A 230,686-nucleotide genomic window follows, 5' to 3' on the forward strand; every position below is an offset into this window, starting at 1 on the left:
TTCGCCCTCGTTGACGGAGAAGTCGAGCGCGTTGAGCGCCACCATCCCCTCGAAATGCTTGGTGAGGGCTTCGGCCTGAATGATCGGAGCCATGGGTTTCTTTTCCGTTGTCATTTCGCTCTCCATTGAGAGAATTTTCCCGCAAGCCCCTGCGGAGCAAACATGGTGACCAGAACCAGCACGCCACCGTAAAAGATGTGCTTGTAGTCGGCGAGGTTAGAGAGCAGTTCAGGTAAAGCGACCAGAAGGACTGCACCGAGAACTGGCCCCCAGAAGCGTCCGCGGCCGCCGAGGACCACCATCGCCACAATCGATGCCGAGGCGAGCACGGTATAGTCGTCAGGCGTGACGCCGCGTATGTGATAGGCAAGAAGAACACCTGCTCCACCCGCAAATGCCGACGATACCGCCAATGCGACGAGTTTGATCTTCTTAGAGTTGATGCCAATCGTACGTGCCAGCGTTTCATCGTCCCTGATCGCCTGAAGAGCATCTCCGAAACGCGACTGCGTCAGCAAATGAATGGCCACCAGGAAAATGACGGCAATTGCCAGCACCAGATAGAAATATGAGGAAAGAGTCGTGAAGCCAGCGACCGGTACCACTTCAATCCCGTATTGCCCGCCGGTGAACTTTGTCCATTGCGACAGGACAAGGTAGACGATTGTCTGGAATGCGATGGTCATAATCGCCAGGAAATGCCCTTGCGCCCGTAGAAGCGGCAGGCCGAGCAGAAAGCCGAACAGGCCAGCAACGAGCATGCCTAGCGGCAGGTTGATCAAGAACGTAGTTCCGAAATCCCTGCCGAGGATGGCTGCTGTATAGGCTCCAATTCCCATGAAAGCAGCATGAGCAAAGGAATAGAGGCCCGTCCACCCCATGACGATATCAAGGCTGCTGGCCAGGATAATGTAGATGCAAACCACGATGGCGATGTTGATCGCATATCCGCTACCCAATAGGACCGAGACGGCGGCAAGTGCTGCCGCTGCGATAACAATGAGGAAAATGGTACGCATATCAGGACCGATCCGTCTTGATGCCGAACAGGCCTTGAGGACGTACCGTCAGGACGGCCATCACGAAGATGAACCCGACAATGTCCCGGAGCGCGTTGCCGAGATAGCCGGTGACCAGGGATTCGATGATGCCCAGACCGAGGCCCGCAATGATAGCGCCCTCGATGCTTCCCATGCCAGCCAGCACGACGATTACGAATGCCTTCATGACGATCAGGCTGCCGGCGTTCGGCTGGACAGTAAAAACGGTGGCCATTAGCGCGCCGGCAAGTCCGGCAAGAGCCGCGCCGATAGCAAACGTCACAACGCCCACTCGACGGACATTTATACCGCAAATTCGCGCCACTGTTGCGTTCTCCGACATGGCACGAAGCGACAGCCCGACCCAGGTGTACTTCAGCACAAGCAGAAGGGCGATTACTGTTACGGCCGCAAATACCACGATCGCAAGCCGCTCGCTGGTCAGGAAGACATCTCCGATCTGGATGGCGCCACGTGGGAGTCCGCTTTTAGCAAGCATCGGCTCTGGTCCTGCAACCTTAAGTGCTACGTTCTGCAGGACAATCGACAATCCGAACGACGCGATGATGACGTTGGTTGGGTCTTTCCGGGCTATGGGAACGAAGATGGCTCGCTCCACGAATGAGCCAAATAGGATCATCACTACAATCACCAAGAGGATTGAAGGAAAAGGACTAAGCCCGAGAATGTGCGTGCCGACAACGGCCACATAACCCCCGACCATGTAGAATTCGCCATGGGCGAAGTTCACGATTTTCAGGATTCCGAAGATGAGCGTCAGGCCGAGCGCCACGAGGACGTAGCTCGATCCGATAACAACTCCGTTGGCAAAGAATTGTTGGAAAAGTATCAAGGTCAAGGTTCCTGTCCGAGGCGCGGGAATGGAGACGGGTACGGGAGCGGATAGTGGCTCCCGTACCCGAGCTCGGGCGGCTTAGTTGAAAGGGAGCCACTCGCGCTTGCCGTTCTTGACGATGGCAAGGCCGACTAGGAACTCCACGCTGCCCTTGTCGTCGAATTTAGCCGTCGTTCCATCCGGTCCCTGGGTCAGGGGAAAATCTCGCATATTCAGAAGCTGCTGTTGGATTCCCGCGCCGTCCGGCTTTCCGACGCGGCGAGCTGCCTCGATGAGTAGGCCCATCGAGTCGAAGCCAATGGCGCTGTAGACATCAGGTTCCTTATGATAGGCCGCTCGAAATTCTTTTGCGAATTCAGCGCCGTGACGGTTGGGCGTCCTTGGTTCGAACATAGAGGACACGGCAAACCCTTCAGACGCAGGCCCGGCGAGTTCGATCAGTTTGTCGCTCATCATTGAACCCGACCCGACAATTCGTGTCTGGACGCCAAGCTCGCCTGCCTGCCTGATGATCTGCGCGCCGGAGTCCATGAGGCCGGCAATATATACGGCCGAGGGTGACTGAGCCCGGATGTTTGTCAGAGAAGAATAGAAGTCTTTGTCGCCTGGGTTGTATGCCTCCATAGCGATGACCTTCCCGCCGGCGGCTTGATAATTTGCCTTGAAATCGTCAGCCAGCGACTTGCCATAAATCGAGTTCTCGTAGAGCACCGCTACAGTCTTTGCGTTCAGCTTGGTGAGAGTGTCGACCGCGGTTTGCTTGGCCTGGGTATTGCTTCCTGGAAACGCGCGGAAGAACCAAGGATCGCCAGCAGTGTTGGCATCGGTTACGGCTGAGGACGTTGAGCCAGCCGAAATCATTGGGACTCTGTATTCCTTCGCCACCTTGCTTTCTGCCGCAGCGACGGCGCTGACATACGTGCCGCTTATGCCGACGACGCCATCCTGTTCAATAAGCTTTCGAATGGCGGTTACGCCCTTGGTCGGATTACCTTCATCGTCTTCGATGAAAATCTTCACGTCCTGACCAAAAACCCCACCGTTTTTGTTTGCCCGCTTAACGGCAAATTCAATGCCTTCCCGGATCGACGTGCCGGCGAGAGAAGCCGGGCCGGATAGTGGAAGAGAAACGCCGAGCTTCAATTGTTCGGCGAACGCTTCGGACATTACGGCGGATGAAATTATGACGGACATTCCCGCGGCGATCGCCACTCTGAACCAGATAGCCATGCTCTCCTCCTAAGTTTGGCATATGCGATATTTTATATTGTAATGCGATATTTTATATCTTATTATGCTTCGAATCATTGGTCAAGCGGTATGCAGGGGGTCGCGTCTGTGAACGACGACAATTCGTTATTTGTGAAATCTCTGGCAAAGGCGTTTCAGCTCCTGGAAGCCTTTGAGAAAAGTGGGGATGGTGGGAGGCTTACTCATAAGGAGATGAAACAGCTCACTGGTTTGGACGCGAGCACGATCCAGCGACTGTCTCACACGCTGGTGCAGCTGGGTTATCTGGAACGCGGGCAAAATCGGACGTATGTGCTCGGCAAGAAGTTTCTGCACTTCACCTTCGAATATCTGCGGCACTCCCAGACCATTCAGCGCGCCAGCCCGATTTTGATGGATCTCCAGAATGAGACGGGTGAGCGCATCGACCTCAGCCTGTTCGAGGATGTGGAAATTGTTTATGCGCTTCGCCGCCAATCGAAGCGCGAAACATTCTTTGCGACCCTTACAGGTCGCCGCGTTCCCTCGTTTGCAGCATCCGGCGGGCGCGCGGTGATGTCACACCTCCCACGCGACGTCGTGGAAGACATACTCGACCGATCGAATCTCGTTCCGCAATCGCCAAAGACGGTCACGGACAGAAGCGGGATACTAGCTGAGATCGAGAAGGCCCGCGATATTGGTTATGCTCTGTGCGTGGAGCAGATGCTGATCGGAGAAATCGTCCTCGCATCAGCCATCTTTGACGAGCGAAATACGCCTATCGGCGCGGTGCATATTGCCGCCTCTCTGTCAGACTGGGATCCCGAGACCTTCTGCCGCAAGCATGCGCCGCTGGCGATCTCAGCTGCGCGGATGATCTCCAACAGGTCTTGACGACAAGGCAAGACATGTTGGCGGCAGAATGTGGCCGGCGCATTATCCAGATCAGCGTCTTGGGCATCCGACTTATTGTGTCGCTATGCGGCCTGTTGCTTTTCAAAAACGAAGCTGCCCTCTTGGCGAAAGTCAAAGAACTAGTCACCGTCGAGCACGACTCGCAATGTTCGCGCCAGCCGGAAGATGACTCCTCTCATAACGGCAATCCTTCGCCGGAAGCGCTGAGCGCGAGCTCAGAACGATGGCAGCAGATGTTATCTTTCCAACTTTCTTGTTGACATAAGTTATCTATCTCTCATAGGCTCTTCCCATGCCGAGAGGCACAAGAGAAATACCGGGAGGAGAACAAGATGAATTCCTTAATCGGATCCCGCACGCGGGGCGCGGGCGCGAAATTGCACGTGGCTGCGCTTGTCGCCACTGGTTTATTTTATACCAATCCTGCGTTCGCCGCCGACGTCATCCGGATCGCATCGCCTTACCAGACTACAACGCTCGATCCGATGCGCTCAGCAGCGGCCGGCAATATAGAAACCTACGGTCAGCTTTACTCGCGCCTGCTGCGCCGCAACTCCGACACTGGCGCGCTGGAGCCGGGGCTTGCGGAGAAATGGGGGATTTCGCCGGACGGCAAGACCTACACCTTTCATTTGCGCGATGCGAATTTCTCCGACGGCTCACCGATAACGGCCGGTGACGTGGCTTTCAGCCTCGAGCGAGTGCGGAGCGACAAGAAATCGGCTTATCCCGCGCCACTCGGTGCGTTGGAGTCGGTGACGGCGGCCGATTCAAAGACAGTGTTGGTCACGCTCAAGTCGGCTTTCGCACCGTTCCTCGGGAATGCGGAGATCTGGAACATGGCCATCGTCTCAAAAGCCGATGTCGACAAGCGAGGTGAAGAAGCAGCCTTCGCCACCGTACCGGTCACGTCCGGCCCCTACGAAGTCAAGCAGTGGAAGCCGAACGAAAGGCTTATCCTGGAGCCTAATCCGCATTACTGGCGCAAGGGCTACCCGAAGTCGGATAGTACGGTCGAACTGATCGAGGTTGCCTCGCCTGAAACCCGTATCGCGATGCTGAAGGCCGGCGAGATCGATGCCGTGCGGGCGGTGCCGTGGACGCAGATCGACGAACTGAAGGCGGTCGACACGGTCGATATTCGGCTCGAACCCTCGACCACAATCTATATGACCCTACTAAACCACAAGCGTGCGCCCTTTTCCGATCTGAAGGCCCGGCAGGCGGCTGGCATGGCGATCGACAATAAGGCGATGGCCAAAGCCATCACGCGCGGTTATGCCGAGCCGGCAAACACCACGCTGCCGGGCAGCGTTGATTTCCATGACAAGGATTATCCGGGCATCCCCTATGATCCCGCCAAGGCGAAGGAACTGCTCGCCGAATCCGGCATGGTGGGGCACGAAGTGAAGATCCTGGCGGCGGCAGACGCGCCCTCCCAGCAGACGGCGCTGCTCATCCAGGCGCAATGGCAGGCGATCGGCCTGAAGCCGGTCATCGTCAATGTCGACAGCGGCGCCTGGTGGGATGCCACCGGCAAGGGCGACTACGACGCTGCGGCCAACTGGTGGTACAACGAGACGCCCGATCCCGATCTCGCTGTCCGCTGGGCGGTGTGTGGAAGCTGCGGTTCCAACTCCTACAACACCTTCTATGCGAACCCGAAGGTGGACGAACTCGTCGAGCAGGGCACCAAGGAGGCCGAACCGGTCAAGCGCGCGGAGATCTACAAGGAAATCCAGAAGATCACCACGGAAGAGGTCGCGCAGATTCCGCTCTACTATGCGCCGAATGCGGTTGCCTATTCCAAGCGTCTGCAAGGCCTCAAGCTGACCCCCTCGCTGCAATGGACCCTGGAAGAGACGTCCATCGGCCAGTGATCCGCCTCAGGCGCGCCCCAATCAGGGGCGTGCCCTTGACGCTCGAACCGGAGAACCGGATTTGTCCCTTCTGCGACTCATTTCGCGGCGCCTGCTGCAATTGATCGGCGTGCTCGCGGGCATCAGCCTCGTGACGTTTCTGTTGGTCCACATGGCCCCGGGCGATCCAGCGCGGCTTATGGCCGGGGAAAGGGCGAGCCTCGAGACCATCGCGGCGATCCGTTCGCAGTATGGGCTCGATCTGCCGCTCTGGCGCCAGTTCCTGACCTATCTCGCCAACCTCGTTTGGGGCGATATCGGCCTGTCGCTGCGCTTTCAGCGGCCGGTGAGCCAGCTTATCGAGCAGTTCATGTGGCCGACATTGTTCCTGACCTGCTACGTGCTGTGCCTCGCCATCCCGCCGACTGTCGCGCTCGCCATCCTCGGCGCCCGGCGTCCAGGCGGCATCGCCGACCAGATCATTCGTCTGGTGGGGATTGCCGGCCTCACCATCCCGGTGTTCTGGCTGGGTATCATGATGTCGCGCTTCTTCGGCGTCAGCCTCGGCTGGTTCCCCGTCTCGGGTTACGGCGCCGGTTTCACGGGCCATCTTCATCACCTCTTCCTGCCAGCCCTGTCGACGGCGATCTGGCTGGTGCCGGTTCTGACCCAGAGCCTGCGCGCCGCTCTCATTGAAAAGACCACGGCCGACTTCGTCACGGCCGCGCGGGCGCAGGGCGCGACGGAACGGCAAATCTTCTGGCAGACCATGTTGCCGAACGCCGTGCTGCCGACCCTCAACCTGCTCGGCGTCATGGTGGCTTTCATGATCGGCGGCGCCATCATCGTCGAAACCGTCTATGCGGTGCCCGGCCTTGGCACGCTGATGGTCAATGCGTTGCTCGGCCGCGACTATTACGTCGTGCAGGGCCTGACGCTGATCTTTGCGGTCTCGACCGTCCTGATCACGCTGATGGTGGACCTGCTCACCGCCTTTATCGACCCGCGCGTCCGGCTCTGAGGAGATCGCCCATGGCTGACAGCCCCATTCTGGTGGAAACTGCGCCGCCCGCCCGCAGCATAACGCCTATCATGCTCATCGCGCTCGTCATCCTCGGCGGATGGCTGGTGACGGCGCTGGCCGCTTCGGCGATCGCGCCCTATGATCCCGATGCCATCGACATCATGAACATGCTTTCGCCGCCGAGTGCCGCCCATTGGTTCGGCACGGACCAGGTCGGCCGCGACGTCTTCTCGCGGGTTCTTTTCGCAAGCCGGGTCGATCTTTTGCTCTGCGTGGTCGGGGTACTTCCGCCCCTCCTGATCGGTACGACGATCGGGCTGTTGAGCGGCTATTTCGGCGGGGTGGTCGATAACGTATTCATGCGCATCTATGACCTGACCGTCGCGTTCCCCTTCTTCGTGCTGGTGCTGGCCATTGTCGGCGTGCTCGGACCGGGGCTGCTCAATTTCATCCTGGCGCTGACGCTGGTCGGCTGGGTCAGCTATGCGCGGCTGGTACGGGCGCAGGTGCTGACGATCCGCGAAAGCGAATTTATCCAGGCGGCCAAATGCCTCGGCTATGGGCCGGCCGCCATTCTCGGCCATCATGTGCTGCCGAACGCCATCGGGCCCGTCATCGCCTACGCGGTCAGCGATGCGGTGCTCGTTATGCTCGCCGGTGCGAGCTTCGGGTTTCTGGGCATGGGCGCGCAGCCGCCGCTGGCCGAATGGGGCGTGATGATCGCCGACGGGCAGGCTTTCGTGCAGCAGGCCTGGTGGATCTGCCTGTTCCCGGGCTTGGCCGCGATTTCGCTCGGCCTCGGTTTCGCGCTGCTTGGCGATGGATTGGGGCAGTGGCAACGGAAGGGAGTGACGGCATGAGCGGGCTGGAAACGGGCAAGCCGCCACTGCTTGAAGTCAAGGATCTGTCTGTCAGCTTCGGCGGCTTCGTGGCGGTGAAGAACGTGTCGTTCACGCTTCAGCCGGGAGAAATCCTAGGCATTGTCGGCGAAAGTGGTTCGGGCAAATCCGTGACCTGCCGCGCCGTGATGCGACTGCTGGCGGCGACGGCACGCGCCGAGGGCACGGTGGCCCTTGATGGACGCGACTTGCTGACGCTCAACGAGGACGAACTGTGCGCTGTTCGCGGCCGAGATGTCGGCATGATTTTCCAGAACCCGGCATCGCATCTCGATCCTCTGCGCCGGATCGGCCAGCAGGTTTCGGCGCCGATGATCCGGCACCTTGGCATCGGCAAGCGCGAAGGTCTCCAGCGCGCGGTCAAGCTGCTGGAAGATGTGGGTATACACGAGCCAGAAAAGCGTGCGCGCTCCTATCCGCACGAGTTTTCGGGTGGCATGAAACAGCGGGCGATGATCGCCGCCGCCATCGGCTGCCAGCCGAAGCTTTTGATCGCCGACGAACCGACGACAGCGCTCGATGTCACCGTTCAGGCCCGCATTCTCGAATTGCTCAAGGACCTCAACCGCAAGACCGGGCTTGCGATGATCCTCATTTCGCACGATCTGGGCGTGGTCGCAGATATCTGCTCGCGGGTCGTGGTCATGCGCAATGGCGAGGTGGTGGAACAGGGGCCGATCGACGACGTCATTAACCGACCGCGCCATCCGTATACGAGGCTGCTGATCGAATCCCAGCCGGGCCGTAAGAGCTATGGTACGGACGTTGGCCCGGAACGGACAACGCCCCTGCTTCGTGTCGAAAACCTTTCGGTGACGTTCCCCGTCGGTCAGGGGCTGTTCAGCGGCTTCGGAAGCGGCAATTCCTTCCGCGCCCTCGACGGCGTCGATCTGGAGATCAATACGGGCGAAACGGTTGGTATCGTCGGTGAAAGCGGCTCCGGCAAGAGCACGCTTGCCCGGTCGATCATCCGCCTGAACACGCCGAGCGGCGGCGTGACCCGTCTGGACGGACAGGATGTCGGTGCGCTGCGAGGAGAGGCGCTGACGGCGTTCCGCCGCCGCGTACAAATGGTGTTCCAGAACCCGTACGATTCGCTCAATCCGCGCCTGACGATTGCCGAGGCCGTCGCGGAGCCGATCTGGCGCCATGGCATCGCGGACCGAAAAACAGCGCGGAAAGAAGCCGATGCGTTGCTGGAGATGGTGGAGTTGCCGAGCAGCCTGCGCTATCGCAAACCGCAGCAACTTTCCGGCGGACAATGCCAGCGCGTCGGCCTTGCACGGGCACTGGCGCTGAAGCCGCAGCTTCTTATCGCGGACGAAATCACCTCGGCGCTCGACGTTACGACGCAGGCGCAGATCCTGGAACTGCTCGTGCGGCTCCAGCGCGAGCGCTCGCTGACGCTCCTCTACATTTCGCACGATCTCGCCGTGGTGAGCAGCTTTTGTCAGCGCGTCTATGTCTTCAAGGCCGGGCGCGTCGTCGAGCAGGGCGTAGCGCAGCACGTTCTGTCCACACCGCAGGATCCTTATACGCAGGCGCTGGTCGGTTCGCTGGCCCGGCTGCCGTCGGTCCGGACAATTTCCCCTTCACAACCGGTAGTGACCCATGCGCCTTGATGAATATGCAGCCCATGATGGAACCAGCCTCGCACGTCTGCTGGCAAATGGCAATGTCACTCCGAAGGAGCTCGGCCGGTGCGTCGAACAGGCCGTCGCGGCCGTGAACCCGGCGCTGAACGCCGTCATCGAACTCTATCCGGACGCGCTCGAGACCCTGCCGGAGGCGGCGTCCGCCACCCCCTTCGGCGGCATTCCCACCCTCACCAAGGATTTCCCGATCGAGGCGGGCCGCCCGGCCGAGTTCGGCAGCCGTCTCGCGCAAGGTTTCCGCGCCGCCAATGATGCCGTCTACTGGACACGGTTGCGCGCCGGCGGCCTGAACAATGTCGGCCGCACGACAAGTTCCGAATTTGGCGTCCCAGCCACGACGGAATCGCCCCTCTATGGCGCAACGCGCAATCCTTGGGATCCGGAGCGCGGCGTTGCGGGATCCAGCGGCGGTGCCGCAGCGGCCGTCGCCGCAGGCATCGTGCCTTTTGCACAGGGAAGCGACGGTGGTGGGTCAATCCGCAATCCGGCGGCGTTCTGCGGCTTGATCGGTCTTAAACCTTCTCGCGGGCGCGTTACCGGCGCGCCGAACGGAAACGCCCCGCTTCACGGCTTGGCAACTGCCTTTATGCTCACACGCTCCGTGCGCGATACTGCTGCCCTTCTCGACCTTTGCCATGGCCCCGATGCAGGCGACGGTTATGAGATCGCACCGCCAGTGGGCACCTATGTCGACGCCATCAAGCACAGGCCGCACGGCCTGCGCATCGCCCTTTGCACGCGCTCCTGGTCCGGGGTCCAGATCGACCCGGAGGTTCTTGCCGCGGTAAGATCGGCGGCGGAGCAGTTTTCATCCCTTGGCCACCATGTGGAGGAAGCGTCGCCGGACTTCGATTACCCGAGTTTCCTCCAGGCGCAGAAGATCATCTGGGCCGCCGACGCCGCCGCGCATATGCCAGCGATGGCGCGGCATATGAACCGTTCGCTCGAGGAAGCGCTTGGCGCCAGCGCATATGCTCTTTGTCGCTGGGGGCACGGCATCAGCGGTGCTCAGCTTGTCGACGCGCTGGCCGTCTATGACCGGGTGACGCGGCAGCTCGGGCGCTTCCTTGCCGGACTTGATCTCTTGCTGACACCAACCAACGCCATACTGCCAGAACCGATCGGAACGTTCGATCCGGACCGAGCGGGCATCGATGCGGAAGGCGTGTTCAATGATCTTGCGCCGAAGGAGACCTTTACCGCGCTGTTCAATGCGACGGGGCAGCCCGCTATCTCCCTGCCACTTGGACGCAGCCGAGACGGTCTCCCTATAGGTATACAGCTTGTCGCCAGTTTCGGACGCGACGACCTTCTGCTTGCGGCCGCCCGGCAAATCGAGGAAGAGGTTGAGAGCGCCCCCGGCATCTGGGGGCAGGGGCGGCCGACCATTCACGCCGCCAATTTCTAGGAGTCTGTCACTGTGGTGAAAGCACGAAGCGGCAAGGATGGTAAGGGATCAAGTGGCGCTGAACAGAAGATCGACATCGAAGCGATCCTGCGCGAGCGGATGTCCGGTTTCTCGCCCTCGGAGCAAAGCCTTGCCGGCTATATCCTGGACAATATCGAGATTTTGCCGTTCGAGACCGGCAGCAGCATAGCAGAGGCGGTGGGCGTTAGCGAAATGACCGTCACCCGGTTCGTTCGCGGCCTCGGTTTTGAGAGCCTGCGCGCCCTGAAGAAGCGGTTGCGCGTCGCGGTCTCGGAGAAGGACACCGAGGTCGACGATTACCTGGCCCGCTTCCAGATGCGCGACGGCCGGCAGTCGCAGTTGCAGGAAAGCCTGCGGTTGGAACTCGACGCCATCGTCAAAGCCTATGCCTTGACCAACACCGAAGCCTGGGAGGAGGCCGCAAGCCTGCTCGTGAAGGCCCGCACTATCTATGTCGTCGGCTTCCAGGCCTCGAAAGGGTTGGCCATGGATTTTGCCAGCCGACTGCTGTGGGCGCGACCCAACGTCATTTTCGTAGACAATACCTCGGGCACGTTCGGCGAAATCATCAATGCAGATCCGAAGCAGAGCGCCGTGGTCCTTATTGACACGGCCTCGTACGCGACTCGCGGCATCAAGCTTGTCGAGAAGTTGAAGTCGATGGGCATGCCACTGGTTATCGTCACCGACAAATTCAGTCATTGGGCGTTTGCATATACGCGCTTCGTTTTCGAGGCGCATACGCATGTGAAAACCTTCTGGGATTCTACGGCAAGTATCAGTGTCGTGCTCAATCTGCTCATCGACGCCGTTGCCACCAAACTCGGGCCAAAGGCTAAGCGCAACTTCGCCATGATGAGCGACATGGGCACACTCTTCGGAGAGTTCGTCGGCGGCAGCTATCTCCGCCGCGACGATTGATCCTTCTAAAACCACAAACGAAAGAACCCATGACGAACATCTCGCCACTCCGCGATCCAACTGCACCCGGCAATCCTCTCATTCCGAGGCAAGATTGGGACCGGGCGCCTTGGAACCGCTGGACCTTCCAGCATGTCAGGGAGCTGCTACCGACTACACCCGTATTGCGGGGAGGGGGGGCGGCAAGCGTTCTACCGAGCAATCTGCAGGATATCGACGCCATCTCCTTTGCGGCGGAGGGACAGGTCCATTCCATTGGCAGTTTTCTCGAGACGAATTACGCCGACGGCCTTCTGGTACTCCATGGCGGTAAGATTGTTGCTGAGCGCTACCTCAACGGCCTGACGCCCCATACCCAACACCTGTCGCAATCGATCGCCAAATCGATTGTCGGCACCCTGGCGGGCATCCTGATCGGCCGCGGAGTGGTCGACCCGGTCGCGGCCGTGACACAGTACCTGCCGGAGCTGGAGGCAACCGCATACCGCGGCGCGACCGTCCAGCACGTGCTCGACATGACCAGCGGCGTGGTCTTCGATGAGACCTACACAACGCATGATTCCCACATGGCGCAGTTGGATGTCGCCAGCGGCTGGAAGGATCGTCGGAACCCGACCTGGCCGACGAGTGTCTGGGACCTGATCCTGTCTTTGAAGGACTTGGAGTGCCCGCACGGCACCTCCTTCCGCTATCGCTCGATTGAGACGGATGTCCTGGCGTTCGTTCTACAGCGCGCCACGGCTACACCGCTCGCAGAACTCGTCAGCCGTGAATTGTGGGTGCCGATGGGCGCGGAGGAAGACGCTTACTTCACGGTGGATGCCGCAGGCTACGCCTTGGGGGATGGCGGCTTCAATGCGACGATGCGCGACTACGCTCGTTTCGCCATGCTGCATCTTCGCGGCGGCGAGATTGATGGCCGACGCATCGTGCCGACCGAATGGATTGCCGGGACACGGTTCGGCGCTGATCCAACGCTTTTCGGCGGCATCTATCAAGAAGTTCTGCCCGCCGGCGCATATCACAACCAGTTCTGGATCGAGGATGCGGCCCGCGGCGTCTATATGGCCCGCGGCGTCTTCGGACAACTGATCTACATCGATCCCGAGACGGATTTCGCGGCGGTTGTCCTGTCGAGCTGGCCGGAATTCGTCAGCACGATTCGGATGAAGACGACCCTGGCGGCCGTAAGCGCTATCCGAGGAGCGCTGTCATTGCAGTGAGAGGCTACTCCCTCTTTCTATGCGCAGCCGCGCCAGTTGGCCGGATGGTCCGGAGCGCACCGTTCACTAGGAACGGTGCGCTTTCTCTTGGCCGGCTATCAGCGGCAGTGCGCGTCGATCGTGTCACTGATCCAGGTATGGGCCAGCCCTCCGACCACCGCGGCGATGACCGCGGGGACGCGATCGCCCCCTGGGGCTTGATCCGGAGTGGTCGTAGACGCACAGATTATCCAACGCGCCAGCATCAAGCGACCTGTGTTGGATAATCACCTTTAACGGTGAGGAGGTAGCGGGCTTTTCCCTCCAGGATTACGCAATTGAGAACTCCGCGGGTGTAAATCTCCGTATCAACATTAATTCTGTTCGGCAGGCTTTCTACTTTTGGGGCGGGGGTATGTCCGTGGACCACCACTTTCCCAAAATCTTTTCTTGACTCCAAGAATTTGTATCGAATCCAAGTCAGATCATGATCGGTTTGTTGATCGAGTGGGATATCTGGATCAACGCCCGCGTGGGCAAAAAAGTAGTCATCAAGTTCAAAGTGGCTCGGTAAAGAACGAAAGAACGTCATGTGTTCCATTGGCAGGTGGTTTAAGAATTGACGACGGACATCTTCCGCAATCAAGGGGCTTTCGATGCCGGCTTCAATTTGCGATAAAGGCACCCCATAAGAGCGCAAAGTCTGTAGTCCTCCTTTTCGGCCCCAGAGAGGAAGAATGGTGCTGTCTTGCGCGAAATCGATAAGCCACTGCTCATGGTTGCCCCTCAATAAAACACAGTTAAAGTTTCTGCTTTTCCGCAGTTCACAAAGCTTTTCAATCACGAGCTTGGAATTTGGGCCACGGTCAATATAGTCGCCGAGAAATATAATTATGGGGTTTGCACTCGGAAATTCTGCTATATCTTCCCGAATCCTTCTCAACATCGAGTTGAGATGAGCATCATAACCATGGATATCAGCGACCGCGTAGATCCGACGAGAGGTCATCGGCGTTTGCGTTTTGATCCGAAAGTGCTCCCAATCCCCACACCCGAAAACCACCTCTAACGGCGTTCTAATGTTATGCGCGAGCACTTCGGCCTTGGTCATTCGGCCACTCCGACACGAGCATTTGTCGTTGCGTCATTCGACATAACACCTTTCCCAACGCTTGCTTCGTTCAGGTATATGCGGTCACCCAACTTGGAGACACTGAGCACGGTTGGTTTGATACTTCCCGACGATCGTATCTCCTTATTGGTGACATCGCTCAAGACCGACCTGTCTTCAGTAAGCTCTCTTAGGGGCCTCCCGGTCATTGATGCTGGGCATGGAATACCGAGTAAGGTCAGGACAGTTGGAGCGATGTCTGTGATCGAGCTTGGCGTATCCGCTATGAGTCCCTTCGCCAATCCCGCTCCATAGGTGGCGAGAACTGCCGAGAGTTCCGCGCTGTGGAGCCCGCCATGTGTCCCGCCGCCAAGTCGTAGGTCATAGTCTCCCGCGTCATAATAGGCGCTACCAGGAATTCCCGCCACACTCGTGTCGTTTCTGCTCGCGAGATTGATAACTAGGTCGGGTGCGCGAGGCCCCCCGGCACCAATGAGTTCAAGCGCTAACGTGTTGGCCAAGGAACCATCTGCAGATCCCGGCTCGGTGGCAGGAGTGAATGCACCACCGAACCATTCTTGTTCAGCCACGAAGGCCAGGATCTCTTCGAGAAGTACAGAGTCAAATTTCCGCATCCAAATCCCTGCGGCGCGACCGGGTCTCACCAGAACATCGGTCGTGTTGTCTTCAAAGGACGAGTCTGCTGCAAAACCGGCGTTGCGGAGCTCCTGGGCAATCGATAACAACCCGCTTATGGTTACGTGTCCATGATCGGAGACGACGAAAATGCTGATCTCATCCCGTTCCGGCTGAGCGGCGTACCAGTCGAGCAGCTCGCCAACCACTTCATCGCAATGCCTCATCTTCTCATAATGTTGGGGCGAGCCGAGCCCGTGCAAATGGGCGGCGCTATCGACTTCGGTTAACCACAAGATGGAGACAGCAGGCTGATAATTTGGCCATACCTCTTTTCGAAAAACCTTAAAGGCGGTTTGCGGTCCATCAGCCGAAATGCCGCCCGAGGGAATCTTGAGGCTTCGGTGAGTTTTCGCGGCGAAAGCATGCGGAAAGGATGGTTGGGGATGCTTTACGTTAAATCCGATATGCCCGCGCTGTTGCCCCTTCCAGTTTAGCGCCGACAACGCTCCAGGACCGCTGGACGTGATGACTGCGAGCTTCCGTTGAGCGCCACTAAGGATATCTGCGAGTGATGTCGCTGTGACCAACCGCCCTCCAAGCCGATCATCGGCAGCATACCAATCATGTGTGGTCTCCGTGAAAATCTGGGTGTGATCGGCGTCTCTCACGTAAAACTGATTGCCAAAAATTCCGTTCGCCTCGGCATTCGCGCCTGTGACGAGAGCGGTCAATGCGCCTCGTGTCTCGCTTGGAAAAACGGTCCTATGTTTCGTACTCCAAGTTCCGTTTCGTCCCAATTGGGCAAGATTGGGCATTGTCTTGTCATTGACCATGTCCGGTCTCAAACCATCAATCCCAAGAATAACGACATGCTTTGATTCACTGCCCATTTGGTTCGGCCTCCGCATTGTTAGGATATATCAATCTAGTACCAAACTCTTTGAAAGAGCTTGCGAATTCCTTGGGCGGAGCAAGGTCCGTAACTATAGTTCCGATTTCAGACAGCGGGACGGAAACATAGGTGCCGGAGGCGCCAAACTTGCTGTGATCGGCAATAAAGATCCTGCGGCGGCTCCTCTGGCAGAGAAGGCGTTTGAGATGTTGATCGTATTTCTCCGCCTCTACCAACCCATGCACAGGATCGATTCCGTAAGTGCCGATAATGGCGGTATCGAATACACATTCGGAAATGGCCTCAAGCACCTGCTGGCCTACCAAGGTTCCGTCCGTGTGGTTGTATTCTCCACCGGTCAACACAACGCGATGCTTCGCCCCCCCATAGAGGGCTTCCGCGATCGCAGGCATATTGGTCATCACGGAGATTGGCGGACCGTCATTGAGCGCTCGCGCCACGGATTGCGCCGTACTCCCTTGGGTTATAAATATCCACTCATTTTTCTCGATCAATCCCGCCGTCAATGCTCCAATTGAGGCTTTCTCGGTGCTCAGGCTGTTGACCCGCACGTTGATGGGCGCCGATCGCGCAGTCGGCATGGCGCCGCCGTGGACTCGGTGGACGAGTCCTTCCTTCTCCAGGGCTGCGAGATCGCGACGGATGGTTTCCATCGACACCGAATATTGTTCCGCGAGCCCGGCAATGCTGATGCTTTCTCCGGCATTGATCATTTCCTTTATCGCTTGCAATCGACTAGCCGCAGGCAATTTGCCTATTCGTGGGCTTCGAACTTCTGTCATCGGCTAGGCACCTTAATCGGAGTGTGACTATTTTTGAGAAATAATGATATTTTGAGGAGGCCGTGTCAACAACGTTTGGACCAGACCAACAGAAAGACATTCAAACCGGAAATGCGCTTGGTGAAAGTTAACACTTGTCGCGTTTTTAGGTTATTGAATGGTGTCTTCCTCTTGAATCGCCATATTTTATCACACAACTTGGTTCGTTTTTTTTGAGATTGTGTGATCGCCAAATCTCAGATTAACGCCGCCACGCAGAGCTTTCCTTCTGTTATCATGAACTTCTCTGCTCATTCTCCGAGCGGGAGGTATTAAAATGAGAATCAATTGGCAAGCCGAACAATTTCTCTTGACGAACCTAAATACACAAATTATCATTTTTACTCACAATACGTCACATTGATGTCACGCGAAATCGGTAGTCTAGCTGTCGCAAGGCGGCTTCACATGGGTGCCTACAGGCCAGTTTATTTGAACGAGAACTAGGAGAGAATGATGCTAATGAACAGAATTGTATGCTTGCTCGCCAGTGCGGCGACGACGGCGCTGGCGGTCGTTCCCACCACCTCATCAGCACAGGATCTGGATGCCCTTGTCGCGGCGGCCAAAGCCGAAGGCCAGTTGACGGTTATCGCCGTTTCGCATGATTGGTGTGGTTATGGCGCCCTCATTCAGGGCTTCAAGGACAAGTACGGACTTGTCGTAAACGAGCTCAATCCGAACGCCGGCTCGGGTGAGGAACTGGCCACGATCAAGGCCAATATCGGCAACAAGGGACCGCAGGCGCCCGACGTGATCGACATCGGCGCGGTGTTCGGCCCCACCGGTATGGAAGAAGATCTGCTGCTGCCCTACAAGGTGAAGACTTGGGATTCGATTCCGGCAGCCGTCAAGGATAAAGACGGCCACTGGTACGGCGACTATTACGGTGTGCTGTCGTTTCTGGTGAACAAGAATGTTGTAAAGAAAAGCCCTGCCGATTGGGCGGACCTGCGCGACCCGATCTACAAGAAGAGCGTTTCGGTGCCAGCCGATCCGAGGACGGCGAACAATGCGATCCTGAGCATCTACGCGGCGGGACTGTCGACTGGCGCCAAACCGGGTGCCGATGCCGCGAAGGCGGGAATAGAATTCTACCGCCAACTCAACGAAGCCGGCAATCTTGTTCCCACCTTCGGCACTGCTGCCGCGATCGCAAAGGGCGAAGCGCCGATCACGACACGTTGGGACTTCAACGGCATCGCCTACAACGAGGGCTTCCACGGCAACCCACCGATCGAAACGATCGTCCCCAAGACGGTGACCGTTGCGGGCGTCTACGCTCAGGCGATCAGCAAGCATGCACCTCATCCCAATGCTGCGAAACTCTGGATGGAATATTTGTATTCCGACGAAGGACAGATCGGCTTCTTGAATGGCCTGTGCCATCCGATCCGTTTCGACCACATGCGCAAAACCGGCATCATCACTGATGAAATGGTCGTCAAGCTTCCTCCCGCCGGGGACAACCTCGTATTCCCGGAGCTTCAGCATCTGGTCGAAGCTGGCAAGGTTGTCGCTGAAAGCTGGACGACGACTATCAATGTCAAGAAGAACTGACGTGGACGGACCTGAGAGCGGACTTGTCGGGTCGGGGTATCCCCGACCCGACAAGCTGTCGGCCGCGCTGAAAATGTTTGTGCAAAAGCGACCAGACTGGTCCGCATTGATCGGAGTAGCGCCGTTCTTTGCTTTCGCCGCTGTGATGATGGTTGCACCAACAGTTGCGCTGGTCGCCGACGCCTTCGTTAATCGGCAAGGCCAGTTAACCCTGAAGAATTTTGTCGATCTGAACACGCCTGAGGTCATCGCCGCGTTTGCGGAATCCATAAAAATATCCTCGGCGTCGGCTGTGCTCGGCGGCTTAATCGGCCTCGGTCTCGCTCTAGTCGTTGGGCGCGGTGTCAGCAATTCCCGGGTCCGCTCCATCGTGATGACCTTCTGCGGAGTGGCTTCCAATTTCTCTGGAGTTCCGCTTGCCTTTGCATTCATCGCGACGCTCGGCCGTCTTGGCCTAGTCACGACGGCACTCAATACGATCGCGGGCCTTGACATTTATGATGCCGGTTTTGATCTGGCGAGCTTTTGGGGCCTGACGATCACCTATCTCTTTTTCCAGATTCCGATCACGATTACCATCATGATGCCCGCCATCGACGGACTGCGGCGCGAATGGCGCGAGGCTGCGGCAATTTTGGGCGCCAGATCCTGGCACTATTGGAGGTATATCGGCCTGCCTGTCCTGTGGCCCAGCCTGCTCGGGACACTAGCTCTCCTTTTCGCGAATTCCTTCGGTGCCATTGCCACGGCCTACGCCCTCACCGGCTACGCGGTGAACATCGTGCCGATTTTGCTCTATGCTCAAATCCGTGGCGATGTGTTGCACAATGAGAGTCTCGGTGCCGCACTGGCGCTTGGCATGATCATCGTCATGGCATTTGCCAACACCATCTATCTTGCCCTCCGCACCCGCGCTGAACGGTGGCTCAGATGATAAAAAATATGCATCTTCTTCGTTGGATCTGTCTGATTGTAGGCGCTGCTTTTTTCCTAATGCCATTGATCAGTACAGCAGAGTTCTCGCTGAGCCTTAGACGCGACGGCTATAGTCTTGATGCCTACCGTTACGTGTTCGCCGACCCGGATTTCGTTTCGAGTTTCAGTTATTCCGCGCTCATCGCGTTGTGCACCATCTTCGTAGGTACTATCCTCGTCTTGCCAACCGTCTATCTGGTGCGACTGCGTCTTCCATGGCTTCGGCCGGTCGTCGAGTTCATTGTGCTGTTGCCTCTGATCGTACCGCCGATCATATTGGTGTTCGGTTATCTCAGGATGTTCTCTTCCTCATCACCCTTTCCACTCACGGGAACGGCGCGCGGGTCCGATATCCTATTGATTTGCGGCTACGTGACCTTGACCCTGCCTTATATGTATCGAGCCATCGACACCGGCCTCCAGGCAATCAATGCCCGCGTGCTCACTGAAGCCGCAACAATTCTCGGCGCCAGACCAATCACTATTATTGCCCGCATAATTCTACCAAATATACTGGTTTCTGTGTTGTCTGGTGCGTTCTTAACTTTCGCCGTTGTAATCAGTGAGTTCGTAATGGCGAGTCTCCTCACGAGGCCTGCCTTTGGCCCCTACATCCAGAGAGTTGGGGTAGCAAAGGCCTATGAACCGGCGGCATTAGTCATTCTGTCATTCTTCATTACCTGGACCGCCATGGGACTGGTCCAAGTTTTGGCGCGCTTTTCCCCTCATGTGCGAAGAGAGAGTAAATGAACCTGGTCGTGTCCTCCGCCAAAAAAAATACCGCCCTTCACCTTTCCGGGATCAGCAAACGGTTCGGGGGGCATGAAGTTGTTCGCCTAGATCTTGAAGTACGCAAAGGCGAATTCATTTCGGTTCTCGGCCCATCCGGCTGCGGAAAGACGACGGTCTTGCGTATGATTGCAGGGTTCGAGCATCCGACGACTGGCCAAATTCTCATCGATGGGAGAGATGTTTCCAGGTTGCGCCCAGATCAACGCAACCTCGGAATGGTATTCCAATCTTACGCGTTGTTTCCGAATATGTCGGTTGCCGCCAACGTCGGCTTTGGTCTCAAAATCGCGGCCATGGCAGATCGAGACATACAAAGGCGTGTTGCTGAGATGTTAGAACTCGTCGGTTTGACAGGGTTGGAGCGGCGCTTTCCTTACGAGCTTTCGGGAGGCCAGCAACAGCGTGTGGCTTTGGCACGAGCGTTGGCAACGAAACCAGCGATGCTCTTGCTTGATGAACCACTCTCGGCACTCGATGCAAAGATTCGTCTTTCTTTGCGTGAACAGATTCGAGATATCCAAACTGAACTCGGCATCACCACGCTTTTTGTGACACACGACCAGGAAGAGGCATTGTCGATGTCTGACCGGGTTGCCGTCATGAACAGCGGAAGGGTCGAGCAGTTTGGCACGCCCCTTGAGATTTACAATCGTCCGGCCACGCGTTTTGTCGCATCATTCGTTGGAACGCTTTCTGTCCTCAAGGCAACGCTATTAGACCCAGCGAGCGGATCCGTGAAGGTCGCAACCGCGACTCTCAGAAATCTGGAACTTCCGCAGGGTATTGCGCGGGGTGACCATCTCTCACTGGCAGTTCGGCCAGAAGCAATACGCTTTGGCGCCCACAAGGGAGATGCCATACTGAGCGGCAAGGTCATAGGTGTTGGCTTTCATGGTTCCGTAATTCGGTTTAGCCTTATCGTTGGCAATGAGACAATAACTATTGACACCTTTAACACGCCGCTGTCCTCCCCGCCGTCGCGCGGCCAGGACGTTGATATTTCGATAGACCCCAAAAGCGTGTTTGTGATGCGAGCTGAATAATGGGATCTGTTGCAGCGTTTGGTTCCCGACAGTATCGCACAAATCCCTTCGACTGTTTTCTGAGAGTTTTGATGTTCAAGGGGGCCAGTTTGGCGTGAAAACACGAAAGTGCGCGTGGTCTTGGCGGCTGCTCGGCTTGGCGGCAACGCTATATATAGCTGGGATTTGCTGCGTGGCGGCACCGCTCCATCAATCTGGAGTTGTAATTTTGAGCGCGTGCTATGGTCGGGATCTCGCGGAGGACAATGACCTCCTGCCCGAATTTGGCAAACCTGACTTGAAGGACCTGCAGAGAATGGTTTCAGATGGGTATCTCAATTCGTGACCTAGCTGAGGCGAGCAGGTCATCCACATTGTCTTCCTATAACTTTGAGAAATCAACTTCCCGTTTGAATCTTGGACAGATAGTCTTGGCACCTATCTAATTCGTGCTCAAATCCTTGATCGGGCTGATCTCCTCCATCCAGTGCGTGGAGGTGACCGGCGTGACATTACAAGACTGGCAAAGAGGCCCCGAGTTGTTCCTGTCCGTTTTCGACGTCTTCAAGATTGGTATCGGCCCTTCGAGCTCGCACACGATGGGACCGATGTCGGCCGCCAACCGGTTCCTGGAGGTCATCCTGTCCAGTGAATGGCCGCGCCCGACCGGCGCGCATGTCGCGGCGCTGAAGGTGAGCCTGCACGGTTCGCTCGCGTTCACCGGGATCGGCCACGGGACGGGCAGGGCGGTGATATTGGGACTGGTCGGTGAGGAACCCCACGCCGTCGATCCGGACCGGATGGACGCGATCATCGACGAGGTGGAGAAGACCGGCCGCGTCACGCCGCCCGACCATCCCGCTTACGACTTCCAGCCGAAGACCGACCTGATCTTCGACAAGAAGCAGCCACTGCCCGGCCATGCCAACGGCATGAGTTTTTCAGCCTTCGATCGGGACGGCCGGCTGCTCCTGAAGCGGATCTACTATTCGATCGGCGGCGGGTTCGTGGTGACGGACACCGAGCTTGAGGCTATGCGCGGTGCCAAGAAGTCGGCCGGCGACTCGCGCATTCCCTATCCATTCGCCTCGGCAAAGCAGATGCTCGATATGGCGCGCGGCTCAGGCCTGACGATCGCCCAGATGAAGCGCGCCAACGAAGAAACCAAGATGAGCTCCGCCGAACTCGATGTCGGTCTCGACCGCATTTGGGAAGCGATGTCCAGCTGTATCGACCGCGGCCTCAAGGTCGACGGGATCATGCCGGGCGGGCTGAAGGTGAAGCGCCGGGCGAGAGCGATCCACGACAAGCTGAACGAGGAATGGCGCAGCAACCGGCTGAACCCGCTGCTCGCCAACGACTGGCTGAGCGTCTACGCGATGGCGGTCAACGAGGAGAACGCCGGCGGCGGACGGGTGGTCACGGCACCGACCAACGGTGCAGCGGGCGTCATTCCCGCGACGGTACGTTATTACCTGCATTTCCACGAGGACGCTACCCAGGCGGACGTCCATAACTTCCTGCTGACGGCGGCCGCAATCGGCGGCATCATCAAGCACAATGCCTCGATCTCGGGCGCCGAAGTCGGCTGTCAGGGCGAAGTGGGCTCGGCCGCCGCCATGGCTGCGGCAGGGCTTGCGGCTGTCATGGGCGGTTCGCCGGAGCAAATCGAGAACGCCGCCGAGATCGCGCTGGAACACCATCTCGGCATGACCTGCGACCCGATCGCGGGCCTCGTGCAGGTGCCCTGCATCGAGCGTAACGCGCTCGGCGCGGTCAAGGCGGTCACGGCCGCCTCGCTCGCGATCAAAGGCGACGGCACGCATTTCGTGCCGCTCGACGCCTGTATCGAGACGATGCGCCAGACCGGCAACGACATGAGCGAGAAATACAAGGAAACCTCGACCGGTGGTCTCGCCGTTAACGTGGTCGAGTGTTGATGGAACCGCTCAGTTCCATAAGACAAGTTACGCCACTTCAAGTTGCAGCCGCAAAGTTAAAGTGTCCTGTTTTTGCAACGTTGGAATGTCACACTCCCCGGGTCTGATTGACGCCAGGGAGATTGCAGATGGGATTGATAGCGATGAGCGAACGCGACCTGCAGCGGATCGAGATTTTGTCGACGGTGATTGCCGGCCGGATGACGATGGTGTCGGCGGCGCATGTGCTTGATCTGAGCGAGCGCCAGGTCCGTCGTCTGCTGGATCGGATCCGGACTGGCGGTGCGGCGTCGATCCGGCACAAGGCGATCGGCCGACCGTCGAACAATCGGATTACCGATGGCGTTCGGGATTACGTGGTGACGCTGGTTCGGGAGAGTTATGCGGATTTTGCACCCGCGAGCCCGCCTTCTCCATGGCCGAGGCAGTAGACGAGATCGTGCGCATCTTTGCGCTCACGCGGGTGATCAAAGGCAAGCCGGCAATGTTCTCCCACGTGGCGACTATAGCTCCTCCCGCTGACATGGTGGGGCCGGAAAAGCAGCGGTTCTTAACGGTCAGGAACGCCCTTGTACGCCAGACTGGCTACGGCTACACCGCGAAAACACCGCATTAGGCAGAGGCTCTGTTCGGTGCGTCGCTGGAGGAGATAAAAGAAGGGCGACCCAAACCGTCACCCCACCCCCTCTCGCGACTTCGCCAACTGGAGCTCGCCCTCGCGACCGAGGCGATCGCCGCCCTTTCAGCCTCGGATCTCTCGGCAACCATTTGCCTTCCAAACGCCATCGACACGACATCGGGGGCGGTACGGCAGTTCGCAGCGCATTATCGTAGCGAAGGTGACGGATCAAAAAAGCGGCTACGAGCCTTTCAGCAGGTACAGGCAGCACTCGCCTCGGCCTTCCCCGCACGCTTTCTGCAGCTCGTGGAATGGCTCGATGTCGATGGATGGCGAGAGACGATGACGATATTTCGGAAAGCGTGGCGTGAGCGCGGCTGCCGGCCGGGTTTCCTTCAAAACAGTCCAGGGAAAAAGAGAGGGTTGAGTTCGGGCAATCCGGCTTCAACCGACGCCGGTCGAGACCAAAAAGGCCGAAGAGAAGGTGGCTAATCCCTTCACACAGCTGCCTGAGCAGAGGCCGGAACGACGGGGATCTGAACTGGAGCCGGAGGAGGTGTGGCGGGCGCGTCTCGCCCGTGAGCAACAGGAACAGGTTCTGCGCGAGCAGCAGCGTCAGCGTATGGCCCGCATGCAGGCGCGGGATTCCGCCTATGATGCGCCTCTCGCCATCGATCGCGGCAAGCTGGAATCGCGGTCGAAAAAGAGGACGAGAGCGCCGGAGCTCGGACGACGACAGCCGCCGCGAACGGAAACGCCTCCGATCTTTACACCGCCGCCTTGCGCGCCGGTCTTGGTGGGCAGAATGTCGATCCGAACGGACAGAGCTCCAAGGAAGACTTCTTCAATGCCGACCTCAAGGATCTCGGCTATCTGTCGAACACCGTCGTGCCGCAGCAGTCCCTGTACGAGCTGAAACGAGGCACGGTTATTCCGGCGACATTGATAACAGGCATCACTTCCGACCTCCACGGGCGTATCACTGCGCAGGTCAGCCGGAATGTGTACGACTGCGCGACAGGCCATCGCCTGCTGATCCCGCAGGGCACGAAACTGTTCGGTCGCTACGACAGCAAGGTTTCCTTTGGCCAGAGCCGGGTTCTTGTCGTCTGGTCCGATATCATCTTTCCAAACGGCTCGACATTGCAGATCGGCGGCATGGCCGGCACGGATGCGCAAGGATATGGTGGGTTCGGGAACAAAGTGAACAACCACTATCTCAAAACCTTCGGCTCGTCTGTCATGAGCGCACTGATCGGGACGGGCATCGACATGGCGGTGCCAGAGCTCAACGCTTCCCACGCAGGATACAGCATCCGATGCGGCAAGGCGCAATTTCGCCGAGACCTTTGGGCGAGTAGCCGACCGCACGATACAGCGGAATATGGACGTGCAGCCAACGTTGGAGATCCGGCCGGGCTATCAATTCAACGTCCTCGTTGATCAGGACATTGTTTTTCGGCGACCTACAGAGACTGACGCCACATATAAGGTTCGTTCGATAGCAGACCCGAACTCGCCGTCTGGACCAGACGCGCTGCCGTGGAATTCAAAAACTCATCGATACAAAACGACAAGGAACCCTCGCGCGGCCCTGTTGCCGATGTTTGAAATGTGATGATTGACATCGGCCGGATAACGCGCCGTTTCACCAGCTTTCAGGCAAACCCGGCTCTCGCCACTTTCGACTCCTAATCCATCGGTGATGGCGGTGAAGTATTCAGACGTGCCTGGTGCGTGCGGTTCACTGGCGAGTTTGCCGCCCTGTTCGATCTCGACGCTATACCACTCTGACTGACCGGCCAGACGCGGCGAACTAAGGATCTTTAGACGGCATAGTCCATCTGCGCTGCGTATCTCCGGAGTATGCTCCGCTGATATCACCTCAATGTCATTTGCGCCTGTCGCCGCACTGCTCCCGCCGATCAATTCCGAGAAATCTATTTCGAGCGCTTGCGTGAGGCTCCAGACCACGACAAATGTCGGATTGGCCTCTCCGCGCTCGATCTGGCTGAGCATTGACTTCGATACGCCGGAGCGGGTGGCAAATTACTCCAATGTCAGCTTGCGGCGCTTGCGCTCCTTTTGAACTATCGGTCCAATTTTCCATGTACGCTGAACCATTTTCCTTTGAGCCACTCTCTATCAGCTTCCATCATGTCCTGTATAAAGGAATTTTCCCGTTTGTGGAATTTTTGCGCTTGCGTTACGAGCGTTTGCACATGATAGTGTAAGAACGCGGGAGAGAGGAAGGTCAAAGAGCCTCGCCGAAGGAGCAACCGCCCCGGAAACTCTCAGGCAAACGGACCGCGCAACAAATACTGAACTCTGGAAAGAGAAGCATTCGCTTCCACCGACGGTGTAAGCAGTCAGACTAATTCCAGTCAGGCTGTGAAACTCTCAGGTCAATGACAGAGGGGGCACGGGAGAGCCGCGAAGGCGGTTGTTGTTCTAATGCCTCTACGGAAAGATCGCGTCGCCGTGATCGGCGCGGGTATCACTGGCGTCACCACCGCTTACAAGCTTGCAAAATCCGGGCTTCAAGTCACGCTTTTCGACAAGCACCCATATGCGGCCATGGAAACCAGCTTCGCCAACGGCGGGCAGCTTTCCGCGTCGAACGCCGAAGTCTGGAACAGTTGGACCACGATCCTCAAGGGGATCAAATGGATGTTCACGCCGGGTGCGCCATTGCTCGTCAATCCCAAGCCTTCATGGCACAAGTTGTCCTGGATGGCAGAGTTTCTAACCGCCATTCCAAAATATAGTTCGAATACCGAAGCGACAGCGAGGCTCGCCATCGAGGCTCGCCGCCATCTCATCCAGATGGCGGCTGACGAAGACATTGCGTATGATTGCCAAACCAGAGGCATTCTGCATTTCTACAGGTCGAAAAAAGGGTTTGAGCACGCGGCCAAGGTGACGCAGATTCTTGATCAAGCGGGCCTGACAAGGCGGGCCGTCACATCGGATGAAATCCGATCGATCGAGCCGACCCTACAAGGCAATTTCTACGGCGGCTTTTATACCGAAAGCGATTTCACCGGTGACATTCACAAGTTTACGAACGGATTGGCTTCTGCCTGCCGACGGCTGGGTGTACGGCAGATGTTCGGATGCGACGTCTCCGATATCGACGTGCTTGCCAGTGAAATCAGGATTGGTTTCGGTCAGTTCCAGGCAGGGCAGGACAGGGCTGAGAGCGCTGTTGAAAGCTTTGACAAGATCGTCATCTGCGGCGGGGTTCATTCCAGACGGCTGGCCGCGCAGCTGGGTGACAGGATCAATGTCTATCCGGTCAAGGGATATTCGATCACGGTCAATCTGACGGAGCAGCACGATCAGGCTGCGGCGCCTTGGGTAAGCCTTCTCGACGACGATGCGAAAATCGTCACCAGCCGGCTGGGAGAAAGCCGGTTCCGCGTAGCTGGAACTGCCGAATTCAACGGTGCGGGACGTGATATTCGCGACGCCCGTATAGAGCCACTCGTCGCCTGGTGCCGCAAGCACTTCCCGGCGATGAGCACACGGCAATGCGTTCCCTGGGCCGGCCTGCGTCCGATGATGCCGGATATGATGCCGCGCGTTCGCGCCGGCCGAAAGCCCGGTGTCTTCTACAATACAGGTCATGGGCATCTCGGGTGGACGCTGTCAGCTGTCACCGCGGAAATGGTTACAGGGCTCGTTCTGGGTTCCGACCAAGTAGCCTGAAGTTCGTTTTCAGATGACAAATACTGACAGATGCGCTCACTTGATAATTCCTATAGGAATTATCCTATATCACGGATAAGCATTTACATGGCTAGGAAACTAGAAGCTCATCTGAGCGCGCTACTGGCTCAGATTGAGCCGATGGCCTTTATAAGCACGAACGTCTCGTCACCAGCCAGCGAGACGGCAAGATATCGATCTCCGGCAAGAAGGAGAACCGCGAGGTCGTCAATCTTTGCGCCAACAACTATCTCGGACTGGCAAACCACCCCGACATCATAGCCGCTGCAAGCGAGGATTGGAGGAATTCGGTTTCGGCATGGCCTCGGTGCGTTTCATCTTTGGAACGCAGACACTACACCGGGAACTGGAGCATGCGATTGCCCGATATCTCGGCAAGGACGATGCCATCCTGTTCGCAGCCTGTTTCGATGCCAGTGGCGGGGTATTCGAGCCCCTGCTGGAGGCCGAGGATGCCATTACTTCGGATAGCCTCCACCATGCCTCGATCATCGACGGCGTGCGGCTATGCAAGGCAAAGCGCTATCGTTTCGCCAACGGCGATATGAGCGAACTGGAAGGCCATTAAAGGAGGCGGCACGAGATGGCGCGCGATTCAAGCTGATCGCCACGGACGGCGTCTTCTCGATGGATGGCTATGTCGCAAATCTCTCCGCGATCTGCGATCTGGCCGAGCGCTACGGTGCCTTGGTCATGGTCGATGATTGCCATGCCACCGGGCATCTCGGCGAGGCCGGCCAAGGGCCATCCCATAACCAACATCTACCGCATGGTTGTGGCGTGCGGACCGCAGCTAAAGTCGCCGGTAGTCCAACCCTGGACTTTCCATCAGACGCGTCTCACGCAGAGTACCGCTACCTTTCAGGATTGGATAGGCGATCGCTGCAATGTGAGCATTAATGCGTTTGAGATCCCGCAGGATGTCGAGATGAAGCGAGCTGGTCTGTATGCTCTCGATCTTGCCGTCACGAAGCCGCGCCATGTGATTGGCCGCCGACCGCTCCTCCAGATGGCGGATATCGACCTTGGATTCCACCAGTTGGCGCGCCAGCTGCGCGTCGCCGGTAACAAGGATGCTCTGGGCCAGCCGCAGGTTTTCGAGCGTGACGCGGTAGAGCTCTTCGATCTCGGAAGCGCCCTCTGCGGAGAAGCTCAACTGGTTGCGGATTTTCTTGTCCACCAGGTCGCGCAGGTTCCGGTCGATGATATCGCCGATGTGCTCGAGGTTTGTCGCATAGCCGCTGATCTCGTTGGAGCGCTGTTCGTTCTTCTCGTCAAGCGCAGAACTGTTAAGCTTGGCGAGGTAAAGTTTGACCGCGCTGTTCAACCGATCGACCTCATCGTCCATCGCGGCAATGCCGGAAGAACGGGCCGTGTCGTTCTTTCTGAGCGCCTCAAGGTTTGTCTGCAGCATCTTCGTGATGCAATCGCCGATGCGAAGGGTCTCGCGGGCCGCCCCCGCAAGTGCAAGGGCTGGCGTATCGAGGCTGTCGGGATCAAGATGACGGGGGCCGCCCTCGATTTCCGTGGCCTCCGGGAGGAAGCGACGCATCAGGGCGGACAGTGGCCGCAGCACCGGGAGCATGATCACGGCAAGCAGAATGTTGAAGGCGATATGCGCATCGACGACGAGTGCGGCCGGTCTATGGCTTATGTCCAAAAGAAGTGCCGCAGCCGTTTCGATAAACGGCAGAACGATCATACATCCAATCAGCCGCATAAGCATATTGCCGATGGTCACGCGACGGGCCAGCGCACCGTAGTTCAGAGTTCCCAGGACTGGTGGGATAGCACCGCCAAGATTGGCGCCGAGCACCAGAGCGATACCGAGTGCAGGTGTCACAGTTCCGCTTGCAGCCAGCGACATTGCCAGCAGAACGATGGCGAGGCTGGAGGAGGCCGCGATCGCAAGCACGGCCGCAACGATCACGGCAAGCGCCGGCACCGCGTCGAGGGATGTCATCAAGGCGACAAGCACGCGGGAATGCTGCATGGGCTCCGTCGCCTGCCCGAGAAGCCGCAATGACAACAGCATCAGTCCAAGCCCAAGGACGGCGCGCGAGAGGCCCTTGGCTGGCTTGGAATGGCTGAAGCCAAAAGCAAACACGCCGGCCGCAATCATCAGCGGCGCAAGGAAGTGCAAATCGAACGCGAGGATGCGCGTGACCAGGCTCGTGCCGACATTGGCGCCAAGCATGATCGCCTGCGCCATCATCGAACTCATGAATCCGCTTCCGGCAAACGAGGCAGTCATCAGCGCCGTTGCCGTGCTGCTCTGCAGAACGAGGGTTGCGAGAAGGCCGACGCCAAACGCCAACAGCCGGTTGCGCGTACCGGAGCCAATCCACCGGCGCAGTCGTACGCCGAAGGATCGGATCACGCCGGTCTTCACCAGCCGAAGACCCCAGAGAAGAAGTGCGACTGCGCCGATCAGGTCAAGCATGGTCTTTCCTCGCCCTGACGTCTGGTGAGACGCGCTCCATCAGCTATTCCAGTCCAGAACGATCTTGCCGGAATTGCCGCTCTGCATCGTTTTGAATCCCAGATCATATTCACTAACCGGTAGCCGATGAGTAATGACCTTACGGACATCAAGACCGCTCTGCAGCATGGCCAACATCTTGTGCCAGGTCTCAAACATCTCTCGGCCATAGATGCCCTTTACCGTAAGCATCTTGAACACGACCTTGGTCCAGTCTACGGGAGCTGGTCGCGCGGGAATGCCTAGCATGGCAATCTTTCCACCCATGACGAGATGATTGACCATCTGATCGAAGGCAGCCGGCGCCCCACTCATCTCCAGGCCGATGTCAAAGCCTTCCTTCATCCCGAGTCGAGCTTTGACGGAAGAGAGGTCTTCTCTGCTAACATCGACGGGGATGACATCCGCGACCTCTGCGGCAAGCGCCAGGCGGTTTGGATTGATGTCAGTGATCACCACGTGACGCGCTCCGACGTGACGAGCAACGGCGGCGCTCATGATGCCGATCGGTCCCGCACCCGTAATCAGGACATCTTCGCCGACAAGGTCGAAGGAGAGTGCCGTGTGGACAGCGTTGCCGAGCGGGTCGAGGATCGCGCCAACATCGTCATCGATTGCGTCAGGAAGCGGCACGACGTTGAAAGCCGGCAGTCGGAGATATTCGGCAAAAGCACCCGGTATATTGACGCCTATTCCCTTTGTCTCAGGATCGAGATGGAACCGTCCCCCGCGCGCGGCCCGACTGTTGAGACCGATAACGTGGCCTTCGCCCGAAACTCTCTGCCCGATGACGAGGTTGCGTACATTGGCACCGACTTCCACGATCACGCCAGAATATTCATGCCCCACCACCATTGGCACGGGTACGGTTCGCTGCGCCCACTCATCCCACGCATAGATATGGATATCTGTGCCGCAAATCCCCGTCTTGTTGATCTTAATCAGGACGTCATCTGGACCAATCGAAGGGATCGGGCGATCATCAAGCCAGAGGCCGGGTTGCGCTTCCGCTTTAACAAGAGCTCTCATGAAAACACCTCTGTTCAACATCAAATGACGCCCAACGACTTGCCCGCGTCGATGAAAGCATCGATCGCGAACTCGACGTCTTGTTCGGTCAGCGCCGCAGACATCTGGGTTCTGATTCGCGCCTTGCCCTGGGGTACCACCGGATAGAAGAACCCGGCCACATAGACCCCACGTTCATCGAGCGCCTGGGCCATATCCTGAGCCAGGCGCGCCTCATGCAGCATGACCGGAATGATCGGGGTCTGCCCGGGCAGCAGGTCGAACCCCGCCTTTTGCATGCCTGCCCGGAAGCGCCCGGCATGGGAGGCGAGTATCTGCCGGCGGTCGTCCGCTTTCTCAGCGATCTCGATCGCCTTCAACGATCCGGCTGCAACGGCTGGAGCGAGGCTATTGGAGAAGAGGTAAGGTCGTGACCTCTGGCGCAGGAGATCGACGATCGGCTGGGACGCCGCGACAAACCCGCCCATGGCACCACCAAGACTTTTCCCGAGTGTCCCGGTCACGATATCGACCCGTTGGTTGACGCCTGTCAGGGCTGGCGTACCTCGGCCGGCATCGCCGAGATGCCCTGTGGCATGGCAGTCATCGGCCATCACCAGCGCATTATAGCGCTCGGCGAGATCGCAGATGGCGACCAAGTCGGCCACATATCCATCCATCGAAAACACGCCGTCAGTCGCGATCAGCTTGAAACGAGCACCTTCCCGGTTGGCCTCCTTAAGCCGATCTTCCAGTTCATTCATGTTTCCATTTGCGAACCGGTAGCGCCTAGCCTTGCAAAGGCGCACTCCGTCGATAATCGAAGCATGATTGAGGCTGTCGGAGATGATGGCATCTTCGGCTTCCAGCAATGGTTCGAACACACCTCCATTGGCGTCGAAGCAGGCTGCAAACAGAATTGCGTCGTCCTTTCCAAGATACCGGGCAATTGTCTGCTCAAGCTCCCTATGGAGTGTTTGCGTGCCGCATATGAAACGGACCGAGGCCATGCCGAATCCGAACTCATCAAGCGCCTTTTTGGCGGCGTCAATAATCTCCGGATTGTTCGCCAGCCCAAGATAATTGTTGGCGCAAAGATTGATAACTTCGCGTTTCTGGTGCGTGCCGCCAATCGATATTCTCCCGTCTTGCTGACTGGTGATGACACGTTCGCGTTTATAGACGCCATCGGCCTCGATCTGAGCCAAAACGTTGTGCAGATGAACGTCGAATTTCTTAGCCATGGGAATATTCCTTCCAATATACAGGTTTATTCCGGCATCCTGGAATTTGCAAGCTATCGCATCACCGAAAATGCGTCCCGAGCGAAATTCTCAGGCTATTTGATCGGAATGCGGAACCAGTTTGGTTAGCCGCATAAGGATGCTTGTCGAAAAGCGTCACCTGAAGGCCTGATTTTGGTATGTTTATAAGCACCGGTGACACCAGTGATTCCACCGCCGACCACGGCAATACGATCTTTCCGTAAAGGCATAGTACAATAACCGCTTTCGCGATGATCCCTTGCCCCTCTGTCATTAACCTGAGCGCTCCACCGGTCGACCGGAATTGATCCTGACTGCTTACAACGTCGGTAGGAGCGATTGCTTCTCTTTTCAGAGTTTCAGAATTCGTATTGCGGTCCGCTTGCCTGAGAGTTTCCGGGGCAAATGCTCCTTCGGCGAGGTTCTTTTGACTACCTCTTTCCCGCATTTTTGCGTTACTATGCCTACGCTTGAGTGCGCGCAACTGAAAAAAGTAGATAAAGTGGAACAATCCTATATAGAGGAATAGAGAAGGTATTTTTAACATGGTCCAAAAGAGAATGGCTCACCGCACTCCGAAAATCGGGCCTCTCGTTCAAAAGGAACGCAAGCGCCGTAAGCTGACCCTGGAGCAACTTGCCACTCGTTCAGGCGTGTCGAAATCCATGCTCAGCCAGATCGAGCGCGGAGAGGCCAATCCTACATTTGCCGTGGTGTGGAGCCTCACACAGTCGCTCGAGATTGATTTCTCCGACCTAATTGGCGGTAGTAGTGCGGCGACAAACTCCGGGGAGATCGAAGTGATGTCCGCTGGGCATACACCTGAAATACGGAGTGCAGATAACCTTTGCCGGTTGAAGATCTTGAGTGCGCCGCGCCTCGCCGGTCAGTCCGAATGGTACAGTGTTGATATCGAGCCCGGTGGAAAGCTGGATAGCGCGCCGCATGCCCCAGGAACGTCCGAGCATTTCACCGCCATTACCGATGGCTTCGAGGTCAGAAGCGGTGAGAGCCATGTTCGCCTCGCTGCAGGCGAGACGGCGCGTTACGCGGGTGATGTCCATCACCATATTTCGAACATCGGCGATGAGGTAGCTTGTGGCTTTCTCATTGTGCTCTATCGGTAAGCGATCCTGCCACCTGCGGATCACACCATCAAACTCGAACCGATTCTCAAGGGCGGTGGTGCCGGCCTGATGCGTCCAGATGGATTCGACGATGTCGTCCCATGCCGAAATGAGTCTCGTACCACGCGGCGCGCGTATTCGCCCGCGAAGAAGCAGCCCCCAACGACCATGCGCACTTTCGTGTTTTCACGCCAAACTGGCCCCTTGAACATCAAAACTCTCCGAAAACAGTCAAAGGGTTCTTTGCGATACTGTCGGCAACCAGACGCTGCAACAGAACCCATCATTCAGCTCGCATCACAAACACGCTTTTGGGGTTTATCGAAACATCAACGTCCTGGCCGCGCGACGGCGGGGAGGACAGCGGCGTGTTAAAGGTGTCAATCGTAATTGCCTCATTGCCAACTGTCAATGTGGCGGCGAAGTTGAAATGTCCGCCGTTGTGCAAAGTTAAAATGTCACTCTGAGCGCGGTGTCAGCCATTTAGAAATGCGACACTCGACATGGAGAATCTACGCCAAGTGCAACATACGCGATTGGAGGGTAGGGGATCAGCCTGTTTCACGCAAATGGGCGATGAACACTTCGGCCGGTGTTTTGTATCCGAGGCATTTGCGTGGCTGCGCATTCAGGTGATGGCCGAGGTCGACGAGCTGTTGCTGTGTGATGTTGGATAGGTCGGTGTTACCAGGCAGGAAGCGGCGGATCCGCTTGTTGGCGTTCTCGACAGCACCTTTCTGCCAGGGTGAGTTCGGGTCGCAGAACCAGCTCTTGGCGCCGATCCCGTCTTCCAAAGCCCGGAAGCCGGCAAACTCGGTACCGCGGTCGAAGGTAAAGCTGCGACGGGCAAAAGACGGCAGCGGCGAGAACGCATTGATGATCTTGTCCATGATCGGCCGCGAGTGGCGGCTGCGGTTCTTGATCAACACGGTGTAGCGGCTCTTGCGCTCGACGAGCGAAGTGATGTTGGCCTCGCCAAGCTCGCGTTTGAAGATCAGCAGATCGCCTTCCCAATGGCCGAACTCGGACCGATCATCAACAAAATCAGGCCGTTGCGAGATCCGGCACTCAAACGGGATGAGCCCACCACGCGGCTTGCGGGATCCACGCGGCAAGCGTCGGCGACGTCGCTCAGGCAGGTGCTCGTAAAGGCCAAGCGGATAATCCTCCTTGCAGTAGATGAAGCGATAGATCGTTTCCGGGCAGATGCTGACTGGGCTGATCCCGTCAATCAACAGCCGGCCGGCAATCTGTTCCGGTGACCATTTGGCCTTCAATCGATCGATAATCAGGTCTCGCAGCTGTGGATGTCGTCTGAGCTTGCGCAGCCGTCGGCGGCGCTCCTTGCTCATGTCGTCGGCAATGGTGCCGAAGTAACCAGTGTATTCTGGAAACTCGCGGTCGTGAAACGCGTTGCGCCTGAGCTCGCGGTATATGGTCGAACGATGACGGCCGAGTTGGCGGGCGATCTCACCAACCGGCAGCTTGCGTTCCTTTAATTGATACAGATGGCGGCGGTCGGACAGGGTGAGTTGCGAATAGCAGGGCGACATGCAAATTTCTCCAAGGCGAAGCCATTGATGTTATTGGCATGTCGCACTTGAAAATAGAATGTACCCCGCTACAGTCAAAAATCGCATAAGATAGATTATGGAACTCAGAACACTACATTTTGGCTGGGGCCAAATGCATACACGCGACGCCCACTATGGCACCGATCTGACGCTGCTTGTTGGCTTCTGAGCGAGAGAAACGATGTCTCGTTGTGTAATTAAGCGAGCACTGTGCTGGCGCGAGAAGGATATCCAGAGCCAACTCATCGCAACTGCTAGGCGACTCCGCGTACCGATCAAGAAATAGATATGGGCGACGCCCCAGATCCACCAGGCAAGCCACCCTCGAATTTTAAGATTACCAAATTCGATTACCGCTGAGTTGCGTCCAATCGTGGCCAGATTTCCAAGATGGCGATACCTGAACTCATCACGTGAAGCTTTGCCTAACAACTCCGCTCGAATGCGCCGAGCTACGTAATATCCCTGCTGCTTCGCAGCCGGCGCGATTGCCGGAACATTTGCACCGTCTTTCCATACAACGGCTGCAGTATCGCCGATCACGTAGATGTTCGTTGCGCCGTCAATTGTTAGATCAGATTTCACGATCACACGCCCGGCGCGATCGTTTGGAACCCCTAACCACTGCGCTGCATCAGATGCTTTCACACCCGCTGCCCAAATGATTGTTTCGCAAGCGATAAAGCTTGAACCGACATTTATGCCGGTTGAGGTGCAAGCCGTGACTGGGTGGCCTTTGTGGATTTCGACGCCCAGCTTGCTCAGGGATTTCTCAGCGTAGAAAGACAGATCCTCCGAAAACGTGGGAAGAAGTCTTGACCCCGCCTCAATAAGCAAGACTCTAGCTGCTCGACTATCGATAGCCCGGAATTCATCGACTAGCGTTCGCTGGGCAAGCTCCGCGATCATACCGGCTAGCTCAACCCCTGTTGGGCCAGCCCCGACAATGCAGAATGTGAGCAGTGCATTGCGGCGCTCTTCGTCACGTTCGACCTCTGCTTTTTCGAAAGCCATGAGCATTCGACGCCGAATAGTCGTTGCATCTTCAAGTGTCTTTAGCCCTGGAGCGGGCATTTCCCATTCATCGTGACCGAAGTACATGTGCCGCGCACCAGTCGCCAAAACGAGGGTGTCGAAGGCAAGAACAGTCCCGTCTGCTAATGATACGACCTGCTGATTGCGATCGATCCCAACAACCTCGCCAAGCAACGTGCGTACATTGGGACTTCCTCGGAACATCTGCCGAATTGGCCATGCGATCTCTGAAGTTGCTAGGACCGACGTGGCAACTTGGTATAAAAGCGGCTGAAAAAGATGATGATTTCGCCGATCGACTATCGTCACGTCGACTTCCAGGCCACGGAGCTGCTTGGCGACCTGAAGGCCGCCGAAGCCGGCCCCCACTATTACGATGTTGCGCCTGATCATTACGAACTCGCTTTATGAGGGATAAGATCGCCCTATTTTCTCAGTCACTCGTCAAGGAAAGAGTCCCCGAGATTGCTTGGCGTCGGTAATGCGCTGCACTCCAATTGTGATCGCCGCCCCCGGATACCTCCGGCACTCACCGGTTTGCCCGTGACGATCTCACTTACAGTTCTGCTTGGTGCATGGAGTACGTGTCCATGAACCACGCCATCACCTGCTCATTTGTTCCCATGTCGGGGGCCATCACATCGATGTGCGGGCCTACAAAAGGAATCATCTCTTGCATCTACCTGCGCGACAGAGCTTCCAGCTCACGAATTGAAAGCTGTCGAGGAAGTCCGACAAGCGCGCATTTCCAACTCATCCAAACGGCCAAGGCCGCGACTTCACCGATATCAACGTTCGTTGCAAATCGCCTCCCACCTTTTGTGGGGCCGAGGGTCAAGTGATGTTGGACGCGATAGCCCTGAAAGACCGCGACTTCGCCGCTGTCGAGATGGATAGGACAAGAGATCGTTATCGCCCTTTTCGGATAGAGAAGGCGATTGCGCTGACCGTCTGGGAGATCCAGACGGTCAGCAATACGATTGAACTGGATCCTCGCCATCTCAAAGACGGGCCCGGAATAGATGTCTGTCATTTTGAAATCCAGTTGAATGACTTCTTATGCAGTAGGCGGTGCGGGATGGATGAAGGGCCAGGGGCTTGCTTCGGATCCCTTCTCGATTGGCACTTCGATGAGAACGGGAGCGTTCAGCTCCAGAGCCTCGCTGACAGCCGATTTCAGTTCACCTGGGGACGACACGCGATATGTTTTCACGCCGAAACTCTCGCCGAGTTTTACGAAATCAGGATTGGTAAGGTCTGAGCCAATGTACCGGCCGGAATAGGCTTGCTTCTGATCGCGTAATACGTTTCCGTAGGCATTGTTGTTGAACACGATTGCGACGACCGCAATGTTATGCTGCACGGCTGTGGCCAGCTCCTGCACACCGAACATGAAACCACCATCGCCCGACACTGAAACGACTGCCTTATCCGGATTGCCGACCTTGACACCGAGGGCGGTATTGAAGCCGAACCCGAGGTTGTCTTGATAGCCGCAAGTCACATACTGTCGGGGCCCGTAGACGGGGAAGGCAAACCGGGCGGTGAAGCCCATTTGACTGACTTCTTCGACGAAGAAACCATCGCGCGGCAGTGCCTCCCGGATCGCATTCAAATAATCGACCTGAGGCTGAACGGCTGAGAACCGTTCTTTCGCGTTGCGATTCAGGGCCGCGAACTCATCAGTTCGCGCCGCTCTGTCCGATGTTCCCACGGCTTTGGTCAAAGCTGCGGTGCCCGCCTTTGCGTCCGCGACAATTCCAACGTCCGGCTTCAACCGGACCATTTCCGTTGGATCGATATCGATCCGGATAACCTTGAGTCTCTTGGGAAGCCACTTCCACCGCATGAATTCGAGTTCAAGACGGCTCCCGATACCGATGAGCACATCGGTATCTTTCCAGTAATCGAACGCGGCGACAAAATTCAGATAGTTGGGATGCTCGTCGCTTACGACGCCCTTTCCCGAACGATGGGACGTAACCGGCGCTTTAAGCGCTTTGGCCAATTCAGCAACTTCCGCACCCGCATCAACAGCGCCGCCGCCCACCATAATCAGAGGGTTCTTGGCGTTTGCCAGGATAGCAGCCGCAGCCTGAATACTGTCAGGATTGACTTGGGGGTCCGCGGCGCGTCTGGTTTCAGGAAGGTCGAGCTCCGGGCCTGTCATTCCAAAGACATCCCAAGGCGCCTCGACCGCTCCGGGTCCCTGACGTCCGGAAAGCATTTTTCCGATCACCTCGGCCACGACCGTTCCGGTCTGGGACTGATGATCAATCCGCTCTGCGACCTTCGTGATCCCACGCATGGTCGCCAGTTGGTCGGGCAGCTCGTGGAGCTGGCCCCGACCCTGACCGATCAAGTGCGACATGATATTGCCCGTCAAACACAAGACAGGGGAATTCGCTCCATAGGCAGTGCAGAGGGCGGCGCCGGAATTGAGCATACCTGGACCAGGCACAACCGTATAGGCGCCAATGCGTCCAGTGGACTTCGCGTAACCGTATGCCATGTAGCCCGCACCCTGCTCGTGGCGGGTATGGATAAAACGGATCTCGTCGCGCTTTTCATAGAGAGCATCGTTGAAGTCGTACATATGGGCGCCGGGGATGCCGAAGACAGTGTCCACACCGTTTTCGACGAGTGAACGAGCGATGGCCTGCCCTGTGGTCTCTTTGTTTTTCATGATGATGTCCAAACCTGGTTTTTGGGGATGCTCAGGCCGCCGAGCGGGCGCTCAGCGTGCCTTCCGCCGACAGAGCCTTGACGATCACGCCCGCATCAGAAGGCTGCATCCCCGCCAAATTCATGCGACCGGAATCGGCCACGTAGATCCCGTGTTTGTGGCGCAATGCGACTGCCGTGTCTTTCGACATCGCCAGGTTCGAGAAGAGCCCTCGCTGGTTTGCGATAAAGCTCAGTTCCGGATGGGCAGCTGCAAGGGCGGCGCGGTTACCATTGACCCGAGCACACATTTCAACCAGCTCCTGCTTCCAGATTTGGGTAAGCTCCAAGCTCTCCAGAATCACGCGTACGATGGCAGCGCCGTGGTCCGGGGGCATCGACCAGTTGACACGTGCCAACGACGCCATGTTGCCATCGGCGATTTTGAGCTGCTCCGCATTGCGGCTCACAAGGTAAAGGGCACCAACACGCTCGCGATAAAGACCAAAATTCTTGTCACACGAGTAGGCAACAAGCGCTTCGTCTACTGCCTCGAGGATAAGGCGGGTTGGCTCCGCGTCCGCTTCGAGGCCGTTGCCCAGACCTTGGTAGGCAAGATCGATAAAGGGAAGGAGCTTGCGCTCGACGAGCTTTGCAGCGATCTGCTCCCACTGGCCGATATCAAAATCAATGCCAGTTGGGTTGTGGCAGCAGCCGTGTAGAAGGATCACATCACCAGTCTCGGCCGCGTCGAGAGCCTCCAGAACACGATCGAAGTCGATTTGCTGCTTGGCAAGGTCGACGAAACGATAGTCTTTGACGGTCAAGCGCGCCGACTCGAAAATCGGAGCATGATTGGGCCAGCTGGGTGTGCCAAGCCAGACCTTCGCACCGGGTGTGGCTGAGGCGATAAGTTCAGCGCCCAGTCGCAGAGCGCCGCTTCCACCTGGCGTCTGAATGCCTACAACCTTGCCGGCATAATGATTTGCGCCGACAATAATCGGTTTCAGGAGATTGACGAAATTCAGGTCCCCTTCCGGCCCGAGATAGCGCTTGCTGTCCTGGGTCTCGAGCAGCTGCCTTTCAGCGAGCTTGACGGCCCGCATGACCGGTGTTCGCCCTTGTTCGTCTCTGTAGACGCCGACGCCGAGGTCGACTTTGTAGCCTCTGGGATCGGCCTGAAACGCTTTGATGAGCGCAAGTAGGCTGTCGGCTGGTTGCGCAGTGAGTTTCTCAAACATGTTGTCTACCTCCTAAGAACGTGGCGCAAGCCTACAGGCGCTTTAGTGAGGTATGTTTGCAATTTTCAGCATATAGAGATATTATCTTACATGAAAATCACCGACTTTCCGCAAATTATGCAGATATTTTGACATGACCTCAAAGTTACATACCCTAGATCAATTCGATATCCGTCTTCTCGCGGCTATTCAAAGCAATGCTGAGCTGACACAGACTGAACTGTCGCAAGTCGTCAATCTGTCAGCAGCTCAATGCTCGCGGCGGCTTGACCGGCTGAGAAGCGAGGGTCTGATCCAGAACGTTGTAGCGATTTTGAACCCGGAAAAACTCGGCTTTTCCGTTGTTGCGCACACGCTGGTTAGCCTTCGGTCCCACACAGAGGAAGGGAATGCTCAACTGCACCGCTTCATCGAAACGGCGCCAGAGATCCTGGAATGCTACTCCCAGACGGGCGATGCGGATTTCCTGATGAAGATTGTGGCCAGCGATCTTGACCACCTCAGCATCTTTTTGGAGCGTATGATCAAGGTGACGGGTGGACTGGCGTCGGTCACCTCCAGCATCGTGCTACGGACCCTTAAGAAGAGTACCGAACTCCCGTTGCAGATTATTCAGACCTAGCGGGATCAACTACAACGCCAAAAGCAGGCTATCGGCTACCTTCGATATCGCGGCTCGGTCGACGATTGCAATGACGGAACCTGAGGCTATGACCATTCCTCCAACTGAAGCTGTCAGACGAATATAGCGACTTCTCCACCAAACCGACGCTTCAAGCTCGAATTTGGTGAACGCACTCGCTACAAAAATCATCCCAACGACCGCGGGAGCGGTCGCTACGGATAAAGCATCCGGACGATAGGCCAGGATGAGCGAGCATATCGTAAGGGTGACCGACCCGAGGACCGCCAGAAAGTAACATACCCACCAGTCTTGCCGGGCGCGTACACGGTCTGCCCTGGTTTTTCCCAGATATGACATCAGTATACGCTGCCTGAGCTCGCAGTACCGGGGCTGGAAGCGGTACGACCGAATTCCTCAATCAGCCGTGTCGTGGCGTTCGCAAATAAAGTGACATCATTTCCAATGGCAACGAATGTTGCACCGAGATCGACGTAGCGCCTGGCAAGCGACAGATCGGCGGTCAAGATTCCTGCAGCTTTTCCATGGGACTGGATGCGCAAGAGAGCCTTCTCAACTTCTTCTTGGACTTCCGGGGCTCCCGGCTTACCAAGATAGCCCATGTCAGCTGCGAGATCAGCCGGGCCGATGAACACGCCGTCGACGCCGTCGATCGATGCGATTTCATCTAGCGCGGCCAAACCTGCGCGGCTTTCGATCTGAAGCAAGAGACAGATTTCGTCGTTTGCCGTCTGGAGGTAGTCCGGAATCCGGTTGAAGCGTGAGGCACGAGCCAGCGCTGCACCAACGCCCCGGACCCCGCGCGGGGGATAAGACACGGCCTTTACCAAATTCTCGGCGACCTCTTTGCTGTCAACCATCGGGATCAGGAGTGTTTGCGCGCCGATGTCGAGCAGCTGTTTTATGATGTATGTCTCGCCGATTGGCGGCCTGATAACCGCGTGACTGGCTGAACCTTTCATCGCCTGTAACTGGGCGACCAGGAGCGGGATGTCGTTTGGCGCATGTTCGGCATCGAGAAGGAGCCAGTCGAAGCCGGCGTCCGCTGATATTTCGACCGTGTAAGGATTTGCCAGAGCTTGCCAAAATCCGGTTTGAAGCCGCTTTTCCTGAAGCGCCCTTTTGAAGGTGTTGGTTGGAGCTGGCATGGTTTTCCCCTATTCGAAATACAGGCTTACAGTTCCGTAGGGCCCGAAATCGCCTACGATCGTGTCTCCATGACGTGCCTCAATCGGTCGAATGAACGACCCGGCAAGAACGACCTGCCCTGCTTCTATTCCGTCTCCATATTGCGACAGCCGATTGGCAAGCCACGCAACACCACGAGCAGGTTGATTGAGGACGCCCGCGCCAAGCCCAGTCTCTTCGACCTCCGCGTTGCGAGACACTATGGCACCCATCCAACGCATATCCAGTTGATCCGGGCGCACAGCGCGGCCGCCCGTTACGATGCCGGCGTTCGCAGCATTGTCAGAGATCGTATCGAGGACGTTACGGTTTTTCTTCGTCTGGGGATCCACCCGAAGAATCCGCGTGTCGAGAATTTCGAGGGCTGGAGTGACATAATCGGTGGCATTGAGCACATCGACGACGGTCACGTTCGGCCCCTTTAGGGGCGCTTTCATGATGAAGGCGATTTCAGCTTCGATCCTCGGCTGAATAAACCGGTCTTTTGGAACGACCGAACTGTCCTCAAAGACCATGTCGTCCAGCAAGACCCCTGAGTCTGGAATGTTGATGTTGAGGGCATATTGCATCGCCTTGGATGTGATACCAATTTTCCAGCCCACCACCTGACGTCCGTCGGAAACTTTCTTTTTCACCCACGCAGACTGGATCGCATAGGCATCATCCATCACCATGTCCGGATGCTGAAGTGACAAAAGCCCGGTCTGAACGCGAGTCCGTTCGGCTTCGTCCAGCGCGGCAACAGCTGTTTCTATGTCTGCGGTGGACAGCATCTCAGATCATCTCGTCGGCAATGGTGTTGCGCAACAGACCGATACCGTCGGCCTCGACCTCAACGATGTCGCCCGGCTTCAACCAAATTGGCGGATCGAAGCGTGCTCCAGCGCCAGTAGGTGTTCCGCAGACGATCACGTCGCCTGGCACGAGTGTCGTAAAGGTTGAGACGTAATTGATGATCTTCCGGAATGAGAAAATCATTCGACTGGTCCGATCACTCTGGCGGACCTCGCCATTGACCCGCGTCTCCAGCTTGATGTCCGCTAGCTGACTTTCGTCAGTATAAGGAACTATCCATGGCCCAATCGAGCCCGAGGCCTCGAAATTCTTGCCTTGGGTAACGTTGAACTTGGCGTGCCGGACCCAATCCCGCAGCGTCCCTTCGTTGCAGAGCGACAGAGCCGCTATGTGTGAGAGAGCCTCGCTTTCTGGAATGCGTCGGCCTTCTTTTCCGATGACGACAACTATTTCCCCCTCATAATCGAGTTGAGGGCTCTCCGGTGGCCGGATCAGCGGCTGATCGTGACCCGTGAAGGATCGCGGGAAGCGGATAAACAGCGACGGATTGGTGGGCGCTGTCTGCCCATCTTTGTATTCCTCGTTACGGTCCGGAAAATTGACGCCGACGCAGATGATCTTTTCCGGCGACGGGATTGGAATGCCCAATGTAACCGCAGCCAGGGGATAGTCGACGGGGGCCGATTGACCTTTCTCGGCCAGCATGTCCAAAGCACCTGCGGCGATAACTTCGCGCAGGGTCGGAAAACGCGGGCGGATCCTGACGGACAGGTCCACCACGCCATCTTCGCGGATTAGGCCGTAACCCTGGCGACCGGAATTGGAAAAAGATGCAAAACGGGGATGCATACGGACTTTCCTTTATTGTTCTTTTGTTGTGATGCCACCAAGGCATACGTATTTGAGCTCGAGGTAGTCATCGATGCCGTATTTGGAGCCTTCACGGCCTAGCCCGGACGACTTTACGCCGCCGAACGGTGCTTCAGCAGTGGATATCAGGCCGGTATTCACGCCAACCATTCCATATTCGAGGGCCTCGGCAACTCGAAACACCCGCGACAGATCCTTCGCGTAGAAATAGGAAGCGAGACCGAATTCCGTGTCGTTCGCCTTTTCAACCACATCAGTCTCGTTCTCGAAGCGAAAGAGCGGCGCGATAGGCCCGAAGGTTTCTTCGGATGCCACGGCCATATCTTGCGTGACGCCTGTGAGAACAGTCGCTTCGTAGAAGGTGCCGCCAAGTTCATGCGCTTTTCCGCCTTGAATGACGATTGCGCCCTTCGATACGGCATCCTGAACGTGCTCTTCGACTTTCTTGAGAGCCGCTTCATCGATCAAGGGTCCGAGCGCAACACCCTCCTCGAACCCGTTTCCGGTCCGAAGCTTACTAACGGCTTTGGCCAGCTTTTCAGCGAACGCGTCATAGACCGTATCCTGGACGTACAGGCGATTGGCGCAAACGCAAGTCTGACCATTGTTCCTGAACTTCGCGATCAAGGCGCCTTCGACGGCTGCGTCGAGATCTGCATCATCGAACACGATGAAGGGCGCATTGCCGCCCAGCTCCAGACCAAGTTTTTTGATCGTGGGAGCAGACTGACGGTAAAGTTCGGCACCAACTTCCGTCGACCCAGTGAATGTGAGTTTACGTACGATGGGATTTGAGGTCATCTCGGCGCCGATTTCGCGAGATGAACCGGTGATCACGTTGAACAATCCTGCCGGCAATCCTGCCCGCTCCCCCAGTACCGCCAAAGCGATCGCGGAAAATGGCGTCTGAGCAGCGGGTTTCAATACCATTGCACATCCGGCTGCGAGCGCCGGGCCAGCTTTTCGTGTAATCATCGCGTTCGGAAAATTCCACGGCGTGATGGCCGCGACGACGCCAATCGGCTGCTTCATCACCAGAATGCGTTTGTCTCGCTGATGGCCGGATATAATGTCGCCGTTGATGCGTCTGGCTTCTTCGGCGAACCACTCGATGAAACTTGCCCCATAGGCGATCTCACCCTTTGCTTCGAGGAGCGGCTTTCCCTGTTCGAGTGTGAGAATGTGCGCCAAGTCATCCTGGTTGGACATTATCAACTCAAACCACTTGCGCAGGATTACGCTACGCTCCTTCGCGGTTCGCGCTGCCCATTCCTTCTGCGTTTCTTCGGCATGCGCGATCGCCGCACGTGCTTCTGCCGCCCCCAGCTTGGGAACGGAGCCGATCTTCTCACCAGTTGCGGGGTTTGTGACCGCAATGGCATCCGTATCGTTTGCTTCGATCCAGTCGCCACCAATGTAAGCGGCCTGGCGGAATAACGTTGGGTCTTTCGGGTGCATCGCTTGGTCACTCCGTGTGGGCTAAGAGAAAAGGGACACAGGGACTTGCCAATGTCCCTCGCCGTCTGTGTTCGCAACGAGATCAGGGCGCGATGATCGGTTGAGCCTTTAGAAGCGGCTCCTGGGTTGGAAGGTCGGTGAACAAACTGCCGTGTTCGAACCAAGACCTCGGCGCAGGTGCCCCCCACAATGTCTGACGCTGTGGATCCTTCAGGTCCCATTTGATCGGCTCGAGATCGGGATCGACAGTCTGGTAGTCCGAGCAGTAAATCTCGATGCGGTGGCCGTCCGGATCAAGGATGTAGAGGAAAAATGCATTAGAGATGCCGTGACGGCCTGGACCCCGTTCGATGTTTGCGAGGTATCCAGTGGTTGACATAAGATCGAGGAGATCGATGATGTTCAAAGGTGTTGGAACCCAGAATGCTGTGTGATGCAGTCGCGGGCCGACACCATTTGTGAACGCCATGTCGTGGACGCCACCCTTGCGATGCAACCAGGCGGCAAATAGTTTTTTGCTTTCCGCATCCTCGGTGTATTCGGTAACACGGAAACCGATGTCGTTGTAAAAGGCAACGGATGCGTCAACGTCTGGCGTGAAGCAGTTGAAGTGGTCGATCCGGAGTGGTTTGACCCCGTGATAAAGCGCGTACTTTTGATGGATGGGCGTCAGGCGATCCATTTTGAAGTAAAATTCAAGCGGGATGCCGAAGTTGTCATGGGTGCGCAGGGTGCGTCCCTGGAAAGGGCGCTCCACCCATGCCGTCTTATGGCCTTCTGTATCGAAATAGGCCTTGGCTTTGTCGAGATCTTCCTCGGAATAGACCTTCAAGGCGAGGTAACTGATTGCCGAAGTATCGCTCTTCTTGAGCACCATGCAGTGATGGCCGCGTTCTTCCATGGCACGCAGGTAGACAGTATCAGAATCTTCGTCTGTGACCTGAAGGCCGAGCATGTCCACATAGAAGGCACGGCTGGCAGCGAGATCCTTAACAAGGAATTCGACATGGCTAAGCCGAACTGTGTTGAACGCTGGATAGAGATTGAATTGCGGGAGCGGCATGGTTTCCTCCTCGGGGCCGAAACAGCCCGTGTTCGGCGCTTTGTTGTTACGAAGCGGCCGCGTCTTTTGTTGACGCGGCCAGAGTGTCGCGAAATCCCGTCAGCCGCCCAATTTCTGGATGGCATGGGCAGTCGTGGCGAAAGCGATGTTCTTGGTTTCCATGTAGAAATCGAACGACCAGTCTCCACCGTCGCGGCCGATACCGGAATTCTTGACGCCGCCGAACGGGGTCGGCAGGTGGCGGACATTCTCTGAATTGACCCAGATCATGCCAGCCTCGAGCTGGTCGGTCAGCCTGAAAGCGCGCGTGACATCGGAAGTCCAAAGATAACCGGTCAAACCGTACTGGACATCGTTGGCAATCTTCAAAGCATCCGCTTCGTCCTTGAACGGGATTGCGGTCAGAACCGGACCAAAGATCTCTTCCTGGGCGATCCGCATTCCATTATCGGCACTGGTAAAGAGCGTAGGAGCGACATAGCATCCGCCTCCCGGTCCATCGACCTTATAGCCACCGGCGGCGACAGTTGCGCCTTCGGCTTTGCCGATCTCGACGTATTCCAACACTTTGCGTTCATGGACAGGGTGAATCAGAGGTCCGACGACCGTCTGCGGATCGAGCGGGTGACCGACCTTGATACGTTTGGCCCTCTCGGCAACCATTTCAGTGAACTTGCCGTAGATGCTGTCCTCGACCAGCAATCGGGATGAGGACGTGCAGCGTTCGCCGTTGAGCGAATAGATCATGAATACGGCAGCATCCGCCGCTCGCTCCAGATCAGCGTCAGCGAAAACAATGACCGGGTTTTTGCCACCGAGTTCGAAGTGGACGCGCTTGAGCGTGTCGGCACCCTGCTTCATGATCATTGAGCCCGTCCGGCTTTCGCCAACAAAACCGATCGCCTTGATCAATGGATGTTCTGTCAGCGCTTTACCGGCGTCCTCTCCCAAACCATTGACGAGGTTCCAAACACCTTTGGGAAGGCCGGCGCTTTCGGCAATCTCGACCAGCAGGCGTGCTGTCAGCGGCGAGAATTCCGCCGGCTTATGGACGATCGTGCAACCGGCCGCCAAGGCCGGTGCAATCTTCCAGGTGGATAGCATGAAAGGCGTGTTCCAAGGCGTGATCACACCGACCGGGCCTATGGGGTTCCGCGTTGTTACGTTTACCTGGCCTGGAATACGGATCGATCTGCCGTCTCTTGCTTCTGGTGCTCGGTCTGCGAAGAAACGAAAGTTCTCTGCGCCACGTAGTGCCGCCTTCGCCATGAATTTCAGGGACTGTCCGGTGTCCATGCACTCAACGAAGGCGATCTCCTCGGCGCGGGCAACGATCGCGTCAGCGATCTTGTGCAGGAGCGCCTTGCGAGCGTCACCAGGCATTGCCGCCCAGGCGGGAAATGCCTCGGATGCGGCTTTGGCGGCACGATCGATGTCTGCCGCTTTGCCATGGGCGACCTGCGCCAGAGGCTGCAAGTCGACGGGCGAGATTGTTTCGAACGTGGCACCATCTAAAGCAGGGACAGCCTCTCCGGCAATGTGGTTGAGGACGCCGCCGGCGCGAAACCGGGCAAGATAGGCATCGGCCTTTTTCTTGTTGTCTTCAAAATTCGTCATGAGATCTCCATCTCGAATGCAGCAGCATTCGCTCAGCCAATGTTCAATGGTGTTTTCTAAGTCCCCGCCCGAAGGCGCGCATGCATTGCATTGTCTTTCCAGCTTAGGGCTGGATCTATCTCGCGCACCTCAAGGGAGAGGGCAAAATGTGGCTCGCTGAAAAGGTCCAGCAGCTCGGCCTTGACGACTGCCATGATCGCGTTGCCAACACGCTTCTTTTCTTCTGAAGATCTGCCCGCGCCAATGCGAAAGCTCATGTCGATGAAAGAATTGCGCTCGTCGAGGTCAGCGATCGCATAGTCATCGCTAAGCAGAACTCGGACGCGAACCGCGCCACGTTCGAACAGCCCACTGTCGAGGATCGCTTTATGAACGACCTCACACAGCGATTTGAAATCGACGCGCGGTTTCAGGTTCGCGGATCCTTCAATGACGAAATGTGGCATTTATCGCTCCTCCGATACTTAACACGTTAACAATTATTGAGTGTTTGTCAACCCACTGTCGGGTGATCTCGGCCTGATCGAATATTGACGGGCCGGTAAATTCTCACTTATTCACCTCATATGGATCAGGATAAAAATCACCCTCGCCTTCTGCGTAGCACCCGCCAGGCACTCCCAATCGCACTGTTGAAGGCGCGAGAAGCAGTGATGGGCCATTTTCGACCGATGCTTGCGCAGCACAATGTGACGGAGCAGCAATGGCGTGTGCTGCGGCTCTTGAGTGAACGCGGGCAGATCGATGCCACCGAATTGGCGCAAGGTGCAGCTCTCCTTGCCCCCAGCCTGACAAGGATGATCAAGGCGCTTGAGGACCGTAAGCTGATCAGGACGACGAAGGATGCTGCGGATGGCCGACGTCTGCTTGTCCGGATTGATGACGCAGGTGCTGAGCTCCTCGAAGAAGTGCGGCCCGAAAGTCTTAAAATTTATGAAGAGCTTGAGCTTCGCATTGGCCACGACAAGATCGAAGCCCTGATTGCACTGCTTAACGAGGTCACGGACAAGGCGACGACGCGTTAGTCGAGTTTGCGCCCTTGCGTTCTTTCGCTAATTTACTTAACATGTTTAGTACTTCAGCGACGGAAATAGGAGGAGTTTTCCCATGGTGAACCAGCAATACAGGCTTGTCATCGACGGCCAGTCGATCGCAACTGAAGGAACATTCGACGTGCTAAATCCCTCAGATGGTCAAGTCGTGGGGGCAGCGCCAAAGGCAACCGTGGCCCAGTTGGACCAGGCGGTTTCCGCGGCGCAAACAGCTTACGAAAAGTGGAGCAAAGCTGACGACGCGACGCGCCAGAAGGCCTGTGTCGCAATCGCTGACACCTTGCGCGATCATGCGGAGGAGCTGGCCCAGCTTCTCACCTTGGAACAGGGAAAACCCCTGAATGGGATGGGCTCCCGGTATGAGCTCGGAGGGGTCGAAGCTTGGGCGCGATACACTGCCGGTCTGGAGCTGCCGGTCAAGGTTTTGCAGGATGACAATCAGGGCCGGGTGGAACTGCACCGCAAACCGGTGGGCGTTGTAGGATCAATTACGCCCTGGAACTGGCCGTTGATGATTGCGATCTGGCACATTGTACCGGCCATACGAACCGGGAACACTGTTGTGATCAAGCCCTCCCCGCTCACCCCGCTGTCCACCATCCGGATGATCGAACTGCTCAACACAGTTCTGCCGGCAGGTGTGTTGAATTGTGTGACGGGTGAAAACGACATCGGGGCCGCAATGTCCTCCCACCCTGGTATTGCCAAGATCGTTTTCACGGGCTCGACCGAGACCGGCAAAAAAATCATGGCAGGCGCTGCGGCGACATTGAAACGCCTGACTCTTGAACTCGGTGGTAATGATGCCGGCATTGTCCTGCCCGATTGCGATCCCCGCCAGATTGCCGAGGGACTGTTCTGGGGCGCTTTCATCAATGGCGGGCAAACCTGTGCGGCATTGAAGAGACTTTATGTTCACGAGGACATCTACGAAGACGTTTGCCGTGAGCTGACAAGCTTTGCAGCGACAGTCAAAGTCGGTGATGGACTTTCGGAAGATAGTGTCCTGGGTCCGGTCCAGAACCGCATGCAGTACCAGAAGGTCAAAGATCTGGTGGAAGATGCGAAGCGGCGTGGCGGGCGCATTCTCATTGGAGGGGATTCTGACGACAACGCTCCTGGGAATTTCTATCCCGTGACGCTGGTCGCGGACCTTAATAACGGCGATCGTCTAGTGGACGAGGAACAGTTTGGGCCGGCTCTCCCGATCATCAAGTATTCTGATCTCGACGAAGTCATCAGGCGCGCGAATGACAACCCGAACGGTCTTGGTGGTTCCGTCTGGGGCAGAGACCTTGCGAAAGCAAAGAAAGTGGCAAGCCAGCTGGAATGTGGATCCGTATGGATCAACAAGCACGGAGCTATCCAGCCGAACGTGCCGTTCGGTGGCGTGAAGGGTTCCGGTCTGGGCGTAGAATTTGCTGAAGAGGGCCTGGTGGAATACACGACGATCCAGGTCATTTTTCAGTAAGAGCCTGGAGCGCGAGAAAAGAAAGGGACGCCGGGTTCGCCGGCGTCCCTTTTCTTATGTCGTTCCGGGATCGAAGGCTCCGAATTCTATCGACAGAGTGACCGTGCGCGCCCTAAGACTTCAAGCGATCTCAGATAGGAACCGTTGAGCACGTTCGGTCTTTGGGTTGTCGAGGAAATCGTTCGAAAGCCCCTCCTCGATGATTTCACCGCTTTCGAGGAACACGATGTGGTTGCCGACTGCCCGCGCAAAACCCATCTCGTGCGTGACCACGACCATGGTCATACCTTCCTTGGCGAGATCTTGCATCACCGCCAAAACGCTTCCTCGCAGCTCGGGATCAAGGGCTGACGTGGGTTCGTCGAACAACATCGCCAGCGGTTTGGTGGCGATGGCGCGGGCAATGGCAACCCGCTGCTTTTGACCGCCCGACAGTTGCCCGGGGTAATGTCCTTCTCTGTCGGCCAGACCGACTTTTACGATCTCCTCGCGCGCAATTTCACGCGCTTCGTCTTTCGACATGCCCTTGCTGTGGACCAACCCACACATCACGTTCTCTAAAACGGTCATGTGCGGGAAGAGATTGAAGTGCTGAAAGACCATGCCCGTCTCGCGACGAAGCCGCTGAAAATCACGGCTGTAACGGCGCTCTCGTGAGCGTGCCGAAAAATAGGCTTTGGCATCCCATTCTACAGAGCCGACCCGTAGTTGTCCCTCGTCGGGAATATTGAGCAGGTTCAAACACCTCAAAAGTGTGCTTTTGCCTGAGCCACTTGGTCCGAGCAAGACGACGACATCGCCTTCAAGAACGTCAAGCGATACCGAATTCAGCCCCCTCACATTGGGAAGGTCGCGACTGGGGAACCACTTGCTCGCATTCCGCAGTGAGATGACTGTTTTTCTTTCTTCTGAATTTTCCATGTTCCGCTCCCTCGAAGAAGCGGGGCAGCCACTCGGCCGCCCCGACACGAATCTCACGCGTCCACTTTGAGAGGGCTGCCGCCCGGACCAACCGCAAGGTAAGGAAGGCCTGCGGCGATCGCATCTTTGCCGACATACTCGCGGAATACGGAGTTGAGGATTCCGCCTGCTGCATTGAAAAGCAACCAGTTGGTCACGAACATGTACATCTTCATGTCTCCCGTCGGCATGAAGAAGGTGTTGTGATCGACATAAGCCGGTTCCTTGCCGATTATCTGAAGCGCGACACCCTGTTTCTTGGTGTTCACGATCGTGAACAGCGACTGCAAGGTTGCGTTCGCACGTCCTGACATGACCTGACCGATGGCGCCCGTCTGGTCAGGGAATACCGAGACGTTTGCCTTCGGGTAGAGCGCCCGGATCTTCGCTTCCTGCGAGCTTCCCTGAAGAGCGGCGAACTTGAACTCCGGCGAGTTCATCTGTTCGAAAGTCAAGTCTGACGCGTCGCGTCCAACGACGTAGACCGGTTGAAACGTCACGGCACAGCCGGCAAACCAGCCACGTAGCGAACGTGATGGCAAGATCGTTCCCGTTGTCATGATATCGGCACGGCCGGATTCGACGGCTGCAAACATCTGACCGAAATCCATGTCTGCGAATTCTACCTGGATATCAGGCGAGACATCTTTCATCATTCGACGGATGAGAGCGATCTCGTAGCCGTCCGGCTCACCCTTGTCGTTGATGTACAGGTTTGGCGGATATTTGAGGCTCGCCGCGACCACGATTTTTTTGGTGCGGATCGCTTTGTCCAGGACGGATTCCTTCGCGGCATCCTGCGCGGCGGCCGGTGTCGTTGCACCGAGTGCAACAGCAGCTGCGCCGCCCACGAACAAACCTGCTGTCAGTAGTGAACGGCGCTTTGCCTGCATTCCATTATCTTGCTTCGTATCCATGAGCATTCCCCTTGTTGTTTCCACGATGAAATTTTCGGCCTGGAACCCACGATCCGTGGGGTACAGCTTTTGCTAAGCGGTAAGACCGCCATCGACTGTCAGCTGCGCACCATTCACGTAGCTGGCATCATCACTCGCCAAGAATAGCGTGGCTTTGGCGATTTCTTCGTATGTCCCAAGGCGACCGAGAGGGACCGTCGGCGCAAAGCGCTGGTCACGAGCTGCGACCTGTTCGGCCGACATTCGGGTCAATCTGTCTGCCATGACACTTTCAAGGACGCCGGGGCAGATCGCATTTGCGCGAATCCCTTTTGCTCCGTAGTCCCGGGCGATGGTACGCGTCAGCATGATCAACCCGGCCTTCGAGACGCCGTATACCGCCTCGGCTGTCGAGGCCCGCTGACCCGCGATAGAGGCCGTGTTGACGATCACACCCTTGCCCGCCTCCACCATGTGCGGGATCGCTTGCCTGCAGAAGAGATAAGCCGACTTTAGGTTCACGTCCAAAGCCTGCTGCCACATCGCGGGATCGGTCTGCGAAATTGTGCCTGTAGGGTTGATACCGGCATTGTTGATCAAGATGTCCAGGGATGAGAAGCGTGACCGGGCCAGTTCGACTGCTTGCTGTGAGGTTTCCTCCTGTGAAACATCGCCAACGAGTTCGACGACGTCCGCTCCCTCTCCGCGTAGAAGCAGCACCAAGTTTTCCAGCTGATCTTTTGCGCGATCAACGAGAACAAGCCTCGCACCTTCATTCGCCAGTGCCTGCGCAACGGCGCGCCCGAGCCCACTTGCGACCCCCGTTACGAGGACCGTTTTTCCTGAAAACCGCATGTCTGACTTTCCATTATTTGCTTTTTCGCGACCGCTTGGGACCGCTTTTTGACATCTATGACTTGAATCTATCTGTCTTGCAATATGAAATCATATATGATGTTGACGAAGCTGGCGCTCGGGTTTATCGATTGAGTCAGTACCGGAGAAGAAGCCGAGTAAAGAAAAGGGAACGTCATGAACCTCGATTTCTCGATCATCCTGACGCAATGGCCCCGGTTCCTATGGGGATTAGGGTATGATCTCTATTTCGCATTCGCGGGATTCGCGCTCGGCTGTGTTATCGGGTTTATCTCCTATCTTGGCTCGGCCTCCCGCTCGAAAATCGCCCGCGCAGTGTCTTATACGTACGTGCAGATCGTTCGGGGCCTGCCGATGTATCTGTTGCTTTTGTGGATCTACTTTGGACTTGCAACAAAGTTCGGCCTGGCCTTGACCGGGCCGCAGGCGATCATCATCGCCATCGCCATCATGAGCTCGGCATTTGCTTCCGAGATTTTCAGGACCGGTTATAATTCGATTGACGTCGGTCAGATTGAAGCCGGCAAGGCACTCGGTCTTTCCGACCTCCGGATCAATCGCACTATCCTTTTTCCACAGGTCATTCGGGTCGTGATCCCGCCCCTGTTGAACGTCTTCGTGATCTGCTTCAAAGCGGCGACTTACGCGGCAGTGGTCGCTGTCCCGGAACTCGTCTTCACGGCCCAGGACATCAGTCTCAACCAATATAGGCCGTTCGAAGCCTATATCTCGGTCGCCGTCCTACTCATCGCGACGATGCTGGTTTTATCTTTGCTGGTCAAAGTCGTCGAAGACCGTCTCAATGACGGCAAAGAGGCTTGAAGTTCATGAATAGCTGGTACGTTGTCCTCAACCACCTGCCCGACATGCTCTACGGGCTTCGTTACACATTCCTGATCGCAATCGTCTCGCTCGCACTCTCAATGGTCTTCGGAGGGCTAGTGATATCCCTTCTCAGGAGCAAATCTGCTGCCATCCGAGCGATGGGGTTTCTCTACATCCAGGTCTTCCGCTCGCTATCGCCATATGTTTACGTTCTGCTCGTCTATTTTGCCCTCGCCGGAGCAACAGGCTGGAAAATGGATCCGATCACAGCCGCTATCATATCCTTGACACTTCTGAATACCGCTTACGTTGCAGAAATCTATCGGTCCGTGTTGCTCACCATTGATGGCGGGCAATGGGAAGCGGCCGCCGCAATGGGTCTGTCACCCTGGAAAACAAACTCGATCATTATCTGGCCGCAGGCGCTACGGACTGCAATTCCACTCCTTCTGAACCAATTCATCGTCATCTTGAAGGATTCCGCGATCGTGGGCGTGATTGGTGTCAAAGACATCCTCTATGTGGCGAATGCCCAGGCATCGATCACCTACAAGCAGTTCGAGTATCTGACGGCGGTTGGGGTGATCTTCATCCTGATTGTCTTCGTCCTGTCGCGGTTGAGTATGAGCCTTGAGCAGCGACTGGCCTGGAAGCACTAGCACTTGCCGAAACCACCCGAAGTCATTAGGTCGAAAAGGAAATCAAATCTGATTTTCAATTTGATCACCGTTGGAGAGTGACGCATGGCAAAGGTGGTGGCACCCGTCACAGAAGCTAGAAGCAAACAGCAACTTGCTTACGATTATCTCAAGGCTGGGATAGATCGCGGCCTCTATGCACCCAAACAGCGGCTTGTAATTGACACACTCGCGAAGGAGCTATCGATCAGCCCTGTACCGGTGCGCGAGGCGATCCGTCGGTTGGAAGCAGAAGGCCTGATCATATTCAGCAAAAACTCTGGCGCAATCGTGGCTGGAGCCGATCCGGATCTCTGGGCTGAGCAGATGGAACTTCTGGCATTGCTTGAGGGCTACGTAACCGGCGCCGCCGCGCCGAGGATTACTGCCAGCGATATCAAGCAGCTTCAGAAAATCAACGAGGGCATGGAACAGGCGCTGGCTTCCTTCGACCTTTCGGGATGGACTCAGGGCAACCTGGACTTCCACTCCGTGATAAATCGGAGGTGCCCGAACGAAACAATCGTCGAGCAGATCGCGCAATTGAGATCGCGAATTGCGATGATCAATCGCTTCATCCAGCCTCGGACGGAAGCGACCATCTTGCATACTCTTGGAAAGGATAGCGGGAAATCGACGCTTCAAGGGCACGAGTGGATCATTGCGGCCTATATCGCCAAAAAATCTCCCGCCGAGATCGAAGCGCATGTTCGCACGAATATCATTCTGCTCACCACAGAAACGCACCGCAATCTGGTCAACAACCATGATCGGCGAGTAAGCAGATCGCAGGGATAGTCATATGCAACCGTCGGAATATGATGTTGTCGTCCTTGGTAGCGGTGGTGCAGGTCTACTCACGGCGCTTTCAGCTGCAATTCAGGGCCTGTCAGTCGGTGTTTTCGAAAAGTCCCATCTAATCGGTGGCACCACCGCGATTTCCGGTGGTGGCATCTGGATTCCAAAAAACCACGTGATGCAAAAGTCCGGTTTTGAGGACCTGGAGACAGACGGTATCACCTATCTGACGCGACTGACCCTTGGCGAGATCGACAAGAGCCTTCTGGTCGATTTTCTAAAAACCGGGCCTGAAATGTTGTTGTTTCTGGAGAAACACTCGGAGCTGCGCTTCTTCAGTGTAGATCGCCCGGACTACCATCCCGGCTGGCCCGGCGCACGTTCCGGCCGATCGGTCGAACCGCTACCTTTCGCGCCAGCAATGGACGAGACTCTATTTCAGACGCTTCGGTCTTCGCACTTGCGTCAGCCGGTGACATCGTCCGAGAGCCGCAAAGGTCTGCCATCAGAGATCATCGAAGACCGTCAGAAGCGTCGAATGCGCACGCAAGGAGCAGCCCTGGTCGCCGGACTTGCGCAGGCATGCGCCAAACGTGGTGTTCAATTTCACCTTAATGAAGCCGCCGCGGGTTTATCGTTCGACGGAGAGCGCTGTCTAGGAGTCGAAACCGTTTCGGGTTCAACATCTGCCCGGCTGGGTGTTGTCCTCTCCACAGGCGGGTTCGAGTGGAATTCGTCCCTCGTCTCGGCTTACCTGCCTGGATTTTCAAGTGCACCGACCACACCGCCTGGTAATGAGGGAGACGGCCTGCGGTTTGGTCTTCGGGCCGGCGCGGCAGTGGCCAATATGACTGAAGCATGGTGGACCGCTGCATATCGAATTCCGGGGGATGCCCTAGATGGAGAACCACTAACACGCAACATGGTGCGTGAACTGGCATTGCCAGGCTCCATTATGGTCAACCGGAAGGGCGAGCGTTTCGTGAACGAAGCGAGCTCATACAATGACCTCGGTATGGCGTTCAACGCTTTTGATCCCGGCTCGTTTTCTTACCCAAACAGGCCTGCCTGGCTTATTTTCGATGACGCCTTCAAGTCGCGTTATCCCGTCGCGTCCGTTTCCCCGCAACAAACCGCACCGGAATGGATGATCAGTGCGGGTTCGGTGGCCGAACTCGCTCAGAAGCTTGGCGTTTCGGTTGAAGGCCTAACCGCAACAGTCGAACGATTCAATCAGTATGCTCGCGAGGGCCATGATCCAGATTTCGCACGCGGTGAGGACGTTCATGGTCTTTATTATGGAGATTCTGGCCACGCCCCAAATCCATGCCTGGGGAAGCTCGATGTTGCTCCCCTCTACGCAGTTGAAGTTCTACCAGGAAACAATGGCACAAAGGGCGGGTTGAAGACGAAATCTCGCGGTAGCGTCGTTCGTGATGACGGATCCGCGATTGAAGGACTTTTTGCGTGCGGGAATGTTGCAGCAAGTATATTCGGAAAAGGATATCCCGGCCACGGTGGCTCGCTCGGTCCGATTCTAACGGCGGCATACATTGTCGGTTTGGAAATCAGCGCCAATCAGCGGCGATGATTAATCCGTTTTGGAACATTCAATCCTCAAGTCCCGGAGTTGGGTAAGGGTGGACCGACACCAGCCTGCCATCAAAAATGGTGTCGAGGCTGGCATCCCGTGCCTGCCCAGCGCATCGGCGCGATCATGCGACCGGGCCACGGATTGGTCACTGCGGAACCCGGGCGGCACATCTCAAATTAAATGCCAAGAACCACTCGAACGGGCGCATTCTCACGATTAGCCGCCAAGCGACACAAAGACTCAAACAGGAACAATCATGGCAAAGCTCCAGCGCTCGACCATTCGGCAGGGATGGCATCAAAAACACGGAGCATGTCTGAAGTGACGTTCGGCATCAAGAACGAAAGCTGCCATGGGGTCAGATGGCCGAAACGATCGAGCACTGTAGATGACAAATCCAATCCGAAAATCGTCCTGAACGCCGCCGAGAGCCGGGCGTCCTTAACAACCTCGTTTAGCGTTAATCTGACGCAACGGTGGTAGCTTGAACTGTCATCGTTGCGCTGTGACAGCCGCTCGCCATTCTTGACCTGCGCCCATTGCCGGTCGATCAGCAGATGCTCGGGACCGACGGCGCCCACCAGGGGCAGGCCAAGTCGTTCGAACTGCGAGGCCGGCGTGTGATTGGCGCGCATGGCTGCGACGAGGAGGTTCGCCATGCGCGTTTCGACCTCTTCATCGCGAAGAGGTTTCTGTTGTTCGGGATCGGTTTGGAGATCGAAGAGCAGCGTTCCAAATATATACGGATTGCCAAGCGCCTTGGCCGGAAGCCGCATGACCTGCACCTGCTTGGTGAAGGGAAACGGTCCGGCAAGCGAGATATCCTTGAGTTCGCCCGGTGCGAAGCGGTGGTCCATATGGGTCGGCATCAGCGTATATTGCTCGAGCGGCTGGTTTTCGGGGGTCACGCAGGCCCGCATATAGACGTAACGCCCGTCGGTAATGCAGACATGCCCGCCATGACTGCCGAACAGGCCGGCTTCACGGACCTGCTCGTCGGTAGAAATGACGCCGGACAGAGGCCTACCCTGCATATCCTCCGTCGGGGTTACCCCGAAGAAATCGAGAAGCGTCGGACCGAAATCGATCGTCTGGACCAGGCTCGAACGCCGCTCGTCCTTAACATGCAGGCGCGGATCCCAGACGAACAGCGGCGTGTGGATGTTTTCCTCATACCAGGGCTGCACGTTCTTGCCCCACCACCCGCGCTCGCCGAGCAGCAGTCCGTGGTCGGTGCAGACGATCAGCATCGTATCGTCCCACAGTCCATATTCGTCCATCGCATCCAGCACGCGGCCGAGGCTGTCGTCGCACATGCTGAGCAGCGCTGCATATTCCATCCGCGCATGTTCGACTTCCCCCGGCTTTTCGGTCACGGCCCGGTAGTCCGGCCAGTCGAAATGCGGGCCGTCGTAGTCGTGCGGATACCGTTCCTTGTGGCGGTCGTAGCTGAAGAAGGGTTCGTGCGGATCGAAACATTCAACCTGCAGGAACCAGCGATCCTCGGCGTGATTAGCCTTGATGAACTCGACGCCCGCATCGAAGGTCTTCGTCTGCGGATGATCGGCGATGTCGGTCATGTACTGGCGGTTTACCCAGTCCTGCCGCCAGAGACTGCCGGACCGCCAGCTTGCGGTCGCAGGGATCAGCGGCTCGCCGACATGGCCTTTCCAACGATCGCCTTCCTGGCCGCGGCAGAATTCGTAGCTGCTGTAGCGATTGTGATAGGTGGCGCCGCCATCCTCCCAATAATGCTGATGATCGGTGACGAGATGGGTATAGACCCCGCTGGTTCGCAGCATTTCCGGCATCGAATCGTCGAAGGGCTCCAGCGGCCCCCAGGAGCGGTGCAGGAAATTGTATCGGCCGGTATGGAGTTCGCGGCGGGCCGGCATGCAGGGCATGCTGCCGCCATAACAATTGTCGAAGGTGACAGTGCGCTCCTGCAGGCGGCGGAAATTGGGAAGGTGATTCCAGTCGGCACCATAGGCAGGCAGAAACCGGCGATTGAGGGTGTCGAACATGATCATGATCGCTTTCAAATCGGTACGTCCTGTCCTTATGCGCTATGAAAATCGGCGGGAAACGGTTCGAAAGCCGAGATTGCAGTTTGAGGAGCCCGGCGTACTGGAACTGCGCGCCGCCACCCGGTAACGGTGGCAGTAGGAGGCGTGACAGAGATAGGAGCCGCCGCCCCAGGGGAACCGTTTGCCCGCGAGACCGCCTCTAGCGGCATATTCCCACTCCGCTTCGGTCGGCAGACGGCGCCCGGCCCATTCGCAATAGGCAAGCGCATCGGCATGGCTGACATGCACGACCGGGTGATCCATCAGGCCCTCGATACCGGACAGCGGCCCGAACGGATGGCGCCAGTCCGCACCCCACACGGTGAGCCACCAGGGCGTGTCGTGATATCCGAGAATATCAGGTCGGTCGGCTGCGACGGCGAGGCGGAAAACGCTCGAATCGCCGTAGCGCTCCGCCTCCTTCCGATATCCCCTCGCCTTTGCGAAGGCCGAAAACTGCGCGACCGTCACGCATGTCGTGTCCATGGCGAACGGGCCGAGCGACACCTCGTGAACGGGCGCCTCGCCATCCGGCGCATAACCTTCACCGAAATGATCGCCCATCAGGAAAGTACCGCCGGGCAGCGACGCTTCCCGGTGAATCGGGCGTGCGCCGGAAGTCTGCGGGTTTGCCTCGGCCGGCATGGCCTCCCCTTCCCGCTCGCGCGAAGTGGAGCAGCAGCGGGCATTTCCAGCGGGAACCGCGTCGGTCATCGGCGTTTTTCTCGGCTCGGTTCGTCGAGCGAAATGTGCATATCCGGGTCTCGCATATAGGGGCGGAGGATGGTGAAGAACTGGATCATTGACGTCTCGCGGCTGACAGCCGTCGGATCCAGAAGCCACTGGAGCCGCACGCCATCGGCTACCGCGATAATCCAGCGGGCGAGTGTTTCGAGGGTCATTCCGGCTGGAAGCTTACTCTGATCGAAAACCGCCGCTAGCTCACTGGTCATGGAGGCCGCCACCTCTCGATACCGCTCGACAAACCAGTCGTGGGCCGGATGATCCTGAACGATGCTTTCGGCGGAAAGAATCGCAAAAAGCTGTACAAGAATTGGTGTTCGTTCGTTGGTATGAAGCGTGCGTAGAAATGTGCTTAAATAGTCGAAACCACGCTCTAAACTCTCCGATTTGGCCTTCTGGTTTCGCTCCTCGCGCTCCTGCAGCACTGCCAGAAGCAATGCGGCCTTCGACGGAAAATGATGCAGCATGCCGGCCTGCGTCATGCCGACGTCGGCGGCAATATCGGCAATGCTGGCGGAGTTGAAGCCGCGTTCGGAGAAAAGCCGCAGCGCCGAATCCAGGATCGCCCGCCGCCTGCTGTCTCCCTTTGGACTTCTGCGCGTCTCTTTCTTCTCCATGCTCGACCTCATCTCCCCGTCCGGATCTGCAAAGGCGTGCCCACAAAATGACAGGCAGCCTTCTGTCCGGTACCAGTTTCCTGGAGGCTTGGCGAACTGGTGGAACAGATTTCCCGCTCCGGAAAATACTCCGGCCCAATCGGACAGCGGGTGCGGAAACGGCAGCCGCTCGGCGGATTGGCGGGGCTCGGCATATCGCCGGCAAGTACGATCTTCTCCTGCGGCGCGTCGAGCACCGGTTCCGGCGTCGAGGAAATCAGCGCCGCCGTATAGGGATGCTGCGGAGAGCCGTAGACCTGTTCGGCCGTGCCAAGCTCGACGATCTTGCCAAGATACATCACCGCGACATTATCGCTGATGTGGCGCACCACCGAAAGGTCGTGGGCGATGAACAGGTAACCGAGCCCGAGTTCGTCGCGCAGTTCCTCCAGGAGGTTGATGATCTGCGCCTGGATCGAGACGTCGAGCGCCGAGACCGGCTCGTCGCAGATCAGAAGCTTCGGCTCGGTGGCGAGCGCTCGTGCAATGCCGACGCGCTGGCGCTGGCCGCCGGAAAGCTCGTAAGGGTAACGTTCGAGGAAATCCTCGTTCAGCCCGACCCGCAGCAGCAATTCCACCGAGCGCTGCCGCGCCTTCTCGCCGCGGATGCCGGCGACGCCCAGCGCTTCACCGAGCGACTGGGCGATGCTGCGGCGCGGATTGAGCGAGGCGAATGGGTCCTGGAAGACATATTGGATGGTTCTGGTGATCGTGTCGCGATCCTCCTGATCCATCGCACTGACATCGCGGCCGGCGACCGTGATCCGGCCCTCGGCGACCGGATTGATGCCGACGATGGTGCGCGACAGCGTGGACTTGCCGCAGCCGGATTCACCGACAAGACCGAGCGTTTCTCCGGGCCGGATTTCGAGCGATACGCCGTCCACCGCAAAGATCGGCTTGGCCTTGGAAAAGAACGACCCCGAACCGCGGTTGACGTCCGTCCTGAGGTTCTCGATCCGCAGGACAGGCTCGACCGAAAGAGTCCGCCGGGCCTTGCGCACAAGATCGTCTTCTTCCGGCACGACAGGCATGCCAGTGGCCGCGCTCACCCAGCAGGCGGCGGAATGACCGGGCACTAGCACCTCCAGCTTCGGCACGTCCGCGCGGCATCGCTCGACCGCGAAGCGGCAGCGCGGATGGAAGGCGCAGCCGGATGGCAGCCGCGCTGGCGCCGGCGGCGAACCGGGGATGGCGCGCAACTGGCTGCCGGTATCGCTGTCGATGCGCGGCACGGAATGCAGCAGCGCCGCGGTGTAGGGATGGCGCGGCGCGGAGAAGACATCGGTTACCGTACCGCGCTCCACCACTCGGCCACCATACATAACGACGAGATCGTCGCAGAGTTCTGCCACCACGCCCATGTCGTGGGTGATCATGATGATCGACAGGCCGAGCTCGTCTTTCAGGTCGCAGAGAAGCCGCAGGATCTGCGCTTGGATCGTCACATCGAGCGCCGTGGTCGGTTCGTCGGCGATCAGCAGCGAAGGCTTGTTGGCGAGCGCGATGGCGATCACCACACGCTGGCGCATGCCGCCGGAAAACTGGTGCGGATACTGGTCGAAATTGCGCTCCACATCCGGAATGCCGACCTGCCGCAGCAGTTCGAAGGCCCGTTCGCGCGCCGCTGCCCGGCCTGCGCCATGAACGACAAGCGCCTCGGCGATCTGTTTACCGACGGTCATCACCGGGTTCAGGGCCGCCTGCGGGTCCTGGAAGACCATGGCGATATCCTTGCCGCGGATCTTGCGCATCTCGGTTTCCGGCAGACCGACGAGATCGCGGCCGTTGAACATTACCTTGCCGGTATCGATCCGGCCGGGATGGCGCAGCATGCCGAGGACCGAACGCACGGTGACCGACTTGCCGGAACCGGATTCGCCGACGATGCCGAGAACCCGTCGCGGTTTCACCTCGAAGGAGACGTTGTCGGTGATGCGGATATTCGTATGCCGGCCGGCGAAGGAGGCGGACAGGCCCTCGACATTCAACAGCGGCGCAACGGACTGGACTGAAATGTCGGTCATTTGCGGTTCACCGTATCGTTCAAGGCGTCGGCCAGCATGCTGAAGGCAAGCGCGACGAGGATGAGGATGACGGTCGGACCGAGCACATAAGTCGGCGCACGGCTGACATAACGCATGCCGTTGTTGAGCAGCGTTCCGAGTGACGGTTCCGGCGGCTGCAATCCAAGCCCGACGATGCTGAGCGCCGCCTCGATGAAGATCGCCGAAACGACAAAGACGGCGCCTTGTACGATGATCGGGTCGATGGCGTTCGGCAAGATGTGGCGGACCATGATCTGCCATTTACCGACGCCCAGCGTGCGAGCCGCGATGACGTATTCCCGCTGTTGCTGGGCGAGCAGCGTGGCGCGGGCAAGGCGTCCGAAGCTTGGCAGACCGGAAATGACGATCGCCACCAACAGCGCCGTCCAACCGGCGCCGAGCACCAGCACGACGCAGATGCCGAGGATGAGCCCCGGGAAGCCCACGATGATATCGAGGCAACGCTGCACGAAATTGCCGAGTCTTGGCGAAACTGCCCCGATCAACCCAAGCAGCGTGCCTGCCACCATGCTGACAGGCACCGCACAATAAACAAGCGTCAGGTCCGACCTTAGCCCGTAGATGCTGCGCACAAAAAGATCGCGGCCGAGTTCGTCGGTGCCGAAGAAATGCACGAGCGACGGTGCCCGCAACGATTCCCGGGACTGGATGTCGTAGCCGAGAGGAAAGATAAACGGAGCCAGAAAGGCAAGCGCCGAGATGAGAATGATCACCGTCAGCGCCACAATGCCGCGCGTCGTGGTGAACGCCTGCATGTAGCCGGCGATCGACGGATTGAACCAATGGCGATGGATCAATTTCGATTGCGGTGCGGCCATGGTCAACTCTCCAGCCGGATGCGCGGATCGAGCGCCGCGATAGTGATTTCGGACAAAAGCTGTATCAGCACTGCAACCAAAACCGCCCCGAGGATCAGCGCCTGCAGCACCAGATAGTCACGGTTTTGGACGCTGGAGACCGCAAGCTGGCCAAGCCCGTTCCGGGCAAAGATTGCCTCGATGACGATCGCGCCGCCCAGGAGCTCGCCGGCCCGAAGCCCGATTGCGACGATCGCCGGGCCGAGGCTGTTGCGCAAAAGATGGCGGCGCATTAGCCGGCCCGGCGGCACACCCTTTGCCTTGGCAAGATCGATGAAGTCTTCACCGCGCACCGAATTGATCGCTGTGGTCAAAAGCCTGGCGACAACCGCCGCCTGCGGCAACGCGAGTGCGAAGGCCGGCAGGATGAGGAATTGCAGCCCCTTCAACGGGTCGCGCAGCAGGCCGATCTCGCCGCTGACGGGCAGGATCGGAAAGGCGATGCCGAGCAGCAGGATCAGCAGCAGACCGGTGAGGAAAGGCGGCGTCGCCAGACAGATGGTGTTGAGAATGTCGAGCCCTGCCCTGGCGGACTGATGGCGCAACGTTGCCGACAGGATGCCGAGCGTGAAGCCGATGATGATCATCAGCATCAGCGCCAGCGCCGCAAGCTCGACCGTGCTTTCCAGCCTGCTCATGATCAGCGTCGAGACCGGGCGGCGCATGGCAAATGAGCGTCCGAGATCGCCATGCAGGAGGTTCCACATCCAATGGAAATACTGCTCGTGGAGCGGCCCGTTGAGGCCGATCTGTTCGCGCACCGCGGCGAGCTGTTCGGGGCTTGCATCCGATCCCGCCAGTGCCACGGCGGGATCGCCGGGCGCCATCCGTGGCAGAATAAAGGCGATGAGAGAACTCGCAATCGCCACCACCACCACCGACGGGAGTTTCTTGAGGAGGAAGGTCAGCATCTCACTCGGCCAGATAAGCTTCGCCGTAGAGCATCTGCGAGCGGAGCGTCGCCTTCACGCCCTTTAGCGTGTCGGAGAGGATGGTCTGGCCCGGTGTCTGCAACAGCGACAGGCTGAAGGCCTCATCGAGCATGTAGTCGGAGAGCGCCTTGACTGCCTTGTCGGTTGCATCAGGCGAGTTGGCCGCCGTCACCGCGTTACGCAGCGTGACATACTGGTCGGACCAGAAGCCAGACGGGTTTCCCTGACGGAGCGAGGGAAGCGAGGAAAGCAGCGTCGCTGTGCTGAAACCGACCTGGCCGTGGATCAGCAGGAATGCGGGGCCGAGATCCCCGGCGACCTGCCGTTTGTCGAAATCCGCAACGTCGAGGACCACTGCTTCCGGCGCAAGCCCGATTTCCTTGAGATTGTTCTGAACGATCTCGAAAATGCTCCGATTCGCCGGGATGGAGGGCACGATGATTGGCACCTTGGCACCCGTGGCGCCAGCCTTTTCGATCAGCGCCTTGGCCTTCGTCGGATCATAGCTGTAGCGGTTCGCCTGCTCCTCACCATAACCCGGCGAGCCGACACCCCAGAAGAGATCGGTCGGAGTACCGATACCGCCAAATACCTGTTCGTTGATACGCTGGCGGTCGATCGCATAACCGAGTGCCTGGCGCACTTCCTTCTTATCGAACGGCGCCTTGGTAACATTGACGCCAAACGGATAGATAGCCCCGCCTGAATTCAGGAACTGGTATTGCGGGTTGCCCTCGAATTCGACGAGGTCGTTCTGCGAAAGTCCCGTCGCCATGACGGAACGGCCGCTGCGTAACGCCGAAACCGATGCGGTGCTATCGGTGATGATCGCGAATTCGATCGAGTCGAGATAAGGCAGGTTCCTGTCGCGGTAACCGGTATAGCGCTCCAGCATGATCGAGGCGCCCGGCGTCCATTTGGCGAACTTGAACGGGCCGGTTCCGATCACCTGGGAGCCGTCCTCGCGCTTGGTATAGGTTTCCTTGTCGATGACGTTAGCCTCTTCGAAGAGGTCAAAGATGTTGGCGAGCGGCTTCTTGAACTTGATCGTCAGCGTCGTCGGACTGGTGACGTCGATGCTCTGGAACTCCTTGGCGATGAAGCCGACCTGGGCGGCGGTTTCCGGCAGGGCCATGGTCTCCAGCGTGAACTTCACGTCGTCGGCCGTCATCCTGCGGCCGGTATGGAAGGTCACGTCGTCGCGCAGCACGATTTCCATCGAGAGTCCGTCGGCGGCCACTTTCCAGGACTTGGCGAGCAGAGGTTTGACTTCGAAGGTCTTGGGGTCGGTCTGGGTCAGCGTTTCGAAGACGTTCTTCACCCAAGGCGAATTGCCGGCACGCAGTGTCAGGATGTTGCGTGGCTGGGCATCCGCCGTCTGCGAGACAGTGATCGCCCCCCCGCGAACCGGCTTGCTATCTTGGGCTTTCGCCGGAACGGCGGCACAGAGACCAAAGGCCAGAACGGCCCAGAAAATCATCCCGCCGATGGGGCGGGCATGGCGAATTGCAGGCAAAATCCTGTTGGTCATCAATCTTCCTCCCGAGTGCGACCGAACAGGCGCGACGCGCCTGCCTCCTCCGGTCATCAAGCGCCTAATTATACCGAGTGCTCGCTAGATTTAGCGTCGCTGGGTTTTCTCCGTTTGTCAAGCTCGCCATGTGCCCCATTTCAGCGGCCTCAGAATATATCCAGTTTGGTGGGGGCGAAAAACGAACTGGATGCACGATCGTTTGCATGGCGCCAAGCCAAGATTTCGAGATCATCCGACAAGCCGATGAGGCCTCGATCAAACATCCAATGGACGGATATTGGGTCGGGAACTGATATTGTTCAGCCGGGCTGTCGTCGTAGATCGAATCTGGGCTGTGAATGAAAACCCCGAATCCCATATACAATCTCCACCATGGTGACCGCTATTCAAAACAGGGAGATCGGTCACAATGCTTGCCTTCAGCGCGTCGTGCTTTATCGCGAAGGAATTCCGCCGCGCTCCATGTCATCCAGGAGGTCCCGTCGCTCGGGATCGTCGACGATGCGCTTTGGCAACGAGTGAAATACGCCAGGAGAATTGGCGTGCTGGCTAGTACGGAGCCTTGTGCGGGCTCGGACCGACGACACTATCAAGTTATTACGCGCACGTGCTGAGGATCGGCATCATCAACTTCACATGAGCATCGATCCTCTCAAGAACCTTTGCCGGAACGACCTCACGCTCTGGCAGGGACCACCAAAGCTCGTTGACGCGGTCAACTGTCTCGATCACCGCTTTGAGAACAGCAGCTTCAGGCAAACGTGCACGATTGGCGAAGACTTTCCATCGCTGTGCGTCCATCGCCCTGAAGGAACGCTCGCCGGCGAGCGACAGCGCCATGGCATCCGCCGGAATGTAGGGAATGGTCGAGAGTACATCATATACAGGAGCTAGCTCGGGTTTATCGCCCGCACCAGGATAGATCAGAGACCAGTTCTTGAGATGCATGTCGCCATTGCCCGTGATGGCGGCCAAAGCCAGCCGGCGGACAAATTCAATCTGCGCCGCCGACGATACGGCGATGCCGAGAGCAACGGCGATATCGTGATAGGCGGCACCTTCGTATTTGCGTGAGGGATATATGCCAAATACCTGAGCAAAGTCCTCGATGTGGATCCGCTCGCCGTCGATGCCGCGATCAAAGCGTTTGACGAGCAGGACTTTACCGTCCGACAGTGTCTCGAACTCCTCAGGAATGCCCTCGAATTCGGATTGCTCGACAAGCTCGCGTTCCGGCACGTCCATGCCGATCGCTTCGGCCAAAGCGAGATTGGCATATTCGTTTTCCGAGACACCGGGAAACGACGTCGACGGAAACTTGGCAATATAGGATCCCTGCTCATCGCCTAGTGGCAGCGTCAGCCCCCCACCCTTGCCCGTGTTCTTGATGACGGAAAGCTTCATCTGCACACCAGCGAGCGAAAACCGGACCTTCGATTTGAGAGGTGATGGATCGTCAACGCGAGCAACGGTTCCTGCGCTTGGCATAACGCGGACGGCACCCGGCAGATCCGACCCGAGTGCAACCAGCAGATCAAAGTCGTTTCCGGCGCGAACACTGCCGGTATGGTGCTTTTCCATCGCCTCGCGCAGCTTGTCCTCGGGAAGAAGATTGGCAAAGAACGCCGGCAACGCTCTAGCAACAGGCTTGGGATCCTTGCGCAGACCTCCGCTTACCGCGCGGAAAGACAAGCTCAAAACAGGAAAGCCGCCCGTCGCGCGATAGCTCTCCTCAAAGCTGAACGCGTTGAAATTGCCGGGCGTTCTGACGATCGTGCCGACCGTCAGGTCATTCAGCAGCACTTCAAGTGATGATATGGATCTTGGATTGAGAGGAGCCTCAGGCATTGGCATTGCCGTCTGCGCTGACCGCGAACGCAGGAAGGTCGTCTTCAGCACCATCGGGCTGCAGCAGGGCATCAACCGCCGGGACCATAGCGTGCGGGATGAGCATCAGCTCAAGACCGAGCGCCCGCGAAATGTTGATCAAGGTCGTTGTGCGAGCAGCGGCGCTTCCAGCCTCGATCTCACGATAGCGAGGACGGGATATGCCTGCCAGGTCGGCAACCTGCTCTTGAGTGAGTCCCAAGTCTTTACGTGCCGTCTTCAACCGCCGGCCGATCGCAAGCAAAGCCTCTGACCCAACCATTTGATCTCTAAACCTATCACTGCGGACTGAATGTTACGTTTACATATCTTCGTTCCTTGAAAAAAGTCAAGACAATTGATCTATTTGCAGATCATATTATGAAATATGATCTGTTCAATGCCTTTTCCGAAAGAGTTTATGGGCGCTGCGGGGTCGAGCACGACCGCTAAATTATATATTCCGCTACATGCTTTGTTAAAGCCCTCCTATTCCCGCTCGCCCTCGGCACCGGTGCCTGAGAGAAAAGGAATGAGCATGCCCAAACTGGATAATTCATCACGTCATTTTCAACGAAAGATCTCTGAATTCCGCGAGCTGCGCATTGCGCCGATCGCACCGAAGCGGGTGCTGGAAAATATCCGCCCCTATCTCATTAACCTGATCATTTACCGGAAGCCGCCACCGATCCTGAATGGCCGCCTTGATATCCCATCAGGGGTGAGTAGCGGCCTGCACCGTGGCAGAGTGAGGTCGCTAGAAAACTCTCTGGAGGCCAATCATGCCGATGACAGCAGATCAAACTCAAGCACAGACCGCTACCCTCATTGATCTTGGAACAATTTTCGTCTCGTTGGAACTCAGTAAATCGGCATGGCTGGTGACGGCGTTGTCGCCCGGAAGCGAGAAGATGTCACGCCATACGATTACCGGAGGTGACATCGCTGGCCTATTTTCGTGTTTTGCTGCGCTCCGCCAGAAAAGTCAGCGGCGCAAGAACATGCTTTATCCGCTGGTGGTCAATCAAGAGGTCGGGCTTGATGGCTTTTGGTTGGGGCGGGTGCTCAGCAAGGAAGCCTGGATCGAGAGCCATATTGTCGAGGCTGCATCCATTGCCATGCCCCGCCGCCACCGCCGGGCAAAGACGGATCGCATCGACGGCGAAACGCTGATCCGCGCTCTGATCGCATGGAAACGTGGCGAGCCGCAGGCCTGCTCGATGGTCAAACTGCTCACGCCGGATGAGGAAGACATCCGCAGGCTCGGGCGAGAGCGGAAAACCCTGATTGCTGAACGTGTCTTCCACGTCAATCGCATCAAAGGTCTACTCTTCGCCCAAGGTGTACGAGATTACGAGCCTGTAAATCGAGATCGTCGACAGCGTCTGGAAGAGCTTGGAACTGGAGACGGCAGGGTTCTGTCTAAACACCTCAAAGCCGAAATTTGCACAGAACTCGATCTGTCTCGAATTGCTGCTCACACAAATCAAGGCCGTGGAAGCAGAGCGAGATGCTTTGACTGTACGCGAGGCGCCGGAAACGCCGGCAAGAGCGACTGCTCTTTTGGGGATCAGAGGAATTGGTCTCGAGTTCGCAACGATACTCTACACGGAAGGTTTGTTCAGACACTTCGACAATCGGCGGCAAGTTGCCTCTTACGCGGGCCTAGCGCCCTCCCCGTGGCAAAGCGGCAACGTCAATCGCGAGCAAAGTGTCTCGAAGGCGGGAAATCCGCGGTTGCAAGCGACAATGGTCGAACTTGCCTGGCTATGGTTGCGGCACCAACCAAAATCGGCATTAACGTTATGGTTCAAGGAGCGCATTGCACCGTAATGCCGGCCGCCTTAAAACGCCTATGATCGTGGCGCTGGCGCGTAAATTACTGGTCGCACTTTGGAAGTACGTGAGCTCCGGTGTCGTAATCGAAGGTGCGATCATGAAAACTGCCTGAAGTGCAGACGCAGCTCGCTTAATCAGAAAACTAATCCTCAGGGCCTGATCAGTCCTGACGGATCCAGGTGGACGAACCGGGAATCCTTTTGGCTCTCAAGCGCCGATCGTGAGTTTGGCCCCTTCTCCTGAGCCCGTGCGCGTCGAAAGCGGGATAATGGTGCGGCCGCTACGGACGGCGACCGAATGTGAGGTTGTACAGGCCTACAAACGGGCCGGTAATGACTATGGGCTCAGACGGTGGATCCGCCTAAAGTGGAGAAATCCGATGCCACTCGAATGACTGATTGACAAAAAATCCCGATGTGAGGGATTCGAACCGATGACACTTCGGCGGGAGACAGGCCGTGTCGGAGACGAAAATGCCGAGAATGGAAATTCCGGTTCCCATGCCGAAACCTCACACGCCTGCAGGTGGGATGACACCCTTGGTGAACAGGAAGCAGCCATAAAAGCGGGTTTCACCGGTCGAGATCACGCAATAGGCCTTCTTGGCCAAATCGTAGAAAGCGAAGCGCTCGATGCCGTACATGGGCGAATGCCTGCCTTCCGCTCGGTCGATCTCCGCCTGCACCTCGCTTTGCACCGTCGGAATTTCGCCCGGCGCGCCCATGACTTCCATGCGACCGGCAGAATTCTGGAGCGGCGTGTCGAGCGGCAGCACCGAGAGAATGGCACGGATCGCGTCACGAGCCGAGAGATTGGCAATGCTGAGCGGCCGGCCGACGACCGTCTGTCGGGCGACGCTGTCGCTCGGGAAGTTGGTGTCGGAGACGACCAGCGTGTCGCCATGCCCCATGGAGCGAAGCGCGTGCAGCACGTCGGCGTTCAGCGCCGGATGAATATTCTTGAGCAAAATGTCCTCCTCAATACCATTTATTTGACGGCGCCCGCCGTCAGCCCCTTGACGATATAGCGGCTCCAGAAAGATTCCGACGAGGACCAGCGGCATGATCGCAGTCGTTCGGAACTTTTTGGGCTGGACCGTTGAGGAGCTGTTCGCTCCGCCACTACCAGGCCGCCCTGTATATCGACAGTGCGTCAGCCTCGCCAATCTCGCGAGGGTTGTTGACGAGAAGTCGGGTCTGTTTCATGGCGTCCCGCGCCATTCCGGCCAAGTGCTCTTCTCCGATACCCACGTCCCGCAGCCGCGGCTGAAGGCCGAGCTTAAGCGACAACCCGGCAAGTCCTTCGATGAAAGCGGCGCATCGTCGCTGGTGTCCCTGTTCCGAAGCAAGTTCCGGAAAAACGTCCGCTGCGATCTCCGCGTATATCGATGCAGCGTCCGGCGAATTGAACTGCAGGACGTGCGGGAGCACGAGCGCGTTTGAAAGGCCGTGGGGAATGTGGAAGGTCCCGCCGATCGGATAGGCCAACGCATGAACCGCCGCCACAGGAGAGTTCGCGAAGGCCTGTCCAGCCAGCATAGAGCCGAGAAGCATTGCGCCGCGGGCGACACGATCCTTTCCGTCCAAGACCGCCTTCTCAATATTCGAGCCTAAAAGCTGCAGCGCCTGACGCGCAAGCATCTTTGAAAGAGGATTGTTGTTCGCGCTCTTCGACGCATAGGCCTCGATCGCATGAACCATGGCGTCGATGCCGGTGGCGGCCGTTATGTGAGCGGGAAGGCTTAAGGTCAGATCGGGATCGAGGATCGCGATGTCGGGCAGGATGATGGACGACGACACGCCACGCTTCTCGTCGCCGCCGACCGTGATAATGGAAACCGGGGTGACCTCCGATCCTGTTCCAGCCGTGGTGGGAACAAGAACCAGTGGCAGCCGCGGCCCCTTCGCATTCCCCACGCCCCACGCCTCGTCGAGGGGCTCACCTGAACCGCAGAGCAATGCGACGACTTTGGCCACGTCAAGTGAAGAACCGCCGCCGAAGCCGATGACCCCGGAGACATTGTCAGCCTTGGCGGCGCCTGCCGCAGCCATCACGGTCGCGAGCGATGGGTCCGCTTCGACTCCATCGAACACAGTGGTCTCGATGCCGGAGGCAGTGAGAGACGCAAGAGCAGGTTCACAAAGGCCAAGCTGTCGCAATCCGGGGTCTGTCACGAAGAGAATACGGCGGCCGAGCTTCTGCTTTACGAGATCGCCGATCGCAGATGCAGCACCAGGTCGAAAGACGATCTGTGCGCTTGTACTGAAGACAAACGGATTCATGCATTTTCCCCTTGCCGATTTGCGCCTACGACGCGGTCCGGGACCTTGTCGGGCAATAGCCGGGCTTTGCAGTGTTTGAGCAGAGCACCTAGTCGAGTGCAACGGCACCCATTAGAACGATGCTTGCGACCGGTGTTCCCCAACATTGGGTCAGGCACGCCTGTGACGGCAGCCCACAGTCGCATAGCCGCATGGCCGAGCAAATTGCCTTCTCCACTTTGACGGGACGCTTGGCCCGCCCTCCTCCCGCCACGGCCCGCCAGAAAGTGAAAGGACCCGATGAACTATCACCAGAAGCGAGGGGAAACATCAAGGTTACTCAGCGTGCCTCTGACGCTCGGCCCGCCGATGCTTCCGCCAGGTTTCCTACCAAAGCCGGACCTCCCTTGAAAGGGCCGGCGCAACCGGGATGGCCACTGCGACCAACATTACCCAATCCGTCTTGCACATCAAACAACTCTCCGGTGAGCACCACACGCCATTAAGTATAAAGGTGAGGTGTTCGACGGGGATATTCAGGCGAGATAAAATCCAGCGTGACTTTCCTATCTAACTGATATTTCACCATCTGAAGAAATCAGGGCAGCCGAAACAAACGATGAACGTTCCCGCCCGGAAACAAGCGCGGGCGCGCACGGCCTATGCGAAAAGCACAAATCGCGCAGCTATCCAAGAACGTGCGGCGATAAAAGCGCGTTCAGCGTTCGAACCGCTCCAGCATCCTCTTCAGTTGTGCATTTTGCAGCTGAAGCTTGCGCGCCAGCTGGTCCCGCAGCAGCCTGATCTCCTCATCAAGGGGGATTGCATTGTTAGAAGCGGCGGGAACGCCTGGAGAGGGTGGCGGAACGGATTCGCCCCCTGCCGCTTTCTTCCCCGCGTGCTGCGCTTTCGCGCCGCACCTTCGCCGGCCTGGGAGGGTTTCAGTATCAGCCGCCTCCACGGGCTTGGCGCCTTCGATATCTGTGCCCGACCTGAGAGATAGGTGACGTTTTGTACCGAAGACATGGGTAACACTTTTTCGCTTTCGGCGGGAGGTGTTGATGCCGTGGAGAGAGACTTCGGTTATGGAAGAGCGTCTACGATTTGTCGCCCGGCTTCTGCAGGGCGAAGGCATGAGCGAAGTTTGCCGGGATTTCGGTATCTCGCGCAAGACCGGCTACAAGATCTTCAACCGTTACAAGGATGATGGCCCTGAGGCCTTGAGCGACCGATCGCGCCGGCCGGTTCGCTATGCCACGAGTATCGCATCGAGAAATGTTTTCGCATGTCATTCTGCACAGCGATGTCGCCAACGAATGCCGTCTTTCACCAGACTGAAGTTCTGCCAGCGGGCGCATACTGTACTGCTCGGGCCAGAGCATCTGGACGCGCAGAAATACTCGCCGACCTCAGAGCCCGTCCGAGAATTGGGTTGAGTGATCGGGCCGATGATGATTCCAAGGAGGTGTCTGGAGCCTGAATGAAAGCGCCATGTGGAACCCGACCACCCGGCGGCGGTATAGTCGCAAACAGCCACGATACGAAACCGACCTGACGGATGCAGCCGAAACCGCCGGCTATGGAAAGACCCGGAAGCAACCATCAAGTCCGCCAAGGCCTTCCTTTATGCCGCATCCATCATGACCCTCGTCAGACGGATCGCACGCCCATCATGAATTCTCGGACGGACTCTAAGCAGTCCTGGCAAACGGTATCTTCCCCCCGACCGGCCCCAGCCCGAAATGCGACCGCAGGGTACTGCCTTCATAATCGGTACGGAAGAGACCCCGCTTGCGCAGGATTGGGACGACTTCGGTCGCGAACAGTTCGAGCTGCTTGTTGACGATTGGCGGCATCACGTTGAAGCCATCGGCGGCGCCGGTCTTGAACCAGTCCTCGATGATATCGGCTACCTGCTCTGGGGTGCCTGTCGCAGTGAAGTGCCCTCTTGCGCCGGCAAGCTTCTGGAGCAACTTGCGCAGCGTCAGGCCTTCCTTCAGCGCAAGATCGACATAACCGGTCGCCCGGCTCTTGGAGGCCTCCACCTGCGCCGGATCCGGGAAATCGTCCTGGGTTAGGACACGGTCGAGCGGAATGCCGGAGAAGTCATGGCCTCCGAACCGCGCCGAGAGCCGGGCAAGCCCGATCTGGGGGCTTGTCAGCGCGTCGAGTTCTTCCCACACCTGCTGGGCTTCACGCGTGGTCGATCCGATGGCGGCGCTGATGCCCGGCAGGACGACGATATCCTCCGGGCGACGGCCGTAACCGACAGCCCGCCCCTTCACGTCGGAATAGAAGGATTGCGCGGTCTCCTTTCCGAGATGCGCTGTGAAGATCGCCTCCGCCCAGCGTGCAGCAAAGCCCCGGCCGGAATCCGACTGGCCCGCCTGAATATAAACCGGACGGCCCTGCGGGCTGCTCGGTACGTTCAGCGGTCCCTGCGTGCGGAAATGCGTACCATTGTAGTTGGCCGGCTGGATGAGCGAGGGATCGAGGTACTGCCCCGTCTCCCGGTTGTCGCGGATTGCCTGGGAGGGGAAGCTCCGCCACAAGGCGTCGACGGCCTCGACGAATTCCTCGGCGATCTCATAACGGTCGCCATGGCTGACATCCTGTGCCAGACCATAGTTGAGGCCGGCCTGCGGAGCCCAGGATGTGACGATATTCCAGCCCGCGCGTCCGCCGGACAGGTGGTCGAGAGAAGCGAATTGCCGGGCATGCGTATAGGGAAGGCTGTAGGTCGTCGAAGCGGTGCCGATCAGGCCGATCTTGTCGGTGCGGGCAGCCAATGCCGACAGGAGGGTAATCGGCTCCATCGAGCCGCTGGCGACCAGCCCACCGTTGTTGGGAGCAACCAGGGCATCGGCGAGGAACACCGCGTCGAACTTGGCGGCCTCGGCAATTCGCGCAGCCTCGACATAGAGTTCCAGATCGGTAAGGGCGCGGCGTGTGGAATCCGGATGACGCCATGCGCCCTCGTGGTGGCCGCGGGGCATCAGGAATAGATTGAAGTGCAGCTGACGCGTCATTGGATTTCTCTCAGATGAGGTTATGTTCGACGCCGAAGCTGGCGAGCAGCATGCGGCGGAGTTCGATGAAGGCGAGATGCCCGAGACTGCGCGGATGAGGCAGATCGACCTGATGATCCTCGGCGATCCGCCCATCCTTCAAAACCAGGATGCGGTCGGAAAGCAGCAGCGCCTCGTCGACGTCATGCGTCACGAGAACGACCGTCGGCTTGTTCTGTTCTACCAGGTGGAACAAAAGACCATGCATGCGGATCCGTGTCAGGGCGTCGAGAGCGCCGAACGGTTCGTCCGCCAGCAGCAGTTCTGGCCGGCGCAGCAGGGACCTTGCCAGTGCCGCACGCTGTTTCTGACCGCCGGACAGGGTGGACGGCCAGACATTGGCCTTGTCGCCCAGCCCCACCGCTTCCAGCATGGCGAGAGCCGCTGCTTTCGCGTCGGAGCGGGGTAATCCGAGCGTCAGGTTGTCGATGACGCTCATCCATGGCAGCAACCGTGCATCCTGGAACAGAACGGACGTATTTGCCGGCCGGCGGAACTCTCCCTCGGTCACCGCATCGTCGTCCAGCCCGGCAAGCGCCCGAAGCAGGGTCGTCTTGCCGGAACCGGATTCGCCGAGTAGAGCAACGAACTGCCCCTTGGGTACTTCGAGCGTGATGTCTTTGAGGATGGTCTTGTCGCCGAAACCACGCGACAGGTTGCGGAGCGAAACCGACGAGAACGAAGAGGTGTGGACGTTCATGCTCCCAAAGCCCTCCGATAGGCGAGTGCGCGGGACTCGATCAGCCGCACGACGGTATCGGAGACAAGTCCGAGGATCGCATAGATGAAGATCCCCACGACGATGACGTCGGTCTGCCCCCAGTCGCGGGCGCGGTTCATGAGATATCCGATCCCGGTCTGCGTATTGATGAGCTCGAGGACGACGAGCGCCGTCCAACAAAGGGTCACCGCCAACCGCAACGAGACGAAGAAACCGGGCAGAGCACCGGGCAGCGCCACTTTCCGGATGAATTCGCCGCGGGTGAGGCCGAGTGTGCGGGCCAGTTCCACATGGCCGATGTCTATCCCCCGCAGCGCCGCGTGGGTGTTGATATAGACCGGCACCAGAACTGCGGTGAAGATCAGGAAGATCTTCATCGCCTCGCCGATGCCGAGCCAGATAATCACGAGCGGGACGAGCGCCAGCGTTGGTACGGCGCGCTTGATCTGCACCACGCCATCGATCAGCGCCTCCCCGCTTCGGGTCAGGCCGGACAGAAGTGCGAGGATGATCCCAACCGTGACACCGAGAAAAAGTCCGGCATAGGCACGCCCGGCCGAAGCCAGCAGGTGCGGTAGCAGCGTGCCGTCGGCCAGCATTCCGTATCCGGCCACCCCCGCGGCCGACGGGGCCGTCAGGGTGTAGGGCGACAAGATGCCGAGGCGGGAAGCCGCTTCCCAGACGATCAGAACGAGGAGAGGACCGATCAGCCTCGCACCGGTCGGAAGCTGCCTCGGCGTCAAACGGACAGCCTTGCCGACTTCTGACTGCTGATCGCCAGCAGACTGCGTCTTTTCCAAACGCCCCGAAAGGTATGGATATGAAATGAAGTCCGTCACGGTTCCTCCTCGTGTTCTCTGGAGATCGAAAGCGGCATCAGCGCGCAGCTACGATGACCGGGTCGAATGTGCTGACGAACGACGTCTTGGCGTCGAAACGTTCCTTGATCGACCCGGCCTGATAGAGAATGTCGATCAGCTTCTGGTGATGAGGGATGGCCTCTGCCGACGTCGGCAGGACGAGCGGCGATTCCGCGGCCAGGATCGCCGCAGTATCGTCGGGCGAGATGCGCTGGAAATCGGTGTAATAGAACTTCCCCCAGGCTTGCCTGTTGGCATTCGCCCATTTGGCACCGCGGGTGAACGCGCCGAGGAAGCTTTCAACGGCCGCGACCTTCTTCGGATCGGCCAGAGCCGCGGGGCGGGCGTAGAAATAGCTGGTGCTCGGCAGGATCTGGCGCTCGACCGGATCGAGAACCGGCGAAGCCCCGGCCTGCTTGGTCAGGCGAGTAACATGCGGTTCAGTCAAAACGGCGACGTCGACGGCACCGGAACGGACCGCGTCCGGCAGATCGGCTACGCGAAGATTCACCAGTTCCACATCCTTGAGCGAAATGCCCGCACGGTTCAGCGCCTCGATCAGGAAAACCTGCCGGCCGGAGCCTTCGATATAGCTGAGCTTCTTGCCCTTGAGATCTGCCAGTTTGTTGATGACCAGTCCGGGACGGCTCGTCAGGCGATATTGCGCCACCTCTCGTGTAAACGTGCCGATGATCGGCAGAAGCGTGCCGGCCGCCCGCGCCTGGATTGGCGGCGTATCGCCAACGTAGGCGATATCCAGCGCACCGGCCCGCATCGCCTCGAGAATAGCGGGGCCACCGGCGAAATTCGGAAAGCTTGCCTTAAATTCAAGATTTGGTGCTTCGCCGCTGGCATCGAAAAGATGGCGAACGAATTCGCTCTGGTCCGCGACGGCAAGCGTGGTGTTGGGATCGACCGTCAGGGCTGCCTCGGTCTGGCGGCCAAACGCGAGACCGAGCGAAAGGGTGGAGGCAAAGGATAGGAATGTACGTCGGTTCACAGGTCGGTTCCCCAGCTAACAAATCGGTGTCGAACACCGGCCGGGATAAAAGTGCAGCGAAACGATAGATTTTATAAGAAATGTATTTTTCTCAAACCGGTGCCGGGTGACAAATTCGTTTCGGTCATGCTTCATGACCCGGATAAACGATCCAGCTCGCTCCGCCGCGTGTGTTCACGGCCAACTTAACCGGATAGACGCATTGCGCTCGTGGAACCGGTAACCTTGAGGCCTTCTAGGCTCTTGAACGGAATCGGACGTAAACTTGGGAAAGAGGCGGCAATTAAATAAGCCAGTTAAGTCTGTCGCCATAGGCTTACGACTTACACTGAAGACGCTTATGCCATTGCGGCCGCTGCAAAGCCTCCTTCGAGATCAGCGATCAAGTCTTGGACATCCTCAAGCCCGATCTGCAGGCGCAGAACAGGGCCGCCGGCCGGCGGCGAAATGATCTTGCGATCGAACAGGTTCACGCGCAGCGCGAGACTCGGGAAGCCGCCCCAGGAATAGCCAAGGCTGAAAAGCTTTAAGCCATTGAGAAAAGCTTGGGCTTTTCACTTGTAATCCTTCTTGTGCTCGACCTTCAGCACGAAAGAAAAGATGCCGCTCGCGCCTTTGAAGTCTCGCTTCCAAAGATCGTGACCGGGAGAACTCGGCAATGCCGGATGCAGCACCCGACCCACCTCGTCCCTGCCCTCCAACCATCGGGCAATGACAAGAGCGCTTTCCTGGTGGCGTTCGAGCCGGACGCCCATGGTGCGCAGACCACGCAGCACCTGATAGGCATCGTCCGGCGCACCGCAGATGCCCAGCGCGCCATTGGTCTCCTTCAGGCGCGGCCAGTGCTCCGCGTTGGCGGACACGGTGCCCATCAGGATATCCGAATGGCCCGCCGGATACTTGGTGACGGCCTGGATGGAGATGTCGACGCCGAAATCGAGCGGACGGAAATAAAGCGGCGTCGCCCAGGTATTGTCCATGGTGACAACTGCGCCCTGCCGATGCGCGACTTCCACGATGGCCGGGATATCCTGCATCTCGAACGTGTTCGAACCCGGCGCTTCGGTGTGCACCAGCTTAGTGTTTGGCCGGAACAGTTTTTCGATATCGGCGCCGGCCATCGCGTCATAGAATTCAGCCTCCACGCCGAACCGCGCGAGCATCGTCTCACAGAAATGCCGGGTGGGGCCATAGACGGAATCCACCACCAGCGCATGATCGCCGGGTGAAAGATAGGCGAGGAAGGCGATCGTCACGGCCGCAAGGCCCGAAGGCACCAGGATCGTTCCGGCCGCACCTTCCAGTTCGTTAAGCGCCTCGCAGAGCGCGTTCGTGGTCGGTGTACCGCGCGTGCCATAGGTGTATTTCTGGGCATGCGTATCCATCGCTTCGGCGCTCGGAAACAGGACGGGCGATGCCCGGACGGGCGGCGGATTGATGAAGCCGTGATAGTCGAACGGGTCATATCCGGCACGAACGAGCTGGGTATTCATGCCGAGCGCGCTCGTCTGCTTGCGGTCTTCAGTCATGCGAATGCTTTCCGGGTATCGATGGAATCTTTGGCGAGCGCCCGCTTCCAGCCGAGCGCGGGCGCGATCTTCGTCGCGAAATCGGTGATGATCTGGGCGTACTCCTCCAGAGCAAATTCATAGGGCAGCTCGAGCCGGAGTTCGCCGACCTCGCGCAGAACACTGTCGGCGAGCAGCCTTTCGATGATCTCGTCTGAGCTGCCGACCAGATCGCGACTGAAAAGCGTGCGGCGCGGCCCCTGAGGCGAGAGCGTTCGCTCATGCCGGCTTGCGGCATAATTTCGGTATTTTCCCTGGTGTGCTTGTCGGCTCCGTCAGTCGGGACAATCACTCTGCCTGCCGCGACGCGGGGACTGCGACCAGCCGGCAGAGCGGCGCGAAAAGCGGCGAGTTGCCTCGCCTGCGCCTCTAGGAAGTCGTCGGAAATGTCGCCGGAGGTGAGACTGCCGATCATCAGGTTGAGGCCGGTTCTTCCGGCCCATTCCGATGACCGAAGTGAACCGCCGCCATACCAGACACGGTCGCGCAATCCTTTCGCGAAGGGCTGAAGACGGGCCTGCTGGCGATTGCCGGGAGAGATCACATAGGTCTCGCCATCACCGATATAGTTGCCTTCGAGATCGGCAAGCAAGCGTTCGACCCGCGCATAAGAGAAATCGAAGTTCTGCCAGTCGCCGTCGAAGACAAGCGGCGCGACCAGTTCGGCGTGCAGCGGCGGTCCGGCGCTGACGCCAACATTGAGGCGCCCGCCGGAAAGCGCGTCCGTCATGGAAAGGTCTTCGGCCAGCCGAAACGGACTTTCATAACCGAGTTGGATTACCGCCGAACCCAGCTGGATACGCTTGGTGCGCTGGCTGGCGGCAGCGAGGAAAACCGGCGCCGAGGAGACGCCGTGCTCGATATGCCGCTAGCGGACCCAGCCGCTGTCGTAACCCAGTTCCTCGCCCGCTTCGAAAAGCTTGAGCGAGGCTTCGAGCCCGCTGGCGGGGTCGTCGTCGGGATAATTGCCGGGGGTGAGGAAGCCGATATGGCGAATGTCGAGCGGGGATGGTGTCATGGTTTCGCGATTGTCACGAGGGAGGATCGATCAGCTCTTCGGCAGGCCGGGCGGATTGGTCTGCGACTGCGGCAGCGCCTCTTCCGAAAGCTGCCAGCGGGCAAGAAGCTTGCCGTAAGTACCGTTCTTGATCAGGTTGTTGGTGGCGAGCGTCAGCGCTGCGGCGAGACCCGAACCCTTGCGGGTGGTGATCGCCACGTCCGAGCGCTCCGGCCAGCCGGCCGACAGCGTGCCGACGCGCCGGATATTCTTGTCGCGAGCGGCGATATAGACGAGCTGAGCATGCGGCTGGACAATGACATCGACGCGGCCGGAGCGCAGCGCCACGAGCCGGGCCCCATCGTCGTCGTGATAAACGAGTTCGATCGGCTTCAGGCCGGCCTTGACGTTCTCATCGCTCCACTTGAGCAGGATACGTTCTTGGTTGGTGCTGGCACCAACCGTGATACGCAGACCGGCGGCATCCTTCGGCTCCTTGATTTCCTTGACGGCGCTATCGGCCTTGACGAAGAAACCGTGCAGCCCCTGGCGATAGGTGGAGAAGTCGAACTTCTCCTTGCGCAGTTCCGTCACGCCGACATTGGAAATCACCGCATCGTATTTGCCGGAGACGAGGCCGAGCGGCCAATCCGCCCAGGCGACCGGGATCAGTTCAAGCTTCAGGCCGAGGCTGTCAGCAATCGCCAGTGCATATTCCGGATCGGCGCCGACGACGGTTTTGGCATCGGTGGCATAGGTCGCAAGCGGCGGCCCGCCAGGCGAAACGGCGACGGTGAATTTGCCCGGCGTCGCGAGCTTAAAATCCTTCGGGATTGCCGCGATCGCTGCGGGATCCTTTTCGGCACGAATGCGGCCGGGCTGGTCGGGCGAGAGATCGAAGATATCTTCGGCGGCATCGGCCGCGGATAGTCCGAGCGCGGAACTCAAAAGGCCAGCGGCCAGGAGGCTGAATGTTTTTTTGAAGAGAGACATGATCAGTTTCCATGTTTGTGAAAAGGGGCGCGAGCCAAGAGGGATAAACCCGCGCCAAATGGGGTCACTTCTTCGGCAGGCCGGGCGGGTTGGTGCGCGCTTCCTTCACCGCCTCGGCGGCGAGGTTCCAGCGGGCAAGCACCTTTCCGTAGCTACCGCCCTTGATCTGCTCGTTGAGCGCGACCGTGATGGCGTCCGCCAGGCCGGAGCCTTTCTTGGTGGCGACGGCGATCTCGGCCGTCTGCGGCCAGCCGCCGGAGAAGCCGCCGACGAATTTCGTCTTCTGCTCCTTGGCCGCCTTGAAGGCCGAGGTGGCGTTCGGGCCGAGATAGGCGTCGGCGCGGCCGGATTGCAGGGCGACATCCAGCACCGCTTCGTCGTCGTAATACTGCACCTCGCTGGCCGGCAGACCCTTCGCCCTGTTGGCTTCGATCCAACGCAGCAGGATCTGCTCCTGGTTGGTGCCCGACGAGACGATCACCTTGAGGCCGGCGACATCTTCCGGCTTCTCGACCTTGGCCACCTTGCTGTTCAGCGGTACGTAGAAGCCTAACAGGTCGTTGCGGTAGGTCGAGAAGTCGAACTTCTCCTTGCGCTCTTCCGTCACAGTGATGTTGTGGATTGCCGCATCGAAACGGCCGGAAACGAGCCCGAGCGGCCAGTCGGCCCAGGCGATGGGTACCAGTTCCAGCTGCAGGCCGAGACTATCTGCGATAAGCTGCGCGAAATCCGGCTCGCTGCCGACCGGCGTCTTGTTGTCGGTAGCGTAGGCCGCGAAAGGCAGACGGCCGGGAACGGAGGCGACCGTCAGCTTGCCGGGAGTGACGAACTTGTAGCCAGCTGGAATAAGCTTGATGGCGGAATCAACTTTCTCCGCCCTCACCCGGCTTTTCTGCTCGGGCGAGAGATCGACTTCCTGCGCATGAGCGAACGCGCCGAAAAACCCCGAAAGCGAAAGGAGGCCGCCAATAGTCAGACCAAGAAGCTTGGACGTGTAGGGCATGCTGGGTGTTTCCTTATGTTTTGTTTGTTCAGAGGACTTTGGCGAGGAATTCGGCCGTGCGCGGGTGTTCCGGTTTGTTGAAGACGTTCTCCGGCACGCCGGTTTCAAGGATACGGCCCTGTTCCATGAAGACGACGAGGTCGGAGACTTCGCGGGCAAAGCCGATCTCATGGGTGACGATGACGAGCGTCGTGCCGGACCGGGCGAGCTCCTTGATGACATCGAGCACTTCGCCCACCAATTCGGGATCGAGCGCCGAGGTTGGCTCGTCGAAGAGCAGGACCTTGGGCTTGAGAGCGAGCGCACGGGCGATTGCAACACGCTGCTGCTGGCCGCCGGAAAGCTGGCGCGGATAGGCATTCGCCTTTTCCGCAAGGCCGACGCGGGCAAGAAGATCGAGCGCTTCTGCTTCCGCCTGCTCGCGGGGAATGCGACGCACCGTGATCGGCGCCTCGACGACGTTTTCCAGAACGGTCAGATGCGGGAAGAGGTTGAAGTTCTGAAACACCATGCCGACTTCCATGCGGCGCTTCAGGATGTCCTTCTCCTTCAGTTCATAGAGCGTCTCGCCATCCTGCCGGTAGCCGATCAGTTCGCCGTCGATGGCGATGAAACCGTCGTCGACCCGCTCCAGATGGTTGATCGAGCGCAGCAACGTCGACTTGCCGGAGCCGGACTGGCCGAGAATGGCGGTGACGCTTCCTGCTGGGATGGAAAGAGTGACTTCGTCGAGAACCTTCAACTGCCCGAAGCTTTTCGAGACCCCGTGGATCGTCACTTCGCCGCCAAGGGCTCTGAGTGGCGCAACTGCGGCTTGGCGCGGGGCTGGCTTGGCAATCACTTCAGCCGCTTTCGGCGCGACCGCCACCTGCGGCACGAAACGGCGATAGAGGCTGGAGAAGATCGACCGCGGCGGATTTCTGAGAGCACCGCGGGCATAATGCCGCTCGACATGGTGCTGGATGATCGACAATACCGTCAGGATGACGAGGTACCAGACGGTGGCCACCATCAGGAGCGGAATCACTTCCAGATTGCGGCGGTAGATGATCTGGATCGTGTAGAAGAGTTCCGGCAGCGCAAGGATATAAACTTGGGACGTGCCCTTCGCGAGACCGATGATATCGTTGAAGGCGGTCGGCAGGATGGAGCGCATCGCCTGCGGCAACACGATCCGTGACGCCTGGCGGCTACGGGGCAGGCCGAGTGCTGAAGCGGCTTCCAGCTGCCCCTGATCAACCGAGAGAATGCCGCCGCGGATGATTTCCGAGGCGAAAGCCGCCTGATTCAGCGTCAGTCCGAGCATGGCGGCGGCGAACGGTGTGATGAGCTGTGTGGTATTCCAGCTGATGAAGTTGATGCCGGTATAAGGGACCCCGACAGTGATCGTCTCGTAAAGATAACCGAGATTGTTGAGGATCAGCAGCAGAACGATCAGCGGGATCGAACGGAAGATCCAGATATAAGTCCAGGACACCCCGACCAGCAAAGGAGAACGAGAGACCCGTGCCAGCGCCAGCCCTGTGCCGAGGATGAAGCCGAACAGTGCGCCGAGGGCGGTCAGCAACAACGTCCGGCCGAGGCCAATCAGAACCGGCTCGGCGAAGAACCACTCTGCGAAGACATCCCAACCCCAGCGCGGATTGCCGAGAACCGAATGGATCGTCGCGGCGATAACGATCAGTGCGAAGACGGTGCCGACGGTGCGTGCCGGATAACGTGCCGGCACAATGCGGTAATGAGAGTAATCCCCCTTGGCGGCTGCGGGTTGTCGCGGAGGAGCTGCCTGGATGTCGCTGAAATCGCTGGTGATCGTCATCCCCGCCTCCTCACGCCGCGCCGTGCAAAGTGGCCGAGACGACCGCCTTGCGCGCCGCGTAGCCGCCGAAACCGAGCGCTTTTTCGAACCGCAGCTTGCGGATGGTCTCAGGATCCGCCGTCGTGTCGAACAGCGCGGAATAACCGTGGGTAAGGTAGAGGCCAACGGCCTCAGGCTGGCGAAAACCGGTGGTTAGGTAGATACGGGTATAACCCTGCCGCGCCGCCTGCTCTTCCAGCTCGGCCAGCACCTTGCGAGCGAGGCCTTGACGGCGATACGCGGAGTGGGTCCAGACGCGCTTGAACTCCGTGGTGCCTTCGTCCTGATGTCGCATGAACGCGCCGCCAGCGATCGCCTCGCCATCCCGCAGCAGCAGAAGGAAATTGCCGTGCGGCGGCGCGAAAACCTCCGGTCCGTAGCGGTTCATCTCCTTCGTCGCACCTTCGGCGTCATAGAAGCTGCCGTAGCGGCTGTCGTATTCGTATGTGAGTTCATCGATCAGTGGCCTGGCCAGCGGATCAAGCGGATTTGTGTAGAGGAATCGGTCGCTCATGGTCGCTCCTTAAGGCAGGATCAGGAAAGATAAGTTTCGGCGAGCCGCACCCAGAACCGCGCGGCGGGGGCGATGATCTCGTCGTTGAAGTTGTAGTGGGGACTGTGAAGCGCGCTGCTGTCGCCATTGCCGACGAAGAGATAGGAGCCCGGCCGCTGCTGCAGCATGTAGGCGAAGTCCTCGCTGGCGGTGCGCGGCCGGAAATCCTTCGCGACCTGTTCCACCGGGAAGTTTTCCTCGGCGACGCGACGTGCAAATCGTGTCTCCTCGGCGTGATTGATCACGGCCGGAAAACCGCGCCGGTAGTTCACATCCGCAAAGGCGCCAAAGCTCTCCGCCTGGGCGCGCGCCAAAGCCGGCACGCGCTCCTCCAACTTGTCGCGGATCGCCTCGGAATAAGCCCGGGCGGTCAGCTTCAGTTCGACGCTTTCCGGAATGACATTCGAGGCGGAGCCGCCATGGATCGAACCCACCGTCAGCACCGCCATTTCCAGTGGATCAACATTGCGGGCGACGATGCTTTGCAGCGCGGTGATGAACGAGGCCGAAGCGAGCACGGGATCAACGGCCTCATGCGGCGCCGCCCCGTGCCCTCCCCGCCCGACGATGCGGATCAGCGCCTGGTCCACTGAGGCCATCGCCGGTCCCTCGACGAAACCGAACTGTCCCAATGTGACACCCGGCCAGTTGTGCAGCCCGAAGATCGCATCGACCGGAAACCGCTCAAACAGCCGGTCCTCAATCATCTTGCGGGCACCAGCACCGACTTCCTCCGCCGGCTGGAAGATCAGCGTCAGGGTACCGTCGAATTTGCCATGTTCAGCAAGATAACGAGCCGCCGCGAGCAGGATCGTAGCGTGCCCGTCATGGCCGCAGGCATGCATGACGCCGGGGTTGCGGCTGGAATAATCGAGATTGGTCGCCTCCTCGATCGGCAGCGCGTCGATATCCGCACGGATACCGATGCGCTTGCCGCCCTGCCCCCGCGAAAGCGTCGCGACCACGCCATAACCGCCGACACCTTCCGTCACCTCGTAGCCGTAGGATTGGAGGTATCTGGCCACGAGGCCGGAAGTCCGCCGCTCCTGGAAAGAGAGTTCGGGATATTGGTGGAGGTCGCGCCGGATAGCGACGAACTCGTCGATCGAGGCAAGGATCACCCGTTCGGCGTCGTCGCGATGACGCGCGCCGTCAATATGGATATTCATGATCTTCTGCTTTCCGAAGGTTGGGGGCGCACGCCTTGTGCACCCGTTTACCTCTTCAGTGCGCTAAGCGTTGAGCGTTATGCCCGAGCCTTCTCCGCAGCCGGATGACCGTCCGTGTAGATGCTTTCTTTCCGGGGCAGCCCGAGATGGTCCCGCAGGGTCTCGCCTTCCAGATGCGGATCGAAGTAGCCGCGCTTCTTGAGGATCGGGATGACCAGCCGAATGAAATCGTCCAGTCCTTCGGCGATGATCGGGAAGCCAAGGATGAAGCCGTCCGCGGCCTCCTGCTCCACCCAGTCGATGAGCTTGTCGGCAATCGCTTCCGCCGTGCCGACGAAACCTTCGCGTGGCGTTGCGGCTTCCAGTGCAGCTTCTCGCAGTGTCTGCCCCTTTTCCTTGGCGATCCGCTTGATGCGGTCGGTCGTCGAGCGGAAGCTGTTCTTGCCAATATCGCCGAGTTCAGGGAATGGCGCATCCAGATCGTAGACGCTGAAATCATGGTGATCGAAGAAGCGGCCAAGATAGGCGAGCGCATCATCGGTCGAGATCAGGTTGCGGATGATATTGTATTTCTCTTCCGCTTCGGCCTGCGTCTCGCCGACGATTGGACCGATGCCCGGGAAGATCTTCACGTCGTCTGCCGAGCGCCCCTGCGCGACGGCAGACTGCTTCACACGCCGGAAGAAGGTCTGGTTTTCCTCCAGCGAGACAGTATTGGTGAAAACCGCGTCCGCGTGTTTGCCGGCGAGGCCGATGCCGGCATCCGACGAACCGGCCTGAAAGAGGACCGGCTGCCCCTGCGGCGAGCGCTGGATGTTGAGCGGACCTTCGACCTGAAAGAAGCGACCCTTGTGGTCCAGCCGATGCAGCTTTTTGCGATCGAAGAATCTGCCGCTTGCCCGATCACGCACGAAGGCGTCGTCGTCCCAGCTGTCCCATAGACCTTTGACGATCTCCAGATATTCATGCGCCATCTCGTAGCGCAGCGAATGTTCCGGATGCGGGCGGCTGTAATTTTTGGCGGTGCCTTCAAGCGGCGTCGTCACCGCATTCCAGCCGGCCCGGCCACCGCTGATCAGGTCGAGCGAGGCGAACTGGCGGGCGACCGTAAAGGGGTCGCTATAGGACGTCGAAACTGTGCCGGCGAGGCCGATCTTCGTGGTGACGGTAGCCAGCGCCGAGAGGATGGTCAGCGGTTCGAAGCGGTTGAGGAAATGTGGGATCGACTTCTCGTTGATGTAAAGCCCGTCCGCCACGAAGGCGAAGGCAATGCCCGCGGCTTCGGCCTTCAGCGCCGTCGCCTTGAAGAAATCGAGGTTGACGCTCGCATCCACCGGGCTCTTCGGATGACGCCAGGAATTCATGTGGCCACCGGCGCCCTGTAGCATGATGCCGAAACTGATTTTCTTGGTCATTTTGTATCTCCTTCAGGAAATCAAGCCGCGGCCGAAAGCGGCCGGCGGGCCAGAAGCTCGATGGATGCAAGCCGCTCATCGGCACTCACTGCGGGCGGTTCGAGGATAAACTCCTCGATGCCGTGGGCTTTCGAAAGGCGCGCGAGTTCTTCATGGATGCTTTCCGGCGTGCCGTGCAGCACGCTCGGCTTGCGTTCCTCGATGCAGTATTCCTTGGCGCCGGCCTGTCTGGCGAATTCCTCCGCCTGATCCCGGCGGCCGAGGCTGACCGACTGGCCGTTGTCTAGAAACACCTTGAAGATCTTCAACTCGGAAATCTGTACGGCCGCGTGGGCGGCATTTTCCGACGCATAGGCCGCGAGTGCCAGGATCGCGGATTTACCGCCACTCTGTTTCCGGAATGTATCAAGGCTCAGCTGCAGGTTTCCCGGATCGCCGTTCAGATGGCCAGCAAAGACGAAATTCCAGCCATGGGCGGCGGCAAGCCGAGCACTGTCGGGGCTGGCGCCGAGCAGGAAACGGTCGGCGGTGACCGGCGGGCCTCGGCCCGGAAAATGCAAGCGCCTCACCGACTTTCGCCATGGCAGAATTATCGAGAAACGCGGTCAGATCGGAAAGCTGCTCGACGAAATCCGGCTTTGCGGCGCGATAGGCCTGAAGCGCAGCTGTTGCCTTGGGCAGCCCGCCTGGCGTCTTGCCGACCCCGAGGTCGACACGGCCAGGCGCCAGCGAAGACAGGAGGTTGAACACTTCTGCCACCTTGAAGGGGCTATAATGCTGCAGCATTACCCCGCCTGACCCGACGCGGATACTCGAAGTGTTGGCGAGGATCCAAGAGACCAGCACTTCCGGCGCAGAGCTGGCGAGTTCGGTTCCGCCGTGATGCTCCGCCACCCAGAAACGACGATATCCCAGCTCTTCCGCCCTCTTCGCCAGATTGACCGTGTTGGAGAGCGCCGAAATGGCGCTTTCCCCGGACGAAATGGGACTTTTGTCGAGAAGGCTCAGAGCGTACATCGGGGACCTCACGGATCATCGCTGAAATGTACCGCTATTTGTCTATTAATTTAGTATATAATGAAGGGCGATATTTCTGATTGCATCGACAAAAGAGGAAAATCGTTTTTCGATCTGATGAAAATTCGCCGCTCCTCATCGTCGGGCTGCCCATGTAGGGTGCAACAACTCTGTAGAACCATTCGATGTCTAGATTGCCGAAGACATCCAAACATCGACCATAGGCTTCACACAACTGACCGCGGTCGGAAGGAGCGGCCGGCGTTCGGAGAACGGCTGCATTTTCTCAGCAGACGGAACGTGGTCAGAAGGATCGTCTGCGACGATGATTTGTTGCGGGAAATGATGACGCCTGTAGCCGATGGGCGAATTCTCATCCCACCATATCCATGCCCCACTCCTTGACACAACGCCGCTAGGGCCATTGAGCTAAATATGATCCTCGACCTCTTGTGGGGCCGGTTGACTTACCAACCTTAAGGACTACTCTTTAGTGATCGCAAGCATATCCACGCCCGGATGGGGTGGATGATGGGGCGATTGGGCAACCTTGAGGAGGATGAGGTTTGCCATGACCTATCGTGTTATTCTGTTGATCGGCGCGTCTATCGTCGCCGTTTCGTCGTTTGATGCCGCAGCTCAGGAAGGTGACGCGACGGCGGGCGCCACCGTTTTCAAGAAATGCGCGACCTGTCATATCGTCGATTCCGATACGAACAAGGTCGGCCCGTCACTGAACAAGCTGTTTGGCCGAAAGGCCGGAACGCATCCCAATTTCGCCTATTCGACCGGGATGAAAGAGGCCGGAGACGGCGGCCTCGTCTGGGACGAGGCGACGTTGCGCGACTATCTGCACAATCCAAAAGCGAAGGTGAAGGGCACCAAGATGACCTTCGTCGGCCTGAAGGACGAGCAGGAGATCACCAATCTCATCGCCTATCTCAAGCAATATTCCCAGTAACCGGCCGAGAGACCACCGGCTGGACATGCCTAAATTGCAGTAATTGCCCATCTTTTCCATTCGTGCGATAATAACCCCGTATTTTTGCAGAATGCGGTTTCACGGTCGACCTGCTCAGGGAGGGGCGGAAATGGCTGTTGTGCTGATTCTCGTCTTGATTGTTGTCGGCTCCGTGCTGTTCCATGTGCTGAGCCCGTGGTGGTGGACGCCGATCGCCTCCAACTGGACCTATATCGACAGCACGCTCGTCATCACCTTCTGGATCACCGGTATCGTCTTCGTGGCTGTGGTTTCGTTCATGGCCTATTGCGTCTTTCGCTTCCGACACAAGCCAGGCAACCAGGCGGCCTATGAGCCTGAAAACCGCAGGCTGGAATGGCTGCTGGCATCGGGAACGGCAGTTGGCGTCGCGGCGATGCTGGCGCCTGGCCTCGTGGTGTGGAACCAGTTCATCACGGTGCCCGACGATGCCGTACCAGTCGAGGTCGTCAGCCAGCAGTGGTTGTGGAACTTCCGCCTGCCGGGCGCGGACGGAAAGCTCGGCCGCGCGGAGACGCGCGACGTCAGCGCCGAAAATCCGCTCGGCCTGAACAAGAACGACGCAAGCGGCCTCGACGATGTGATCATCGAGGGCGGCGAGCTTCATCTGCCGGTCGGCAAGCCGGTGCGCATATTGCTGCGCTCGGTCGATGTTCTCCATGATTTCTACGTGCCGGAATTCCGCGCCAAGATGGACATGATCCCCGGCATGATCACCTATTTCTGGTTCACGCCGACCCGGACGGGAAGCTTCGAGATTCTCTGCGCCGAACTCTGCGGTGTCGGCCATCCGCAAATGCGCGGCACCGTCGTCGTCGACGAGGATGCCGACTACCAGACCTGGCTTGGGCAGCAGCAGACATTCACCCAGCTTACGGCGTCATCGGGAGAGCCGCCGCGGCCGGCAAACTGACCCGGCGGAGCGGCCGGAAGCCGCTTCGGAAGGAAAGGGAAGAGAGATCATGGTCGAGATTCCATCCGGAAGTGCAGGCGCCATCCCCGCCGCCGAAGTCGAGGATGTCGAGCTTTATCATCCGGGCAGCTGGTGGACGAAATATGTGTTCAGCCAGGATGCCAAGATCATCGCCGTGCAATATTCGATGACCGCTATCTCGATCGGCCTTGTAGCGCTGGTGCTCTCCTGGCTGATGCGGCTGCAGCTTGCCTTTCCCGGCTATTTCGCCTTCATCGATGCCGATCACTATTATCAGTTCATCACCATGCACGGCATGATCATGGTGATCTATCTCCTGACCGCGCTGTTCCTCGGTGGTTTCGGCAACTACCTCATTCCGCTGATGGTCGGCGCCCGCGACATGGTGTTTCCCTACGCCAACATGCTGAGCTACTGGATCTACCTGCTCGCGGTGCTGATCCTGGTCGCCGGCTTTTTCGCCCCCGGCGGCCCGACAGGGGCGGGCTGGACGCTTTATCCGCCGCAATCGGTTCTTTCCGGCACCCCCGGCGGCAAGGACTGGGGCATCCTCCTCATGCTCTCGTCGCTGATCGTCTTCATCATCGGCTTCACCATGGGCGGGCTGAACTATGTGGTGACGGTGCTGCAGGGGCGGGCGCGCGGCATGACACTGATGCGCATGCCGCTCACCGTCTGGGGCATCTTCACCGCCACCGTGATGGCGCTGCTCGCCTTCCCTGCCCTGTTCGTCGCTTGCGTCATGATGCTGTTCGACCGCGTGCTCGGCACGAGCTTCTTCATGCCCGCCATCGTCGAGATGGGCACGCAGCTGCAGCATGGCGGCGGCAGCCCGATCCTCTTCCAGCACCTGTTCTGGTTCTTCGGCCATCCCGAGGTCTATATTGTAGCACTTCCCGCCTTCGGCATCGTTTCGGACCTGATCAGCACGCATGCGCGTAAGAACATCTTCGGCTATCGCATGATGGTCTGGGCGATTGTCATCATCGGTGCGCTGAGCTTCGTCGTCTGGGCACACCACATGTATGTCAGCGGCATGAACCCGGCCTTTGGCTTCTTCTTTGCCACCACGACGCTGATCATCGCCGTCCCGACGGCGATCAAGGTCTATAACTGGGTGCTGACGCTGTGGCGCGGCGATATCCACCTGACGCTGCCGATGCTCTTTGCGCTCGCCTTCATCGTCACCTTCGTCAATGGCGGCCTGACCGGCCTTTTCCTCGGCAATGTCGTCGTTGACGTGCCGCTGTCGGACACGATGTTCGTCGTCGCGCATTTCCACATGGTCATGGGTGTGGCGCCGATCCTCGTCATCTTCGGGGCGATCTATCACTGGTATCCGAAGGTGACAGGACGCATGCTGAACGACGTGCTCGGTCATATCCACTTCTGGATCACCTTCCTTGGCGCCTATGCGATCTTCTTTCCGATGCATTACCTCGGCCTGCTCGGGGTGCCGCGCCGCTACTTCGAGATGGGAGAAACGGCCTTCGTCCCGCCTTCGGCCCATACGCTGAACATTTTCATTACCGTCATGGCGCTTGTTGTCGGGGCCGGGCAGATGGTGTTCCTGTTCAATCTCGTCTGGAGCCTTTTCCGGGGGAAAGAGGCCGGCGGCAATCCATGGCGGGCGACGACGCTGGAATGGCAGACGCCGCAGACCCCGCCCGCCCATGGCAACTGGGGCAAGGACCTGCCCGTCGTCTACCGCTGGGCCTATGACTACAGCGTGCCGGGAGCGGCCGAGGATTTCATTCCGCAGAATGTTCCGGCAAGCGATGGCGTCACCCGGGAGGTTCCCGCATGAACGTCATCCTGATCTTCCTTGCCGCGATCGCCGCCATCATCATCTGGTGGCTTTCCGGGCAGCGGCTGACCTCGAAGCCCTGGCTGGAAACCGGGTCGGTGCAACTGCCGGATCATATCGGCGCAGACCGGCGACAGCCGCCGGCGGTGAAGATCGGCCTCTTCGTGTTTCTCGGCGTCGTCGGCGCCGTCTTCAGCCTTGCCGTCAGTGCCTATTTCATGCGCATGGCGTCGGCCGACTGGTGGGGCATGCCGGTTCCGCGCCTCCTCTGGGTGAACACCGCAGCACTCGCATCGAGCAGTGCGGCGCTGCAATGGGCGAGACGAGAAGCGGGACACGGCCGCATGGAAAGCCTGCGGCCGGCGCTTGTGACAGGACTCGCGCTTGCCGTCTTCTTTCTCGTCGGGCAGATCCAGGCATGGCGGGAACTGGTGTCAGCCGGCTACGTGCTGGCCGACAATCCCGCCAACAGCTTCTTCTACATGCTGACCGGCCTGCATGGGCTGCATATCCTCGGTGGGCTCGCCGTGCTCGCGCACACGACGGTCAGGGCATTTTCAACCGACGTTGCGCCGGAGAGGCTGCGCCTCAGCGTCGATCTCTCCGCCATCTATTCGCATTTCATGCTCGCCGTCTGGCTGTTGCTCTTTGCGCTGTTTGCCGGGTGGGCGAATGATTTCGTCGATCTCTGCCGCACATTGCTGACCTAGGGGCCGAACCAGGAGATTTGCAGATGGCACAGACTATCGGGACACATGGCGAGCCAGACCTCAGGCCGGCGGGCCTGCGCGGTGTCGCCGCCGATTTCGCGTCGGATCAGCGCGCCTTCAAGACCGCCTCCTGGGGCAAGGCGATGATGTGGATCTTTCTCTTGAGCGACACCTTCGTTTTCGGCTGTTTCCTGATCGCCTACATGACCGCCCGTATGTCGACGCCGGTCGCCTGGCCCAATCCGAGCGAGGTCTTCGCGCTGCATATTGGCGGCCAGGACGTGCCGCTGATCCTGATCGCGATCATGACCTTCGTGCTGATCTCGAGCAGCGGCACCATGGCAATGGCAGTCAATTTCGGCTATCGCCGCGACCGCCGCACGACCGCGATCTTGATGCTGCTAACGGCGCTTCTCGGCGCATGCTTCGTCGGCATGCAGGCCTTCGAATGGACGAAGCTGATCACCGAAGGTGTGCGCCCCTGGGGAAACCCCTGGGGGGCGGCACAGTTCGGATCGACCTTCTTCATGATTACCGGCTTTCACGGCACCCATGTCACGATCGGCGTCATCTTTCTCCTCATCGTCGCCCGCAAGGTCTGGCGGGGCGATTTCGACCAGGAACGGCGCGGCTTCTTCACCAGCCGGAGAGGTCGCTACGAGGCCGTCGAGATCATGGGCCTCTACTGGCACTTCGTCGATCTGGTCTGGGTCTTCATTTTCGCATTCTTCTATCTGTGGTGAGGTCGTCATGAACGAGACAGCGGCGCATGCACACATCCAATCTGGACAACGGCTCCAAACCGGGCAGCAGCATCCGATCCGGCTCTACCTCCTCGTCTGGGGCATGCTCTTCGTGCTCAGCGCCTTTTCCTACATGGTCGATTATCTCGGCTTCCAGGGTTATCTCAGATGGACGCTGATCCTGTTGTTCATGATGCTGAAGGCCGGGCTGATCGTTGCCGTCTTCATGCACATGGCCTGGGAACGGCTGGCGCTCGTTTACGCCATCCTGCTGCCGCCGCTGCTGGTGCTTGTTTTCGTCGCGCTGATGGTATCGGAGGCGGACTATACGATCTTCACCCGCCTCGCCTTCTTCGGCACTGGTCCCTGAGGGGCAGTGCCGAAGCCGGTCTTCCGACCTACCGACCACTGCTGCTCCCCAAGCCGGATTCCGGTTCAACGACCTTGCGATACAGATGCCAGGTCGCATGGCCAAGTACCGGGATCACGATAGCCAGACCGGCAAAGAACATCGCAAAACCGACGACCAGAAGCACAGCCACGATGAGACCCCAGAGTATGAATTCCATGGGATTGACCGCGAAGGCTTTCATCGAGGTATAGACCGCTGCCGCCGCACCGGTGTCACGATCAAGAAGCAGCGGAAATGCAATGACTGTGGTGCAAAGCACGGCCAGAGCGAAGAGGAAGCCGACGGCATTGCCGTAGAGGATCAGCTGCCAACCCCTGCTCGTCGAGAACACCTCGTTGACGAAAGTCATCAGCGATTCCGGCCGTCCCGGCCCGAACAGGCTGACATAGAGCGACTGCGCCGTCAGAAGCCACAGGATAAAAATCACCGCCAGCATAACACCGATGGCAAGGATTGCCGGGACCGCCGGGGAATGCCTGATTTCGAGCGCATGCTGCCAGGAGGTGTCAAGGCCAAGCTCCCGCCGGCGACTGATTTCATAAAGACCCAGCGCCGCTATCGGACCGATCAGGGCAAAGCCTGACATGAGCGGAAACAGCAGTGGCAGCGCATTGGCACCGGATGTCCAATACGCGAGGATCACGCCGGCCATAGGGTAGATCAGGCAGAGAAAGACGTAGTGCGACGGCTTGGTCCAGAAATCATCCAACCCCTGACGCAACGAAGTGAAGACATCTGCTACATTGATGCGCCGCACGGTGGGATAGGCCACCTTCCTGGCGCCTCCCGCGATCACGTGAAAATGTGCCATAACAATTCCTCTCCATTCTTGTCACAGACAACAACGACCACAACGGATACCCGCGTTAGGAACGGCGCCATAGGACTGAACCTGCACGCGTGAAGATTATACGCCCCCGGTCGACACTTGACCAGCGGCGCAGAATTGCTGCGCATCTAAGCGTCGTCGCCTAAACCATATGTCAGTGAGCGGGGCGTGGAATTGTCACGTTATCGAGCAGTGATCGAACTATGCCGCTGCTGTCTGAGATCGGGTAACGCGCCCGTCACGACGTTCCAACGCGCCATGGCGCGGATGCGATGAATGTCAATGGCGAGAGACGAGCGCCTGGGCAGTGGCATGACGGAGAGATTACGAGACGCCAAGAAAATCGAGATGGAACGCCGCAGACCTCCGGCTGATCGGAACCCCTGCATTGTCCGCTCTCGTTTTCGCAGCAGCAGACGCCATCGCGATGGCCATGCTCGGGGACGACTGGATGCCGGCCGCCCGCTTGTTCTCGAAAGTCATGTCTAACTCCCCAGGGAAACTGTGTTTGTGGCCGGCGGATCTCACCACCGGTCACTGGCGGATTAGCTTTTCGGCGCGTAGTCGAAATCCTTGTCTCGCTGCGCTTTGCCGCCGGATCACGCTTATCGGGCGCGCCGTATCCTCCACCGCCTGGAAGCTGCAGGATCAATCTGCGGCCGGCCGGCACATGCTGACGCCCCTTGGTGGCAAGAACCGTTCCGTCATCAAGCAAGACGGCACCCGCGGCGCCATCGGCCCCACCCTCACGTCCACGGGGTGGATGGTCGACGCGATCGAACATGGCGTTGAAATGCATCTCGTGACCTTCGGTCGGCGATATCTCCACCACCTGGCCTAGACCGCCGCGGAACTGTCCGGCGCCACCGGAACCGTCTCGCAACTCCTTGCGCCAAAAGATCACCGGGCCGACATGCTCGGTCGCCTCGATCGACATGGAATGCACGCCGCTCGGGAACGCCGTGGCGCTGAGGCCGTCGAGTGTGGAGCGAGCACCGGCGCCGCCGCTGTTAAACAACAGCACTTCTGCACGTTGCCCGCCCTCGGCTGGTGCCTTATCCCCCTGTAGCGGACGCACGCTGACATGCAGGTTCCACAATGCCCCTGCCCCTTCTGCCGGCACTTTGCCGGGAAGCATCTTGTGCACGGCCCCGAGCACCGCATCAGGAACCAGATGGCCAAGCACGTGGCGAACGGAAACAGGCGCCGGGTGCTGGGCATTGAGGATGCAGTTCTTCGGGGCGGTTACACGGAACGGCAGCAGAGACGCGTGGTTGTTGGGGATCTCCGGCGCGATCGAGCATTTCATGCCATAGCAGGCATAGGCGGCCGAATAGATGATCGGGCAGTTGATACCCTTCGGGCTTGGCGGTGACGTCCCCTCGAAATCAGCGAGGATATGGTCCTCTGCCACGTCGAGACGCACAGCGATATCGATCGGCGAACCGTACCCATCGACGCGCATAGTGTTCGAATAAGTGCCCTTCGGCAGGGCCGCGATCCGCTCGATGGTGGCGTCATAGCTACGCTTGAAGATGAAATCGCCCAGCGTTTCCAGATCGGCGAGCCCGAACTCTTCCATCATGTCCATCAGCCGACGATGGCCGATCTCGTTGCAGGCGGCCAGCGAATAGACGTCACCGACCACCTGATGGCTTTCGCGGACGTTGTTGTGCAGGATGTTGACGAGGTCCTTGTTGACCTTTCCGCGCTCGGCAAATTTCATGATCGGAACGAAGATGCCTTCTTCGTAGACCTCGTTGGCATCCGGCCCAAAACCGCGGCCGCCGACATCCACCACGTGCGCCGTGCAGGCGAAATAGCCGACGAGCGCGCCATTGCGGAAGCTCGGCGACACGACGGTGAAATCGTGCAGGTGACCAGTGCCCTTCCACGGATCGTTGGTGATGTAGACGTCGCCTTCGAAGATGTTTTCAGGCCCGATGTCGCGGATGAAGTGGCCGACGGCCTCGGCCATGGCGTTGACGTGGCCGGGTGTGCCGGTCACCGCCTGGGCGATCATCTTGCCACCGCGGTTGAAGACGCCGGCGGAAAGATCGCCTGATTCACGCACACTGGTCGAGAAGGCGGTTCGGATGAGCGTGACGGCTTGTTCTTCCACAACGGAGATCAGCCTGTTCCACATGATCTGCATGTGGACGTCGGAAAGTGCGCTGGTTTTCATGTCGAATCCTCCGTTCAAGCGCTCTGCTTGACGCGTATGAGCAGGCAGCCATCCGACTGCATGATGACTTCGCGGCTCGTGGTGATAATCGTTGACGTCTCGCGTTCCGTGATGACAGCGGGACCGGAAACCCAGTCGCCCGGTTTCATGTCGGCGCGCGCGACAATCGACGCGCTCAGAAAGCTGCCTTCCTGGACGTCGAAGATTTCGCGGGTACCGCGGACCTTGGCTTCGCCAACCTTTGCGGTCTTGCCTATCCTCGCCGGCGGGGCAACCTTTGAGGTTGCGCGCAAGGACCAGCTGACGATCTCGACGTCGAGACCATCGATGACCCGACCGAAAAAGTGTTCGTACTGCTCGTCAAACAGCTTCCGGAACAGGTGGCCGTCCGCATCGGCGTAGTCGCGTACCTCGATCGTGACCGGCACTTCCCACCCCTGACCGACGTAACGCATGTAAGCCGTACATTCGAGATCTGGATTTGCTTCGGGCGAACCGGAACGCACGAACGATATGGCCTCGGCGCTGAGGTCAGCGATCGTCTGATTGATCGCATCCGCATCGAACCGGCTAAGCCGGCTATAGGCGCTACGCACGCTTTCGAAACCGAAGGGAGCGCGCAGGAAGCCGATCGCAGAACCAACGCCGGCACCGGGCGGGATCAGCAGGTCCGACATGCCGAGCTTTTCGCACAGACGGGCGGCGTGGATGGGAGCTGCGCCGCCGAAGGCGATCATGGTGAATTCGGAAAGCTCCTTGCCATTCTCCACGGCATGCATGCGCGCCGCGTTGCTCATGTTCTCGTCGACCACCTCGCTGAGGCCGTAAGCGGCGGTCGCGATATCGGTGTCGAGCTTGGAGGCGAGATCGGCATCCATCGCTCGGTCGGCGGCCGGGCGGTCGAGCTTCATCGCGCCACCTGCGAACTCCCCCGGATCGAGACGACCTAGGATCAGGTCGGCATCGGTGACGGTCGGGTTCGCGCCGCCGCGGCCATAGCAGGCCGGACCGGGCTCGGAGCCGGCGCTGTGCGGACCGACACGGATCTGGCGCATGCTGTCGATAGTGGCGATCGAGCCGCCGCCGGCACCGATCTCGACCATCTCGATGACGGGAATAGAGATCGGCATGCCGCTGCCTTTCTTGAAACGCCACGTTCGCGCCACCTCGAAGGTCTTGGAGGTCTTTGGCGTCTGCTTTTCGATCAGGCAGATTTTTGCGGTGGTGCCGCCCATGTCATAGGAAAGGACCTGATCAAGACCGTAGCTGCCGGCGATATGGGCGGCAAAAATCGCACCGCCGGCAGGACCGGATTCCAGCAGACGAACCGGAAACTCGATCGCACTTTCGACGCTGATGATGCCGCCACCCGAATGGATCATGAAGACCGGGCAGCGCGTGCCTTCCTCGGTCAGGCGTCCAACGAGGCGGTTGAGATAAGATGCCATCAACGGTTTGACGAAGGCGTTGGCGCAGACGGTGTTGAAGCGCTGGAACTCGCGCATTTGCGGCGAGACTTCCGACGAGATCGACACGGAAATATCGGATTTTTTGGCCAGAAGACGGTCGCGAACAACCTTCTCGTGCGCGCCGTTAAGATAGGAATGGATGAAGCCGATGGCGACGCTGTCGTAACCGGCAGCGACGATGCTGTCGCACAGCGCATCAACCTCGGCAAGATCGAGAGGTTTCAGCACCGAACCGTCGGCGCCGATCCTTTCGGCGATGACGAAACGTTCGTTTCGCGGCACCAGCGGCGCCGGCAGCACAATATCGAGGTCATATTGTTCGAAGCGGCTTTCGGTGCGCATCTCGATGACGTCGCGAAAGCCCTTGGTGGTGATAAAGGCGGTGCGGGCGCCCCGCCGTTCGATCAGAGCGTTGGTGGCGAGCGTGGTGCCATGGATGATCGTGTCGATCTGCGAAAGCTCGACACCGGCGACCTCGGCGACCTCTCGGACGCCCTTCACGATCGCATTTTCGGGATAGGAATAATCGGTCAGCACCTTGATTGAATGGAGTGTGGTACCGACCTCCATTGCAACGTCGGTAAAGGTGCCCCCGATATCGACACCGACCCTGATCTGCTTGCCATCTTTCGTCATTTTCTCGACTATGCTCCCTAAGCGAGCTGTTGTTGCGCTTGCCCGATAACCCGATTTTCGGCGTGCAGCGGCCTGTCCCCGCCCGCACAGACGGGCGGGGGTCAAAAGCTCTTGAATGTGTTGAGTTTCTTAAGCTCAGCGCGGCAGATGTAGCAGCAACGCAGAGCTTTGGCGCTACAGTTTCCCGGTAAAGTCTACACCCGGCAATTCTGTTGGAAGTTTTGCACGGTCGACGCCGATCCACTTCTTGTAGAGGGCATCGAGTGACCCGTCCGTCGTGTGCTTGATGACGAAGTCCGTCAGGAAGGCGAGCAGTTCCTTATCGCCCTTGCGGACCGCCATACCCTGGAAGTTGTCGGCGACTTTGTATTTGCGTTCGAACTGCTTGTCATAACCGGTCTCTTTGATGACGAGGCCATAGGTGACGCTGCCTACGATCGCATCAACCTGACCGGACAAAAGCGATTGAACAGTCGTGGCGTCGTCATCGAAGCGCTTGATCTGCGTACCCTTCGGCGCGACCTTGACCAGCAGCGGCTCGAAAGCGCTGCCGCGGTTAACACCGATCACGTATTTCGAAAGATCCTCGTTACCTTTTATGGCGGCGTCCGTCTTGCCCCAGACAGTAATGTCGTTCGACGAATAGGGAATGACATACTGGATCACCTTGGCGCGTTCTTCGGTGATCGTCATCGACGGCACCAGGAAGTCAACGTTGCCGTTCACCAGCAGCGGAATGCGGTTCTGGCCTGTGATACGTTCGAACCTCACCTCGACGCCCAGCTCCTTGGCGATCATCTTGGCGATTTCGATATCGAAACCGTCATTGCCGCCCTTGGAGTCGATAAAACCCCACGGAAACTGGTCCATCTGCACGCCGATGGTTGCCGTGCCCTTGGCCTTGATCTCCTCGGATGTGACAGCCATTGCCGTCGTTGCGAATGAAGTCGCGGCGAAGAGAATGGCGGCAAGGCCGCTCAGGGCTTTCGAACGCGAAGGGGTCGGGACTGCGTTGGTCATGTGATCACCTCTGGTTGGTTTCTTGGCATGCGTTTTGTCTTACCGCGCGGCGTTGAGGCGCCGCTCGATCCGGGCACTGCAGTAGGTCAGTGGTACGCAGAGAAAGAAGTAGACGAGTGCGACCGCCCCGTAGACCTGCAGCGGCTGAAACGTGATGTTCGACATCAATTGACCGGAGCGGGTCAGCTCTGTGAGACCGAGCAGCGCGGCAAGTGCCGTGCCCTTGATCAGGTTGACGAGGAAGCTGATGGTGGCCGGCAGGCCGATGCGCAAGGCTTGGGGCAGCACGACATCGACCATGCGATGCCTGTAGCCGATGCCCAGTGCGCGTGCCGCCTCGCTCTGTCCATCGGGAACGGCCTGGATGCTGCCGCGCCAGATTTCGCCGAGGAACGCGCTGGTGTGGAGCGACAGGCCGATCGTCAGCGCCACCCAGACATCCACTTTGAAGCCCAAAAGTGGCAGGCCGAAATACACGAAGAACAGCTGAACCAGCAATGGCGTGCCCTGAAATATCTGGATGTACGTTGCCATGAAGATGCGCAACGGTTTCCATTTGCTGGTGCGTCCAAGCGCAACAGCCAGACCCAGCGCTCCGCCGACGGCGAAGGCAAGAAGCGAAAGGACAACTGTCCAACGTGCGCCTTCAAGCAGAAAGAGGAATTCATTCCAGCCAAATTGACGGATCATCGGACTGCCTCACTTTGCCGGATAAGTAAAATAGACCCGGCCGATGATGCCGAGGGCAACGGAAACGAACTGGGACAACAGGAGGTAGATGACACCGAGCGTGAAATAGATCTCGAAGCTTCGGAATGTCTGGGCATCCAGCGTCTGTGCAAAATAGGTAAGCTCTTCCGCCGAGACCGACGAAACCAGACTTGAGTTCAGCATCATCAGGATGAACTGGCTGCAGAGAGCCGGATAGACGGCCCGGATGGCCGGCCGGAAGACGATGAACCGATAGATATCAGCCGTATGCATTCCAAGCGCCCTGCCCGCCTCGATCTGACCCGGACGGATAGACTGAACACCGCCGCGCACGATCTCAGCCGCGTAGGCGGCGCAATTCAGCGTCATGGCCAGGATTGCCGCCTGTTCGCCGCTGAGCCGGATGCCGATCGCAGGCATGCCGAAAAACACAAAGAACACCTGCACAAGGATGGGCGTGTTGCGGATCAACTCGATGTAGCCAATCGCAATCGTGCGCAGCGTTGGCAGCTTGCTCATGCGCATCATCATGAAGAAAATGCCGAGCGACAATCCGAACACCATTGAGAGAGACGACATTCTCAACGTACCGATCATGCCTTCCAGCAGCGTTGGCCACGCAGCAAAAACGGGTGCGAAATCGAAAGTGTAATTCATCAGCCCCTCCTCAATGGTTGAGGATCTGGCTGAGGAACGTTCTGGTTCGCTCGTGAGCCGGATTGCTGAAAAATACGTCGGGTTTGGCGCTCTCTATGATTTCGCCACGGTCCATGAAGATGACACGGTGGGCGACTGCCCGTGCAAACCCCATCTCGTGGGTTACACAGATCATCGTGATGCCGTCGTCAGCAAGCGAGATCATCGTGTCGAGCACTTCCTTGACCATCTCAGGGTCGAGCGCTGAAGTCGGCTCGTCGAACAGCATGATCTTGGGGTCCATGCAGAGCGCCCGCGCGATTGCCACGCGCTGCTGCTGACCACCGGAAAGCTGAGCCGGATATTTCTGTGCCTGTTCAGCAATGTGGACGCGCTCGAGATGACGCATCGCTTTTTCCTTTGCGTCAGTCACCGAAGCCTTGCGCACCCGGCGCTGCGCCAGCATGCAGTTTTCCAGGACGGTTAGATGCGGAAACAAGTTGAACTGCTGGAACACCATGCCGACATCGCGGCGAATATGGTCGGCATTGCTACCCTTCTGGCTCAGCTCCGTGCCATTGACGGCAATGCTTCCCTCCTGGATTTCCTCCAGGTGATTGATACAGCGGATAAGGGTCGATTTGCCGGAACCTGAAGGTCCACACAGAACGATATGCTCGCCGCGACCAACTTCAAGGTTGATTCCCTTCAAGACCTGAAGATGACCGTACCATTTGTTGACGCCCGTCATGGCTATGGCTTTTTCCGACATGCTGGTCCCGTTCATGGCCAGTTCCCCTTTATTTGATGTCAGGCTTTCGGTGCGACTTCGAAAATGGCGTCGACTTCTACGGAAGATCCGCGCGGCAATGAGCCCGCACCAATCGCGGTGCGAACGTGGCGTCCCTTGTCTCCAAAGATCTCCACGAGAAGGTCGGAAGCGCCGTCGATGACGGCTGGATGGCCCCCGAAATCCGGCGGCGCATTAACGAAACCACGCAATTGAGCGCAGGCAATGACCCGGTCCAGATCGCCATCCAGCGCGGCATTCGCTCTGGCAACGATGTTGAGCGCGCAAAGGCGAGCGGCCTTGTATGCGTCCTCGGGCGAAATGTCCTGACCGACCACGCCGACATAATGCTCGACACCGTCGATCCGCGGGATCTGGCCCGATACGAAAAGAAGGCTCCCGACGAGCCTGTAAGGAATGTAATTTCCTGAAGCCGGGGCAATCGCAGGCAAAACGATACCGAGCTCCGAGAGACGTGCGACGACGACACCCATAGCAGTTTTCCGTTATTGTAAGACGCGCCGATGCGCGAACCACGTTCCCGGGACCATTCATCAGAAGCCATAAGCGTCGAATGTCGATCCACTTTTCTGATGACGAAGATTGACGAAATAGTATCTCATGTCAAGAGCGAGCCTAGAGGTACTATCTCTTGGGCTGGCGGTTTGTTACATGCTGTTTTTTAGAAGCTTTTACAATATATTAGCCAACTTAAGACGACCACTTCTCTGGTAGTGTCATTAAAATTTCGACCCGTTTCCCGCAATTTTTTTTGAAGCCATCCGCTGATTTGCGTCCAGTGGAACTTCTCTATGTGAAGTGTGCGCACACTAAGGCAATAATTCAGTGGTGGGTAGTAGCATCACCTCGGGATGAAGTGATAACTTGCGTCAAACCCTGCAGTCATTCAGCGGGGCGCGACTTAGGCAAAGGGAAACAGGTTTTGGACACTTTAACGGGCCGAACAATAAAGGCACTTAAAGCTCACATCGGCAGCAACCAGTTCGAAAGCGGTACCAAGCTCGGATCGCTCGCGGAATTGTCGGAGCAGTTCGGCGTCAGCAGAACAGTCATTCGAGAAGCAGTGTCCGCCTTGCGGTCCGACGGCATTGTCGAGTCGCGACATGGTGTCGGGGTGTTCGTTCGCAACAGACCAAGCCCCGATATCGAAGATGCCAGCTCGTTGGATGCAAACCTCACGCTTGCTCCCCTGGCTCGTCTGCAAACGTCATTCATGGATCTGCTGGAGCTCAGAATGGCTTTCGAGGTGCATGCTGCCGGGCTGGCGGCGGTTCGGCGATCCTGGGCTCAGGAATCCAATATCTGGAACGCCGCTCGCGAGTTCGAAGCCTCACTCGAAGACGAAGCTGCGCTTGATCATCTCGACTTCGTCTTTCATCGTTCAATCGCAGAAGCGACGAACAATGGTGCTTTCATCGAGTTCTTCAGCCTTATGAGCCTGCAGATTCTCCCGCAACCGGCTTTCTCCAAGCAGCTCAATCCTGCGCTCATAACTCTAGACTATATCCAGAATACTGTGGTCGAACATCGGGCAATCTGCGAGGCAATTAGCTCAGGCAGTGCGGAACGGGCGCGCGAGGCGATGAGAATTCATCTTAGCCGTAGCCATCTACGGTATCGCGGTTTTTCGGACGACGCTGCCTCGCCCCTGAGCAATGTGGCGCCCAAAGACTAGCCCACCTCGCCGTACATGCTCTTGATAGGATTTGAACCATCGGCACGTCTTGCGGTGTGATTATGTGGCGTAGGCCCACTTCGGTCCCACTCGAAGGCATGTTGTCGGAAGGTGGTTTGCAAGTGGGTTCTATTTCGGTGGGTCGATGACCGTCATGCTGATGCTCGCAACTTGCGTGAATCGGGCCGGTTTCGAATTCGTCTGGGCAATGGACCAACAGTTCTTAGTCATGTCCATCGTGGGCAAGAGCTTTTCGAGAAGGCGGCCCTATCCCGCTCCAGGATGCGACTGGAGCTCGAATTCTTCAGATTCGTGGGATCAGACAGTTCCCTTACTTCCATCCGCTTGTGCAAGAGGTCTGGACCGGCCTAACGTCCGCTTCATCGCATGCAGACGAAGGGTGCCCCGTGAGTCCGTCCCGCAAATCGACAGCCCAGCAACAGCCGCGCTCCCTCGAGGCACGCATCTACGCGATCTATTCCACGCTCTCGCCCGCCGAAAAGCGGCTCGCCGACATCCTGCTGCAATACCAGATGGACCTGCCGAGCTATACGGCGGGCGAGCTTGCGGAAAAGGCGCAGGTGTCGAAAGCGACGGCGGCACGGCTGATCCGTTCGCTCGGTTATGCGACCTATCCCGATGCCAAGCGGCAGATCCGGGCCGACCAACACTGGGGATCGCCCCGGGCAGGCCTGGAAGACCCCGATCGCGCGCCGTCAGGCAAGGTCACGCTTTCCAGCACGGTCCAGATGGACCTCGACAATATTCGAACCACCGCCGAAAGCCTGTCCGAAACTACGCTGAGCGAGGTAAGCCAGGCGATCGTCGGCGCCCGCCGCCTGTGGATCATGGGCCTGCGCAGCGGCTACGGCCTGGCGCTGCAGGCGGCGCATTATTTCACGCTGATGAAGAGCGACGTGCAGGTGATCCCCGCCGGCGGGGGGAGCTATTCGCATGAGATCGCCTCCATCGCGAAGGGCGACGTGCTGCTCGTCATCGCATTCCGCCGGCGCCCCAGGCTGCTGCCGACGATCATCAAGGAGGCGCGCGCCGCAGGGGCGATAACGGTGCTGATTACCGATCTCAGCGCCGCGGCAAGCGCCAAGGCCGCCAACCATGTGCTGCGCTGCCGCTGCCAGTCGCCCTCACCCTTCAATTCCTTCGTCGCCGCCGTCACCATCATCAATTATCTCGCCTGGAGCGTATCGACGGCGATGGGCGAGGCGAGCCTTGCCCGATTTGAAAAGATCGACCGGCTGGTGAAACTGCTCGACGACGTATCGACCCCCCAGACCAGTATCGGCCGGTAGTCCGGTAAGGCGCGACTTTGGTCAGGAAAATTTTTCGAGCACGTGCAGACGCGTCGGCGACGCCCAGACACCGGATTTGGATGTAGTCAGGCCACACCTGACGAGCGTCTCGGCAAGACCGACGGCCGCCGAGACGCCATCAACCACCGGAATGCCGTGCGCGCGCTGCAGGTCGAGCGCAAATTCCGCCATGCCGGCACAGCCGAGCGAAACGCCCTCGGCACCCATCGCAACTCCCTGGCAAATGAAGTCGGATATCCGCTCGAACGCGCCGCTTTGCGGATTTTCCAACTCGAGCACCGGAATGTCGGTCGCAAAAACCCGGCGGCAGCGGTGGCCGAAACCGTAGCGGTGGATGTTGTCCTCGATGACCGGCGCCGAGCGGGAAAGTGTCGTCACCACGCAGAAACTGTGCGCGACAAGGCTGACCGCGTGGAACGAAGCCTCGCCAATCCCGATCACGGGTTTTGTCGCAATCGCTCTTGCAGCATCCAGCCCGGTATCGTCGAAACATGCTATGATATGGGCATCGGCGCCATCGCGTTCCGCGGCAACGATTTCCTTCAGCAGGCCGGGCACCGAAAGCGCCCCGTCAAAGGGACCTTCGATCGCTTCCGGCCCGGTTGTGGGCTGCCGGCCGACGATCTCGGTGTCACGGCCGGCAACGGCGCGCGCCGCAGCCGTGATGCGCTGCGTCATCGACGCAGTCGTGTTGGGATTGATGACGGCAATACGCATCGTCTTGGATACTCCAGGGATCAAGTTGGGTCAGGCGGCCGTGAAGGCTGCCGTCGGGCGCGTGTCGATAAGATCGCCATAAGCGATCGGCGCCTCGGTAAGATGGCCGTCGGCAATACCCTGCTGCCAGCGGGCATAGGCGTTCGGATCGATCCGCGGCGTCGTCCACATGCCGTTGGCCCGATAGATATTGGCTAGCCCCACAAGCAGGTCCGGCGAGAATTTCGGGAACGTCTTTGCCAGGAAGTCGCGGTATTCCTCGGCATCATGGGCCAGTATCCACGCCATGCCGCGACCGAGCGCCCTGGAGAACCGGGTCTGGGTATCCAGCCGTGCATCGTCGCTCTCACCTTCGGCATAATAGACGCTCCACGGCACGTTGCCGCCGGTGATGGGGAGTTCGGCAACGACATGGACGCCAGTCTTCGATGCAAGCGTGACGGCGGACGGGTAATCGATCACCAGATAGTCGCCCATTCCCCCCATGAAGAGATCGGACAGCATCTTGCCGTCGAGATCCTGGACGAAATTGACCGTCAGCGGATCGACGCCGTTTTCGCGCAGCAAAAGCTTGGTGAACAGGCCGACGCTGGCGCCATTGCTACCCTTCATCGAAATCGTTTTGCCAGGCACGGCCTGCCAGTCGAAATCCGCGGGCTGTTCGCGGCCGAGGATGGCCAGGGGCGCGCGGGCCGCGATCTGCGCGAACGGCGTATAACGTTTGCCGCGGCCATGGAACATCGACGGGACCCAGATGCCACCAAGCGCGGCGTCCGCCATGGCCGAGCCGATGTCGCTGAGCACCAGGTCCCAGGGAGATGGAACGCTTGCGGTGACGCCGAGCCCCTCTTCCTGAAAGAACCCCTGCCAGACGGCGACATATTCGGGAAGATAGTTGAGGCTGTGCCCGGTCGCCGAGACGTGGAAGTTCTGCATGATGTTCACTCCTGGTCCAGGAAAATGCGATCGCCGTTGTCGATGTCGAACCACAGGACATCGTCCGCCTGATAATCCAGCGAACACAGTTCACCGATCTTGATCTTCGGGTTGCCCGAGACCCGGACGAAAACGAGGTCGTGTTCCAGCAATCGCTGGTCCTTGTTCTCCTCGCCGGTCATCAGGCGGCAACCGATCACCGTCTCCGCACCGAGGCGCTCGACGACAGCCACCTGGGCCGGCAGCCGCCCTTCCCCGGCCGGATGAAGGGTGAGCTTTTCGGGCCTGACCCCGAATGTCAGCTCCCGTCTCGGAGGGAGCGGCGCTGCGTGTTCGACCGCAAGCCTGCCCGAAAGCTGGAGCGCGTTGTTTCTGACCGAAGCCGGAATGAGGTTCATCGGGGGCGACCCCACGAAACGCGCGACAAAGGTGTTGGCGGGATGATCATAGATCTCGTCAGGCGTATCGACCTGCTGGACGATGCCTTTGTTCATCACGATGATGCGCGTCGCCATGGTCATGGCTTCGACCTGGTCGTGCGTCACGTAGACGAAGGTCTTGCCGACCTTGTGATGCAGAGCCGAGATTTCCGAACGCATCTGCGTGCGCAGCTTGGCATCCAGGTTGGAAAGCGGCTCATCGAGCAGGTAGAGGGCGGGGTTGCGCACCAGCGCGCGGGCAAGCGCGACGCGCTGCCTCTGCCCGCCCGAGAGGCTCGCCGGGCGTCTGTCGAGCAGAGGCTCGAGCTCGAGCTGACGGGCGATACTGAGGGTCCGCTCGGCGATATCCGCCCGCTTCATCAGCCTGTGGCGGGCGACGATGTTGACGATCGGCAGATGATACCACTTGCGAAACGCATCCATGATCAGCGGAAACGCGATATTCTCGCGAACCGTCATATGCGGGTAGAGCGCATAGGTCTGGAAAACGAAGGCGACGCCGCGCTGTTTGGGCTCCCAATCGTTGGCGACGGACCCGTCGAACAGCAGGTCCCCGGAGGTAATGTCGCTGAGGCCCGCGATCATGCGAAGCAGCGTCGATTTTCCGCAGCCGGAGGGGCCGAGCAGGACCAGAAATTCGCCGTCATGGATGTCGGCGCTGAAGGCGTCGATCACGGTGTTGTCGCCAAAGGTCTTGGAGACATTTTTGAAGGTCAAGGCGGGCATGGATTATCCCTTCACGGCGCCAGCCGTCAAACCGGCTACGATCTTGCGCTGGATAAGAAGAAAAAAGACGATGGCAGGAAGGCTGAACACGAGGGCTGCGCCAAGCACGGCCGACATCGGCGTTTCATACTGCCCAACGAAGGAGGCGAGCCCGACGCTTGCCGGCCACAAGGAATTGTCCATCAGGAAGGTCGAGGCGAACAGGAACTCGTTCCAGCCGGCAAAGAAGGCCACGACGGCCGCGGCCGCGATGCTCGGCATGATCAGCGGCAGAATGATCATGGTGAGCACGCTGAACCGCGGGCAATTGTCGATGATCGCGGACTCCTCGATCTCGTAGGGCACCGCGTCCATCGCGCCCTTCAGGACGAAACATGCGACAGGCAGCGAGAAACCGACATTGGCGAGGATCAGACCCGTCAGGCTGTTCAAGAGGCCGAAGGTGATGAACATCGCATAGAGCGGCACCAGGATCAGCGCTTCGGGAACGACCTGGGTCATGAACAGCAGAAAGCCGACCAGGCCGCGCCCATGGAACTTGAAACGGCTGAGCGCATAACCGGCAAGCGCGCCGAGGGTCAGGCTCAAAATGGTGCCGCCGGAGGCGATCAGCAGCGTGTTGAACAGCCAGCGGCCGATCGGAACCTTGCCGAGCTCCGTTGCCAGATCCGGCAGATGCTGCAGCTGCGGCCAGCCGACCTGGCCGGTTCCGTAGAGCTGGGAATTGACGTTGAGCGCGGTGGCCGCCATCCAGTAGACCGGGAAGCCGGCGAGAACGACCAGAACTCCGATCAGCGTATATCGCAGCGCCTTCATGGCGAGTTTTCGGGGTGTCATCATTGAGACATCCTCTTCATGCGGCGTTGTTCGACGGTGTAATGGACGGCTGCCACCATCAGCGCCAGTGCGAGGCCGACCGCGCCGTAAGCGCTGGCCATTCCCAGTTCATGGCCTTCGAACGCCGTCTGGCGGAGCTTGACGACGAGGGTGCTGGTCGAACCGAGCGGACCGCCCCCGGTCAGCAGGTAGATGATGTCGAAGCGGCGAATGGACCAGACGGCGACCAGAAGGGCTGCGAGCTGGATCGATGGACGGATATGCGGCAGCGTCACTGCTCGGAAGGTGCTGATCCCATCGGCGCCATCGATCCTGGCGGCTTCGCGCACCTCTTGCGGCACCGATTGGAGGGCTGCCAGCACAACCAGCATCACAAATGGAGCGACCTGCCAGACAGTAACGGCAAGAACCGAGCCGAGCGCATAGTCCGTGCTGGTCAGCCACGAGAAGCGGCCGATGCCGAGGAGCTCAGTGATGCGATTGAAGACGCCCGACCGTTCGTTATACATCCACAACCAGATCAGCGAGGCCGCCACACCGGGCACGGCCCAGCCGAACAGCAGGATTGCCCGGACGACTGCGCGCCCCTTGAAGGGACGATCGATGGCAAGTGCGGCCACAACGCCGAGAGCGACGCCGATAAGGACGGTCAGGACCGTATAAACCAAGGTTGCTTTCAGGGAGACATAGAAGGCTGGATCTTCGATCAGCCGTTCATAATTGCCGAGGCCGATGAACCGGCCTCGGTTGGGATTGACGATCCGGGTGTTGGTCAGGCTCATGTACATCTGCCGCGACAGCGGCCAGAACATGAAGACCACCAAATAGATCATGGGCGGAAGGATGAAGGCATAGGGCAACAATTTGACCAGGCCGTTCCTGTTTTTCAGGCCATTCGCGCTCACATCAGTCTCCCTTCTTGATGCGAGGTTGTCAGAACTGCTTGTCGATGGCGGACTGAGCTTCGGCGAGCGCCGTCTTCGGATCGGCATTCGCAAGAATGACCTTTTCCACCGCCTGCATCACGAACCGCATGATTTGTGCCGTTTCGACTTCATATCCCTTGATCAGCGTGCTGCGGGAGGTTTCGGCGAGCTTGACGAAGGTCGGCGCCCAAGGGTTGGTCTTGGAGTAGGCATCGCTGACGGGGACGTCGGTCGCAAGCGCATCCGGACCCGATGCGTCACGCAGAGCCTGCTGCCCGACAGGACCAATCAGCCACTTGACGAAGGCGATCGCTTCTTTCTGGCTTTTGCCATGCGAGCTCACGCCAACGAAGATCTGCTGATGCGCGCCGGGGTTCTTGAACGGCATCGGAGCGGCATAAAGATCGCCGGACTGAAGAGCCCCACCGGAGGCGATATTGAGCGTGCCGCCGGAATTATCGATCGAGAAGGCCGCATGCTTTTCCTTGAAGCGCGTGCGCTGCGTCGGAAAACTGTCGCCGATCGGCATGATGCCGGCGTCGTAAGTCTTCTTGAAAGCCGTGATGGCGGCGACGGCTTCCGGAGTATTGATCGTCAGCTTGCCGTTTGCATCGACCCAGTTGACGCCGTAGCCATAGGCCCAGCTCTGGAAATCCATGAACCAGCCCGAAAAATCGTTGATCTGGTGGCGGGCTGTAAAGCCGATAACGCCCGGAGTTGCCGCAGACGCTGCCTTTGCGGAGGCAATCAGCTCATCCACGGTCGTCGGCACCTTCGCATTGGCGGCATCGATCAGGGGCTTGTTATAGATCAGGGCATAGACGGCGCGCTGCCAGGCGACGCCGAGGCGCTTGCCGTCAATCACGCCGTTTTCATTGCTCTTGTTCAGCCTGGCGCCGTCGGCCGCAGCCGAGAGATCGACGAGGAAACCGGCATCCGCAATCGCATAGAACAGGCCTTCCTGCATCATCGCTACATCCGGCCCCTGGCCTGCACCCATTTCCGTCGTCAGCTTGTCGGCGAATTCCGCAGACGGAATGGCTTCCTGCTCGAGCGTGACGTTCGGATTGGTTTCCTGGTATTTGCTGACCGCTGCCCAGAGGTTCTTGCCGCGCAACGCATCAAGCCATTGGGAATTGGCCAGTTTCAGCGTGACCTTCTCACCCGATTGGGCATGAGTTTCACCTGCACCGAGCCCGACGGTCAATGCAAGCGCCGCAAGGGCTGCCGTAGCCAACAGCTTTCGGCGACTAGTCTTATCAAACATGTCTGTTCTCCATCTGGGTTTCTTATTTGGCGGTTTCTTATTGGCATTTTGGCATTCACGGGTCAGGCAGTGCGTCAGGCGTCCGCTTTCACACGATGCACTGCAAGCGGCGTATGGTGGCTGAGATTTTCGCCCCCTGTATCGGTGACGAGATAGCAGTCGCCAACATTGCAGCCGGCGATTTCGGGCTCGAGCCATTGCGAGTGCAGGACAAAGGTCATGCCTTCTTCGAGCTTGTCGTGGTTGTTCGATTGGATGTTGTAATTGTTGAACTTCACCATCGAAACCGAATGTCCGACATTGGGATTGTGGGGACCGAGCGTCGCCGGATAGACGTGCATCAGCTTGCGGCCCTGCCGCTCCCAATCTTCATCCACGACATGCTTGCGCGGGATCAGGCGCGGCTTGCCGTCGTCGTCGGACACCCAGTTGTAAGGCATTGTCCGGCTGTCATGGGACGAAAGATAGCCGCGGGCGATGTAGGGTTCGAAGGAAGCATTGGCGAGATCGGAAATGATCGCGCCGGGCTTGATCAGTGCCGCAGCTTTCTGAACACCTTCGGTGCACATCTGCAGCACCTCTTCCTGCTTGTCGGTAATGTCGCCGACCGCGATCATGCGGGCGATCTGGGCCGTATAGCCCTGATAGATCACCGCCGAAATGTAGAGATTGATGATGTCGCCACTGCGCACCACGTGGCCGTAGGGCTTGCCGCAATGGGTGCCGTATTGGTTGATGCCGATCTGGTAACCGTCTCCGCTTTCGCCGCCTCGCGCCATCTGGGCATAGGTGAAGGCGGCATAGATTTCATAATCGGTCACGCCGGGTTTTACGACATGGTATGCGGCCTCTATGCCGATGCTGGCCAGTTGGGCAGCCGCCCGCACCACCGCCTGCTCGCGCTTCGAACGCACCTTCTGCATGCGGTCGATGATCGAGCTTGCCTGCACGAACGAACTCCTTGGCAATCGTTTGCCGAGGCCGTTCCAGTAACCGGCCGAGGTCGCATCGCCGATCAGGCCGATCTGAGCCGACCCGAAGCCCTCACGCTCCAGGAAGGAGCCCACGGCTTCGACGACCTTGTCGACGGTCCTGCCCGGGCGATTGTAGGTTTCGCGCCCCCAGGTACCGACCTGCCAGATGTCGTCGACCAACACCGCCTCGCCGGCCGGCGGCAGCAGGACGGAACTGCTGAAGATGGAAAACAGCGTCAGCGGCTTGTCTTCGTCGGTCGGGACCACCAGCACGCCCTCGCGTGCCCAGTCGCACATGTAGCGAAGGTACGAGTTGGAAACGCGGTACGAGCCGATGGAATCGGCATGGACAAGCATGACGTCATGCCCCGCGACGGTCGCCTCGCGCCGAATGCGGCGCAGCCTGTCCACGAATTCGCTTTCCGGGAGCGGACCGACCGGCTCGAACTCGAAGCTCGGGCTAAAACCGTCCAGCAGGCGCTCGAAACGCACATCACCGTGCTGAAAGGGGCGATTAGGACGAGTTTGGGCGGTCATTGGGCGTCTCATTTGGCAGATACTGATGAGACTAGATTATATCTGAAAATTAATTTGCATAGCCCGGCGAATGTTCATTTGTCGAGCGAGCTGCTGTAAAAACAGGCATTTGAAAAAATGGCGCAGATTCCCGCTCGAAATGATTCAACCGGGAACGTTGGATGCGTTCCATTTCTCATTGGTAATCGGGAAGTTAAACGACCTTCTGGCTTGAGACGAGGGCAAAAAAAGCACCCCTACTCATGGAAAATCGGCACTCGCGGTTGGTACGGGCGCCTATAGTTTGGCCACGCGCCAGATCGCTTTCCGCGTAAGCAAGACAGGGAATGTGAAAAAAAAGTTTCTCTTACCTGAGTGGCCCCTAGGTAGCAGCAGTCAAGGTCAGGATAAAATTCACGATGCGCCAGCACTCATATAGCTGTAGGTCTTGAACGGAACCGAACCGCAGACCCGATAGATTAAGCACCAGGGGGGTCACCTCTACCAAGTCGATTGGCGGGACTTTTCCCAGAAGCCCGACCGCCTTAGATGGCTCGCCGACAAGTCCGTTAAAAGGTTTACGCGCCCGCCGATCGCGGGAAAATAGTTTTCTAACGCCTCCTGCTCAACAAAAACATCAAGCAAGGAGCGCCTATGAGGGCCGACACGAGCCCGGCCGGGATCTGGTAGGGCGCTACGATGGTGCGGCCGACGAAATCTGCCGCAACCATGAGTCCGGCGCCGATCAGCGCAGCGCCGATCATCTGTGGAAGGGCGCGCGTCAAGCCGGCCTCCCGCGCAAGATGTGGCCCCATGAGTCCCACGAAGGATAGCGGGCCAACCGTCAACGTTGCGGCTGCGGTCATAAGTCCAGAAAGCCCAAACAGCGCCAGCCTTGATCTGGCCAACGGTATGCCGACCGCAGCCGTAGGGGCTGGTCCGAGTGGCAGGATGTCCAGCCAACGGCGCGCTGCCAGAGCAACGGCAATCAGTGCGGCTCCTATTGCTGCTTCCGCCGTGGCTATCGTGCCGTCGACCAGATAGGTCGAGCCGCTCATCCATCGCATGAGCAGAACTGCCCTTGGATCTCCCGTCGAACTTAAGACGCCGACAATTGCATCGACCATCGCACTGAGCGCGATGCCGGCCAACAAGACCCGTTCCGGGGCGAAGGTCGAGCGCCGTGAACTCAGAAGAATGACGGTGAGAACCGAGATGGCGCCGCCGACCGCAAAGGCAAACTGGCCGGAAAACCCCGGTGCGATGGCAAAAAGCGCGATCGCAACGCCGAAGGTAGCGCCGGCGCTGATCCCGAGAACTTCGGGGCTTGCCATCTCGTTGCCGGTCAATCTCTGGAGGATCGAACCCGCGACGGCAAGCATCGCGCCGGATGCGAGCGCAGCAAAGACCTTCGGGGCGCGGATCGCAAGGAGCTTATCGAGGAATTCGCCGGAAAGGACAGTCCAGCCGCCGCCAGGCCCACGTCCGACCAAAAGGCCGGCAGTCACGAGAACCAGAACACTTACGGCAGCAATGGCGACGGGGACTTTTATGTTCCATGTGGGCGGGTGCCGCCGCGCCGCCGGCTGCTGCATCCTGTGCCGGATCTTCAATCGCGGCAGTAGCGCCAGGAGCAGCGGCGAACCGAAGATGGCAGTGACTGCACCAGTCGGCAGAAAATCGCCAAAGCCGCCCGCAGCGAGTTGGAGCACGGAGTCGGCAAGAAAGAGCAGTCCCGCGCCGATCAACGGAGACCAGAAGATCAACTGGACCGGCCGACGCGCTCCGGAGAGCCGCGCAAGCGTCGGTGCGACCAGCCCGATGAAGCCTATGACGCCGACAGCACTGGTGACGAAGGCGGCAAGCGCCACCGCACAGGCGACGACCACGATGCGAAGGCGAGCGAGCCTCACTCCGAGCGCGGCCGAACTGCTCTCCCCCAGATCGAGCAGCGACAGCGGCCTGATCACCAGCGCGCAGATGATGGCGACGGTGCCCACTTTCCAGATGAGCGACAGGGGAATGACCCAGCTCTGCTGCGCCAACGAACCGGCGCCCCAGATGAACAGGCTCGCCAGGTAGCGCTGGTTCAGGTAGGTCAGGATAGCCGACAGGCCCCCGCACCAGAGGCTCAGCACAAGGCCCGAGAGGACAAGCGAATAGGGTGAGAAGCCGCGTCGCGCGCCAAAGCCAACGACGATCGCAGCGGCGGCACTGCTCCCGAGAAGAGCGACAATGTCGCGGCCGGCCCCAAGCAGGCCGGGAATAAAAAGCGAGACGACAACCAGTGCAAGATTGGCTCCGGCTGACACGCCGAGCGTCGTCGGATCGGCCAGCGGGTTTCGTAGGACCTGCTGGAACAAGGCACCGGACAATGCGAGCGCGGCACCGGCAAGCAATGCCGTGGCTAGCCGTGGCAACGTCGAATAATAGAGCATCATGCGCTGGATGTCGTAGCCCTGCCCGGCCGATCCTGAGAGCACCGGTCCTGCGAGAAGCCAGAATGCCATGCAGCCGGCGCAGAGCAGGACGAGAGACACGAGCGCCGGCCCGAGATTTTCGCGGTGAATTGCCTTCATGCGTCTTGTTCCAGAACGTCGGTCACCAGGCCGGCGAAACGCATAGCCTCGTTGACCATGCCGAACATCAGTGCCGGCGGAACGACTGATAAATGGCCCGGCCGGGAAAACGGAAGCGCCTGCCACAATGGACTTTGCACGAGTTTTGGCAACACATCGGGCGGAACGGGATCGAAGACGATCAGCCGGGCGTCCGGATCGGTGATAACGGACAATTCTTCGATGCCAATAGTCTCAAAGCCCCAATAGTTCGATTGCCGCGTCCACGCATTACGCACACCAATACGCTCAAGCGCATTGTGAAACAGGCCAGGGGCTGAATAGACGCGAGCGTGGCGGGCATCCATAAAGCTCACCAGCACAACTGGCGGAACAGTCCGGCCGGCAAGCCGTCGGCGGCATCTGTCAAAGAATGCGTCCGATCGCGCCAGGAAAAGCTCCGCGTCGCTTTCACGGCCGAGTTCGGCAGCCAGTTTGCGCGTCGCTATCATTGCCGCCGGGAGGATCGGGCCAGTGTCGGGCGTGAAGATCTCAAGCCGCAAAATCTTCGCAATCGGCCGGAGCCTGGGCAAAAGCTCGTCGAGATAAGGCGTCGTCAGAATAATGTCTGGCTTCAGCTGTATCAGGACCTCGAAATCGACTTCATGGGAACTGCCGATATCGACGACCGATTGCGGCATCGCGGGCTCGACCACCCATTTGCCCCAGTCGGCAAGGTCGGATATTCCGACTGGGGGCAATCCAAGCGACAGGAGCGTGGACGACAGCCCGTAGTCGAGGCTGACCACCCGTTGCCTGGCGACTTCGGCCCACAATGGTTTCGGCATCGACACGGCCGCGGCCGCAGCATAGTGCAGAAGTGAACGCCTTGAAATCTTCATCCCCGAACAGGCCTCAGCGGGCATAGGCAAGCGGATGCAAAAGGTGCGGAACGGAAATCACATCCATATCGATCCCGTAAATGGCGTGGAGCGTCTCAGGCACCACAATTTCGTCCGGCGGGCCGCTTGCAACGACCCGTCCGCCTTTCAGCGCATGGATCCGATCGCAAAAGCGTGCGGCCATGTTGATATCATGAAGAACGATCACGATGCTCCGGCCGCCTTCGCGGGCCAGTCGCTGCACGAGAGACAGCACTTCGATCTGGTGCGCGATATCCAGCGCCGCGGTCGGCTCGTCGAGCAGCAGGCACCGGGCGTCCTGAGCGATCAGCATGGCGATCCACGCACGCTGCCGCTCCCCACCGGATAGTGTGCCTACAACACGATCGGCAAAGGTCTCGATATGCGTGGCGGCTATGGCGGCCTCGACTTTTGCCTTGTCGGCATCGGAGAAACGGCCAAGCGCGCCGTGCCACGGATAGCGGCCGCAACCGACGAGTTCGCGGATCGTCATGTCTGAGCCTGTACCCAAATCCTGCGGCAAATAGGCAACCGATCGTGCGAACTCACGACCGTGATAATGCGCGAGGTTGCGGCCACCGTAAGCGACCGATCCGGCGGTCGGTGTGAGTTGCCGCGCCAGAATTTTCAAGAGACTGGATTTTCCGGAACCATTGTGGCCGACCAGGGCCACCACCTCACCTGCTGGAAAATCGAGACTGACCTCTGACAGGATCGTGTTCCCGTCGATGGAAAGACCGACCTTGTCGACAGCAAAGGCATCCGTCGTTTCGGGAGCGTCCTGCGCTAGCTGAGCCGAGACCACGTTACCTCCCAAGCCAATGATAAAATGTGGCGCCGACGGCGCAGGTGTCTGTCAGGCATTTTTGTGCGCTACTTCGAAAGCGATGCCCACTGCGCGATTGACGGCTGGTCCGAGGACGGACATGTGGGTCTGCCCTGCAAAAAGCTCGAACTGTGTGCGAATGCCGTCCTCGGGACGGTTCAGTCGCTCTGCCATTTCCTGCGCCAACGCAACCGTCTGCTCGGTTTTCCTCTTCTCCAGACGAGACGCTGCATCTTCGTTTCGGTACTGGAAAGGAGCAAGTTCATCCCCCTCGTACTCACCGGCCGACAGATGCAGGAAGGCCGCGTGACCCGCCACGCGCTGGCGGCGCACCTCATTGTTCAGGATTTCACTGCCTTCCCAATAAATGGTCGGACTGGCAGCAATCCAGTTGGCAAAAAGCGCTGGACGTTCAAAAAGGGCGTAGAGAGTAAAAAGACCGCCGAAAGAATGCCCGAAAAGTGATCGCCGCATCGCATCGAGCCGCACCATTTCGGAAAGCCGCGGAAGCAGCTGCTTCTCGATAAAATCGAGCAGCTCGCCCGTCCCGCCGATGCGGACGGCAGGGCCACCGTCAAAATAGGGGGGATAGGATTTGATCGGCGGAGGCCCCAGGTCCCACGCCCTGCGGAGTGCGTTATAGGGTTCGTCAGAGGGGTAGCCAATCGCCGCGATAACGCCCCAACCGACGTTGGTTCCGGTCGGGTAAGGCGCTTGCGTTACCAGGCTCGCGACGGCAAAGGGAAAGGTTGCATTCCCGTCGGTCAGGACCAGAAGCGGCCATCCCTCGGCGGGAGGTTCGTCGGCGGGAATATAGAGGAAGATGCGATAGGGCTCGCCGCCCGCCTTTGGTGCCAGGTCAAAACAAACAGTTCCGGGCAACGGGTAGGTTTTTTCAGTCATGCTCAACTCGCTGAGATTTTCTGCCATGGCGCCAGCTTCCACCTGCTACCACTTATACTTCAGCGAATCCGAGAACCGTGCGGCCTTGGCCGAAGTAGCAATAGCCGCCGTTGCAGACCTGCTCTTCGCGGTTGGCGAGGTTCGTCGCGCTGACGGAGAGTGAAAGTCCTTTCAGGTCCGGATTTTTTGCACCGAAGTCATAGGAAATTGCGGCGTCCAAATACACGACTCCCGCGTTCTTGCCGGTGTTGGCGTCGCTGGTGAAAGATTCGCTTGTTGCGCGGATGCCACCGCCGACGCTGAGGCCGTCGATCACGGTATCTTCAGACGCTGCATAGTTGACCCACAAAGAGGCGACGTGCCGGGGTGTCGTCGTTGGCGTGTTGCCGATAATGGAGCTGTCGAGATTGTCCGTGATTTCCCCGTGAGTGTAAGTGTAGGCGGCGATCAGGCTGATGCCGTTGTCGAAAGTCTTTCGACCTTCGACCTCGAAGCCCGTGAACGTATTCTCACCCGAGTTTTCATAGATAGGGACGAGGATCGGCGTGCCGGCATATTGCGGCTTGCGCGGTTTCGACCAAACGATAAACCGCCGTGCTAAGTGAGAAGTTTTCGCCATCCGGCTGATATTTGATGCCGACTTCGATCTGACGGCCTTCGGTTGGCTCCAGCACGGCCCCTGAGGCAGAGAGCTCGGTCGAAGGGACGAAGGAGGTTCCGTAGCTCACATAGGGAGCGATCCCGTTGTCAAAGAGATAGAGAAGGCCGACCTGACCAGACAGAGCTCCGTCTTCCCTCTCGTCGCTTGTGCCAGCGACCTTATCTGTGGTGGTCTGATCCAGCCAATCGTAGCGCAAGCCGCCGACGAAGCGCCAGTTTCCGATCTCTGCCTGTTCCTGCGCATAAAGCCCCGTCTGACGCAGGTCGTTGCCAGTGAAGCCCGTCAGCGCTGGCGTTGGTGCGTTACCAACGTTGCCTGGCAATGTGGACCCGTAGCCGACGGCAAAATCCGAGTTTACGGCAGTGTAATCCAGTCCCGCGAGAATGGTATGGGACACACTGCCGGTTTCGAACTTGGCTTGGAGCCGGTTGTCGATCTGGTAGGCACGCATCTTGTCCGTAACCCCTGCGGTCGACCAGGGATCGGCCGGGGCGCTGAACATTGTCATCCGGTTGAGATAGCGTGCCTTGAGGTCCAGATCGCTCACGCGTGCGTTCTGCCGGAAGGTCAGGCCGTTGCCAAAGTCATGTTCGAGTTTGTAGCCCAGCTGATACTGCCGAATTTTCTGATAATCGTAATCCGGGTCGCTGACGAGATAGATCTGGCCGTCGTTTTTGAAAGTCCAGGCGCTGGCTGCGGTTTCGGTATCCTGGGCCAGGCCGTAGATGGTGATTTTGGTGCTGTCGGTCGGCTCCCAGGTAAAAGACGGCTGCAGCAGGTAACGGTCGTCCTGAATATCGTAGTTGGTCTCCCCTTCCCGGACGAGACCTACGACACGGTAAAACGCATCGTTGCTCTGGCCGATCGGTCCGCCGAAATCGAAAGCGGCCTGCTTGCGGCCAACCGTCCCGTATTGGAGTTCGACTTCATGGTGAGCTTCCTGCAGCGGCAGTTTGGAAATCTTGTTGACGATACCGGCTGCGCTCGCCGCGCCGTACATAACAGACACGGGTCCCTTCAGCACCTCCACACGGTCGAGCGTGTATATTTCGGTTGTGAATGTTCCGTAGGTCATCACCGGTTGGCGCAGGCCGTCGCGAAAATCACCGCTTACGGTGGTCTCGATGCCACGGATATAAATCTGATCGAAGCGCGGGTCATAACCGAAGCCACCGGTACTCACGCCGGAGCTGTACCGGGTTGCCTGGATTATATCGGTGACGGTACGCTGCTCCATCTCCTTGCGTGTGATCACGGAAACGGAGCGCGGCGTCTCGACGAGCGGCGTGTCGGTCTTCAAGGCGGAAACCGAACGCTCGGGAACGATGGTGTCGTTGTCTTCACTGATTGTTTGAGCGCCGGAGCCTCTTAAGATTATGGGTTCGAGCGTAGTCGCGTCCTGCGCAACTGCCCCAATAGGCATGATGGCTGCAGCCACGGCGCCAACGAATACGGTGGAGCCGAGAAGATGGCGGCGGGCACAAAACCGATTGAAAGATAACGTCATTGCCCGATCCCTTCGGCTGCAAACTGGGTGGTGATCCTGACAGATCACGGATGTGAGGGAGCAGCGAGAGAAGGTCGCTGGGCGAGATGGTTCGCCGAGCGCAGCTATAAAAGCCGAATCTTCGTCGATCAATCAAATATGAGTATCATACTCATCTTATTGAGGGGAGGGTCGCAAAATTGCAACGGACAATGGCCGACGCGAACCGGAAGGGCTGGCCATAACGTCTACATCCAACAGCTCTGCCAAACCCTCCCCTTCCACCGCCTTCGCAGGGCGGATTTCCGGCGCTGACGGTGAAATGCGCTAGGAGGGATCTAGCTGCTTTGAACGGATTGGGACCGTCGCCCATCATCTCCAGTGGAATGATGCCTTTCGATTTTTCTCGATTTTCCCGATCCTTATGACCGATCTCGGCAGAGCCTGCCCTCGGCGCTCATCCCGATCCCGGGCCGCTTGCCCAACGGGAGGACGACAACGACCGATGGGTAAAAACGAGAAGCGGAAGATAAAACTACAGGGACAAAAGGGAGCGGTTAGGGATGAACTGACCCCATAAAGTTGGACATCAACTTTATGGGGTTTTTGACTAGGTGTTGGCGATCAGGCAGCGCGAACCAACTGTTCTGCCTGACGCAGCGCCGAGATCACGCGGTTCTGGCCACGCACGAGTTGGGTCTTGGCAAAACCGAGTTTCTCAGGGCCGAGCTTGTCGAGATCGGCTGCCGTCGAGATGGCCGGCAGTTCCGGGATCGGCAGGGCCGGGTCGTGGCGGAATCGCTGCTCGCGGGTGTAGTTCAGCGGCACCAGGATGCGGGCGAGCCTTTGGATCACGTGGTTGGCGCTCTTCGCTTCGATCTTGCCGCTGTCGATCCCGGCGTAGAATGCGGCGAGTGTTTTAGCCAAGGACTCGACGGCCCGGCGACTCGGCGAAAGGTCGAAGCGGTCGCCGGCCTTCTTTTGGTAGGTGTCGACCGTGTGGAGGAACTCTCGTGCCGTCGCACGCCAGTCGAAGGGCAGGATCTTTGCATTGGCATTGCGCAGCACGGCCAGCAGATAGACCTTGATGTCGCGCAGCATGATGTCCTTATCGGCGATCTCAAGCGTGTCGTTTTCGGTGTGCCAGGCGATGTTGGCGCCACAGCCGCCGACCGTGTAGTAGCCCTTCTCCTCGCGGTCGCGTTCCGTCATGGTCGAGGACAGCATCAGGTAGCTCGACAGGCCGATATTGTTGAAGGAATAGTCGCCGGCGCGGTGCGGGCGCTCGGCCTCGGCTTTCTTGCCGGCCACTTCCTCGATGACGTCGGAGAGGAAAGCTTCCGTTTCGGTCATCATGCAGAGATTGATGAATTCCGTCGCCCAGCGGCAGCCGGGGCTGTCGCAATTGACCGAGGCGACACAGTTTTCGTCGAGGTCGAGCGCGAAATTGTCGGAGAACCAGGTTGAGCCTGCATAACGGCCGGTCGAGTGTCCCGGCCACCAGCAGATGCGGATCGAGCGCTTCAGCTTGTCTCGGTTGGCCCAGAGAACGCGGGCTATTTCGAGCATCGTCGCGTCGCCGGTGGCATTGTCGCCAACACCGACATCCCAGCTGTCGAGATGGCCGTGCAGGAAGACGTATTTGTCCGGCTCCTCGGTGCCCTTGATGAAGACTTCCGGCAGCTTCGACTTGAACCAGCCCTCTTCCATGTCCGCAAAGATGGTGACCTCCGTGCCGGTCTTGGCAAATTCGATCAGCGCATCGCCGCTCTCGCGGTTGACGGCAACGGCCGGGATCGACGGCTTGCGCGGCAGGTCGTCAAGGTCAGGCGTGCCCCAGACGGTGGTGCAGGTGCCCCAATGGATGTCGACGCCCGGATTGATGGCGATGACGCCGACTGCGCCAAGCTCGGTGAACTGCGAAACGAGACCCGGATTGGCGAAACCTTCCGAGAGAACCACTTTGCCGCGGACCCGGGCAGCGAGTTCCCCGGTGCCGTCGACGGTCTTTTCGAACATGGTCGAGATCGCCTTCGGCTGCAGACTGGCGATATAAACGATCTCGCCCTTCACGCCCTTCGATGCGTCCAGCGAATAGGATGGCGGCTTGGCGCGGAAGGTCTTGTCCCCGGCTTCTACGCGGGCGAGGCCCGGCAGGCTGAGGAAGAGGTCGGCTTCGTGCATCTTGACCTCGACGCCGTGCTTGGCGAGCCTCGCGGCGACCTCGTCCATGGCCCGGTTCACATCGGTGGGATGCTCGCGCTTGTAGGTCGCAAAGCTCTCCACCAGAGCCCAGGGTTCATCCAGCGTCACCGCTCCCAGAACGGCAGATTCGATCTCGTTCATATCCGTTACTCCCCTACCTGTTTTATCTATCGAAACAATGTTTCACAAAACTTGAAAACGCTAACAGAGGTTTGATGACCCCGCAAGCGGCTTCGAAGGGCCAGAAATCGCACTGACGAAAACGGGCGCCAAAGCGCCCGTCTATTTCCGGATGATTGGAGATCGGCTTGATCGAGCCTCAAGCCCTTGATTTCACGAGGCCGTTTTCGCCAGGGCCGTGGATCGAAAGGCGCTCGGATATTTCCGCAGCGGCGTCGAGGGCGGCCTTCAAATGGCTTTCGCGCCGCTCTTCGTCGAAACGGGCGACAGCGCCAGCGACCGAGATCGAGGCGATGATGGTGCCGTCGGCGCCGGTGATCGGGACGGCAACGGAGAAGGCGCCTTCATCGAGATCGTTGAGCACGATATTGTAGCCGTTGGCGCGGATGCGTTCGAGTGCCTGGCGCAGTTTCGCCCGGTCGGTGATTGTGTAGGGCGTGAAGGCTTCGAGCGGCTGGGAAAGTACCGCATCGATGACCGAGGGATCGGCGTAAGCCAGCAGAAGCAGCGAACCACCGCCCGCATGCAATGGGCCATTGCGTCCCGCCTGGGCAAAAAGCCGGATCGAATGGCGGCCGGCGCGGGTCGCCAGAACGTAGGTCTTCAGGCCTTCCCGCACGACAAGGTTGACGTTCTCGGATGTCTGGTCGCGGAGCGCATCCATGACGGGCCGGGCGGCGTAAAGCAGGGCACCGTCCTTGCCAAGGCGCTCGCCAAGCACCCCGATGCGGTAGCCGAGCGAGAATTCGGCACGCTCCGGATCGCGCGATACGAAGCCGCGTTCCTCCAGCGTGTGCAGCAGGCGGAAGACCAGCGATTTGGTCATCCCCAGCGATTTTGCAAGCGAGGTCACGCCCTGGTCCGGACGATCGGCGAGGGCTTCGAGAAGGGCGAGCGCCCGGTCCACGGCCGCGATCTTGTAGTCTTTTGGTTCGGTCATCGGATGGTCTCCTCCGGCATGTGATTTGGATTGCTTGAAGCTTCTTGCAATCTTCTTGGAATGTGTTTTACTCGCCATCAATGCGAAACGATGTTTCACACAATAAAACATTGAGAGCCGGGTTGCAAACCCTTCGAAGGCGCTCGTGAATTTATTCTGTGGATTGAGTGTCGGCATTGAACGCGCGGGAAACGTGTTCGAAGGCCGATTTCGGATTTGCGATGCGGAGGGAGAAAACCCTTTGCCAACAAAGAGAATAGTCAAGCTATTCAGAGGAGAACGATCATGAAGTCCGTTTTGAGAAGTGCATTTGCAGCTCTTGTGGTAACGGCCATCGCTCTGCCCGCCTGGGCCGGCGATCCGATCCGCAAGATCACCATCCTGTCCCGTCCGCAGGCCGGCCAGCAGGCGGAATTCCAGTCCGTCCAGCTGATTGCTCAGGAATGGCGCAAGCTCGGCCTCGATGTCGAAGTCCGGGCGATCCCTTGGGAGCAGATGTCCGACGAAGTCTGGTACAAGCGCGACCAGTGGGACTCGACTGCCTGGCAGATGGTCGGCCGGCCTGAGCGCTCCGATCCGGACGAGCTCATCTTCAACCTCTTTCATTCTTCGACCGCCAAGGATGGCTACAACTTCGCGGGCTACCTGAACAAGGATTACGATGCGACCGCCGAAGCCCAGCGCGGCGAGATCGATCCGGCCAAGCGCAAGGCGCTGGTCTTCAAAGCGCAGGAGATCCTCTCCAAGGATCAGCCCTACATGATGCTGGTGCATCCGAAGTCGACCTTCGCTTTCGACAAGACCGTCTGGAAGCCGGAATCGGTCGTCAACCAGAGCGGCATCGGCATCCGCAACACCTGGACCTTCCTCGGCATCGAGCCGGCGGGTGCAAAGAAGGACCTGATCATCAATTCGTCCGACAATATCAAGGCAATCAATCCGCTTTATATTTCGGGCAGCGTCGACAGCTGGATCACCGAACTGGTCTGGGACCGCCTGCTGCGTGTCGGTCCGGATGGCCTGCCGAAGGCATGGGCCGCTGAAAGCTTCACCTGGAAGGACGGCACCACGGTCGACGTGAAGCTGAAGTCCGGCATGAAATGGCATGACGGCAAGCCGGTCACCCCTGATGACGTCAAGTTCTCGTTCGAAGCGGCAGTCGGCGGCGAAGCCCCGATGTACAAGCCTTTCGCGACGAATATCGATGCGATCGCCATCAGCGGCGACGTCATCACCTTCAAGCTGAAGAAGCCGGCCGCCTCCTTCGTTACGTCAAGCCTTGCCAAGGTCAACCTGATCCCGAAGCATATCTGGGAGCCGATCCTCAAGGATCTCGCCACCAAGCCGGAGACTGCGGAAAGCTATCAGGAGCAGATGCCGATCGGCTCCGGTCCGTTCAAGTTCACCAGCTGGGCGAAGAACGAGTCCGTCACGCTTGCCGCCAACAAGGATCACTTCGCCGCGCCGAAGGTCGATCGCTGGATCCTGCGTATCGTACCGAACGCGGAAGCCGCACTCGGCATGCTGCGCTCGGGTGAAATCAACTTCATGGGCGAGTTCACAGGCGATCCGCAGGTGCTGATCGACGCCGCCAAGAAGGACGGCGACCTGGAAGTCGTTTCCACCGTCGACATGGGCTTCCGCTACATCGCCTTCAACGAACGCCGTCCGCCCTTCAATGACCCGGCCTTCCGCCGCGCGCTTTCCGAAGCGGTCGACCGCCAGCTGATCGTCAAGGCTGCCTACAAGAGCTTCGCAGTCGGTTCCAACTCGATCGTCTCCCCGGCGCTCGAATTCTGGCATGACAAGTCGGTCGTCGATGGCTTCAAGACCGGTCAGGCCGTTGCGGCCAAGACCCTGAAGGATGCCGGCTATACGCTGGACGGCGGCAAGCTGCGCTATCCCGGTGATGCCAAGGAAACCATCGCCGCCAAGTAATCTTCACGGAGGCGGCGGGTTCTCCCTGCGCCGCCTCCACTTTTTGCCTGACGCTTGACATCGGCAGCCTCGCCTTGTCCTCCCAAGGCGGCGCCGAGCCAAGAGAAGGAATTTTTTCAGATGAAGAATTTCAAGGCTGTGGGCAGCAGGTTGCTGCAGCTCGCTCTCGTTTTATGGGCAGTAGTGACCATCCTGTTTCTGATGTTCCGGCTGATGCCGGGCAACCCGATGGCCGCTTATATCGATCCGACCTTTACGCTCGAGCAGCAGCAGCAGCTCATGGCCCAGTTCGGCCTCGACAAGCCGCTGTGGCACCAGTACCTGATCTATCTCGGCAATCTTCTGCAGGGCGAGCTCGGCCAGAGCTTTCGCTACCGCGAGCCGGTTGGCCAGCGCATCTGGATCCTGTTGCCGAACACGCTGATCCTGACATTTTCCTCGCTGATCGTCGCTTATGTCTTCGGCATTCTCGCCGGCGCCTATCTTGCCTGGCGCCGCGGAAGTTGGGTGGAGCAGGCGGCCATTCCGCTGGTGCTGACCACCCGCGCCATGCCGGAATTCTGGCTCGGCATGGTGATGCTGGCGATCTTCTCGTTTTCGCTCGGCTGGCTGCCGGCGGGCGGCACGCGCGCTCCCGGCAACGAATATTCCGGCTTTCTCGACCTCTATACCTCGCGCGACTTCCTGGCGCATCTGGCGCTGCCGGCGGCGACGCTGGCGATCTATAGCCAGGGCCTGCCGCTTCTGCTGATGCGCTCCAACATGCTCGACGTGATGAAGGAAGACTTCGTCACCATGGCCCGCATCAAGGGCCTGTCGAACTGGACGGTGGTGGTGCGTCATGCGGCCCGCAACGCGCTGCTGCCGGTGATGACATCGTTCGCGATCGCCGTCGGTTATCAGCTGCAGGGCAATGTCGTGGTGGAATCGGTATTCTCCTGGCCCGGCCTCGGCCGCGAACTGGTCAACGCGGTCGCCGCTTCCGACTATCCGCTGGCGCAGGGCGCCTTCCTGATGATCGCGCTCGTGGTGATCTTCATGAATTTGGCCGCCGACCTGCTCTATGCTTTCCTCGATCCAAGGATTTCCCATGCCTGAGATCGCCGCACCCGCCATCATCAAGCCGAGACGCCCCCATATTATTGCCCGGATGTTTCGCGCGCTGAGACTGCCGATGAACGACCCGTTCGCGGTCGCCGGTCTTCTCATCTATCTGGTGTTCATCGTCGTTGCGGTGTTCGCCGATCAGATCGCCACGCATGACCCGACCGAAATCCTCTACACGCCAGCCTACGATCTCGCGGCGGACCTCCGGCCGGGGCAAGATGGTTTCATCATGGGAACCACCAGCCTCGGCCGGGACATCTTCTCGCAACTCGTCTATGGCAGCCGCTCGGCACTGCTGATCGGCATCACCGCCGCCTTCATGGTGGCACTGATCGGCTCGATCATCGGCCTCGTGGCCGGTTATTTCGGCCGCTGGGTGGATGCTATCCTGATGCGGCTTGCGGATATCGCCTTCGGCATTCCCTTCCTGCCCTTCGTCATTGTGCTTGCCGCCTTCCTGCGGCCGTCGATCTGGAACGTGGTGATCGCCATGGCGCTCGTTCTGTGGCGCGATACCGCCCGTGTCATCCGCAGCCAGGTGCTGACGTTGCGTACCCGTGGTTATGTCGAGGCGGCGCGAGTGGCGGGGTCTTCCGATTTCAAGATCATCCTGCGCCATATCGCGCCGAATATCCTGCCGCTGTCCTTCCTCTACGGATCGATCGCCATCGGCTGGGCGATCCTGACCGAAGCGTCGATCAGTTTCCTAGGCTTCGGGGACCCCAACTCGATCAGCTGGGGCTATATGCTGCAGGATGCGTTTGCCAGCCAGGCGCTCGCCAAACAGGCCTTCTACTGGTTCGTGCCGCCGGGCATCTGCATCATCCTCGTCGTCAGCGCGGGCTTCTTCATCACCCGCGGTTATGAAAACATCCTCTTCCCGAAGTTGAGCCGATGAGCGAACCCCTTCTTTCCGTGAGAGATCTTCGGGTCAGCTATCAGGTGGGGCGCAATTTCGTCCATGCCGTGGACGGCGCGAGCTTTGACATTCCGCGCGGCTCGATCACCGGCCTCGTCGGTGAATCCGGCTGCGGCAAGACGACGGTTGCCCGGGCGCTGACGCGGGTGATCGCCGAGAATGCCGCTATTACCGGCGGACAGATCCTGTTCGACGGCAAGGATCTCGCAAGGATCCCCGAAAAGGAGATGAATGCGCTGCGCTGGCGCGATATCGCCTTTATTCCCCAGAGCGCGATGAACTCGCTCGATCCAGTCTATACGGTCGCATACCAGCTCGACGAAGTGCTGCGTCGCCGCGGCGGCCTGAGCCGCAAACAGTCCCGTGCTCGTTCCGAAGAACTGTTCGAGATGGTCGGTATCGATGCCAACCGCTTGGCCGACTATCCGCATCAGTTCTCCGGCGGCATGCGCCAGCGCGTCGCGATTGCCCTGGCGCTCGCGCTCGATCCGAAGCTGATCATCGCCGACGAGCCGGTGACGGCGCTCGACGTCATCGTGCAGCGGCAGATCCTCGACCAGCTCAAGGAATTGCAGACCCGCCTCGGCGTCTCGGTCATTCTCGTCACCCACGACATCTCGGTCGTCGCCTATATCTGCGACCGCACCGTCGTCATGTATGCCGGCAAGGTGGCCGAATCCGGCACCATGCAGGCGGCGCTGACAGCGCCGTCGCATCCCTACACGATGGGCCTGCGCAACGCCTTTCCGGATCTGCAGGGAGCCTCCGGCATCCTGACCCCGATTGAAGGCGCGCCGCCGAACCTTGCCAATCCGCCGGCCGGCTGCCGGTTCAAGCCGCGCTGTCCTTTCGCGCTCGACATCTGCGGCACAGAGCCCCCGGTCATCGACGTCGCGCCGGATCATCCGGTGCTCTGCCACCGCGCCAACGAGAGTGCTGCCTTGCGTATCGAAGCCGCCAAGACGGAGACATGGATGGCCCCGGCATGAACATGATCACCAAAAGGCCGGATATTCTGGTCTCGGTCTTCGATGCCAAGCTGCATTATGCTGTCGGCGGTGCGTTCGCGGCGATGCGCGGCAAGTCGACGGTGGTGAAAGCCGTCGATGGCGTCAGCTTCGATATCGGGCGCGGCGAAAGCGTCGGCCTACTGGGCGAATCCGGCTGCGGCAAGACCTCGATGGGCCGGCTGCTGCTGAAGCTCGAAGAAAAGACCGGCGGCACAATCCATTTCGACGGCGAGGAGATCGGCTCGGTGCGCGGCAGCGGGTTGAAGAAATTCCGCTCCAAGGCGCAGCTGATCTTCCAGAACCCGTTCGATGCGATCAATCCGCGGTTCACCATCCGCCAGACGCTGGCCGAGCCGTTGGAAAATGCCGCCATTCCGAAGCGCGAACGCGAGGCCCGGATCATCACGGCGCTCGAACTGGTGAAACTGCCGGAGCCTGCGCAGTTTCTCGACCGGTATCCGCATCACCTGTCCGGCGGACAGTTGCAGCGCGTCGTGATGGCGCGGGCGCTGATCCTGCAGCCGGAATTCGTTGTCGCCGACGAGCCGGTCTCGATGCTCGACGTCTCTGTGCGCGCCGGCGTGCTCAACGTTTTTCGCGATGTGCGCGACCGGCTGGGGCTGACCGCGATCTATATCAGCCACGATCTGGCGCTGGTGCGTTACGTCTGCGAGCGGACGATCGTCATGTATCTCGGCCGGATCATGGAAGACGGGCCGACCGAGGATATCGTTCGCGAACCTTTGCACCCCTATACCAAAGCGCTGGTCGCGGCCGTGCCGGTTCCCAATCCGGACCAGAGCCACGAGCCGTTGCCGATCGGCCGCGGCGCGCCGGACCCGCGTAATCCACCCTCCGGCTGCGTGTTTCGCGACCGCTGTCCGGCTGCCCATGCGCGCTGCGCGGCCGAGATACCTCAGCCGAAGCCGGTCGGAACCCGCACCGTCGCCTGCCATCTGTACTGATTGGAGTTATCGATGTTCGCCGCTTCCTACACACGCACCGGTCCCGCCGCGGAGGTTCTCTCCGTCGGCGAAATGGCTGCACCGGTCGCCGGTCCCGGCGAGGTGCTGGTGCGCGTGCATACGTCCGGCATCAATCCTGCCGACGTGAAACGCCGTGGCGGCTGGCGCGGCATGGGCATGGATCACAAGCTGATCATTCCGCATACGGATGGTGCCGGCGAGATCGTCGGCGCCGGGGCGGGCGTCGATCCGGCGCGCATCGGCGAACGGGTCTGGATATGGAATGCCCAGGGCGGATATGGCGAAGCGGGCCGCGCGTTCGGCACCGCCGCCGAGTTTATCGCAATCGCTTCCCACCAGGCGGTGAAACTTGCCGATGCCTTGAGTTTCGCCGACGGCGCCAATCTCGGCGTGCCGGCGATGACCGCCTATCGCGCCGTCTTCTCCGATGGCCCGGTTACCGGGCAGACCATATTCGTGAACGGTGCGGCCGGTGCGGTCGGTCATTTTGCGGTGCAGATGGCGGTTGCCGGTGGAGCGCGGGTGATCGGTACGGTGAGCACGCCGGAAGCTGCGGCCCACGTGAGGCAAGCCGGTGCCTTCGCAACGATCGATCGCAAACAGGAAGATGTGTCGGCTCGTATTCTCGAACTGACCGAAGGACAGGGCGTCGATCGCGTCGTCGAGGTCGATTTCGGCGCAAATCTGGAGTTCGACGCGGCCGTCCTGAAACGCAACGGCACTGTTGCCTCCTATTCGTCGAGCAGCAATCCGACGCCTGTGCTTCCCTACTACGCCTTCGCAGCCAAAGGCGCCAACCTGCGCTTCATCCAGGGTTTTCTGATCCCCGAGGATCAGCGGCTGGCGGGTGAAAAGATGATCGCCGAGCTCGCCGATGCCGGCAGGCTCAAGGTCGCCATCGGCGCGACATTCCCCCTCGAAGACATCGCCAAGGCCCATGAGCGCGTCGAGCGCGGTGGCCTCGGCAATGTCGTCGTCCTGATCGGAGGCGCGTGATGAGGCCCCGGTCGATCCATTCCACAGCATCCAACGAGGATTCCAAGATGTACAATCCCAAGGAAAGCGAAAGCACGCCCGCCAGGGCGGTAAAACCGGAAGGGGCCGTCTGCGATCCCGTCTCGCTCGAAATCATCCGCGGCGCCATCGCGGCCGCCCAGTCGGAAATGGAAGCGCTGCTCGAGCGCACCGCAATTTCCGCCTTCATTCGCGAGAAGAAGGATTTTTATACGGCATTGTTCGACGGCGAAGGCGTGATGGCGGTCGGTTCCATGGTGCCTGTCTTCGGCGACATGACCGGCCCGGTCTTCGACAAGTTCCCGGCCGATACGATGAAGCCCGGCGATCTCTACTGGTACAATGACTGCTACGGCTCGCGCGGCGCGGTTTCGCATTCCAACGACCAGGTTTTGCTGGCGCCGGTCTTCAAGGATGGCAAGCGTTGCGCCTTCGTGATGAGCTGGGCGCATTTCGCCGATATCGGCGGCATGCGGCCGGGCTCGATCAGCCCGGATGCGACCGACATCTATCAGGAAGGCATCATCATCCCGGTCACCAAGCTGATGGATGGGGGCGTGACCAACGAGGCGACGCTGTCGATCTTCCATCGCAATTCCCGTTTTCCCGAACAGAGCATCGGCGACATGCGGGCGCTGATGGCGAGTGTCGATGTGGGCGTCAAGCGCATCGGCGAGATCCTCGACCGCTTCGGCTCCGATGTTGTGGAGGATGCGCTGGCGCAGCTGCTCACCCGCACCCGCAAGCTGGTGCGCTCGAAGCTCGCGGAGACCTTCGACTACGGCACCCATAAATTCACCGATGCGATCGACAGCGACGGCCACGGTAATGGCCCGTTCAAGATGCGCCTCGCATTGACCCGCGAGAAGCTGGCGAATGGCGAGGACAAGTTCACGTTCGATGCGACCGAGTCCGACGATCAGGCGCCCGGTCCGGTCAACTTCCTGATGAACCGCGGTGTGCCGGGCATGGCGCTCGGTCTCTTCTATCTCGGCGGCGATCCGGGCCAGGTGTGCAATGCCGGCGGCCCGCAGGCGCTGGATGCCGTGAACCTGCGCCAGGGCTCGTTCCTGCAGCCGAACTTCCCGGCCTCGCTCGGTATGCGCGGCCTGACCATGATGCGCGTGCTGTCGGCTCTCAACGGTCTCGTCAACACGGCGGGCGGCAAGGCGCCGGCTTCCAATTCGGCCTATGTCATCACCATCATGCGCGGCAATTACAAGGATGACGCGGGCGACCTGAAGCGCTTCCTGCTCGCCGATGGCATCGGCGTCGGTTACGGCGCGCGGCCGGATTCGGATGGCATCGACGCGGTCTATTTCGTGGCGCAGGAGAACTATCCGGTCGAGTTCCTCGAAGTCGGGTATCCGGTGCGCCTGCGCACCTATGGCATCGTCAAGGATTCCGGTGGTGCCGGCAAGTTCCGCGGCGGCTGCGGCATCATCCGCGAATACGAGATTCTTGCCGAAGACATGATGCTTGCGGTGCGCATCGACAGCGTCAAGAACCCGCCCTGGGGCATCAATGGCGGCATGGGTGGCGGTACCGGCCGCGTCACCATCAATCCAGGCCGGCCAGACCAGCGCATGGTTCCGCCGCTTTCGGACGGCAACCGGCTGGTCAAGGGCGACGTGCTGCGCATGGAGACCGGCGGGGGCGGCGGCTATGGCCATCCGTTCGACCGTAATCTCGATGCCATTCTCGAAGACGTGCTCGGCGGTTTCGTCAGTGTCGAGTCGGCCGAACGCCTCTATGGCGTTGTCGTGAAGGGCACCAAGGTTGACCACGCGGCTACGGCCACACTTCGCGCCAACCGCCCCGCCACCCGTGCATTCCATCGTCAGGAGTATGTCGATGTCCTCGCCTGAGACCTTTGTCGATACGTCCCTTTCCGTCGCCGTCGATATCGGCGGCACCTTCACTGACGTGGCCCTTCTCGACCGCGCCACCGGCAAGGTCTGGCGGGCCAAGACGCCTAGCGTGCCCTCCGATCCTTCGGAGGCATTCCTGAACGGTATCCGGCTAGCGCTCACCGATGCCGGCCGCGAGGCCTCATCGCTCGGCCAGGTCCTGCATGGCACCACCGTCGCGACCAACATGATCCTGGAAGACAAGGGCGCCCGCACGGCGCTGGTCACCACCAAGGGTTTCCGCCACGTGCTGAACATCGGCCGCCAGGACATTCCCCGCAAGGCGAACCTTTACACCTGGGTGAAGCCGGAGCGGCCCGTGCCGGCATCGCGCATCGTCGAGATCGACGAGCGCATCGCTGCCGGCGGGGCGGTGCTCGACGCGCTGGACGAGGACAGCGTGCGGATTGCGGCCGAAGCGATCCGTGGAATGGACGTCGAGGCGGTGGCCGTCTGCCTGCTGCATGCGTTTGCCAACCCGGTGCATGAAAAGCGCGCGGCGGACATTCTTCGCGCAGAACTGCCGCATCTCGCCGTCACCACCTCGACCGACGTTCTGCCTGTCGTGCGCGAATTCGAGCGCACCCTGACGACTGTGCTCAACGCTACCGTCATGCCCGGCGTCACCACCTATGTGGGACGCCTCGAAAAGCGGCTTGAGGACGAGAAGGTCACAGCCCCGCTGCTGCTGATGCAGTCGAATGGCGGTGTCGCCGGTGCGGCCACCATCCGCCAGGCTCCGGCGCTGACGGCACTGTCCGGCCCCGCCGCCGGCGTGGTCGGTGCGCGCTCAGTTGCCGCCGCCTGCGGCATCAAGGATATCATCACCGTCGATATCGGCGGCACCAGTGCCGATATCTGCCTGATCAAGGATGGCAAGATCGGGCTCACCCAACACGGCAAGGTCGGCGAATGGCCGCTGCCGCTGCCGATGGTCGACATGGTGACGATCGGCGCCGGCGGTGGTTCGATCGCCAAGGTGGCGGATGGCACGCTGACCGTCGGCCCGCAGAGCGCCGGTGCTCGCCCGGGGCCGGCCGCCTATGGTCACGGCGGCGAGAACCCGACGGTGACCGACGCCCATGTCGTGCTCGGCCACCTCCCGGCCCGTCTCCTCGGCGGCCGCATGGCGCTCGATGTCGAGGCTGCCCGCAAGGCGGTCGACGGCAAGGTCGCGAACCCGCTCGGTCTTTCGACGGCGACGGCGGCGCGGGGGCATTCTGGCGATCGTCGACAACCACATGGTCGGCGCGGTGCGCGTCGTTTCGGTCGAACGCGGGCATGATCCGCGCGACTTCACGCTGGTGCCCTTCGGTGGTGCCGGTCCCTTGCATGGCTGCGCGCTCGCCGAACTGCTCGGGATTTCCCGGGTCATGATCGCGCCGGCTCCGGGCATTCTCTGCGCCGACGGCCTGCTCGCCGCCGACCTCAAGGCGGAATTCAGCCGCACGCTGCCGAAAGCCGGTGCCGTGGATGTGGCGACCGCCAACGGTATCATCGCCGAGCTCAAGACCCAGGCCTCCGCCTGGTTCGAGACCGAAGGCGTGGCCGAAAAGGATCGCCGCATCGCGACCGTGGCGCTGCTGCGCTATCACGGCCAGGGCGGCGAGCTTGCCGTGACCTGGGACGAGACCCGCGAGGCAGTAGAAGCTGCCTTCGCCGCCGAACACAAGGCGCTTTACGGTTTTGCGTTGGAAGCGGCGATCGAGCTCGTGACGCTGCGGGTCGAAGCCGCCGGCATAACGATCGAACCGCCGCCGGCGATCCTCGATAAGGGTTCCGACGTTACTCCGTTCGACTATGTGCCGGTGCATTTCGAAAGCGGCGTCACCAGCGTTCCGGTCGTCGACCGCTCGACGCTCGGTGCAGGCGCCACGTTCAAGGGGCCGATGATCCTCACCCAGCTCGACACGACGACATTGGTCGCACCCGGCTGGAGCGGCACGGTGCATGGTTCCGGCGCCCTCCTTCTGACAGCCAAGCAGGATGCATGAGATGACTGAGCAAGAGAGTGATCTGGAGCGCGTCTTCGCGCATATCGAAGAAAACCGCGAAAGCTTCATCGAGCGGGTGATGGATTATGTCCGCCATCCCTCGATCAGCGCCCAGAACACGGGCATCGCGGAAGTGGCGGCCATCCTCGTCGACATGCTGAACGGCATGGGCATGGAGGCGGTCACCATCCCGACCAAGAACCACCCGATGGTTCTGGGCCGCATGGAAAAGCAGCCGGGCAAGCCGACCGTCCTGCTTTACGGCCATTACGACGTGCAGCCGCCGGAGCCCTACGAACTCTGGGACAGCCCGCCCTTCGAGCCGACGATCCGCAATGGGCGCATCTATGCGCGCGGCATCGGCGACAACAAGGGTCAGCATTTCGCCCAGTTGATGGCGCTGGAATCGCATCTGAAGGTGACCGGCGAACTGCCCTGCAACGTCATCTTCCTGCTGGAAGGCGAAGAGGAAATCGGCAGCCCGCATATCGCCGAATTCGTGGCTGAGCATGCCGACAAGCTGGATACCGCCGATCTGGTCGTCACCTCCGACGGTCCGCTGCATGAATCCGATACGCCGATCATCACCTTTGGCGTACGCGGTGTCGCATCCTTCGAGCTGCGCGCGAAGACCGCCAATCGCGATGCCCATTCCGGCAATTTCGGCGGGGTGATGCCGAATGCGATCTGGAAGCTCGTGCATCTGCTCGCCACGATGAAGACCGACAAGGGCGAGATCACCATCGACGGCCTGCACGACGTCGTCGTGCCGCCGACCAATATGGAGCGCGAGGCGGTCGACAAGCTGCCGCTCGATCTCGAGGCGATCAAGGCGGACCTCGGCATCAAGGAACTCGACGCGCCCCTCGACCGCGGTTATTTCGATCGGCTGATGTTCCACCCGACGCTGACCATCAACGGCCTGCATGGCGGTTACGGCGGGCCGGGCCAGAAGACGGTTCTGCCCTGTGAGGCGTTTGCCAAATGCGACATCCGCCTGGTCGAAAGCCTGACGCCGGACTACGTGTTCGAGAAGGTACGGGCGCATGTCGCCGCCCATGCGCCGGACGTGGAATTCGTGCCGCTCAACGCCATGCTGCCGTCGAAGACGCCGATGGACAGCCCGTTCGCGCCGGTCATCCGGGACGCGATCTTTACCGCCCGCGGCGTCGAGCCGCTGCTCTACCCGACCGTTGGCGGCTCGCTTCCGGACTACGTGTTCACGAAGATCCTGAAGAAACCGGCGTTCGTTGTGCCTTACGCTAATGCGGATGAAGCGAACCATGCGCCGAATGAGAACCTGAAGCTGGATTTGTTCATTGCCGGCATCAAGACGGGGGCGGCGCTTTTGACAAAGCTGGGTGAGATGAAGCCGTAATCCTGCCTTTGTGCCGAAAGAAATCCCCGCAAAGATTGGAACATCATCGAGAGGAATCCGGTTTTATGAACCGATCAAATGTCCCTCTCATCGACCCGGTTGTCTCTCTTTGCGGCAGGGCGCTTGAGGAAGGTTCTACGGACAGCCGCCGACGTGGTTGAAGCGACGGGCATCCTAGCCGTTAACGGCGGCTTGTTTACTGGAGTGCATGCTCGTAAAGGCGAGCCGCGGAAACCTTGACGGGATGTTCTTTTTACTAAAACGCACTCCAACCGGAGGCTCGGCTAGGCATGCCCGGCGATCGACTTGGGAAGGTAATGCTGTTCGAGCTCTGCAACATCCTGCTCGCTCAACTTGATCTCCAGCGCTTCGACCGCATCCCCGAACTGTCCTGGCTTCGAAATGCCGACGATCGGTGCGGTGATGGCGGGGCGGCTCGCGACCCAGGCGTATGCGACCTGCGCCATCGGCCGTCCGTGACGCTCGGCGACCGCCTTCAGGCCGGCGACGACCGCATCGTCGGCGGCCTTTGTCCGGTCGTAGAGCGCCCGCGCCGTGCCGTCCGTTTGGCTGCGCGTGGTTGCTCCCTCGGCCCGGCCAGCGAGACGGCCGCGAGCGAGCGGGCTCCAAGGAACAACACCGACGCCTTCGCTTAAGCAGAGCGGCAACATTTCGCGCTCCTCCTCCCTGTAGATGAGGTTGTAATGAGGCTGCATCGATACGAACCGCGCCCAGCCGTTTTGCCGTTGCAACCCGATTGCCTTCATGAATTGCCAGGCATGCATGGAAGACGCGCCGAGATATCGCACCTTGCCGGCCCGCACCACATCGTTCAGCGCGTCCAGTGTTTCTTCGATCGGTGTGCCGTAGTCGAAGCGATGCAGTTGATAGAGGTCGATATAGTCGGTCCCAAGACGCCTGAGGCTGCCGTCGACTGCATCGAGGATATGCTTGCGCGACAGGCCGCGATCGTTGATGTCGCTGCTCATCGGATGGAAGAGTTTTGTCGCGATCACCAGCTTGTGGCGCGGAACAAGGTCCAGCAGCACCTTGCCGGTAATCTCCTCGCTCTTGCCGAGCGAATACATATCGGCCGTGTCGAAGAAGTTGATGCCGAGCTCAACCGCTTGCTTCAGAATCTTGGCACTGTCCTCAAAATCCAGGACCCATGGCGCCCATTCGCTCGAACCGAAGGTCATGCAGCCGAGGGCAAGGCGAGAGACTTTGAGGCCGGTTCGACCTAGGTTGATATATTCCATTGATACACCTCGTGCAGTTTAAGCGGCGACACACTGCATTTTCTGCGTCTGCGAATGATATAATTGGAAATTATCGAGGCACTCAATGGGCTTGCTGCTAAATTATGCAAAAAATTACAGAAGGGATTGTCAAATTGGAATCTCCTGTTACGGTCAGTGTATCAATCGAGAAATACACGCATGTTCACTATCGACGCGTCCAGCATTGACCGCTCCCTGCCCGTTCCGGTGGGCAAGCAGCTTTACGGGCTACTGAGCTACGTGCTGTCTTTCGGCGACATGCCGAAGGGCGTGAAGCTGCAGTCCGTGCGCCAGCTCGCTGCCGAGCTCGACATCGCGCCGATGACGGTGGCGGAAGTCTACAAGCGGCTTCGCGCGGACGGCCTTGTCGAAATCCGCCCCGGCCTCGGCGCCTTCACAGTTTACGAACCGCGCCGCCGGGATGGCGTGATCGCGCCTGCGAGCGTGCTTGGCCCCGATATCGACAATCTGTTGGAGAAAGCCGAAGCGCTCGGCATTTCGCCGATCACTCTCGCCTCGATGGTGCAGGCGCAGGCGCGGCTGCGCAAACCGCGCGTCCACCTCGACATCGTCTTCGTCGGCATATTCGAGGCGCCGGCACGCGACTATGTTGAACAGATCCGCCCGACGCTTGCTGCCAACGACCTGATCTCGCTCCTAACCTTTGACCATATCCGCGACAACGAGGGAGCGCGCGAAAAGTGTCGCAACGCCGACCTGGTGCTCACCTTTGTGCATCGCGAAGTCGAAATGCGCAGCCTCGTACCGGATGCCAATATCCTGTCGCTGCGGTTCATTCCGTCGGAACGCACACGGCAGGCGCTGGCGCTGCTCGATCCGCGCACCCGCGTCGCGGCCGTCACGCAGCTCAAGGATTACATCGCCATCATGCGTCCCAGCGTGCGCGAATTCGCGCCGCATATTTCCGATATCACGGTAGCATGGTCCTATGCGGATGATCTTGCGGACATCGTCGCCCGCTGCGACGTCGTGATCTACGCTTCCGGCGCCGACCATGTCGCCGATCTCGCCGGCCCGAACAAGCGCTGTTTCGAATACCGCCACTCGCCGGATCCCGGTGTGCTCGAAAACCTCCTCGCGCCGGCGCTCGCCGAGCTGCGCCACAATAAGATCGCCGATGGCGAAGCTCGGCCAAAGGTCGCCGATATTACCTCGCTGAGGACCAAGGCCCGCTGACGACCCATGCCAAGCTTTGAATGAACCAAAACCAATAAGGGAACAGACATGAGCAAAGCACTCTCGATCACAGCAGCTGCCCTTCTCGCAGGGCTTTCCTTCACCGCTCTGAACTCCGCCCAGGCCGCGACCATCACGATCGGCACCGACGTCGATGCCGGCACTCTCGACCCGCGCCTCGCGCGAGACACAACCGCCTATCGCGTTGCGGACCTCATCTATTCGGGTCTGGTTCATCTGACGCCGAGCCTGGAAGCCAAGCCCGATCTCGCCGAAAGCTGGGAAAACCCGAACCCTACCACTTGGGTCTTCAAGCTTCGGCCGAACCTGAAATTCTCCGACGGAAGCCCGCTGACCTCGGCCGACGTGGTCTTTACCTTCAGCACCATTCTCAACAAGGATTTCAACGCGCCGCAACGGGCGCTCTACACACCGATTTCGGCCGTGGAAGCGGTCGACGCGCAGACGGTGAAGTTCACGCTTTCGGCTCCCTATGCACCGTTGCTCAGCTATCTCGACATCGGCATCGTGCCGAAAGCGCTGGTGGAAGGCGGCACCGACATCGCGCTGAAGCCGATCGGCGCCGGACCAATGAAGTTCACCTCCTGGACGCGCGGCAGTGCCATCGAACTTGCGCCGAACCCGAATTACTGGGGGGAAAAGTCAAAGGCCGACAAGGTGGTCGTGAAAATCATCGGCGACGGTTCAGCCCGTGCTCAGGCATTCGAAGCGGGTGACCTGGACGTCATCCAATCGCCGCTCGCGCCACAGGACATCAAGCGCCTACAGGCGGACAAGCGCTTCGGCGCGGTGGTCCAGCCCGGCCTCGGCGTAACCTACATCAACTTCAACACCAAGGACCCGCTGCTTTCGAGCCCGAAGATGCGTCAGGCCTTCTCGATGCTGATCGACCAGAAGACCATCGTCAACGATATCTTCCAGGGCGTCGATGCTGTCGCCTCCTCGATCATCCTGCCCTCCTCCTGGGCCTATTCGAAGGATATCAAACAGCCCAGCTTCGATATCGACGGCGCCAAGAAACTGTTCAAGGAGGAAGGCTGGGCGGACACCAATGGCGACGGCATCCTCGACAAGGGCGGCAAGCCGCTGACGATTGTTTTGTCCACCCATAGCGAAGACAGCAACCGCGTCCAGACGATCGAATTCATGCAGGCGAATTTCCAGGCCGCCGGCGTCGAGGCCAAAACGCAGATCAGCGACTGGCCGTCCTTCTCCACCAACTACGTGCAAAAGAGCCAGCACCAGATCGCTTTGCTTGGCTGGCTGAACATCGTCGATCCGGATCGCCTCCTGTTCGCACAGTTGACCACAGGCGGTTCGACCAACTGGGGTGGCTATTCCAACCCGGCGGTTGACGATCTGCTGAAGCAGGGTCGTTCAGCGACCAGCCAGCCCGACCGTGCCGCCGCCTATCAGAAGGCCGCGACGACTTTGGCAAGCGACCTTCCCTACTACATCGTCTCCTATCAGGGTTATCAGCTCTTCTATTCCAAGAAGCTGCCCTTCCAGGTGCAGGCGACCTCGCGCGGCAATATGCGCGGCCTGATCGGTCTCAAGGACTGAGACAGCTCGCGCGGGCCGGCTCATCCGGTCCGCGCCTGAAGACCCAATTGCAGTTCCAGGATAGATCGATGGCTTTCTCACAGCGTCTCGGCGCGGGCTTCTATGCGAAAATTCAGGCCGAAATCCGCAAACGGATGGCGATTGAGGGCATCGATCTGTTGCTTCTCGATTCCAATGACGACGTCATCTATACGACAGGTTTCTCGCATTATACGACGGAGCGGCCGGTGGTCGTGGCGATCACGGCAACGGATACTTTCCTGCTGCTTCCGGAACTGGAGCGTACCCACGCGGCACACCAGCACATAGCCGCAGAGGCGATCGTCTATTTCGAGTTTCCCGGCATCGACCCGTGGCACGCGGTGCTCGGCCGGAAGTTTGCCGGGTTCAGGGGAACGGTCGCCTATGGCCATGCGATCTCGCTTGCCCGGATAAAGCCGATCGAGGGCGCCTTTCCGAATGCGGAACGGGTGGTCCCGAGCAACATCGTCCAGCAGATGCGGCTTCGCAAACATCCGGAAGAGATCGTACTGCATCGCGAGGCCGCCAGGCTTTCCGACCGCATGGTCGAGGTCGTCGTCGAGATGATCCGCGATGCGATGCGCAAGGGCGGCACGCTGCCGAGCGAGGTCGAGATCGAATCCTACGTGTCGCGCCACGCCATGCGCACCATGCACGAAGAGCATGAGGACGTGATGCTCGTTCAGGGGCTTGCGAGCGGGCTCGTCTATTCCGGGCCGAGATCCGCCTTCCCGCACGGCATGCCGACCGGCCATCCGGTGAAGATCGGCGAAAGCATCATCCTGTCGCTCGGCTGCCGGGTTGGTGCCCGCGCTTCGGAAAGCGAGCGCACCTTCTTCATCGGCGAGCCGTCCAAGGTGCAGGAGCAGCACTATGCCGTCGCCTACGAGGCGCAGCGGATGGCGACTGCGGCATTGATCGCCGGGCATACCTGCGCTTCTGCCGACAATCTGGCGCTTGCCTATATCCGCGACAGCGGCATGGGCGAATACCTGCTGCATCGTGTCGGCCACGGCATGGGCATCATGTTCCATGAAGCGCCGTGGGTGGAAGGCGGCGACCAGACCATTCTGGAACCCGGCATGATCACCTCCAGCGAACCGGCGATCTTCGTGCCGGGCTTTGCCGGCTATCGCATCGCAGACACCGTGCTGATCGCCGCCGAAGCGCCCGATAGCATGACTGTCTATCCCCGCAAACTTGACGACATCGTCATCTCCTGAGGTCGGAAAGATGGGTTTCAGCCTCGCCGATACAGTTCTCGTGACCGAGCAGGGTCCGGATTCGCTGACCAAATTCCCCCGCCGCTTCGAGGAGATCGTGCTGTCATGACCTTTGCTTCGGCACATATCAGGGGAGCGGCCTCGTGTTAGCCTATATCGTCCGTCGAATCCTGCTATTGATCCCGATGGCCGCAGGCATGGTCATCGTCACTTTCGGCCTGCTATTGCTGATCCCCGGCGACCCTGCCTCCGTGCTGCTCGGCCAAGAGGCCTCGGCGGAAGCGATCAACAACCTGCGCAACGCGCTCGGCCTCAATGATCCCTGGTATATCCGTCTCGGCGTCTATTTCGCGCAGTTACTGCGCGGCGACATGGGCCGCTCGATCTTCCAGAACCAGGCCGTGTCGGAGATCATAGCCGGCAGGCTCGGTGCGACTATCGAGTTGGCCGTCCTGGCGCTGATCCTTGCCTGTCTCGTCGGCATCTCGCTCGGGGTGCTGGCTGCCACGCGACAGGGTTCGATCGTCGATACCGTATCGATGATTTTCGCCCAGCTTGGCGTTTCGATGCCGGTCTACTGGCTCGGCCTGCTGCTGATGTTGCTGTTTGCCGTGACTCTCGGCTGGCTTCCGGCAATCGGCCGCGGGGCCCCCTTCCCCGAAGCGGTCTGGGCGGCGCTGACCGGTCGTCCGCAGGTGCTGCTCGACAGCTTAGCCCACATCCTCCTGCCGGCGCTGGCGCTCGCCGCGAACTCGGCGGCGATCATCTCCCGCCTGGTGCGCACCGCCATGCTCGAAGTGCTGCGGGAGGATTTCATCCGCACCGCCTATTCCAAGGGCCTGCGCCGCAATCGCGTCATCATCCGCCACGCATTGGGCAATGCGTTGCTGCCGGTGCTGAGTGTGATCGGACTGCGCTTCGGCGCCCTGCTCGGCGGCGCGGTGCTGACCGAAACCATCTTCGCCTGGCCGGGCCTCGGCCAACTGACCATCACGGCGATCTCGCAGCGCGACTTGCCGCTCATCCAGGGCATCGTGCTCACCTTCGCGATCATCTTTGCACTGGTGAACCTGGTCGTCGACCTTCTCTATGCGGTCGTCGACCCGCGCATCCGTTTGGGTTGAGGCTCATGAGATTATTCAGGCGTTTCCGCAATATTTCACTCATCCTCGGCTCGATCATCGTGCTGGCGATCGTCGTCTGTGCTGTCTTCGCTCCTTATCTATCTACGCATGGCGTCGAGCAGATGGACATGCGCAACCGCTTCTCCGGCCCGACGCTCACCCACTGGCTCGGCACCGACAATTTCGGGCGAGACCTCTGGTCGCGGCTTATATACGGCGCACGCATCTCGCTGACGATCGCCTGCATCTCCGTTTTGGTCTCCACCGTCATCGGCACGGCGGTCGGACTCGCGGCTGGCTATTTCGGCGGCTGGACGGATCTGATCCTGATGCGGATCACGGACATATTCCTGGGCTTCCCGGCGATCGTACTGGCGCTTGCGATCGTCGCGGTGCTTGGCCCCGGCATGATCAACGTGGCAATCGCCATCATCGTCGTCGCCTGGACGGAATATGCCCGCGTGGTTCGGGCGACCACCTTGATGCTGCGCGAGCAGAATTACGTACAGGCCGCCAGGGCGCTCGGCGCTCATCCGGTCCGCATCCTGGTCAAGGAAATCCTGCCGAATGCGATGGGGCCGATCATCGTGCTCGCCTCGCTCGGCTTCGGCACCGCGATCATCTCGGAATCGGCGCTCAGCTTTCTCGGTTTCGGCCTGCCACCGCCGACGCCGACCTGGGGCTGGACGCTTGCCTATGGCACCCGCTTCATGCGCGACGAACCGTGGCTGGCAATCATTGCCGGCGCCACGATCATGGTGACCGTGCTCGGCTTCAATCTGCTCGGTGACGGCCTGCGCGATGCGTTCGACCCCCGCCATCTCTCCCGCTCGGCGGGCAAGAAGAAATAGGCAACTCCTCGGATCAATACGACAAGACGCTGAAAGGAAACGTCCATGGTCAAGTCGATCAACAAGCTCCGTCCCAAATTCACCACCCATGCGGACGGTAGCGATGCCGTGATCTTCATGCACGAACTGGTGGGTGAACAGGATGGCCCGACGGTCGGGATTTCCGCCTCGATCCACGGCAACGAAAATACCGGTTCGCAGGCGATCCTGGACCTGTTCCGCATCATCAAGGACATGCCGCTCAGGGGTCGCATCATCCTGCTTCCGGTCGCAAACCCGCGCTCCTTTGCGGTCAACCATCGTCACAATCCGCTCGATCAGATGAACCTCAACCGCGAGTTCCCCGGCGATCCTCGCGGCACTTACAGTCAGCAGCTTGCCGATGCGCTGGCGCACGAATTCTTCGCGAAGATCGACTATAATCTCGACCTGCATTCCGGCACGGACCGGCCGACGGTCGACTATGTTTACATCTGGAACGACGAGCCGCTATCGCGCGCTTTCGGTTCGAAAATCCTCTATCGCCCAACGACGGGTAAGGCCGGCACGGTTTATTCCGGCACCAGCAAGTCCGTCTCGATGGACCGCCACGGTACCAAGGTCGTGACCATCGAGCTCGGCGGCGGTATCGTCGACCAGACGCCCTATGCGAAGCGCACCGTCGATGGACTGCTGAACCAGCTCCGCCTGATCGGCTCGATCGAAGGCGAAGTGATCCCCAATCCGAAGCAGGCCGTCATCACCGAGCTCGTCGGCATCCGTCCGAAACATGGCGGTTGGCTGGAGCCGCTCTCGCCGGCAAACGGCGAGATCATCAGGGGCGGTTCGTTGCTCGGCCGTGTCGTCAGTCCCTACGACTTCGAGACGATCGAGGAAATCCCGACGCCCTTCGAAACCGGCATCATGGTCATGCAACACCTGACCCGCAATCTCGTGGAAGCCGGCGATTACGGCTTCATGGTCGGCAATATCGAAGGGTCTACCGACTGATCGGATCCCTCCGGCAGATGGAATGAACGGATGCAAGATCGCGCAATGGAAAAGACGATGGAACCGGCGCTTGCCGTCAGCGACCTGAATGTCGAAATCCTCGGGGAGAACGGGGCCTTCCCCGTCGTCTCGGAGATGAGCCTTTCGGTGCGCCCCGGCGAGACGGTCTGCATCGTCGGCGAAAGCGGCTGCGGCAAATCGATGACCGCGCTGTCGCTGCTTCGCCTCCTGCCCGACAGCGCCCGTGTCGCCTCCGGCTCGATCAGGATCCATGGCGAGGACTTTCTCGCCATGGATCGGCGCCAGGTCGAGAACCTCCGCGGCGACAAGATCGCCATGATCTTCCAGGAACCGCTATCGGCGCTGAACCCGGTGCTGACGATCGGCGAACAGATCGCTGAATCCGTCCGCCAGCATCGAAGGCTTGGACGGCGCGAGGCCTTTGCGCGCGCCGTCAAATGCCTGGAACTGGTCCAGATGCCGGACCCGGAACGGCGGGCAAGGCAATACCCGCATGAACTTTCCGGCGGCATGCGGCAACGCGCGATGATTGCTCTGGCGCTTGCCTGCGAGCCGAAGATCATCATAGCCGACGAGCCAACGACGGCCCTCGATGTCACCGTGCAGGCGCAGATTCTCGGACTGATTTCCGACCTGCAGAAGCGGCTCGGCACGGCGCAGATCCTGATCACCCACGATCTCGGCGTGGTTGCCGAAATCGCCGACCGCGTCATCGTCATGTATGCCGGCCGGCGCGTCGAGGAATGCAGCGTCTACGAACTCTTCGACAACCCGATCCATCCCTATACGATCGGCCTGATGGGCGCCGTCCCTCATCGGGACAGAACGGAAGCCGCCCCGGAACGGCTGACGGATATTCCCGGCACCGTGCCACCGCTCTGGGACCTGCCGAAGGGCTGCGCGTTTGCGCCCCGCTGTCCCGGCGCCTCGGCTCGCTGCCTGGAGGAGCGCCCACCCTTCATCGAAAAGAAACCCGGTCATTTTGCCGCCTGCTGGGAGCATGACAATGCCTGATGCTGCGGCCCCTCTCCTCTCCGTGGAGAACCTCAAGGTGCATTTTGCCATCCGCTCCGGCGTCTTCCAGCGGCAGGTCGGCGAGGTGAAGGCCGTCGACGGCGTTTCCTTCTCGATCGGTTCGGGCGAAACGCTCGGCCTTGTCGGCGAAAGCGGCTGCGGCAAGTCGACCACCGGGCTCGCCCTCATGGGCCTCGTGAAGGCCACTGAGGGACACATCGCCATGCAGGGAGCCGAGGACGTCACGCAGATGCGGAGCATCCCGCGATCCTACCGCCGCCGCATGCAGATCATCTTCCAGGACCCGTTCTCCTCGCTCAATCCTCGTCAGAAAGTGCGCGACATCATCCGCGCGCCGCTCGATATCCACGGCATCGGCACTGTGGAGGAACGAAGGACAGAAGTGGCGAAACTCATGTCGCTGGTGGGCCTCAGGCCCGATCAGGCAGACAACTTCCCGCACCAGTTTTCCGGTGGCCAGCGCCAGAGGATCGGCATTGCGCGGGCACTGGCGCTGAGGCCGGATATCATCGTTTGCGACGAACCCGTCTCGGCGCTCGACGTCTCGGTGCAGGCGCAGATCCTTAATCTGCTCGCCGATTTGCAGAAGGAACTCGGCCTCTCCTATCTGTTCATCTCGCACGACCTCGGCGTGGTCGAACACGTCTCGCACCGGGTCGCCGTCATGTATCTCGGCAAGATCGTCGAGACCGGGTCGAAAGAGGCGATCTTCACGAACCCCCTTCATCCCTATTCGGAACTGCTATTGCGCTCGGCGCCGGCACATGATCCGCGCAAGCGTCACAAGTTCAGCGCCGTCAGCGACGACATTCCGAGCGCCACGCGAAAACCCTTGGGCTGCGCTTTCCACACCCGTTGCCCCCTCGCGACCGATATCTGCCGGCAAGCCGAACCGCAGCTCGAGCTGAAGGCCGATGGCCAGTCCGTCGCCTGCCATCACCGATAAGGAGTTTAGGATGACCGAAGACCTGATCGAGCTTCTCGCAGAACCGGGCCAGCCGAACTTTTTCTTCGACGCATTGGATACCGCACTCGCCACCCGGGTTGGGCACCGGCTGCTGACGCTGCTCTATAAGGACGGCGACGAGGTGGCGCGCGTCTATTCCAACATGCCGGACGTCTATCCCGTCTTCGGCCGAAAACCGATGGGCATGACGCCCTGGGGCGACCTGGTGCTGCGCCGACAGCAACCATTCCTCGGACGCGACCGGGAGGCGGTCAGGTGGGCTTTCTTCGATCACGAGCTGATCGCGAGCCTCGGCCTCAACTCGGCGATCAATATTCCGGTCGTCTACAACGGCGAGACGATCGGCACGATCAACCTGCTGCACGAGGAATTCTTCTACGAGGAAAAGCATGTGCAACTCGCCAGACAATTCGCACCGCTGCTGATCCCCGCCTTTCTCGAAGCCCGCCGCGCTGGCGCTTCAAAAGCCTGAACAGGATAAAATCCCGTGACCACCATTCTTTTTGAAAACGCCCGTATCGTCGATGGAACGAGCCCGGAGCCGAGCGAGCCGATGTCGGTTCTCGTTGAGGGCGATATGGTCCGAGAGGTCTCGCCCTCCATCAACAGTGCCGGCGCGCAGCGGATCAACCTTGCCGGCAAGGTGCTGATGCCGGGCCTGATCGACGCCCATGTGCATGTCATCGCCGGCATGGCGAACCTCGGCCAGAACGCAAAACTTCCCGATCCGATCGTCACCGTGCGCGCCTTCAGGATCATGGGCGAGATGCTGATGCGCGGCTTCACCACGGTCCGTGATTTGGGCGGCGCGACCTCCGGGCTGCTGGCCGCCACGCAGGAAGCGCCCTGGCCGACACCGCGGCTCAACATCTGCGGCAAGGCGCTGTCGCAATCCGGCGGCCATACCGATTATCGTGGCCCCTATGACGACACGCCGACGCCGAAGACCGGCCATACGCTCGGCAATCTCGGGCGCATCTGTGACGGGGTGCCGGAAGTCCGCAAGGCCGCCCGCGAAGAATTGAAATCCGGTGCACATTTCATCAAGGTCATGGCAAATGGCGGCATCGCCTCGCCGACCGACCCAATCCATTTTCTCGGCTTTTCGCGGGAAGAGCTGATCGCCTCCGTCGAAGAGGCGGAGAACGCCGGCACCTATGCCGCGGCGCATCTCTATACGGACAAGGCTATCCGCCGGGCGATCGAATGCGGCATTCATTCGCTGGAACACTGCAACCTGATCACATCCGAAACCGCGAAATTCGCTGTCGAAAACGGCTGCATCTCGGTGCCGACGCTCGTCACCTACGAAAAGCTCGGCATCGAAGGCCCGGCGCTCGGCTTGCCGCCCACCTCCGTCGCCAAGGTGGATTCGGTACGGCTCGCCGGCATGGAATCGTTGACGATCATGCGCGAGGCCGGGCTGCCAATGGCCTATGGCACCGACCTTCTGGGCGAAATGCACCGGCACCAGTCCGAGGAATTCGTGATCCGCTCCCGCGTCCTTCCCGCCCACGCGGTGATCGCCTCGGCAACCCACGTCGCGGCGAAGCTGCTCCGGATGGAGGGCAAGATCGGCTGTATCGCCCCCGGCGCCTTCGCCGACCTGATCGTGATCGACGGCAATCCGCTCGACGACATGTCGTTGCTCGCCGATCAAGGCGCCCATATGCCAATCATCATTCGCGGCGGTCATTTCGTAAAGAACCGGAGGTAAGTGGATGAAGCTGGGAGGAGAATTGGCGGCGATAACGGCGGGTCTTGACCTGCTCTATCGCAGCCGCAATCGCAATGCCGGCATTCTGGACGCCGAAGGGCTCATACCCGTCGCTGTCGCCGAGATATCGCCGCAGCGATTTGAGAGCTACGACGAAGCGGAAGCTGCGCTCCTGTCCTTTCGCGATCGTCTCGGGCAAGCCGAAACCGCGCTGCGCGGGGATTGGCTCGACGAGATGTCCGACTCGCTGCTCGCCCTGATTGCCACCTTCCGGGGCGATTCCATCAGTTTTGGTGAAAGGCTGGAGCGGCAGATCCGTATCGACGCCCGCGACATACCCGAAGAGATAATCACGGGATATTACAGAGGAATTCGTGAGGTGTTGGATGAACTCGGCTTCCGCGACGGCAGCCTTTTTGAGGATTTTGCGCGCTGGGAGCAGCATGCCCGGATACCATCGGACAAGGTGCTCGACGTGCTTGCGGAATTTCAACGTCAGGCACGAACGCGCTGCGGCATACTGGCAACCTCGTTAAGGGCCGATTGGGTGAATGACGAATGGATCAAACCTATCGCCCAGCGGGACGTGCCTTACTCGGCCTATTGTGATTTCCCCGGCAGACGACTGCTGCTCAATGTCGACTTTCCTTACACTGCTTTTGGACTTAAGCACCTGGCAGTACACGAGGCTTTTCCGGGCCATCTCGTTCACCTGAAACTGCGCGAGAGACGCGTGGCGGAAGGCCTGATGCCGCTTGATGCCGCTCAGGTGGTCACGAGTTCGGCAAGTTCGGCGATTTTCGAAGGCATCGCCGACAATGGCATGCAATTTCTCGATTGGATCGAAACGCCGGAGGATCATCTCGGCCACCTTCTGCAGCGCCTTCGTTCCGCGCTCAGGTGTCGCGCCGCCTGGCAACTGCTTGGCGAGGGGCAATCCTTTGATGAAGTCGTGCCGAGTATCGCTGCTGCTTCCCTGCAATCTCCTGATGTTACCCGATCGCGACTCGCCTTCCTTCGTCATGATCTGCGCGCTCCTTTTGTCTACGCATATTGGTGCGGAGAGATGGCGGTTCACTCGGTCTGGTCCCAGATACGTGTTGAAGAAAAAGATGAGTTTTGGAACTATCTCTATAACAACATGCACACGCCGAATACGCTGGCAAAACATTGGCTTAGACGGATCTGATAAACACGCATTGGAAGAGTTGAACAGCTATCGCGCGATGACGGTGCTGCCACCGACCTTACCAGTGGCGGAGGTCAGCTTCCGAGCCCGCAGCATGCGATATAGCTGCTGACCGGCATAACCGATTCCAATATGCCGCTCCCGCGCAAAGGATCTTCCCCAGCCCGCAGGCAAGCGGCTGTTGCCGTTCCCAACGATAGCGGATGCCATGCCAATCAGATAGCGGGTTGCCTGCCGCAGGTCTCAGTTCGACGTGCGCGCCAAAAACTCGCGGACCGCGGCGATCACGACCTCATGCGCTTCGGCATGGACCGCGTGGTTCGCGTTCGGCACTTCGAGAAGCTCGCCCTTGGGGATGCTTTCGGCGATCAGCCGCGAATGGTTCGGCGGGCAGATCCAGTCTTCGGCACCACAGACAACCAGCGTCGGAACCGGAATATCCTTCAGCTTGTCGCGCAGGTCGTAAAGTCGTTCCTTGAACAGCGCGTTATGGGTTTCGGCATGCAAATGCATGGTGCGGGTGCGTTCTAGCGCGGCATCCGGATCGAATTTCTCGTAATAGAGCGGCTGCAGCGCCAGCCAGATCAGGCGCAGCTCGGTATCGTCCTTGACCCGGTCGGAGAACATCTTGTCGAGCATGTCGAGGGAGGCGCTGGTTGCCTTGTGAATGCGCTGCTTGAACACCACCATGGCATCGTCTTCGTGGTGATAGCTGGCGGCGGTCCCACGCAGGATCAGCCGCGACAGGTTCTGGCCATATTTCACGGCATAGGTGAGCGCGATCATGCCGCCGAACGAGCCGCCCTCGAGAATGATCTTGCGGCCGCCGCACAGGTTCATGCGAAAGGCTTCGACGTCATCGGCCAACTGCTCGAACGTGTAGGGAGGCGTCAGGCTCGTCTCCCCGCAACCGCGCTGATCATAGGCGATGACACGGTATTTGTCCGACAAGACCTTGTAGGCGTTGAACTCTCCGTGGCGGTCGCCGATGCCGCGCCCGCCATGCAGCGCAATGATCGGCTCGGCATCGGGATTGCCGATGTCGTCATAGACAAAGGTGGCGTTGTTGAGTGTCACTGTCGGCATGGGACTATCCTATCCTGCTGATATGGCGTCTGAGTAGGTGCTTCTGTCGGATCGCCATCGTCCGGCTGGTGCTGGATCCGACAACTGTCATGGGCCAATGGAAGACCATCCCGCCTCGTGTGAAGCGGGATGGCGACATCTGGCGTCCTGGGCCTCAGTTGGCCGCAGGCTTCATGTCGAAAGCGCGGACCCAGTCGTCGCCCCGAGCGGCCCAGGTGATACGCTTGGACAGGCCGTAGGTCGCGGGCTGGGTATAGAGGAAGAGCGCCGGCGCCTCGTCGCACATCACCTCGGTCGCCTTCTTGTAGGCGGCCTGGCGCTTCGCCACATCCATGGTCGAGCGGCCGTCCGCCAAGGCTTTTCCGAAATCGGCATTCTCCCAATAGGCGTACATGTTGCCTGGCGCGAACAGGGTCAGAAGACCATCGGCATCGATCGTCGGCCAGGCCTGGCTGAGCAGGCTCATGCGACCGAGGTCCTTGGTCTTCAGATACTTGTCCATATAGGCGCTGAACTGCATCTCGACGATCTTGGTCTTGACGCCGATCTCTTCCAGCTGGCTGGCGACCGCCTGGACGACTTCCTCGCCGTTGAGGTAGATGCCTGTCGGCACTTCGATTTCGATCGGCTCGGCCGGCGCACCGCCTGCCTTCTTCAAAAGTTCGGCCGCCTTTTCCGGATCATAGGCGTAGGGCTTCAGATCGGCATTGAAGCCGAAATAGCTCTTCGATGTTACCTGGCACTTGGCGATCTCGGCCTGGTCGTTGAAGATCGCCTTGACGATGCCTTCCTTGTCGACGGCGTAGTTCAGCGCTTGGCGAAGCAGTTTGTTGTCGAGCGGCGGCTTCAGCGTGTTGAACTTGATGAACGCGGTGCGGGTGCTCGGCACCGCGCCGGCCTGGGCGCTGCCGCTCGTCTTGATCCGGGTAATTTCCGTGGTCGGGATCGAGTTGATGAAATCGACCTCGCCCGCAAGCAGCGCGGCGACACGGCTGGCGGCATCCGGAATGATGCGGACAACGACCTTGCTGAAATCCGGCTTCGCACCCCAGTATTGCGGATTGGCGTCGAGCGTGATGCTCTCGCCGGGCTTGACGGAGGAGACGACATAGGCGCCGCCCGACGCGGTCTCGGTCGCCGGCTTATGATTGGCGGCCCATTTCGGCGGCAGCAGGAAGAACATGGACAGCTGGCCGATCATCGCCGGATAGGGCGAGCTCGTCTTGATCTCGATCTCGGTCGGGCTGATGATCTTGACGTCGGAGATCAGCGTGAACCACGCTTTGATGCGGGCATTGACGGCCGGGTCGCGCACGCGGTCAAAATTCCATTTGACCACTTCGGCATCGATCTTCTCGCCATCGTTAAACGTGGCGTCCGACCGCAGCTTGATGCGCCAAGTCAGATCGTCGACGCTCGTCCATTCGGTTGCAAGAGCCGGAGCAATCTTCATGTCGGGGCTGCGCAGAACCAGCGACGGATAGATGTGGCTGAGCAGGCTGAGGTCGGTGCCGACGGATGCCGTCATATGCGGATCGAACGTGTTGATCGTGTTGGTGATCGCGATGGTCAGCGTCTTGTCCTGTGCAAGCGCCGATGTCGATATCGTGGCGCCGAGCGAAAGTGCGGCGATTGCCGCGGCGATTGATTTTCTGGTCATGCCCATTCCCTTCTGATTAATTCCCGTTGGTTTTTCATGGGTTTACACCGCGTTCTCAAGGGACGCTTTTCCTCTATTTTACGTCCTTGAGTATAAGCGGATCGAATTTGCAAGGATCGCAGAACGTTTCGATCGTTCGCCTGCTGGGAGCGACGATTGGCTTGTCCGGGGGCTGGCGGTCATGCTGTTTCCTCCCTTCCGTTCATTTGGCTTCGACAGGTACGGAATGACCAAGCGTGTGCATCAGTCGGTTCGCCCAGCCGAAAATGGCGGCGGAGTGGACGAGGTCGACGATCTCGGCCTTCGACATGCCATGATCGCGAAGGGCCTGTACCTGCTCCTTGGTGGCCTGCGACGGCGTCTCGGACAGCGCCTTGCAGAAATCGGCGATCGCCTGGGTCCTGGCATCGAACGGACCTTCGAGGCCCCGCACATAGATCTCCTCGACGACATCCTCGCGGCCCGACAGTTCGACATAACGGCGGGCATGGACCGACGCGCAGTAGACGCAGCGATTGACGGCGGAGGCGACGAGCGCGCCGAGTTCGCGCTCGGCTCGGTCGAGACCGCCCTTGGCATACATGATGGCGTTGAACAGTTTCGTGCGGGCCACGTAGGATTCCGGATCATGCGCGAGCGTGCGCACATAGGGGGAAACCTTGGTATTGGACGGGGTCACCTGCATCGCAGCCAGCTGTTCTTCGCTCGCCGTGGCAACGTCGACCGGCTCGATATAGGGCGACCAGGAGAGCGCCTTGACCTTGAAACGCGCCGTGCTCATTCGACCTCCTCCAGCAGGCTGAGGCCGGCAAGGACGCGGGCCTCGTAGTTGACGAAGGCAATCAGCTCGGACAGCGCGATGATCTGCGGATTGGTGAGGCCCGCCTTTTCGAGGCGCTCGATATCCGCCCTGCTGCTGTTGCGCGGCGTCTGGGTGACGAGGTCGGCGTGGCGGATAATGGCACTTGTAAAGGCATCGGCGGCCGCCGCGGTTTCAGCACCCGAGGCGATCGAGGCCAGGTCCGCATCGCTGCCGGCTTCGTCCAGCATCAGATCGTAGACCGCTGCCAGGTCCTCGCGTCCGATGGAGCGGGCCATGCGGGAGGCGAGCGCGGCGCGCAGTGCATGGCTGAGGCCAAAGCCATGATTTGGACTGAGCACCGTTTCGCGGCAGAGCTCGGTGCCCTCCACGAATTCCGGTCGTTCGCGGCGGATCGCGTAGAGCTCGGAGCCCGGCTTCAAGCCAGATAGGATGTCGATCTGGTCCAAGTCACTCATTCCCATCATAGGTTCCACCTGCGGATCCGGGCCATGGACGGATCGAGATCAGGCATGAATTGGGGGCGGTCGCCTGCGACAGATGCGAGGCGGGTGTAATCGCTGTCAGCGTATTCGGGTTGCCGCCGTGGTCGACGCCCTGCGCATCGGGGCGGAACCAGCCGCCGGTCGCAAGCACGGCGACGCCGGGCATCAGGCCACCGTCGATCGTCAGCGCCGCGATCGTTCGGCCGCGGTCGTTGTAAAGCTCGCAAAGGTCGTCCTGTTTCAGGGTAAGACGTTTGGCGTCGATCTCGCTCAGCGTGAACCGCTCGTAGCCGTCAAGCTTGGCCGCCTGGCTCGCGGGACCGTATTCGAGCTGGCCATGCAGGCGGTGGGCGGGTTGCGGAGACAGGAGATGGAACGGATGTTTCGCCGAAAGCGGTGCGCCAAGCCACTCCTCCGGCGCCAGCCAGACGGGATGGCCGGCGATGTCGGAATAACCGAAGCCGCGGACAGCGCTCGACCCGATTTCGATCCTCCCGCTCGCTGTTTTCAGCGGGGCGGCATCCGGGTCTCTTACGAAATCTCGAAAATGGTTCGCGGGCGACGGCGCAAGCTCGCCTTCATCAAGCGCGGCATAACCCCGAACGCGAAACGCCTGGAAATCCGGCAGTTCCGGATAACGCTCCCGATAACCTTCGTAGATCCGGGCAAGCCAGTCGTCGGTGGTCAACCCCTCGTCGAACTGCTGGCGGCAACCGAGTTCTTCGGCGATCAGGCAATAGGCGTCGTGATCGGTCAAGACACCGGCCGGCGGATCCATCACACGGCGGCTGTAGACCAGCCAGTTCTCGCGCGACGCCGCCGCGACATCGTCGCGCTCGAAGGGAAACGCCGACGGAAGCACGATGTCCGCCATCTTGGCGGTGGCAGTCCACATGTTCTCGGTGACGATCACGGTCTCGGGGCGCCGGAAAGCCTCGGCCAGCCGGTTGAGATCCTGATGATGGTGGAAGGGATTGCCGCCGGCCCACCAGACGAGCCGGATATCCGGCAGTTCGAGAACCTGTCCGTCGTAGTCGATCCGCCCGCCCGGATTTTCGAGCAGATCTGTGATCCGCGCCACCGGAATGAAGCTGCGGACCGGGTTGCGGCCTTGTTCGAATGCCGGCCCTTTCAGTCGCCGCACAGGCTGGCCGACGGAATTGACGGCTGTCAGCCCGAAGGCGAAACCGCAGCCGCGCTTGCCGACATGACCCGCCATCGAGGCGAGCGCGATCGCCGCCCAGAACGGCTGTTCGCCACGCCGCGCCCGTTGCAGCGACCAGGCGACGTTAACCAGGCTCGGCGCGTCATGCAAGTCTTCGGCGATCTCGACGATGGTTTTCGCCGGCACGCCGGAAATGGCCGAGGCCCATTCGGCATCCTTCGCGATGCCGTCCGCCTCGCCGACCAGATAGCTCTCGAAATCGCAATAGCCGGTCGTGCAGCGTTTCAGGAAATCGCGGTCGAACAGGCCTTGGCTCAGCAGCGTATGGCACATGCCGAGCATGACAGCGGCATCCGTATTCGGGCGCAGGGGAATATGCCGGACGTTCGCACCGGAGGGCGCATCGCCCGAAGCGGGGCTGAACACGACGATGCGCGCACCCTTGTCCTGACAGCGCCGCAGCCATTCGACGGCGCGGTGGCTGCCGGTCCCTCCCGACTCGACCTGCGCATTGCTCAGCCGGAAGCCGCCGAACCCGACCAGCAGCTGACAGCCTTCGGAAATGTCGTTCCAGGACGGCGAGGTATCGCAGGCGTCCTTGTAGTCCGGCCCCAGGATATGCGGCAGAAGGACGGCCGCAGCACCATAGGAATAGCTGTTGACGGAAGAGGTGAAGCCGCCGGCGAGATTGAGCAGGCGCTTGAGCTGGCTTTGCGCATGGTGGAAACGGCCGGCGCTAGCCCAGCCGTAGGAGCCGGCGAAAATCGTCTGGTTGCCGTGGAGCTCGCGCACGCGCCGAAGCTCGCCAGCGATCAGGCCTGCAGCCTTGTCCCAGCTTATCTCGACGAAATCCTCGCGGCCGCGCGAAACGCCGGTGGCGGCAAGAGGCCCCTTCTCCAGCCAGGACTTGCGGACCACCGGGGCGCGAATGCGCTCCGGATGGTCGGCCAGATCCAGGTAACCGAGACCCATTTCCGAAGGGTCCGGATCGTGGCGGAACGGCAGGAGCTTGCGCTTCCCGTTCGCATCCGTGCCGACTTCGTAGGTGCCGAAATGGGTTGCGAACAGATGCGTCATTTTCTCAAACCTCCAGTACGAAATGACGGTTGCCGACGGGCCGCAGAACGGCTTCCTCCCGCGGCAGGTTGGCGCCGACGTCGAAGACGAGCGGGCGGCGGTCACGTTCGATATCCGGGTCGGGAACCGGGATCGCCGAAAGCAGCGCTTTCGTATAGGCATGCTGCGGGTTTTCGAAAATCGCGTCGCAGGGACCGATTTCGACGATGCGCCCGCGCAGCATGACGGCCACCCGGTGGCAGAGGTAGCGGATCATCGACAGGTCGTGGGCGATGAACAGGTAGGTCAATCCCAGCTCGTCCTGCAGATCCTGGAAGAGGTTGACGATCTGCGCCTGGATCGACACGTCGAGTGCGGTGATCGGCTCGTCGGCCACGATGAAGGCAGGATTGAGCGCGATCGCCCGTGCGATATTGACGCGCTGGCGCTGGCCGCCGGAAAACTCGTGCGGATAACGCTTCATGAAGGACGGATCGAGGCCGACTTTGGTAAACAGCGAGGCGACCCGATCCTCACGCTCGCGGCGCGAACTGGCCAGATTATGAACCTCCAGCGGCTCACCGACAAATTCGCCCACTGTCATGCGCGGATTGAGCGAGGCATAGGGGTCCTGGAAGATGACCTGCATGTCGCGCCGGTAAGGCTTCAGCATCGCCTTGCTCAGGCCGGTGATGTTCTCACCCTTGTAGAGGATGTCGCCGCCGGTCGGCGCCTCGAGCTGTAGCAGCACACGGCCAGTCGTGCTCTTGCCCGAGCCGGATTCTCCGACAAGGCCGAGCGTTTCGCCGGGGGCGATGTCGAAGCTGACATTGTTGACGGCCTTCAGGGCCGGCATCGAGCCGCCGAACAAACGCTTCTCGCCGCCATAGGTCTTGCAGAGGTTCTGGACTGAAACGAGCGGCGTCATGTTGCTCTCGCTCATGGTTGCACCTGCGTGGCGGCAATCTCGGCACGAAGATCGTACCAGGCGGCCGCCCTGTGGCCGGCAACGCTGCCCTCAACTTCGCCAAGCGGCGGCGTCTCGATGCGGCAACGCTCTGTCGCGAAGGGATTGCGCGGCGCGAAAGGATCGCCGATCGGCTCTTTGGTCAGGTCCGGCGGATTGCCGGGGATCTGGTAAAGCCGGGTCACGCCTCGACGGCCGCCATGTGGCAGCGACTTCAGAAGGCCCCAGGTATAGGCGTTGCGGGGATCGTGGAACACGGCGCGGACCGGGCCGCGTTCCATGATCCGGCCACCATACATGACCTGAACCGTATCGGCGAGGCCGGCGACGACGCCCATGTCATGGGTGATCCAGATGACGGTGGTGCCGATCTTCTTCTTGAGATCGCGCACCAGATCGAGGATTTGCGCCTGGACGGTGACGTCGAGCGCCGTGGTCGCCTCGTCGGCGATCAGCAGCTTCGGATTGCACGAAATGCCGATCGCGATCATCACGCGCTGGCGCATGCCGCCGGAAAACTCGTGCGGATATTGTCTGGCGCGGCGGGCGGCATCGGGGATGCCGACAAGTTCGAGAAGTTCGACGACGCGCCTCCGCGCCTGACTTACCGACATGCCGAAATGCCGCCGCAGCGGCTCGGCGATCTGCCGCTCGATGGTCAGGACCGGATTGAGCGAGGTCATCGGATCCTGGAAAACGAAGCCGATTTCCTTGCCGCGCACTTCGAACAGTTCGCGTTGCGACAGGGCCAGCAGGTCGCGGCCGTTGAACAGGACTTCGCCGCGGACGATGCGGCCGGGCGGCGTCGCGATCAGCCCGACCATCGACAGGGCATGGACACTCTTGCCCGAGCCGGATTCGCCGACGATGCCGAGCGTCTCGCCCTCTTCCAGGCTGTAGGACACGTCGTTGACGGCATGCACGGTGCCGGCCGGCGTGTCGAACGCGACGGTAAGATTGCGGACCTCGAGCAGGGGTGCCATCGGACGCTCAGACCTCCAGATAGCCGCCGGCCGAGCGGGTCAGATACTCGCGGCCGGTCTCGGTGACGAGAACGGTATCGGAGATCTGCGTCGCGCAGACGCCGGGAACGCGGATATTGGGCTCGAAGGTGAAGATCATGCCCGGTTCGAGCACAAGCGAAGACGACGCATCGAGCGAGGAATGTTCGTGTGCGCCGAGCCCGATCCCGTGGCCGATGCGGCCCGGAATGTTGGCACCATAACCACGCGCGTTCAGGCTCTCGCGGGTCTTTTCGAACAGGTCCTTGTAGGGCGTGCCGGGCCTGATCAGGGCATCGACCTCTTCGCGGATGTCGAGAATGGCGTCGAGCGCCCGCTTGTTGGTTTCCGGCAGCGGGCCCATCGCGATGGTGCGCTCGTTTTCGGCGTGGATGCCGTTGGCGATCGTCCAGATCAGCACCGACACAGCCTCGCCGCGCTGAGGCTTGCGCTGGGTGGGGTTGTCGCAATTGTAGAACATGCGCGGCCCCGAGAGAACCCAGGTGGCCATGCCGTTCTGGACCCCGCCTTCCAGCGAGCCGAAGTCGCAGACCTCGACATCGGGATATTCGGCGGTCCACAGCGTGTTCATCGCATGCATGGAGGCGATGGCGACCTCCCGCTCGTTGCCGCCGGCGGCAAGGGTTGCGATCGCCGTATCCATGCCAAGATCGGCCGCCCGCGCGGCGATGCGGGCATTGGCGATCTCGTCCGGGTCCTTGATCAGGCGGCAATGGTCGATCAGATGGCTGACATCGGCGAATGCCGCGTCCGGCAGCGCCTTGCGCAACTGGCCGGCCCGCTGGATCGAAATGAATTCCTCCTCGATGCCGACGGTCTTGCCGGCCACGCCGAGATCGGCAAGGATCGAGGCCAGCGCATCCTGCCAGTTCGGCCCCATGGTGACCTTGGTCGACCAGGAACCGTAGAGGCGGATATCCGGCACCCAGGCGCTGGCGCGGCCGTGATCGTCGCGCAGCGCATGCACGAGCATGATCGGGTCATGGTCCGGGGTCAGTATGGCGATCACCGGATGGGAATAGATGATCGGGTTGAAGCCGGTGAAATAGAAGCTGTTTTCCGGTTTGAAGGAGACGATGACATCGACGCCCTGCCTGGCCATCCCGGCCTTCAGGCGTCCGACGCGGGGCGGTAACGTGGAACGGGAAAGCTGGTTCATCGCGTGGTCCTCAATTTCGGATCGAAGTGATCGCGCAGCCAGTCACCCAGAAGGTTGACGCTGAGCACGGTCAGGAGAATGGCAATGCCGGGGAAGGTGACGATCCACCAGGCGGTCGAGATGTAGACACGACCGTCGGCCAGCATGCGGCCCCAGCTCGGATTGGGTGGCTGGACGCCGAGGCCGAGAAACGAAAGCGCCGCATCCATGATGATGATGCGGGCGAGTTCCAGCGTGGCGATCACCAGCGCCGGGGTCATGACGTTCGGCAGCAAGTGCTTGAGCATGATGCGCCAGGTTCCCGCACCGATCGCATGGGCCGACAGGATGAACTCGCGTTCGCGAAGGGCAAGCACCTGGCCACGGATGATGCGGGCGTAGCGGAGCCAGCTCGTCAGGGCGAGCACGATGACGAGGTTGCGGGTCGAGGGTCCGAGCGCCGCAACCACCAGAAGGGCCAGAAGCATCAGCGGCAAAGCGAGCTGGATATCGACGATGCGCATCAGGACGCGATCGACCATGCCGCGGTAATAACCGGCGACAATGCCAAGCAGCGTGCCGACGATGCCGCCCAGAATGACGGCCGCAGCCGCAATCGCCAGCGTGATCCGGCTGCCGTGAACGATACGGGACAGGATATCGCGACCGAGCTCGTCAGTGCCGAGCGGATGGGCGCCGGGCGAAAACAATCCCGTCCAGGTGGGAGCTGCCATGCGGGCAAGCAGGTTGGATCGCGTCGGCACCGGCAGGCCGAGATAGGGCGCGAGAATTGCGGCCAGCACGAAGACCGACACCAGCAGGAAACCGAACAGTCCGGCGCGACTTTTCAGGAGGGCGAGGAAGAACGCTTTCATGGCCGCACCTATCGCCGACGGATGCGCGGATCGAGCACGCCATAGAGCAAATCGACCAACAGGTTGACGACGATGAAGATGGCAGCGACCAGCGCGACCCCCGCCTGGATGACCGGGAAATCCTGGGCCTGGATCGCCTGCATGATGATGCGCCCGACGCCGGGCCAGGCGAACACAGTTTCGATGACCACCGATCCACCGAGAAGCTCGCCGGCGATGATGCCGATCATCGTAATCACCGGGATCAGCGCGTTTCGTGCGATGTGCCAGAAGAACACGGTGCGCGGCAGCAAGCCCTTGGCCCGCGCGGTTCGAACGTAATCCTCGCGCATGATGTCGAGCAGCGACGATCGGAGCAGACGGGCGATCGAGGCCGACACGAAGACCGACAGCGTCAGTCCCGGTAGCACCAGATGCGCGATGGTTCCCGAGCCGCCCGTCGGGAACCAGCCGAGATCGACCGAAAAGACCAGGATCAGCATGATGCCGAGCCAGAAAACCGGTGTCGCCTGGCCCAGAAGAGCCGCCACCATGACGATGAACTCGGAGATGGTGCCGCGTTTCAGCGCCGCGATGGCACCGGCCACCGCTCCGATCAGCGTCCCGAACAAAAGCGCGGTACCGGCGAGCGTGGCGGTCACAGGCATGCGTTCGAGAACGACATCCATGGCAGGGCGCTGGTGTTGGAACGAAATGCCGAAATCACCCCGGACCATGGCCAGAACGGAGATGAGATATTGTTCAAGGATCGGGCGATCGAGGCCAAGCGAAGCCCGAAGCGCGTCGAGGTCCTGCTGGCCGGCGCCGACCGGCAGCAGAAGCACGGCCGGGTCGCCGAGAACGCGGCTCACGAAAAAAACGATCGTGACCACGCCCCATATGGCGAGCAGCGATTCTGCCAGCTTGCCGACAAGATAGCGGGTCACGGCCAGTACCTCGCAGCATAGAGAATGACGGTCGTCATTCGGCCGCTCCCTTGAGGAGGGCCGGGATCATCGCGGCGGAATCCGTCCACTCGTCGCCGAGCAGCTCCGGCGTTTCAAAGGCGACGAGATTGGCGAAATGGGTTTCGCGGTCGGCGACGAAGAGATTGCGGGCGATGCCGCGCGCAAGCCGACGACCGCCGTCGCTGACCGCCGGTATATCGCCCGACAACTTGCCGTGGCTGAGCGAGGCCGGATAGTTGAAGCAATGGACGAGATGCAGTGACGGGCAGCTGCCGGGAAGCTTTTCGAGAAATTCGAAATCGGGACCAAGATAGGGAGATGTGGCGAGCTCGCCGTTTTCCATGCCCTTTTCGGGCGTGAAGACGTCGCTCCAGAACTGGATATAAGGCGCAAAATGCTTGAGTTCGGGGCGGCGATCGAGATCGACCCGGAAGCCGGTGGCGAAGATCGCGAAATCATAGTCGACATCGCCGCCGCTCGTTTCGACGACGATATGGTCGCCGCTTTCCCGCAGGCCGGTCACCGCCGTGCCGAGGAAAAACCGGCTGTTTTGATGTTGCGACACCCGCAGGGTGGAATCGCGCGGCGGCGGCGTCTGGGCGCCGAGCACATAGTCGAGGAATTTCCATTTCCACGCATCGCTGAGGCCGGCAAAACCCTGGACGACACCCTGGCTGGCAATGCCGGTGAATTTGTTGATGCGGGGAAGTTCCTTGCGCCGGATGATCATATCGACCTGGCCTGCACCGGCTTCGAGCGCGGTTGCAGCATTGTCCATGGCGGAAGCCCCCGCCCCGACGACCGCGACGCGCTTGCCTTTCAGGGCCGGGAAATCGATCTCGTCGGCGGAATGGGCCCAGAATTTTGACCGTACGCGCTCGACGAATTCCGGCACGTAACCGCCGCCGAGGCCGTCGCGGCCGGTCGCCAGAACCACATGCCGCGCATAAAGTCGTTCCTGTCTGCAGCGTTCAGCATCCCAAACGTCGAGAGCGATCAGGTCTTGGCTGACCGGGATCATTTCGGTGACGGTGACGAGATTGCGGACCGGCAGTTGAAGCACGCGGCGGTACCAGACCAGGTAGTCCATCCACTGCGATTTGGGAATCTTGCCGAGCGCGTCCCATGCCTGCGCGCCGAACTGTGAAACATACCATGCCCTGAATGTCAGCGCCGGCAGGCCCAGCGCCGGCCCCGGCAGCTGCTTGGGAGAGCGTAGCGTTTCCATGCGCGCGAACGTCACCCACGGCCCCTCCTGCCCTTGGAGAGAGCGGTCGAGGCAGACGACGTTATGGATGCCGAGCATTTTCAGCGATGCGGTCGCCACCAGGCCGCACATGCCGGCGCCGATTACGACGGTATCGAAAACTTTTACACCATCATATTCGGTCGGCGGCACCCACTCCTTGGGAGGGAGCTCGAGAAACGACAGGTCTTCGGCAAGCCGCAGTTCAAGCGCTTCTAGGCCTTTCATCCGCTGTGCATCCTGCGCCTTCACAATCATTGCTCCTGTGCGTTCGCGCCAGCGCCGAAAGTGGCATCCGCCACGCGTTCGATATGGCCCGGATCGTGTGCCACGAAACCTGGTATGCGGGCGGCCGACATCCTGGTGATCAACTGGATGAGCTCCAGAACGCCTTCCGAAAGCGGCTTGGAAGCGGCCGAGAAAATGCCCCAAAGAAATGGGATGTCGACATCGAGCGGGCGGATCTCGACGTTCTTGAGCTGCAGGCCATAGGCGGTCGCGGGCTCCACGATCGAGACGCCGAAACCCGTGGAGGCGAGCTGCAGCGCATTCAGCGCCGCATTGGTATCGACGACGCGCGATGGCCGGACATCGGCCGCCTGCAGCGCCTGATTGACGCGGCGACGCAGTCGGAAAGGATTGGCCATGGTGATGAGGCAACGGTCGGCCAGGTCGCGAACGGAGATGACATCCTTGCCCGCCAGGGGGTCGTCCGCCGCCACCGCGGCGACGCAAGGCGCTTGAAACAGGCCATGCACATCAAGGCCCGGATGCTCGACCGGCAGCGAGGCGACGCAGAAATCCGCGGTGCGGGCAAGCACCGACTGGACGGCCGCCTCGGCCGAAATGCTGCGCAGATGCACATTCCGCGGAATGAGGTCCGCCGGCATTTCCGCAAGCGCGAGCGGCACCAATCCACTGGCAAATGCCGGGATCGCGGCAATCTCGATCGGCGCCGGCTCTTCCGAGAGAATATTCCTGGCACGCTCCTTGAGCTGGCCGATGCCGGTCAGGAAACGCTCGGCATCCGAATGAAAAGCGACCGCCCGCGATGTCGGCGTGATGCGGGGACCGTTGCGGTCAAAAAGCGCAAAGCCGACGGAGGATTCGAGTTCCTGAATGAGCCGCGTCACCTGCGACTGCGAGCGGTCGAGCAGCCGGGCGGCGGCGGTGATGCTGCCTGCCGACATGACTGCGAGGAACACTTCCAGCTGCTTGATTTCCATCGCCGACCCATAATGCGCAAAATGCAGCATTGACTATTGTTAATTCAAATATCGCATACTCAAAAAAATGCGCAACGTATAAATTGCTCAAATGATAAGCCGGGCAGTAGACCCTCTCTTCATCAGGCCAATGGGAACACGAGGTTGCGCCAATGACGACGATCCGACTGTGCTTGCCGTTACGCGTTTCCGTTTCCAGCCGGTTGACCAGGTCAACAACGTCGAAGAAGCGGCCACCCGCGTTTTGTTGCGGATGCCGGTAGCGGCCGGAGAGGCTCATCTGTCCTTCGATAGCGAGCCGCAGATTTGCATGCGATGAAAGCGATCGCAAACCTGAGACCCTTGCAATGCCCCTTCATGAGCAGCCTGCGCGTAAAGCCCGCATCGCTCGGCTATCTGACATCTTTTGACATCGAGCGGGAATTTTGGCGGCTTTCCAGGGTTCGCGCAGCCAAATTCGGGCCCCAATGACCGATAATCTTGCATTATCGACGTTATCTTGCACACTTGAATGCGACAATATTTTATGTAGAAATCTAGAAAGAACGCTATTTTTCTATATGAGAGCTATCCCACATGAGCCTCAGCATCAAGGATCCGGAAGCCCATCGCCTGGCACAGGCGATCTCCCACGCCACGGGAGAAAGCATGACCCGTGTCGTCACCGAGGCGTTGCGTGAGCGTTTTGCCAAGATCGAACGCCGAAAAGGCCGGGCCAGCGTCGAGGAGCTTCTCGCGATCGCAGATCGCGCTGCGGCGAACGTCAAACGCCCCTATGTCGATCATGCTGATTTCCTTTATGACGAGAACGGCCTACCAAAATGATCGTCGACACTTCGGCGCTGGTCGCAATTCTTTATCGTGAGCCCGAGGCGGCAAGGTTTGTTAAGGCCATCCATGACGTCGAGCTCACGCGGATCAGCGTAGCGAATTACGTGGAGTTGTCGATGGTGGTGGAAGGCCAGCTCGGCCCTGATGGTATGCGCCAGGCGGAGGCTTTCCTCCGGCGCGCCGGCATCATCGTCGAGCCTGTCACTCTTGATCACGGCGAACTGGCCCGACAAGCTTTTCCAGATTTCGGTAAAGGCCGTCACAAGGCCGGTCTCAACTTCGGCGACTGCTTTGCTTATGCTCTAGCGAAAGCGACTGGCGAACCGCTGCTGTTCAAGGGTAACGACTTCTCTCAAACCGATGTCCAGGCGGCGTAACCACGACCGACGATGCAATGTCGACCGGATCCGCTCAAGCCATCGTGCTGGCTGATAACGAGCCCGTTGCCCTGCTGGCGCATCGGCAAGATCTGGCCGAACGTGCCCGTGGTTATGTCGAGGCGGCAAGCTCCGCCAATACCCGTAAGGCCTACGCCTCGGACTGAAAGCATCCGCCGCCTGGTGTCGGCCCATCAGCGGGTTCACCGTCAGGCGATCAGCCTCGAAATCACTGCTTCCGCCTTCCGAGGCGGGCGTGAGATAGGCACAGGCGGACGCGGTGGCTCCGATGTCGCGCCGCTTGGCGTCCAGGATCAGACCAAAGGCCAGCGGCCTGCTTCATTCCGAGGGATAGGGCTGCCAGACCGGATTCGAAAATAAGCAAAACTGTCCGCTGTGAATACCACCACGTCCTCGACCCGAGGCGAGAAATGTCCATCCTCACAGCGTGATCACCGCATGTTCCAAATCGAACAGATATACGCTACCGTCGTGTCGTGGCGCGCTTAACTTCTCAAATCCTCGACGTGCTCGATCTATCGCCTTGGATGATGGACATCAGGGTCACCATCGAAGACTGCCAAGCAATTCGGCAGGCGTCCCGATCAAGCGGTCCGCCCCGGCGATCTCCAGTTCCTCGCGGCTGCCATATCCCCAGAGGACGCCAATCGCCCGCATGCGATTGGCATGAGCGCCAGCGACGTCGAATTTGCGATCGCCGACCATGATGCACTGATCCGCGGTCAGACCGTTCTCCGCCAGAATGTGGGAGATCAATTCCGGCTTGTGGTCGATATCCTGGCCGGGCACCGAACCGTAGATGCCGTCGAAAAGCGGAGCCAGTTTTTTGTTCTCAAGAATCCTGCGAGCAAACACCGCCCGTTTCGACGTTGCCAGATATAAGCTCACACCCGTTTCCCGCATCGCAAAAAGAGCGTCTGCAATTCCGTCGTAGAGCTCGCTGAGCAGCAGGCCCCTCGTCCCATAGTCTTCACGATATGCCTCGACCGCTTCCGACACGCGACTGTCGCCGAATGGCTGGAGAAGATAGCGCATGACGTCTTCGATCGGCGGCCCGATGATCGAGGCGATGTCCATTGCCGGATCTGTCGTATGGCCGAGAGCCCGCAAGGCCGCGCGGCAGCTGGACAGGATGCCCGGCTCTGAGTCGATCAAGGTCCCATCGAGGTCGAGAAGAATGGCTGAAGGCGAAGACATAAGGAAACTCACTTTCCGATCATATAAAGGCTCAATAAATGATGTAGGGATGGCGAGCGATGCATCCGGTTCTGCGAACTGGATCGGTCCTGTGCAACATTTTCAATGTCGCGTTTCAGCCATCATGCTGCTGATGAGATCGATCGCATCCTCGCCCTTCAGCGCGCTCTCCCACATCCTGCGGGCAATTTCCTCATGCAATTTCACGCCTTCGAGCGATGCGGTGATGATCCCGACCCCGACCCTGACGTTTGGCTGTTCTCCAAGGCGAAACGGACTGATCGCGAGAACAGAGCGCCCCGCCTGCCTAAAGATCTGAAAATTCGTCGCCGGAACAAGGCCGGGCACAACCGCTATCTGAACGCCGATCGACGGCTTTTTGACGAGCTCGACAATGTGTTTGACCTCGGCCCTGGCCATGGACTGTCGATTTCGCCGGTCCGAAGCTGAGAGATCATCGCGCCCAATCAGCCCATTCGACAGAAACCGCCGCAGCTCGGAGGCTGCGATCAGGTTGACCAGGAGGGGACGGCGGCGTTGATAGGCTTCCTTACGCTGCCGGAGGACAGAAAGAAGCCTGTCGATAGCCGTCGCGGTCTCGTCGTCCTTGGATCTCAGGTCATCCATCGCAAGCGCGAGCATCTCGTCATATGCGGATGAGGTCAGGAGATAGGAAAGCGGACCGAAGAAGCCGATGATCTGCTCGCTCTCGGCCTCAATCTGACGCATTCGCTCGAAAAAACCCAAGGCGGTATCCACATATTCGATACCTACCCCCAGGAGATTGGGCAGAGAGACGTCCAGCACACGGCTGATGCGAACGAGGGTTTCAATCTTGAGGATTTCTCCTTTTTCCGCCCGGTAAAGCGCGGCACGGGAAACGCCGAGCCTGTCGGCAAGCATTTCAGGAGATAGGCCGTGCGCCAGGCGATACGCATTCAGCCGCTGGCCGATATCCTTCAGTATGCCGGCCTCCTCCGCCGGCATCGTTCGCCTTTCCGACATCAGCGATTCTCCTCATTGAGAACGAGGGATACTTCATTTTATATGCCCTGTCTAAATATTATGGACATCGTCTAAATTTTGAGATAGCCCGTTTACAACATCAAAAAAAGGGGACGTGATAATGATGAAAGCAATTGCAGCAATCCTGCTTGCCGCAGGGACACTGGTCGGCTCCGCCGTTTCCGGTATCGCGCAGAACCTGACGCCGGTGAAGTTCTCGCTGGATTGGACCCTGCAGGGAAACCATGCCATCTGGGGTCTTGCCCTCAAGAATAAAGATTTCGAGGCCAATGGGCTGAAGGTCACCATGGACCGGGGCTATGGCTCGGGCGATACCATCGTTAAAGTCGCAGCGGGCGCCTACGACATCGGGTTCACCGACATCAATTCGCTCATCAAGTTCAATGCCGAAAATCCCGATCGGTATCTGATTGCGTTCTATCAGGTGTTCGACAGGACGCCCAACTCGATCATTGCTCTTGCCAAAAGCGGCATCAAGTCGCCTGCAGACCTTGCCGGCAAGAAGATCGGCGCTCCGGAAGCCGATTCAAGCCGCCTGATGTTCAGCGCGTTTGCCCAGGCAAACAAGATCGACCCCGCCTCGATCAACTGGGTCACCATCGCGCCGAACCTACGCGAGACGATGCTGGTGCAGGGCCAGGTGGATGCGATCTCCGGCTTCTCCTCGACGTCTGTCTTCAACCTCATTTCGGCTGGCGTACCGGAAAAAGACATCACCGTGCTCGGTTATGCCGACAATGGTCTCGACCTTTATGGCAGCGCGCTGGTTGCAACGCCGAACTATATTGCCAAGCACCCGGACGTCATCAAGGGCTTCGTCAAGGCCTCGATCGCCGGCACCATCGCTCTCCTGAAAAACCCGGAGGCCGGCATGCAGGCGATGAAGGAAATCGAACCGCTCTATGACGTCAAACTCGAGGCGGCACGCCTGAAATTCCTGTTGGACAAGGGTGTTCTGAAATCCCCTTCGTTCGAAACGAATGGTCTCGGTTACGTGGATCCCGCCCGCATGGCGCTGACGATCAAGACGAACAGCGACGCCTACAAAATCGCGGCGCCCGCAGCCGATAAGGTCTACACGACCGAATACCTCCCCCCGTCAGCCGAACGGATGCCGCCGAAGTAAGCAATTCCCAGCAAGCATCTCATAATCGTTCCGAAACGACATTTCTGGCGGCCCGGATGAAGAACCTCGTCGAATTGATTGACGTCAGCCTCTCTTACGGCAAGACGCCGGCGGTATCAGGCCTCAATATGAAGGTCGAAGAAGGGTCCTTCGCGGCGGTGGTCGGACCGTCCGGCTGCGGGAAATCTTCGCTGATGAAATTGGTGACGGGCTTGATGCCCGCCACCACCGGCGCCGTTCTGGTCGACCAGCACGAAATCTCAGGCCCGGTCAGCATCGTCGGAATGGCGTTTCAGAATCCCAATCTTTTGCCCTGGCGGACGACATTGGAAAACGTCCTGCTCCCTCTCGAGGTCGTTCGTCCCGAGCGCCATCAGTTCCGTGCGAAGAAACAGGAATTCGTCGACCGGGCCATGGATCTTCTGCGGATCGTAGGACTGGAGAGTTTCGCAAGTCATTATCCGTGGCAGCTTTCCGGCGGCATGCAGCAACGCGTGTCTCTCTGCCGATCGTTGATCCACCAGCCGCGACTGCTGATGCTCGACGAGCCGTTCGGTGCACTCGACGCATTCACGCGCGAGGAATTGTGGGATGTGCTGCAGGCGATCTGGCTGGAACGGCAGTTCACGGCCATTCTGGTGACTCACGATCTCAGAGAGGCGCTTTATCTGGCAGACAGCGTCCATGTCATGTCCAACAGGCCGGGCCGGGTTGTTCGGACGGTCGACACCTCGGCGTTCAGCCGGCCGAGAGGCGAGCAGACCTTCCTGGATCCCGCGTTCAACGCAAACGTCATGGACCTGCGCTCAGATATCCGCTCGCAAAGAATGCCGATTGAAATCGCACCCGCAAAACCAGCAGGAAAGGCATGATGAGCATGTTGGAACGTGTCGGCCCTGTGGCCTTGCCGGTTATTCTGCTTGTCCTGTGGGAGCTCGCCTGCAAAGCTTTTGATATCCCGCCTTTCGTCCTGCCCTCACCGACGATGATCGCAGCAGCCCTTTATGAGAACGCCTATATCATCTGGTTTCATTCGAGCCAGACGCTGCTGACGACGGTCATCGGCTTCGCCGTCGCGGTGGGATTCGGTGCGGTTCTCGGTGTGCTGGTGGGATCGTCCAGGCTCGCCTATACGAGCCTTTATCCGCTGCTCGTCGGCTTCAACTCGGTGCCGAAGGTTGCGATCGTACCTATCCTTGTCGTGTGGTTCGGCATAGGCACCATACCCGCCGTGATCACCGCGTTCATGCTGAGCTTCTTCCCGATTGCGGTAAACGTCGCGACCGGTCTCGCGACGATCGAGACCGACCTGCGCGACGTCTTGCGCTCGCTGGGCGCAAGTCAACTCGATATCGTCCGCAAGGTCGGCATTCCACGTTCCATGCCTTACCTGTTCGCATCGCTGAAGATCTCGATCACGCTTGCATTTGTCGGATCCGTCATCTCGGAAACGCTTGCTTCCAACCGGGGTATCGGAACGCTGATGACCCAGGCATCCGCCAATTTCCGGATCCCGCTTGTGTTTGCAGGCCTTGTCGTCATCGCGCTCATGGGCGTCCTCATGTATATGATTTTCGCCTTCATAGAACGCCGCATGACCGGCTGGGCGACGCGGGGCGCCACCTTCGGCATCGGCGGCTAGTCAACCCCTTTTGGGCAGCGCGAGATGCGCCGCAATCATCTCCGCCACATGACCAAACCGGCAGATACCCAACTCCGCGGGTTTTATGCCCGGCCCGGTCGCCAGCACCGGCACCCGCTCGCGGGTGTGATCGGTGCCCGCCCAGGTCGGGTCGTTGCCATGGTCTGCGGTGATAATCAGCAGATCATTGCTGCGCAGGCGCCCCGTCAGTTCCGGCAGGCGGACATCGAAGGTTTCGAGCGCACGGGCATAGCCCGAAACGTCGCGGCGATGGCCCCAGAGACTGTCGAACTCGATGAAATTGGCAAAGACCAGATCGCCCGGCTCGGCACGGCAGCACCAGCCAAGCACATGGTCGAAGAGCGCCATGTCGTCGCTGCCCTTGGAGACGTCAGTAATGCCCTTGTAGGCAAAGATGTCGCCGATCTTGCCGACCGCATGGACCGCACCGCCTGCGGCAACAACCCGGTCGCAGATCGTGCCGTCCGGAGGGGCGATGGCGAAGTCCCTGCGGTTTGCGGTGCGGATAAAGGCGCCTGGCGTCTCGCCGACGAAGGGCCTGGCAATGATCCTGCCGACATTCAGCGGATGAAAGATTTCGGCGGCGATACGGCAAAGATCGAGCAGACGGTCGAGACCAAAATGGGCTTCATGGGCCGCAATCTGCACGACGCTGTCGGCGGAGGTATAAACGATCGGCTTGCCGGTCGCGATGTGTTCGGCACCGAACCGGTCGAGCACCTCGGTGCCCGAAGCATGGCAATTCGCAAGCGTTCCGGAAATGCCGGAGCGTGCTGCGAGTTCGGCCATCAGATCATCCGGAAATGCCGGTATCGCGCGCGGGAAATAATGCCAGTCACGGGCGACCGCCACACCGGCGAGCTCCCAATGGCCGCTCTGGGTATCCTTGCCGGCAGAGATTTCCTCCGCCACACCCCAACGACCGATCGGTGCCGCGCCGAGACCGGGCGCCGTCCTGCCCGATGCGAGCCGTATCGCGGCACCCAATCCCAAGGCATCGAGGTTCGGAACTCTCAGGAGGCCGCTGCGCCCCTCTTCCGCGCGCCCAGCGGCACAGGCCTCGGCAATATGAAGCAAGGTATTGGAGCTTTCATCCCCATAACGGGCCGCATCCGGCGCGCCGCCGCAGCCGACGGAATCGAGGACACAGAGGAAAACGCGCGCCATCCAATCAGCTCAGTTGAAACCGGCCGAGCGAATGGCGGCGGATCAGTTCGATGACCTCGTAGAAGGCCCATCCGATCAGCGACAGCAGGAGCACCATGCCGATGACAACGGCGGTATCGCTGTTTTCCTGGCCGGAGGACAGCAGATAGCCGATGCCCTCATTGGCGCCCATCAATTCGCCGATGACGGCGGCGGTCATCGCGAGCGTCGTTGCAACCGCCATGCCGGCAAGCACCGCCGGCAGCGCCGACGGCAGCTCGATATGCCAGAAACTCTGCCAGGGGCTGAGCTTCAAGACGGCGGCGAGATCGCGAAAACTGCCTTCCCCGTAACGCAGACCGGTCACCATGCCGGACATGACGGGGAAAAAGGTGACGATCGCGATCAGCACGATCTTGGGTGTTGGCCCGATTCCCAGCCACAACAGCAGCAGGGGCGCGATCGCGATCTTCGGTGCTGTCTGTAGCAGCAGGATGAGCGGCGTGGCAAAACGTTCGACCCGGGGAAGCCGCGCGAAGACGACTCCGGCAAGAATGCCGACCGCCGTCCCGATCACGAAACCTGCGACGATCTCCGTGAGAGTAACGCCGATATGCCGGAAAAGCTTGGCGTTTTCGAACAGGAAGAGCAGCCGGGCGAACACCTCAAGCGGTCCCGGCAGAAGAAATGCCGGAACCCTGAAGATGACGACGATCGCCGTCCACAGGACGAGGGTTACGATCAAACCCGCTATGCCACGCAGGATCATGTCTACTTACCGATCGTCGACGGATCGACGACGAAGTCGGCCGCCTTGGGGGCGCTGTCGATGACCTTGTACTGCGCCAGGATATCGGCGTTTTTCTGCCAGGCGGCCAGATCGGCGGCACCCAGGCCCTTCTGCTTGGTCAGCGCGCTCTGCCAGACGGACGGCACGAAGGTCTGTTCGAAGGCGGTCGTCAGAATGGCCTTCTGGTCTTTCGGCCAGGTCGGCGTGTATTTGGCAAGCGAGATGTCAAGCGCGTCACCGATATGACCATCGATGACCCATTCATAGGATTGGGTCACGGCGGTCGTGAAGCGCTTCACCAGATCCGGGTTTGCCGAAAGCTTCTTCGAACTGGTGACGACGACGTTGCCGAAGGACGGCAGGAAATCGTTCGACAGGATCATCGTGACCTTGGTGCCGTCGGCTTCGAGATTGTACTTGCGAAGCTCGGAGAAGACGATGGCATCGACCTGGCCTGCCTGAAGCGACTGCACGATGGCGCCGGTCGCGACGACTTCGACGCTGACGTCGTCGAGGCTGAGGCCGGCCTGCTTGAGACCCACCTGGAGCTGAAGATAGTTGGGGCTTGCAAGGCTGGTAACGGCGATCTTCTTGCCCTTGAGGTCCTTGTAGGACTTGATGCCACTGGATTCCTTGGCCAGAAGCGCGCCGATGCCCCGCTGATAGGTCGTGTGGACAACCTTGACCGGCAGGCCGTTGGCGGCAGCCGCAACCACAGCATCACCGTTCGGGAAACCGAAATCGACATTGCCGGCGGCGATGTTCGTCAGGATGTCGGCGGCGGCAGCATAGATGAATTCGACTTCGATGCCGTTCTTCTCGAAAATGCCCTTGTCGACGCCGGCATAAAGCGGCGCGTAGAAAGGGGCGGCTGCGCCATCGATCTGCAGCACGACCTTGTCGGTCGCTCCCGCGATCGAAGCGAAGAAGGGCGAGGTAAGAAGAGCAAGCAGGCTTGCCGCGGTCGTCACGCGAAACTGGATCATGGTTGGCTCCTGAGTTCCCATTTTGTGGAGGAAAATGCCCTTCCCGCAATGCGCAGAAGGTTTCGCTGGGTTGCCTCATAGTCGTCGAGCCAATCATCGGTGGCGCGATTTCCATGGACACCAAGTAGGCAGCCGGTTTCGAGGCCGATCGCCCCGCCGACCGTCAGCGTGATCTCGCTCTCCATCTCGACGCCGACGGCACCTTGAGCCTGGAAGCGGCCGATGAAATTGGCGGAGATATCGGCGCCATCGTAGAGCGGGCGATAACGGCGGTCCTGGCCGAAATAGTAGCTGTCGGTCGAAGCCACCATGCCCGGTCGACATGTCAGGCCTAACTCAGCCGCGGCGGCGATGAGGCCTTGGGTTATCTGCGGTGAAGCCTTTGCTTCGCCTCCGGCTGCCCGGTATGTCATCGCAGTGCCGGTATCGCCGATCGCCCTGTCGACCGCGATGAATGAGCCGACGGTGTATTCCGCGACGAGCGCTGACATGCCGCCGATCCGGATGACGCGCCTGGCGCCGAGCATAGCGAGTTCCACAAGGGCGATTTCGGTCGACGGGCCACCGATGCCTGTCGAACAGATGGTCAGCCGCGTTCCTTCGTAACTGCCGGTGATGACGGCGAATTCGCGCTTGCGGCCGAAGTCCTGCACATCTTCCAGCATGTCGGCGAGCAGCGCCACGCGATCCGGATCACCGGGGGTCAGCACGTTTTCGGCAATGTCGCCGGAACCGCAAGGCAGATGCGGCGGGCGGCCGTTCTTCCAGGGAAAGGCAGCGCTGGTCCTAGCCATTCTTCGCACCCTTCCAGGAGAGAAGGCGGCGTTCGAGAATGGTCAGCGCGACATGCAGGACCAGGCCAAGTACAACGGTCATCAGGACGGCTGCGAACAGAAGCGGCGTCTTGTAGGTGGCCGATGCGAAGGTCATCAGGTAACCGAGCCCGACCTTTCCGGACATCCATTCCGCCAGAACCGCACCGACCAGCGCCTGCACCGCGCCGATCTTCAGACCGACGAAGATCTCCGGCATTGCCGCCGGCAGTTCGATCTGACGAAAGCGCTGCACGGCGCTGAGGCCGAGCAGCTTCGAAAGATCCTTCATCTTCGGATCGAGCGTGCGGAAGCCGGCGACCGCACCGACGAAGACGGGAAAGAAGACCAGCGAAAAGATCAGGATGATCTTGGAGAGCACGCCGAAGCCGAACCAGACGACGAAGAGCGGCGCAAGCGCGATCTTCGGCGCCGTCTGCAGGATCACCAGCGGCCCGTCGAGCCAGACAGCGAGCCTCGGAAAGCGGGTCATGACATAGGCGATCGCAATGCCAGCAATGCAGCCGAGGATCAGGCCAAGGACGATGTTCTGCAGCGTGAAGCCGAGATGCCGCCAGAGTTCGCCGGTGAGCGCGATGGTAACCAGCGCGTTCCAGGTGCGCAGCGGCGACGGCAGGAGAAAGGCCGGCAGGGCCATCGGTCCCGTGGCAAACCACCAGACAAACAGGAGTACGCCAAGCGCCAGCGTGTAGTCGACCGCCGCGGAAAAGCGCCTGTTCATCAATGCGCCTCCCCGGCCGGTGTCCGCAGATCGCGGCGCAGCTGGGCGACCAGCGCATGATAGGCCGGATCCAGCTTGGTCTGTTCACCACGAGGACGAGCAAGCTCGACATTGTGGACGCATTTCAGCTTGCCCGGACGGGCCGTCATGACCATCACCCGATCGGCCAGATAGGCGGCTTCGTCGACGCTGTGGGTGACCAGCAGGATCGTCTTGCCGGTCGACTGCCAGATGCGCAGCAGTTCGTCATTGAGATTGTCGCGGGTCATCAGATCGACGGCGGAAAAGGGCTCGTCCATCAGCAGGATCGGCGGATCGTCGGAAAGCGCGCGGGCGATCGCCGCACGCTGGCGCATGCCGCCGGACAATTGGCGCGGCAACGCCTTTTCGAAACCGGCAAGCCCCACCATCTTGATCAGGTCGAGGGCGGTCTTGTCGCCCTGAGCCCTGGCAACGCCGGCTGTATCGAGCGGGAAACGGACGTTGTCGACAATGGTCTTCCACGGCAGCAGCACGGGCTCCTGGAAGACGAAACCGACCGGGCGCTTGCGGCCGGAGACATCGAGCGTGATCGAACCGCCGGTCGCCTGGTCGAGGCCGGAAATCAGCCGCAGCAGCGTGGACTTGCCGCAGCCGGACGGCCCGACGATCGAGATGAACTCGCCTTCCCTGATGGTGATGCTGACAGGCTCCAGCGCCGTCACCGTCCCGTGGTCAGCCACGAATGTCTTGTGAACACCCGCGATATCGATCATCCGCTCCGATTGCGCCACCCAAAAACTCCCTGCCTTGCTGGGGAAACAACTGATCCGCGAGGAGATAAATCCCCTTGGACCGCCCGCCCGCCCCGGAAAGACGTCAAGCTTTCACAAAACTTTCAGGCGCGCAACAAAAATCTCAAAGATGAGATTTGTATCAAAATTGCGTCCGCAATTGTGTTTCGCGTCCTGATAGAACTCAGGCGGCAGCCTGTCTCTTGAGGACGGTTTTCTCGATGAAATCGGCGGCCTGATCGCCCTTGAGGCTACGCCGCCAGAGCTGGTCGGTAATGCCACCATAGAGCTGAACCGCCTCCGCGGCCGCAGTAATGGTGGCGACGCCAACGCGGATATTGGCGAACGAACCAAGCCGGAAGGGGCTGACCGCCACCTGTGCCCTATCGGCCCGCTTGAAGATCTGGAAGCTTGCGCCCGGCATGGAATCGATCACGACGCCGATCTGAACGCCGATCGGCTGCTCCCGCAGCATATGCACGATATGCTCGATTTCGGCGCGGGCGGCGGCCTGCCGTTCCGACAGCCTGACACCCGGATGATCATGGGCACCGACGAACCCCACACGGCCGAACTCCTCCAGTTCCGCGGCCGAAACCAAGCTGACAATACTCGGGCTGCGCCTGCGGAACGTCTCCTTGCGGGCTTTCAGGATGTCCGTCAAAGCTGCGATTTCCCGGATCGCCGTCTTTCGGTCACTGACGTCCTGAGGAATGCTTTCATCGAGTACGGTCGGCAGAAGCTCGTCATAGCGGTCGGTCGTCAGTAGATACGAAATCGGCCCGAACATCACGGTGATCTGGTCCACATCCTCCTCAAGCTGGCGCATCCGCTCGAAGAAACTGACCGCAGAAGCAATATACTCGACGCCAACGCCGAGCAGGGTCGGCAGCGAGACGCCAAGCAGATCCGCGATCTTGCCAAGCGTGTCGACCTTCGGCGGCTTGCCGGACTCATAGCGATAGATCGCAGCCCGTGAAACGCCGGCCTTGGCGGCGAGCTCCTCCGGGGTAAACCCCGCCCCCATCCGAAACGCGCGAAGGCGACGACCGACATCCTCTGTGGAACTCACGAAGTCCAAGGCGATTCCTCCCGTCATCCTGTTGCCAAACCTTCGACTCCTTAAACAAAAACTGGAATAATCGCAATGTAGTTAATCTTCACGCGATAATTCTCATTTTTGAGAATCGTCTTGACAGCTTTCGCATTTCCACAATAGGCTCTGTTTTTGGACCCCGAACGCAGGGAGCACCCTATGACGTCCGACCACCACCTTCTCCGACGCTGATCCAAGGCGAACGACCCCGTGCGACGGTCAGCGCAATGTGCTGAAGCCCGACGTCGCCCACCCACCGACATTCCGATCCGATCGGCGGTCCATCCGCCGAGGGCATTATTTTTCTTGATTCCGGACACCGCCATGCCAGCAAGCCTTTGCGTCGTCTCCGATTCCGCTCCCACCGCCGCTCCCGTGCGTCACTCCGTCAATGAGGTAGACTGCCGGGTCAAAGCGCATGAATGGGTAAACGGCCAATATCGCCTTCTTACGCTTTCCGCGCCGTGTTCAGTGCTGGATTGCCAGCCGGGGCAGTTCTTTCATCTGCTCTGCCCGCAGACGGATCGGTTTCATCCTTATCTTCGCCGGCCGATGAGCATCTATTCCTGCAATCGCGAAAAGGGCGAGCTTACGTTCCTCTACAAGGTCGCAGGCGAAGGCACCGGCGCTCTGGCCGGCCTCGAAACCGGCGATGTCCTGAACATCGTCGGTCCGCTCGGCCAAGGGTTCGAGATCCGCCCAGAATGGCGCCGCCCGCTGCTCATCGCCCGTGGCGTCGGGCTTGCGACGCTCGCCCCGCTGGCGCAGGAATGTGCTCGCCTCAGACTGCCGCTGACGGCGATCTGCAGCGCCCGCGCGCCCGATCTGCTGATGTCGACCAACCTCTTCCGCTCCTTCGGCGCGGAGGTCATCACCGTGACGGATACTGAAGGCAATTCGGATACCGAAAGCCTGACGCCCCTGATCGAGGGCCTGATCCGCAGCCGCGGTATCGACGCTTTCTTCACCTGCGGCTCGGCGCGGCTGATGCGCATGCTGCAGGAGATCGGCGCCCGCCACGGCATCGGTGGACAAGTGGCGCTCGAACAGCACATGGCCTGCGGCATCGGCATGTGCCAGGCCTGCGTGCGACCATTTCGGCGCGAGGACGGCGCGGTGAATCTCCGGGTTTGCCGCGAGGGACCGGTCTTCGATCTTCAGGAGGTGCTGTAATGGCCGACCTCACCACCCGGATCGGCGCGCTCGTGCTCAAGAACCCGATCATGCCGGCCTCCGGCACCTTCTCCGAGGAACTGGCCGAAGTCTTCGATCTCGATTGCCTGGGGGCACATGTGACGAAGACCATTACCCAAGGCAAGCGCGCCGGCAATCCGGTGCCGCGGGTCTGCGAGGTGAACGGCGCCATGCTGAATTCGATCGGCATCCCCAGCAAGGGCGCGGAATGGTTTCTGCAGAACACCGTGCCGTTTTATGCTGACTACGATGCGCCGTTGGTGATCAGCATATCCGCCAATTCCGCCGACGAATTCGCGCGTTTCGCCGAAGAGGTCAGCGTGCCGGGCGTCGCGGCGATCGAAGTCAACATTTCCTGCCCTAACGTCGAGGATCACGGCAAAGCCTTCGCAATGCGGCCGGGCCCGACCGGCGACGTGATCCGCAAGATGCGCTCCGCTACCGACCTTCCCCTCTGGGCAAAACTTTCGCCCAATACCGGCGAGGTGGTGGAAGTCGCGCAGGCGGCCGAGGCGGCCGGCGCCGACGCACTCGTCACCGCCAACACGATGCTTGCCATGGCGATCGACAGCGCCACCGGCCGCGCGCGCCTCGGCAATGTCATGGGCGGACTTTCCGGTCCGGCTCTGAAGCCCATTACGTTGCGCATGACTTACCAATGTGCCCGGGCAGTTTCCATCCCGGTCATCGGCTGCGGCGGCATCTCGACGGTGGACGACGTGCTGGAATACCTGATCGCCGGCGCCCGCGCGGTACAGGTGGGCACCGCCACGTTCATCAGTCCCACGACCATGCCCCGCCTCATCGGCGAACTCGAACAGGAACTTGAAGAACGCGGCCTCACCTCCGTCGACGCCCTGATCGGTTCGGTCGACATCGCCGACGAAGCCATTACCCTTGCGGAGTATGCGTGATGAATGCCGCCGTTCTCGAAAGACCCGCATGCTTTGACCTTGCCGGTGTCGCCGCCCAGCTGTTTGCCGAGATCGCCGAGCGTACCGCAGATGTCGAGGGCGTGAGCCGTCCGGCTTTTTCCAGGGCGGAGACTGAAACGCTGGATTTCCTGGTCGACTTCGCCCATTCGGAAGGCCTCGTGACGGAATGGGATGCCGGTCGCAACCTCGTCTTCTCGCTGCCCCAACATGCCGGGGCCGGGCACTATGTCCTCGTCGGCTCGCATGTCGACAGCGTCCCCAGCGGCGGCAATTTCGACGGGCTTGCCGGCGTGCTGGCCGGGCTGCTTTGTCTCGTCCGGGCGAAGCGCGAAGGCGCTCGTTTCCCCGAACCGGTAAAGGTCATCGCCATGCGCGGCGAGGAGAGCGCCTGGTTCGGCCCATGTTACATCGGCTCGAAGGCGCTGCTCGGCGTGCTCTCGCAGGATGAACTTTCCGCTCGCCACAAAAGCGACGGCCGCACACTCGATGAACACATGGAAGCGGTCGGCATCGACATGGCGCCGATCCGGGCCGGCAAACCCCTCCTGGATCACTCGGCGGTCAGAGCCTATGTCGAGGTGCATATCGAACAGGGGCCTGTGCTTATCGAGCGTAATGTGCCGGCGGCGATCGTTTCTGGCATTCGCGGCAACTTCCGCTTCAAGAAAATTTCCTGTTTCGGCGAAGCCGGCCATTCCGGCGCGGTTCCCCTTGCCTATCGGCACGATCCGGTGCTCGCAATGGCGGAGTTCCTGAACGTGCTTGACGCCGCCTGGCATGATTTCGTCGCCAAGGGCCGCGACCTCGTCGTTACCAGCGGCATGGTCTCAACCGATCAGCAGAAGCATGCCCTCTCCCGCATTCCGGACAGTGTCGAATTCAGCCTCGACGTTCGCAGCCAGGACCGCGATATGCTGGAGGCAATGCACGCACTCGTCCTCCAGCACGTGACGCGTATCGAGAACGAACGCGCCGTCCGTTTCGATCTTGGCCAGGCGCTATGGACCAGTCCGGCGCTCTGCAGCCAGTCGCTGATCGCCCGACTGACCGAGGCGGCGGAAACCGTCGGCGTGCAGCCGACGTTGATCCCGTCCGGCGGTGGGCATGACGCCGCGGTCTTTTCCGCAGCCGGCATTCCGTCGGGCATGATCTTCATCCGCAACCGCAACGGATCGCATAATCCGCAGGAGGCGATGGAGATCGGCGATTTCGAAATCGCCACAGCCATCCTCTATGAGTTCCTCGGCAATCCCCATGAAACGTCAGTCGGCGGCCAATCAGCGAAGGAAACTGGTCCCATGTTCTCCAACATCACAGACATCATCCGCCAGAAGGGCAATGCGGTGCGCGCTTATCGCGCCGCGGCTGTGGCCGCCGGGCAGGCCGCCATCGACGATCCGGATCGCGTGGTCGGCTATTTCATGCTGGGTCTCGCGGCGCAGGAAGTCGCCGAAACATATTATGCCGAACCGGTCGAGGCCGCTGTTTTCGACCAGGAACTGTCGAGGTTTGATGGATATGCCAACACGCTCGATGCTGCATTCGCAAACCCAGATGCCGGGATTCGGCTTGATGCCCTATCGAGGGTAGCCCGCAGCCTGGCAATTGATCGCCAGCGGTCGACAATTCGCGCTGCCAGCTTGTAGTGCAGCGACGATTTCGGTTGCCTAATTGTTGGCCGCCCCCCCCGGGAAGACATTTCGCTCACGACCAGCCGGCAATGCTCTGCAGGAACAGACCGGCCGCCCGTGACAGCGGATGTTTTTCGCCGCTGAGCAGGCAGTATGTGACCGGCAGCTCCGGTTCAAGCACGACGAAGCGCAAGGGCAGCGCCGCGTATTCGCGGGCGATCAGCTCGCTGACCAGCGCAATGCCAAGACCCTCGGCGGCCAGTGCGCAGGCGCTTGCGACGGAATGCGCCTCCAGCAACGGCCGCTGTCGCAAGCCGTGCTGATAGAACAGCGCCTCAAGCTGATGGCGGACGGGCCGTTCACGATTGAGGACGATGAGATCGTGGCCCTTCAGCTCGGCGATCGTCAGCGACGACCGCTCGGCGAGCAGATGATCGCGATGCAGTACGCAGACGATCCGCGACGGCAGCAGCTTTTCCTGCCGCAGTCCGGGAGTTGCCAGCGGCAGGCGCGCGAAACCGATATCGGCTTCGCCATCGGCAACCATGCGTTCGAGCGCCAGATAATTGCCGGAGGCCAGTTCCACCCGCATCGGGCCGTTGGCCGCAAGAAAATCTCGGATCATTTTAGGTATCCGGTTCGACGACAGACTGGCCGGAAAAGCAAGCCTCAGTAGCATGTCGCGGGAGCGCCCGTTCTCCAATTCGATGGCCGCCGTTTTAAGCACACGCAGGCGATCGGCAATGGCGCGGATTTCCGGCCCGAGCTGCAGGCCTTCGCGCGTCGGCGCCAGGCGGTTCTTGTCACGCTCGAACAGGCGAACGCCGAGATAATCCTCCAGCTGCTGCAGGAGCCGGCTGGCATTCGATTGCGAAATGCCGAGCTCCAATGCTGCGGCAACCGTCGAGCCGGTGGCGGCGATCGCGTCATAGGCCTCGATATGCTTGAGGCTGATCCCCGCCTTCACCATGGAGAACCCCTTCCTTCGATAGACTTATTCGAAAACCGCATAAGATTGCGGCCTTCAACGAAGTCGAACACTTTCGCCCGTGTAACAAGCGCAGCGAAAGACATTCGTCAATGACCACGATCCTCCTCGATATCGCCCGGCAGCTTTCAGCGCGGACGGAGTTTTCATCTCTTGCCATGGAGCGCGCCCGCGATGCGGTCATCGACACGCTCGGATGCATGATCGCGGGCACCAAGGATCCAAGCGTAGCGGCAGTTACCACGGCATTCGGCAGTGAGATATCCGGCGGCGGTTCCGGATGGCTTGTCACAGGCGGACACGCATCGCCCTCGGTGGCGGCACTTGTGAACGGCACGGCGGCCCATGCCCTCGATTTCGATGATAATTTTCATCCCGCCCGGGCTCATGCGTCCGCAGTTCTGGTGCCGGCCCTGCTTGCCACCCTCCATCCGCAGCGCCCGATCAGCGGCAAGCAGTTTCTGGAAGCCTATCTGACCGGGCTCGAGGCCCAGGCCGCGGTCGGTTTTGGGGTCAATCCCTCCCATTACAACAGAGGCTGGCATGGCACTTCCACGGTCGGCGCGATCGGAACGGCCGCCGGCGTCGCGCGCCTGCTTGGCGCCAACATCGAGGAAACGGCGCAGGCCATGAGCCTGGCCACCTCGATGGCATCCGGCCCCAAAGGCCAGTTCGGTACCCTGGCCAAACCGCTGCATGCCGGAATTGCAGCACGCAATGCAGTCGAAGCCGCCTTGCTGGCAATGTCAGGCAGCGGCGGCCGGCTCGACATCCTCGAGCGACCGCAGGGTTTTTTGGATCTTTTTGGCGGCGGCGAAGCGCGAGGTTGGGCGGACTGGCGGCTGGATGAAGCCCATGTCATTGAAACCCGCGGTCTTGTCACCAAGCGCCATCCCTGCTGCGCCTCGACGCATCGGGCAATCGACGCACTTTTCGACCTGAAACAGGAACATCGGCTGAGCGCCGGTGATATCGACCGTATCGACGTCAAAGTCGGGATTTCGGCCGCCCGCAATCTTGCCTATCCGCGGCCAGAGAACGAAATGCAGGCCCGCTTCTCGATGCCGTATTGCCTTGCAAGGGCGATGTTGCAGGACACGCTCAGCCTGGCGGACTTCACCCCCGCCGTCCTTCGACAGGCCGACGTCCTTGCACTGATGCCGCGGATCGAGATGCATTCCTACACCTCAAGCGAGGAGCACGGTCATGATCGTCTTCCGCATGTGCTGACTGTGACATTGCCGGACGGTACGGGTCTTAAGAGCCAACGGCTTCATGCCAAGGGATCGATCGAGGTTCCCCTCGATGCCGACCAGCGACGAAGCAAATTCTTCGATTGCGTTTATTGGGGCTCCGGACATGCAACCGATGATCTCTACGACAATCTCTTGGATCTCTCCCAGTCGACCTCGGTATCAAATCTCCTGAATTTGTTTGCGGCATCGTCTTGAACGGGACATTCTGAAGGCGAAGCTTCAGCACCAAATCAGTATCAGCCTTAAACGGGTGGCATCCCTTTGAGCTTGCGAAAATGCGGCACGTCCATTGCCCTGCGTTCGATCGACAAGATCAGCCGTTCGACAGTCGCAGGCAGCGGTACGCCGGTTGCCGTGATGACGCCCCAGTAGAACGGAATGTGGAAGGCGAGCGGCAGGATCACCACATCCTTAACCGGGAGGCCCGTGAGGGTAAGGGACTCGACGATCGCCACGCCAAGTCCCGATCGAGCCAACGCGAGCGAGACATAGGTCGCATTGCTGTCGATAATTCCACCCGTTTCGATCGACTGCTCCGCAAGCGCCTTGTCGATCCTCATCCTCAGCCGATAGGGGTTGGCGGAAGCGATCAGCCGGCGGCCTTTCAGGTTTTCCGCGGAAAGCAGATCGAGACCGGCCAGGGGATCGTTTGCGGCGACCACCGCAACACAGGGCACTTCGCCCACCCAATGCACATCCACCCCGGGATTATCCAGCGGAAGGCTTGCGATGCCGATATCAGCAGTTCGCGCCACGACCGCCTGCACGACGTTTTCGGCCGACGTGCTTCGAAGGTGGACATGATCCGGAAACTGATCCGCGGGTAAGTCGCTGAGCGCGAGCGGGACGATGCTCGCGGCGATGGCCGGGATCGACGCCACTTCGATGGGCGTCGCCTGCGCAGTCGCGATCGACCGGGCACGTTCGCTGATCGTGCGCAATCCGCTCAAGAACAGCTCCGCCTGAGCGAAGAAGGCCACGCCATGCTCCGTCGGCGCTATCCGCGGACCGTTGCGATGCAGGATCGGAAATCCGAGTTCCTGCTCAAGATCTTGTATGAGCCGGGTAATCACCGGCTGCGACTTGCCCAGCGCCTTGGCAGCGCCGGTCATGCTGCCGATCGAGATCACGGCAACGAACGCCTCGAGCTGTTTCGTATCCAGATAGTCAGGGGGCATCCAAAATCCTGAATTCGGCAAGACCGCAGAGCGCAGCAATTGTTGCAAGCCGGCTGGATGTCTTCCCAGACCGGCTCGGATTGCCCGATAATACCCATAGGTCGATTTGCTCAGCGGAAGCTAGAGGTGGATTGGACAAGATCAGCAATCTCCATGATCAAAATGAAAGTCCATAAAGGGGCAGGCTCGCCCCAAAGAAACCGGGTCAGGCTGGCGGCCTTTCCCAAAGCGCCGTTCGGCCGTCGAAGGGATCGATCGAGAGGCGGAATACGCCCTTCTCCATGTGCAGGACCTGTGGATTGGCGCCGGAATAACGCGGCCACCTGCCTGCAGGCGTCTCAGGCGCCGCGTCGCAAATAAACGAAACCCAGACGTCGTGAACCACTGTCGCGAAGGTCCTGTCTTTGACGGATTGGCGGGCCGGCAGATGACTGACGTCCATCCCCTGGCGATACCAGACCTCGCCGACCTCCGCACCATGTGGCGCGCCAAGCTCGTCCGGCTCGACTGGACCATAGAGATATTTATAGACCGGCTGATGCACGGCATGGAGGCGCGCGAACCTGGTGGCAGGATTCTGGAATACCAGGTCGCCGCCGACGGCCCTCCAGATGCCGCGTGCCGTATGCTGCGGAAGAGCTTCGCAATATCGCCGGACGACCTCGACGCCAGTCAGTCCCAAAGGCAGAACGCGCTGATGCAGCAGCCGGGCAGCGAGTTCGAAATCCATTTCCGGCTGCGCTGTCGCGTGCGTGACGTATTCGCCCGTCGTGCAGCCGATCATCATCGGGACGCCGGCGGTCTTTTCGCGCGCGGCTGCGTCTTCCGGATGGTCGGGAAGCGAGACTCCATCGACAACCGGAACGAAAGGCACTCCCAGCATCGAGGCCGAGCCATCCCGCTCGAAATCATGCTTTTCGTAGGACTGATTGCAGAGGTCGCGCTGGGCAATGAGCAGTTTCTCGAAGGGCACGGCTGCGAGTTCCGCTTCGGTCACGTTTAGATAGTCCAGCATGCGCCTGTTGAGCTTCTGGGCATCGTCTATCGTCGAGACGCCGGTGCTTGCGCCGCTCTGCAGCATTGCTTTGCAAAACAGCCCGTCGGCAGCCGGCATGGCCATGACCGCCGCGATCGAAAAGCCCCCCGCCGAACGACCCGCAAACGTGACCTGCTTCGGATCCCCTCCGAAGGCGGAGATGTTGTCGCGGACCCATTCCAGTGCCGCGATCTGATCCAGAAGCCCGCGATTGTCCGGCGAACCGTCGTTCAGATGCAGAAAGCCGAGCGCCCCAAGCCGATAGTTGACGGTCACCTCGACAAGGCCACTGGCGGCGAATGCGCCACTTTGCAGCACTGCCTCATTGGCCGAACCGACAGCGTAACCGCCTCCGTGAATCCAGACCAGAACCGGTGCCGAGCCGGTGACGGACGGCGTGCGGATGTTGACCGTCAGAAAGTCGGCGCCGAATTCCAGCGTCGATGCCGCCGCCTTTCCCACGGGACCATAGGTCGGGATCTGCGGGCACACCTCGCTGAGCGCTTTGGCGGACCGGATCCCGGACCAGGGTGAAACCGGCTGCGGCGCGGCGAACCGCCGTTCGGGTGTGATCGGCGCCGCGTAGGGAATCCCGAGAAAGACGGCGTAGCCGTTCTCGTTAAAACCCTCGATGGTGCCGGCAGTTGTCTCAACGAGCATGTCAGAGCGCCTTGCGCAGGCCAATCAGCTTTTCGACCACCATCACGACCCCGACCGAGATCAGGATCAGGACGACAGAGAGGGCGGCGATCTGCGGATCGGTGGAATATTCGAGATAATGGTAGATTTCCGTCGGCAGCGTCGAAGCCTTGACCGACACGATGAAGAGCGAGATCGTCGCTTCGTCGAAGGAGATGAGGAAGGCAATCACGCCGCCCGCAATGAGGCCGGGCCGCACCAGCGGCAGGGTTATGCGCCAGAACACCATGCGCGGCGATGCACCATGGACGAGCGCCGCTTCCTCGATACGGGTATCCACGGCCATCAGGCTCATGGTGATGGTTCTGACGGTGTAGGGGATCGTGATGCCGAGATGAGCAAGCACGATGCCCGGATAGCTATCCAGCAGGCCGAGCGGCGCGATCACCAGCATGATGCCAACCGCAAGAACGATATGCGGCACGAGAAATGGTGCGAGGATGAGGAAGTTCACCGCCGCCTTGCCACGGAAATGGTGCCGCACCAGCGACAAGGACAGCAGCATTCCGGCAGACACCGCGACCAAACCGACAATCGCGCCGATGATGAGGCTACGCCAGAAGGCCGAGATGAACTTGACGTTCTGGAAAACCTTCACATAGGAGCCGAAGGAGAAGCTCTCCGGCGGGAAGGCGAGATACTGGCGTGTATCGAAGGAGATGATGAAGACAACGATGATCGGCGCCAGCAGGAACAGGTAAAGCAGCGCGATCAGCGTATTCCAGGCGAACCGGCCGAGGAGTGGATTGCTCTGCATGGCTCCTCACGTCTCCAATGCGCGCAGGGCGCGCTGGTAAAGCAGGATGATGCTGCTGAACAGGATCAGCAGCATGACCGACAGGGCTGCCGCCAACGGCCAGTTGAGCGTGACCGTCGCCTCGTTGAAGACTTCGGTGCCGAGCACGAAGACGCGGCCGCCGCCCATCAGCCGCGGCGTGACGAAAGAGGAGATCGCCAGCACGAAGACCAGAAGCGCTGCAGTGAGCACGCCGGGGGCGCTGAGCGGCAGGATGATGCGCGTGAAGACCCTCAAGCGGTTCGCCCCGAGCATGGCGGCGGCCTCCTCGAGTTGTGTGTTCAACCGCCCGAAACCGCTGAGCATCGCGAGGATGGCATAGGGCATCAGGATTTCAATCAGCGCGACAGTGGCACCGAGGCTGTTGTTGGTGAGCCGGATGACCCCGCCCGTCAGTGAAAGAGACTGGAGCGTGCTGTTGATCACGCCACGGTCTCCGAGGATGACCATCCAGCCATAGGTTCTGACGACCGACGATGTCAGCAGCGGCGCGACGGCAAGTGCCGTCAGGACACCGCGAAAGCGGCTTTCCGTGCGCGCCAGGAACAGCGCGATCGGATAGGACAGGATCACCGCAAAAATCGCCACGTTGAAGCCGAGCACCAGCGTGTTCCAGGCCACCCGCCAGTAGAACGGGTCGAACAGCACCGTCGAATAGGATTGTACCGTCCAGTCTCCGCCACTGAGCGCACCCATCGTCGAGGACGCGAAGGAGGCGCGGAGAAGCCATATCAGCGGCAGCAGGAAGGTGATCACCAGAGCGATGAGCCCCGGCAATAGCAACATCAGCAATATCCCGCGCGACGCGTTTGCCGGTGATGTCTCGGCGGCCGGAAGGGCGGCGGCGCTCATGGCGCCACCTGCCCGACCAGGGTAACGTCTTGCGCGGCGACGGCGAGCGTCACCTCGTCGCCTTTCTCGGGCAATACGCCGGCGTGGGTGGGAAGATCCGCCTGCAGCAGTCTGCCCCCGCAGCGGATGTTCAGCGTCAGGATCTGGCCGCGATAGACGATGTGCTCCACGGTCCCGGTAAAACTGTTCGGCTGGCCGGCACTGTCGGCAAGGACCAGCCTGTGCGGCCGTATCATCAGCTTGACCGTTGATCCAACCGGCGCTTCACCGACGAAACGCAGCGACTTCAGCCCTTCGACCACGGCAAGGCCGGGTTCGGCCACCTGGCCTTCGAAGAAGGTCCCGGCTCCGATGAAGGACGCGACGAACTCTGTCTGAGGCCGGTCGAAAATCTCGCGCGGCGTACCGACCTGTTCCAGGCGCCCGGCGGACATGACCGCCAGGCGGTCTGCCATGGACAGGGCCTCGTCCTGATCATGGGTGACGAAGATCGCCGTGACGCCCGTGCGCGCCTGGATATCGCGGATCTCATCGCGCATCTCGTCGCGAAGTTTGGCATCGAGATTGGAAAGCGGTTCGTCCAAAAGCAGAAGTTCCGGCTCGATCACCAGCGAGCGGGCGATCGCTGCGCGCTGCTGCTGACCGCCGGATAGCTGGCTGACCTTGCGGTCGCCAAGCCCGGTCAGCTTGACGAGATCGAGCGCCTTGCGGACACGCTCCTCCCGTTCGGCGCGGCCGACCTTGCGCATTTCAAGGCCGAACGAGATGTTCTGGGCGACCGTCATATGGGGAAACAGGGCATAGGCCTGAAAGACCATGCCCATGTTGCGCTTGTAGACGGCAATCGACGACACGTCCTTGCCCTCCAGCCTGATCGCCCCCGAAGTCGGGGCGATCAGGCCTGCGATCATGCGCAGGATCGTTGTCTTGCCGCAGCCCGACGGGCCCAAGAGGGCCAGCATCTCGCCGCGCGGCAGCGAGAAGCTGACGTGATCCACGGAAGGCTTTTGGGCGCCTGGATAGGTCTTCACGAGATTGTCGATGACGACGTGATGATCAGCCATGACGGCCAGATTTCCCAAGTTGGATCAGTTGAGCGCGATGACTTCGCGGTTGATGCGTTGGATCCAGGTCGAGTATTTCTCGGCGACGAAATTCCAGTCGAGCGACATCTGCGCAGCCTGCGCTTCCTTCGAGCCATAGATGCGGGCAGCCACGGCATCCGCCAGGTTCACCTTGGTATTGACCGGACCATAGAAGCTCTTCTCCGCGAACGCCGCCTGCGCTTCGGTGCCGAGCGCATAGTTGATGAAGAGCTGGGCCGCCGCGGCGTTCTTGGAATTTTCGACAAGGCCAATCGTGTTGGTCTGGCCGATCGAACCTTCCTTCGGGGCTGCGACGCCGATCTTGCCGCCCTGAGTGTCATGCAGGTACTGCGCACGGCCGTTCCAGCAGATCGACAGATCAACTTCGCCGCTCTGGATCACCGCATAGCAGTCCGGAGCCGGCTCCCAGGTCGAGACGTTCGGCGCGATCTTCTTCAGAAGGGCGAGAGCCGGGTCGATGCTCTGCTTGTAGTCGGCACCTGCCAGCTTGTCGAGAATCGGCAGCAGGATGACACCGCGCGTATCGCCAAGCTTTGCGGCTATCTTGCCCTTGTATTTGGGGTCGGTCAGGTCGTTCCAGCTGGTCGGCGGCTGCTTGACGGTATCGGTATTGTAGAGGATCGCCAGGTTGTCCTGCGAAAACGCGACAGCCTTGTCACCGTCGAGACGAGCCCAGGCGGGCATCTCGTCGAGCACCTTGACCTTGGCGGGGTCGAGCTTGGCAAAAATGCCATCCTTGCTGGCCTTGATAGCGACGGCAACGTCGATCAACGCGATGTCGATCTTCGGATCAGCGCGCTGCAGGGTCAACAGAGCCAGGGTCTCCGCGGAGTTCTTGCTCTGCTGATAGGTGACGTCGATGCCGGGATATTTGGCCTTGAAGGGGTCGATGATGAACTTCTGGTAGTTGTCCGCGAACACGCCGGAAAAGCCGACGATGTTGACGGTGCCTTTGGTCGAGGCGTCCTGTGCCTGAGCCGTGCCCAGAAGCGCCAGCATCCCGGCGACAGCCGCGCCAGCGCGGAGCAAGATCCGTGAAATCCCGTTCCCTGAAATCCTATTCTCCATGCATGTTGTCATGTCCGTCTCTCCAGTTTTAGCCAAGGCTTGCCATCTATCAACTTGCAATTCATTGGGCGCGCAAACGCGAACCACTCTCCGTGCGCTGCAGTTTTCGTCCCTCCGCCGGCTTCGTCACGCGGTTGGCGCCCAGGCCTTGCCGAGGACACGCAGCCAGTTCTTTCCGAGCAGCTTCAGCACCAGATCCTCGCTCCAGCCGCGGGCAAGCATGCGGGCGGTCAGGTTCGGCAACTCGGTCATCCGCTCGATCCCCTTCGGTTTGGAAATCTTGACCGAGCCGAACTCGGTGAGCGTGCGGGCCGTGCCCTTGTCCTTGTTGGCCCAGAGCAGCCAGGGTCCGGGACGTGGGCGATCGAGTGAAAAGTCGGTGCCGATGCCGACATGGTCTTCGCCGACCAGGTCGATGATATAGGCCATGGCATCGAGGTAGTCCTCGACGGTGGCATCATTGCCGGCAGCAAGGCCGGGCCCAAAAAGGCTGACGCCGATAATGCCACCCTTTTGCGCGCAGGCAATAAAGAGTTCGTCCGGCTTGTTGCGCTTCACGTCCTTTAGCGCCCTCGGCAGGATGTGGGAGATGCAGACCGGGCTCTTCGACTGCGCGATGACGTCCGCGGTCGTCTTGTCGCCTACGTGGCTGAGGTCGCAGAGGACTCCGACCCGGTTCATCTCCGCCAGAACTTCCTTGCCGAAACCGGTGAGGCCGCTGTCGACCTCCTCCAGGTAACCGGCACCCGAATAGTTCTGGGTATTGTAGGTGAGTTGCATGATCCCGACCCCGAGATCTTTGAAGATTTCCACGTAGTCGAGCTTGTCTTCGAGCGGCGACGTGTTCTGCCAGCCGATGATGATGCCGGTCTTGTTTTCCGCCTTGGCGGCATGGATATCGGCGACGCTGCGAACCGGACGGAGAATGTCGTCGTTCTCGCGCAGGAAGCGCTTCCATTCCGAAACATAGGCGATGCCTTCGCGAAAATTCTCCCAGAGCAGCGACGAGACGTTGACGACCGTCAGGCCCCCTGCCCGCATTTCCTCGAAGATCGACCGGCTCCACTGGCAGGTCTGCAGGCCATCGACGATGATCGCATCTTCGTGCAGCTTCTTCGCGCTCAGGTTTTCGGTGTCGGGCATCACGCAGGCTCCTTCAGTGCTTCAGTCGTTTTTCGGCCGGCTTTCAGGGCCCGGTCGACGAAATCGAGGCGGTCCTGGCCCCAGAACAATTCGGTGCCGACGACATAGGTCGGCGTTCCGAAAATGCCGAGCCGCTCGGCCTCGGCAAGGTTTTCCTGCCACTCATCGACGATCGTTTCCGGCTGTGGATCAACCACCAATGTGGAAGCTTCTTCGCCGGCCGTCGCACGAGCGATAGTGCGCAGTGTGTCGGTATCGGCAATATCGCGCTCTTCGGCCCACAGCGCCCGCTGGACAGCGAAGGAAAACGAGATGGCGTCGAGGCCGGCTTTCTGGAGCGCGATCACCGCTTGCGCAGCCGGTTCGATCGTGCGGCAGGGATAAAATTTCGGTTTCAGGTTGAGCGGAATGCCGAGATATTCCCGCCAGCGGCGCAATTCGACCTCGTGATAGAGCTGACGCGCGTCCGGCCGCCTGCGCAACGGTATGCCACCATTGGCCTCGATGATGCGGATCGGGCGCAGACGCACGTGAGCGCCGTTGTCGCCGGCGACGGCAATCGCCTTCTGTGCCCCGAAATATGCCCAGGGCGACGAGATGCCGTAGAAAATCTGCAACTGCGGGACTTGGTCATCCATTGGCACGGTTCATTTCCTCTTCGAGGTCTGCGTCTGTCCATTCGTCGCCAAGAAGCTCCGGCGTATCGAACCCGAGAAAGCGATCGAGGTGGTAGGCCCGGTCTTCGACAAACAACGAGCGGGCAAGTCCTGTCGCAAGTCGCGTTGCCCCCTCGCTGATGGAAGGAATGCCGCTCGTGATCTTGCCGTGTGACGGGACCGCGGGGTAGGCGAAGCAGGAGATCCGGGAGACCGCATCCGCTGTCGCGGTGTCGAGATCGGGTCTGGGCCGGAACTCGAAAGCCGGGCCGAGATAGGGGGTGGCGCCGATGCCGGCATGTTCCCAGCCGGCAGGAGGGGTGTAGACGTCCTGCCAGAGCAGGATCCTATCCCGTAGCGCCGCAAATTCCGGACGCTTGCCGAAATCGACCGAAAAGCCGGTGGCGAAAATCACCAGGTCGGCGGCGTAACGGCCCTTCGGTGTCACGACCTCGACGCCATCGCCCATCTCGACGAGATCGTCCACTGGACTTGCGATGTGAAAAAAGGCGTTCGGGTGCCGCGAGACACGTTGCACGCTGTGACGGGGCGGCGGGATCTGCGCCCGCTCGCCAGCCACCATATAGGTCCATTTGTCCGCATCGGGCAGGCCGAGATAACCATGCGTCATTCCCTGGCTGCCGACACCCGTGAACTTGTCGATGCGAGGAATATCCGCACGGCGAACGAAGATATCGACACGCGCCGCACCGGCCTCCAGAGCGGCGGCCGCATTGTCCATGGCCGAGGCACCGGCCCCGACTATCGCAACCCGCTTGCCCCTCAGCGCGGTCATGTCGATGAGGTCGGCCCCGTGCTTCACGAAGCGCGGCGAAACCCTGCCCGCGACCTCCGGCTGGGCGGGTGCGCCCAAGCCGTCGAGACCGGTCGCCAGCACGACTCGGCGGGCGAGCACCTTCTGCGTCTGCCCAGCGGTTTCCAGCTGCAGTGCCAGGAGCCCGTCCTCGCGAAATTCCAGACCGGCAAACGCCGTCTCGTTGGCCACATCAAGACCAAGCACCCGGCGATACCAAACAAGGTATTCCATCCACATCGGACGCGGGATAAGCCCCATGTCGAGATAGGCCTGAGCGCCGTATTGCGCCTCGAACCAGGCCCGGAACGTCAGCGACGGAATGCCAAGAGCCGGACCGACGGCATCCTTGCGCGTCCGCAGGGTTTCCATGCGCGCATAGGTCACCCACGGCCCTTCGAACCCTTGCGGGCTACGGTCATAGGCCCGCGCATTCGGTATCCCGACCTTTTTCAGTGCCGCCAGAGTGACCAATCCGCATAGACCCGCCCCGACCACCGCGACATCGAGAACTCGCGCGCCTTCCACGTCCCGGGGCGGCACCCAGGCCTTCGGCGGCTGGCTCAACCAAAGCAGATCCAGGGCCAGACGCGCTTCAAGCGCCTCAAGATCGGCGGGTCGATTTCGATCCTGCATTCTCGTGCCCCAAGTCAATTATGCAAAAAGAACATAGGAACGCATTAAGGATGCGCTTTCTGAAAAATTACTCCAACCGTGGAAGATTGCAAGAGCGTCATGATTGTGTGTCGGGCGCGCAATAGATTTCCTTTTCAAGAATTCCATCGAATTGAGTATCGCCTCTGTTGAGCCCAAGACCCGCACGCCATGCGCCGAGGCCGAGCACGTCGATTTTATCCAGTCCGCGGTATTTTTCGGCAGACGCCCGGCATTCCCGCCACAGAATTCGGCACGAGCGGCCTGCATTCCGAAATTGATCTCGCCTGTTTTGCGCTATTCACTTGGCGCAAGGCATGAAATTTCAGTTTCACAGCAATTGGCATGAAATCTGCTTCTCCTTTACCGACTGGGTGAAAATCCGGCGACTTCAATAAAAAAAGGGAACTGCATGACCAGAACTTCATCAATTCGCCGGCACGGCATCGGCATTTTCCAGAACCTGCGGATGACGACGATATTCGGCGCGACCGCGGCAGCACTCCTTGCAGCCGCCGCGACCCCCGCATTGGCGGCTGGAACGCTGCGCATCGGCATGACCGCTTCCGACATCCCGCTCACCACCGGCCAGACCGACCAGGGCGGTGAAGGTCAGCGCTTCATGGGTTATACGGTCTACAATTCGTTGATCGAGTGGGACCTTTCAAAGGCCGACAAGCCATCTTCCCTCATTCCGAGCCTTGCAACGTCCTGGCAGGTCGATCCGGCCGACAAGACCAAATGGGTCTTCAAGCTGCGCGACGGCGTCAAATTCCATGATGGCAGCGCCTTCGATGCGGATGCCGTCGTCTGGAACCTCGACAAGCTCCTGAAGACGGACGCCCCGCAGTTCGACAAACGCCAGGCGGCCCAGGGCAAGTCGCGTATTCCGGCGGTTGTTTCCTATAAGGCAATCGATCCGCAGACCGTCGAGATCGTCACCAACACGCCGGACGCGACACTTCCATACCAGATCAGCTGGATCCTGATTTCTTCGCCGACGAACTGGGAAAAGCAGGGCAAGAGCTGGGATGCGGTTGCCCAGAAGCCGTCAGGCACCGGCCCATGGAAGATGGAAAGCGGCTTCACGCCGCGCGAGCGTGCGGAACTGACGCCCAACAAGGATTATTGGGACAAGGCGCGTGTTCCGAAGCTCGACAAGCTCGTCCTGATCCCGCTGCCCGAGCCGAACACCCGCGTAGCCGCAATTCGCTCCGGCCAGGTCGACTGGATCGAGGCGCCCGCTCCGGATTCGGTGAAATCGCTGAAGGAAGCCGGCTTCAAGATCATCACCAATTCCTATCCGCATAACTGGACCTGGCATCTGTCGCGTGTCGAAGGCTCGCCGTGGAACGATATCCGCGTCCGCAAGGCCGCAAACCTTGCCGTTGACCGCGCTGGCCTCAACGAGCTTCTCGGCGGCCTTTCCGTTCCCGCGCAAGGCTACATGCCGCCTGGCCACCAGTGGTTCGGCAAGCCGACCTTCAAGGTGGAATACAATGTCGAGGAAGCCAAGAAGCTGATGAAGGAAGCGGGTTACGGTCCCGACAAACCGCTGAAGACCAAGGTCATCATCTCCTCCTCCGGGTCCGGTCAGATGCTGCCCCTGCAGATGAACGAATACATCCAGCAGACGCTCGCCGAAGTCGGCATCAATGTCGAATACGAGGTGATGGACTGGAATACGGTCATCAACGTCTGGCGCGCCGGCGCCAAGGATCCGAGCGCCAAAGGCGCCACGGCGATCAACTACAGCTACTTCATCCAGGACCCCTTCACCGCCATGATCCGTCAGTCGCAGTGCAAGCTCGCCCCGCCGACCGGCACCAACTGGGGTTATTATTGCGACAAGGATATGGATGCGCTGTTCGACAAGGTGCGCAACACCTTCGATCCCGTGGAACAGGACAAGGTGATGCAGCAGGTGCATGAGAAATACGTGAACGACGCGCTGTTCCTGATGGTAACGCATGACGTCAACCCGCGCGCCATGACCACCAAGGTCAAGGGCTTCGTCCAGGCACAGAACTGGTTCCAGGACTTCTCGACGATCACCCTGGATCCCTGATCACGAGCCAGCGGCGCGCCGGTCGATCGGCGCGCCGCCTTTCATGATGCCCGATCAACCTCTTCCGGTGAGGACACCATGCTGCTCTACGCCCTGAAACGGCTTCTGCACGTCATTCCCGTCGCGATCGGCGTGAGCATCGTATGTTTCATGCTGATCCATATCGCGCCGGGCGATCCGCTCGCCGCCATCCTGCCTTCGGATGCCTCCGCCGACCTGCAGACGCAGATGCGCAGCTTCTACGGTCTCGACCGGCCGCTTCCCGTGCAATATGCCCTTTGGGCATGGCATGCGCTGCAGGGCGATCTCGGCAACTCGATCGCCAGCGGCCGGCCGGTGCTGAACGAGATCCTAGATGCATCTGTCAATTCGATCATCCTCGCGCTCGCTGCCGCCATGATCGGCTTCGTGGCGGGTTCTTCCCTGGGTTTCCTCGCCGGTGTCTTCCGCGGAAGCTGGGTGGATCGCCTCGCTTCGACGGTTTCGATGCTCGGCGTCAGCGTGCCCCATTACTGGCTCGGCATGGTGCTGGTCATTGCCTTCTCTGTCACGCTCGGCTGGCTGCCGGCCATGGGCGGCGGACCGGAGGGATCGGCGGGCCGAACCTTAAGCTGGGCTTATCTGCAGTTCCTCATCTTGCCTGCGGTCACCATGTCGGTCATCCCGATGGGCATCATCGCCCGCACCATCCGCTCGCTGGTCGCCGATATCCTCTCCCAGGACTTCACCCAGGCGCTCGCCGCCAAGGGGCTGATGACACCGCAGATCCTGCGCCACGTGGTGCGCAACGCCGCGCCGACCGCGCTCTCGGTCATGGGACTGCAGCTCGGTTACCTGCTCGGCGGCTCGATCCTGATCGAAACGGTTTTCTCCTGGCCCGGAACCGGCTTCCTGCTGAACGGCGCGATCTTCACTCGCGACCTGCCCATCCTGCAGGGTACGATCCTGGTGCTCGCCATGTTCTTCGTTTTCCTCAACCTCGTCGTCGACGTGCTGCAGAGCGCGATCGATCCCCGCATCCAGAGGAGCTGACACATGGCTGTCGTCACCGCAGACATCGCGGCCCCTTCCCCTGCCGCTATCGCCAAGTCCCCCGGCTTCTGGAGCGGCGTGCTGCGGCGCATCTCCCGTGACCCGGTCGCCATGACGGCCCTCGCTATTCTTCTGGTCCTGGTGCTGATCGCGATTTTCGCTCCCTATATCGCGCCTTACGATCCTTCCAAGGGCAGCGTCATCCGCCGCCTCAAGCCGATCGGCACGCAAGGCTATATCTTCGGCACGGACGAACTCGGCCGCGACATGCTCTCCCGGCTGATCTATGGGGCGCGGCTTTCGCTTATCATGGGCGTCATCCCGGTGCCGGTCGCCTTCATCATCGGCTCGACCATCGGTATCGTTGCCGGTTATGCAGGCGGCATTGTCAACACGCTGATCATGCGCACGGTCGACGTCTTCTACGCGTTTCCGTCGGTCCTTCTGGCCGTGGCGCTGTCGGGCGCACTCGGCTCGGGGCTCACCAACGCGCTCGTCTCGCTGACTGTCGTCTTCATCCCGCAGATCGCCCGCGTCGCCGAAAGCGTCACAACCCAGGTCCGCAAGCTCGACTACGTGGACGCGGCGCGGGCGTCCGGCGCCCCGCCGATGACGATCATCCGCGTTCATATCCTCGGCAACGTGCTCGGGCCGATCTTCGTCTTTGCGACGAGCCTGATATCCGTCTCGATGATCCTCGCCTCGGGCCTCTCCTTCCTTGGCCTCGGCGTGCGGCCGCCGGATGCCGAATGGGGGCTGATGCTGAACACGCTTCGCACAGCGATCTACAACAACCCGTTCGTGGCGGCCCTGCCCGGCCTGATGATCTTCATCACCTCGATCTGCTTCAACCTTTTCTCAGACGGGCTGCGCACAGCCATGGACGTGAAGTCATGATCAGCATCGTCGAAGAACCCGCCTACGATCTTCCCGTCGGCGAAAAGGGCGGGCCTGCGCAACCGCTGATCTCCGTGCGTGGCCTGATCAAGCATTTCCCGGTCAAGGGTAGCGGCTTCATGAAGCCGAAGAAGGTCGTCCGCGCCGTCGATGGCGTGGATTTCGATATCCTCAAGGGCGAGACACTGGGCGTCGTCGGAGAAAGCGGCTGCGGCAAGTCCACCACGGCGCGGCTGCTGATGCAGCTCATCTTGCCTGACCGAGGCGATATCCTGTTCGACGGTGAGACGGTCGGCGGCGCGCTGCCGCTTTCCGATTACCGCCGCCAGGTCCAGATGGTCTTCCAGGACAGCTATGCCTCCCTCAATCCCAGGCTGACGATTGAAGAATCCATCGCCTTTGCGCCCCGCGTGCATGGCATTGCCGCGAGCAAGGCGATCGCCAGGGCCCATGGCCTACTGCATCGGGTCGGGCTGGAGCCGTCGCGCTTTGCCGGCCGTTACCCGCACGAACTGTCGGGCGGACAGCGGCAACGCGTCAACATCGCCCGGGCGCTCGCGCTCGAACCGCGGCTCGTCATCCTGGACGAAGCTGTTTCGGCGCTCGACAAGTCGGTGGAAGCGCAGGTCCTGAACCTGCTCCTCGACCTGAAGCGGGATTTCGGTCTGACTTACCTGTTCATCTCCCACGACCTCAACGTCGTGCGCTTCATGTGCGACCGGGTGATGGTCATGTATCTCGGCAAGGTGGCCGAGATCGGCAGCCGCGATGCGATCTTCGAGAACACCCGCCATCCCTATTCCGCTGCGCTTCTCGCCTCGATGCCGAAGATGGACCCTTCCGAAAGAACCTCCGAGCCGCCGCTCTCGGGCGACCCGCCGAACCCGATCGATCCGCCGCCAGGCTGTCGGTTCCATACCCGCTGTTCGTTCGCCGAGAGCATCTGCAGCGAGAATTTGCCGCCGCTTGCCAGAGTCTCCGAAAGCCAGTCCGCAGCCTGCTTGATGTCGGTACCTGGCTCACGCCACAGCCGTGCACCGGCATTGATGGAGGCATGACCATGCAAACCGCCGCGATGATCGATATCCGCAATCTTTCCGTGACGTTCAATCGCGGCCGAAAGCCCGTCAAAGCCGTCAACGGCGTCAGCCTTTCGGTACAGCCGGGCGAGGTTGTTGCGCTGCTCGGCGAATCCGGGTCCGGCAAGAGCGTCACCATGCGCTCGCTGCTGCGCCTGCACCCCAAAGGCACGACGATCGAAGGCTCGATGACGGTCGCCGGCCGCGACGTGACTGGATTGACGGCCAGGGATCTCGGGGCTTTTCGCGGCGCCGTCGCCTCGATGGTCTTCCAGGAGCCGCGGCTGGCACTCGACCCGGTCTACACGCTTGGCCGCCAGATAGAAGAGACCATCATGCGGCATGAGGGCATCTCGCGCTCGCAAGCGGCAGCGCGCGCGCTTGCTCTTTTCCAGAAGGTCAATATCCCCTCCCCGGAGCGCCGGCTGCAAAACTATCCGCATGAAATGTCGGGCGGCATGCTGCAGCGGTCGATGATCGCCATGGCGCTCGCCTGCAATCCGAAGGTCCTGCTCGCCGACGAACCGACCACGGCCCTTGATGCAACGGTCCAGATCCAGATCCTCCTGCTGATCCGCGATCTGCAGAAGGAATACGGGCTCTCCGTCATCTTCGTCACCCATGATATCGGCGTTGCGGCGGAAGTCGCGGACCGGATCGCGGTGATGTATGCCGGGCGGATCGTCGAGGAAGGCAGGGTCGCCGACATCATCCGCGAACCGAAACACCCCTATACCAAGGGGCTGCTCGGCGCCCGCGTCGAACTGGCCCATGGACGCGACCGGCTGATCACCATTTCGGGCGCCCCGCCGGACCTGGCCGCCATGCCGCCCGGTTGCGCCTTCGCGCCGCGCTGCGCGCAGGTTTCCGATCTCTGCCGCACGGAAGTACCGGCCTTGATGCCGGTCGGCGGGGCCGGCAGCGTCGCTTGCGTGCAATATGCCTGAACGCCAAAGATGACGAGAGACGATAACAAGGTAGGGAGGGCGTCCGTGCAATCGCGCGCGGAACGGGACATGACGCATATCACATTGATCAATCCGAACACGTCCCAGGCGACGACGGTTATGATGACCGAGATCGCCCGGAAATACCTGCCGGAGAAATTCTCGGTGGAGGGGGTCACCGCCACGAGAGGAGTATCGATGATCCTGAATGGCGAGGAGCTTGCTGCAGCGGCCGGCGGCGTCGTCGAAATGGGATTGGCCGCGGCGGGAATGAGCGACGGGTTGATCGTCAGTGCATTCGGTGATCCGGGACTCGAACGCCTGAAAGCCCTGTCCGGCCTGCCGGTCGTCGGCATCTGCGAGGCGAGCATGCACGAGGCCTCCGCCGGAGGCCGGCGTTTCGGCATCGCGACCGTCACTCCCGACCTCGTGGCGAGTTTTGCCGCCAAGGCTGAAACGCTGGGCCTTGCCCACCTCTTTACCGGGACACGGCTGACCTGCGGCGATCCGCTAGTCCTTGCCTCCGATCCCGCGCGTTTGCACGCAGCCCTTGAGATCGCGGTTCGGGAATGTTTCGAAAGGGACGGCGCTGAAGCCGTCATCATCGGCGGCGGTCCGCTGGGCCAGGCGGCAGACGATCTTCAGCAGGCTCTCTCGTCACCGGTGATTGCGCCGATCCGCTCCGCTGTCGAACTGTTGCTTTCCCGGATCGCCCATTTTTCCGAAGCCGGAGCGAGGGCGAAATGATCAGGGCGTCTCCCGAACAACGCCATGGAGGGGTCGTTTTTTCTGTTGCAAGTCGCGGCGCCCCGCCGGAAGGTCCGCCCGCTGATGTCTTGGCGGAGTTTCCCATGCCGAAGGATAAATCATTCCTGTATCGGGTCAGGCAAGCCCTGCCCGAACTGCGTCCGGCCGAAAAGCGCGTGGGAGAATTCGTCTGTGATTTTCCGGGCGAGCTTGCCAGCTATTCGGCGCAGGAGCTTGCAGCGCTGGCGCATGTCTCCAAGGCCACGGTGACGCGTTTCATCCAGCGCCTCGGCTACGAAAACTACGAGGAAGCCCGTCGGCATGCCCGGGCCGAAAAACAGACCGGCTCCCGGCTCTTCCTGACGACCGCTGCCGACGCCGCGGCGGCCCAATCGATGCAGGCGCATGTCGCCCAGGGGGTCGCCAATCTTGAAGCAACGTTCCTTTCCATTTCCGAGGGCCAGATCGAGGCTGTGACGGACGCAATGATTGCGGCCAGGAAGGTCTGGGTGCTTGGTTTCCGGAGCAGCCACCCCTTTGCCTCCTACCTGCAATGGCAGTTGACGCAGGTCATCGAGGATATCGTCGCAATCCCCGGCGCGGGGCAGACGCTTGGAGAACACCTCGTCAGCTTGCGCGAAGACGACGTCGTGGTGTTCTTTGCCATGCGCCGGAGGATCGCGCAGGTGGACGCCATTCTGGCCCAGCTTCGGCGGTCTAAAGCGAAACTCCTCTACATCACCGACGAGGGCGCTGCGTTCGAGACGTCGGCAACCTGGCATTTCCAATGCCAAACCCTGGCGCCCGGCCCGCTCTTCAACCATACGGCAGTCATGGCCCTCTGCCATCTGCTCATCACCCGGTGCCTGGAAAAGGCAGGTGTGGAGGGAAGAAAGCGCCTCCGCCACATCGAGACGCTGAATGAAGGGCTCGACGAACTCTGACGGGATCGACGCCGACGCTATTGGGTACCGGCCGGCCCACCGTCAATTTATGCGCTGCTCGCTCTGTGGGTCGAAGAGATGCACCTTTCGGGAATCGAAGTCGACGCGAAGAACATCCCCCGGCCGCGTCGTGACCCGCTCGCGGAATACCCCGATGACCCGCTGGCCCGCGACCTGGCCCACGACGTGCGTTTCGGCGCCGGTTGGCTCGACGACGTCGACGATGAGGGGCTGGCCAGCTTCGCCGCCCATGCTCAGATTTTCCGGACGGATGCCGTAGACCACATGGCGCCCCTCGTTCTCCGGCGCCGGAAGCCCGGAGACAGGAAGCGCGATATCGCCGATCCAGACCTTCCCCTGGGCATAACGGCCGGACAGGAAATTCATGCCCGGCGAACCGATGAAACCTGCCACGAAGAGGTTAGCAGGACGATCGTAGAGAGCGAGAGGCGAGCCGACCTGCTCGACGAAACCATCCCGCATAACGACGATCTTGTCCGCCATGGTCATGGCTTCGATCTGGTCATGCGTCACATAGATCATGGTGCTTCCGAGCCGCTGGTGCAGCGCCTTGATCTCACCGCGCATGGTGACGCGCAGCTTGGCATCCAGATTGGACAAAGGCTCGTCGAACAGGAACACCTGCGGGTTGCGCACGATTGCCCGTCCCATCGCGACGCGCTGCCGCTGGCCGCCCGACAACTGCCGCGGATAACGCTCCAGCAGGGCCTCGAGATTAAGGATCTTTGCCGCCTTTTCGACCTTGGCGCGGATTTCCGGCTTCGCGTCGCCGCGCAGCTGCAGGGAAAAGCCCATGTTCTGGGCGACCGTCATGTGCGGGTAGAGCGCATAGCTCTGAAAGACCATGGCGATATCCCGGTCCTTCGGAGACATCTCGTTGACGACGGTCGAGCCGATATGGACCTGGCCGTCGCTGATTTCCTCCAGCCCGGCGATCATGCGCAGCAGCGTCGATTTTCCGCATCCGGACGGCCCGACCAGAACCACAAACTCGCCGTCGTCGATATCGACGTTCACGCCGTGGATGACCTGGGTCTGGTTATAGACTTTTCTGACGTCGCGCAGATTTACGTTTGCCATGTTTCCATTCCTCGTCTTGGGCACCGGACCTTCCGGTCGAGCGCGCCGGTCCCTGTCTTGCGCACCAGGCGGATCGCAAAACCGTTGATGGTCATCCTTTGACGGCGCCGCCGAGCACGCCGCGCACGAAATATTTCTGCAGGCTGACGATCAGCACCAGCGGCACGATCACCGAGATGAAGGTCGCCGCGGTGAGCGTATTGAGGCCGCCCGCATTGGTCTGGGCAAGGCTCGCGACCTGCACCGTGAGTGGTGAGAGCGAACCGGATCCCAGGAAGATCAGCGGGATCAACAGGTGATTCCAGGCGATCATGAATTGCAGGATTGCCAGCGACGCGAGAACGGCACCCGACAGCGGCAGGATGATCTGGAAGAAGATACGCGGTTCGGAGGCGCCGTCGATGCGGGCGGCCTCGACAAGGTCTGAGGGGATGCTGGAGAAGAAGCCGTAGAGGAGAAAGATCCCGAACGGCACCGTCAGGCCCATTTCGATGATCCAGACCGGTATGAAGGTCCCCGTGAGGCCAACCGCCAGGAAGAACTTCAGCATTGGCACCAGGACGAGCTGCGGCGGCAATACCTGGAAACCGACCATGGCGAGAAACAGCGCGATACGCCCGCGAAACCGCATACGCGCCAAGGCAAAAGCGCCAATTGCCGAGAAGAGCACGGTCCCGAGCACGGTCGGAACCGTCAAGACGATCGAATTGACGACGCTGCGGCCGACGCCGGTCAGGTACATCGCCTCGACATAGTTCGACAGCACCGGCCGCCATTCGACGAAGGCGTGCCACCAGCCCGTCTGGGAGGAGTCGCTTTCCGAGCGGAATGTCGTCACGAAGAGCGACAGGACGGGCGTGAACCAGACCACGCAGAGAAGAAGGACAGCGCCATGGAGCGCGATCCGCTTCAACCGGCTTGCGAGCTTGGAGGTCGGCCGCACGGAAACGAGCGTGGCCCTGCGGCTTTCGATTGCGGACATCGTCACTCTCCTCCCTCCGACCTGATCTGCTTGATGTTCATGAAGATCACGGGTGACGCGAGGATGAGGAGCAGGACGGCGATGGCGCTGGCCGTTCCGAGATTCTGCTTCACGAAGAGCTCCGAATACATCTTGTTGGCGATCACGTCGGTACCGAAGGACCCGTTGGTCATGACGTAGACGATGTCGAAGACCTTGAGGGAGAAGATCGCCTGGGTTGTCAGGACCACGAGAATCGTCGGCCAGAGCGAGGGAAGCGTCACGAAGCGGAAGACCGCCCACTCCCCAGCCCCGTCGATCTTGGCGGCCTCGACCAGTTCGCGCGGGATATTCTTGACGCCCGCCGACAGAATGAGCGTCGCAACACCGATGCTCATCCAGACGGCGACGAAGATCAGCGCATAGTTGTTGCCGTTGCGGTCGATCAGCCAGGCGATCGGCATCTTGCCCGTGACCGCGGTCCAGATGGCGTTGAGCGTCCCGGTCTGCGGCTGCATCGGCGGCTCGTAAGTATACATCATCTTCCAGATGACGGCGCCGGCGACGAAGGACATCGCGGTCGGCAGGATCAGGAAGGTTCTCGCGACCCGCTCGTACTTGACCCGGTCCAGCATGATTGCGGCGGTTAGGGCAAGCACCGCCGTCAGCAGAGGAAAGACAACGATCCAGAGGACATTGTTGAACAGAACTGGGCGCATGGCGGTCCCGAATGCCCAGACGAAGTTTCTAAATCCAACCCAGTTGCTGCCGGTCGCGTCACGGAAACTGTAAACGATCGATGCGACGAGGGGATAGGCTATGACCAGACCCACCAGAGCCAGGACCGGCGAGAGCCAAATCCACGGGCGGATGCTGCTCTGCGTCTTTTGCGGAAACCTCCTGATAGCCAGTTCGCCCGGCAGAATGATGACCAGAGCCACTGCGGGCAAGGAAAGGAGCCCCAGGATAAGTTGCAGAATCTGACTACTCATGGCGTTTATTCCATCCTGTGCCAGGAGCAGCCCGGCTGCTCCTGGAAATGATCGTCCGGCTTATCTCGCAGCGTCGATCGCCTGCAGCACGTTATCCAGGCTGTCGGGATCGAGCACGTATTGCACGACACCCTTCCACAACGCCTGGATTACCGGCGGATCGACAACCTGGGTCGGCTGGGCAACAAGCGTGACACCCGGCTTGAGCAGCGTCTCGCGAGCCCGCTTGAGCACGGGATTGGAATAGTCGCTCGGCTGAACCGCCTGGCTGGCAACGGTCCAGTTGCCGGCGGACGCCACGAGCTTCTGAGCTTCGTCCGATACGAGGTAAGACAAGAATGCCTTGACCTGCGGCGTGTCCCTGAATGCCAGGTAAAGCGTTCCGCCGAACGTCTCATAGGCCGCATTTTCCGGTTTGCCCGGCACCGGCATGAAATCCATATCTTCGATCGGCTTGACCTTGGGATAGATCAGATTGGTGAGGCTGCCGGCATATGTTCCCCAGAGAAGAACCGAACACTGCGGGGGATCGTAGAAAAGCCCCGCCCCGACTTTGACCGCAGGCGTCGACATGGCCGCGACCGGGCCACCGGGAACCATCTTGGGATCGTGGGCAATTTTACCGAACGCCTCGAACGCGGCCTTCACTTCCGGAGCGGTCCAGGAAATCGAGCCATCGCCAAGACCCTTGAGGGTTTTCTGGCCGGAGTTCTTCAGGATGTAGGCCTGGATCCAATTGCCGGCAAGCGCCCCCGAGGAAGCGCCCCGTTCGTCGGTATAGCACCAGGGCGTCTTGCCGGCGTTGGCGCGCTTCACGGCCCAGGCATCGAACTGCTCCCAGGTGGGGGCATCTTTCGGGCCGTCGTAGGTGTGGACATTGTACCAGACCATGAAGTTGTTGAGTTCGGTCCAAACCCCGTAGATCTTGCCGTTCAGGCTCGCGGCGTCGACGAGCCCGGGATCGAACTTCCCCTTGATGGCAGTTTCGCCGACCATCGCGCCGACATCCTTCAGAGCACCTTGCTTCGCATAGCGCACGAGGTTGTTGATGTTGGTAGACCCCGCGAGATCCGGTGGGTCACCTGCCTGGACGCGGGTCTGCAGCACTGCGGCAAAGTCGGTCGTTCCCGTATAATCGACGGTAATCCCCGTTGCCGCCTGGAAGGGAGCCCAGGCTGCCTTCAGCATCTCGAGTTCGCGACCGCCATTGACGCCGAGGATGGAGACCTTGCCTCCGATCTTCTGCCCACCCGTCAGTTTGGATGCATAGGCCTGGGCCGCGTCGATCAGGGGTTTGGGAAGTTCAACCGCCTGGGCATGCGCCAGTCTGTCGGAGGATGCCAGCGCCAGCGCCGTCACGAGACACGTGGACAGCAGTGTCGGCGCGCGCGCCTTTTCGATTTTTCGGGACACCATAATTCGTTTACCTCCTGTTTGAACGGTCCGTTCGTGGATTCTTACGTCTGGGCGCACGGCTGCTCTCCGCATCATTCCGGACGCTGAGAGAATTCGGTGGCGTGTTGAAATCTCCAGGGTGGCTCCAGCCCGCCGTTTCACGTCTTCCGTGACTATGACGCTGCGCCTCTTGGCCTTGGATCAATCAGCGTAATCATCCTGTTCCCCTGTCGTGGCCGCCACTTCCGCCATGCGGATCACCCCAGCGGGTTGATTTCGCTGCGAGATGCAAAGGCAGTGTTTGGCCCGGCATTTATGACGCCACACTCTGTTCAGCAGGGGCTCGAAGTCAAACAACTAACATTGCCCGAGGTATAACCTTTGGTCATAGTGGGGACCGTAGCTGCCTCTCTGCGACCGGACACCATGGATAAAAACCTGCACCGACTGGACCTTCGACAGCTCCGGCACTTCATCGCCGTCGTGCATACGGGTAGCTTCAGCATGGCGGCCGAAAACCTGCGGCTCACCCAGCCCGCTCTCAGCAAAAGCATCCGCAGCATGGAGCAGGCGCTCGGCGTCCGGTTGCTCGACCGAGGCCCGACGGGAGTTCAGGTTACGCTGTTCGGGCAGCGCCTTATAGGCTACAGTGAATTGCTGCTGTCTTTGGCCAACGAGGCCGTCGATGAGATAGACGCACTGCGGGGCGCACGTCGAGGTTCGCTTCGGATCGGAAGCATGGCGGCGGCCCTCAGACAAGTTATCCCCGATGCGTTGATCCGCTTTTCGGCCGCCCGTCCTGATGTTGCCCTCATGGTGCACGAAGGCACCAACGAAGTTCTCCTCCCCCAACTCTTCGCGGCCAAACTCGACGTTGTGTTGACGGTCAAGCCGAGTGATATCCTCAACGAGGATTTCGAGTGGAGGCTGGTTGCCAGGGAGCCGGTAAAAATCGTTGCGCATCAATCGCATCCGCTTGCACAACGCAAGAACCTGTCGGTCTCCGATCTTGCGCAATACAGCTGGGTTCTACCACCGCTGCCCGAGACCGACCGGCTACTGCTCGAATCGCTTTTTCGCAGCTCCGGCTTGCCGAAGCCTGTCGTGGCCGTGGAAACGACGTCGATCAATTTTCTGACGTCGATGATCTCTCGCACCCATCATCTGGCGTATTTGACGCGAGCGAACCTTCAGGGAAGCGGATTGGGATTGGTCGCTCTCGACTTCAACGAGATTTCCCTCACACGCGATATCTACGCGGTCTTTCGCCGCAAAGGGGAAGTCCGCCCGACGGTTTCGGTGCTTCTGAGAGAAATTGAACGCGCCAGCGGCATCGGCGAAACCCCTCCTGCGGCATAGCGGCATAGATGCCCTATGAAGATCAGTTATACCTACGCCAGCCGAAGTTATTTTATTCGTTGAACGCGCTCATGTACCTCTTGGGGTGCTCGCCGCCAGCACATCTTGAGCGGCGAACCAACACCAAACATGCCGCAGGGCATCTCGTGTCGTTCGGGCAACCGTTCGGCCGCGGCGATGGCATGCCCCAAACCGAGCGGCGTGCGGCGCGTTCAAACGGAGCGACCCCTATCCATGACCGATTTTCTCTCCACGCCCGGCGGCTACAGATTTGCTCTCAATCCTATCCAGTGGTTCGCCACGGCGGACGGCTGGCTTGATCCGACCAAGGGACCGACACCACGGGAGCTGCTGAAGGAAATCGCGCGGTCCGGCTTTGATGCAGTGCATGCGCAGGTCCCGGCCGGATGGACGATCGGAGAATACAAGAGCGCTTTGGAGGATGCAGGCCTGAAGCCCGCTCCGGGCTACCTGTCGATGGCGCTGCCGGAACACGGCGTCGAGATAGAGGCGACATTGGAGACGGCCCGCACAAGCGCCGCTCAACAGGCAGAGCTCGGCCTGACCGACATGTTCATCGCCACCCGGATGACCAAGGATGCGCCGCGGGTCATGCGTCCCGGCGTCGGAGCGGAATTCGACGAAGCCAGGTTCGCGATGATATTCGATCTCGTCGATCGGGCGTCGGCTATCCTGAGCGAAGAAGGCGTCAAGGCGGCGCTCCACCCGCATATCGGCACCTGGATCGAGACCGAAATCGAAACCCGCCGCCTCCTCGACAATATCAGCGCGAAGCAGCTCGGCTTCGGTCCGGATACGGGCCACCTCTCATGGGCAGGCGCCGATGTCATCGGCCTTATCAGGGATTATCGGGACCGGACCCGGGTTATGCATGTCAAGGACTGCCGGTTGCAGGTGCGTGATGCTGCCAAGGCCGCCGGCAAGACCTATCAGGAGACGGTTGTTTCCGGTCTCTGGGCTGAACCGGGTTCGGGTGAGCTCGATCTTGCCGGCATGCTTGCAGCCCTTGGCAGTGATTTCGACGGCTGGCTGATCGCCGAGGTCGACTTCCCGACGCTGCCGCCCTTCGAATGCGCGAAGGCGAGCGCCGAATGGCTCTCGAAATTGCGGCGGCCCTCGCATTAGGGAACACGCCCGGCGGCAAACGAAGCTTCGAGACCATCCGGGCCCGAACACCTTAACGCCGCCTTCCAGGACACTTATTTGCCGCGCAGGGTACCGAGAAGCGATGTCTCAAGCCATTTATGATGCACTGGTCGTCGGGTCCGGCGCGGCCGGATCTTTTGCGGCCAAAGAACTCACCGCCCAGGGCCTGTCCGTCCTTCTTCTCGAGGCGGGGCCCGCGGTCGGCCCGAAAGACTTCGACCCGGCGCGCAAGACGGCGGTTCAAAAGGACATCAATATCTGGGATCGGGCAATGGCCACCGCCAACGGGCAGGCCGTCCAGGCGCGGGCCGTCTTCTTCAAGGAATGGATGAGCCACCTCTTCGTCAACGATCGCAAAAACCCCTACACGACGCCAGCGGGTGCGCCGTTTTTGTGGATCAGAGGGCGCCAGGCCGGCGGTAGGCTGCACACGTTCGGCCGGGTTCTGGTGCGGTGGAGCGACGACGATTTCAGGCTGCACAGCCGCACCGGCGAAGGCGTCGACTGGCCCCTGTCATACGACGAGGTCGCCCCCTTCTATTCCGAGGTGGAATCCTATCTCGGTCTCTACGGCCAGGAGGATCGTGTTTCGACGATGCCCGATGGCGTCTATGCCAATCGCTCGAACCTGACGCCAGCGGAGGAAGCATTCAAGGCCTCCGTCGAAGGACGCTGGCCCGAGCGCCGCATCGTCTCCTGGCGTTATGTCGCTCCGGAAGCGAAGCGTGTTCCCCGCGCCCTTCGGGATGCGCAGGCAAGCGGCCGGCTGACCATTCGCTACAATGCGGTAGCTCGCCGTATCACCGCGGACGACAAAACCGGCCTGGCAACCGGCGCGGAGGTGACGGACGGCATTACCGGCAAAACCGAAAAGGTGCAGGCCTCCAACGTCATCGTCTGCGCCTCGCCGATCGAAAGCATCAGGCTGCTCTTGAATTCTGCGTCAGCCAGGCATCCCGCCGGTCTCGGCAACAGTTCGGGGACGTTGGGCCGCTACTTCATGGATCAACTGCCTTGTTTGGCGGTCGGAGCCTTCCCCCCGGTTCCAGGCTGGACGAAGGACGAGTCTGCTCCGCCGGACCCGTTCTATGCCGCATCCGGCGGTATCTTCATCCCACGCTTCGAAGGCTTCGGTAGCGGTGAGAAAAAAAGCGACTTCGCCTATCAGGGGACCGTCGGCAGAGGACCTGTCGGTGGCGATATTCCCGGCCGCATGGCGTTCTTCGGCTATGGGCAGATGTTGCCGCATGCCGACAATCGGGTTACGCTCGCCCAGACTAGGACGGACGCATGGAAAATACCGGTTCCCCATATCCGATGCGTCATGGGTTCAGGGGAGCGTGACCTGCTCAGGCGGCAGGAACAAACACTCATCGAGATCGTCGAGCAGGCCGGTGGCGAACTGGAATTCATCGGCTCCCCCCTCGGCCTCAAGGAAATGGGCAAAGGCGCCTATCCCAACGCCGATGCCCTGAGCCGCTTTCTCTTCCGAAGGATGTTCCACAGAAGCATGTCGATGGGCGCCGCCATCCATGAAAGCGGCGGTGTGCGTATGGGAACATCAGCCGAAACATCGGTTCTGAATTCCTGGAACCAGAGCTGGGACGTTCCCAACCTGTTCGTCACCGATGCCAGCGCCTTCCCCACGAGCGGGGTCGCCGGTACGACGCTGACGGTGATGGCGCTGACGGTCCGCGCCTGCCGACGACTTGCACAACAGGCTTCGGTCCGGCCTCCGCGAAAATCGCCGGGATGAGAGGAGACCTTCTACAGAGCTGTCTGCGCGTTGCGCTGTGGTCCACCGAGACGAAATAAAATCCCATTTTCCGCAGGTTATTTAAGATGCGGCCGGCATGCCGCGTCCAGGACAAAGTGCTAGGCTGGCGACGACCGAAGTTCCAAACCCATGAACAAGGACACGCTATGTCGGCCGACCCCCTCGCCTCTCCTCCACAGTGCAAAACAGCTACCGATTTCCTGCGCCGCCGTTACGGGAAAGACCAGCCGGCAAAGACTGTGGAATGGAACGACACTCTGGAGGCTATTCTTTCGCACCGCTCTGTCCGCAACTACCTGCCACAGCCGGTACCGAAAGGCGTACTGCAATTGGCTATCGCCGCAGCGCAATCGGCCCCGACATCCTCCAGTTTACAGGCGTGGAGCGTCGTCGCGGTCGAGGAGCCGGAACGCCGGGCAAGGCTTGCCGAACTTGCGTCCCCCAACCCGCAGATTCTCTCCGCGCCGCTTTTCCTCGTCTGGTTAGCCGACCTGTCTCGGCTCCGGAAAATCGCCGCCGAGCACGGCAAGACTGGCGAAGGCCTCGACTATATGGAAAGTTTCCTGCTGGGCGCGATTGACGCGTCGCTCGCCGCTCAAAATGCACTCACGGCGCTGGAATCGCTCGGTCTTGGGACCTGTTATATTGGCGGCATCCGCAATCACCCCGCCGAAGTGGGTGAAGCCCTTGGTCTTCCGCCGGAGGTCTTTGCGGTATTTGGCATGACGGTCGGATACCCCGATCCCGCCGTCCAGACCGACGTTAAGCCGCGTCTGCCGCAATCACTGGTCCTGCACCGCGAGCATTATCAGGCTAGACCTTCCGACGCGGATCTCACTGCCTATGACGATACGATGCGCACCTTCCAAACCAGGCAAGCCATGGCTGTCCGAGGCTGGACGATTGTCATCGCCAACCGCATCGCCGACGCCGCGGCGCTGAAGGGTCGGCATGCGCTTCTCGACGTCGTGCGGCACATGGGGTTCAAGGTGAAGTAGAAAAACAGGCAGCCGGCGCGATATGAAACGCCGTTCGCCTTTTGCGCCAAGGGTTGAATATCCTATGGCCGAACGGCGGACGCAGGTCGCGATCGCCGTCGATGAACTCGGATTAGAAGGTGTTCTGCTGTCGACGGGGCAGTCCTGCGAGGGTTCCTGCATTTCCGCGGCGTTGAAAAATCGCCGGAAATTTTGTCCCAAACCATACGATGCCTTCTCGTGCGTCCCAGGCGTGATCACGTTATGGGTCGTTCTTGCGTTCAACCGAAGCTGTTGCAGTTCGGCCCGCAATCAGTTGTACACCATCCGGGATGTGGTCGATCTCGATACGTACCGGGATCCTTTGGGCTAGACGAACCCACGAGAATGTCGGAGCCACGCTTGCGAGAGAACCGGCAGAATCGCTTCGCTCCCGATCCTCGATACCGGCGGCGACGCTTGCGACATGCCCGATCACCGGTTCTGGCTCACCCATGATATCGATCCTCACCGGATCGTTGACGTGGATTCTGGGAAGCTTTGTCTCTTCGAAATATCCAGCGATATAGATGGATTCTCTTTCAACCAGCACACCGATCGCATTTCCCGCTGAGGCATAGTTTCCCCTTCGCAGAGAAAAGTTCGTGATCGTCCCTGATGCCGGCGCCTTCACGGTTGTCCGCTCAAGGTTGAGTCTGGCCAGATCCCACGCTGCAAGTGCCGATTGATAGGCTGCGCCTGCCTGATGCATCTGGCTTTCCGCCAGCTGCCGCTGCTTTAGGCTGGCCGCCTCTTTAGAGGCGAGCAGTTGATTTCGTTCGAAATCGGTCCTCGCTAGCTCCGCCACGGCCTTTGCGCTCTGTACCTGGGCTTCCGCCTCACGGAGTGCAAGCTCGAAACGGTCTGTTTCGATACGGAACAGCGGCTCCCCTTTCTCCACCCGCGCGTTGTCCGACACCAGAATCTCCGCGACGGGGCCGGAGACGTCCGGGGCCAACCGGACGATGTCAGCACGGACATGAGCGTCGCGCGTCCATGGCGCTTCCATGTAGAAAGACCATAGGTGCCAGCTCAGTACCGCCGCGCAGCCGACCATAGAAAGTGTCAAAAGGGCTCGTCCGGAAACGATGGTGACATTCTTCATCTTTGAAACCAGTTTATAGCGACTGAAAACCCACCGAGGAGGGTGACGTAGAGTGCGAGATTGAACAGCGAGCGATGCCATACCCATCGATAAAATCCGACCTTGCCGAGAACCGCTGCGAGGACGCGGTACAGGCCATACGCGAAAAGGGCCGGCGCCGCGAACAACGGCAGGAAGACGCCGTAGAGATCGAATTGCCCGATCATGCCGTCATTCTCCTTGTCGGCGGCGTCCTCAAATCCGGCGGATCAGCGTGCGGAGCAAGGCAAAGACGAAGAGCGGCCACGTGTACCAAAATCTCCCTTTCCGCAGCCGCCGTAATTGCGCCCGGAGCGGAAAGAACAAGATCGTCCAAAATCATAAGGACGTTTTCCAATGGCTCGTAACGTCTGTCGGACTTCACGTCGTATAGTCCTTCCACTGCCTTGAAGACGGCTTCCGCTTTACGACGGACTGGCTCTGACGCTTCGTCGGAAAGCTGCTGTATCGCGGTCATATGAAGCCCCGTCCGCAGATCCCGCATGGGATCGACGTTCGCGGTATCGGACGTCGATGGAAGTTTCGCCGCTCTGGAAGCAAAGAGGCCGGCAACGTCGCTGATGCGATGGCGCGTGGCATTGACGTCGGCATGTCTACCGGCCGCGATTTTCGCCACATGTTTCCGGATAACGGAAGACAACCTCTGGGCATTTGTCTCCGCCCTTACAGATCGGAAGATGCCGCAGACCACGATCGTCCAGACCATCGCAAGAATTGTTGCGATGCCTGCGCTTGAAAAAGTGACGAACTCGCTGTGTTGTTGTGCCTGGAGGGTCAGAAGAAGGGGGAAATTTATGCATAGCCCCATGCCGGCGATGGCCAGCGAAGGCAAAGCGAGACATATCCCGGCAGGGATCAGGAACACTCCAAGAGCCGCGACGAGCGGCGCGAAGCCGTCGATCATCGGAAGGATCGCGTAGCCGTAGACGTACGCTGCGATGACTGAAGCGATTGTTATGACGACGAACCTACGCATCGCCGGAACCGGATCGTCCATCGTTGCGAGGAGGCAGCAAAGGACGCCCGATATCTGGGCAAATGTCATCCCGTCGGACCAGCCGCTTGCGATCCAGAAGATAATCGATGTCGCCAGGCAGATCGCGACTGCCAGCGCTGATAGCAGAGCCATACCGACGTCACGATGCTGGGCTGGCGTCCTGTCAGGAGCAGCGAAGCGGCGCGTTGCTCTCGCCGCGTTGTCTTCTTCCATGGCTTGTCGAATGGTGCGGCATTCTTCGGAGAACCGAAGAATATCCAGCAGGTTCCGAGCGGCATTGGCAAGAAGGAGCTTTTCCCAGGAATAAGGCGCGCCCGAAGGGGCAAGCGCCTCGATCTCAGCCTTGAAGGCTTCAGAAGAATTCGTCGAACGAGAACCAGTCTCTGCAATCAATGACAAAGCCCGTTCGGCGCCCGAAGTGTCCAGCCTGGCCAGCGATCGGCGCAAATCCTCGAGTTCGCCCAGTAAAGGGAGAAAGGAAACCATCCGGTGCTGCAGTGATCGCAACAGCGAAACTGCACGTCGATACCTGGACCCGTCATACTGAAGATGGACTGTAAACGACCTCAGGTCCGCCGCGTCCGCCGCTAGCTCCTGTCGTTCTGTTCTGCTCTGCTTTTCGTCTGTTTCGCCAGTTGCCGTCGCTGCGATGAGCATTCGCGCCCGTGCCATCCATCCATCGATCCGACTGACGAGCACGGTCCCCACGTGAACCGGAAAAACGACGTGGCTGACGATCGAGGCACATATGATCGCAAGTCCGATTTCCTCAATTCGGGACACGACGGTGTCAAACGTGCTTGCAGGGATCGTCACCAACGGCAATCCTGCGAGAAGCACCGTGTATCCGGCCAGCAGAGAAACATAGCTTCGAGGCGTGCGATCGAGAAGGCTAATGAAGGTGCACGCCGACACCCATGCAATAATTACTGCTGAAAGCAGTACTGGCTCGTTTACAAGGTTGGGAACCATGACGATTGTCGCAGCGCCGCCGATGAGGGTTCCCAGCAGGCGATAGAACGACTTGGATGATATCGCCCCCGAAAGCGGATGAGCGACGATGTAGACGGTTGATATCGCCCAGAACGGTCGCGGCAGATCGAACCTGATCGCGACCAAATAGGCCAGCATGGCGGCCAGAAATGTCTTTAACGAAAAGATCACGTTTCCGGTCGTGACAACCGGTCGAACGCTCACACGTCATCTCCTGGCTGGGCGCTCCTATGCGGGACGCCTGGTTCATCACGTGGGCCGGTGAGGCCATAGATCGCGGGCGACACATAGCAAAAAAGCGGGACCGCGACACAGGCATGCAGATAAGCCTCCACAGGGTCTGCCGATGAAGTGGTCGGCGTGTCTGTCGCCGGAGAAGTTAGCGAGGCACTGAATTTCGAGAAGAACTCCACTCGCTTTAATGCATTGAGAAGGTGCCGTCGAACTGACCAGGTTCTCGGCAGCCGTAACGAGCCTGCGATTGGCGAAGCTTGGTAATCATGACGATCGTGTGGGTGACTTATCATTGTCGTCTCCGGACGTGGCGTAGGTTCGAAGACCTATCGACAAATTACCCCAAAGAATTTAGACATTCTCCCACATGATATCGAAATCCCACCAAATCCCGCTGTCCCTTTCCTGGCCTCGGGAGGATAATGATCTCGACAAATCTTCGGCGCGGGTAAGCGCGGTGAGGATCGATGTTTCGCAGAACGAACGCGAAGCACCTGAACATAGTCATCGCAAGGGACAACTGGTCATGCCCCTGCGGGGAGGGGTAACATGTCGGGTTCCCAGTGGGATGTGGATGGTGCCTCCTCATTGTGGGGTCTGGGTCCCTGGTGGCATGCCCCACAGCAACGTGGCGACTGCCAATGCTCGCTTGTTCTTCTTGTTCATTGAGCCAGGCGCTGCCGATCTGCCAGGCCGGTGCTGCACGCTTTCTCTATCCCCGCTAGTCAGGGAGCTGATTATTGAGATCGCTGACAAGTCTGCAGTCGCGACGGCGGATGCCGAACTCATCACGACGCTGCTCCTATCGGCTCTGTCGCGCATGAAGGTAGAGGAACTGCATCTGCCACTGACGGATGAACCGCGACTTGGGCGAATCGCGTCGGCACTGGTGGATGATCCTTCCGATCGAAGCACCATAGCCCAATGGGCAGCGCGAGTGGCGCTGAGCGAAAATTCGCTCAGTCGTCTCGTTCAACAGGAAACCGGCCTGACCTTCGGCCGTTGGCGACAGCAGCTGCAGTTGATCGTCGCGCTGAGGAGCCTTGCCGCGGGGGCGACAGTGCAGCAGGTTTCGGGCGACCTCGGATATGAATCGGCGTCTGCGTTCATCACCATGTTTAAAAAAGCGCTCGGCACATCACCGGCCAAATATCTCAGGAACTTCGACCATTAGGGAATTCAGTTGGGAAGCGGAATTCGGGTTCGGGTCGGGTAGTTGGCGCGGCACATGGCTCACGTTCATCAAGCGGAAATACTTCCAGGAAAGGAAAATTTACACCTGAACAAATTGTCCAGCTGACAGCACATCGAGCGGTTCATAAGTCAGTTCAAGGTTGCCAAGACGGCAGCGGCGACGCGAACGCGTTGAATACGGATCCGCCCGCGCCCCGGACGCCGATCTTACTCCGTCGGCGGAGACCGTACGGTGAGTTTATTTCCGTCCGGATCGCGAAGATAGGCAACGAAGGACCCGTTCGGGCGCTCCGCGGGCGGGCTCTCGATCGCTGTGCCACCATGCGTGATACCGGCCTCGTGCCACGCCAGAACATAGTCGCGGCTTGCGGCGGCGATACCGATCGTCCCACCGTTTGATACGGTCGCCGGCTTTCCGTCGATCGGTTTCGTGATCATCAATCGACCGCCCTCGTGGGCATAGATCAGCCTGCCTCTCGCATCCATCTCGCCGGGCTTGCCACCCAATGCAGCGAACGTCGCGTCGTAGAAGTCTCTGGCCCGCTCCAGGTCGTTGCTGCCGATCATGACGTGGGTGAACATGTTTCATCTCCAGTGAGATACCCGATGGGACCCCATCCTCGGATACCCTACTCAGCCAGGTGTCAGTCGCGAAACTCCCGAACAGAGTTTTCAGTTTTGCGGCTGATTTCTGCAATGTTGAAAGCGCGAATTTTTCGACACGATTGGAAGTCCTTGCTGGCTGTTATCACGCTACTCTCGATTTGTCGCCTGCCTCGTTTCCATCGACATCAGCCGCAAGGACCGCTCAACCTCACGCAAGGCATGGCGCTTGTCTTTCAACCTGTCAGCGAAGCCAACCGCACACCCTGCCGCGAATGATAAGACGTTGGCCTACGCCGGCATTGTACCAGTCGCAGGCAATAGCGGTCCCGCTCCTGGTTGAACCCGTTAAGTGCACATTCAAGACGCGAAATGGCGCCAAGTGGGGTGACAGTCACATCGAGATCTATCTCGTAGACCGCGCCGGAATCTCTCGCCCTCGTAAGTGAGGTACCCCGAGCGTCCAGATCGGGAATTCGTGTTCCGCTTCGATGACAAAAACTTCCCGATCGGGTTGAATCGGCGCTTCAACGGCCATACTTCCCGATCGGTAAGGATGCGATTGAAAACCCGAACAACTTCCTGTACGGTAAGTCAGCACAGGAGACGCAGGATGTTCAGGTCCGCACGTGATTTCGGCACCGCCGTCAGGGAAAAACGCAAAGGTCTCGGCTGGACTCAGACGGCGCTTGCCGCCCGGTCCGGAACAGGCGAACGTTTCATCATCGAACTCGAATCCGGCAAGCCGAGCTGCCAGCTTGAGAAGGCGCTGATCGTCGCGCGTACGGTTGGCATCGAGATCGGTGACCTGAAGACAGGTAAGGCGACACCGACCGCACCGGACGATGACCTCGGCTTCCTGCCGACCTTCGGTGACGGTCGATGACAACCATCTTCTATGAAACTCTTCCCGTCGCCCACATGACCTTCGAGGGGGAATGACGGCTCGACTACGATCCATCCTGGGAAGCGCGCCGCTCGGCCTTCCCAATCTCACTAACCATGCCGTTACGATCAGGAGCGGTCCACGCAGACAGGCTGCTGCCGTGGCTCGCCAACCTGCTGCCGGAAACCCATCTCGCCGAGATCGGTCAGCGGCTGAAAGTGTCTCCCCAGGACATCGTGGGCCTGCTCGGTCACATCGGCCGCGACACGGCGGGAGCGCTCTCGATCGGAGAACCACGCAAGGCAGGCGTCAACCTGCAGCCCGTTCCGGACGACGAGGTGCTGGAGCGCATCCTCAACGAGCTTCCGTCCAAACCCTTCCTGGTCGGGGAGCGGGGCGTGTCCATGTCGCTCGCCGGCGTGCAGGAGAAATTGCCCGTCTTCATCGACGAGGAAGGGATCATCTCAGTCCCTGTCGATGGAACACCATCGACCCACATCATCAAGCCGGATACCACGCGGTTGGCGGGAAGCGTCGAAAACGAAGCCTTCTGTCTTGCCCTTGCGAGGGCATGCGGATTGGAAGCAGCCGAGGCGACAATAGGCGTAGCCGGCAAACGACGCTATCTGCTGGTGAAGCGCTACGACCGTTTCACGGACCCGCTGGGTGAGATCCGCAGGCTTCACCAGGAAGACCTTTGCCAGCTAACGGGTCATTTTCCATCGCAGAAATACGAGCGATCCTCGGGGGGCCGCGGCGTGACATTGAAGATGATGTTCGATGCCGTCAGTGATCTTGTTTCCCCCGGCGAGCGTCTGAAGCTTCTGGACGCGGTGATTTTCAACGTGCTGATCTGCAACTCCGACTTGCATGCAAAGAACTATTCCATCCTGATCGGTGCAGGTGGGTCTGCGAAGATGGCGCCGCTTTACGATTTGATGTGTGCCGCGGTGTATCGTCAGGTTGATCAGAGCCTGCCGCAGGGCATTGCCGGACGTTTCATCGCGCCCGACTTGCATCGACGCGATTGGCAAGCGGTGGCCGAGGAGATCGGGTTGAGCGGCGCATCGACTGCCAGGCGGGTCGAGGAACTTGCGGCCGTAGTTGGTGACGCCAGCGAAAATGTCGCGAAGCAGATCGTCGACGCGACTGGCGATCCGACGAGAGTCCTGGAGCGCATCACCCATGATATTCAGAAACGATGCAGGCGGGTTCAAGGGCAGATTCGAGCCTGAAACACGAGCCCGAAAACCACTGTCTCGGGATAACAGCCCCCTATATCCGCGTTGAGAAGTCGAAACTCGCTTCGGTCTTCGTCCAGTCGTTGATCGCCCCCGGAAAGCAAGTTCACCATCGGCTACAGAAGGAGAGCGCCGGAAAATCCCGGCGCTCGAGTTTCAATCCTGGCTGTTTATCGACCGCGCACCGCGCCATCGTAATAGTCGCCGCTGTCGATCATGGGAGACGCAGGATCATTGAGGCGCTGATCACGCTTCAACAGCGGGTAGCCGTAACGGGTGACCGAGGGGATGCCCGGTGAATCCGTCGTGACCGCCAGATTGTCGCGGTCGCGAGAGGCGCCCTCGTAATAATCGCCTTCCTGCGCAAAGGCATTGCCGCCTGCAAAAGTGGATACCATCAGCGTGGCGAGGACGGTGGAGATGACAGAGTTTTTCATGATATCGTTCCTTGTTTAGCCTGATCGGCTTCTGGTGCGACCCAGCCGATCGATGTCTTGAATGAACTGTCTGGATGCTTGCTTCTGGGGCCTACTGCCGTTCGTCGCCGGCAAGCCGGTTGTCGCGACGGGTTGGGGCGCGGACCTGCGCCACGTCGCGTGCGACATCGGCTTTTGTCTCGGCTCTGGCGGCATCCACCGGAGTGGCGAACGAAACCTCGTTTCCGGAAGCCGACTGATGGCCGTCGTAGGCCAGGACGTGTCCGGCAAACGAAGCCATGCAGGCCGCGGCAACGAGGAAAGCAATCTTCTCTATAGGCACAGTCATTTCTCACTCCATTGTTTGGCGAAACCCGCTTCTGCGGACGTCGTGTTTGATTTTAAGTCTCGCGAGACAGCAGTCGCTGTCATCGATTTTCCGAATGACTGGAGGATCTCCTCTCGGCACCGTTGACGGCATTGCCGAAGCTCTCTGTGAGCTCTTCATCCTTCGGAAACGAAAGCAGGCATGAGGATCTGCCCACGGCTTGAAGCGTTTGTGAGCGTGGGGCCTCTGCCTATCGGTCGAGTGCTGCCGGGAACGGGCAATCTCAGCCAGCCGGACTGTGTCTCCACCGTCTTTCGTGATGAGACTTTCTCTCGAACCCGTCATCGCCTCGCCAGCGCGGCGTTAAATTTCCGTAAAAAATCGCGGTGAACGGGAAAACAATGAAGAGAATCTCAATACTTCGAATCTCTCGCCCCAACGAAGGTACAAAAGCCAACAGAATGGAATATCGCGACGAGCAAACAGCCAGCCTTGCGAAGACTGACCGGGGAAATCTCAACATCTGAGCGTTTGGGGGAGAATCTGATCTGGCTGAAATCGCGAATTTCATCGCAGCATTCAGGCCGTAAAAGCCTGGCTCGGCAGCAAACGTTTATCTGAACGAGGCCTGCGGTTTTGAGTAATCCACGAGACAATTTGAGTGATGTCGGTCCGGGTCTTACGGATATGCGCCTTGCAGGCTGACCGCCCTTGCTGCCTCCCGCCAAAAGCTGCGCCGGGCGACAATCGGGCGGCGCGCGGAAACATGACGATTGGACGTGACCGCGTCGAACGCCATCGGGACTTCCGTGCGTTCGCGTGGCGTCACGCCTTCGGCGACGATCTGTTCGCCGGTGCGCGCTATCAGCAGATAGGGGTGTCGGTGATGCGCCAGCTTGCTGATCAGCCGGCGGCGTTTCGCCATCGCCTCCGCCAATTCCTGCATCTTCGGAACCGCGTGCAGGATATGGCGTGCCACCCGGGCTCCAGCACTGTCTTCGAAATGGAACCGAGGCAGCCGCTTGATCTTTCCGACGCTGAATCCTGCGTCTTCGTGGACGGACACGATGTCGTTCAGTCCGTCAGGCGTCCACCCCAGGCCGAACATTTCCTTCTCCTCCTGGCGAAGAGAAGGAGGTACGTCGGCGTCGTAGACATAGTGGCAATCCATCAGGAGTCCGCCGGGCCTCAGGCATCGCGCCACCATCCGGTAGAGATCGAGCGGCCGGTCGAAAAAGGCAGCACTTCCTCCGCATATGATGACGTCCGCCTCCGAGATGAGGTCGGGAAGCGCGACCGTGTCGGTGCGGGAAAATACCGCTGTCGAATCCTCCAGCCGCGCCACCTCGCGCGCGACCTCGATTATCGACGGATTTTCGTCGACGCCGATTACTTCGACTTGCGGAAAAGCCCGTGCAACCCTGCGGCTGATCCAGCCGGTATTGCAGCCGAAGTCGACGATCTTGCGCGAACCGCCGGGAATGGCGGCAAGAATCGCCTCCATCATCGCTTCTCCGCCAGGCGGCACGTTCTTCTGCTTCAGGGCGGCGACGATCGAGAAATAGTAGTCCTGGGAAGAAAGGGTCTTCATGGTTGACACACCTTGCAATCGTGGCTTTTGGAAACGGGATGCAGCGAGGCGTGGCCCGTGGCTGGAGCAAAGAGCCAGCGATGGCCGCGCAATGAACTGCGGTGGGTAAGGCGTTCGATGGCAATCTGCGAAACCGCAAAGCAGGCGATCAGCGCGTTGTCGGCCGGCGATGGCGGCGTTACCCCCCCCAGGTCGGCCGATGCCGGCAATGTCGAGCAACAGAAGGGGCAGGCGTCATCCGGCTGCGCCACCAGCGGCCCGGCGACACAAAACGGGCCGAGTTGGCCGACATGCAGGTAAGGTGGAGGCACTGGCGCCGTCGCGTGATATTCCGCCAGGAATTGGCGGGCCAGGGAGACATTGTCCTCCGCGAGTATCAGGAAAGGTTTACGCGTACGGGCCAGGGTGAGCCGGGCAGCCTCCGCTCCATCGGCGAACTGGGTCATGATCGCGACCGCGGCAGAAAAGCGGGAGGCGAGATAGGTTGCCAACCGGTCGCTCCTTAGTCGATCGGTATCCGCCGCCGCCCGGCTTCTTCGGTTTTGACTGCTCTCTTCGATGCGGTCGCCATCCACGAGGAAGAAATTGCGAGCCCCGAGTGCCGCAAGCTGGGAGGCGATCTGGGAGCCGAGGCCTCCACATCCGACAATTACGAAATCCGTGTCGTGAATGACATCAAAGAGATCGGCATGATATTCGAAGGCTTTCATGATCGTTTACCTTTGATCCAGTCGAGGACTGCCGCGAATTCACACGAACCGCGCTTGCCCATCACGCATGCGCCATCACGGTCGAACCTGACGTTCCCGCCAGCGCGACATCTTGAATGGAAAGCGCATCGGGAGGTCGGATGGTGGCTTTGCGGATCGTATGGAGCCGGCCATCATACCAGAGGCTAAGACCGTCGCCGCTGCTCTGCAGCATCGGCCGGCCCATCCTTGGGTCGATCGGCTGCTCTCCCCGCAGAATCACCTGCCCGAGATCCCAGGCCTGACGATCCACGACGCACCGGCGCTGGGCGTAATAAGCCTGGCGCCGGGCCATCGGCTCCCGTTCCAGGAGCCGGTCGATGAGCGCCAAGATTGCGGCGCCCCAGGATGGAATGACGGCGATGTCCCGGAGGTCGAGAAGAACATCGCCGCCCAGACGCTCGATCCCCTCGCGGGCGATATCGATGAGCGGAACCAGGCGGGCAGCATACGCAATAACAAAAGCTGCTTCCCGCGCGCGGTGCTCAGGCGGTGCTCTGAAAGGCAAGCATGCGATGCGAACGGCACACTCCCAGGGAATGGCGTAGGCCATATGCAGGATGCTTTCGAGCGTCTGTAAACTATGTGTGTATGGCGAGACGTAACGGAGTTCGGCGGGCAGCGATAACGGCGCAGCCGCGGTGTACAGCCGCAGCAGGACATGCCCCGCTTCGCGCAGAAGCTCCGCGGCAGTCGCGGGATAGTCTTCGGCGTCCAGTCTTTCCTGCGACAGGACCACGACGGCACTCCCCGGCAGATCCCCGGAGCTGGAGACCGAGCTTATCGCACCGCGCCGGGTGCCGATATAAAGGGTATGAAGGCCTGCAGTCAGCCGTTGGTAGCTGCCGGGATCGACGGTCGAGATCAAGGTAATGGCCTCGGCGAGATGATCGGCGATCCGGTCGATATCGCGGTCGCTCGTCTGGGCATGTTCGAGGCAGGGATCGGCCGGCAGGCAACGGGCGATGCGCTTGCCCAGGGTGCGGCTCGCTTCCAGACTGTCGATCAGAACAAGACCGATACCACAGGAAAGTCGATGCACCGGATGGCGCTCGAGCGCAAGGTCTTCGGCCACAAGACGAGGCTGCAGGTTGTCGTCCACAACCTCGGAACTGGCGCCATCAACGTAGCTTTCCAGCGCCCGCTGAAGCTCATCCATCCAGGCAGCCAGAGCGACAGACCGGTAAGGGTCGCTTCGCACAGGCAGGAAGGCTGAAGTGGGTAGGAAAGCGTCGGCATCATGATATCCGCCATCGGACAGGCCCGGGAAATAGGCGGCCAGGGCCTCGACTCTTTCAACGCTCTCCGGCAGTTCGGAAGCGGCCGCAAGAATTCGGGCATAACGAGGTCGCTGTTTCAGCATATTGCCCGTTGCAGCCGCATTCACGAAACCGGACCTCGAAAAGAGCGGATTGCGCTGGAGCAAGGCTCTCGCCTGATCCGCCAACTGCTCGACTTGATAAGCAGACATCTTAAGCTCTCCTCACCCCGGACGCTTTCAAACCTCGTCATGAGGCGCGCCACTCCAGGGAAGATCAGTTGCCGCCGGAACCGGCCGCATCGACGGCCATCCGGCTTGAAACCACGATCTCGTCTGGTCTTTCGATAAGAGGAGCTTCTTGCCAACCCGTCATCGGCACGCCAGCACTGCGTTAAACTTCCGTTAAAAGGACGTTTCGCCGACAAAAAAGCCCCCATTTCAGGGGGCTTCAATTCTGGTGATCCTTGCCGAGAGCCGGTGTCAGGGAGTCAAGACGGCGGCGATCGCTGCGGGGACATCGGGCAGGCCGAACCCGAAGAAGTAACTCATCTCGAGAGTATCTTCGCCATCGGCGTTCATGCAATCGGGAGTAAGAGCGCGCATTCCGGGCGCTACGGTCGCATCCAGGCGGGAAGTGGCCTGAAGGATCGACTTGACTGCGGGGCCTGAGAGCCGCGCATCGCCATCATTCTGGCTCTTATGTGCCCGCTGGATCAAGGCGCAGATGCCCCCCACCTGTGCGGAAGCTCCGGACGTGCCGCCGAACGTCGTGTAATAGCCTCCGCCAATACCGGGATTGGCTCCGAATGGCACAATCGACGACCATGGATCGGCCCCCCGGTTGTAGCCGAATGCGCCGGCAAGATCGGTCGTCAGCAACGAGAAGTGCGAATACTGATATTCCCGCAGTCCGAATGCCTGATAGTCATGCTGCGCGGCGAAAGGAGAGAGACGATCGATACGCAACTGATGACGATTGAAAACTTCGCCGTCATCGGATGGCGAGACGACCGTAAGCCCCTCGCCGTAATTGCTGTATCCTGAGCGGTAGCCCTCGACCGTCACCGCACCGACTGCGATGACCCCGTTGTCATCGGCAGCCAGACTGGCCGGATAGATCAACTGGCTTTCACCGCTGTTTCCCGCCGCGCAAACGATCGGGATATGGTGGCTGATGGCGACGATGAGCCTCTTGAGGATGTGCCACGCCCGATCAGGGTTTGATCCCTTTTGCGCAGCTTTGGGCTCCAGCTCGGCACCACCATGTTCGGCCAGCGAAATACGGGCGAACAGATCGGCAGCGACCTGATTTTTCCAGCGTTCGAGATCGGCCTTCAATTCGTTCTTCGGAATGACCCGGCTGCGTTTCGGGTCCGGTAAGCCGCGTGGCATGACGATGACGTCGACGCGCTGATGGTACGCGTAGAGAAACGCGGCGATGAACTGCAGGACATCGTCCTCGAACGACGTCCTGATCGAGATCACCCGCGACAAGGGATCGACACCGAAATAGGGAAGAACATTGCGATTGGCGCTCGGGCATGGCGTGCCGCCGTCACCGTAGAATATGCCTTCGGGGAGAGCGGGCGGGACCTCGTCCTGCGTCGCCACGGCCGGTTCGCCGACGATCAGCCCGGCGCAGCAGGTGCCATGGGAAGCAAAAAGCGACTCCGGCTGGAACAGCCGGCGGACGACGCCCTGCGAGGCTGCATATTCCGCGACGATATCGTCGAGATATTCCCGATCATCGTTGGACAGGCCGAGATTTCCGAGCGGGGTGATATCAAGCCCGGCGAAGAACGCCTGCTTTTCTTCACGATCGAAGGAAGTGGTTGCGTCGAGGATTTCGGCGACGCGCGAGCCGTAACGATGGGTCGTGAGGTCGATCGAGGCTTCCCGGTCAAGCCGCGTCGCCAAATTCGGATGATCGGGCGCTATTCCGACATCGATCAGCGCGACGCGGGCGGGATGGATAGGACCGGCAGCCGCAATCGTATCCCAGACACTTCCCGCGATCTCCGGGTCAGGGACTGGGGATGCGGCGGTCTCGTTTTCGGACGGCGGTACGATCGGCGGCGAACCGTAATCGGCGTCGATGACGCCCAAGGCCGTCAGATGCCAGAGATAGTAGTAGTCCATCGGTACAGCTTGCAGCGCTTCCATGTCGGCGGACGTCATGACCTTCGTTCTCCCCAAAGAATAAAAACCGGCCTCAAACCCATTCGTCGTGGACCGCCTGGAAAAGCGACCCGAACGCATCATGAAGGTATGGGGCGAAGCGACGCGCCAGATCCCGGCCAGCTTGCGTATCGCTCGGATAATGCAATCCGGCCCATTCGCGATTTTCAGCGACGTTCTGCGCGATACGGGCGAGGTCGTCCGTCGCGGGATGTTCCGGCAGGATCGTCGAGAAAGCGAATACGATCGAAAAGCACTGGAAGGCATGGTTGCTGGGATAGGACTCGTGCACCGGCACGGGCAGAAGCGGCCGCAACAGGGATTCGAACTGGTTCGGCCGAAGCCTGTTGAACTGGCTTTTGTAGAGAAGCCCGACATATTCGCAGGCGGTCAGGATCGCCTGAAACAATCCCTCGGTCTGTTCGAACCCGCCGATGTCCTCGATATGCAAGGCGCGGGTGAATTCCGACACGGAAATTGTCGCCTCAGCTTGGATGTCGGGCAATCGCCTCGCCCGCTCACGATCGCGCCGCTGCATGGAAAGTAGTACCGCTGCTTCCAGCCGGGTGTAGTCCGGGCCGGGCGGCGGCAGGATGTCGAGCATTTCCCAGGTAAAGCGCCGCGCGGCCGTGAACGCGTTGCGCGACGGCTGCTGGTGCAAGCGGCGCAATTCAAACGCCGGAATGAGCTGCGATACGCCGAGGCTTGCGCCGTCCATCGTCGACTTGTTTTTGTTCTTATTTTTGTTTTTATTTTTGTTCTTGTTCAGCGCGGCCTTGTTGAGGACCGACTTGTTCGCAACGCTCTTGTTGAGGACGGAGGCAGCTGCCATTGTCGCCATCATCAACGGCGGTTCGTCTATGGGGGGACCTTCCTCAGGCAAAGGAGCCGGCGCAGCGGGCGGCGGTGCTAGCGCCTCCGGAATGGGGGCCTCGACGGGCCTCGGCTCGCAAGGGAGCACCGTGTCGGGTTCAACTCTAAATTTATAGGAATTCATAAACTGAACAATCTTTGATTGCGCCTCGAAAGTTGCTTCCCCTACCATGCCCCAGCCCCACTCAAATCGGATCATCGGTAATGTTGCCTTAGCGAATTCTGGCGCCGGCCTTGATCAAGCCGTCGAGCAGCAGCTTTCCGCCGCCGGTACTGAGCAATGGATAGCCCGTGCCGCGAAACGAGGTTATGGAAAACCCGTTTTCAACCTTATCAAGCCGTTCCACATATTGGTGCGCCGCCTCCAAATTGCCCGCGTGAGCATGGCTGGAGGCGAGATAGCGCAACAGGCTATTGAAGTTCGGCCGGGAATGCAGCGCATCCTCGCCTGCCGCGATCGCTGCCACATGGTCACCTGCCAGCCCGGCACTGATGCATTTCGTGGTATCGAAGTAATATTTATGGGCACTGTAGACGCCGAGCTCCTGAACCCACCGCGCCATTGCACTGGCCTTCTCCGGCTGCCCCGCATAGCAGTGCAGCATGGCATAGAGATCCCATCCCAGCGGCAAGGCCGGGTTCAGGCGGATCGACTTCTCGAACAGACCGGCCGCGTAGTCGTATTCCCGAAACAGGAACGAATGAACGTGTCCGACCAGCGCCAGGGAGACGGAATTATTCGGATCGAGTTCAAGGGCCTTTCGCGCATAGGCCTGGGCCTCTTCGATCAGATGGGCATCCAGCGCGCTGAAGCGCTGGCCGACCTGGAATGTGCGGATGAAGGACAGCCAGGCGAAGGCAGAGGCTCGCGGCTGGTATTGAATCTGCTCCTGCAGCTGCCTTTCCGCTTTTTCGAGATCGCCTCTCGAAAGCCGAAAAATCGCGTTGACCGCATCGATGAAGAGACCATCGCGGCCGAGGCGACCGTCGCCGGCGCTCAGCTCCTGAAACAGCGACAGCTGGTCGACCGCCTGGCTGATCAGAGCCGCGGCGATCCCGTATTCGGACCGCTCCATCTGGGTGCGTCCGATCATACGGCTGCCAAGCCATATGATCCTGTTGTCCAGCAGATGCTTGATCGCCAGCTCTACCAACACCTGACTGCCATCGTACGTCAGCCGCAGTTGAAGACACAGTGGCAGGCCCATCTTTCGATCCGGTTGGCCAAGGTGCGGATCGAAGGAGAGATCGGTAATGCCGAGCCCCAATCCATCGAAGATCGCCTTGGCGAGCAGGTTCTGAAACTGCAAAGCCGCGATCTGTCCGCCATCTCCGGCGCCAACGACAATCGGCGGCTGGAGAGCGATGGTCCACTGGATATTGTCCGGGGACGGCGGCTTGTCCGGATCATTGCCTGCAGTGGCCGGGGGAATATCGGTCGGGCGCTGGTCGGGCAAGCCTGTCAAAGGCAGCAGTGCCGATAGCGTGCTGACGTCGCGGCGGGGCTGCTGGCGAGGCTCGAACACGTCGTCGACGCGCCCTTCTTCGATGCGTCGGTACCAGTTCTGCCTCTCGACGGTCAGCCAGTCTTCGAATTCAGGATCGCGGATATCCATGCCTTCGAGCAGTTCATCGGTGATCTGATCCGCAAGGCGCTCGCTGCGGAGCATTTCATCGGTGTCGAGCGCGATGCTGTCCATATCCAGCCACACCGTGTTCTTGTCGGCGATGATGAGATCGCGACACGAACCCAGGGCTTTGTGAATATCCAGCAGGGCCTGTCTTAGGCTGGCAGCCGCCTGATCCTCGGAGCGGTCGCTCCACAATTTGTCTCTCAGCCAAACCCGAGAGCGGGATCCTCGCGCAGACAGAGCAAGCATTGCAAGGATTGCCTGGGCCTTCTGGGACCTGGGTGTGGCAGATTTCCCCTTGTTATCGACAAGGCTGAATGGGCCAAGCAGGTACATCCGGAACACTGCATGTTTTTCATCCATGCGATCCATCGGTCCAACTCGTGTTGTGCCCCTTTCGATGATATCATCGAACCCAGGCCGCCCGTCCGACAGGCAGTCTGACACAAAAGCGTCCCTTGACAAGAGCGCGACAGGCGCACTTGTGCTTCGGTAATGCATGCCAGCGTTGTGGCCATCAACGAATTGAAGCATGAAGAGCATCCCAGGAAACCGTAGGATTGCCCTAGCGCGCCGCTGTCAAAGCAGCGTCAAAACAGCGTTAAAAAACGAGGCCTGACGCGTTGCACTGAAGCCGAGCCTTTACATTTTCTCGGGTTGGAGAACCGTCGTGTTGATCCGAGACGTCCGGTTTCCCCGATAGTGCAACCGTCCCTTCCGACAGCTCGACCATGGTCAAAAGACATCTGCCTGCCCTTTTCAGGGCAGCGGCGGCAATGTGCCGTTTCCTGGAAATGGGAGCGGCTGATCCCATGGCCAGTTGACCTATAATACAAGGGATCCCTTGGCCATTCATCCTATCCGTTCTCCGTGACAAGCCCCCTAATATTGGTAGGGGTCATCCGCCATTTTGGGTAGGCACGTTTACAGTTTGCTGATCGCTTGCAGCACGTGCTTCATGGGTAAGTGCCTTTCAAAGCAGCTCCACCGCATTGCCGCCCACCAGTTTGCGAATATCGGACCTGGGCACCTGCAGGTCGAGCAGGTCGTTGACGATGGCGCGGTATCCTTCGACCGGACGCGGCATCTTCACGAGGCCGAGGTCGGAGCCGAATATCGTCATCTCCACGCCCGCCAGATCCACGAGGCGGCGCAATTCAGCAGCGTCCCACCGGGCTGGACCGCGCTCGTTGGGGATGAACATGCAGATGGAATGTTCCATATAGACGCCAAGCCGGCTCAGTTCCCGGATATCGTCGTCCGAGCAGCCGATGACATAGGTGGGATGATTGATCATCATCTTCTTCACCCCACGCCGCTTGGCTTCCGGATAGAGCACTTTCAGCTCGTCCACCGAGAGATGCCCGCTCGAGAGAATGATGTCGCCGGCAGCGATCACGTCGAGAACTTCATTGGTTTCCTTGGTAAGCTTGCCGTTCTCGTCAAGCACGCTCAGCGGAATGGGCGGCAGCATCGGGTCGGCGCTCTTTGGATAATTTTTGGTCTCGTTGGCGCTCTTGTCGATATGGTTCGCCGCCGCGAATGTCGGCATCCAGACGATCTTGCCGCCGAGTTTGACCGCGTGATCGACCGCATGCGGATTGATACCGCCGCTCGCATTGTTGAGCGCGACACCGGAATAGAGGCGCACGCCCGCATCCGGATAGAGCGTCTCAAGCAGCTTGGCATGCGCCATGCCAGGGTAGAAATGATCCTTGTAGACCAGGGCGGAAAAGCCGGCTGCGGACGCCTCGACCATGGCTTCGTAGTGATCCAGCAGCCGCGGGAAGACCGCTGGCCCGCTATGGCAGTGGAGATCGACAGCGCCGACAAGAAGATCAGCGATTTCGGCGTTTCTGTCGGTGGTGGCGGCGGACGCTTCGGTCATGCAAAGTACTCCCTTAAGGGCTGATAATCGGATCAGCGTGCGGTGTTGCCTGGCGCGGGATATTCGTTGGCATTCAGCACCCAGCCGGGTTTGGCGGAAAAATCGGCGCGCGGCGGGCTGAAGATGTCGACCAGGACGTTCTTCACCGGGTCCATCGACCGGGACGTGTGGATGGCCGGGGGCGGAATGACGGCGACGGAGGGCGCTGCGCAAAGCTCCGCGTCGTCCGGCCTCCAGGCATTGAGATCGCTGATCCAGGGCCAGCGCAGGTAATGGATGTAGGCGCCCGCGACGCAGAGCGAATACTGTTCGAAATCGTCGTGGAAGTGCGGCGACATCCTGGTGATGTCGCGCGGCCCACTGCCGGGCAGGAAGTTCACCATGATCGTCGAGCAGCGGAAGATGATGCCGAAGCGGCCGGGTTCCGGCGGTACGTCAAGGCTGTATTGACGCAGCTTGTGGCCGCCGACCGGGTCGGGCCAGGGCTCGAACGGCGGGACGTTCGGGTCTGGGCTCAGATAGGAGTCCGCGTTCGAGCATTTGGCGACGAGATCGTCGGCGCGGGTGGTGATCAGCCGGATCACCTCGCCGTCGCCTTTCAGATGCACCTCGCTGTCTCCGGGCGGAACGACGACGAGACAATAGCCGCCAACCACAATGCTCTGACCGTTCCAGCGGACCTCGACCGGCGTATCCTTGTTGGGAAGCAGAACCACATATTCGTCGACCTGGTCGGTCCTGGAAAGCACGAGGCCGGCTTTGCCCCTGGTGTGCGCGACCACAAGGTTCTGGCCCCGCGCATAATAGGTCTCGCTGCCGCCCGTCACCTCCTGCGGCGGGGCATCATAGAAACGGGCATATTCCGCGCCCTTATAGGCGGCGGGAGCGGGATTGCTGCGGGCCGTTGCAGTATTGAGCGCCGCCCGTGGGTCATTTGCTGCGTACATGTCCAATTCCTGACGTGATCGTTTCAGTTGACGGCCGCGCTGAATTCGGCGCGGATCCGGTTGGCGCTGGCGCGCAAAAGGGCCTGATCGGAGGAAACGATGAAGGCGCTTGCGCCGTCCGCCCGGAACGGCGCGACCTCATCCACCGAGCCGACCATGATGCAGATGGGTTTGCCGGCATTGCGGGCGGCGGCCATGATGCGCGCAACAGCATCCTTGACCACCGGCTCGCTCGCCGACTTGGCGCCGAGCGAAACCGTCAGGTCACCGCGGCCGATGAAGATCCCGTCGAGCCCGTCGACGGCCACGATGGCCTCGATGACGTCGATCGCTTCGCGATCCTCGATCATCGCCAGCACGGCGATATCGCGATCCTGCGCCTCGATATGCGCCCACATGCCGGTCGTGCCATAACCGCCGGCCCGCGGCGAATTGGAAAAACCGCGGGCTCCGCCGCGATATCGGCTGGCGGCCACCGCGACGCGGGCGATCTCGACTGAGGCTACATGCGGGACCAGCACACCGCTGGCGCCGCAATCGAGCACCGACTGGATGGCGCTCGGGGCCGACGAGGGCACCCGGACGAGGCCGGCGATATCGTTCGCCCGGCATCCCAGCAGGATCTGGTCGGTCGCGAAACGATCGATCGGCGCGTGCTCTTCGTCAATGACCACGAAATCGAACCCCGCGCCGCCCAAGATTTCCGAGGCATGGCTGGTGGGTGTCTTGACGAATGTGCCGAGCAGTTGCCGAGACGCCCTGAACCGCGCCGTAAACTCCGTCCGTGGCATATTTTTCCTCCCTGAGGCCGCTTTGTTTCTGTGACTCTGCGGCGTTTGGCGGCATTCGGCGAGGGTCGGCGTGGGGACATTTCAATGACTGAAATACAATCCGGCGGACCTGTTCAGCCGACCGGCTTGACCAGCTTGAACACCGCCTGCAGCGATGCGACAGCCTCGTTGCCCACTTCCACAAGCCCGTCCAGGAACACCAGCGTGCGCGTTTTTCGGGTGACGCGACAGCGGGCGATCACGAAATCGAACGGCCGCACGGCCGCGAGGAACTGCACGTTGAGCTGAACCGTGACGGACCGCACCGGCGGTGCATCGGGGTCTCGACCGCGCGACAAGGTTTCATGGAGCGTGCCGCCCAATGCCTGATCGCAGAAGGTCGCGAGCGCGCCTCCATGCATCACGCGCGCATTGTTCAGCGTCTGCGGCGTGCAGAGTAGTCCGAAGAGGATCTGGCCATCCTCCTGCTTCTGCCAGAACGGCCCGACCACATCGGAGAAAGGGTTGGACCGGCGCTTCGTCCAACCTGCCGCGGCAGGATCGAAGGCGGCCTCGGAAACCGGGTCGAGACCATCCATCAGGCGGCCATCCTTGCCGCTTCGAGCGACAGGATCTCGCGGGCTTCCGCCGGCGTCGCGGGCTCGGCCCCGAGGGCCCTGATGATCTCCACCGCGCGTTTGACCAGCGGCGCACTGCCTTCGGACAGAACACCGTGTTCCAGGTAAAGATTGTCTTCCAACCCGACGCGGCAATGGCCGCCGAGGATGACCGACTGAGCGACCATGGGCATCTGAAAACGGGAAATGCCGAAGGCAGACCAGATGGCGGCCGGCGGTATCAGCGAGCGCATCAGAAGCATCGCCTCGGTCGTCGCCGGAGCGCCGCCCGGAATCCCGAGGCAGAACTGGAAGAATGGCGGTTGCGGCAGGTGCCCGGCTTCGAGCAGCCGCACCGCGACGCCCACATGGCCAATATCGAAAACTTCAAGCTCCGGCTTCACACCGGCCGCCTGGATGGATTTCGCCATGGCGATCAGATGCGGCGGCGTGTTGACGATCGCCCGATCGCCGAAATTCATGGTCGCCACATCCAGCGTGCAGATATCGGGGCGCAGGCGCGAGACATGGTCGGTGCGAACGGTCGGAGACAGGACAGGCGGCACGGCAGTCTCGTCCAGTGTCGGCGCATAGCCAGCGCCCGGACCGGCTGTCAGATTGACGATCACGTCCACTCCGGAGTGGCGGATACGCTGCATTACTTCCTCATAAAGTTCGAACTTCATGGAGGGGGCGCCTGTCTGCGGATCGCGGACGTGGATATGCACCGAGGCAGCACCGGCCCTTGCGGCTGCAATCGCCTCATTGGCGATCTGCTCGGGCGTAATCGGTACATATTGGCTGTTCCTGGATAAAGCACTGCCGCCCGTGACGGCACATGTCAGCACAACCTTACGCTTCATTGGATCCCTCTTTGGGTTGGTCACGATTGGACACAGCGAGGCCTGCCCCGATCGAGCACGCCCAGCGGATCAGTGTTGATTGTGGCTCAGTAGCCGGCGCTATTGAGGTTGCGCATATCCACTTTTATGGCGGATGCGGTCTCGAGCATGGGCTGGATTACGCTCTCCACGATGCGATCGGACGGAACCGCGGTACGATAGAAGCCGACCCCCATGCAGGCAGAGCAACGCTGACCGTCGAGGATCGGGACAGCCACGAAATCGAAAACCCGCCGCGGTCCGCCGACACGGGCATAACCGCGCTTGCGGGTTGCCCTGAGGTCCCTCAGCACCCGCGCGGCATCGAACGGCTTGCCCTGCCCGCGGCGCTGCTGGGTCAGTGCGTTCAAAAGCAGCGCACGCTCCTCGTCATCGCAGAACGCCAGGTAACACTGCCCCATCGCGGTCAGTTCCAGATCCAGGAACCGGTGCAGCACGGGAAACGGATAGGACCAGGGACTGATCGGCGCCGTGGTGAAACTGACCAGGATGTGGCCGTCGCGCAGCGTTCCGAGGCTCACGGGCCACTTGATATCGTTGGTCAACGCCACCGCCCGCGACCGTGCCGCCTCGATCAGCAACGGCGCGCCGCTGAACCCGGAAGCAAGCGAGACGACCTTGGAGGTGACGCTATAGCCGCCGACGAAATTGTCGCGGACGACGTAACCTTCGCTGATCAAGGTTTCGAGCATTCTGACGATCGTCGACTTGGAAAGGCCCGTTACCTGATGCAGCGAACCGATGGTGGCGATACGCTGGGCATTGAGCGCCTGAAGCAGCAGCAGAACCCGGCGGGCGGATTCGACTGGGGCATAGGACGCCTTGTGTTCGTCGACGCTGCCACGCAATGAGTTAGCCCTGCAATGAAGATCGTTATATTTCGGCAGCTGCGGAGATCTGGCCGGTCTCTCCTTAAGCTCGCTATCCAGCATCCAGAACTCCTCCCAGAATTCCCTCTGCACCAGTCTCCCAACCAATGCCTAAGCAAACGGTAGTCCCCGCCGGGCGATGAGGCCAGAGGCTTCTTTTTTTCATTTCAGCAGATGAAATGAAAACGGTCACGATTGCTGCCGGCGGAAGGCCAGCGCGATGGCGCCGGAATAACAGGCGGCAAGCGCCGCGACGCCGACGATGGGAATGACCATGCCGACAAACGTCGCCGCGGTTCCGATGACGAAACTACCGACCGCGGGACCGCCACGGATGATCATGCTGTAGATCCCCATCACACGGCCGAGCTTGCCGGGCTCACTCTCCAGCTGCAGCAAGGCTTGTCCGGCGATCCCCGCATACATGTTGGCGAACGACATGCAGAAGATCGCAATCAGCGCGAGGTGAAAGTTCGGCGTCAATGCGAGCACGGCAAGAGCGGCGGTGGCGCAAATCGCGGCAAACGCGATACCGAGCAGGCCCCTCGCACTCGGCGGTCGCAGCAGGGTTATCGTGCCCGAGACCACCGATCCGAAGGCGGAAGCCGCCATCAGTCCCACGAACCCGTCTATGCCTTTTGCGAACAGGGCGTCGGAGATGGCCGGAAGCATCTGCAAGATCCCGTTGACGCTGATCCCTGTCATCCCCAGCAGCCCCAACGTCACCAGAAGGCTTTTGTGGCGAAGCACATAACGAAAGCCATCGGCGGTGCCCGATCGCTGAACGCCGTCCGAGGGTCGATCGATACCCTTCTGGACCCGGATCATAGCCAGTGCATAAGAGAAGAAGGCGATTGCCGC

General features: G+C 59.9%; 199 protein-coding genes, 14 pseudogenes and 2 riboswitches (2 of these 215 running past the window's edge). Of the genes and pseudogenes, 84 read left to right on the forward strand and 129 right to left on the reverse strand.

Annotated features, from left to right (window positions below):
• From ACZ9IU_RS27255 to ACZ9IU_RS27270, 4 genes are all read right to left on the reverse strand, one after another.
• Positions 1–93, reverse strand: the 5' portion of a protein-coding gene (locus ACZ9IU_RS27255; RefSeq protein WP_040125783.1) for an ABC transporter ATP-binding protein. The gene continues 687 nt to the left of window position 1, outside the view; 93 of the gene's 780 nt are visible here — the first part of the coding sequence; its start codon is at positions 91–93; the stop codon falls past the left edge of the window.
• Positions 94–110: 17 nt separating this feature from the next.
• Positions 111–1,019 carry a branched-chain amino acid ABC transporter permease gene (locus ACZ9IU_RS27260; protein WP_040124795.1) on the reverse strand — a complete coding sequence of 303 codons (909 nt, stop codon included), beginning with the start codon at positions 1,017–1,019 and terminating at the stop codon, positions 111–113.
• Between the two features lies 1 nt (position 1,020).
• The gene (locus ACZ9IU_RS27265) at positions 1,021–1,899 is read right to left on the reverse strand and encodes a branched-chain amino acid ABC transporter permease (protein WP_244447556.1); all 879 of its coding nucleotides are present in this window, start codon (positions 1,897–1,899) and stop codon (positions 1,021–1,023) included.
• A gap of 75 nt (positions 1,900–1,974) precedes the next feature.
• Positions 1,975–3,126 (reverse strand): ABC transporter substrate-binding protein, encoded by a 1,152-nt coding sequence (locus tag ACZ9IU_RS27270; RefSeq protein WP_051900469.1) that lies wholly within the window; start codon positions 3,124–3,126, stop codon positions 1,975–1,977.
• Between the two features lie 108 nt (positions 3,127–3,234).
• Here ACZ9IU_RS27270 and ACZ9IU_RS27275 point away from each other — a divergent pair, with 108 nt between their 5' ends.
• The 9 genes from ACZ9IU_RS27275 to ACZ9IU_RS27315 all read left to right on the forward strand — a co-directional run bounded on the left by ACZ9IU_RS27275 (position 3,235) and on the right by ACZ9IU_RS27315 (position 13,033).
• Complete coding sequence (locus tag ACZ9IU_RS27275) at positions 3,235–4,002, forward strand: IclR family transcriptional regulator (RefSeq protein WP_244447555.1); 768 nt, start codon at positions 3,235–3,237, stop codon at positions 4,000–4,002.
• Between the two features lie 14 nt (positions 4,003–4,016).
• Positions 4,017–4,283 carry a hypothetical protein gene (locus ACZ9IU_RS27280; RefSeq protein WP_040124792.1) on the forward strand — a complete coding sequence of 89 codons (267 nt, stop codon included), beginning with the start codon at positions 4,017–4,019 and terminating at the stop codon, positions 4,281–4,283.
• Positions 4,284–4,355: 72 nt separating this feature from the next.
• Positions 4,356–5,903, forward strand: a complete 1,548-nt coding sequence (locus ACZ9IU_RS27285; protein ID WP_040124791.1) for an ABC transporter substrate-binding protein — start codon at positions 4,356–4,358, stop codon at positions 5,901–5,903.
• A 61-nt stretch (positions 5,904–5,964) separates the two neighbouring features.
• A complete protein-coding gene (locus ACZ9IU_RS27290) occupies positions 5,965–6,903 on the forward strand; it encodes an ABC transporter permease (protein WP_040124789.1) in 939 nt (312 codons plus the stop codon).
• 11 nt (positions 6,904–6,914) lie between these two features.
• Positions 6,915–7,766: an ABC transporter permease gene (locus ACZ9IU_RS27295; RefSeq protein WP_040124788.1), complete on the forward strand. Its 852-nt coding sequence runs from the start codon at positions 6,915–6,917 to the stop codon at positions 7,764–7,766.
• Complete coding sequence (locus ACZ9IU_RS27300; protein WP_040124786.1) at positions 7,763–9,427, forward strand: ABC transporter ATP-binding protein; 1,665 nt, start codon at positions 7,763–7,765, stop codon at positions 9,425–9,427. Before ACZ9IU_RS27295 ends, ACZ9IU_RS27300 begins: the two co-directional genes overlap by 4 nt.
• On the forward strand, positions 9,417–10,868 hold the full coding sequence (locus tag ACZ9IU_RS27305) for an amidase (RefSeq protein ID WP_040124785.1): 1,452 nt from the start codon (positions 9,417–9,419) through the stop codon (positions 10,866–10,868). Before ACZ9IU_RS27300 ends, ACZ9IU_RS27305 begins: the two co-directional genes overlap by 11 nt.
• 15 nt (positions 10,869–10,883) lie before the next feature.
• Entirely contained in the window at positions 10,884–11,810 is a 927-nt protein-coding gene (locus tag ACZ9IU_RS27310; RefSeq protein WP_498957848.1) for a MurR/RpiR family transcriptional regulator, read from the forward strand.
• Between the two features lie 29 nt (positions 11,811–11,839).
• Entirely contained in the window at positions 11,840–13,033 is a 1,194-nt protein-coding gene (locus ACZ9IU_RS27315; RefSeq protein WP_040124781.1) for a serine hydrolase domain-containing protein, read from the forward strand.
• 244 nt (positions 13,034–13,277) lie between these two features.
• On the opposite strand, the gene ACZ9IU_RS27320 is transcribed toward ACZ9IU_RS27315, so the two are convergent.
• From ACZ9IU_RS27320 to ACZ9IU_RS27330, 3 genes are read right to left on the reverse strand one after another with little or no spacing between them, the layout of a single operon-like run.
• Positions 13,278–14,123 carry a metallophosphoesterase family protein gene (locus ACZ9IU_RS27320; protein ID WP_051900462.1) on the reverse strand — a complete coding sequence of 282 codons (846 nt, stop codon included), beginning with the start codon at positions 14,121–14,123 and terminating at the stop codon, positions 13,278–13,280.
• Positions 14,120–15,652 carry an alkaline phosphatase family protein gene (locus ACZ9IU_RS27325; protein ID WP_040124780.1) on the reverse strand — a complete coding sequence of 511 codons (1,533 nt, stop codon included), beginning with the start codon at positions 15,650–15,652 and terminating at the stop codon, positions 14,120–14,122. The genes ACZ9IU_RS27320 and ACZ9IU_RS27325 overlap by 4 nt, the downstream gene beginning before the upstream one ends.
• Positions 15,642–16,457, reverse strand: a complete 816-nt coding sequence (locus ACZ9IU_RS27330) for a DeoR/GlpR family DNA-binding transcription regulator (RefSeq protein WP_080719344.1) — start codon at positions 16,455–16,457, stop codon at positions 15,642–15,644. The genes ACZ9IU_RS27325 and ACZ9IU_RS27330 overlap by 11 nt, the downstream gene beginning before the upstream one ends.
• 501 nt (positions 16,458–16,958) lie before the next feature.
• Here ACZ9IU_RS27330 and ACZ9IU_RS27335 point away from each other — a divergent pair.
• From ACZ9IU_RS27335 to trbI, 7 genes and pseudogenes are all read left to right on the forward strand, one after another.
• On the forward strand, positions 16,959–18,056 hold the full coding sequence (locus tag ACZ9IU_RS27335; protein ID WP_157885302.1) for an ABC transporter substrate-binding protein: 1,098 nt from the start codon (positions 16,959–16,961) through the stop codon (positions 18,054–18,056).
• A gap of 73 nt (positions 18,057–18,129) precedes the next feature.
• Complete coding sequence (locus tag ACZ9IU_RS27340; RefSeq protein WP_051900700.1) at positions 18,130–18,990, forward strand: ABC transporter permease; 861 nt, start codon at positions 18,130–18,132, stop codon at positions 18,988–18,990.
• Positions 18,990–19,781 (forward strand): ABC transporter permease, encoded by a 792-nt coding sequence (locus ACZ9IU_RS27345; protein WP_498957849.1) that lies wholly within the window; start codon positions 18,990–18,992, stop codon positions 19,779–19,781. The genes ACZ9IU_RS27340 and ACZ9IU_RS27345 overlap by 1 nt, the downstream gene beginning before the upstream one ends.
• On the forward strand, positions 19,778–20,866 hold the full coding sequence (locus ACZ9IU_RS27350) for an ABC transporter ATP-binding protein (protein ID WP_051900461.1): 1,089 nt from the start codon (positions 19,778–19,780) through the stop codon (positions 20,864–20,866). The genes ACZ9IU_RS27345 and ACZ9IU_RS27350 overlap by 4 nt, the downstream gene beginning before the upstream one ends.
• A gap of 518 nt (positions 20,867–21,384) precedes the next feature.
• Positions 21,385–22,785, forward strand: coding sequence for an L-serine ammonia-lyase (locus ACZ9IU_RS27355; protein ID WP_040124777.1), 1,401 nt, complete (start codon positions 21,385–21,387; stop codon positions 22,783–22,785).
• Positions 22,786–22,913: 128 nt separating this feature from the next.
• Positions 22,914–23,183 (forward strand): annotated as a pseudogene (locus ACZ9IU_RS27360) (helix-turn-helix domain-containing protein); the annotation flags it as partial.
• A gap of 666 nt (positions 23,184–23,849) precedes the next feature.
• Positions 23,850–24,863: pseudogene (trbI, locus tag ACZ9IU_RS27365) on the forward strand (IncP-type conjugal transfer protein TrbI); the annotation flags it as partial.
• A gap of 98 nt (positions 24,864–24,961) precedes the next feature.
• Here the strand turns inward: trbI and ACZ9IU_RS27370 are convergent.
• Positions 24,962–25,441 (reverse strand): annotated as a pseudogene (locus ACZ9IU_RS27370) (helix-turn-helix domain-containing protein); the annotation flags it as partial.
• Between the two features lie 192 nt (positions 25,442–25,633).
• Positions 25,634–25,724, forward strand: a riboswitch (glycine riboswitch).
• 134 nt (positions 25,725–25,858) lie between these two features.
• Between ACZ9IU_RS27370 and ACZ9IU_RS27375 the strand changes: the two are divergent.
• Together ACZ9IU_RS27375 and ACZ9IU_RS27380 are read left to right on the forward strand one after the other, a co-directional pair.
• Positions 25,859–27,115 (forward strand): D-amino acid dehydrogenase, encoded by a 1,257-nt coding sequence (locus ACZ9IU_RS27375; protein ID WP_040124773.1) that lies wholly within the window; start codon positions 25,859–25,861, stop codon positions 27,113–27,115.
• A gap of 143 nt (positions 27,116–27,258) precedes the next feature.
• A pseudogene (locus ACZ9IU_RS27380) lies at positions 27,259–27,919 on the forward strand (aminotransferase class I/II-fold pyridoxal phosphate-dependent enzyme); the annotation flags it as partial.
• Positions 27,920–27,929: 10 nt separating this feature from the next.
• Here the strand turns inward: ACZ9IU_RS27380 and ACZ9IU_RS27385 are convergent.
• Genes ACZ9IU_RS27385 through ACZ9IU_RS27395 form a run of 3 tightly spaced genes read right to left on the reverse strand, consistent with a single transcriptional unit; the run spans position 27,930 to position 31,870 of the window.
• Positions 27,930–29,579: a Na/Pi cotransporter family protein gene (locus tag ACZ9IU_RS27385; protein WP_040124772.1), complete on the reverse strand. Its 1,650-nt coding sequence runs from the start codon at positions 29,577–29,579 to the stop codon at positions 27,930–27,932.
• A 39-nt stretch (positions 29,580–29,618) separates the two neighbouring features.
• The gene (gene tdh / locus ACZ9IU_RS27390) at positions 29,619–30,647 is read right to left on the reverse strand and encodes an L-threonine 3-dehydrogenase (RefSeq protein WP_157885301.1); all 1,029 of its coding nucleotides are present in this window, start codon (positions 30,645–30,647) and stop codon (positions 29,619–29,621) included.
• Positions 30,648–30,667: 20 nt separating this feature from the next.
• Positions 30,668–31,870, reverse strand: a complete 1,203-nt coding sequence (locus tag ACZ9IU_RS27395) for a glycine C-acetyltransferase (protein WP_040124770.1) — start codon at positions 31,868–31,870, stop codon at positions 30,668–30,670.
• A 385-nt stretch (positions 31,871–32,255) separates the two neighbouring features.
• Positions 32,256–32,346, reverse strand: a riboswitch (glycine riboswitch).
• A 90-nt stretch (positions 32,347–32,436) separates the two neighbouring features.
• On the opposite strand from ACZ9IU_RS27395, the gene ACZ9IU_RS27400 reads away from it, so the two are divergent.
• A complete protein-coding gene (locus ACZ9IU_RS27400) occupies positions 32,437–33,018 on the forward strand; it encodes a helix-turn-helix domain-containing protein (protein WP_244447610.1) in 582 nt (193 codons plus the stop codon).
• Positions 33,019–33,569: 551 nt separating this feature from the next.
• Here the strand turns inward: ACZ9IU_RS27400 and ACZ9IU_RS27405 are convergent.
• The 5 genes and pseudogenes from ACZ9IU_RS27405 to ACZ9IU_RS27425 all read right to left on the reverse strand — a co-directional run bounded on the left by ACZ9IU_RS27405 (position 33,570) and on the right by ACZ9IU_RS27425 (position 39,532).
• The gene (locus tag ACZ9IU_RS27405; RefSeq protein WP_038543027.1) at positions 33,570–34,571 is read right to left on the reverse strand and encodes an IS30 family transposase; all 1,002 of its coding nucleotides are present in this window, start codon (positions 34,569–34,571) and stop codon (positions 33,570–33,572) included.
• 153 nt (positions 34,572–34,724) lie between these two features.
• Positions 34,725–36,020 (reverse strand): NAD(P)/FAD-dependent oxidoreductase, encoded by a 1,296-nt coding sequence (locus ACZ9IU_RS27410; protein WP_051900457.1) that lies wholly within the window; start codon positions 36,018–36,020, stop codon positions 34,725–34,727.
• A 110-nt stretch (positions 36,021–36,130) separates the two neighbouring features.
• A pseudogene (locus ACZ9IU_RS27415) lies at positions 36,131–36,660 on the reverse strand (Glu/Leu/Phe/Val family dehydrogenase); the annotation flags it as partial.
• 24 nt (positions 36,661–36,684) lie between these two features.
• Positions 36,685–38,313, reverse strand: coding sequence for a thiamine pyrophosphate-dependent enzyme (locus ACZ9IU_RS27420; RefSeq protein WP_040125773.1), 1,629 nt, complete (start codon positions 38,311–38,313; stop codon positions 36,685–36,687).
• A gap of 31 nt (positions 38,314–38,344) precedes the next feature.
• On the reverse strand, positions 38,345–39,532 hold the full coding sequence (locus ACZ9IU_RS27425; protein ID WP_040124769.1) for an amino acid aminotransferase: 1,188 nt from the start codon (positions 39,530–39,532) through the stop codon (positions 38,345–38,347).
• A gap of 133 nt (positions 39,533–39,665) precedes the next feature.
• Here ACZ9IU_RS27425 and ACZ9IU_RS27430 point away from each other — a divergent pair, with 133 nt between their 5' ends.
• Positions 39,666–40,154: an Lrp/AsnC family transcriptional regulator gene (locus tag ACZ9IU_RS27430; protein ID WP_040124767.1), complete on the forward strand. Its 489-nt coding sequence runs from the start codon at positions 39,666–39,668 to the stop codon at positions 40,152–40,154.
• Positions 40,155–40,513: 359 nt separating this feature from the next.
• Here the strand turns inward: ACZ9IU_RS27430 and hpaI are convergent, their stop codons facing one another.
• The 7 genes from hpaI to ACZ9IU_RS27465 form a co-directional block, all read right to left on the reverse strand.
• Positions 40,514–41,323, reverse strand: a complete 810-nt coding sequence (hpaI, locus tag ACZ9IU_RS27435) for a 4-hydroxy-2-oxoheptanedioate aldolase (RefSeq protein ID WP_040124765.1) — start codon at positions 41,321–41,323, stop codon at positions 40,514–40,516.
• Between the two features lie 9 nt (positions 41,324–41,332).
• Complete coding sequence (hpaH, locus tag ACZ9IU_RS27440) at positions 41,333–42,136, reverse strand: 2-oxo-hept-4-ene-1,7-dioate hydratase (protein ID WP_040124762.1); 804 nt, start codon at positions 42,134–42,136, stop codon at positions 41,333–41,335.
• Position 42,137: 1 nt separating this feature from the next.
• Positions 42,138–43,007 carry a fumarylacetoacetate hydrolase family protein gene (locus ACZ9IU_RS27445; RefSeq protein WP_040124760.1) on the reverse strand — a complete coding sequence of 290 codons (870 nt, stop codon included), beginning with the start codon at positions 43,005–43,007 and terminating at the stop codon, positions 42,138–42,140.
• A 12-nt stretch (positions 43,008–43,019) separates the two neighbouring features.
• On the reverse strand, positions 43,020–44,486 hold the full coding sequence (gene gabD, locus ACZ9IU_RS27450) for an NADP-dependent succinate-semialdehyde dehydrogenase (protein ID WP_040124759.1): 1,467 nt from the start codon (positions 44,484–44,486) through the stop codon (positions 43,020–43,022).
• An 82-nt stretch (positions 44,487–44,568) separates the two neighbouring features.
• Complete coding sequence (gene hpaD, locus ACZ9IU_RS27455) at positions 44,569–45,549, reverse strand: 3,4-dihydroxyphenylacetate 2,3-dioxygenase (protein WP_040124758.1); 981 nt, start codon at positions 45,547–45,549, stop codon at positions 44,569–44,571.
• A gap of 99 nt (positions 45,550–45,648) precedes the next feature.
• Positions 45,649–47,166 carry a 5-carboxymethyl-2-hydroxymuconate semialdehyde dehydrogenase gene (gene hpaE, locus ACZ9IU_RS27460; protein WP_040124756.1) on the reverse strand — a complete coding sequence of 506 codons (1,518 nt, stop codon included), beginning with the start codon at positions 47,164–47,166 and terminating at the stop codon, positions 45,649–45,651.
• Between the two features lie 56 nt (positions 47,167–47,222).
• Positions 47,223–47,612 carry a 5-carboxymethyl-2-hydroxymuconate Delta-isomerase gene (locus ACZ9IU_RS27465; protein ID WP_040124754.1) on the reverse strand — a complete coding sequence of 130 codons (390 nt, stop codon included), beginning with the start codon at positions 47,610–47,612 and terminating at the stop codon, positions 47,223–47,225.
• 120 nt (positions 47,613–47,732) lie between these two features.
• Between ACZ9IU_RS27465 and hpaR the strand changes: the two genes are divergently transcribed.
• Positions 47,733–48,191, forward strand: coding sequence for a homoprotocatechuate degradation operon regulator HpaR (hpaR, locus tag ACZ9IU_RS27470; protein WP_040124752.1), 459 nt, complete (start codon positions 47,733–47,735; stop codon positions 48,189–48,191).
• Positions 48,192–48,273: 82 nt separating this feature from the next.
• Positions 48,274–49,689: an aldehyde dehydrogenase family protein gene (locus tag ACZ9IU_RS27475; RefSeq protein WP_040124751.1), complete on the forward strand. Its 1,416-nt coding sequence runs from the start codon at positions 48,274–48,276 to the stop codon at positions 49,687–49,689.
• 120 nt (positions 49,690–49,809) lie between these two features.
• On the opposite strand, the gene ACZ9IU_RS27480 is transcribed toward ACZ9IU_RS27475, so the two are convergent.
• The 3 genes from ACZ9IU_RS27480 to ACZ9IU_RS27490 all read right to left on the reverse strand — a co-directional run bounded on the left by ACZ9IU_RS27480 (position 49,810) and on the right by ACZ9IU_RS27490 (position 52,400).
• Positions 49,810–50,610, reverse strand: a complete 801-nt coding sequence (locus ACZ9IU_RS27480) for an amino acid ABC transporter ATP-binding protein (protein WP_040124750.1) — start codon at positions 50,608–50,610, stop codon at positions 49,810–49,812.
• 53 nt (positions 50,611–50,663) lie between these two features.
• Positions 50,664–51,566 (reverse strand): substrate-binding periplasmic protein, encoded by a 903-nt coding sequence (locus ACZ9IU_RS27485; protein WP_157885300.1) that lies wholly within the window; start codon positions 51,564–51,566, stop codon positions 50,664–50,666.
• 72 nt (positions 51,567–51,638) lie between these two features.
• Positions 51,639–52,400, reverse strand: a complete 762-nt coding sequence (locus ACZ9IU_RS27490; protein WP_040124747.1) for an SDR family NAD(P)-dependent oxidoreductase — start codon at positions 52,398–52,400, stop codon at positions 51,639–51,641.
• Between the two features lie 177 nt (positions 52,401–52,577).
• On the opposite strand from ACZ9IU_RS27490, the gene ACZ9IU_RS27495 reads away from it, so the two are divergent.
• The 4 genes from ACZ9IU_RS27495 (at position 52,578) to ACZ9IU_RS27510 (ending at position 56,312) form a co-directional block, all read left to right on the forward strand.
• The gene (locus tag ACZ9IU_RS27495; protein WP_040124745.1) at positions 52,578–53,243 is read left to right on the forward strand and encodes an amino acid ABC transporter permease; all 666 of its coding nucleotides are present in this window, start codon (positions 52,578–52,580) and stop codon (positions 53,241–53,243) included.
• A gap of 5 nt (positions 53,244–53,248) precedes the next feature.
• A complete protein-coding gene (locus ACZ9IU_RS27500) occupies positions 53,249–53,905 on the forward strand; it encodes an amino acid ABC transporter permease (RefSeq protein ID WP_244447623.1) in 657 nt (218 codons plus the stop codon).
• Positions 53,906–53,989: 84 nt separating this feature from the next.
• The gene (locus ACZ9IU_RS27505) at positions 53,990–54,721 is read left to right on the forward strand and encodes a GntR family transcriptional regulator (RefSeq protein WP_051900455.1); all 732 of its coding nucleotides are present in this window, start codon (positions 53,990–53,992) and stop codon (positions 54,719–54,721) included.
• A 4-nt stretch (positions 54,722–54,725) separates the two neighbouring features.
• Complete coding sequence (locus ACZ9IU_RS27510) at positions 54,726–56,312, forward strand: FAD-dependent oxidoreductase (protein WP_080719338.1); 1,587 nt, start codon at positions 54,726–54,728, stop codon at positions 56,310–56,312.
• 257 nt (positions 56,313–56,569) lie between these two features.
• On the opposite strand, the gene ACZ9IU_RS27515 is transcribed toward ACZ9IU_RS27510, so the two are convergent.
• From ACZ9IU_RS27515 to ACZ9IU_RS27555, 9 genes are all read right to left on the reverse strand, one after another.
• A complete protein-coding gene (locus tag ACZ9IU_RS27515; RefSeq protein WP_498957821.1) occupies positions 56,570–58,345 on the reverse strand; it encodes a sulfatase in 1,776 nt (591 codons plus the stop codon).
• A 36-nt stretch (positions 58,346–58,381) separates the two neighbouring features.
• Complete coding sequence (locus ACZ9IU_RS27520) at positions 58,382–59,095, reverse strand: SUMF1/EgtB/PvdO family nonheme iron enzyme (RefSeq protein WP_040124743.1); 714 nt, start codon at positions 59,093–59,095, stop codon at positions 58,382–58,384.
• Positions 59,092–59,742 carry a TetR/AcrR family transcriptional regulator gene (locus tag ACZ9IU_RS27525; protein ID WP_051900447.1) on the reverse strand — a complete coding sequence of 217 codons (651 nt, stop codon included), beginning with the start codon at positions 59,740–59,742 and terminating at the stop codon, positions 59,092–59,094. Before ACZ9IU_RS27525 ends, ACZ9IU_RS27520 begins: the two co-directional genes overlap by 4 nt.
• A gap of 8 nt (positions 59,743–59,750) precedes the next feature.
• Positions 59,751–61,808, reverse strand: a complete 2,058-nt coding sequence (locus tag ACZ9IU_RS27530; protein ID WP_040124742.1) for a dipeptide ABC transporter ATP-binding protein — start codon at positions 61,806–61,808, stop codon at positions 59,751–59,753.
• On the reverse strand, positions 61,805–62,668 hold the full coding sequence (locus tag ACZ9IU_RS27535; protein ID WP_040124734.1) for an ABC transporter permease: 864 nt from the start codon (positions 62,666–62,668) through the stop codon (positions 61,805–61,807). The genes ACZ9IU_RS27530 and ACZ9IU_RS27535 overlap by 4 nt, the downstream gene beginning before the upstream one ends.
• Positions 62,669–62,670: 2 nt before the next feature.
• A complete protein-coding gene (locus ACZ9IU_RS27540) occupies positions 62,671–63,618 on the reverse strand; it encodes an ABC transporter permease (protein ID WP_040124732.1) in 948 nt (315 codons plus the stop codon).
• Position 63,619: 1 nt separating this feature from the next.
• Complete coding sequence (locus ACZ9IU_RS27545; RefSeq protein WP_040124730.1) at positions 63,620–65,170, reverse strand: ABC transporter substrate-binding protein; 1,551 nt, start codon at positions 65,168–65,170, stop codon at positions 63,620–63,622.
• A 600-nt stretch (positions 65,171–65,770) separates the two neighbouring features.
• Entirely contained in the window at positions 65,771–67,021 is a 1,251-nt protein-coding gene (locus ACZ9IU_RS27550) for a type II toxin-antitoxin system HipA family toxin (protein WP_040124729.1), read from the reverse strand.
• Positions 67,014–67,322, reverse strand: coding sequence for a helix-turn-helix domain-containing protein (locus ACZ9IU_RS27555; RefSeq protein WP_040124727.1), 309 nt, complete (start codon positions 67,320–67,322; stop codon positions 67,014–67,016). The genes ACZ9IU_RS27550 and ACZ9IU_RS27555 overlap by 8 nt, the downstream gene beginning before the upstream one ends.
• A gap of 249 nt (positions 67,323–67,571) precedes the next feature.
• Here ACZ9IU_RS27555 and ACZ9IU_RS27560 point away from each other — a divergent pair, with 249 nt between their 5' ends.
• Positions 67,572–67,871, forward strand: a complete 300-nt coding sequence (locus ACZ9IU_RS27560; protein ID WP_080719336.1) for a hypothetical protein — start codon at positions 67,572–67,574, stop codon at positions 67,869–67,871.
• Positions 67,822–68,990 (forward strand): annotated as a pseudogene (locus tag ACZ9IU_RS27565) (IS110 family RNA-guided transposase). The gene ACZ9IU_RS27560 and the pseudogene ACZ9IU_RS27565 overlap by 50 nt, the downstream one beginning before the upstream one ends.
• 399 nt (positions 68,991–69,389) lie before the next feature.
• On the opposite strand, the gene ACZ9IU_RS27570 reads toward ACZ9IU_RS27565, so the two are convergent.
• Both ACZ9IU_RS27570 and ACZ9IU_RS27575 read right to left on the reverse strand, forming a co-directional pair.
• Positions 69,390–69,845, reverse strand: a complete 456-nt coding sequence (locus ACZ9IU_RS27570; protein WP_040124194.1) for an RbsD/FucU family protein — start codon at positions 69,843–69,845, stop codon at positions 69,390–69,392.
• A 154-nt stretch (positions 69,846–69,999) separates the two neighbouring features.
• Entirely contained in the window at positions 70,000–71,160 is a 1,161-nt protein-coding gene (locus tag ACZ9IU_RS27575; protein WP_040124726.1) for an iron-containing alcohol dehydrogenase, read from the reverse strand.
• Between the two features lie 1,040 nt (positions 71,161–72,200).
• Between ACZ9IU_RS27575 and ACZ9IU_RS27580 the strand changes: the two genes are divergently transcribed.
• The gene (locus ACZ9IU_RS27580; RefSeq protein ID WP_258719176.1) at positions 72,201–72,575 is read left to right on the forward strand and encodes a helix-turn-helix domain-containing protein; all 375 of its coding nucleotides are present in this window, start codon (positions 72,201–72,203) and stop codon (positions 72,573–72,575) included.
• A 126-nt stretch (positions 72,576–72,701) separates the two neighbouring features.
• Positions 72,702–72,815 (forward strand): annotated as a pseudogene (locus tag ACZ9IU_RS27585) (IS5/IS1182 family transposase); the annotation flags it as partial.
• Positions 72,816–72,830: 15 nt separating this feature from the next.
• On the opposite strand, the gene ACZ9IU_RS27590 reads toward ACZ9IU_RS27585, so the two are convergent.
• From ACZ9IU_RS27590 to ACZ9IU_RS27650, 13 genes and pseudogenes are all read right to left on the reverse strand, one after another.
• A complete protein-coding gene (locus tag ACZ9IU_RS27590; RefSeq protein ID WP_040124723.1) occupies positions 72,831–74,168 on the reverse strand; it encodes an LLM class flavin-dependent oxidoreductase in 1,338 nt (445 codons plus the stop codon).
• Positions 74,169–74,178: 10 nt separating this feature from the next.
• Complete coding sequence (locus ACZ9IU_RS27595) at positions 74,179–74,907, reverse strand: ABC transporter ATP-binding protein (RefSeq protein WP_040124722.1); 729 nt, start codon at positions 74,905–74,907, stop codon at positions 74,179–74,181.
• Positions 74,904–75,767 (reverse strand): ABC transporter permease, encoded by an 864-nt coding sequence (locus ACZ9IU_RS27600; RefSeq protein ID WP_040124721.1) that lies wholly within the window; start codon positions 75,765–75,767, stop codon positions 74,904–74,906. Before ACZ9IU_RS27600 ends, ACZ9IU_RS27595 begins: the two co-directional genes overlap by 4 nt.
• A 37-nt stretch (positions 75,768–75,804) precedes the next feature.
• Positions 75,805–76,788 (reverse strand): ABC transporter substrate-binding protein, encoded by a 984-nt coding sequence (locus ACZ9IU_RS27605; RefSeq protein ID WP_040124720.1) that lies wholly within the window; start codon positions 76,786–76,788, stop codon positions 75,805–75,807.
• Positions 76,789–77,126: 338 nt separating this feature from the next.
• Positions 77,127–78,317 (reverse strand): annotated as a pseudogene (locus ACZ9IU_RS27610) (cystathionine beta-lyase).
• A pseudogene (locus tag ACZ9IU_RS27615) lies at positions 78,314–79,374 on the reverse strand (LLM class flavin-dependent oxidoreductase). The pseudogenes ACZ9IU_RS27610 and ACZ9IU_RS27615 overlap by 4 nt, the downstream one beginning before the upstream one ends.
• A gap of 30 nt (positions 79,375–79,404) precedes the next feature.
• Positions 79,405–80,346, reverse strand: coding sequence for an ABC transporter substrate-binding protein (locus ACZ9IU_RS27620; protein ID WP_040124719.1), 942 nt, complete (start codon positions 80,344–80,346; stop codon positions 79,405–79,407).
• Between the two features lie 64 nt (positions 80,347–80,410).
• On the reverse strand, positions 80,411–81,349 hold the full coding sequence (locus ACZ9IU_RS27625) for an ABC transporter substrate-binding protein (protein WP_040124717.1): 939 nt from the start codon (positions 81,347–81,349) through the stop codon (positions 80,411–80,413).
• 28 nt (positions 81,350–81,377) lie between these two features.
• Complete coding sequence (locus tag ACZ9IU_RS27630) at positions 81,378–83,168, reverse strand: amino acid ABC transporter permease/ATP-binding protein (RefSeq protein WP_080719334.1); 1,791 nt, start codon at positions 83,166–83,168, stop codon at positions 81,378–81,380.
• Between the two features lie 10 nt (positions 83,169–83,178).
• Positions 83,179–83,721 (reverse strand): GNAT family N-acetyltransferase, encoded by a 543-nt coding sequence (locus ACZ9IU_RS27635; RefSeq protein ID WP_040124716.1) that lies wholly within the window; start codon positions 83,719–83,721, stop codon positions 83,179–83,181.
• 20 nt (positions 83,722–83,741) lie between these two features.
• Positions 83,742–84,929, reverse strand: coding sequence for a M20 aminoacylase family protein (locus tag ACZ9IU_RS27640; protein WP_040124715.1), 1,188 nt, complete (start codon positions 84,927–84,929; stop codon positions 83,742–83,744).
• Positions 84,930–85,006: 77 nt separating this feature from the next.
• Complete coding sequence (locus ACZ9IU_RS27645) at positions 85,007–86,344, reverse strand: LLM class flavin-dependent oxidoreductase (RefSeq protein WP_040124714.1); 1,338 nt, start codon at positions 86,342–86,344, stop codon at positions 85,007–85,009.
• 20 nt (positions 86,345–86,364) lie between these two features.
• A pseudogene (locus ACZ9IU_RS27650) lies at positions 86,365–87,361 on the reverse strand (MsnO8 family LLM class oxidoreductase).
• 571 nt (positions 87,362–87,932) lie between these two features.
• Between ACZ9IU_RS27650 and ACZ9IU_RS27655 the strand changes: the two are divergent.
• The 6 genes from ACZ9IU_RS27655 (at position 87,933) to ACZ9IU_RS27680 (ending at position 92,925) form a co-directional block, all read left to right on the forward strand.
• A complete protein-coding gene (locus tag ACZ9IU_RS27655; RefSeq protein ID WP_040124711.1) occupies positions 87,933–88,322 on the forward strand; it encodes a c-type cytochrome in 390 nt (129 codons plus the stop codon).
• 130 nt (positions 88,323–88,452) lie between these two features.
• A complete protein-coding gene (locus ACZ9IU_RS27660; protein WP_040124709.1) occupies positions 88,453–89,274 on the forward strand; it encodes a cytochrome c oxidase subunit II in 822 nt (273 codons plus the stop codon).
• A gap of 49 nt (positions 89,275–89,323) precedes the next feature.
• Positions 89,324–91,102, forward strand: coding sequence for a cytochrome c oxidase subunit I (gene ctaD, locus ACZ9IU_RS27665; RefSeq protein ID WP_040124707.1), 1,779 nt, complete (start codon positions 89,324–89,326; stop codon positions 91,100–91,102).
• Positions 91,099–91,812: a cytochrome c oxidase subunit 3 gene (locus tag ACZ9IU_RS27670; RefSeq protein WP_040124706.1), complete on the forward strand. Its 714-nt coding sequence runs from the start codon at positions 91,099–91,101 to the stop codon at positions 91,810–91,812. Before ctaD ends, ACZ9IU_RS27670 begins: the two co-directional genes overlap by 4 nt.
• Positions 91,813–91,835: 23 nt before the next feature.
• Positions 91,836–92,555: a heme-copper oxidase subunit III family protein gene (locus ACZ9IU_RS27675; protein ID WP_040124704.1), complete on the forward strand. Its 720-nt coding sequence runs from the start codon at positions 91,836–91,838 to the stop codon at positions 92,553–92,555.
• A gap of 7 nt (positions 92,556–92,562) precedes the next feature.
• Positions 92,563–92,925: a cytochrome C oxidase subunit IV family protein gene (locus ACZ9IU_RS27680; protein ID WP_040124703.1), complete on the forward strand. Its 363-nt coding sequence runs from the start codon at positions 92,563–92,565 to the stop codon at positions 92,923–92,925.
• Positions 92,926–92,953: 28 nt separating this feature from the next.
• Here ACZ9IU_RS27680 and ACZ9IU_RS27685 read toward each other — a convergent pair whose 3' ends face one another.
• From ACZ9IU_RS27685 to ACZ9IU_RS27725, 9 genes and pseudogenes are all read right to left on the reverse strand, one after another.
• A complete protein-coding gene (locus ACZ9IU_RS27685; protein WP_040124701.1) occupies positions 92,954–93,778 on the reverse strand; it encodes a DUF2189 domain-containing protein in 825 nt (274 codons plus the stop codon).
• A gap of 200 nt (positions 93,779–93,978) precedes the next feature.
• Positions 93,979–94,206, reverse strand: a pseudogene (locus ACZ9IU_RS27690) (hypothetical protein); the annotation flags it as partial.
• 135 nt (positions 94,207–94,341) lie between these two features.
• Positions 94,342–95,981: pseudogene (locus ACZ9IU_RS27695) on the reverse strand (hydantoinase B/oxoprolinase family protein).
• A 14-nt stretch (positions 95,982–95,995) separates the two neighbouring features.
• Complete coding sequence (locus ACZ9IU_RS27700; RefSeq protein ID WP_040124697.1) at positions 95,996–98,086, reverse strand: hydantoinase/oxoprolinase family protein; 2,091 nt, start codon at positions 98,084–98,086, stop codon at positions 95,996–95,998.
• A gap of 174 nt (positions 98,087–98,260) precedes the next feature.
• Positions 98,261–99,106 (reverse strand): transporter substrate-binding domain-containing protein, encoded by an 846-nt coding sequence (locus ACZ9IU_RS27705; RefSeq protein WP_040124695.1) that lies wholly within the window; start codon positions 99,104–99,106, stop codon positions 98,261–98,263.
• Between the two features lie 39 nt (positions 99,107–99,145).
• Positions 99,146–99,796 carry an amino acid ABC transporter permease gene (locus tag ACZ9IU_RS27710; protein ID WP_040124694.1) on the reverse strand — a complete coding sequence of 217 codons (651 nt, stop codon included), beginning with the start codon at positions 99,794–99,796 and terminating at the stop codon, positions 99,146–99,148.
• A gap of 9 nt (positions 99,797–99,805) precedes the next feature.
• Positions 99,806–100,474, reverse strand: a complete 669-nt coding sequence (locus ACZ9IU_RS27715) for an amino acid ABC transporter permease (protein ID WP_040124692.1) — start codon at positions 100,472–100,474, stop codon at positions 99,806–99,808.
• A 10-nt stretch (positions 100,475–100,484) separates the two neighbouring features.
• Positions 100,485–101,225, reverse strand: a complete 741-nt coding sequence (locus ACZ9IU_RS27720; RefSeq protein ID WP_040125767.1) for an amino acid ABC transporter ATP-binding protein — start codon at positions 101,223–101,225, stop codon at positions 100,485–100,487.
• Positions 101,226–101,263: 38 nt separating this feature from the next.
• A complete protein-coding gene (locus ACZ9IU_RS27725; protein ID WP_040124690.1) occupies positions 101,264–101,737 on the reverse strand; it encodes a RidA family protein in 474 nt (157 codons plus the stop codon).
• Between the two features lie 449 nt (positions 101,738–102,186).
• Between ACZ9IU_RS27725 and ACZ9IU_RS27730 the strand changes: the two genes are divergently transcribed.
• Both ACZ9IU_RS27730 and ACZ9IU_RS27735 read left to right on the forward strand, forming a co-directional pair.
• Positions 102,187–102,939 (forward strand): FadR/GntR family transcriptional regulator, encoded by a 753-nt coding sequence (locus ACZ9IU_RS27730; RefSeq protein ID WP_040124689.1) that lies wholly within the window; start codon positions 102,187–102,189, stop codon positions 102,937–102,939.
• 407 nt (positions 102,940–103,346) lie between these two features.
• Positions 103,347–104,249 carry a MurR/RpiR family transcriptional regulator gene (locus tag ACZ9IU_RS27735; RefSeq protein WP_040124687.1) on the forward strand — a complete coding sequence of 301 codons (903 nt, stop codon included), beginning with the start codon at positions 103,347–103,349 and terminating at the stop codon, positions 104,247–104,249.
• A 21-nt stretch (positions 104,250–104,270) separates the two neighbouring features.
• Here the strand turns inward: ACZ9IU_RS27735 and ACZ9IU_RS27740 are convergent, their stop codons facing one another.
• The 15 genes from ACZ9IU_RS27740 to ACZ9IU_RS27810 all read right to left on the reverse strand — a co-directional run bounded on the left by ACZ9IU_RS27740 (position 104,271) and on the right by ACZ9IU_RS27810 (position 122,291).
• Complete coding sequence (locus ACZ9IU_RS27740) at positions 104,271–104,987, reverse strand: aspartate/glutamate racemase family protein (protein ID WP_040124685.1); 717 nt, start codon at positions 104,985–104,987, stop codon at positions 104,271–104,273.
• A gap of 30 nt (positions 104,988–105,017) precedes the next feature.
• The gene (locus tag ACZ9IU_RS27745; RefSeq protein ID WP_040124683.1) at positions 105,018–105,923 is read right to left on the reverse strand and encodes an ABC transporter substrate-binding protein; all 906 of its coding nucleotides are present in this window, start codon (positions 105,921–105,923) and stop codon (positions 105,018–105,020) included.
• A gap of 5 nt (positions 105,924–105,928) precedes the next feature.
• Positions 105,929–107,089, reverse strand: a complete 1,161-nt coding sequence (locus ACZ9IU_RS27750) for an ABC transporter ATP-binding protein (protein WP_040124682.1) — start codon at positions 107,087–107,089, stop codon at positions 105,929–105,931.
• 3 nt (positions 107,090–107,092) lie between these two features.
• Entirely contained in the window at positions 107,093–107,929 is an 837-nt protein-coding gene (locus tag ACZ9IU_RS27755; RefSeq protein WP_065814811.1) for a carbohydrate ABC transporter permease, read from the reverse strand.
• Positions 107,926–108,831: a carbohydrate ABC transporter permease gene (locus ACZ9IU_RS27760; protein WP_051900445.1), complete on the reverse strand. Its 906-nt coding sequence runs from the start codon at positions 108,829–108,831 to the stop codon at positions 107,926–107,928. The genes ACZ9IU_RS27755 and ACZ9IU_RS27760 overlap by 4 nt, the downstream gene beginning before the upstream one ends.
• Positions 108,832–108,859: 28 nt before the next feature.
• A complete protein-coding gene (locus ACZ9IU_RS27765; protein WP_040124681.1) occupies positions 108,860–110,119 on the reverse strand; it encodes an ABC transporter substrate-binding protein in 1,260 nt (419 codons plus the stop codon).
• A gap of 74 nt (positions 110,120–110,193) precedes the next feature.
• Positions 110,194–111,630, reverse strand: coding sequence for a M24 family metallopeptidase (locus tag ACZ9IU_RS27770; protein WP_051900443.1), 1,437 nt, complete (start codon positions 111,628–111,630; stop codon positions 110,194–110,196).
• A gap of 590 nt (positions 111,631–112,220) precedes the next feature.
• Positions 112,221–114,188, reverse strand: coding sequence for a Fe(3+)-hydroxamate ABC transporter permease FhuB (gene fhuB / locus ACZ9IU_RS27775; RefSeq protein ID WP_040124678.1), 1,968 nt, complete (start codon positions 114,186–114,188; stop codon positions 112,221–112,223).
• The gene (locus ACZ9IU_RS27780; protein WP_040124676.1) at positions 114,185–115,069 is read right to left on the reverse strand and encodes an ABC transporter substrate-binding protein; all 885 of its coding nucleotides are present in this window, start codon (positions 115,067–115,069) and stop codon (positions 114,185–114,187) included. The genes fhuB and ACZ9IU_RS27780 overlap by 4 nt, the downstream gene beginning before the upstream one ends.
• A 13-nt stretch (positions 115,070–115,082) precedes the next feature.
• Positions 115,083–115,895 (reverse strand): ABC transporter ATP-binding protein, encoded by an 813-nt coding sequence (locus ACZ9IU_RS27785; protein WP_040124675.1) that lies wholly within the window; start codon positions 115,893–115,895, stop codon positions 115,083–115,085.
• Between the two features lie 51 nt (positions 115,896–115,946).
• Positions 115,947–116,846 (reverse strand): alpha/beta hydrolase, encoded by a 900-nt coding sequence (locus ACZ9IU_RS27790; protein WP_437179073.1) that lies wholly within the window; start codon positions 116,844–116,846, stop codon positions 115,947–115,949.
• A gap of 25 nt (positions 116,847–116,871) precedes the next feature.
• The gene (locus tag ACZ9IU_RS27795; protein ID WP_498957822.1) at positions 116,872–117,438 is read right to left on the reverse strand and encodes a TonB-dependent receptor domain-containing protein; all 567 of its coding nucleotides are present in this window, start codon (positions 117,436–117,438) and stop codon (positions 116,872–116,874) included.
• Positions 117,341–118,987 (reverse strand): TonB-dependent siderophore receptor, encoded by a 1,647-nt coding sequence (locus ACZ9IU_RS27800; RefSeq protein WP_498957823.1) that lies wholly within the window; start codon positions 118,985–118,987, stop codon positions 117,341–117,343. Before ACZ9IU_RS27800 ends, ACZ9IU_RS27795 begins: the two co-directional genes overlap by 98 nt.
• Positions 118,988–119,590: 603 nt before the next feature.
• Positions 119,591–121,312 (reverse strand): M28 family peptidase, encoded by a 1,722-nt coding sequence (locus tag ACZ9IU_RS27805; protein WP_040124672.1) that lies wholly within the window; start codon positions 121,310–121,312, stop codon positions 119,591–119,593.
• 178 nt (positions 121,313–121,490) lie between these two features.
• A complete protein-coding gene (locus ACZ9IU_RS27810; protein WP_040124670.1) occupies positions 121,491–122,291 on the reverse strand; it encodes an IclR family transcriptional regulator in 801 nt (266 codons plus the stop codon).
• A 285-nt stretch (positions 122,292–122,576) separates the two neighbouring features.
• On the opposite strand from ACZ9IU_RS27810, the gene ACZ9IU_RS27815 reads away from it, so the two are divergent.
• The 10 genes from ACZ9IU_RS27815 to ACZ9IU_RS27860 all read left to right on the forward strand — a co-directional run bounded on the left by ACZ9IU_RS27815 (position 122,577) and on the right by ACZ9IU_RS27860 (position 134,547).
• Positions 122,577–124,229, forward strand: a complete 1,653-nt coding sequence (locus ACZ9IU_RS27815) for an ABC transporter substrate-binding protein (RefSeq protein WP_040124669.1) — start codon at positions 122,577–122,579, stop codon at positions 124,227–124,229.
• A 120-nt stretch (positions 124,230–124,349) separates the two neighbouring features.
• The gene (locus ACZ9IU_RS27820; RefSeq protein WP_040124667.1) at positions 124,350–125,327 is read left to right on the forward strand and encodes an ABC transporter permease; all 978 of its coding nucleotides are present in this window, start codon (positions 124,350–124,352) and stop codon (positions 125,325–125,327) included.
• Entirely contained in the window at positions 125,320–126,234 is a 915-nt protein-coding gene (locus tag ACZ9IU_RS27825) for an ABC transporter permease (protein ID WP_157885297.1), read from the forward strand. The genes ACZ9IU_RS27820 and ACZ9IU_RS27825 overlap by 8 nt, the downstream gene beginning before the upstream one ends.
• Entirely contained in the window at positions 126,231–127,244 is a 1,014-nt protein-coding gene (locus ACZ9IU_RS27830) for an ABC transporter ATP-binding protein (protein WP_051900442.1), read from the forward strand. The genes ACZ9IU_RS27825 and ACZ9IU_RS27830 overlap by 4 nt, the downstream gene beginning before the upstream one ends.
• 2 nt (positions 127,245–127,246) lie before the next feature.
• The gene (locus ACZ9IU_RS27835; protein WP_040125762.1) at positions 127,247–128,230 is read left to right on the forward strand and encodes an oligopeptide/dipeptide ABC transporter ATP-binding protein; all 984 of its coding nucleotides are present in this window, start codon (positions 127,247–127,249) and stop codon (positions 128,228–128,230) included.
• A 12-nt stretch (positions 128,231–128,242) separates the two neighbouring features.
• Entirely contained in the window at positions 128,243–129,247 is a 1,005-nt protein-coding gene (locus tag ACZ9IU_RS27840) for an NADPH:quinone reductase (RefSeq protein ID WP_040124665.1), read from the forward strand.
• A gap of 47 nt (positions 129,248–129,294) precedes the next feature.
• Positions 129,295–131,133: a hydantoinase B/oxoprolinase family protein gene (locus ACZ9IU_RS27845; RefSeq protein ID WP_051900691.1), complete on the forward strand. Its 1,839-nt coding sequence runs from the start codon at positions 129,295–129,297 to the stop codon at positions 131,131–131,133.
• A complete protein-coding gene (locus ACZ9IU_RS27850) occupies positions 131,120–132,460 on the forward strand; it encodes a hydantoinase/oxoprolinase family protein (RefSeq protein ID WP_498957824.1) in 1,341 nt (446 codons plus the stop codon). The genes ACZ9IU_RS27845 and ACZ9IU_RS27850 overlap by 14 nt, the downstream gene beginning before the upstream one ends.
• Positions 132,417–133,169 (forward strand): hydantoinase/oxoprolinase family protein, encoded by a 753-nt coding sequence (locus ACZ9IU_RS27855; RefSeq protein WP_498957825.1) that lies wholly within the window; start codon positions 132,417–132,419, stop codon positions 133,167–133,169. The genes ACZ9IU_RS27850 and ACZ9IU_RS27855 overlap by 44 nt, the downstream gene beginning before the upstream one ends.
• Before the next feature lies 1 nt (position 133,170).
• Positions 133,171–134,547, forward strand: a complete 1,377-nt coding sequence (locus ACZ9IU_RS27860; protein WP_040124662.1) for a M20/M25/M40 family metallo-hydrolase — start codon at positions 133,171–133,173, stop codon at positions 134,545–134,547.
• A gap of 284 nt (positions 134,548–134,831) precedes the next feature.
• Here the strand turns inward: ACZ9IU_RS27860 and ACZ9IU_RS27865 are convergent, their stop codons facing one another.
• Entirely contained in the window at positions 134,832–135,806 is a 975-nt protein-coding gene (locus tag ACZ9IU_RS27865) for an aldo/keto reductase (protein ID WP_040124660.1), read from the reverse strand.
• Positions 135,807–135,986: 180 nt separating this feature from the next.
• Here ACZ9IU_RS27865 and ACZ9IU_RS27870 point away from each other — a divergent pair, with 180 nt between their 5' ends.
• The 11 genes from ACZ9IU_RS27870 to ACZ9IU_RS27920 all read left to right on the forward strand — a co-directional run bounded on the left by ACZ9IU_RS27870 (position 135,987) and on the right by ACZ9IU_RS27920 (position 147,746).
• Complete coding sequence (locus ACZ9IU_RS27870; protein WP_040124658.1) at positions 135,987–137,024, forward strand: GntR family transcriptional regulator; 1,038 nt, start codon at positions 135,987–135,989, stop codon at positions 137,022–137,024.
• 48 nt (positions 137,025–137,072) lie between these two features.
• Complete coding sequence (locus ACZ9IU_RS27875) at positions 137,073–138,608, forward strand: ABC transporter substrate-binding protein (protein ID WP_040124657.1); 1,536 nt, start codon at positions 137,073–137,075, stop codon at positions 138,606–138,608.
• A gap of 68 nt (positions 138,609–138,676) precedes the next feature.
• Positions 138,677–139,852: a M24 family metallopeptidase gene (locus ACZ9IU_RS27880; protein ID WP_040124655.1), complete on the forward strand. Its 1,176-nt coding sequence runs from the start codon at positions 138,677–138,679 to the stop codon at positions 139,850–139,852.
• Between the two features lie 143 nt (positions 139,853–139,995).
• The gene (locus ACZ9IU_RS27885; protein WP_040124654.1) at positions 139,996–140,976 is read left to right on the forward strand and encodes an ABC transporter permease; all 981 of its coding nucleotides are present in this window, start codon (positions 139,996–139,998) and stop codon (positions 140,974–140,976) included.
• Between the two features lie 5 nt (positions 140,977–140,981).
• The gene (locus ACZ9IU_RS27890; protein WP_040124652.1) at positions 140,982–141,827 is read left to right on the forward strand and encodes an ABC transporter permease; all 846 of its coding nucleotides are present in this window, start codon (positions 140,982–140,984) and stop codon (positions 141,825–141,827) included.
• Positions 141,828–141,872: 45 nt separating this feature from the next.
• Positions 141,873–142,817 (forward strand): succinylglutamate desuccinylase/aspartoacylase family protein, encoded by a 945-nt coding sequence (locus ACZ9IU_RS27895; RefSeq protein ID WP_040124651.1) that lies wholly within the window; start codon positions 141,873–141,875, stop codon positions 142,815–142,817.
• Positions 142,818–142,847: 30 nt separating this feature from the next.
• Positions 142,848–143,852, forward strand: coding sequence for an ABC transporter ATP-binding protein (locus tag ACZ9IU_RS27900; RefSeq protein ID WP_080719332.1), 1,005 nt, complete (start codon positions 142,848–142,850; stop codon positions 143,850–143,852).
• The gene (locus ACZ9IU_RS27905; RefSeq protein ID WP_040124648.1) at positions 143,845–144,819 is read left to right on the forward strand and encodes an ABC transporter ATP-binding protein; all 975 of its coding nucleotides are present in this window, start codon (positions 143,845–143,847) and stop codon (positions 144,817–144,819) included. The genes ACZ9IU_RS27900 and ACZ9IU_RS27905 overlap by 8 nt, the downstream gene beginning before the upstream one ends.
• Positions 144,820–144,829: 10 nt before the next feature.
• Positions 144,830–145,312: a GAF domain-containing protein gene (locus tag ACZ9IU_RS27910; protein WP_040124647.1), complete on the forward strand. Its 483-nt coding sequence runs from the start codon at positions 144,830–144,832 to the stop codon at positions 145,310–145,312.
• Between the two features lie 15 nt (positions 145,313–145,327).
• A complete protein-coding gene (locus ACZ9IU_RS27915) occupies positions 145,328–146,557 on the forward strand; it encodes a metal-dependent hydrolase family protein (RefSeq protein ID WP_040124645.1) in 1,230 nt (409 codons plus the stop codon).
• Positions 146,558–146,561: 4 nt separating this feature from the next.
• Complete coding sequence (locus ACZ9IU_RS27920; protein ID WP_040124643.1) at positions 146,562–147,746, forward strand: hypothetical protein; 1,185 nt, start codon at positions 146,562–146,564, stop codon at positions 147,744–147,746.
• A gap of 243 nt (positions 147,747–147,989) precedes the next feature.
• Here the strand turns inward: ACZ9IU_RS27920 and ACZ9IU_RS27925 are convergent, their stop codons facing one another.
• From ACZ9IU_RS27925 to ACZ9IU_RS27980, 12 genes are all read right to left on the reverse strand, one after another.
• Positions 147,990–148,832 carry an alpha/beta fold hydrolase gene (locus ACZ9IU_RS27925; RefSeq protein WP_040124642.1) on the reverse strand — a complete coding sequence of 281 codons (843 nt, stop codon included), beginning with the start codon at positions 148,830–148,832 and terminating at the stop codon, positions 147,990–147,992.
• Between the two features lie 154 nt (positions 148,833–148,986).
• Entirely contained in the window at positions 148,987–150,492 is a 1,506-nt protein-coding gene (locus tag ACZ9IU_RS27930; RefSeq protein ID WP_040125760.1) for an ABC transporter substrate-binding protein, read from the reverse strand.
• A gap of 202 nt (positions 150,493–150,694) precedes the next feature.
• On the reverse strand, positions 150,695–151,273 hold the full coding sequence (locus ACZ9IU_RS27935; RefSeq protein ID WP_040124641.1) for a peroxidase-related enzyme: 579 nt from the start codon (positions 151,271–151,273) through the stop codon (positions 150,695–150,697).
• Positions 151,270–151,770, reverse strand: a complete 501-nt coding sequence (locus ACZ9IU_RS27940; RefSeq protein WP_040124640.1) for a CMD domain-containing protein — start codon at positions 151,768–151,770, stop codon at positions 151,270–151,272. The genes ACZ9IU_RS27935 and ACZ9IU_RS27940 overlap by 4 nt, the downstream gene beginning before the upstream one ends.
• A complete protein-coding gene (locus tag ACZ9IU_RS27945) occupies positions 151,763–154,039 on the reverse strand; it encodes a molybdopterin-dependent oxidoreductase (RefSeq protein WP_040124639.1) in 2,277 nt (758 codons plus the stop codon). The genes ACZ9IU_RS27940 and ACZ9IU_RS27945 overlap by 8 nt, the downstream gene beginning before the upstream one ends.
• Positions 154,040–154,043: 4 nt before the next feature.
• On the reverse strand, positions 154,044–154,961 hold the full coding sequence (locus ACZ9IU_RS27950) for an ABC transporter ATP-binding protein (protein ID WP_040124637.1): 918 nt from the start codon (positions 154,959–154,961) through the stop codon (positions 154,044–154,046).
• The gene (locus ACZ9IU_RS27955; RefSeq protein WP_040124636.1) at positions 154,958–155,968 is read right to left on the reverse strand and encodes an ABC transporter ATP-binding protein; all 1,011 of its coding nucleotides are present in this window, start codon (positions 155,966–155,968) and stop codon (positions 154,958–154,960) included. The genes ACZ9IU_RS27950 and ACZ9IU_RS27955 overlap by 4 nt, the downstream gene beginning before the upstream one ends.
• A gap of 7 nt (positions 155,969–155,975) precedes the next feature.
• Positions 155,976–157,166: a M24 family metallopeptidase gene (locus tag ACZ9IU_RS27960; RefSeq protein ID WP_040124634.1), complete on the reverse strand. Its 1,191-nt coding sequence runs from the start codon at positions 157,164–157,166 to the stop codon at positions 155,976–155,978.
• Positions 157,163–158,020: an ABC transporter permease gene (locus ACZ9IU_RS27965; RefSeq protein WP_040124633.1), complete on the reverse strand. Its 858-nt coding sequence runs from the start codon at positions 158,018–158,020 to the stop codon at positions 157,163–157,165. The genes ACZ9IU_RS27960 and ACZ9IU_RS27965 overlap by 4 nt, the downstream gene beginning before the upstream one ends.
• An 8-nt stretch (positions 158,021–158,028) precedes the next feature.
• A complete protein-coding gene (locus ACZ9IU_RS27970; RefSeq protein WP_040124631.1) occupies positions 158,029–158,946 on the reverse strand; it encodes an ABC transporter permease in 918 nt (305 codons plus the stop codon).
• A gap of 34 nt (positions 158,947–158,980) precedes the next feature.
• Positions 158,981–160,441, reverse strand: a complete 1,461-nt coding sequence (locus ACZ9IU_RS27975) for an NAD(P)-binding domain-containing protein (RefSeq protein WP_040125759.1) — start codon at positions 160,439–160,441, stop codon at positions 158,981–158,983.
• 26 nt (positions 160,442–160,467) lie between these two features.
• Positions 160,468–161,439 (reverse strand): LysR family transcriptional regulator, encoded by a 972-nt coding sequence (locus tag ACZ9IU_RS27980; RefSeq protein WP_040125758.1) that lies wholly within the window; start codon positions 161,437–161,439, stop codon positions 160,468–160,470.
• A 576-nt stretch (positions 161,440–162,015) separates the two neighbouring features.
• Here ACZ9IU_RS27980 and ACZ9IU_RS27985 point away from each other — a divergent pair.
• The 3 genes from ACZ9IU_RS27985 to ACZ9IU_RS27995 are packed head-to-tail and all read left to right on the forward strand — an operon-like array spanning position 162,016 to position 162,814.
• Complete coding sequence (locus ACZ9IU_RS27985) at positions 162,016–162,264, forward strand: type II toxin-antitoxin system VapB family antitoxin (RefSeq protein ID WP_040124628.1); 249 nt, start codon at positions 162,016–162,018, stop codon at positions 162,262–162,264.
• Positions 162,261–162,647: a type II toxin-antitoxin system VapC family toxin gene (locus tag ACZ9IU_RS27990; RefSeq protein ID WP_040124626.1), complete on the forward strand. Its 387-nt coding sequence runs from the start codon at positions 162,261–162,263 to the stop codon at positions 162,645–162,647. Before ACZ9IU_RS27985 ends, ACZ9IU_RS27990 begins: the two co-directional genes overlap by 4 nt.
• A 17-nt stretch (positions 162,648–162,664) precedes the next feature.
• The gene (locus ACZ9IU_RS27995) at positions 162,665–162,814 is read left to right on the forward strand and encodes a hypothetical protein (protein WP_157885296.1); all 150 of its coding nucleotides are present in this window, start codon (positions 162,665–162,667) and stop codon (positions 162,812–162,814) included.
• 397 nt (positions 162,815–163,211) lie between these two features.
• Here the strand turns inward: ACZ9IU_RS27995 and ACZ9IU_RS28000 are convergent, their stop codons facing one another.
• Positions 163,212–163,865, reverse strand: coding sequence for an HAD hydrolase-like protein (locus tag ACZ9IU_RS28000; RefSeq protein WP_040124625.1), 654 nt, complete (start codon positions 163,863–163,865; stop codon positions 163,212–163,214).
• A gap of 102 nt (positions 163,866–163,967) precedes the next feature.
• Positions 163,968–164,870, reverse strand: a complete 903-nt coding sequence (locus tag ACZ9IU_RS28005; RefSeq protein ID WP_051900434.1) for a helix-turn-helix domain-containing protein — start codon at positions 164,868–164,870, stop codon at positions 163,968–163,970.
• A gap of 121 nt (positions 164,871–164,991) precedes the next feature.
• Between ACZ9IU_RS28005 and ACZ9IU_RS28010 the strand changes: the two genes are divergently transcribed.
• Genes ACZ9IU_RS28010 through ACZ9IU_RS28020 form a run of 3 tightly spaced genes read left to right on the forward strand, consistent with a single transcriptional unit; the run spans position 164,992 to position 167,659 of the window.
• On the forward strand, positions 164,992–166,017 hold the full coding sequence (locus ACZ9IU_RS28010) for an ABC transporter substrate-binding protein (RefSeq protein ID WP_040124624.1): 1,026 nt from the start codon (positions 164,992–164,994) through the stop codon (positions 166,015–166,017).
• A gap of 56 nt (positions 166,018–166,073) precedes the next feature.
• Entirely contained in the window at positions 166,074–166,889 is an 816-nt protein-coding gene (locus tag ACZ9IU_RS28015) for an ABC transporter ATP-binding protein (protein WP_051900430.1), read from the forward strand.
• Complete coding sequence (locus tag ACZ9IU_RS28020) at positions 166,886–167,659, forward strand: ABC transporter permease (protein ID WP_040124622.1); 774 nt, start codon at positions 166,886–166,888, stop codon at positions 167,657–167,659. Before ACZ9IU_RS28015 ends, ACZ9IU_RS28020 begins: the two co-directional genes overlap by 4 nt.
• Here ACZ9IU_RS28020 and ACZ9IU_RS28025 read toward each other — a convergent pair whose 3' ends face one another.
• The 7 genes from ACZ9IU_RS28025 to ACZ9IU_RS28055 all read right to left on the reverse strand — a co-directional run bounded on the left by ACZ9IU_RS28025 (position 167,660) and on the right by ACZ9IU_RS28055 (position 174,001).
• Positions 167,660–168,847, reverse strand: coding sequence for a phosphopentomutase (locus ACZ9IU_RS28025; protein ID WP_040124621.1), 1,188 nt, complete (start codon positions 168,845–168,847; stop codon positions 167,660–167,662).
• A gap of 4 nt (positions 168,848–168,851) precedes the next feature.
• Positions 168,852–169,595 (reverse strand): ABC transporter permease, encoded by a 744-nt coding sequence (locus ACZ9IU_RS28030; RefSeq protein ID WP_040124619.1) that lies wholly within the window; start codon positions 169,593–169,595, stop codon positions 168,852–168,854.
• A 2-nt stretch (positions 169,596–169,597) separates the two neighbouring features.
• Positions 169,598–170,602 carry an ABC transporter substrate-binding protein gene (locus ACZ9IU_RS28035; RefSeq protein WP_040124617.1) on the reverse strand — a complete coding sequence of 335 codons (1,005 nt, stop codon included), beginning with the start codon at positions 170,600–170,602 and terminating at the stop codon, positions 169,598–169,600.
• On the reverse strand, positions 170,599–171,396 hold the full coding sequence (locus ACZ9IU_RS28040; RefSeq protein WP_051900425.1) for a nucleoside phosphorylase: 798 nt from the start codon (positions 171,394–171,396) through the stop codon (positions 170,599–170,601). Before ACZ9IU_RS28040 ends, ACZ9IU_RS28035 begins: the two co-directional genes overlap by 4 nt.
• Positions 171,389–172,156: an ABC transporter permease gene (locus ACZ9IU_RS28045; RefSeq protein ID WP_040124615.1), complete on the reverse strand. Its 768-nt coding sequence runs from the start codon at positions 172,154–172,156 to the stop codon at positions 171,389–171,391. Before ACZ9IU_RS28045 ends, ACZ9IU_RS28040 begins: the two co-directional genes overlap by 8 nt.
• Positions 172,156–172,929, reverse strand: a complete 774-nt coding sequence (locus ACZ9IU_RS28050) for an ABC transporter ATP-binding protein (RefSeq protein ID WP_244447608.1) — start codon at positions 172,927–172,929, stop codon at positions 172,156–172,158. Before ACZ9IU_RS28050 ends, ACZ9IU_RS28045 begins: the two co-directional genes overlap by 1 nt.
• A gap of 184 nt (positions 172,930–173,113) precedes the next feature.
• Positions 173,114–174,001 carry a helix-turn-helix domain-containing protein gene (locus ACZ9IU_RS28055; RefSeq protein ID WP_244447618.1) on the reverse strand — a complete coding sequence of 296 codons (888 nt, stop codon included), beginning with the start codon at positions 173,999–174,001 and terminating at the stop codon, positions 173,114–173,116.
• A gap of 348 nt (positions 174,002–174,349) precedes the next feature.
• Here ACZ9IU_RS28055 and ACZ9IU_RS28060 point away from each other — a divergent pair, with 348 nt between their 5' ends.
• Genes ACZ9IU_RS28060 through ACZ9IU_RS28070 form a run of 3 tightly spaced genes read left to right on the forward strand, consistent with a single transcriptional unit; the run spans position 174,350 to position 177,800 of the window.
• Positions 174,350–175,198 (forward strand): dihydroorotate dehydrogenase electron transfer subunit, encoded by an 849-nt coding sequence (locus ACZ9IU_RS28060; RefSeq protein WP_244447607.1) that lies wholly within the window; start codon positions 174,350–174,352, stop codon positions 175,196–175,198.
• Positions 175,198–176,133 carry a dihydroorotate dehydrogenase gene (locus tag ACZ9IU_RS28065; protein WP_040124611.1) on the forward strand — a complete coding sequence of 312 codons (936 nt, stop codon included), beginning with the start codon at positions 175,198–175,200 and terminating at the stop codon, positions 176,131–176,133. Before ACZ9IU_RS28060 ends, ACZ9IU_RS28065 begins: the two co-directional genes overlap by 1 nt.
• A complete protein-coding gene (locus ACZ9IU_RS28070; protein ID WP_040124609.1) occupies positions 176,133–177,800 on the forward strand; it encodes a hydantoinase/carbamoylase family amidase in 1,668 nt (555 codons plus the stop codon). The genes ACZ9IU_RS28065 and ACZ9IU_RS28070 overlap by 1 nt, the downstream gene beginning before the upstream one ends.
• Before the next feature lie 58 nt (positions 177,801–177,858).
• On the opposite strand, the pseudogene ACZ9IU_RS28075 reads toward ACZ9IU_RS28070, so the two are convergent.
• A pseudogene (locus tag ACZ9IU_RS28075) lies at positions 177,859–178,796 on the reverse strand (LysR family transcriptional regulator).
• A gap of 69 nt (positions 178,797–178,865) precedes the next feature.
• Between ACZ9IU_RS28075 and ACZ9IU_RS28080 the strand changes: the two are divergent.
• Positions 178,866–180,224, forward strand: coding sequence for an MmgE/PrpD family protein (locus tag ACZ9IU_RS28080; protein ID WP_040124607.1), 1,359 nt, complete (start codon positions 178,866–178,868; stop codon positions 180,222–180,224).
• Between the two features lie 47 nt (positions 180,225–180,271).
• Here ACZ9IU_RS28080 and ACZ9IU_RS28085 read toward each other — a convergent pair whose 3' ends face one another.
• From ACZ9IU_RS28085 to ACZ9IU_RS28125, 9 genes are all read right to left on the reverse strand, one after another.
• Positions 180,272–181,207, reverse strand: a complete 936-nt coding sequence (locus ACZ9IU_RS28085; RefSeq protein WP_040124605.1) for a LysR substrate-binding domain-containing protein — start codon at positions 181,205–181,207, stop codon at positions 180,272–180,274.
• A gap of 205 nt (positions 181,208–181,412) precedes the next feature.
• Positions 181,413–182,903, reverse strand: coding sequence for a carboxylesterase/lipase family protein (locus ACZ9IU_RS28090; RefSeq protein ID WP_040124604.1), 1,491 nt, complete (start codon positions 182,901–182,903; stop codon positions 181,413–181,415).
• A gap of 1 nt (position 182,904) precedes the next feature.
• On the reverse strand, positions 182,905–183,699 hold the full coding sequence (locus ACZ9IU_RS28095; protein WP_040124602.1) for an ABC transporter permease: 795 nt from the start codon (positions 183,697–183,699) through the stop codon (positions 182,905–182,907).
• Positions 183,700–183,705: 6 nt separating this feature from the next.
• Positions 183,706–184,590 (reverse strand): ABC transporter permease, encoded by an 885-nt coding sequence (locus tag ACZ9IU_RS28100; RefSeq protein ID WP_051900422.1) that lies wholly within the window; start codon positions 184,588–184,590, stop codon positions 183,706–183,708.
• The gene (locus tag ACZ9IU_RS28105; protein ID WP_040124601.1) at positions 184,587–185,654 is read right to left on the reverse strand and encodes an ABC transporter ATP-binding protein; all 1,068 of its coding nucleotides are present in this window, start codon (positions 185,652–185,654) and stop codon (positions 184,587–184,589) included. The genes ACZ9IU_RS28100 and ACZ9IU_RS28105 overlap by 4 nt, the downstream gene beginning before the upstream one ends.
• Positions 185,655–185,678: 24 nt before the next feature.
• Positions 185,679–186,725, reverse strand: a complete 1,047-nt coding sequence (locus tag ACZ9IU_RS28110) for an ABC transporter substrate-binding protein (RefSeq protein WP_244447606.1) — start codon at positions 186,723–186,725, stop codon at positions 185,679–185,681.
• A 165-nt stretch (positions 186,726–186,890) separates the two neighbouring features.
• Positions 186,891–187,907, reverse strand: coding sequence for a dipeptidase (locus ACZ9IU_RS28115; RefSeq protein WP_040124598.1), 1,017 nt, complete (start codon positions 187,905–187,907; stop codon positions 186,891–186,893).
• On the reverse strand, positions 187,907–188,545 hold the full coding sequence (locus tag ACZ9IU_RS28120; RefSeq protein ID WP_040124597.1) for a 2-hydroxychromene-2-carboxylate isomerase: 639 nt from the start codon (positions 188,543–188,545) through the stop codon (positions 187,907–187,909). Before ACZ9IU_RS28120 ends, ACZ9IU_RS28115 begins: the two co-directional genes overlap by 1 nt.
• Positions 188,538–190,013, reverse strand: coding sequence for an NAD(P)-binding domain-containing protein (locus ACZ9IU_RS28125; protein ID WP_040124596.1), 1,476 nt, complete (start codon positions 190,011–190,013; stop codon positions 188,538–188,540). Before ACZ9IU_RS28125 ends, ACZ9IU_RS28120 begins: the two co-directional genes overlap by 8 nt.
• 487 nt (positions 190,014–190,500) lie before the next feature.
• Between ACZ9IU_RS28125 and ACZ9IU_RS28130 the strand changes: the two genes are divergently transcribed.
• The 7 genes from ACZ9IU_RS28130 (at position 190,501) to ACZ9IU_RS28160 (ending at position 197,745) form a co-directional block, all read left to right on the forward strand.
• Entirely contained in the window at positions 190,501–192,099 is a 1,599-nt protein-coding gene (locus tag ACZ9IU_RS28130; RefSeq protein WP_040125752.1) for an ABC transporter substrate-binding protein, read from the forward strand.
• A gap of 78 nt (positions 192,100–192,177) precedes the next feature.
• Positions 192,178–193,131: an ABC transporter permease gene (locus tag ACZ9IU_RS28135; protein ID WP_040124594.1), complete on the forward strand. Its 954-nt coding sequence runs from the start codon at positions 192,178–192,180 to the stop codon at positions 193,129–193,131.
• 3 nt (positions 193,132–193,134) lie between these two features.
• Complete coding sequence (locus tag ACZ9IU_RS28140; RefSeq protein WP_040124592.1) at positions 193,135–194,028, forward strand: ABC transporter permease; 894 nt, start codon at positions 193,135–193,137, stop codon at positions 194,026–194,028.
• Positions 194,025–195,086: an ABC transporter ATP-binding protein gene (locus tag ACZ9IU_RS28145; protein ID WP_040124591.1), complete on the forward strand. Its 1,062-nt coding sequence runs from the start codon at positions 194,025–194,027 to the stop codon at positions 195,084–195,086. The genes ACZ9IU_RS28140 and ACZ9IU_RS28145 overlap by 4 nt, the downstream gene beginning before the upstream one ends.
• 2 nt (positions 195,087–195,088) lie before the next feature.
• Positions 195,089–196,054: an ABC transporter ATP-binding protein gene (locus ACZ9IU_RS28150; protein WP_498957850.1), complete on the forward strand. Its 966-nt coding sequence runs from the start codon at positions 195,089–195,091 to the stop codon at positions 196,052–196,054.
• 69 nt (positions 196,055–196,123) lie between these two features.
• Positions 196,124–196,801 carry an aspartate/glutamate racemase family protein gene (locus ACZ9IU_RS28155; RefSeq protein WP_040124588.1) on the forward strand — a complete coding sequence of 226 codons (678 nt, stop codon included), beginning with the start codon at positions 196,124–196,126 and terminating at the stop codon, positions 196,799–196,801.
• A gap of 104 nt (positions 196,802–196,905) precedes the next feature.
• Positions 196,906–197,745 carry a MurR/RpiR family transcriptional regulator gene (locus tag ACZ9IU_RS28160; protein ID WP_040124587.1) on the forward strand — a complete coding sequence of 280 codons (840 nt, stop codon included), beginning with the start codon at positions 196,906–196,908 and terminating at the stop codon, positions 197,743–197,745.
• Between the two features lie 42 nt (positions 197,746–197,787).
• On the opposite strand, the gene ACZ9IU_RS28165 is transcribed toward ACZ9IU_RS28160, so the two are convergent.
• From ACZ9IU_RS28165 to ACZ9IU_RS28180, 4 genes are all read right to left on the reverse strand, one after another.
• Positions 197,788–198,846, reverse strand: coding sequence for an ABC transporter ATP-binding protein (locus ACZ9IU_RS28165; RefSeq protein ID WP_040124586.1), 1,059 nt, complete (start codon positions 198,844–198,846; stop codon positions 197,788–197,790).
• 91 nt (positions 198,847–198,937) lie between these two features.
• Positions 198,938–199,828: a carbohydrate ABC transporter permease gene (locus ACZ9IU_RS28170; RefSeq protein ID WP_051900420.1), complete on the reverse strand. Its 891-nt coding sequence runs from the start codon at positions 199,826–199,828 to the stop codon at positions 198,938–198,940.
• A gap of 2 nt (positions 199,829–199,830) precedes the next feature.
• Entirely contained in the window at positions 199,831–200,799 is a 969-nt protein-coding gene (locus tag ACZ9IU_RS28175; protein ID WP_040124585.1) for a carbohydrate ABC transporter permease, read from the reverse strand.
• A gap of 60 nt (positions 200,800–200,859) precedes the next feature.
• Entirely contained in the window at positions 200,860–202,215 is a 1,356-nt protein-coding gene (locus tag ACZ9IU_RS28180; RefSeq protein WP_040124584.1) for an ABC transporter substrate-binding protein, read from the reverse strand.
• A gap of 405 nt (positions 202,216–202,620) precedes the next feature.
• On the opposite strand from ACZ9IU_RS28180, the gene ACZ9IU_RS28185 reads away from it, so the two are divergent.
• From ACZ9IU_RS28185 to ACZ9IU_RS28200, 4 genes are all read left to right on the forward strand, one after another.
• On the forward strand, positions 202,621–203,553 hold the full coding sequence (locus ACZ9IU_RS28185) for a LysR family transcriptional regulator (protein WP_051900419.1): 933 nt from the start codon (positions 202,621–202,623) through the stop codon (positions 203,551–203,553).
• A gap of 234 nt (positions 203,554–203,787) precedes the next feature.
• Positions 203,788–204,699, forward strand: coding sequence for a sugar phosphate isomerase/epimerase family protein (locus tag ACZ9IU_RS28190; RefSeq protein WP_040124582.1), 912 nt, complete (start codon positions 203,788–203,790; stop codon positions 204,697–204,699).
• A gap of 103 nt (positions 204,700–204,802) precedes the next feature.
• A complete protein-coding gene (locus ACZ9IU_RS28195) occupies positions 204,803–206,476 on the forward strand; it encodes a GMC oxidoreductase (protein WP_051900417.1) in 1,674 nt (557 codons plus the stop codon).
• Between the two features lie 167 nt (positions 206,477–206,643).
• Positions 206,644–207,495: an NADPH-dependent oxidoreductase gene (locus tag ACZ9IU_RS28200; protein ID WP_080719328.1), complete on the forward strand. Its 852-nt coding sequence runs from the start codon at positions 206,644–206,646 to the stop codon at positions 207,493–207,495.
• Positions 207,496–207,736: 241 nt separating this feature from the next.
• Here ACZ9IU_RS28200 and ACZ9IU_RS28205 read toward each other — a convergent pair whose 3' ends face one another.
• From ACZ9IU_RS28205 to ACZ9IU_RS28215, 3 genes are read right to left on the reverse strand one after another with little or no spacing between them, the layout of a single operon-like run.
• Complete coding sequence (locus tag ACZ9IU_RS28205) at positions 207,737–208,618, reverse strand: efflux RND transporter periplasmic adaptor subunit (RefSeq protein WP_040124578.1); 882 nt, start codon at positions 208,616–208,618, stop codon at positions 207,737–207,739.
• On the reverse strand, positions 208,615–208,824 hold the full coding sequence (locus ACZ9IU_RS28210; RefSeq protein ID WP_040124577.1) for a DUF1656 domain-containing protein: 210 nt from the start codon (positions 208,822–208,824) through the stop codon (positions 208,615–208,617). Before ACZ9IU_RS28210 ends, ACZ9IU_RS28205 begins: the two co-directional genes overlap by 4 nt.
• A complete protein-coding gene (locus ACZ9IU_RS28215; protein ID WP_040124576.1) occupies positions 208,821–210,851 on the reverse strand; it encodes an FUSC family protein in 2,031 nt (676 codons plus the stop codon). Before ACZ9IU_RS28215 ends, ACZ9IU_RS28210 begins: the two co-directional genes overlap by 4 nt.
• Before the next feature lie 397 nt (positions 210,852–211,248).
• Between ACZ9IU_RS28215 and ACZ9IU_RS28220 the strand changes: the two genes are divergently transcribed.
• A complete protein-coding gene (locus tag ACZ9IU_RS28220) occupies positions 211,249–212,055 on the forward strand; it encodes an AraC family transcriptional regulator (protein ID WP_040124574.1) in 807 nt (268 codons plus the stop codon).
• Positions 212,056–212,282: 227 nt separating this feature from the next.
• Here the strand turns inward: ACZ9IU_RS28220 and ACZ9IU_RS28225 are convergent, their stop codons facing one another.
• Positions 212,283–212,657, reverse strand: a complete 375-nt coding sequence (locus tag ACZ9IU_RS28225) for a VOC family protein (protein WP_040124572.1) — start codon at positions 212,655–212,657, stop codon at positions 212,283–212,285.
• Positions 212,658–213,291: 634 nt separating this feature from the next.
• On the opposite strand from ACZ9IU_RS28225, the gene ACZ9IU_RS28230 reads away from it, so the two are divergent.
• The 3 genes and pseudogenes from ACZ9IU_RS28230 to ACZ9IU_RS28240 all read left to right on the forward strand — a co-directional run bounded on the left by ACZ9IU_RS28230 (position 213,292) and on the right by ACZ9IU_RS28240 (position 214,799).
• On the forward strand, positions 213,292–213,564 hold the full coding sequence (locus tag ACZ9IU_RS28230) for a helix-turn-helix domain-containing protein (RefSeq protein WP_040124571.1): 273 nt from the start codon (positions 213,292–213,294) through the stop codon (positions 213,562–213,564).
• A 71-nt stretch (positions 213,565–213,635) separates the two neighbouring features.
• Positions 213,636–213,839, forward strand: a pseudogene (locus ACZ9IU_RS28235) (HipA N-terminal domain-containing protein); the annotation flags it as partial.
• Positions 213,840–213,902: 63 nt separating this feature from the next.
• On the forward strand, positions 213,903–214,799 hold the full coding sequence (locus tag ACZ9IU_RS28240; RefSeq protein WP_498957827.1) for a HipA domain-containing protein: 897 nt from the start codon (positions 213,903–213,905) through the stop codon (positions 214,797–214,799).
• Positions 214,800–214,975: 176 nt separating this feature from the next.
• Here the strand turns inward: ACZ9IU_RS28240 and ACZ9IU_RS28245 are convergent, their stop codons facing one another.
• The 15 genes from ACZ9IU_RS28245 to ACZ9IU_RS28315 all read right to left on the reverse strand — a co-directional run.
• Positions 214,976–215,242, reverse strand: coding sequence for a hypothetical protein (locus tag ACZ9IU_RS28245; RefSeq protein ID WP_040124570.1), 267 nt, complete (start codon positions 215,240–215,242; stop codon positions 214,976–214,978).
• A 91-nt stretch (positions 215,243–215,333) separates the two neighbouring features.
• The gene (locus ACZ9IU_RS28250) at positions 215,334–215,570 is read right to left on the reverse strand and encodes a hypothetical protein (protein ID WP_040124568.1); all 237 of its coding nucleotides are present in this window, start codon (positions 215,568–215,570) and stop codon (positions 215,334–215,336) included.
• Between the two features lie 658 nt (positions 215,571–216,228).
• Positions 216,229–217,140: a class I SAM-dependent methyltransferase gene (locus tag ACZ9IU_RS28255; protein ID WP_040124567.1), complete on the reverse strand. Its 912-nt coding sequence runs from the start codon at positions 217,138–217,140 to the stop codon at positions 216,229–216,231.
• Complete coding sequence (locus tag ACZ9IU_RS28260; RefSeq protein ID WP_051900416.1) at positions 217,137–217,850, reverse strand: ThiF family adenylyltransferase; 714 nt, start codon at positions 217,848–217,850, stop codon at positions 217,137–217,139. Before ACZ9IU_RS28260 ends, ACZ9IU_RS28255 begins: the two co-directional genes overlap by 4 nt.
• A 61-nt stretch (positions 217,851–217,911) precedes the next feature.
• Positions 217,912–219,276 (reverse strand): aKG-HExxH-type peptide beta-hydroxylase, encoded by a 1,365-nt coding sequence (locus tag ACZ9IU_RS28265; RefSeq protein WP_157885295.1) that lies wholly within the window; start codon positions 219,274–219,276, stop codon positions 217,912–217,914.
• 354 nt (positions 219,277–219,630) lie between these two features.
• Positions 219,631–221,328: a S8 family serine peptidase gene (locus ACZ9IU_RS28270; RefSeq protein ID WP_051900413.1), complete on the reverse strand. Its 1,698-nt coding sequence runs from the start codon at positions 221,326–221,328 to the stop codon at positions 219,631–219,633.
• Positions 221,329–221,362: 34 nt separating this feature from the next.
• Entirely contained in the window at positions 221,363–222,373 is a 1,011-nt protein-coding gene (locus ACZ9IU_RS28275) for a phosphatase PAP2 family protein (RefSeq protein WP_040124565.1), read from the reverse strand.
• 40 nt (positions 222,374–222,413) lie between these two features.
• On the reverse strand, positions 222,414–224,366 hold the full coding sequence (locus tag ACZ9IU_RS28280; protein ID WP_157885294.1) for an AfsR/SARP family transcriptional regulator: 1,953 nt from the start codon (positions 224,364–224,366) through the stop codon (positions 222,414–222,416).
• A 439-nt stretch (positions 224,367–224,805) separates the two neighbouring features.
• Positions 224,806–225,720, reverse strand: a complete 915-nt coding sequence (locus ACZ9IU_RS28285; protein WP_040124562.1) for a DUF6282 family protein — start codon at positions 225,718–225,720, stop codon at positions 224,806–224,808.
• A 32-nt stretch (positions 225,721–225,752) separates the two neighbouring features.
• A complete protein-coding gene (locus ACZ9IU_RS28290) occupies positions 225,753–226,667 on the reverse strand; it encodes a cupin domain-containing protein (protein ID WP_040124561.1) in 915 nt (304 codons plus the stop codon).
• Between the two features lie 23 nt (positions 226,668–226,690).
• A complete protein-coding gene (locus ACZ9IU_RS28295; RefSeq protein WP_040124560.1) occupies positions 226,691–227,458 on the reverse strand; it encodes an HpcH/HpaI aldolase family protein in 768 nt (255 codons plus the stop codon).
• A 113-nt stretch (positions 227,459–227,571) separates the two neighbouring features.
• Positions 227,572–228,036, reverse strand: a complete 465-nt coding sequence (locus tag ACZ9IU_RS28300; RefSeq protein ID WP_051900411.1) for a PaaI family thioesterase — start codon at positions 228,034–228,036, stop codon at positions 227,572–227,574.
• Positions 228,036–228,917, reverse strand: coding sequence for a beta-keto acid cleavage family enzyme (locus tag ACZ9IU_RS28305; protein WP_040124559.1), 882 nt, complete (start codon positions 228,915–228,917; stop codon positions 228,036–228,038). Before ACZ9IU_RS28305 ends, ACZ9IU_RS28300 begins: the two co-directional genes overlap by 1 nt.
• A gap of 86 nt (positions 228,918–229,003) precedes the next feature.
• Positions 229,004–229,804, reverse strand: a complete 801-nt coding sequence (locus ACZ9IU_RS28310; protein ID WP_051900409.1) for a helix-turn-helix domain-containing protein — start codon at positions 229,802–229,804, stop codon at positions 229,004–229,006.
• Between the two features lie 210 nt (positions 229,805–230,014).
• Positions 230,015–230,686 carry the 3' portion of an MFS transporter gene (locus ACZ9IU_RS28315; protein WP_040124558.1) on the reverse strand. Its footprint extends 552 nt past the window's final position, so 672 of the gene's 1,224 nt are visible here — the last part of the coding sequence; the start codon falls outside the window, past its right edge — the gene reads right to left on this strand; its stop codon occupies positions 230,015–230,017.

Source organism: Mesorhizobium sp. USDA 4132, from assembly GCF_056279545.1.

Coding starts and splice junctions, on each gene's coding strand:
- ACZ9IU_RS27520 (WP_040124743.1), bottom strand. CDS start 59,095: ATGACCGACGCGGTTCCCGCTGGAAATGCCCGCTGCTGCTCCACTTCG.
- ACZ9IU_RS27950 (WP_040124637.1), bottom strand. CDS start 154,961: ATGAGCGAGAGCAACATGACGCCGCTCGTTTCAGTCCAGAACCTCTGC.
- hpaI (WP_040124765.1), bottom strand. CDS start 41,323: ATGCCAGCTCCAACCAACACCTTCAAAAGGGCGCTTCAGGAAAAGCGG.
- ACZ9IU_RS27465 (WP_040124754.1), bottom strand. CDS start 47,612: ATGCCACATTTCGTCATTGAAGGATCCGCGAACCTGAAACCGCGCGTC.
- ACZ9IU_RS27515 (WP_498957821.1), bottom strand. CDS start 58,345: ATGATCATGTTCGACACCCTCAATCGCCGGTTTCTGCCTGCCTATGGT.
- ACZ9IU_RS27795 (WP_498957822.1), bottom strand. CDS start 117,438: ATGGCGAAAACTTCTCACTTAGCACGGCGGTTTATCGTTTGGTCGAAA.
- ACZ9IU_RS28105 (WP_040124601.1), bottom strand. CDS start 185,654: ATGGCTGATCATCACGTCGTCATCGACAATCTCGTGAAGACCTATCCA.
- hpaE (WP_040124756.1), bottom strand. CDS start 47,166: ATGACGAATTTTGAAGACAACAAGAAAAAGGCCGATGCCTATCTTGCC.
- ACZ9IU_RS28090 (WP_040124604.1), bottom strand. CDS start 182,903: ATGCTCGTTGAGACAACTGCCGGCACCATCGAGGGTTTTAACGAGAAC.
- ACZ9IU_RS27720 (WP_040125767.1), bottom strand. CDS start 101,225: ATGTCGGAAAAAGCCATAGCCATGACGGGCGTCAACAAATGGTACGGT.
- ACZ9IU_RS27340 (WP_051900700.1), top strand. CDS start 18,130: ATGTTTGTGCAAAAGCGACCAGACTGGTCCGCATTGATCGGAGTAGCG.
- ACZ9IU_RS27895 (WP_040124651.1), top strand. CDS start 141,873: ATGGTCAAGTCGATCAACAAGCTCCGTCCCAAATTCACCACCCATGCG.
- ACZ9IU_RS27505 (WP_051900455.1), top strand. CDS start 53,990: ATGGCAAAGGTGGTGGCACCCGTCACAGAAGCTAGAAGCAAACAGCAA.
- ACZ9IU_RS27480 (WP_040124750.1), bottom strand. CDS start 50,610: ATGGAAAATTCAGAAGAAAGAAAAACAGTCATCTCACTGCGGAATGCG.
- ACZ9IU_RS27300 (WP_040124786.1), top strand. CDS start 7,763: ATGAGCGGGCTGGAAACGGGCAAGCCGCCACTGCTTGAAGTCAAGGAT.
- ACZ9IU_RS27430 (WP_040124767.1), top strand. CDS start 39,666: ATGACCTCAAAGTTACATACCCTAGATCAATTCGATATCCGTCTTCTC.
- ACZ9IU_RS27930 (WP_040125760.1), bottom strand. CDS start 150,492: ATGACCAGAAAATCAATCGCCGCGGCAATCGCCGCACTTTCGCTCGGC.
- gabD (WP_040124759.1), bottom strand. CDS start 44,486: ATGCACCCGAAAGACCCAACGTTATTCCGCCAGGCCGCTTACATTGGT.
- ACZ9IU_RS27385 (WP_040124772.1), bottom strand. CDS start 29,579: ATGCTTGACCTGATCGGCGCAGTCGCACTTCTTCTCTGGGGTCTTCGG.
- ACZ9IU_RS27575 (WP_040124726.1), bottom strand. CDS start 71,160: ATGAATCCGTTTGTCTTCAGTACAAGCGCACAGATCGTCTTTCGACCT.
- ACZ9IU_RS27540 (WP_040124732.1), bottom strand. CDS start 63,618: ATGCTGACCTTCCTCCTCAAGAAACTCCCGTCGGTGGTGGTGGTGGCG.
- ACZ9IU_RS27850 (WP_498957824.1), top strand. CDS start 131,120: ATGTCCTCGCCTGAGACCTTTGTCGATACGTCCCTTTCCGTCGCCGTC.
- ACZ9IU_RS28040 (WP_051900425.1), bottom strand. CDS start 171,396: ATGGCTAGGACCAGCGCTGCCTTTCCCTGGAAGAACGGCCGCCCGCCG.
- ACZ9IU_RS28260 (WP_051900416.1), bottom strand. CDS start 217,850: ATGAAAGCCTTCGAATATCATGCCGATCTCTTTGATGTCATTCACGAC.
- ACZ9IU_RS27770 (WP_051900443.1), bottom strand. CDS start 111,630: ATGACCGCCCAAACTCGTCCTAATCGCCCCTTTCAGCACGGTGATGTG.
- ACZ9IU_RS28000 (WP_040124625.1), bottom strand. CDS start 163,865: ATGTCTTCGCCTTCAGCCATTCTTCTCGACCTCGATGGGACCTTGATC.
- ACZ9IU_RS27975 (WP_040125759.1), bottom strand. CDS start 160,441: ATGAAAGGCCTAGAAGCGCTTGAACTGCGGCTTGCCGAAGACCTGTCG.
- ACZ9IU_RS28010 (WP_040124624.1), top strand. CDS start 164,992: ATGATGAAAGCAATTGCAGCAATCCTGCTTGCCGCAGGGACACTGGTC.
- ACZ9IU_RS27890 (WP_040124652.1), top strand. CDS start 140,982: ATGAGATTATTCAGGCGTTTCCGCAATATTTCACTCATCCTCGGCTCG.
- ACZ9IU_RS27985 (WP_040124628.1), top strand. CDS start 162,016: ATGAGCCTCAGCATCAAGGATCCGGAAGCCCATCGCCTGGCACAGGCG.
- ACZ9IU_RS27395 (WP_040124770.1), bottom strand. CDS start 31,870: ATGGCTAAGAAATTCGACGTTCATCTGCACAACGTTTTGGCTCAGATC.
- ACZ9IU_RS28170 (WP_051900420.1), bottom strand. CDS start 199,828: ATGTCCGCAATCGAAAGCCGCAGGGCCACGCTCGTTTCCGTGCGGCCG.
- ACZ9IU_RS27555 (WP_040124727.1), bottom strand. CDS start 67,322: ATGGTTGGGTCAGAGGCTTTGCTTGCGATCGGCCGGCGGTTGAAGACG.
- ACZ9IU_RS27325 (WP_040124780.1), bottom strand. CDS start 15,652: ATGGGCAGTGAATCAAAGCATGTCGTTATTCTTGGGATTGATGGTTTG.
- ACZ9IU_RS27960 (WP_040124634.1), bottom strand. CDS start 157,166: ATGAACCAGCTTTCCCGTTCCACGTTACCGCCCCGCGTCGGACGCCTG.
- ACZ9IU_RS28015 (WP_051900430.1), top strand. CDS start 166,074: ATGAAGAACCTCGTCGAATTGATTGACGTCAGCCTCTCTTACGGCAAG.
- ACZ9IU_RS27870 (WP_040124658.1), top strand. CDS start 135,987: ATGTTCACTATCGACGCGTCCAGCATTGACCGCTCCCTGCCCGTTCCG.
- ACZ9IU_RS28030 (WP_040124619.1), bottom strand. CDS start 169,595: ATGATCCTGCGTGGCATAGCGGGTTTGATCGTAACCCTCGTCCTGTGG.
- ACZ9IU_RS27810 (WP_040124670.1), bottom strand. CDS start 122,291: ATGACCGAACCAAAAGACTACAAGATCGCGGCCGTGGACCGGGCGCTC.
- ACZ9IU_RS28085 (WP_040124605.1), bottom strand. CDS start 181,207: ATGCCCCCTGACTATCTGGATACGAAACAGCTCGAGGCGTTCGTTGCC.
- ACZ9IU_RS27865 (WP_040124660.1), bottom strand. CDS start 135,806: ATGGAATATATCAACCTAGGTCGAACCGGCCTCAAAGTCTCTCGCCTT.
- ACZ9IU_RS27485 (WP_157885300.1), bottom strand. CDS start 51,566: ATGGATACGAAGCAAGATAATGGAATGCAGGCAAAGCGCCGTTCACTA.
- ACZ9IU_RS28165 (WP_040124586.1), bottom strand. CDS start 198,846: ATGGCAAACGTAAATCTGCGCGACGTCAGAAAAGTCTATAACCAGACC.
- ACZ9IU_RS27700 (WP_040124697.1), bottom strand. CDS start 98,086: ATGACGAAAGATGGCAAGCAGATCAGGGTCGGTGTCGATATCGGGGGC.
- ACZ9IU_RS28270 (WP_051900413.1), bottom strand. CDS start 221,328: ATGACGTCCGCCGACATGGAAGCGCTGCAAGCTGTACCGATGGACTAC.
- ACZ9IU_RS27740 (WP_040124685.1), bottom strand. CDS start 104,987: ATGCGTATTGCCGTCATCAATCCCAACACGACTGCGTCGATGACGCAG.
- ACZ9IU_RS28175 (WP_040124585.1), bottom strand. CDS start 200,799: ATGAGTAGTCAGATTCTGCAACTTATCCTGGGGCTCCTTTCCTTGCCC.
- ACZ9IU_RS27875 (WP_040124657.1), top strand. CDS start 137,073: ATGAGCAAAGCACTCTCGATCACAGCAGCTGCCCTTCTCGCAGGGCTT.
- ACZ9IU_RS27445 (WP_040124760.1), bottom strand. CDS start 43,007: ATGCATCCCCGTTTTGCATCTTTTTCCAATTCCGGTCGCCAGGGTTAC.
- ACZ9IU_RS27940 (WP_040124640.1), bottom strand. CDS start 151,770: ATGAGTGACTTGGACCAGATCGACATCCTATCTGGCTTGAAGCCGGGC.
- ACZ9IU_RS27635 (WP_040124716.1), bottom strand. CDS start 83,721: ATGAGCGACCGATTCCTCTACACAAATCCGCTTGATCCGCTGGCCAGG.
- ACZ9IU_RS27295 (WP_040124788.1), top strand. CDS start 6,915: ATGGCTGACAGCCCCATTCTGGTGGAAACTGCGCCGCCCGCCCGCAGC.
- ACZ9IU_RS27920 (WP_040124643.1), top strand. CDS start 146,562: ATGAAGCTGGGAGGAGAATTGGCGGCGATAACGGCGGGTCTTGACCTG.
- ACZ9IU_RS28125 (WP_040124596.1), bottom strand. CDS start 190,013: ATGCAGGATCGAAATCGACCCGCCGATCTTGAGGCGCTTGAAGCGCGT.
- ACZ9IU_RS27820 (WP_040124667.1), top strand. CDS start 124,350: ATGAAGAATTTCAAGGCTGTGGGCAGCAGGTTGCTGCAGCTCGCTCTC.
- ACZ9IU_RS27400 (WP_244447610.1), top strand. CDS start 32,437: ATGGTCCAAAAGAGAATGGCTCACCGCACTCCGAAAATCGGGCCTCTC.
- ACZ9IU_RS27375 (WP_040124773.1), top strand. CDS start 25,859: ATGCCTCTACGGAAAGATCGCGTCGCCGTGATCGGCGCGGGTATCACT.
- ACZ9IU_RS27525 (WP_051900447.1), bottom strand. CDS start 59,742: ATGGAGAAGAAAGAGACGCGCAGAAGTCCAAAGGGAGACAGCAGGCGG.
- ACZ9IU_RS28140 (WP_040124592.1), top strand. CDS start 193,135: ATGGCTGTCGTCACCGCAGACATCGCGGCCCCTTCCCCTGCCGCTATC.
- hpaR (WP_040124752.1), top strand. CDS start 47,733: ATGGATCAGGATAAAAATCACCCTCGCCTTCTGCGTAGCACCCGCCAG.
- ACZ9IU_RS28160 (WP_040124587.1), top strand. CDS start 196,906: ATGCCGAAGGATAAATCATTCCTGTATCGGGTCAGGCAAGCCCTGCCC.
- ACZ9IU_RS27595 (WP_040124722.1), bottom strand. CDS start 74,907: ATGAACGTCCACACCTCTTCGTTCTCGTCGGTTTCGCTCCGCAACCTG.
- ACZ9IU_RS27955 (WP_040124636.1), bottom strand. CDS start 155,968: ATGGCACCCCTGCTCGAGGTCCGCAATCTTACCGTCGCGTTCGACACG.
- ACZ9IU_RS27905 (WP_040124648.1), top strand. CDS start 143,845: ATGCCTGATGCTGCGGCCCCTCTCCTCTCCGTGGAGAACCTCAAGGTG.
- ACZ9IU_RS27495 (WP_040124745.1), top strand. CDS start 52,578: ATGAACCTCGATTTCTCGATCATCCTGACGCAATGGCCCCGGTTCCTA.
- tdh (WP_157885301.1), bottom strand. CDS start 30,647: ATGAGAGCTCTTGTTAAAGCGGAAGCGCAACCCGGCCTCTGGCTTGAT.
- ACZ9IU_RS27815 (WP_040124669.1), top strand. CDS start 122,577: ATGAAGTCCGTTTTGAGAAGTGCATTTGCAGCTCTTGTGGTAACGGCC.
- ACZ9IU_RS27980 (WP_040125758.1), bottom strand. CDS start 161,439: ATGGAAATCAAGCAGCTGGAAGTGTTCCTCGCAGTCATGTCGGCAGGC.
- ACZ9IU_RS27510 (WP_080719338.1), top strand. CDS start 54,726: ATGCAACCGTCGGAATATGATGTTGTCGTCCTTGGTAGCGGTGGTGCA.
- ACZ9IU_RS28255 (WP_040124567.1), bottom strand. CDS start 217,140: ATGAAGACCCTTTCTTCCCAGGACTACTATTTCTCGATCGTCGCCGCC.
- hpaD (WP_040124758.1), bottom strand. CDS start 45,549: ATGCCGCTCCCGCAATTCAATCTCTATCCAGCGTTCAACACAGTTCGG.
- ACZ9IU_RS28190 (WP_040124582.1), top strand. CDS start 203,788: ATGACCGATTTTCTCTCCACGCCCGGCGGCTACAGATTTGCTCTCAAT.
- ACZ9IU_RS27425 (WP_040124769.1), bottom strand. CDS start 39,532: ATGTTTGAGAAACTCACTGCGCAACCAGCCGACAGCCTACTTGCGCTC.
- ACZ9IU_RS27490 (WP_040124747.1), bottom strand. CDS start 52,400: ATGCGGTTTTCAGGAAAAACGGTCCTCGTAACGGGGGTCGCAAGTGGG.
- ACZ9IU_RS28065 (WP_040124611.1), top strand. CDS start 175,198: ATGGCCGACCTCACCACCCGGATCGGCGCGCTCGTGCTCAAGAACCCG.
- ACZ9IU_RS27860 (WP_040124662.1), top strand. CDS start 133,171: ATGACTGAGCAAGAGAGTGATCTGGAGCGCGTCTTCGCGCATATCGAA.
- ACZ9IU_RS27645 (WP_040124714.1), bottom strand. CDS start 86,344: ATGACCAAGAAAATCAGTTTCGGCATCATGCTACAGGGCGCCGGTGGC.
- ACZ9IU_RS27900 (WP_080719332.1), top strand. CDS start 142,848: ATGCAAGATCGCGCAATGGAAAAGACGATGGAACCGGCGCTTGCCGTC.
- ACZ9IU_RS27330 (WP_080719344.1), bottom strand. CDS start 16,457: ATGACAGAAGTTCGAAGCCCACGAATAGGCAAATTGCCTGCGGCTAGT.
- ACZ9IU_RS28295 (WP_040124560.1), bottom strand. CDS start 227,458: ATGCCACGGACGGAGTTTACGGCGCGGTTCAGGGCGTCTCGGCAACTG.
- ACZ9IU_RS27630 (WP_080719334.1), bottom strand. CDS start 83,168: ATGACGATCACCAGCGATTTCAGCGACATCCAGGCAGCTCCTCCGCGA.
- ACZ9IU_RS28155 (WP_040124588.1), top strand. CDS start 196,124: ATGACGCATATCACATTGATCAATCCGAACACGTCCCAGGCGACGACG.
- ACZ9IU_RS27910 (WP_040124647.1), top strand. CDS start 144,830: ATGACCGAAGACCTGATCGAGCTTCTCGCAGAACCGGGCCAGCCGAAC.
- hpaH (WP_040124762.1), bottom strand. CDS start 42,136: ATGCTGTCCACCGCAGACATAGAAACAGCTGTTGCCGCGCTGGACGAA.
- ACZ9IU_RS28150 (WP_498957850.1), top strand. CDS start 195,089: ATGCAAACCGCCGCGATGATCGATATCCGCAATCTTTCCGTGACGTTC.
- ACZ9IU_RS27260 (WP_040124795.1), bottom strand. CDS start 1,019: ATGCGTACCATTTTCCTCATTGTTATCGCAGCGGCAGCACTTGCCGCC.
- ACZ9IU_RS27840 (WP_040124665.1), top strand. CDS start 128,243: ATGTTCGCCGCTTCCTACACACGCACCGGTCCCGCCGCGGAGGTTCTC.
- ACZ9IU_RS28200 (WP_080719328.1), top strand. CDS start 206,644: ATGTCGGCCGACCCCCTCGCCTCTCCTCCACAGTGCAAAACAGCTACC.
- ACZ9IU_RS28300 (WP_051900411.1), bottom strand. CDS start 228,036: ATGGATGGTCTCGACCCGGTTTCCGAGGCCGCCTTCGATCCTGCCGCG.
- ACZ9IU_RS28180 (WP_040124584.1), bottom strand. CDS start 202,215: ATGGTGTCCCGAAAAATCGAAAAGGCGCGCGCGCCGACACTGCTGTCC.
- ACZ9IU_RS27830 (WP_051900442.1), top strand. CDS start 126,231: ATGAGCGAACCCCTTCTTTCCGTGAGAGATCTTCGGGTCAGCTATCAG.
- ACZ9IU_RS27805 (WP_040124672.1), bottom strand. CDS start 121,312: ATGAACGAGATCGAATCTGCCGTTCTGGGAGCGGTGACGCTGGATGAA.
- ACZ9IU_RS28280 (WP_157885294.1), bottom strand. CDS start 224,366: ATGCTTCAATTCGTTGATGGCCACAACGCTGGCATGCATTACCGAAGC.
- ACZ9IU_RS28275 (WP_040124565.1), bottom strand. CDS start 222,373: ATGGTAGGGGAAGCAACTTTCGAGGCGCAATCAAAGATTGTTCAGTTT.
- ACZ9IU_RS28120 (WP_040124597.1), bottom strand. CDS start 188,545: ATGGATGACCAAGTCCCGCAGTTGCAGATTTTCTACGGCATCTCGTCG.
- ACZ9IU_RS27405 (WP_038543027.1), bottom strand. CDS start 34,571: ATGTCGCCCTGCTATTCGCAACTCACCCTGTCCGACCGCCGCCATCTG.
- ACZ9IU_RS28100 (WP_051900422.1), bottom strand. CDS start 184,590: ATGAGCGCCGCCGCCCTTCCGGCCGCCGAGACATCACCGGCAAACGCG.
- ACZ9IU_RS27675 (WP_040124704.1), top strand. CDS start 91,836: ATGGCACAGACTATCGGGACACATGGCGAGCCAGACCTCAGGCCGGCG.
- ACZ9IU_RS28025 (WP_040124621.1), bottom strand. CDS start 168,847: ATGGCGCGCGTTTTCCTCTGTGTCCTCGATTCCGTCGGCTGCGGCGGC.
- ACZ9IU_RS27765 (WP_040124681.1), bottom strand. CDS start 110,119: ATGTTTGATAAGACTAGTCGCCGAAAGCTGTTGGCTACGGCAGCCCTT.
- ACZ9IU_RS28220 (WP_040124574.1), top strand. CDS start 211,249: ATGATATCGAAATCCCACCAAATCCCGCTGTCCCTTTCCTGGCCTCGG.
- ctaD (WP_040124707.1), top strand. CDS start 89,324: ATGGTCGAGATTCCATCCGGAAGTGCAGGCGCCATCCCCGCCGCCGAA.
- ACZ9IU_RS27315 (WP_040124781.1), top strand. CDS start 11,840: ATGACGAACATCTCGCCACTCCGCGATCCAACTGCACCCGGCAATCCT.
- ACZ9IU_RS28290 (WP_040124561.1), bottom strand. CDS start 226,667: ATGTACGCAGCAAATGACCCACGGGCGGCGCTCAATACTGCAACGGCC.
- ACZ9IU_RS28205 (WP_040124578.1), bottom strand. CDS start 208,618: ATGAAGAATGTCACCATCGTTTCCGGACGAGCCCTTTTGACACTTTCT.
- ACZ9IU_RS28020 (WP_040124622.1), top strand. CDS start 166,886: ATGATGAGCATGTTGGAACGTGTCGGCCCTGTGGCCTTGCCGGTTATT.
- ACZ9IU_RS27745 (WP_040124683.1), bottom strand. CDS start 105,923: ATGCAGAACTTCCACGTCTCGGCGACCGGGCACAGCCTCAACTATCTT.
- ACZ9IU_RS28070 (WP_040124609.1), top strand. CDS start 176,133: ATGAATGCCGCCGTTCTCGAAAGACCCGCATGCTTTGACCTTGCCGGT.
- ACZ9IU_RS27320 (WP_051900462.1), bottom strand. CDS start 14,123: ATGACCAAGGCCGAAGTGCTCGCGCATAACATTAGAACGCCGTTAGAG.
- ACZ9IU_RS27660 (WP_040124709.1), top strand. CDS start 88,453: ATGGCTGTTGTGCTGATTCTCGTCTTGATTGTTGTCGGCTCCGTGCTG.
- ACZ9IU_RS28005 (WP_051900434.1), bottom strand. CDS start 164,870: ATGTCGGAAAGGCGAACGATGCCGGCGGAGGAGGCCGGCATACTGAAG.
- ACZ9IU_RS27545 (WP_040124730.1), bottom strand. CDS start 65,170: ATGACCAACAGGATTTTGCCTGCAATTCGCCATGCCCGCCCCATCGGC.
- ACZ9IU_RS27755 (WP_065814811.1), bottom strand. CDS start 107,929: ATGATGACACCCCGAAAACTCGCCATGAAGGCGCTGCGATATACGCTG.
- ACZ9IU_RS27825 (WP_157885297.1), top strand. CDS start 125,320: ATGCCTGAGATCGCCGCACCCGCCATCATCAAGCCGAGACGCCCCCAT.
- ACZ9IU_RS27935 (WP_040124641.1), bottom strand. CDS start 151,273: ATGAGCACGGCGCGTTTCAAGGTCAAGGCGCTCTCCTGGTCGCCCTAT.
- ACZ9IU_RS27420 (WP_040125773.1), bottom strand. CDS start 38,313: ATGAAAAACAAAGAGACCACAGGGCAGGCCATCGCTCGTTCACTCGTC.
- ACZ9IU_RS27835 (WP_040125762.1), top strand. CDS start 127,247: ATGATCACCAAAAGGCCGGATATTCTGGTCTCGGTCTTCGATGCCAAG.
- ACZ9IU_RS27680 (WP_040124703.1), top strand. CDS start 92,563: ATGAACGAGACAGCGGCGCATGCACACATCCAATCTGGACAACGGCTC.
- ACZ9IU_RS28245 (WP_040124570.1), bottom strand. CDS start 215,242: ATGAAAAACTCTGTCATCTCCACCGTCCTCGCCACGCTGATGGTATCC.
- ACZ9IU_RS27285 (WP_040124791.1), top strand. CDS start 4,356: ATGAATTCCTTAATCGGATCCCGCACGCGGGGCGCGGGCGCGAAATTG.
- ACZ9IU_RS27705 (WP_040124695.1), bottom strand. CDS start 99,106: ATGACCAACGCAGTCCCGACCCCTTCGCGTTCGAAAGCCCTGAGCGGC.
- ACZ9IU_RS27350 (WP_051900461.1), top strand. CDS start 19,778: ATGAACCTGGTCGTGTCCTCCGCCAAAAAAAATACCGCCCTTCACCTT.
- ACZ9IU_RS27710 (WP_040124694.1), bottom strand. CDS start 99,796: ATGATCCGTCAATTTGGCTGGAATGAATTCCTCTTTCTGCTTGAAGGC.
- ACZ9IU_RS28060 (WP_244447607.1), top strand. CDS start 174,350: ATGCCAGCAAGCCTTTGCGTCGTCTCCGATTCCGCTCCCACCGCCGCT.
- ACZ9IU_RS27880 (WP_040124655.1), top strand. CDS start 138,677: ATGGCTTTCTCACAGCGTCTCGGCGCGGGCTTCTATGCGAAAATTCAG.
- ACZ9IU_RS27790 (WP_437179073.1), bottom strand. CDS start 116,846: ATGGCAGAAAATCTCAGCGAGTTGAGCATGACTGAAAAAACCTACCCG.
- ACZ9IU_RS28045 (WP_040124615.1), bottom strand. CDS start 172,156: ATGAACAGGCGCTTTTCCGCGGCGGTCGACTACACGCTGGCGCTTGGC.
- ACZ9IU_RS28225 (WP_040124572.1), bottom strand. CDS start 212,657: ATGTTCACCCACGTCATGATCGGCAGCAACGACCTGGAGCGGGCCAGA.
- ACZ9IU_RS27965 (WP_040124633.1), bottom strand. CDS start 158,020: ATGAAAGCGTTCTTCCTCGCCCTCCTGAAAAGTCGCGCCGGACTGTTC.
- ACZ9IU_RS27995 (WP_157885296.1), top strand. CDS start 162,665: ATGTCGACCGGATCCGCTCAAGCCATCGTGCTGGCTGATAACGAGCCC.
- ACZ9IU_RS27670 (WP_040124706.1), top strand. CDS start 91,099: ATGAACGTCATCCTGATCTTCCTTGCCGCGATCGCCGCCATCATCATC.
- ACZ9IU_RS27655 (WP_040124711.1), top strand. CDS start 87,933: ATGACCTATCGTGTTATTCTGTTGATCGGCGCGTCTATCGTCGCCGTT.
- ACZ9IU_RS28285 (WP_040124562.1), bottom strand. CDS start 225,720: ATGACCGAAGCGTCCGCCGCCACCACCGACAGAAACGCCGAAATCGCT.
- ACZ9IU_RS28210 (WP_040124577.1), bottom strand. CDS start 208,824: ATGATCGGGCAATTCGATCTCTACGGCGTCTTCCTGCCGTTGTTCGCG.
- ACZ9IU_RS27535 (WP_040124734.1), bottom strand. CDS start 62,668: ATGGCCGCACCGCAATCGAAATTGATCCATCGCCATTGGTTCAATCCG.
- ACZ9IU_RS28095 (WP_040124602.1), bottom strand. CDS start 183,699: ATGCAGAGCAATCCACTCCTCGGCCGGTTCGCCTGGAATACGCTGATC.
- ACZ9IU_RS28080 (WP_040124607.1), top strand. CDS start 178,866: ATGACCACGATCCTCCTCGATATCGCCCGGCAGCTTTCAGCGCGGACG.
- ACZ9IU_RS27590 (WP_040124723.1), bottom strand. CDS start 74,168: ATGACGCGTCAGCTGCACTTCAATCTATTCCTGATGCCCCGCGGCCAC.
- ACZ9IU_RS27270 (WP_051900469.1), bottom strand. CDS start 3,126: ATGGCTATCTGGTTCAGAGTGGCGATCGCCGCGGGAATGTCCGTCATA.
- ACZ9IU_RS27640 (WP_040124715.1), bottom strand. CDS start 84,929: ATGAATATCCATATTGACGGCGCGCGTCATCGCGACGACGCCGAACGG.
- ACZ9IU_RS27620 (WP_040124719.1), bottom strand. CDS start 80,346: ATGTCTCTCTTCAAAAAAACATTCAGCCTCCTGGCCGCTGGCCTTTTG.
- ACZ9IU_RS27410 (WP_051900457.1), bottom strand. CDS start 36,020: ATGATCAGGCGCAACATCGTAATAGTGGGGGCCGGCTTCGGCGGCCTT.
- ACZ9IU_RS28185 (WP_051900419.1), top strand. CDS start 202,621: ATGGATAAAAACCTGCACCGACTGGACCTTCGACAGCTCCGGCACTTC.
- ACZ9IU_RS27560 (WP_080719336.1), top strand. CDS start 67,572: ATGAGCATGCCCAAACTGGATAATTCATCACGTCATTTTCAACGAAAG.
- ACZ9IU_RS27715 (WP_040124692.1), bottom strand. CDS start 100,474: ATGAATTACACTTTCGATTTCGCACCCGTTTTTGCTGCGTGGCCAACG.
- ACZ9IU_RS27335 (WP_157885302.1), top strand. CDS start 16,959: ATGAACAGAATTGTATGCTTGCTCGCCAGTGCGGCGACGACGGCGCTG.
- ACZ9IU_RS28230 (WP_040124571.1), top strand. CDS start 213,292: ATGTTCAGGTCCGCACGTGATTTCGGCACCGCCGTCAGGGAAAAACGC.
- ACZ9IU_RS27500 (WP_244447623.1), top strand. CDS start 53,249: ATGAATAGCTGGTACGTTGTCCTCAACCACCTGCCCGACATGCTCTAC.
- ACZ9IU_RS27475 (WP_040124751.1), top strand. CDS start 48,274: ATGGTGAACCAGCAATACAGGCTTGTCATCGACGGCCAGTCGATCGCA.
- ACZ9IU_RS27580 (WP_258719176.1), top strand. CDS start 72,201: ATGCCGTGGAGAGAGACTTCGGTTATGGAAGAGCGTCTACGATTTGTC.
- ACZ9IU_RS28250 (WP_040124568.1), bottom strand. CDS start 215,570: ATGACTGTGCCTATAGAGAAGATTGCTTTCCTCGTTGCCGCGGCCTGC.
- ACZ9IU_RS27725 (WP_040124690.1), bottom strand. CDS start 101,737: ATGGGTGTCGTCGTCGCACGTCTCTCGGAGCTCGGTATCGTTTTGCCT.
- ACZ9IU_RS27990 (WP_040124626.1), top strand. CDS start 162,261: ATGATCGTCGACACTTCGGCGCTGGTCGCAATTCTTTATCGTGAGCCC.
- ACZ9IU_RS28195 (WP_051900417.1), top strand. CDS start 204,803: ATGTCTCAAGCCATTTATGATGCACTGGTCGTCGGGTCCGGCGCGGCC.
- ACZ9IU_RS27280 (WP_040124792.1), top strand. CDS start 4,017: ATGTTGGCGGCAGAATGTGGCCGGCGCATTATCCAGATCAGCGTCTTG.
- ACZ9IU_RS28305 (WP_040124559.1), bottom strand. CDS start 228,917: ATGAAGCGTAAGGTTGTGCTGACATGTGCCGTCACGGGCGGCAGTGCT.
- ACZ9IU_RS27685 (WP_040124701.1), bottom strand. CDS start 93,778: ATGGCACATTTTCACGTGATCGCGGGAGGCGCCAGGAAGGTGGCCTAT.
- ACZ9IU_RS27780 (WP_040124676.1), bottom strand. CDS start 115,069: ATGAAGATTTCAAGGCGTTCACTTCTGCACTATGCTGCGGCCGCGGCC.
- ACZ9IU_RS27550 (WP_040124729.1), bottom strand. CDS start 67,021: ATGCCTGAGGCTCCTCTCAATCCAAGATCCATATCATCACTTGAAGTG.
- ACZ9IU_RS27750 (WP_040124682.1), bottom strand. CDS start 107,089: ATGCCCGCCTTGACCTTCAAAAATGTCTCCAAGACCTTTGGCGACAAC.
- ACZ9IU_RS28130 (WP_040125752.1), top strand. CDS start 190,501: ATGACGACGATATTCGGCGCGACCGCGGCAGCACTCCTTGCAGCCGCC.
- ACZ9IU_RS27530 (WP_040124742.1), bottom strand. CDS start 61,808: ATGACCGACATTTCAGTCCAGTCCGTTGCGCCGCTGTTGAATGTCGAG.
- ACZ9IU_RS27855 (WP_498957825.1), top strand. CDS start 132,417: ATGGTCGGCGCGGTGCGCGTCGTTTCGGTCGAACGCGGGCATGATCCG.
- fhuB (WP_040124678.1), bottom strand. CDS start 114,188: ATGAAGGCAATTCACCGCGAAAATCTCGGGCCGGCGCTCGTGTCTCTC.
- ACZ9IU_RS27625 (WP_040124717.1), bottom strand. CDS start 81,349: ATGCCCTACACGTCCAAGCTTCTTGGTCTGACTATTGGCGGCCTCCTT.
- ACZ9IU_RS28145 (WP_040124591.1), top strand. CDS start 194,025: ATGATCAGCATCGTCGAAGAACCCGCCTACGATCTTCCCGTCGGCGAA.
- ACZ9IU_RS27305 (WP_040124785.1), top strand. CDS start 9,417: ATGCGCCTTGATGAATATGCAGCCCATGATGGAACCAGCCTCGCACGT.
- ACZ9IU_RS27800 (WP_498957823.1), bottom strand. CDS start 118,987: ATGACGTTATCTTTCAATCGGTTTTGTGCCCGCCGCCATCTTCTCGGC.
- ACZ9IU_RS28115 (WP_040124598.1), bottom strand. CDS start 187,907: ATGCCCGACACCGAAAACCTGAGCGCGAAGAAGCTGCACGAAGATGCG.
- ACZ9IU_RS28035 (WP_040124617.1), bottom strand. CDS start 170,602: ATGATCCAGTTTCGCGTGACGACCGCGGCAAGCCTGCTTGCTCTTCTT.
- ACZ9IU_RS28135 (WP_040124594.1), top strand. CDS start 192,178: ATGCTGCTCTACGCCCTGAAACGGCTTCTGCACGTCATTCCCGTCGCG.
- ACZ9IU_RS27845 (WP_051900691.1), top strand. CDS start 129,295: ATGTACAATCCCAAGGAAAGCGAAAGCACGCCCGCCAGGGCGGTAAAA.
- ACZ9IU_RS27925 (WP_040124642.1), bottom strand. CDS start 148,832: ATGCCGACAGTGACACTCAACAACGCCACCTTTGTCTATGACGACATC.
- ACZ9IU_RS27945 (WP_040124639.1), bottom strand. CDS start 154,039: ATGACGCATCTGTTCGCAACCCATTTCGGCACCTACGAAGTCGGCACG.